The following is a 227,229-nucleotide window of genomic DNA, read 5'->3' as shown; positions in this document are numbered from 1 at the left end:
CACCAGCCGCAACCGCCAGCTGGCCGACGAGATCGACAGCCTGCGCTGAGAGCGGCCTGCACATCAACTATCCTATGGGAGTATGGATCATGGCTTGGGGAGGACCCGGTTTCGTCCTGGCGATCATCGCAATATCGACGATCGGTTGGGTGATGACCACCTGGATACGGGCCAAACATGGCTACAGCCTGGAAAACGACTGGGGCGGCATGTCCCACAAGGGCGACATGGCCGAGGGTCGCAAGGTCGAACTGCTGACCGCCGAGAACCAGAAACTGGTCGGCCAGGTCTCTCGACTGGAGGAGCGGATCGCGGTGCTGGAGCGCATCGCCACCGACCCTGCCGAGCGGACCGCCCGCGAAATCGACGCGCTGCGCGATCGCTGAGCGGTCCCGGCATTGAATATCAGAAATTTTAGAGGGGAGTTACCGCAATGAATGGCGGACAGTTCATGGTCGTCATGATCGTCGCAATCGTGATGATCGCCAGCATCTTCAAGGCCAAGCACAAGCAGCGCGGCACCTTCGGCCCCGATATGGTCGAGCATCTGCGCAGCGAGGGCAATCGTGACGCCCAGATGCTGCGTGGAGAGATCCAGCAGCTCAAGGAACGGGTCCAGGTCCTGGAACGCGTCATCACCGATCAGCACAAGAGCATCGATCTCGACCGCGAGATCGAGCGCCTGCGCGACCGTTAAGCCACTCTTGATACGGACGGGGAGCCCGGATCATGACCGACACCAATCTCTATATCGTGATCGCGACCGCCGGCCTTGCCGGCCTGGCGATGATCGTCACCGCAGGGCTCGCCGGATGGCGCGGCTGGCTGCAACTGAAGAGCCGCGAAATCGACCGCGCGCATGACATGCCCTACCCGCCCGCCGCCTCGGCCGGGTCGCGGATCGAGATGGCGGACCTGAAGGAGCGCATCCGCAAGCTCGAAGCCATCGCCGCCGGCGTCGACCTCTGATCATGGCGCAGGTCGCTGTCATTCGCCGATGGGCGGCCCGCATCGCCTGTGGCGGCGCGATCCTCGTCGCCGGGGTGGTCCATGTCCCCGCCGCGCTCGCCTTTCCCTATCGCGCCGATTTCGGGAGGACGGCGGTCCTCTCCGAACGGCCCATCGACCGGGCCGCGATGGGCCGGGTGCTGGCCCGCGCCGACGATCTGCTGGCGGCAAGCCCGATCAACCGGTCGGGGCTGTCGCGTCAGCTGGTACTGACCGATGGCGGCTGGCGCTGGGACATGCTGTCGATCGGTGCGCGAAGCTCGATCGCGTTTCGACGCCCCTTCGCCCATGCGCTGATCTTCAACCGCAGTTCGGTCGCAGCCGACCGGGTGACGAACGGCGCGCCGCTGGGCGGCGTGCGTACGCTGTCCGGCACCATCGCGCACGAGATGACCCACTGGCTGGTCGCCGAGCATATCGGCGAATGGGCGGCCCTCCGCCTGCCCCTCTGGAAGCGCGAGGGTTATCCCGACTATGTCGCACAGGAAACCAGCATCCGCCCCGAGGACGAGGCGATGATCCGCAAGCTGGACCCGGATGCGCGCGTGCTGGCCTATTATGAGGGACGTCGCCGGGTGGCGGCGGAACTGGCGCGCAACGGCGGCTCGGTCGACGCGCTGCTCCGCGACTGAACACGCCCTTGCAAGGTTGTCGCGGCCCGCGAACCACGGTAGCGCGGGCGCCATGTCCGATCTTGCCGAACTCCGCGACGAATATGAATTCCTCGACGCCGACGATCGCTACCGCCTGCTGATCGATCTGGGCCGCGCGCTGGAGCCGATGCCCGAGGCGCTGAAGACCGACGCGACCCTGGTGCGGGGATGTTCAGCCTCGGTCTGGGTCTATCCCACCAAGGGGGACGGCACCGGGCTGCACTTTCTGGCGGACTCGAACGCGGCGATCACCAAGGGGATCATCGCGCTCGTGCTGAAGACGGTGCAGGACAAGGCACCCGCGGATATCCTGGCGACGGATATCGAGGGCGAACTGGCGCCGTTCGACCTGAGGAACCAGTTGAGTTCGAACCGGACGCAGGGGATTCCAAACATGATCGCGCTGATCCGGGAGACGGCCGGGCGGTATTGATATTGGGGTGTGGGTTCGGTGAGACACCCTGCCCTCGCCCATCCCCTCCCGCCTGCGGGAGGGGGGTGGCTAGAGGGATCGGAATGGCAATCAACTCTCCGATAGCCTGATGGACAAAGTTAAATGAAGCGGGCCCAATGCTTCAAACAACCGCTCCCCTCCCGCAGGCGGGAGGGGATGGGGGAGGGCTCCGGGGTCTCACCGAGACCAGCCCGGGAAAGTCACCCCCGCCCCAGCCGCGCCGCGATCACCTCGACATCCTCGTCCGGCGTCACGACCAGCCACTCGCCGGGTCGCCGCCCATCGACCAGCGTCACCGCATTCTTCGGACACAGCCCCAGGCACTTGGTTTCGACCACGCCGACGGATGCCTTGCGCCCCTTGCCGAAGATCCGCTTTAGCGCCTTGGCCAGCGGCGTCTTGCCCTTGGGGCCGAAGCCGCCATCGACCTTCTTCGAGCATTTGCCGCAGACAAGGACCGTCGCCTCCCACTCAGACTTGGCGCGGCGGATCATTCGGGCTTCCAGCTGCGGCGTTCCTCGGCGGCGCGCAGCACTTCATAGGCCGCCTGCACCTGCTGGAACCTGGTCGCTGCCTCGGGATCGTTGGGCCGGATGTCGGGGTGATTGGCCTTGGCCAGCCCACGCCAGGTCGCGCGGATCAGGTCGAACTCGGCGTCCGGTTCCAGGCCCAGCGCATCGAGCGCGCGCATCTCGTCGCGCGAACGGGTGCCGTCACCGGGGCCTGCCCAGGCCTGATGCTTCGACTGGGCGTAACCCGCGCTCGTCCGCCGCTCGGACGCCTCGCGCTCTGCGGCGTCCTCCGCGCTCAGGCCCTGAAAATAATCCCAGCCGCGATTATACTCGGCGGCGTGGGTTTCGCAGAAATACCAGCGGTCGGGGCTGTTGGGGGATTTGGGGGCCGGACAGTTGCCCGGCTGGTCACAGCCATGCCGGTCGCATATGCGCACGGGCTTGGCCTCCCGCGACGCGCCATAGCTGCGCCAGCGAGGAAAACCCCAGTCGTTTGATCGAGTAGTAGAACGCGCCACGCGGTCGATTTAGGCGACTTCCCCGCCGGTGCAAGCATGGACGGCACGCTTTGCCCCAGGTTGCCCCAAAATGCCCTTTTGAATCGCTTGACCGCCAATGGTTCCCTCGTTCATGAAATATACGTCATCATATATTCATGTCCATGCCGGGCATATGCGGACATCAGCATCGTCAGGAGCCAGCTTGGCCCAAAATCGTTCCTTCCTGGCCAACGCGCGAGCGGATGTGCCGGCGTCGATCGTTGTGGCGCTCGTTGCGCTGCCGCTATGCCTGGGTGTCGCCGTCGCGTCCGGCGCGCCGCCCTTTGCGGGCATGATCGCTGGGATCGCGGGCGGCCTGGTCGTCGGGTTCCTGTCCAAGTCGCCGCTGTCGGTCGCGGGCCCCGCCGCCGGCCTGACCGTGATCGTGTTCGAGGCGATCGAGCGACTGCCCAGTTTTCAGGTATTCCTGCTGGCGGTCGTACTGGCGGGTATCCTGCAACTCGCCTTCTCGTTCACCCGCGCGGGCGTGCTGGCCGAATTCGTCCCCTCCTCGGTCATCACCGGCATGTTGGCGGCGATCGGCCTGATCCTGATCCTGAAGCAGATCCCCCACGCCATCGGCTATGACGGCGATTTCGAGGGCAGCTTCGAATATGCCAGCCGAGCGGGCGGCAACACCTTCACCGACCTGTGGACCAGCGTCAGCAACGACATCGCCCCCGGCGCGGTCCTGATCGGTGCCGTCTCGCTTGCCTTCCTGTTCTGGTGGGATCACGCCAAGCCCAAGCAGGGGCCGCTGCGCCTGTTGCCCGGCCCCCTGGTCGTCGTCGTGATCGGCGTGGTCGGCAACATGATCCTGGGCGCGATGCGTCCCGACTGGCAACTGGCGGGCGCGCATCTGGTGCGGGTGCCGGTCGCGGGCAGCGCATCGCAATTCATCGGCCAGTTCCAGCTCCCCGATTTCTCGGCGATCGGCCTGGGGGCGGTGTGGACCACGGCGATCACGCTGGCCATCGTCGCCAGCCTGGAATCGCTGCTGAGCGTGAAGGCGGTCGACGAACTCGACCCGCGCCGCCGTACCACCGACAAGAACCGGGAATTGCTGGCGCAGGGCGGCGGCAACATCGTCTCCGGCTTGCTCGGTGGCCTGCCCGTCACCTCCGTGATCGTGCGGTCCTCGGCCAATGTCGATGCGGGTGCGGAGAGCAAGCTGTCGACGATGCTGCACGCCACATGGCTGCTGCTGTCGGTCGCGCTGATCCCGGTCGTGCTGAACCAGATCCCGCTGGCCGCGCTCGCCGCCGTGCTGATCGCCACCGGCTACAAGCTGTGCAAGCCCAAGCTGTTTACCGAGCGCTACAAGCAGGGGTGGAGCCAGTTCATCCCCTTCATCGTCACCATCCTGGCGATCCTGCGCACCGACCTGCTGATCGGCATCGTCGTCGGCCTGGGCGTCGGCTTCGTGTTCGTCGTGGCGCGCAATTTCCGCCCCGCGCTAACCTATGCCGAGGATGACGGCGACTGCCTGATCCGCGCGCGGCGCAACCTGTACTTCATCCACAAGTACGAGTTGCAGAAGTCGCTGGCCAAGGTGCCGGACGGTGCCCATCTGCTGATCGACCTGTCCTCGACCTCCTATGTCGACCTGGACAATGTCGACATCATCAACGCCTTCATCAAGGGCGCCGAATTCCGCGGCATCAGCGTGATCGTGCGCGGCGACATCGCCGAGCGGACCACCCCGCTCATCAATGCCCCATCGACGGGAGTGCGCTACGCATGAGGGAATATAAGCAGCTCCTCCTCGCCAATAAGGCATGGGCGACCGAACTCCTCGAGGAGAAGGCCGACTTCTTCCAGCGCCAGACGGCGGGGCAGAAGCCCGATTTCCTGTGGATCGGCTGTTCCGACAGCCGGGTGACGCCCGAACAGATGACCATGACCCCGCCGGGCGGCATGTTCCTTCACCGCAACATCGCCAACCTGGTCCATGACGACGACCTGAACCTGTTGTCGGTGGTGCAATATGCAGTCGACGTGCTGAAGGTGCGCCACGTCATCCTGTGCGGCCATCATGGCTGCGGCGGCGTGCTCGCGACGCTGGAGGGCGGCACGCAGGGCCCCCTCGACCAGTGGCTGGGCAATGCGCGCGACGTCCTCCATCGCCATCAGGACGAGATCGACATCCAGCCCGACCGCGCCGCCAAGGTGAACCGGCTGGTCGAGGTCAACGTGATGGAACAGCTGCGCCATCTCGCCCGGCTCGACACCATCCAGAAGGCCTTTGCCGAACAGCGCGAGCTGTGGCTGCACGGCTGGGTCTATGACATTCGCGACGGGCATATCAAAACCCTGCTCGAGATCGACGCGAACACCGACCTCGACGCGCTGGCGCGGCCGGACAAGGTTCTCGTCTAAGACCATATGTTTCGTCGTCCGTGCGAAACCAGCGCGAACGTCACGCAGACGCTTCTTACGATAGGATTCGACACGCTTGATCATGCCCCGGTGACCGCTTAGCCTGCCCTGCATCGGTTGGGGGAATGCAATGCGGCACTGGGGTCTGGCGGCGATGGTCGCGCTGACGGCGACGACGGGCGTATCCGCCCGCGATCTGGAAGTTCCGGCGAACAAGGGCTGGATGCATGCCGAGACGAAACTGATCGTCCGGCCGAGCGTGGCAGGCCTGACCCGCACCGCGATCACCGACGCGACGACGAACGAGCATGACGTTGCGATCAAGCTGGAGAGCGCCGACAAGTCGGTCTTCGCCACCCTATTCCTCTTCCACCCCTCGGTCCCCAGCGTGCCGCTATGGTTCGACCGCTCGCGCACCGCGATCGAGGAGCGCAAGAACTTCGACAAGGGCGCGCCCGCCAGCGCAGACCCCATTGCCTTCGCACCACTCGGCACCGGCCCGACAGTGGGCTTGCGCCAGAGCTGGTCGTTGCTGAGCAGCCCCTATCGCAGCACCTCGTTAGCGGTGATGCCAATGGGCGACTGGATGCTGGTGGTACGGCTGACCGCCGAGAAGCTGACTGCCGCCATGCTCGACGGCAAGATGGACGAGATCATCGCCACGCTGAAGCCCGGCATCGCGACCACGGCCGCCTATCCGGGGCCTGCGGTGCCGATCCAGCCTTGCGCGACACAGACCGACTTCGCTCATATGCCCAAGGCCAAATTGGAAAAGCCCGGTGGCGCTGACTTCATGAGCAATCTGCTGATGAGCGCGGTCATGGCCAATCACAAGCCCGATGCCAAGACAGAGATCGAAAAGCCCGCCGCCCATCTGTGTCGCGACGGCGCCGGGGACACGAAATATGGCGTCTATCGTTGGGATGGGCCGGACAGCAACGGCTACACGATGGCGCTTTATGATGCCGGTCGGACGATCAGCGTCTATCCCGGCATCATGAGCCAGATCGAGAAGCGCAAGACGATGTCTTACTCGGTGGTGCTCCGCCATGTCGACGACAGCGCGGACAGCTATCCTTCGTTTGAAGGGCTGCCCCGACCCCAGCAGGTGTTCGACCTGATCGCCAAGGGGGCACCGTCCGCCAAGTCGCAGGGCAACAATGTGTCGATTAATTCCAGCGCGCTGGGCGGGTCCTGATCGGACACCGCCCATGGCGGAAAATTCAGTCAGAGGGCCTGTAAGCCGGGTTCTGTCCACCGGCGCGGGGCCGGATGGGCGACCATTCTTCTAGGACGATGCTTGCACATCGCCTCAAGCAACCAACCCGGATAGCGGGTGGGAACACACCCCGACGCCCGAAGGCGCCATGCCATCCCTATTCGGTCTTGCTCCCGGTGGGGTTTGCCTTGCCGTTCCCGTTACCGGGCCCGCGGTGCGCTTTTACCGCACCCTTTCACCATGACCTGGCCGAAGCCGTGGCCGTCTGCTCTCTGTGGCACTGTCCCTGGGGTCGCCCCCGCCGGGCGTTACCCGGCACCGTTATTCCGCGGAGCCCGGACTTTCCTCGCCCCCGGTTACCCGAGGCCGCGGCCGCCCGGCCCTCTGACTGCGGGCGGCTGTAACGGGAATGCGGCGGAGGGCAAGGGGTTTGTGGCGGGATCGGGCGCGGTGCGCAGGCCCGGGGCCTCCCCGTCAATCGTCCCCCTGCGGACGCGGCAGCAGCAGCGCCAGCAGGATCATTCGACATTCCGCATCGATCTCGCCATCCACCAGTTCGGGGCGGAAGCGCCGCTGGAACGCCATGATGGCGGCCATCCGGTCGGTCACGTCGTAACCGAACCGCTCCAGCGCCAGGCAGAATCCCGCCTCGGTCCACATCGGGTCCATCAGCTTCTTGGTCGGGCGCGGCAAGGCCAAGCGGCGCTTCGCCAGCGAGCCCCAGGGAAAAAGTTCGCCCGGATCGCGCTTGCGGGCGGGCGCGATGTCGGAATGACCGACGATATTGCCGCGCGTAATGCCGTGACGCTTCTGGATATCCGCCATCAGCTGCATCAGCGCGGCGATCTGTTCGTCGGGAAACGGGCGATAGCCCCATTCATGACCGGGATTGACGATCTCGATCCCGATGCTCGCCGAGTTGACGTCCTCGATCGAGCGCCAGTGCGACTTGCCCGCGTGCCAGGCGCGGTTCTCCTCGTCGACCATGCGCAGGATCGTGCCGTCCTCGGCCACCAGATAGTGGCACGACACCTTGGCGTCGGGATCACGCAGCCGCGCGATCGCCGATTCCGCGTCCTGCATCCCCGTATAGTGGAGTACGATCATCGTGATGGGCAGGCTACGCGCGTCGAAATTGGGCGACGGCGTTTCGACGATCGTCATGCAACCTCCTAAGCGACCCGGTTCACGCCCCTGTTAGCGGCATCGTACGCGCAAGGATATGCCCTCCTGCCCCGATCGTGTCGGGCCCGGTGGCGGTCAAAGCCCGCGCCAGGCAAGCTCCGCATCGCATTTTTCGTACACGCCGCGCCCGGTGGCGGCGAGTTGGAACAGGTCGGTCTGGCCGATCACCGTCTCGCCTGCGCCCAGGATCAGCCCGGCCGCCGGGCGCATCGCCCGGGCGATGGTGCGGAAGGCGCGCTTCTTGGGCTCGGGCGCCAGATACAGCATGACGTTGCGGCAGAGCACCAGGTCGAACGGCCCGGCGGGCGTGGGGTCGGATACCAGATTGTGCTGGCGGAACTGGACGTGACGCAGCAATTCGGGTCGCGCCACCCATTCCTGGGGCCCCCGCCCCTCGAACCAGCGGACCAGACAGCGAATGGGCAGGCCGCGCTGTACCTCGAACTGGGTGTAGCAACCGCTGCGCGCCCGTGCGAGTGCGGTTTCGGAGATGTCGGTCGCCACGATCTCGGGCATCGACGTGCCCTTTTGCTCCTGCCGCTCGGCAAAGACCATCGCCAGCGACAGCGGCTCCTGTCCGGTCGAACAGCCGACACTCCATATCCGGGCGCGACGGCCGCTGCGCTCGATCTCGGCGATACGCTCGACGATATGGTCGAAGACATGCGGGTCGCGGAAGAAGGACGACTCCCCGTTCAGGAGCGCGTCGATCACCCGGCCGGGCAGTTGCGGATCGCGGCCGTCGAGCACTGCGCCCACCAACTGGTCGAGCGTATCCAGCCCCCGCTCACGCATCAGCGGCATGAGGACGGTATCCACCCGCGTCGAGCGGTGGCTGGCGATCTGCTGCCCCGTCCGCGCCTCCAGCAGCGCGGCCAGAACGGTCAGCGCCGCGCTGGGCATCATGGCCGATTGGGTGATGTTCGGCGGCGGAACGGGCGTGACCATCCCGGTGCGCAGGCCGCCGGACATGGGCCAGGGCGACGGCGCGGCCATCAGGCGGTCGCCCCCATGGCGATCATCATGCCGATCTCTTCGGGCGGCAGGACCAGGTCGGCCAGGCCACGCGACACCACGGCACCGGGCATGCCCCAGACGACCGCGCTTTCCCGATTCTGGGCGATGATCCGTCCACCGGCCTGCTTCAGCATCGTCGCTCCTTCCAATCCGTCGCGCCCCATGCCGGTCAGCACGATGCCCCAGGCGCCCGTCCCCCAAAGCGTCGCCATCGACGCGAACATCGGATCGACCGAGGGCAGGCATCCGCTGCGTGCCCGATCCCGCTTCAGCCGGATCGCCGTGCCGCCATCGCTCAGCCTAACGAAGGTCATGTGCGCATCCCCCGGCGCGATCACGATCCGGCCCGGCCGCACCCGCATCAGGTCTTCGGCAACCTCGCAGGGCCGGTTCGCGCCCTTGGCCAGTTGCGCGGCGAAATAGGGCATGAAGGTCGCGGGAAGGTGCTGGGTCACCACGATCGGCACGGTGATATTGGCGGGAATCCGCTCCAGCAGCTTGGCAAGGGCGTGGATGCCGCCGGTCGACGCTCCGATCCCGATGATCTTGGGCAGGGTATGGCCGACCGGTCGCCGGATGCCGGCGGCGATCGGTATCGGCCGCTCATCGCACGAAGCCAGCGCGTCGAGCTTCTGGAGCAGCGCGTCGCCGAACTCGGCCAGCCCCTGCGGCTTCGGCTTGACCAGCGTATCGGCGGCGCCGTGCGCCAGCGCCTGGACCGCCGCCGCCCCGCCGGCCGGGGTCGATCCCGACACGATGATGATCCGCGCGCCCTGCCCCACCGCCTGCAGGCGGGGCAGCGCGGTGATGCCGTCCATGCCCGGCATGGCGACGTCGAGCAGGATGATGTCGACCGCCTGCTCGGCCAGGAACTGCAAGGCGGCATCGACATGCGCCACCGCTCCGGCGATGGCGAACCGGTCGTGCGGCTCGATCTGCCGCGCGATCAGCGCGCGCGCGACGGCGGAGTCGTCGACGATCAGGATACGCGTCGGCGCCAGTGTGCGCGGCTCCGCCAGCGCCGACGAATCGCGGGGGGCCAGATCGTGGGGGAAGGGAAACGCCATGGCGGCGCGACCGGAAGGGATCGGGCCCGCGTCGCTCAGATCATGCCGACGAGCTGGAGCTTGCTTTCCAGCGTGTCGCGATCGAACGGCTTCATGATATATTCGTCGGCCCCCGCATCGATCGCGGCACGGATATGCGCCATGCCGTTCTCGGTGGTGCAGAACACGATGCGCGGGCGCGGCGTCACATCGGCCTCGCGCAGCGCCCGCAGGAAGTCCATGCCGCTCATCACCGGCATGTTCCAGTCGAGCAGGATGACGTCGGGCACCGATTCCAGACATGCCTCCAGCGCCTCGCGACCGTCCCCGGCCTCGCGAACCTGAAGGTCCAGCGTTTCCAGGATGTGGCGCGCGACCTTTCGGATCACCTTGGAGTCATCGACGACGAGACAGGTCTTCATTCGGCACGCCCTATATTTTCGCGATCCTGCGGGACCTGCCCATGGAATAGCGTGCGAAGGTAACGTCCGGGTTAATCGGTCAGGCGGCCTACGGCGTCGCGTTCGGCACCAGCCGGGTCAGGTCGAGGACGAGCAACGGCTCGCCGTCGCGCACCACCATGCCGTTCGCGGCCCGCGACCAGCGTCCCTGGGTCGGGGGAATATGCGGCATCGGGCTGGTCTCGAACATCTCGATATCTTCCAGCGCATCGACCAGCATCGCATAATAATGGCCGTCCTGCCGCGAGATGACGGCGCGGCGGACATGCGGCGGCATGGGCCCCAGCCCAAGCGCCAGACGCGTGTCGACCACGGTGACGACCCGGCTGCGCAGGGCGGTCAGGCCACGCACGGAAGGCTCGGCGCGTGGCACGGCGACGATCTCGCCGATGTCGACGACCGAATCGACCTGGTCGGCGTCGAACACCACGCCCTGCCCCGCGATACTGGCGATCAGGAACAGGGGCATCAGTGGCCTCCCCGGCGGACATGGCCCGCCAGCGCCGCGATCAGCGCGGGGCGGTCGTAACGATAGATGCTGTCGGCAGCCGCAGGACCGTCGCGGTCGCGGCGCAGGCGGACCACCGGCGCGCCCGGCAGAGCGCTGGTCACGGCGTCCTCCTCCATCAGCAGGCGGACGGCAGGCACTTCGTCACCACTCGCCTGCACGGCGCAGCGATACCCATGCGCCTCCAGCACCGGGCGCAGGAAGCGGTCCATCCAGGCCGCTCCCGCCCCCTCGAGCAGGCAAAGCGGCGTCCCCGCCCGGCCATCCCGATCCATATCCTGGAACAGCGCCAGCGGATCGAGGATTTCGATCGCCTCCCCCTGCCAGACGGTCACGCCCAGCACGGTGCCCCCCGCCGACGCGGCGATCTCGGCAGGAAGCTGGATGATCTCCAGCGCCCCGGCCATCGCATAGGCGCATTCGGCCTCGCCATCGGTCAGGCGGATCACCTCGATCTCGCTGGCCGTCAGCGCCGCGTCGAGTGCATGGCGGTCGACATGGTGGAGCGGCACGGTCGCGTCGCCGACGACCAGCCGGACCTGCCCGCCCGAACGGTGGACGGCCGTGCTCGCCACCTTTTCGACCCGGTCGATCACGGCCAGCGGCATGGTGCGACGGACGCCGTCGATATCCTCGAACAGCAGGGCGGGGTTCGTCGCCTCCTCCACCGTTTCGGCTATGTCGGCGATCACCTCGCGGTGGAAACGTAGCCCTGCGGCCTGTGCCAGCCCCGCCCCGTCGAGCAGCAGCATCGGCAGGCCGCTATCGGGCAGCGTCTGCCCGGCATAGAGGCCGCTCGCCATGATGGCCGGGGCGGCGGGCTTGACCACCACCTCCTCGGTGTCGAGCACGTCGTCCACGCCCAGCGCATAGTCGCCGTCGCGGGTGGACACGATCACCAGATTGAGGGGATCGCGCTCCCCCACGCCCAGGAACGGGCCGAGCGGCAGCATCGGCAGGCGACGCCCGCGCACCGTCGCGACACGGATATCGCCCACGGGGTCGATCCGCACCTGATCGCCGCGAATCTTGACGATCTCCTCGATCGCCTGGCGGGCAATGGCGAAACGCTGGTCGCCCACCGCGACCACGATCGTCGACATGATCGACAGGGTCAGCGGCACCTGGATGGTGATGGCCAGCCCCTTGCCCGGGCGGTTGTCGAGCGCGACGCGGCCGCCGACATGCTCGATATTGGCGCGCACCACATCCATGCCGACGCCGCGCCCCGAAAGCGTCGACACGTTGTCGCGGCTCGACAGGCCCGGTTCGAACACCAGTTTCAGCTTTTCGGCCGGGCTCATCACCGCGACCTCGGCGGCGGTGCGGACGTCGGTCGCCACCGCCTTGGCGGCGACGCGCGCGACGTCGATCCCGGCGCCGTCATCCTCGACCTCGATCAGGATCTGGTTGCCCGACTGGCGCGCGGTCACATGGATCTGCCCGGTCGGCGGCTTGCCCGCGCTGCGGCGTGCGGCAGGGCTTTCGATGCCATGGTCGATGGCGTTGCGGATGATATGGACCAGCGGGTCGCGCATCAGCTCGATCATCTCGCGGTCCAGGTCGACGTCGGACCCGTCGATCTTCAACGTCACCGCCTTGCCCAGTTCGGCGGCGGTGTCGCGCACCAGGCGGGGCAGCGCGGAGAACAGCCCCTCCACCTTCTGCATTCGGGTGCGTGTCACCGTATCGCGCATATCGGCCACGGTCAGCGACAGCCGGTCCAGCGCCGCCTCCACCCGCGGGTCGAGCACGTCGTCGCGCAGACGCCGGGCGAGTTCGTTGCGGGCGAGCACCATGTCCGACATGCCGCTCATCATCCGGTCGAGCAGGTCGACGTTCAGGCGGATGCTGCGCGGCGCGGCGCGCATGGTGGGGGCCTCGCGCACCGGCGGCGCAGCGGCCATCCCGGTGCCGCGCGACACCGCCGCGATCAGCGCGTCGTCGTCGGAGTCGTCCTCGGGCGTTCCGGCATCGATCGCCTCGACGATCGCGCCGATCCGGTCGACGATCGCCAGCACGGCATCGACCAGCGCGGTGTCGGGCATCCGCTGTCCATCACGCACGGCGGCCAGCGCATCCTCGGCGGCATGGCTGAGCCGGGCCAGGCGCGGCAGGTCGAGAAAGCCGCAACTGCCCTTGACGGTGTGGACGAAGCGAAAGATCGCATCCAGCCGCGCCCGATCGGTGGGGCTTGCTTCCCATGCGACGATCTCGCCGGACAGCGCCTCCAGCGTCTCACGGGTCTCGGCAATGAATTCCGGCAGCAGGTCGTCCATAAATCCCCGAGGGAGCGCCCCATTCCGCTCCCTCATGCCGCCACAAGATTAAAAGGGGGTTTACCCCGCGCGGATGGCGGCACCCAGGATCATGGTATTGGGGGTCGGCTCTGTGACCAGCGTCATGCCGCCATGCTCGGTGGTCAGCGTATGGACCAGGAAGGCAGGCGCGGTGCGCGAGGCCAGCGGCTCGGCCCCCTGGCCTTCCATCAGGGTGCGGCGGATTTCGGGGTCGAGCAGGATGCGAGGCCCCTCGATCCGGATCGCGATCTCGATCGCCTCGCGCCCCGCCTCCGCACCGATATCGATCGTCCCACCGCGCGCCAGCGCCTCGGTCGCGATCAGCGCCAGGTTCATGAGGATGCGCACCGCAGGCTTGGGCAGCGCCGGAGACTCGACCAGCCAGCCCAGCGTCGTGCGGCGATTGTCGACCAGCAAGCCCTCGATCGCCGCCTTGGCCTCAGCCATGTCGACCCGATCGGCAAAGCCGCCGCCCGAGCCGAAGGCCAGGCGGAAGAATTTCAGCTTGTTGGCCGAGGCGCGGGCACTGTCGGCCAGCAACTCCATGCACCGCTCGCGCATCGCGGGATCGGTTTCGTCGGCCAGCAGCTCCAGCCCGTTATTGAGCGCCCCCACCGGCGACAGAAGATCGTGGCACAGTCGCGAACAGAGAAGGCTCGCGAAATCCACCGGGCTGACGTTCATGAAAAATCCCTCGACGAATTGTGTCACTGTGACGCAGGCGCCATCCCTGCGCAAGCAAGCGCAAGGCGATCGAACCGGCCATGACGCTCACCTGCCGCCACCGCGCGCCAGGCAGTGACCGCAGCGCCGCCCGCGATCAACCAGATACTGCCATCGGGCGCCGCATCTGCCGCATCGCGCGGCGAAGGCTCGGCAAGTCCCGTGGGATGCGAGTGATAATGGCCGACCACCCCCGGTCCGCCCGCGCGCGCCGCCCGGTGCGCGGCGATCAGCGCGGCGGGATCGATCTCGAACCGGTGGCCGGGTTCGACCGCGACATTGGCGCACGCGACCGCCGCGACGATATGGTCCCCCTCGCCCAGCAACAGGCCGCACACTTCGAAATCGGGTGAGGCGGCGGCGCTTTTGCGGATGAAGTCCAGCGCATCGCTTGAAATCGTTACGGCCATGCCCAATTTACTAGGTCATGGACCGGGGGGTTTCCATCCTTGATGCGCGGATCGCGCCCACAGCGGACGGCTGGCGGTTGGACCGCGCGCTGGCCGATGCGGTGCCGACTTTGTCGCGCGAACGGCTGAAGGTGTTGATCGCCAGCGGCGCGGTGACGCGCGACGGCGTGATGGCGCGCGATCCCGCGAAGCGGGCGGCGGCGGGCGACCTGTTCCAGGTCGCCGTGCCGGCCCCGATCCCGGCGCATAACGAGCCGCAGGATATTCCGCTCGTCATCGCGTATGAGGACGAGCATCTGATCGTGCTCGACAAGCCGGCCGGGCTGGTCGTGCATCCCGCCGCGGGCAATTTCGACGGAACGCTGGTCAACGCATTGCTCCATCACTGCGGCGGATCGCTGTCGGGCATCGGCGGCGTGGCGCGTCCCGGCATCGTCCACCGGATCGACAAGGATACGTCGGGCCTGATGGTCGCGGCCAAGACCGACCGCACGCATGAGGGGCTGGCCAAGCAGTTCGCAGCCCATTCGATCGACCGCCGCTACCGCGCGATCACCGGCGGCATTCCCCGCCCGGCCGACGGCACCGTCGATGCGCCGCTCGCGCGCAGCCCGCAGAACCGCAAGAAGGTGGCGATCGTGCAGGGCGGCAAGCGGGCGGTCACGCACTATCGCACCATCGAGAAGCTGAACAACGCCGCGCTGGTCGAATGCCGTCTGGAAACCGGGCGTACGCATCAGGTGCGGGTGCACATGCAATCGCTGGGCCACGCCTTGCTGGGCGACCCGGTCTATGGTAGAACAAAGGGTGCTCAAAAAGCCCTGCTCGATGAACTCGATTTCCGGCGCCAGGCCCTGCACGCGGCGCATCTGGGCTTTATTCATCCCATAAGCGGTAACGCTTTGGCGTTTGAGAGCCCGATGCCGCCCGATATGCAGGAACTGTTCAGTCGGCTTCACGTATAGCAGAAGACCGCCTTGCCCCGGACGACGAGGCGAAACGGATTGACGCTCCAGAAAGGGAGATAAGGATCATGGCAAAAGGCAGCAACGTCCCGGCGACGATTCCTGCACTGGGCGGGGAGCAGTCGCTCAACCGCTATCTGGCCGAGATCAAGAAATTCCCGATCCTTGCCCCGGAGCAGGAATATATGCTCGCCAAGCGCTTCCAGGAGCATGGCGATCCGGAGGCGGCGGCGCAGCTCGTCACCTCGCACCTGCGTCTCGTGGCAAAGATCGCGATGGGTTATCGCGGCTATGGCCTGCCCACCTCCGAGCTGATCTCGGAGGGCAATATCGGCCTGATGCAGGGTGTTAAGAAGTTCGAGCCCGATCGGGGCTTCCGCCTGGCCACCTATGCCATGTGGTGGATCCGCGCCTCGATCCAGGAATATATCCTGCGCTCGTGGAGCCTGGTGAAGATGGGCACCACCGCGGCGCAGAAGAAGCTGTTCTTCAACCTGCGCCGGATGAAGTCGAAGCTCGACGCGTTCGAGGATGGCGACCTGCGGCCCGAGGACGTGACCAAGATCGCCACCGATCTGGGCGTCAACGAGGACGAGGTCATCAGCATGAACCGCCGCATGGCGATGGGGGGCGATACCTCGCTCAACGTCTCGATGCGCGAGGATGGCGAGGGCCAGTGGCAGGACTGGCTGGCCGATGACGCGCCGCTCCAGGACTCGGTCGTCGCCGAGCAGCAGGAGGCGGATGTCCGCCACGACATGCTGGTCAGCGCGATGGACGACCTGAACGACCGCGAGAAGCACATCCTGACCGAACGTCGCCTGACCGACGATCCCAAGACGCTCGAAGAGCTAAGCCAGGTCTATGGCGTCAGCCGCGAGCGCGTCCGCCAGATCGAGGTGCGCGCGTTCGAGAAGCTGCAAAAGGCGATGATGCGCATCGCCGGTGAAAAGCGGCTTCTGGCGGCTGCGTGAGGTCCAGCGGCCGCACCGTCGTCATCGGCGGCGGCGCGGCCGGGATTGCCGCCGCACGCACCCTGCATGATGCGGGTCGCGAAGTCCTGCTGATCGAGGCGGCGGACCGGCTAGGCGGCCGGGCGTGCAGCGTGACATTGCCGACCGGGCATGTGGTCGATCATGGTTGCGGCTGGCTCCATTCGGCCAAGCGGAACCCCTGGACGGCCATTGCCGAGCGGGCGGGTTTCACCGTCGACCGCCGCTCACCCAACTGGCAGGTCCAGTGGAACGACCTGGGTTTTCCTTCCGAAGAAAAACGCGCCTCGGGCGAGGCCTATGCCCGGTTTGAGGAAGCGGCGATGGCCGCGCTCGACGGGCCGGATCGTCCGCTATCCGATTTCGTGGACCGAGACGATCCCTGGACGCCGATGATCGACGCGATCTCGGGCTATGCCAATGGTGCGTCGCTGGCCGAGGTGTCGCTGCAAGACTGGGCGGCCTATGAGAATGCCGCGACCGACGAAAATTGGGCGGTGGTCGAGGGCTATGGCACCGTGGTCAGCCACCACGCCGCCGGGCTGGCCATTCGTACCGGCGTTACGGCGATGCGCGTCAACCATGGCGGCCGGACGGTCCGTATCGAGACCTCGCACGGCACGATCGAGGCCGATCACGTCATCATCGCCGTGCCGACGACCGTGCTGGCGGGAGAAAAGCTGACCTTCGACCCGCCGCTCCCCGACAAGCACGCCGCCGCCGCCGCACTGCCGCTGGGGATCGCGGACAAGGTCTTCCTGTCGGTCGAAGGGGCCCTGCCCTGGCCCGCCCACGCGCATCTGACCGGCAATCCGCATTCCGCCTGCACCGCCAGCCATCGCCTGTCGCCCTTTGGCTGGCCGATCGTCGAGAGCTTCTTCGGCGGTCCCTGCGCCGAGATGCTGGAGGAAGACGGCGCGGCGGCGGCGTTCGCCATCGACGAACTGGTGGCGCTGCTGGGCAGCGACTGGCGGAGCCGCTTCACCCCGCTGGACGCGACGCGCTGGCGCCATGTCCCGCTGATCGGCGGCAGCTACAGCCATGCAAAAATCGGCCATGCCGGGGCACGCGGGACGCTGGCCGAGTCGGTCGACGACCGCCTGTTCTTCGCGGGCGAGGCGTGTTCGCGCGAGGATTTCTCGACCGCACATGGTGCGTTTGAAACCGGCGTAAAGGCGGCCAACTCCATTCTCGCTCGACGCTGAACCGACCCTCACCCTTCCCCGTACACCCAAGCACCAAACAGCGCGCCCAGATTGCGACCGCTTGCCGCCTCCATCGCCCGCTGTAAGTCCACGCTCGTCACGACGCCACCCGCGTGGGTCCGGGTATAGCTGCGCAACCCCGCCCAGAATGCCCGTTCGCCCAGCGTCCGGCGCAGTTCCGCCATGAACAGCGCACCCTTGCTATACTGGATCGCCCGCCGGGTCCCCAGATTGGGATAGCGGCCACCCCAGGCCAGTGGCTTGTCGAACCCCTTTGCCCGCGCTGCCGCCAGACGCCGCTCGGCGACCGCCAATTCGGCGGCATAGGCTGCCTGGCCGTAGCGATGCTCCTTCCACGCCGCCGTCATGAAGGTCGTGATCCCCTCGTTCAGCCAAAAGTCGCGCAGGGTCGCGCACGTCACCAGATTGCCCCACCATTGGTGCGCAAGTTCATGAACGATCGCCCAGTCCTTGTCGGGATCGCCCGGTGTAGCGGGAACCGCCTCCAGCCCGAGCACCGAATAGGTCGCCGCCTCCTGCGCCTCGCTCCCGCCCACCAGCAACTGGCTATAGGTCTTGACCGGCAGGGGAACGCCCGCCTTGCCCGCCAGAAATGCGACCATGCGCGGTGTATCGGCAAAACGCCCTGCGGCATCGATCGGCTGGTCGGTCAAATAGGCGAGTTGCGCCCGTCCCACCCGCTCGCGACGTTCGACAAAGGGGCCGACCGCAAAGCCGAACAGATAGGCCGAATAGGGTCGCGGTGCCCGCCAGCGATGGATTTCGCTATTGTCCGGGCCTGCGCGCCTGCCGATCCGCGATCCGATCGACAGGGTTGTCAGCCCCGCCGGAACGCGCAGATCCAACGCGAAATCGGCCTTGTCCCCAAAGGCATTCTGCGCACAGACCATCCAGTCGCAGGCGAAATAGCTCGTATAGAGCGTCGTCGCGGTCCCCTCGAACCCCCGCGCCGGGCGACCATGATAGGTCAGCGACAACCTGACCATCCGCCCCCTGCCCAAGGGCTTGGCGAGGTCGAAGACGAGCGCGTCGCCCTCCGTACGGCTGACGACCGCCTGACCGTCCACCGTCGCCCGGTCGATGCTCAACGTATTGCCGGAAAAGCGAAGACGGCTCAGCCCCTCCTTCGTCGATCGCAAAATAATGTCTTCACGCCCCGCCACCGTCTTCGCAGCGATGTCGGGGGTCAGCGCCAGTTCGTAACGCAGAACGTCGAACCCCGCCCCCGGCTCGTCCGCCGCATGAACCGGCAGGGGCGCCAGCATCATGGTCAGGCCGAGGATCATGATCCGTCCATGCTGGCGCCCCATCGGCAGACCCTTACTTCGCGCGGAACAGCAATTGATGGGGCGTGGCCGATACCCCGTTGCGGTCGGTGAAATTGCGATACTCGCCGCTGTTGAACCACACCTCATAGGCGTGCCCCGCCTCGACCCGACAGCGGAGCGAAAAGCTGCGCCCGTCCTGGGACTGGACGGGCGCGGCACCGCCGCAATCGGGATAGCTGTCGCCGGACGCCTGTACGAAGGAATAGCTGCCCGGCCGCATCGGCCAGTCGAAGGTGACGGTCAGGACCAGTGGTCCGGCGGGCACCACGGCCCCGGCCGCCGGGCTGGTCGAGACGACATGCGGCGGGACTGGAGCAGGTCCACCGCCTCCGACATGTACCGCGGCCAGGATCGCTATCGTCGTCATCGCGGAAATCATCATGGGCACTCCCCATGGGCCCAGGATACGGGGGCCGTCCGCCGCCCCGTGGCGGGGCTGTCCCGCCGCCTGGTCCGCCGCCGCCTCGGCAAACACCCCGGATTTTGCAGGCCCAGAAAAATTGGGCCCCGGATTTTCCATGAAAAGTCGTGCCGCGCCCCGGCTGCTGCTCGCACCCGTCTTGCGCCGCGCCTCGCGCAGCCGCTCGTTGACCGTATGGACCGACAGGCCCAGTTCGACCGCCGCGCTCTTCACGTCATGGCCACAGGCCAGCAGGCGCAGGACGGCCGCATCCTTTTCGGTCAGGTCGAACGGCATATCGGACATGACGCCATCCTGCCCCAGCAGCGGCGCACAAAAAAGGCCCCGACTTTCGTCGAGGCCTATTTGGTCATTCCCAAATCCCGCTCACCGGATCGGCGAGTTCGGGTCCAGGCGCATGTCCAGATAGCGGTCCACCGAGCCCATCAGGTCGGGCATCTCGTGCTCGAAGAAGTGGTTGGCCTTCGGGATGGTGTCGTGATGGATGGTGATGTGCTTCTGGGTGCGCAGCTTGTCGACCAGCTTCTGGGTCGCCGCCGGGGTCGCGACCTCGTCGGCCTCGCCCTGGATGATGATGCCCGAGGACGGACACGGCGCCAGGAAGGTGAAGTCGTACATGTTGGCGGGCGGCGCGACCGAGATGAAGCCGCGGATTTCCGGGCGGCGCATCAGCAGCTGCATCCCGATCCACGCGCCGAAGCTGACACCCGCGATCCAGGTGGTCGAGGCCTCCGGGTGGAAGCTCTGCACCCAATCGAGTGCCGAGGCGGCGTCGGACAGCTCGCCGATACCGTTGTCGAACGTGCCCTGGCTCTTGCCCACGCCGCGGAAGTTGAAGCGCAGCGTGGCGAAGCCGCGCCGCTGGAAGGTCTTGTAGAGTTCCTGGACGATGCGGTTGTTCATCGTGCCGCCCGCATTGGGATGCGGGTGAAGGATCATGGCGACGGGCGCGCGCGGACGCGGAGCGGGAGCGAAACGGCCTTCGAGGCGGCCTTCGGGGCCGGGGAAAATGACTTCGGGCATCAAGACTCGCCGATCTGGATCGCGCTGGTGGAGCGCCGGGAACGTTGCGCTATATAGGCGGACACGTCATTTTCGCAATTACCCGATCATTTCACCGACGGAACCAGCCCTGCCTACGCCCCAGCCACGCCTTTACCTCGATCATGCCGCGACGACCCCGATGACCGGGGCGGCACGCGCCGCACTGGCGGAAGGCTGTGCGATGTGGGCCAACCCCTCCTCTCCCCATGCCGAGGGCCGCGCCGCCAGGCGCGCGCTGGAGGATGCCCGCAGCGCCATCGCCCGCTCGCTGGGCTGGAGCCACGAAATCCTGTTCACCAGCGGGGCGAGCGAGTCGCTGGCCATCGCCCTGACCCGGTCGATGGCGACGCGGCGCTTCGTCGGGGCAATCGACCATGACGCGGTGCTGCGCGCCGCCCCCGATGCGATCGTCATGCCGGTCGGGCCGGACGGCGTGCTGCGCCTGCCCGGGCTTGGCGGTCCGCGCAGCGTCGTGACGGTGCAATGGGCCAATAGCGAGACCGGCGTTCGCCAGCCCATCGCGGCGCTTGCCGATGCGATCCATGCCGCCGGCCACATCCTGCTGGTCGATGCCGCGCAGATGCCGGCGGGCGCCGACCCGGACGTGATCGACCATGCCGATCTCGTCGCCCTGTCGGCGCACAAGCGCGGCGGGCCGCCGGGGATCGGCGCATTGCTGGTCCGCGACCTCGCGCTGCTGGAGCCGACCGGCGGGCAGGAGCGCGGCTATCGCCCCGGCACCGAGAATATGCCGGGCGTGCTGGGCTATGCCGCGGCACTCGCCGAACCCGAGCCCGATCATGGCGAACTCCGCGCGCATCTCGACGATGCGATCCGCCGCTCGGGCGGGGTCGTGGTCGCGGATGCCAGCCGCCGCCACCCGGCCATCGCCAGCTATCACATGCCCGGCAAGCCCTCCGCCGCGCAGCTCATCCAGTTCGACCTGGCGCAGATCTCGGTCTCGGCGGGCAGCGCCTGCGCCAGTGGCAGCCTGAAGCCCAGCCATGTGCTGGCCGCGCTCGGCTGGGACGTGGAGGCGGGGCGCGAAGTGGTGAGGGTCAGCTTCGGCCGGACGACGACGCGCGAGGATGTCGACCGCTTCGTCGCCGCATGGCGCGCCATCGCACGAGGAAAGCGGGCGGCGTGATCTATCTCGACTACCAAGCGACGACCCCGCTCGCGCCCGAAGCGCTGAAGGCGATGCTCCCCTGGCTGGAGCAGGGCCATGCCAATCCCCACTCGCCCCACCGCGCCGGACGACAGGCGCGCGCCGCGGTGGAGGTCGCGCGCGATCAGGTGGCGGCGCTGCTCCCTTCGGGCGGGCGGGTGGTCTTCACCAGCGGCGCGACGGAAGCGCTGAACTGGGCGATCAAGGGCGCAAGCGGCGGGATCGTCACCACGGCCATAGAACATGCCGCCGTGCTGGACACCGCCCATGCGACCGGGCGTCCGCTGACCGTGCTGCCGGTCGATGGCGAGGGGCTGGTCGCGCCCGCACCGATCCCGGACGGCACCGGGCTGGTCGCGGCGATGCTGGTCAACAACGAAATCGGCACCATCCAGCCGGTCGCGGCGCTGGCCGAGCGAGCCCATCATGCGGGGGCCCTGATGCTGTGCGACGCGGTGCAGGGTTATGGCCGCGTCGCCATACCCGATACGGTCGATCTGGTCGCGATTTCGGCGCACAAGGTCTACGGGCCCAAGGGCATAGGCGCGCTGTGGATCCGCGACGGCGTCACCCTGCCCCCGCTCCTCCATGGCGGCGATCAGGAAGGCGGACGCTCGGGCACGCTCAGCCCCGCGCTCTGTGCCGGGTTCGGTGCGGCGGCCAGGCTGATGGCGGAACGCGCCGAGCAGGATGCCGCGCGCATCGAGCAGCTCTGGACGCTGGCGATCGCACGGCTGGGCAGCGGCTGGACGCTCAACGGCTCGGCCGAGCGGCGCTATCATGGCAATCTGAATGTCCGCCGCGAGGGGCTGGATGTCGCGCGGCTGATGTCCGACTGCCGCGACCTCGCCTTTTCAGCCGGGAGCGCCTGCGCCAGCGGATCGGGGCGCCCCAGCCATGTCCTGACCGCGCTGGGCCTGGGCGAGCGCCAGGCCAAGTCCTCGATCCGAATCGGTTTCGGCCGTTACACCACCGACGACGAACTGGTCGCAGCGATCGACCGGATCAATGCCGCGGCAAAGGCGCAGGGACGATGATCGCACTGACCTTCCAAAGCCCCAGCGGCTCGACGACCCACGCCGAGGCCCAGCCGGGCGAAACGCTGCTGCGCGTCGGGCAGCGCGCCGGACAGCCATTGGAGGGCACATGCGGTGGACAGATGGCCTGCGCGACCTGCCATGTCCTGATCGAGCCGTCCTATCGCGACCTTTTGCCACCCGCCTCGGCGGAGGAAGAAGACATGCTCGACCTGGTTCCCGACGCCACCCGCTCCAGCCGCCTCGCCTGTCAGATCGTGATGACCGAGCAACTGGCGAATATGGTCGTCCGCCTTCCCTGAACCCCGATCTCCCTGCCCCCCGCAATCTCCCTGAACCGTTGATAACAAACGGGTTCAGGGACCGATCATCGGTGATTCGCCATTATTCTCCCATGCTCGCCGACAGGCGGGATTACCGGGAGTAAAGCGTTATGAAACTTCTTGCTGTCTTGGGCGCCGGTCTGATCGCGGTTTCGGGCGTCGCCGCCGCCACCCCTGCCGATGCCGCTCCGCATGATCGCTGGGGCCGTGGTCCGGGTTGGGATCGTGGACCGGGCTGGCATCATCGTGGGCCGGGCTGGGATCGTGGTCCCGGCTGGCATCGCGGCGGAGGCCCCCGTTGGGATCGCGGCCCCGGCTGGCGCGGCCCCCGCTACGCCTATAACCGTCCGCGTGTGACGTGCCGCTGGGTGCGCACCTGGAACGGGCCGCAGCGCCAGTGTTTCAACACCTATCGCTGATCTGAAAGTTCGTCACGGACGGGGCCGGTGGGATAAGGACTTGATCCCCCGGCCCCGTTTCGCCATATGCGCGGCGGGAGTCGGGCGGACGTAGTCGTCGCCAACCCGGTCAGGTCCTGACGGAAGCAGCCGTAACGATTTCGCTGCGGGTCGTCCCGGCTCCCACCCTCCACATATTTTCCGCCATCCGCAACGCCGTCGGGCGCGTATGTGTCGCCACACACGATTATACCTGACGCCGCGCGTGCGAGCGCCTATGTTGGCTGGCGATGATTTCCCCGATCCCGACCATCACGGCCCGTCATGGCTGATTCCTTCGACCTGGGCGAACCGCCCCAGCCCGCGCAGACGCCGGTCAAGGCCGAAGCGTACCGCGTCCTCGCGCGCAAATACCGGCCACAGACGTTCGACGCGCTGATCGGGCAGGACGCGATGGTCCAGACGCTGGGCAACGCGATCAAGCGCGACCGACTGGCTCATGCGTTCCTGATGACCGGCGTGCGCGGGGTTGGCAAGACGTCGACCGCACGGCTGATCGCCAAGGCACTGAACTGCGTCGGCCCCGATGGCACCGGCGGCCCGACGATCAGCCCGTGCGGCGTGTGCGAGCCCTGCCGCGCCATCGCAGAGGGTCGCCATATCGACGTGATCGAGATGGACGCCGCCAGCCATACCGGCGTCGACGACGTGCGCGAGATCATCGAAGCGTCGCGCTATGCGGCGGTTTCCGCGCGCTTCAAGATCTACATCGTGGACGAGGTCCACATGCTCTCCAAGAACGCCTTCAACGCGCTGTTGAAGACGCTGGAGGAGCCGCCCGCGCATGTGAAGTTCCTGTTCGCCACGACGGAGGTGAACAAGGTTCCGATCACCGTCCTGTCGCGCTGCCAGCGTTTCGACCTGCGGCGGATCACGGCGGACAAGCTGGCCGCGCATTTCGCCGAAATCTGCGTCAAGGAAGGCGTAACCGCCGAGGACGAGGCGCTGATGCTGGTCGCGCGCGCGGCGGAGGGCTCGGCGCGCGACGGGCTGTCGATCCTGGACCAGGCGATCGCGCATGCCGATCTGGAGGGCAGTGGCGTCACCGCCGTGGCGGTGCGCGAGATGCTGGGCCTGTCCGATCGCGGCGCGGTGCGCGACCTGCTCGGGCTGATCCTTGGTGGCGATAGCGCGGGGGCGCTGGCCTCGCTGCGGCGGCAATATGATTACGGCGTCGATCCGCAATCGGTGCTCCGCGCGCTGCTGGAGACGGTGCACGGCATCACCCTGACCAAGGTCGGCACGCCCCCCGACGCCGCACAGCCGCTGGAGGAGCGCGCCGCGCGAGAGGAATGGGCGGGCGCGCTCAGCTTCCCCGCATTGCACCGGCTGTGGCAGCTGTTTCTTAAGGGCCATGACGAGGTCGCCCGCGCGGCACTGCCCATCGAGGCGGCGGAAATGGCGCTGCTTCGTGCGATCCATGCCTCCACCCTGCCCGATCCGGGCGAGCTGGCGCGGCAGATCCGCGACGGTGGCGTGGCGACGTCCGCTGCGCCTGCGGTGACGCATCAGGCGGCACCCGCCGCCGCCCCGGTTGCCATCGCCCCGCCTCCGCCGCCCGCCGAACCCGAGCCGCCCAGGCTGCCCGACAGCTTCGTCGCGATGATCGACCGGCTGGACGATATGGGGCAACTCGCGCTGGCGGCCCGGCTGCGCCACGGCGCGCGTCTCGTGCGTTATACCCCGCCGGAAATGGTGTTCAGCGGATCGCGCCCGATCGCGGCCGATACGCTGAGCGAGTTGATCGCGGCGCTGAAGACGGCGACGGGCCAGGTCTGGCGCGTCACGCTGGAGGACGTCGCTGGCGCGCCGACTCTGCATGAGCAGCAGATGGCGGCAGAGGAAGCGATCAAGACCGCCGCGTGGGAATCGGACATGGTCCGCGCCGCGCGCGAGGCTTTCCCCGAGGCCGAATTGATGGAATGGCCCGGCAAACGCAGTGTGAACGGAGCATGATGTGAAAAATCTCGACGAAATCCTGGCGATGGCCCAGAACGTCCAGAACGAACTGGAAAAGGCGCAGGCCAATCTCGACAATATCGAGGTCGAGGGCGTCTCGGGCGGGGGCCTGGTCAAGGTGAAGGCCTCGGCCAAGGGCCGGATCATCGGTATCGCCATCGACGACTCGCTGATGCAGCCGTCGGAAAAGGGCATGTTGGAGGATCTGCTGGCCGCCGCGATCAACGATGCGCGGGCCAAGGCCGACACCGCTTCGGGCAGCGAGATGTCGAAGATGACCAGCGGCCTGCCGCTGCCGCCGGGCTTCAAGCTGCCTTTCTGATCCGGCAACGTCGTTTCGGGAACGACTAAAGGGCCATGACGTTGCTTCTTCCATCATAAGAGGAGGGAATGTCATGGCCGACGAACGTGTTACCGAAACCTATGGTACGCAGCAGCCGCACACCACGGTGATCGAACGCCGTAGCGGCGGTGGCGGCGGCATGGCGATCGCCATCGTCCTGCTCATCGCGGTGCTGGTCGGCGGCTTCTATCTGTTCAGCCGCGGCGGCGCGGAAAACCGTCGTGACGCAGCCGTCACCTCCGCCGCCAAGAGCGTCGGCGACACCGCCAAGAAAGCCGGTGACGCGATTTCCAGCGACGGCAAGTAAAGCGATGCACGACCGGCCGGACTGATTATCGCCCGGTCGGTCGTGTCGGCGGTGGATCGATCTCCGCATCGGGGCCGGTCAGCCGCGACAACGCCTTGCGCGCGACCGTCAGCGGGTCGCGCCCAGCCCCATAACCAGCCTCCCGCGCTTCGCCATGCGAGCAGCGCCGTTGCCCGGCATGGATACCACAAGGCCCCGTGCCGCCAAGGATCTGATTGCCGCTCAGGCCGCCACCCGCGCCGTTCGGCTCGGCTGACGGGCCCCGTACGGATGGGGGGACGCGGTAGCGCTCGGCGGCATTGCGGCGGCCGCAGACGACCACTTCAGTCTGACTGAGGGAACAGTCCGTTCGCGGCGTGATGCGCGGCAATGGAAGAACGGATGGCGCGGCTTGCAGCAGCATTATGAGGCTGATCGCGGCGGTCATTCGTCATCGTCCCCGGACATCGTTCGAGGATCGAGCGGGATCGTGGTTTTTGTGGGGCCGTTCGGGGTCGAGCCTCGGACGGCATCCCCTCCCCCACCCCCTCCCGCCTGCGGGAGGGGATGGGGGAGGGAAAGGTGTCTCACCGAGACCAACCCCTCACCGGATACAGCTATCCAACCCCTGCCGCTTCACCACACCCACATAGCGCGCAATGACGTTTCCGTGCCTGCGTACGAACCCGGTCGGCGCGATCGCCGCGCGTTTCTTGGGCAGCGGCAGGACGGCGGCGATTCGCGCCGCCTCGGTCGGGGACAGGTGCGAGGCGTCATGCCCGAAATAGCGCATCGCCCCGGCATTGGCGCCATAGGTCCCGATCCCCGTCTCGGCGATGTTCAGATACACCTCCATGATCCGCCGCTTGCCCCACAGATGCTCGATCAGGAAGGTGAACCAGGCCTCGAACCCCTTGCGGATGTAACCGCCGCCCTGGAACAGAAAGGCGTTCTTCGCCGTCTGCTGGCTGATCGTCGAGCCACCACGAATCCGCCCGCCCTGGGCGTTGCGATAGGCGGCATTCGCCATTGCCTTCAGGTCGAAGCCGCTATGCGAACAGAAACGGGCATCCTCGCCCGCGATCGCCGCGCGCGGCATGTCGGGGTCCATCTCGGACAGCGGCATCCAGTCCTTGGTCACGCCATGCCCGCCGATCACGTCGCCCAGCATGGTGAAGGTGATGGGCGGCGGCACGAAGCGATAGATGCCGACCCAGACGACACTAAGGATCACAAAGGCGAGCGCGCCCTTCAGGGCCCAGCGAGCGATGCGGAACATGGGGCGGGGTCTTAGCGGGGTTTGTACGGCAGGTCACTTGCCCGCGACGCGTTCGCAAAGCCCTGTTCCTCGGCAAACCCCTGTTCCCCAGCGAAGGCCGGGGCCCAGTTTCTGCGCATCCTGTGGCGCGGGAGACATCGCGTGGGAGGCAACAACCATGCATTCGACGATGCCTCCCACGCCGCTCCACGGCGCACCTCAAGCCACATAGAAACTGGACCCCGGCCTTCGCCGGGGAACAGAGCCTTGAGACTCATCACCCTTCATTCCTCCCCTCGAAGGGGAGGTGGCAGGCCAAAGGCCTGACGGAGGGGTATCCCGGCCCGAGAGGTTGGTCGAATTTGGCCCGCTGTCATGCCCAGCATTGCTCTCCAGAAGCGGAGAAGGGATGAAAACGGGCAGCAGCCCCAGGAAATCACAACGTCCAGATCAACACATTGCCGACCAGCACCACCGCCATGACGAGCATCAGCACGCCCTTGCGCCGATCCCCGCGCCGAATCGTCGCGACCCCACCCGCGACACACGCGAACGCCGCCAACATCGCGATGGCCGGGGCGGCCTGTGCGACCCCCTCCATCAACCGGCCAGCACGCGCGCATAGGCGGCGCGGTCGACATTGCCGCCCGACAGGATGACCAGCATCCCCTCCTTCGCCGCGACCCTGCCTGCCAGCAGCGCGGCCAGCGCAACCGCGCCACCGGGCTCGACCACCAGCCGCAGCCGGTCGGCCGCGAAACGCTGTGCCGCCGCCACCTCGGCCTCGCTGACCGCCACGCCCTCGGCGCCGCGCCGGGCCAGCACCTCGAAGGTCAGCGGCGATACGCGGGTCGTCTGCAACGAGTCGCAGGCGGTCGGCGGCGGATTGTCGCCAACGGGCTCGATCCACCCCGCCTCCAGCGAGCGGCGCATATCGTCCCACCCCTCGGGCTCGACCACCGTGATCCGCGCGTCGAGCACCGCCAGCGTCAGACCCGCCGCCAGTCCGCCGCCACCACAGGGCGACACGACATGCGTTGGGGCGCCCATGCCGAGTGCCGCCATCTGCGCAACCGCCTCGATCCCGGCCGAACCCTGCCCCTCGATCACCCAGGGGTCGTCAAAGCTGGGCACCAGCGTCGCGCCGCGCGCCTCGGCCAGACGCCGCGCGATCTTCTCGCGGCTTTCGGTCGCGCGGTCATAGTCGACGATCTCGGCCCCCAGCGCCAACGTCCCCTCGCGCTTCGATGGTGGCGCATCGGCGGGCATCACGATCGTCGCCGCGATGCCCAGCCGCCGCGCAGCCCAGGCGATTCCCTGTGCGTGGTTGCCCGACGAAAAAGCGACCACCCCTCGTGCCCGCGAAACGTCGTCCAACGCGGTTAATCGGTGCCATGCGCCGCGCAATTTGAACGCCCCGACGGGCTGCAGGTTTTCCGCCTTGAAAATGACCGTCTTCCCATTGATAATTATGGGAAATATCGGTGACGGGGGTAGGATGCGGGCGATCTTTTCGGCGGCATCGCGAACCCCTGCCTTTGTCGGCTGTCTTAAGATTGTCACTTTTTATCTCCGACCGGCGTTCAACCGCTTTACATTCGAAAACGTCGACCCTATTTCGCGCCTCCGCTGCCCCATGGGACTTCCAACCGCAAGGCAGCTTTTTGTCACCGTATGCCGTCAGGCAATTGGAGGTCCCTTGAGTTGCACCAGAATCATCGCGCGCTGGGGCTAGCTGCCCACTCGACCGCCGTCCCCTCCAACATGGAGCGCGGCATCGACATCGCCAAGCGTCGCCCGGCTGATCCGGTCACGCTGCTTCGCCCGCACGCCGCTGCGCGCGCCGCCCGATTCTTCGTCGAGAAGTTTCCGGGTCGCCCGATGTATGCGGTCAAGGCGAATCCGTCTGCGGATCTGATCCAGATCCTGTGGGACAATGGCATCACCCATTTCGACACCGCCTCGATCGCGGAAGTTCGTCTGGTGAAGTCGGTCGCCCCGCAGGCCGTCTGCTGCTTCATGCATCCGGTGAAGTCGGAAGAGGCGATTGCCGAGGCTTATTTCAAGCACGACGTCCGCACCTTCTCGCTCGACAGCATGGAAGAGCTGGAGAAGATCGTCCGCGCCACGAAAGGCGCGACCGACCTGACCCTGTGCGTACGCATCCGCGTGTCGTCGGAATATGCCAAGCTGAGCCTGGGTTCGAAGTTCGGCGTCAGTGTCGAAGAGTCGAAGGACCTGCTGATCGCCACCCGCCAGGTCGCCGATGCCCTGGGCATCTGCTTCCATGTCGGCAGCCAGACCATGACCCCCGACGCCTATTCGGCGGCGATGGAGCGGGTACGGGCGGTGATCGTCGGCGCGGCCGTGACCGTCGACGTGATCGACGTGGGCGGCGGTTTCCCCTCGGCCTATCCCGGCATGACCCCGCCGCCGCTGGAGCGTTTCTTCGAGACGATCCACCGCGCGTTCGAGAGCCTGCCGGTGTCGTACTCGGCCGAACTCTGGGCCGAGCCGGGCCGGGCGCTGTGCGCGGAATATTCGTCGGTCGTGGTGCGCGTCGAGCGTCGCCGGGGCAGCGAGTTGTACATCAACGACGGTGCCTACGGCGCGTTGTTCGATGCGGCGCATATCGGGTGGAAGTATCCGGTCCAGCTGTTGCGCGAGCCCTCGTCGGACGCGCGCGACATGGACTTCAGCTTCTGGGGCCCGACCTGCGACGATCTCGACTATATGCAGGGTCCGTTCCCGCTGCCTGCGGACACGAACACCGGCGACTATTTCGAGATCGGCATGCTGGGCGCGTACGGCCAAGCCATGCGGACCCAGTTCAACGGCTTCAGCTGCCACGAGTTCGTCGTGACCGACGACGAGCCGATGTTCTCGGTGTACCGCGACGAGACCGTGCATGCCCTGCCGGCGAACGTCGTCAAGCTGTAACCCAGCGACTTTAGCACCGCCTTTATCCCCTTCCGCTTCGGCGGGAGGGGAATGGGGTGGCATTGCGGTTTGTCCCGCGATAAGGCCCCTTCGCATACCGGACCCGCCGTTCGCGCAGGCCCGGGCCAGCCGGGTTACCGCGTCCCCAATAACGACGACGGCTTCTCGATGATGATGGAACCATCATGACCGACACGATCAACGACAACCGTAAGGCCGAGCTGCTCTCCAGCGTGGTCGAGCATATCGACATTACCTCGTTCGACGCCCGCCCGATCATCGATTCGATGGGCAAGATGAGCTTCACCAGCCGCGACCTCGCGCGCGCGACCGGCATCTACAACCAGATGCTGGCCGACAAGGACTGCTCGATCTTCCTGGTGATCGCCGGTTCGACCTCGGCGGGCGGCTGCATGGACCTCTATGCCGAGCTGCTGCGCTCGAACATGATCGACGGCATCGTCGCCACGGGCGCGTCGATCGTCGACATGGATTTCTTCGAGGGCCTGGGCCACAAGCATTATCAGGCGCTGGAAATCCCCGACGACAACGTCCTGCGTTCGCTGTACATCGACCGCATCTACGACACCTATATCGACGAAGAGCAGCTGCAGGATTGCGACCACACGATCGGCGCGATCGCCGACTCGCTGGAGCCCAAGCCCTATTCGAGCCGTGCCTTCATCCGCGAGATGGGCAAGTATCTGGTCGAGCATGGCAAGAAGGACAACAGCCTCGTCAAGCTCGCCTATGAGCATGACGTGCCGATCTTCTGCCCGGCATTCGTCGACTCGTCGGCGGGCTTCGGCTTGGTGAAGCACCAGGTCGAGCGTGCCAAGGAAGGCAAGCCGTACATGGTGCTGGACGCCATCGCCGACTTCCGCGAACTGACCGACATCAAGATCAAGGCGGGCACCACCGGCCTGCTGATGATCGGCGGCGGCGTGCCGAAGAACTTCATCCAGGACACGGTCGTCTGCGCCGAAATCCTAGGTCATGACGATATCGAGATGCACAAGTACGCGGTGCAGATCACCGTCGCCGACGTGCGCGACGGCGCCTGCTCGTCCTCGACGCTCAAGGAAGCGGCGAGCTGGGGCAAGGTGGACACGGCCCTCGAACAGATGGTATTCGCCGAAGCCGGTTCGGTCATGCCGCTCCTCGCCTCGGACGCGTATCATCGCGGCCACTGGCGTGAGCGGACCAAGCGTCGTTGGGGAGCGATTTTCGACTAATGTTGGAATTTTTTGAACGGGAGCAGCTTGCCTACATCATAATTGGGGCAGTGCTGCTGTCGGGTCTAGCCTTTGCCGTACCTTTTCTTCGCAGGCGCAAGCGCGAGAAATTGCGACGTCGGGGGATCAAGAAGTACGGACATTGAGATTGGGGGCGGAACCGCAGGGTTTCCGCCCCTTTTTTCTTGCCCGCCGCACGACGGCCCGGCACCGTGTGCACCGGTTCCGGCCTACGATATGCCGGGTGTGAGGGGATGGATGTGATCGACCGACGTTCCGTAATCGGCGCCATGGCGGCCGTGCCACTGGCGCCCCGCGCCGCCGCCCAAGGCGCAGCAACCACAGGCACCGCGATGACGCCCTGGCCCCCGGCCGAACATTTCTCGCTCTGGCCCGGCCGACCGCCGGGGGCACGGGCCACCCTGCCCAAGCCCAATCCGTCGATGAACGGCCCCGCCGGGCGGCAGGAATTGTGGCTGCGCGGCACCGCCGATCCGATCGTCGCGGTCTATCGGCCCGAACGGCCCGACGGCCGTGCCGTCCTTACCATCCCGGGGGGCGGCTATGGCTTTGTCTCGATCCAGAATGAGGGGATCGACGTCGCCCGGACCCTGAACCCGCACGGCATCACCGTCTTCGCGCTGTCCTATCGCCTGCCTTCCGAAGGCTGGGGCGATCAGGCCAATGTGCCGCTACAGGATGCGCAGCGCGCCATGCGGCTGATCCGCGCCAATGCCGCGCGCTATGGCATCGATCCGGCGAAGCTCGGCATCGTCGGCTTTTCGGCGGGTGGCCACCTCGCCGCCTCGCTGACCGTGGGTTATGACGACAAGGTCTATACCGCGCTCGATGCCGCCGATCGGCAATCGGCCCGCCCGCGCTTCTCTGGCCTCGTCTATCCGGTCGCCAGCCTGTCGACGCCGACCACCCATGCCGGTTCGCGCGACAACCTGCTGGGCCCCAATCCCGATGCCGCGACCAAGGCGCGCTACGACACGCCGCGCCGGATCACGGCGAACACGCCGCCGCTGTTCCTGGTCCATGCGGTCGATGACGGCCTGGTCCCGCTCGACCAGTCGATCGACGTGCTGACCCAGGCGCGCGCCGCCAAGGTGCCGGTCGAGGCGCACTTCTTCGAGCGCGGCGGCCATGGTTTCGGCGCGATGAGCGCGGCGGAGGACAATCCCGCCCGCCTCTGGCCCGACCTGTTCGATCGCTGGATCGGGCAGACGTTGAAGTCCTGATCTATTCCTCCCCTGCAAGGGGAGGTGGCAGTCCGCAGGACTGACGGAGGGGTGTCACCGCAAGTGGGAGTGCCCCTCCACCACCCGGCTTCGCCAGCCGGTCCCCCTCCCCGTGCCGGGGAGGATCAGGCGAACAGCCGCTTCAAGCTCCGCTCCAGCATCAGCATCTGCCACAACGTCCTACCATGGTCGGCCCGCCCGGCGCGGTGGTCGGCGGCGATGCGGCCTAGTTCGGGCAACTGGAACCACCCCGTCTCGCGCAGCAGGCCCGAATGCTCCAGCCGCGCGGCCTCGTCGGCCAGTGCCCCCCGAAACCATGCGCTGATCGGCGTCACGAAGCCCATCTTGGGCCGATAGAGGATGTCGCGCGGCAGATAGGGCTCGAGCGCCTTCTTCATCAGCCACTTGCCCTGTCCGCCCCGCACCCGCATCGCGGCGGGCAGACGCGCGGCATATTCGACCAGCCGGTGGTCGAGCAGCGGCTCGCGCGCCTCCAGCCCCACCGCCATCGAGGTGCGGTCGGTCTTGGTCAGGATGTCGCCGGGCAGCCATATCTTCAGGTCGGCATATTGCGCGCGGTCAATCGGATCGCGGGCGGGCGCATCGCGCATCGCGGCGACATAGCGATCCTCGGCCCGGTGCCCGCCCAGCGCGGCCCGCGCCTCGGCCGAGAACAGCCGCGCACGCATCTCCGGTGACGTGACGCCGACCGCGCGAGCATAGGCCTCCGCCCCGTCCAGTCCCAGGGCGAGCAGGGTCGTCTTGGCGCGCAGGGGACGCGGTGCCCAATCCGCCTTGGGATAATAGCGACCCAGCGTCCCGAACAGACGGCTGCGCAGATCGGCCGGGAACAGCCCACGCACCCGCTCCTCGCCCGCGTGGAAGACATGGCGGCGATACCCCGCCATCGCCTCGTCCGCCCCGTCCCCCGACAGGGCGACCGTCACATGCTCGCGCGCCAGTTCGCACAGGCGATAGGTGGCGAGTGCCGAGGCATCGGCGAAGGGCTCGTCGAAATGCGCGACCAGCGTGTCGATCAGCGCGAAGTCGTCGGCCCGCACCACGCGCTCGACATGATCGGTCGCAAAGCGCCGGGCGATCGTCTGGGCATAGCTGCGCTCGTCATGCCCCGCCTCGTCGAAACCGATGGTGCAGGTGCGCACGGCACGCGGGGACGTCTCCGCCATCAGCGCAACGACGCCCGAGCTGTCGACCCCGCCCGACAGGAACGCGCCCAGCGGCACGTCGGCGACCATCCGGCTCGTCACGCCGTCCCGCATCCGGGCGAGCAGTTCCTCACCCAGCCGGGCCGCCGTGCCGGTTTCGCGGTTCGAGAAGTCGACGTCCCACCAACGGCGCGGGGGCGGTACGCTACGCCCGCGCTCGATCAGCAGGAAATGGCCCGCAGGCAGCTTGTGGATGCCCGCCACGATGCTGGCGTCGTCGGGGACATAGCCGAACGCCAGATAATCCTCGACCGCGCGGATATCAGGCCGCCGCCGGACCAGCGGATGCGCCAGCAGCCCCTTCATCTCCGAGGCGAAGGCCACCGCGCCGTCGGGCAGCTCGGTCCAATGGAGCGGCTTCACCCCCAGCCGGTCGCGCGCCAGGAACAGCGTGCCCGCTCGAGCATCATGGACGGCAAAGGCGAACATGCCGACCAGCCGGTGGAGCATCGCCGGGCCCCAAAGCCGCCAGCCGTGCAGCAGCACCTCAGTATCGCCGTCGGTGCGGAACACCACGCCCTTGGCCTGCAATTCGCCACGCAGGTCACGGTAGTTGTAGATCTCGCCGTTGAAGCAGACCGCGACCTCGCCATCGACCATCGGCTGGGGCGAGCCCTCGACATCGATGATCGACAGGCGGGCATGGGCAAAGCCGACGCCGGGCGCGGTCCATATCCCCTGCCCGTCAGGCCCGCGATGCGCCTGCGCGGCGATCATCGGACGCAGCCGGGCCGGGTCGACCGGCTTGGGCGTGGCGGGATGAAAGAGGCCGGCGATACCGCACATCGCGGGTCAGAGCTGTCCCGTCAGACGGTCGGCGAAGCGATCGATCGGGCCCAGCGCGCGGACGAACGCCTCTATCGCCTGGGGATCGTCGCCTTCGCTGACGACATGCACGGCCACCGCCATCTGGCGCTGGCCCAGCAGGCGGGCCTTCATCGTCTCGATCTTCACGCGTCGCATATCCGGAGTCAGCGTATCGCCGATCCGATACCAGGTCGCAACGTCGCGATTCTGGGTCTGGCCGTTGGCGCTGGTCGCCATCATGTGCATCGCATTGCCGCCTGCGATCCTGCCCAGATCGGCGACGCGCAGCCAGCGATCCGCGCCGTGGATCACGCCCGTGCCGAACGCGCCCAGCTTGCCGCCCTCACGCTGGTGCGAGAAGACCGCCACCGCCAGATCGACCTGATGCCCGTGCACGTCGCGGTACGCGCGCTGCAACACGGCATCGGCCCCCGGATAGTCGGGCCGCCAGACGCTCTGCTGCGCAACCGGCGTCCAGCCGGGCACCTCGGGTAGCGCCATATGGACCGGGAGCGGCGCGGCGCGCGATCCGGCAAAAGCGCTCCAGCTGGGAAAGACCGCGGTGATCGCCACCGCCAGCACCGCCGCCAGCAACGGGTCGATGCGCCGCCCCGGCACCCCCTGCAACCGCGCCGGATCGAAGGCGGGATCGTCGGGCGAGCGATCGAAGAACTGCCACCCGATCGCCAGCACCGCCGCCATGACGAGCGCGAAGAACACCCAGCCGAAGATGATATGGTCGACGCCGCCCGCCACCTCGATCGAGGTCTTGTCGGCGGCGAAGATCGTGCCCCAGGCGCGGATGCCATTGGCGATCACCGGCACGATCAGCGACACGATGACGAATACCGCACGCCGCACGGGTGACCGGAAACACAGATTGGCGACCAGCGTGGCGAACACCACCATCGCCAGCACGAACTTCGATCCCGAGCATGCCTCGGCGACCTCGAACCAGTAGCGTCCGGCATGGATCAGCACGCCGTCATTGGTGGCCGGGATCCCGCTCCAGTCGAGCAGCGGCATGACGATCGACACGGTGACCTGCTGCAGCGGTTTCTCCAGCTCCTCGCCGAACGGCACCAGGAACCAGGCATAGGCCAGCGGGAACAGCAGGCCGCGCGCCACCATCGGGCCCAGCAGCGTGATGACCAGGCCCTCCAGCGTGGCGATCAGCCCAAGCTGGCGGATCAGCGCGACCGTCGCCGACTCGCCCAGCAGCCATAGCAGGCCGCCGCCGGCCACCAGGATCAGTCCCGGCCACCAGGCGGCCGGGGTCAGCTGTGCCAGCTCGCCACGCCGTTGCCAGACCAGCCAGCCGACGACCGGCCCGATGAACAGGCAATGGCCATAGGTCGTGCTGGTCCACCAGATATCGAACAGGTGCGTCGCATCGCGCCAGAACAGCCACAGCACCATCAGCGCCGCCGCCCCGAGCAGCGCCAGATGATAGGTCCAGTGCCCCGGCCTGATGCGATCCGCCCCCATGGCCCCCGATAGCGTCACGATGCGATGTCCTTCAGCAACAGGTCGAGCGGTGCCAGCCGCGCCGTCCAGTCATAGCGTGCCAGCACGCGCGCGCGCGCGGCGGGATTGGCGGGCGGGCCGTTCAGCGCGGCGATGACACGGGCCGCGAAGTCCCGGTCGTTCCCCGCCACCGCGATGGTCCCGTCATGGTCGATCCCGTGCGCCGCCGCAACCGAGGCAACGACAGGCCGCGCCATCGCCATCGCCTCCAGCAGCTTGTTCTGGATACCCCGCGCCAGGTCGAGCGGCGCGACGCAGACGGCGGCGCGGGCCAGCCATGTGCGCGTATCCGCCACCTCGCCGGTCACGATCACGCAGTCGCTGGCGAGCCGCCGTACTGCCGGGCCAGGCGCGCGGCCGACGATGGCGAAGCGTGCATCGGGCCGGGCCTTGTGGACCAGCGGCAGGATATGCTGCGCAAAACGGGTGACCGCGTCGATGTTCGGGCGATAGTCCATCTGCCCGGTGAACACGATCAGCGGGCCGTCCCCGGCCACCGGTTCGACCGTTCCCGGGTCGTAGCGGGCGGCGTCGATGCCGTTTTCCACCGCGACGATGCGCCCCCGCCCGCCAGTGCCGCGGAACAGGTCGGCCTCCGCCTCACTGACGAACAGGGTCGCGGCGACCGAGGCGGCGACCTGTCGTTCATACGCGCCGAGCAGCCGGGCCTCGCGCGTATAGACCGTGCGCATCAGCATCCCGCTCGTCTGCGCCAGGCTGGCGAACTTGGCGGAGTCGACATCGACCATGTCCATCACGGTCGGCTCGTCCGTGCGATATTGCGCCATCTGGCCGGAGAAGATGTAGGTCGCCGCCACGCTATGCCGAGCCCGCACCGCGTCCACCGCCGCCGCCATCGCCGGGTTTGCGAAGGCGGTCAGCGAAATCGGCTTGCCCGTCGCCAGTGCCTGCGCGGCGGCAAGCGGCATCTTTTTGGTCCGGCGGATCAGTTGGTGGCTCGCCAGTCCCCCGGCCAGTTCGGGCGGCACCACCGCCTCGCTATCCTGTTCCGCGAAGGCGCACAGATGGACGCGCCAGTCGCGCATCAGGTGGCGCAGGATGTGATAGCTGCGGATCTTGTCGCCGCGATCGGGCGGAAACGGCGCACGATGCGCCAGGAACAGAAGGTCCCTCACCCCAGCCCCTCACCCCAACCCACGCGCGACCAGCGGCCCGACCGCCTTGGCGACCCGGAGCGGCAACCGCTTCCACACCGCGATCATCATCGCATATTTGGGGTTCAGCGGATTGATCGCGCGCGGACCGTCGACGCTGCGGCTGGCATAGACGAGCGGACGCCCCTCGAACCCCCAATTCTTCTTGAAGGCGGCGGCACCGGTGCCGACCTTCGACCGGCCGAAATCGAAACTGTGGCAACCCCGCTCGCGCGCATGGCGCATCAGCGCGAAATACATCAGGTCGTTGGCGCGAAGGCCCCGCGCCTCGTGCGTGCCACCACCCCAATAGGGATAGACGGTGCCGCGATGATACAGGTTCAGCACGCTGGCGACGGCGCGCCCGCGATGCCGCACGGTCAGGATATCGGCGTCGAGCCGGGCCATCGCCTCGCGAAAGAGTTTTGCGGGAAAGACCGGCGTGCCCAGGTTGCGCACCGATTCGGCATAGATATGGTAATGCTCGGCCAGCATCCGCGGGTCGCGGCCGGTCACGACCTCCAGATCCTGTGCCAGGGCCTTGCGAAGCTCGGCACGCTGCTTGCGCGGCACCGCCTTCATCTCGGCCTCGTCATCCGCCGCGATCGGTCGGACGAAGCCGAGATAACTGTCGGCGTCCGCCGTCCATCCGCCGGGCACAGGGCCGCCGCGCAGCTCGACCGAGTCGATCCCCCGCTCGTTCGCCAATGCCCAGGCCGCGTCGGCCAGTGCCTCCACCCCCTCACCCAGCACGCCGCCGTCAACGCCGAAGCCGGTCGACACCATCGCCGCCCCGAATAGCGGCGAGCGGATCTCGCTCAGCGGCAGGACCCCGACGATCGCCCCGTCACGTTCGGCAATAAGATAATGCGCCTGCTGGCCGCACCCCTTCGCCCCCGCCAACAGCCAGCCGGTGCGGTGGAAGGGCGTACCCTCCGCCTGCCCCTCGACAAAGGCGTCGATCCGCGCGCACTCCGCCTCGCTCGCCAGATCGACGGCGCGGATCGTCGGCGAGGGATGGATCATGCCGTGCGCGCCGCTTCCTCGGCCGCGACCTGATCGACCCGGCCCCAGTCATGTCGCCGGAGCAGGCCGCGCAACTTGCCCGCCATCGCGCCCAGCCGCGAATAATGGCGCACGCGCGAGCGCAAGGGCGCGTTCGCCACGCGCGGCTGGTCGGGATCGACCTCCCAGGGGTGGAAATAGAACATCGCGCCATGTCCGTCGCGCTGAACCTGGCCCACGGCGAAGTCGGTCAGCTTGGCGGGAAGCATCCGGAAGAAGCCGCCACCGGTCGCCAGCCGACGCTGGCCGAACTGCGCGACGGTCACCGGCAGTTCGATCAGCGACGCATCCGCCAGCGGCCGCCAGGCATAGCGCGGCGATTCGGCCCAGCCATAATGGTCATGGCGCAACGGCGCGACGCTAGAGGAATAACGATACCCCGCCTCGGCCAGCACCGGATGCGCCCAGGGCGTACGAGTGTCGATCGAGAAGCTGGGCGCGCGATAGCCGATCACGGCCTGTCCCCCCGCATCCTCGATCGCCGACTTGGCACGGGCCAGGTCGGCGCGAAACTGATCGGCGGTCATGGTGAAGACGCGCTGATGGTCCCAGCCATGGCTGGCCATCTCATGCCCGGCGGCAACGATCCGCCGGATCAGGCCGGGATGGCGATGCGCGACCCAGCCCAGCGTGAAGAAGGTCGCGCGTGTCCCCGTCTCGGCGAACAGCGACAGGACGGCATCGGTATTGGCCTCGACCCGGCTGTCCAGCCGGTCCCAGTCGGCCTTGTCGATCGTGCGTTCGAACGCACCGACCTGAAACCATTCCTCGACATCGACCGACATGCCGTTGATCAGCCTCGTGTTCCTACTGTTCGCCGCCCCCGATCCGGGCGCCGCCTCAGGCGGCATGGCCCCAGGCCCCCGTTCGGATCGTGGTGGCGGCCTCACGACGGGCCTCGCCGCGATTGTCGATTTCGGTCCAGTCGACCAGCAGCGTCAGGACACGACGAAGCGCCGCCTCCTGCTGCTCCAGCCGTGCCTCGAGCTGGGCGACACGCTCTTGCAGCGCATTGTCGGACGGTGCGGGTGCAGGCGGTGCCTGCGGGGCTTCGGCAGCAACCGGTGCCGCGGCCTGAGGCTCGGGGATCGGGCGCAGCGACACCGGTTCGGGCGCGGGCGGCGGCGCGACGACGCGGTGGGTGCCGCGCTGCGCCGTCTCTGCCTCGGGCATGACCGGCGTGCGGGTGATCGGGTCGGATGGAGCCGGCGTCGGCATCGGCGCGCCGGCCCCGTTCAGGCCGGACCGCAGCGAGCCCCCCATCGGCGCTCCTCCACCGTTCGGTGCAGCGGAGCCGAGCGTGCCTGCCCCAAACATCGCGCCGGGACGCGGCGTCGCGGAAACGGGCGACGGGTTCAGGAAGGGCGCGGCGGGCTGTTGCGGTGCCGATGGCGCGGCGATCGGCTGCGGTGCGTTCATCGCCGACGCGGAGAACATCTCGGCAGGGTCGCGATCCACCAGACCGCCCATGTCGGCCGCCATATCGGCGGCAACGCTTTCGACGGTGGCCTGGCCGATCAGCTCGACACCCTCGATCGCGGCCTGGAGCAGCACGCGACCCGCCAGCACGTTCAGACGGCGCGGCACGCCGCCCGACGCGGCATAGAGCGCGTCGAAGGCGTCGGCGGCAAAATCGGGACGACCGGTCCAGCCCGCAACCGCCAGGCGGTGCGCGATATAATCGGGGACCTCTTCAGGTTCCATCGGGTCGAGATGATGGATCGCGATGATCCGCTGGCGCAGTTGCTCGACGGCGGCCGAGCCCAGCAGGCGCTCGCGAAATTCGGGCTGCCCGACCAGCAGGATCTGGAGCAGTGCATGCCCCCCCGCCTGGAAGTTGGACAACATGCGCAGTTCCTCGAGCGAGGCGAGCGGCAGTGCCTGCGCTTCGTCGACGATCAGCAGGATGCGGCGGCCATCGCGCGCGACGCCGTTCAGCGCCCGCTCGATCGCGCCCAGCAGCGCGGCCTTGGTCAGCCCCTGCGCATCGACGCCCAGTTGCCCTGCGACGACGCGCAGCAGGTCGTGCGGCTCGACGGCGGTCGATACGATATGCAGGACGCGCAGGCGGCGCGTATCGAGCGTCTCGACCAGATGGCCGACCAGCGTCGTCTTGCCCGCACCGACATCGCCGGTGATGACGATGAAGCCCTCACCCTGCGCCAGGCCATAGCCCAGATAGGCCATCGCCTTGCCATGCGTGGCCGTCTCGAACCAGAAACGCGGGTCCGGCGTCAGTTGGAACGGGCGTTCGCCCAGACCGAAATGGGTCTCGTACATCATCGTGCCTTTCGGCCGGTCAGAATTGATACCGTGCGGCGATCAGGGCCTGTGCCGACAGGGCACTGGTCAGATCGCCGACCTGGAAATGGTACAATCCAACCGACGCGGTTGTTCCGAGCCGTCCGAAGTTGCGGTAATAGCTGGCGGTCGTTCCCAGCGATACCACTCCCTCGGCCCCCGCCAACCTAGAGGCATAATAGTTAACGAAGCCATTCAGGTTAAGCCCCGAATTGGCGTCGAGGGCGCGACCGAAGAAAATCTGGGCGTAATAGCTCTCGTCGCTGGCGCCGGACACGATGATGCCGGGCACGTCGTCGGGCGCGAAGAGCTCGCGGTTGCTATAGCCCGCGCCGAAGCCGATCGTTGACCGCCCGCGCGACAGGCTGGCCGTCACGTTCACGCCGCGCGCACGGTACACCGCCGTCTGTACCGATTGCAGCACGTCGTTCAGGCAGCCGCCGGGCGTTGTGCCGCCCGCCGAGAATACGCAGCCGTTGAACTGCTGGGCGAAGACGTCGCGCGTCTCGATGAAATTGGTGGGCAGGTTCGCCAGGCCATTGGTCAGCTGGCGGCCGAAGGTCTGGATGCCGTCATAGACATTGGCCTGCAGTACCAGGTGACGCGACGCCTGGTACTGCGCCATGCCGGTGATGCTGAGCGAGCCGTAACGCTGGCCGACATGCCCCTCCACCGAGGTGCGGCGATTGGGGCGCCAGATCACGCCCGCATCGTAATAGACACCCTCTGTGCGATAGGCGATGCGCCGCTGCCCGGCCGGGTCGGAGACGAAGCGGCCACGACCGTCGAGCACCGGCCGCCCCGCCGCATCGACCGCCGGGTCACGCTGGCTCGCCTCGATCTTTTCATAACCCACCCCGGCGGTGAGCGCGACATAGGAGGAGATCGGCTTCAGCACGTCGCCGCGTACGAACCAGCCCTCGTAACGCTGCGACAACTGCCCGGCATCATCACGATTATAGGCGGCGTTCAGCGACACGCCGACCGGCAGGAGCGTACCCGGCCGCGCCGACGCGCTGACCGAGGCGAGCTGGTTCCAGCTGTCGCTGAAATAGTCCAGGCGCGGCTGTCCGGGGACCAGGCCGCCAAAGCCCGGCGTGTCGGCCCGGTTATAACCCAGCCGGTAATTGGCGCCGATCTGCACCGGCCCGGCGCGGGTCGTCAGCGACGGGCCGATATAGGCCGAATAGAGCTGCGAGATATTGCCGACATCGCCGACCAGCACGCCGGGGGCGGCACCACGGATATCGGCGCGCGTCCGCGTCGCCAGCGCCCCGCCGTCCAGGCTGAGCGTGGGCGAGATGCGATAGGATGCACGTGCCAGGCCGCTATGGATATCGCCATCGCCCACCCGGTCGCCCCAGCCGAAGCGATGTTCGTAGCGATAGCTGATCTGTCCCTCGGCCCGCCGGGTCTGCACCTGCGCGTTCACGCCCGCCGCCAGCGAGGTATAGGTCACCGTGTCGCCGGTGTTCAGGTCCGCATTGATCCCCTGCCCCACCTCGACATAGGGCGAGATGCGGGTCCGCTTCTGCTGGGCGACCGGCCGTGCGGGTTGGCCGTTCGTGGACGCGTCGCCCGGTGCCGGGTCGATCGCCGATGCCCGCGGAAGGCCCCCCTGCGCCTGCTGCGCCGTCGACACGGCCGGCCATGCGGCCAGCGTGCCCGCCGCGACGATCAGCAGGGGGCGCGTCGCCGTCACTTCATCGCGTCCTTGCCGTTTCCATAGGCGCCGTAATAGCCGAACCGGCGGCTGCCGGGGACGAAGGCGACGCTGTTCAGCACCAGCTGGATATGTTCGCACGCGTCGAGCAGTTCGACCGCGGCGGTCACCTCGCTCTCGGGCGTGCGATCGGCGCGGACGACCATCATCACCTGACCCGCCAGCATCGCCAGCACCGAGGCCGGGGACGCGGCCAGCGCGGGCGGCGAGTCGAAGATGACCAGGCGGCGCGGATTGGCCGACAACAGGCGTTGCAGCACATGGCGCGTCCGTGCCGAGGCGAGCAGCTCGGTATCGCTGGCGGTCCGCGTTCCGCAGGGCAGGACCGACAGATGCGGCACATCGGTGCGCATCACCAGCGACTCGACGTCGATGCTGGTATCCATCAGCGCGTCGAGCAGGCCCGGCCCCTCGACCAGGCCCAGCCGTCCCAGCACGTCGGGCTTGGCGACGTCGGCGTCGACCAGCAGCACCTCGGTATCGCGCTCCGCCGCCAAGGACAGCGCCAGATTGACCGAGCAGAAGGTCTTGCCGTCCTGCGGCCGCGCCGAACAGACCAGCACCACCCGCGCCTTGTCCCCGTCGCCCCCGGCGACCAGACGCTGGCTGGTGATGATCAGCTGGCGCTTGACCAGCCGGAACTCCTCGGCGAGCGGGCCGATCGGCGCGCCGGGCACGATCATGCCGTTTTCGGCCAGCATCGCCCGATCGACCGTGGCGACGTCGGACAGGCCCGGATTATATTCACTGGCCAGGAAGACGTCATCCTCGGGCGATGCTAGGAACTCGGCGGGAATACCGCTCAGGATCGGCACATCCTCGTCGTCCGGCATCGCTTCGAACGAAGGTGCCTCGCGAGGGGGCATCGCGGCCGGGGGTGTCCGATCAACCGGGACGGCTGGCGGCGGCGTCCACGCCTCGGGTTGGCGTTCGTCGGCGTGACGGTCGGGTGCCTGTGCGGTGGACACGGGCTCGGGTGCCGCCCCACGCATATAGGACTGGAAATCGTAGATATTGGCCGCTCTTTCGAGCAGCGAGGGTTCCCGACGGGATTTGGGTGGTTTCACGTTTCCGTTCACGCGGCCAATCCCCGTTGCAGTAGCTCGATTGCCAACACCATCCCATAGGTCGCGCCGAGTGCGGCCGTCCCGCCGAGGAACAGTTTCAGCCGCCGCGCGCGTGCCGTGGACTGGCCGCGCGTGACGACCTCACCGATCGCACCGATCACCGGCAGGCCCATCGTGCGCTGGAGCGACTGCGGCGTGGTGAAGGTCTGGCGCAGCTTGGACAGGGCAAAGGCGGACCCGACACCCAGGCCCAGCCCGGCCAGGAACACGCCGGTCAGCAACAGGATGCGGTTGGGCGCGCTGGGCGCGCGGGGATAGGTCGGCGGATCGATCACGCTGAAACGCATCGCGTCGGTCTGGTTCTGCGCCTGTCCGCGCAGGGCGACCTGTTCGCGCTGGCGCAGCAACTGGTCGTAGCTGTCCTTCAACACCTGATAGTCGCGGTCGTTCGCACCCTGCTCCGCGGTCTGTTCCGGATCGCTGGCCAGGCTGGCGTTCAGCCGGTCGAGATCGTTCTGCAACTGCGCCTTGCGGATCTTCAGACTGGCAAGCTGCGACTGTTTCTCGGCCGCCATCGACTGGAGCGACATATAAAGCGGATTGGGCGCGCCGCCCGCCCCGCCCCCGGCGGGCTCGGCCTTGGCCGCCGCCTGCGCCGCCGCCAACTGGCTCTTCAGCGCGACGACGTCGGGGTGATTTTCGGTATAGCCGCGCGCCCGCGCATCGGCGAGCTGGCCCTGGATCGTCGCAAGCCGGACATGCGCCGGGCCCGCTACCCCGCCGCCCTCGCCCACCGTGCGCGGCGTGCCCGCCAGCTGCCCCTGCACCGCCGCGACGCTGGACTGCGCCGCCGCCAGGTCGCTGTCGATCTGCGCCATCTGCGACCGCGCCAGGCCGATGCGATCGGCGACCGTACCGCTGCCCGGCAGGCCGCCCATGAACTGGTTCTGATACTGGGCGCGCTTGGTCTCGGCGATCTGGAGCTGCTTCTGGCGCTCGTTCAGCTGCTTGTCGAGAAAGGCCAGGCTCTGGCTGGTATTGTTGCGATCACCCAGCAGGTTGGACTCGACGAAGATGTCGATCAGCTTCTGCGCCACCTGCTGTGCCAGCTTCGGGCTGCCCAGCGTGACGGTCAGCTGGAAGACGGTGTCCTGCTGGTTCTCGATCTTGATCGCCTGCGACAACTGGGCGACGCGCGCCGCAACATCGGCGTCGCTCGACACCGTGGTGGCCAGGTCGGTGCCGCGCACCACCTTCTGCAGGTTGATCGCCGAGACGAGCGTCTGGCGCACGCGGTCGACCGATTCGGCCGCCCCGGTTTGGCTGGGGGCCATGCCGTCGGGCAGGATCTGCGTGTTCTGGACCGCGATCCGCGCGCGCGATTCGTATTTGCTGGGAATCTGGGCGACGAACAGCCAGCCCCCGATACACACCGCCCAGGCCACCGCCAGCGCCAGCCAGCGACGTATCCAAATGGCATGGATGGCGATCCGGATCTCGTCCTGGATACTCGACACCTGCGATCCGCCTCAGAACATCGATTCGGGGATGATGATGACGTCGCCCGGTTCCAGCCGGACATTGGCCGACGAGTCGCCCTTGCGCAGCAGGTCGTTGATCTGAAGCGCATATTCGCGCTGCTTGCCCGTCTCGCGGTCGGTGCGGACCAGCTTGGCCTTGTTGCCCGCGGCATATTGGTTCAGCCCACCGACCGCGATCATCGCGTCGAGCAGGGTCATGTTGGCGCGGAACGGGATATTGGCGGGCCGCTCGGTCGCGCCGACGATGCGCACCTGCTGGCTATAGGTGCCCGAAAAATTCTCGACGATCACCGACACGATCGGGTTGGTGACATATTCCGAGAGCGCCTTCTTCATGTCGTCGGCCAGCATCGCGGGCGTCTTGCCGACGGCGGGCATGTCGTTGACCAGCGGCGTGGTGATGCGACCATCGGGGCGCACCTGCACCTTTTGCGACAGGTCCGGGTTGCGCCACACGAAGATGTTGAGCGTGTCGAGCGGACCGATGACATATTCCTCGCCCGGCTGTTCCTTGCGCGCGACGAATCCTGCCGAGGGCAATTCGGGCCGGGCCGGTCCCGTCGAGCAGGCGGTCAGCGTCGAGGCCGTGAGGCCTGCAAGCAACAGAAGGCGGGCGAACGATGCCATGCGAACGGATCTCCTGAACCTTTCGCGACCCAGGATACGGAGACGAAAGGCGAATTGCGCACTTTCACCATGCCCGCCAAGAGGTGAACATAGCGTTATGCACGGCGGACCCCGCCGACATATTCGACCGCAGGGGGATGCCCCAGAAACGCCGCGGGGCTGGCAGAGGCTCCGTAAGCGCCCGCCAGGAAGATGGCGACGATATCGCCGGCCTGCGCGATCGGCAGCGCGACACGGTCGCCAAGCCGGTCGAGCGGCGTGCACAGCGGTCCGACCACCGACACCGTCTCCGCCGCCTCCACGCCCATCGCATGGGCCAGCGCCAGGGGATAGTTGCGCCGGACGACCGTGCCGAAATTGCCGCTGGCCGCCAGTTGGTGGTTCAGCCCACCGTCGAGGATCAGGAAGGTTTCGCCGCCGCTCTCCTTGCGATCGACGATACGCGCCAGATAGACACCCGCCTCCGCCACCAGCCAGCGGCCGAGCTCGATGGCGAAGCGGGTCTCGGCCAAGATCGCGGGCCGCGTCGCCAGCGCCTGGTCGAGCGCGGCCCCCACTAGCTCGATATCGAGCGACCGGTCGCCCGCGAAATAGGGGACGCCGAAGCCGCCGCCCAGATTGACGAGCGGCGGCGCGGCCCCGGCCTCGTCGGCCAGCCGCGCGGCCAGCGCCAGCGTCGCTGCTTGCGTATCGGCGATCGCCTGGGGGTCGAGTGCCTGGCTGCCCGCATAGATATGAAAGCCGCGCCAGTCCGCCCCGGCCGCCACCAGCTCGCGGACCAGCGCGGGCACACGCACAGCGTCGATGCCGAAGGGCGAGGGCCGCCCGCCCATCTTCATGCCCGATCCGCGCAGCTCGACATCGGGGTTCACCCGCACGGCCAGCCGCGGCACGACGCCCAGCCGCTCGGCAAGCCCGAGCGCGCGGCGTGCCTCGCCCTCCGATTCCAGGTTCAGCGTCACACCCGCCTCCAGCGCGGCGACGAGTTCGCCGTCACGCTTGCCGGGCCCGGCAAAGCTGACCGGCCTGCCCAGCCCGGCAACCTTGGCCAGTTCGCCCGAGGACGCCACGTCGAAGCCGTCGACCAGCCCGGCCATCGCCGCCAATAGCGGCGCGAAAGGATTGGCCTTGATCGCATAGTGCAGGTCGATCGTCGGGAACGCGGCGCGAAACCGCGCGACGCGCGACGCGACGATCGCCGGATCATAGACGAAGACCGAGCCCTCGCTGCCCTCCAGCCACGCCGCCGCACTCTGCCCGGCGATCGTCAGCATCCCGCGCTGGCCTGCGAATTCGGGCGGGATCGGGCCCATCGGCTTGGTCATGTCACATCCTTGTCGGCCAGCGCCCGGCGCAGCGCGGCTCGGTCCAGCTTGCCATTGGCGTTGCGCGGCAGCTCGTCGTGCCAGATCATCTGTGCGGGCTGCATGAAATTGGGCAGGTCGCGCTTCAGGCGTGCGCGCAGATCCGCTTCGCCCGCCGGGTCGCCCGCCAGGACCAGGACGATCGCCTCTCCCTGCCCCGCATCGGCGATACCGAAGGCCACCGCCTCCCGCGCCTCGCCCCCCGCCAGCGCAGCCTCCTCGACCTCCTGCGGGCTGATCCGGTTGCCCGAGACCTTGATCATCTCGTCATCACGCCCGACGAACCGCAGCAGCCCGTCGGCACCCTCGACCACCGTGTCCCCCGACCACACCGCGCGCGGCCAGCCGGGCGCGGGGCGGAAACGCTGCGCCGTCCGCTCGGCATCGCGCCAATAGCCCTGCGCGACGAGGGGCCCGGCATGGACCAGTTCGCCCGGCTCGCCCGGCGCCGCGCGGCTGCCATCGGGGCGCAGCACCATGATCTCGGCAAAGGGAATGGCGCGGCCGATCGCATCCGGATGCGCGTCGATCAGCGCGGGGTCGAGATAGGTCGAGCGGAACGCCTCGGTCAGGCCGTACATGGCGTAAAGGTCGGCGGCGGGAAACAAGGTCCTCAGGCCGCGCACCATCCGGGGCGTCAGCGCGCCCCCCGAATTGGTCAGCCGCCGGATCAAGGACACCGCCCCGGCGGGCCACTCCGTCGCCAGCAGCTGCGTCCAGAGCGGCGGCACCCCCGCCAGCGTCGTCGCGCCGTGGCGGATCACCGCCTTCACCACGTCGCGCGGGGTCAGGTAATCGAGCGGCGCGACCGCCCCCCCGGCCGCCCAGATCGAAAGCAACTGGTTCTGGCCATAATCGAAGCTGAACGGCAGGACGCCGAGCACCCGGTCCTCCGGGGTCAGCCGCAGATACTCGGCCACCGCTACCGCGCCGTACCAGAGATTGGCATGGCTCAGCATCACCCCCTTGGGCCGCCCCGTCGAACCCGAGGTATAGAGCAGCGCCGCCAGTGCATCGAAATCGGCGGTCGAGCGGGGGAGCGCGTCGCCCTGCCCCGCCTCGGTCACGAGCCGCACCCCGGCGGCCACGTCGCCCTCATCCAGCGTCGCGGCGCGCGGCGGATGGGTCAGCAGCATGGCGGCGCCGCTGTCGGCCAGGATATGCGCGACCTGCGCACGCTTGAGCAGCGGGTTGATCGGCACATGCACCAGCCCCGCCCGGGCCACGGCCAGCGGCATCAACGCGGCGATGCGCGTCTTGGGCAACCACGTCGCCACCCGCGCGCCGGGCACGAACGCCTGCGCGGCCAGCCACCCCGCCAGCCGCGCGACCGCTTCCTCCACCTCGGCAAAGCTGAGGACGCCGTCACGCTCAAGCAACGCCGGGGCATCACCCGCCCCGCGCAGGACATGGTCGATCGGAGACGCGGACGGATCGAGGATCATCGCGCCATCTACAGGCGGGGCCAGGGGAAAGTCGAGCGGGGGGAGTTTGACTGACATGGCGCAACCCCCGCACCAACAAACTCCCCTCCCGCAGGCGGGAGGGGCTGGGGGAGGGTTTGGGTCTCCGACGTTATCCTTAAACCCAACGCCGACACCGCCACGCGAAACACCTTATGTGGTGACAGAAAAACCAGCCGAGGCCCCTCCCCCAACCCCCTCCCGCCTGCGGGAGGGGGCTTTTGCGCCGCCCGGTCTCAGCCGCCCGCTCACCCCACAGCCAAAGCCCCGTTGCCCAATGTCCCCCGGCGCACTAACGCTGTCGCAAACATTACAAACGACACCATAACAACGGACAGGGCGACAGGGTTTGGAACTCCAGACGAATGGACAGGTCGAGGCTGCGGTGCGCGGCGTGCTGGCCGATGTACTGGGCCTGTCGGCCGAACGCGTGGACGCCTTCGAGGCCGACACGCCGCTGTTCGGCGCGCTGCCCGAGCTTGATTCGATGGCGGTCGCGGGGGTCCTGACCGAGCTGGAGGATCGCCTGGGCATCCTGATCGAGGATGACGAAGTGGATGGCGAGATGCTGGAAACCTTCGGCCAGCTGGTCGCCTTTGCCGATGCCAAGGCGCGCGCTTGATCGACTATTATGACTGGCCCGGCGGGCGTGAGGCGATGTTGCGCTTCGGGCCTGCGCAGGGGCCGGTCGTGCTGGTCGCGCTTCCCTTCTGGGAAGAGGCCAACCGGATGCGCGGCGTCACGGTCGCCATGCTGCGGCAATTGGCTGATCGCGGGATCGGCGGCGCGCTGCCCGACTGGCCAGGCACGGGCGAAAGCCTGATCGCGACCGAACAGGCCAGCATCATGCAATGGCGCGACGCGCATCAGGCGGCGGCCGAGGCGCTGGGCGATCGGCGCTGTTACGCCGTGTCGATCCGGGGCGGCACGCTGATCGACGGCTGTGCGTTGCTGGCCGGGCGCTGGCATCTCGCGCCGATGACCGGTGAGGCGGTCCTGCGCGACGTCATCCGGCTGCGCGCGGCGGCGGGCTTGCGCGGCGACGAGCATGGCCTGTTCGGCGCGGAGTCGCCGGTGCGGATCGCGGGCAACCGGGTGTCGCCGCATTTCCTGGCGGGACTGGCGGGGCTTCAGCCCTTCGAGCAGGAGGGCACGCCGCGCCGCGTCGTCCGGCTGGGCCATGACCGCGCGGCCGCCGACCGGCTGATCGACGCCGTTCCTCCCTGGCGCCGCGCCGAGCCGCAGGACGATCCCGCGCTCGCCACGTTGCTGGCCGACGACATCGCGGAGTGGATCGCGTCATGCGAAGGCTGATCTCCTTTGCCTGCGAGGGCGCGACGCTGGTCGGTACGCTGGACGAGGGCACGAGGGACACCGGCCTGCTGATCGTGTCCGGCGGCAACGAGCCGCGCATGGGGGCGCATCGCGGACAGGCGCTGATGGCGGCGCATATCGCAGGCCGCGGCTTTCCGGTGTTCCGCTTCGACCGGCGCGGGGTCGGGGATAGCGAGGGGACGAATGGCGGGTGGGAGTCCAGCGCGCCCGACATCGCCGCCGCCACCGCCGCCTTCGCCCAGACGACGGGCGTCGCGCATATCCTGGGCTTCGGCAACTGCGACGCGGCCTCCGCGCTGGCGATGTTCGGCGCGGCGGCGGGGCTGGACGGCGTGCTGCTGTCCAACCCCTGGCTTGCCGACGAGCCCGATGCGCTGCCCCCCGCCGCCGCGATCCGCCGCCATTATATGCGCAAGCTGGCCAGTCCGGCCGAGTGGCTGAGGCTGGCGCGCGGCGCGGTCGATCTGGGGCGATTGCGTCAGGGACTGAGCAAGATCGCCGCGCCGCCCGCACCGCTCGACCGGACCGCCGCGCCGCTGCTCGATGCGGTCGGTCGCTGGGGTGAAGCGGCGACGATCATCGTGGCGCGCGGCGACGCGACCGGCGTTGCCTTCCGCGCCGCCGCGCGCGGGCACGGCTTTGCGATGCAGGCGCTGGCGACGGACTCGCACAGCTATGCCGATGCGATGGACGCGCTGGAACAGGCCATTCTCGCCCGCCTGGCTGCCACGGTTTCCGACCAGTCGGGCGCATTGCACGACGACAAAGCGGAACCGCAAAATAGCGCTTGATACGTTTTAAGATCAGGATTTTCGCCGGAACGCCTTCCTGCCCCGCCCATTGGTCGGGGCAAGGAGACACGGCTTATGAACGAACGCCCCACCCCGCCCCAGCCCGAACAGCAGCAGGACATGCCCGGCCTGACCGAGGCGATGAACCCGCGCCCCGATCACGGCGAACACAGCTATGTCGGCCATGGCAAGCTGACCGGGAAGATCGCGATCATCACCGGCGCGGACAGCGGCATAGGCCGTGCCGTCGCCATCGCCTTTGCCCGCGAAGGTGCGGACGTGGTGATCTCCTACCTGTCCGAGGACGAGGACGCCGCCGAGACCCAGCGGCTGGTCGAACAGGCCGGTCGCAAGGCGCTGCTGATCCCCGGCGATGTGAGCGATGCGGCGCATTGTCGCACCATCGTCGAGCGGACCGCCCAGACCTTCGGCCGGGTCGACATTCTGGTCAACAATGCCGCGCATCAGGCAAGCTTCCAGGCGATCGAGGACATCAGCGACGAGGAATGGGAGGTCACCTTCGCCACCAACATCCATGCGATGTTCTATCTGGTGAAGGCCGCGCTGCCGCACATGTCCGAGGGCGCATCGATCATCAACACGACCTCGATCAATGCCGACAAGCCGAACGAACAGTTGCTGGCCTATGCCACGACCAAGGGCGCGATCCACAACTTCACCGCTGGCCTGGCGCAGATGCTCGCCGATCGGAAGATCCGGGTCAATGCGGTGGCGCCGGGGCCGGTCTGGACGCCGTTGATCCCCTCGACCATGCCGCCGGAAGCCGTGAAAACCTTCGGCCAGCAGACGCCGCTGGGCCGGGCGGCACAGCCTGCCGAACTTGCCCCGCCCTATGTCCTGCTGGCCAGCGACGAGGCCAGCTACATCACCGGCGCGACCATTCCGGTCACCGGCGGCACCCCCTTCCTCTGATCCTCCCGGAGGCGCGCGACATGCCATGGCATCCGTCGTCATTCGTCTTGAAGATGCCGTCGCGCGTCAGGCGCTGAATCAGGACCGCGCCTTGGCCGCCTGGGTCGAAAAGGATCATGCCGAGCCAACCCGCCGCCATCTCGAACGGTAGGTGAAACCGCTAACCACCGATCGCGCCTGGGCGAAAAAGCCGGGGCCGAAAGTGGCCGGTCCCGGTGGTGGATATGGAGCGGGGAAGTCCCGTGGACGAACAGCCACTTGCGCCGCCATGCCCACTCGGCCAGTCTGCCGTCATGATCCTGCCGCTTCTGCTTGCCGCCGCCGCGACGCCCGCCGCCGCACCCTCCCCCGCCCGACTGAAGGCCGATGTCGAAGCACTGGTCGGCTTCGGCACGCGCCACACCGCCTCGACCACCACCGATCCCAAGCGTGGCATCGGGGCGGCGCGCGACTGGGCCGCCCGGCAGTTCGAGACGATCGGGCAAGGGTGCAACGGCTGCATCACCGTCGAGCGGATCAACCGCCGCTTCACGGGGCCGCGCGCACCGAACGGCGTGATGGTCGAGGACGTGCTGGGTATCCAGCGCGGGCGCGACCCGAGCCGCGTCGTGATCGTCGGCGCGCATATCGACAGCCGCGTGACCGACGTGATGGACGCGACCTCGGATGCGCCGGGGGCCAATGACGATGCCTCGGGCGTGGCGCTGGTGCTGGAAGCGGCACGGAACCTGTCGAAGCAGCAGTTCGATGCGACCATCGTCTATGCCGTCTTCTCGGGCGAGGAACAGGGGCTGTGGGGCGCGACGCTGCTCGCCGATACCGCCAAGGCACGCAACTGGCGGGTGTCGGCCATGCTGAACAACGACATCGTCGGCAATACGATCGGCCAGGGCGGCGTGCGCGAGGCCCGCTGGGTCCGGGTCTTCTCCGAGGGCATTCGTGCCTCCGAAGACCTGCCGCAGCAGATCCAGCGGCGCGGCAATGGCGGCGAGGATGACGGACCCAGCCGCGCGCTGGCCAAGGCGATCGACGGCGTCGCCGACAAGCTGGGCGGGCTGGACGTGTTCCTGGACCGGCGGCCGGACCGGTTCGGGCGCGGTGGCGACCATGAGCCGTTCCTGAAGCTGGGCTATCCCGCCGTCCGCTTCTCGGTCGCCAACGAGGATTGGGACGCGCAGCATCAGGACCTGCGCAAGGAAGGGACCGTCGCTTACGGCGACACCATCGACAAGATGGACTTTCCCTATCTGGCGAAGGTGACGGCGATCAACATCGCGACGCTCGCCCGCCTGGCCGCCGCGCCGCCCGCCCCCGACAAGGTGACGATCAGCGGCGCGCTGTCGCGCGATACCAAGGTCGAATGGGCCCCGGTGCCGGGCGCGGTCCGCTACCGCGTGCAATGGCGGCGCAACGACGTCGCCAACTGGACCCAGTCACGCGAGGTGACCGAGCCCAACGCAGTGTTGACCCAGGTGCCGGTGGACGACCATTTCGTCGGCGTGTCGGCGATCGCGGCGAACGGCGCGGAAAGCCTGGTCACGTTCGGCGGGCGCTGAGCGCCCATCGATCCGACCGGCCGGATTGCTGGGAATAGGGGATGCCGCCCCGAGGGAGTAATCGGAGCGGCATCCCAATTCCCAACCCGGCGTCTCTCGGGTGGAAATCTCCCCCCTGGGGGAAGGCTTCAGCGACGGACCATTCAGCTCCGGACCCGCGAACGGCGTAGCATCGGACGCACGATCTGAGTCGTGGTGGTCGTCGTTGTCGTGGTAACCGGCGGACCTTGTATCACAACTGTCGTGACGGTGGGAGCCGGATAATAATAGCCGCTATCATAATAGCCTGACCGTCCATCGGCCAGGGTCCCGACCGTGGTGGTGGTCGTGACCGTCGTGCCGTCGCGCGTCACGACGCGTCGCCCCATCGCGGGCGGTGGCGGCGGCGGCGGATAGTCGCCCTGATAACCATAATCGGGCTGGCCATAATCGTCATAATATGGCGCCATGGTGCGCCGCCGATCCTCGGCACGGTCGATGGCATAGCCTGCGGCGGCCCCGACACCGGCCCCGATCAGCGCACCTCCCAGCCGATTGCCGCGCCCGGCGACTAGGTTGCCCGCGACACCGCCCGCAACCGCGCCGATCGCCGCGCCACCCAGGCCGTCGTCACGCCGGGCATAACGTGGTGGCGGCGGCATGGTGTCGGCCCCAACCCCGTCCCAGTTCACGCCGGACACGCTGTCATAAACCGAGCCACGCGGATCGATCAGCACTGCATCGTCATAATAGCGCGACCAGTGATAGCCGACCGGCGGCTGCGGCAAGGTGTAGACCGCCCAGTCCTGCACCCCGAAGCGCGGATCGTTCCAGTAGGAGGGCATGACCATGCCGCGAACGGGACGGCGATAGGCCCGCCAGCCGCCCGGAGCATTGGCCCCACCCCACCAGCGACCGCCGACCTGGCTGCCCCAGCGAGCATCGCGCACCGGGCCGCTGCGATAGGTCGTCACGACCGGCTGCGACGACATGATCCGGGAAGATGGTGGCGGCGCGGTCGGGGAAGCCGCCGCGTCGAAATCGGGGCGGGGATAGCGGGCCCCCGCCTGGGCGAACGCCGGTGCACTCGCCATCAGGGTCAAGGTCAAGGCGGTCAGGTGCGAAGAGGTTCGCATGGGTTCGATGGACTCCTGTGTCGGTGCACCGACGCCCCTCCCCCGACGTCGTCACCCATGACAAAGGCTTATACCACCATGCCGTTCCCTCCGTAATCGGAGTTATTTGTCCCGAATCAAACCATATCCGGGACTTAGAGGGAAAGACGAACCGGTCAGATCGCCGGAACGCCGGGCGTGCCGAGGCGCGGCGCGAGCAGGGCCATAAGCGCCTCGCACCCCGCCTGATCCTCTTCGTCGAAACGGCCGGGCTCGGGACTGTCGAGGTCGAGGACACCGATCACCGCATCGCCGCGCAGGATCGGCACCACCAGTTCGGACCGGCTGGCCGCGTCGCAGGCGATATGGCCCGGAAAGGCGTGAACGTCGGCGACGCGCTGCGTCCGTGCCTCGGCGACCGCCGTGCCGCACACGCCCTTGCCGACCGGAATGCGGATGCAAGCCGCCTTGCCCTGGAACGGGCCCAGCACCAGCTCGCCCGCGACCATCCGGTAGAAACCGGACCAGTTAAGGTCGGGCAGATATTGCCAGATCAGCGCGGCGGCATTGGCCATGTTGGCGACCGCATCCGCCTCGCCCGCCGTCAGCGCGTCGAGCGCGGCATGGAGGTCCCGGTAAAGCTCGGCCTTCGAGCCGGCGGTGATGTCGAACTGATACATAGCGCGGATGTAGGCGGCTGCACGTCGCGCGTCATCCCCGAACGGTCACTTTCGACACCGCCACGCCGCAACGGCTGGCCTGACGAGGATTGAAAACAAACCTGTCAGGCCATCCCGTGTCTTCATAAGGCCCCCTCCCTTCAGGAGCGGGACCCAACATCCATCAAAGCGCCAGGTCGGGATGCCGGTTGGGGCTGACCCGCGTCGCTTCGGGGCGCGGAGCCTCCGTGACCGTGGGCGCGCTGACCGGCGGCGGGGCCATGGCGAGTTGCAGCGTCTCGGCTGTCGCGGCCCATTCATGCGCCAGCAGGTCGCGATCCTCGTTCAGCGCGGTGCCATAGCTGGGCACGATCTCGCGGATCTTGGCCTGCCAGGCCGGGGTGGCCAAGCGGTCGGGGAAGACCTTCTTGATCAGGTTCAGCATGATCGACGGCGCGGTCGAGGCGCCCGGCGACGCGCCCAGCAGCGCGGCGATCGAGCCGTCCTTGGACGCGACGATCTCGGTGCCCAGCTTCAGCACGCCGCCCTTCTTGGGATCGCGCTTGATGATCTGCACCCGCTGACCGGCCTGCCACAGCCGCCAGTCGCCGTCCTTGGCGTTGGGGAAATATTGCCGCAGCGCGTTCATGCGGTCTTCCTGGCTCATCATCAGCTGCCCGGCCAGATATTCGACCAGCGAGAATTCGTCCCAGCCGACCGACAGCATCGGCCGGAAATTGTCGAGCGTCACCGACTTGGGCAGGTCGAAATACGAGCCTTCCTTCAGGAACTTGGTCGAGAAGGTGGCGAACGGGCCGAACAGCAGCACCTGCTTGCCGTTCAGATAGCGGGTGTCGAGATGCGGCACCGACATGGGCGGCGAACCGACGTCCGCCTTGCCATAGACCTTGGCCATATGGCGCTTGGCGATGGCCGGGTTCTCGGCCACCAGGAACGATCCGCCGACCGGGAAACCGGCATAATCGTCGCCCTCGGGAATACCCGACTTCTGCAGGATGGGCAGAGCGCCGCCGCCCGCGCCCGCGAACACGAAGCGCGCGGTAATGATCCGCTTCTCATCGGTCTTGCGGTCGCGCGCGGTCACCCGCCAGCTGCCATCGGCGTTGCGCTCCAGCGAGCGAACCTCATGGCCGGTGGTCAGCGTCACGCCGGGCTGGCCCTGGAGCGCGCGGATATACTGGCGCGTCACCTCGCCCCATTCGCAATCGGTGCCCAGCACCGAGCGGGTGGCGGCAAGCTTCTGCCCGGCCTTGCGCCCCTCGGTCATCAGCGGCACCCACTGGGCGATCTGGCGCGGGTCGGTGGTGAATTCCATGCCGGAGAAGAGCGGGCTGGCGAGCAGCGCGGCGTGGCGCTTCTGGAGGAAGGCGACATTCTCGTCGCCCCACACCAGGTTCATGTGCGGGGTGGAGTTGATGAAGCTGCGCGGGTTCTTCAGGACGCCGGTGCGGATCTGGTGGCTCAGGAACTGGCGCGTGACCTGGAACTGCTCATTGATCTCGATCGCCTTCTTGATCTCGACCCTGCCGTCCGCCTCGTTCACCGGCGTGTAGTTCAGCTCGCACAAGGCCGAGTGGCCGGTGCCCGCATTGTTCCAGCCATTGGAGCTTTCCTCGGCCACCTTGTCCAGCCGTTCGACCATCTCGATCGTCCAGCTGGGCTCCAGCTCGCGCAGCAGCACGCCGAGCGTCGCGCTCATGATGCCGCCGCCGATCAGGAGGACGTCGACCTTGTGTTCGGAGCCCGCGGCTTCCGCCGCGAAGGGCGCGACCGCCGCGCCACCCGCCACCAGGGTCGAGCCCATCATCGCGCGGCGGGTAATCCCCTCACGCGCCGTGCCTTTCGCAGCGCCCATCCGGCCGCGCTGGTTTCGATCCTCACTCTGCATGTTCGACGCCTTTGCGATACTGGGTCATGCGCGCTGTCCGCGATCCCTTGTCGCGACGAACGGCATGGCCGTGATGTTCGAAATCGGGCGCAGTCCTTCCACCGAACGCGACCGCGCGAGCGGAAGAGCGGCCGCTACCCGGCCTTGCGATCCTCACCTACGATTTTAATCTCGTATACCTGTTATGCGCATAGCCGACTCTCACCGACTGTCCATGTCGGCGCGATCCGCCGGTCGGCGGCTTTGTCGGGGCAATGGTCCGTCTAGACATTACCCTTCCCAATCGATTTGTCGATAATGCATCTCAATATATTTAGGCAAATCGAAATTGTGCGATTTCTCGCCCACCGCCTAGACCCTTGTCCGTTATCTCGCACGAAAAGTCATAATCGCGCCGCTTGCGCGGTGCAATCTATTGTCCTACAAATTCGCATAGAAAAAAATTCATGAGAGGCTGTGCCTGCCGTGCCATCAGACGTGACGCCCGCCTATATCGCGATCGATTGGGGTACGACAAACCGGCGAATCTATGTCCTGGCGGCCGATGGCACGATGCTGGACACCGTGCGCGACGATCGCGGCGTGCTGGCGATGGACCAGAGCGGCTACGCACGCGAGATCACCGCGATCCGCATCCGGTTCGGCGACCTGCCGATCATCGCCGCCGGAATGGTGGGGTCGACGCGGGGCTGGCGCGAAGCGGCCTATGTCCCTGCCCCCGCCGATATCCCGACCCTGGCCCGCGCTGCGACGCGGATCGCGGAGTCCGATGTCACGATCGTCCCCGGCGTCTCGCTGCTGACCGATACCCGCGCCGATGTGATGCGCGGCGAGGAGGTGCAGGTGCTGGGCGCGGTGGCCGCCGGGATCGCGCCGGCGGACGCGCTGTTCGCGCAGCCCGGCACCCACAACAAATGGGTGCATGTCGAGGGCGGCCGGATCACCGACTTCGCCACCACCATGACCGGTGAGCTGTTCGCGCTGGTCAAGGGGCATGGCATCCTTGCCGGGATGCTCGACGGCCCGGTGGCGGACGGCGCGGCCTTTCGCGACGGCCTGGCGCGCGGCAGCGGCGCGTGCGACCTGACGGCGGCCCTGTTCGGGGTGCGCGCCTCGGTCCTGCTCGGCCGGATCGTGGCGGAGGACGCGGCCGCCTATGCCAGCGGCCTGCTGATCGGCAGCGACGTCGGTGCGGTGCCGGGCCTGGAGGGCAGGACTGTTCACCTGCTGTCCAGCGGCCTGTTGGCCGACCTCTACACCATCGGGATCGAGGCGCGGGGCGGCACCGTCGTCGCCCTCGACAGCCATGCCGGTTTCCTCGCCGGTCTTCACGCCATTCGGGAGCATCTGTCATGACCGACCCAGCCCAAGCCTTTGCCAAGGCCTTTGCCGCCTGCCCTATGGTCGCGATCCTGCGCGGCCTGACTCCCGACGAGGCGATCCCGGTCGCCGACGCGCTGGTCGAGGCGGGATTCACCCTGATCGAAGTGCCGCTCAACTCGCCGCAGCCCTATGACAGCATCGCCGCCATCGCGGCCCATGTCGGAAACAAGGCGATCGTCGGCGCCGGCACCGTGCTGACCACCGAGCAGGTCGACCGGGTGAAGGCGGCGGGCGGCACGCTGATCGTCTCGCCCAACACCGATACGCAGGTGATCGCGCACAGCGTGGCGCAAGGGATGATCTCGCTGCCCGGCTATTTCACGCCGTCCGAGGCGTTCGCCGCGCTGAAGGCGGGCGCGCATGGCCTGAAGCTGTTCCCGGCCGAAGGCGCCTCGCCCACCTTCCTCAAGGCACAGCGCGCCGTCCTGCCGCGCGACGTCCCGGTGCTGGCGGTCGGCGGCATCACGCCCGACAACATGGCCGAATGGCGCGCACACGGCGCGGACGGCTTCGGCCTGGGCTCCAACCTCTATAGCGCGGGCAAGCCGGCGGCGGATGTCGCCGTGTCGGCGCGCGCTTATATCGAAAAGGCACGCTGATACCGATGACCGACACGATCCGTCTCGCACTGGTCGGCATGGGCAAGATCGCCCATGACCAGCATGTCCCCGCCATCGCAGGCAATCCGGCCTTCGAACTGGTCGCCACCGTCAGCCGCTCGCCGAACGGGGTCGAGGGCGTGCCGCATTTCCACGACATCGCCGAACTCGCGCAGAGCGACTTGGAAGTAGATGCGGTGGCGCTGTGCACCCCGCCGCAGGTCCGCCACGCCATCGCCGCCGCCGCGCTGGCCAATAATTGGCACGTCTTCCTGGAGAAGCCGCCGGGCGCGACGCTTGCCGAAGTGGCGGTGCTGGAGGAGCTGGCGGCCAAGGCGAACGTCACCCTCTTCGCCAGCTGGCACTCGCGCTACGCACTGGGTGTCGAGCCCGCGCGCGAATGGCTGTCGAGCCGCAAGGTGACGTCGGCCGCGATCACCTGGCGCGAGGATGTGCGCCAATGGCATCCGGGTCAGGCCTGGATCTGGGAAGCGGGCGGGTTCGGCGTGTTCGATCCGGGCATCAACGCCCTGTCGATCGCGACGCATATCATGCCCGAGCCGTTTTTCATCGAGCGCGCGACTTTGGACTTCCCCGCCAATCGCGACGCGCCGATCGCCGCCGACGTGGCCTTCCGCACCACCGACGGCACGCCCGTCACGCTCGACCTCGACTGGCGGCAGGAAGGCCATCAGAGCTGGGACATTGTCGTCGAGACGACCGACGGCACGCTGAAGCTGGCCGAGGGCGGCGCGGTGCTGACCCTGCCCGACGGCTCGACGCCGCATGAGCAGGAAGGGCTGCACGGCGAATATCCGGGGCTCTATGCGCGCTTCGCCGAGCTGGTGCAGGGCGGACGCTCGGACGTGGACATCGCGCCGCTGCGGCATGTCGCCGACGCCTTCATGCGCGGCAAGCGGCGTGAGGTCGAAGACTTCGTGGAGTAATCCCCGGGCGGGGTCGGAAGTGTTTCCCCTTGGCCTTCGACTTCGCTCAGGCTGAACGGAGGGTGGGATTTATCCCTTCATCCCGTTCGCACTGAGCGAAGTCGAAGTGCACCCCCGTACACCCCAAAAAAAGAAGGCCGGTTGTCCCACGGGACGACCGGCCTTTTCAGTTCAGGGATTGGCGGGGGGTGGAAAGCCCCCCGCCGGGGGGAAGGGATCAGAAGTTGACCGTCGCACCGATCGCGATCTGGCGGCCCAGCGCGTCGTAACGCTGCGGCGCGGTGTTCGAGCGCGACAGGGCGACCTGGTACGAGTTCGGGATGATCGGCGGCGTCTTGTCGAAGATGTTGTTCGCGATGATCCGGAAGGCGAACTGGCGGGCGATGTTCCAGGTCAGCGCGAGGTCGAAGAAGCTCTGCGGCGAGATGCGCGCAAAGGTGTTCTGGAACCGCTCCGGCGTGCCGCCGATATCCGCATTGCCCGAATTGTTCGCGGTCGTCAGCGAGCCGGTATAGCGCCAGTTGAACGAGGCGTTGAACGTCCGGTCCGGCGTCGTCCAGGTGGTGCGCAGCGTGTGCGCCCATTTCGGAACCAGCTGCCCGCACGAGATGCCGTTCGAGAAGTAACCCGCGCAGTTATACTGGCTGCGCAGCGGCGAGTCCTGACCACCGGCCAGGCTCGACAGCGAGCCGTTGAAGCCCCAGTCCAGACGACCCGCACCCTTCAGGTCCAGCGAATACTGGCCCTGGAAGTCCCAGCCATTGGCGAGCGTGCGGTAATAGTTGGTCGTGCCCTGGCGCACGAAGCCCGACGAAGGATTGCCCGCGGGCGCATTGCCGATCGAACCCGTCACCGGATCGCGGACGATGCCGTTGCAGAAGAAGGGGTCGCCGTTCGATGCCAGACAGCCCTGCAGATAATAATCCGCGCCGTTATACCCCAGCGAGTTGACGATCCGTACCTGATAGCGATCGGCCGAGAAGACCAGGCCCGGAATGAAGCTGGGCTTCACAACGAGGCCATAGGTCAGGGTGTAGGCGGTTTCGGGATCGGCGGTGAAGCCGCCCGAACGCGTCGTGCACCCCTCGGTCGGGCAGAGCAGCGAAGCGTTGCCATACAGATTGTCAGCCAGCCCGGTCTTGCTGCACAGCTCGCGCGAGCCGAGCGGCGTCGTGGTCACGGTGCCGTCGGGCAGCGTGCGTGAGACGGGCGCGCAGAAATCGGTCAGCGTGGTGTTACGGCCGAAATTGACCTGCGTCGCCTGGCGGATCTCGATCACCGTCGGTGCGCGCTGCGCCTTGTTGTACGAGGCGCGGAAGGTGATGTCGGCGACGGGCGCGTACAGCCCCTCGATCTTCCAGGTCGAGAAGCTCTTCGGGTTCGAGCTGTACTTCGACACGCGGAAGCCGCCATTGGTCTGCAGCAGATGCGCGAACGGCTTGTTCTGGATCAGCGGCGCCTGAAGCTCGATATTCGATTCCCAGACGTCCTGGCTCAGCCGGGCATCCTGCTCGCCGAACTGGTCGACGAACCCCGCATCGGCGGTCGAGATCAGTCGGTCCTTGCGATATTCGGTGCCCAGCGACACGGCCAGGCCGTCATCCGCCCAAGGGGTTTTGATGCCATAGGTCGTCAGGTCGCCGTTCACGACCGCGATCGCGTCGAACAGCTGGGTGACGGTGCGGCGCTGGCCGGTCGCCCCGCTGGAGAACAGATAGTTGGTCAGCGCATTGCTGCCCGAACCGGCGCGGAACGCATCGAAGGGCACGCAGGACGGATCGGTGCCGTTGACCACCGAACGGCAGGTGGCCACGCCGTTCACCGAGACGACGTCGAGCGCGCGGTTCACCCGGTCGTTCTGCGACGTCGAGCCGAGATACCAGTCCTGCTGGTTGCGGGCATAGACGCCGCCCACGTCATAGGACCAGGCCTCGCCGATCTTGCCCCGGACGCCGCCGGTCGCGCGGAAGCCCATGTTGACGAAACGGTCGGCCTGGGCAGGCTGTCCGTCGAAACGATAGCGCACGTCGAGCGGCACGTAGCCGGTGCTGCCCGGCGTACAGCCCAGCGCGCCCGCCTGGCCGCCCGACAGGAAGGGATTGTCGCAATTCACCTGATAGGGCGTGGTGCCCGCCACCGTGTAGGAATAGACGCGGCGCGGGGTCGGGTTCTCGGAGGTGTCGCGGAACCAGATGCCGTCGCCATAGATCTCGAGCTCGGGCGCTATCTTCAGGTTGACGAAGCCGCCCGCCGTGTAACGCTCATTGGCGCGCTGGAAAGACACGTCGTCATAGGGGTTGGCGGCGTTTCCGGCACCCGGGCCGAAGGGCACGAAGGTGCGCGAGCCGTCCGGATTGTTGACGTACTGCGCATTGGCGTTGGGGCCCGAGGTGGGCGAGACGAAGCCGCTGCGCGAATAGGTCGACAAGGGCGAGCAGGAGAGCGTCGAATCCTTGGTCAACTGCGCGATCGGGCACGCCGCATAGGAGCGCGCGCCGTTCTGGACCAGGTCGGCCTGGCGGTAATTGACGAAGCCCGAGATGTTCAGTCGATCGCCGAACAGCTTCTTGCCCGCTGTCAGCGTCAGGTCGGAACGGCCGCCGTCATTGGTCAGGCCCAACGGGCTGCTGAACCCCGCCGCCGTCGCGATCGGCGTGACGATGTTGGTCGTGTTGTTGTGGTTATAGAAATTGTAATTGCCGTCGAGGCGAAGCCCCTCGAAATCCTTGCGCAGGACGAAGTTCACCACGCCCGAGATCGCGTCCGAACCATAGACCGACGACGCACCGCCCGACAGCACGTCGACGCGCTCCAACAGGCTGGCCGGGATGATGCCGGTGTCCTGGCCGTTCTGCGTGCCCAGACGCTTGCCGTCGACCAGCACCAGTGTCCGCTCGAAGCCCAGGCTGCGCAGCTTGATCCGCTGGCGACCATCGGAATCGGCATAGTTGGACTGGGCGTCGGGGGCGACCTGCGGCAGGCGGTTCAGCACCTCCTCGACGTTCAGCGGCGCCTGCGCCTGGATGTCCTGGCGCGTGACCGAAGTGATCGGCGCGGCCGAGGCCAGGTTGGGCCGGGTGATGCGGGTGCCGGTGACGATGACCTCGCCGCCGCTTGACGCCTGGGGCGTGCCGGTGATCGCGGCGGAGCGGGTCTGCGCGGCCTGCGCACTGATCGAGGCGTCGGAGTCGCGCTGTTCGGCGGCGTCGTCCGGGGTGGCGGTGGATGCGGCCTGCTGGGCGGCGGCGGGCGCGGCGAACATCAGCGCGGTGGCGGGCACCGTCGCGGTAGCTAGGGCCAACCAGGATGCGGACTGCTGAATTCTCATGAGGTCTCCCCTTCATCCCGGCCATGGGACGCCGGGTTCGGGGAAAGGACAATATTTTTGCCGCATGTCGGTCAATACCTAATGCATACCTATGCAACACCCATCACGTCATTGTGACGAAACTGTAACCCAAAAGCCACAAATGAAAACGATTTCAGCTGCTTGACGTGTGATCTGGCAATATTTCGACATGGTTTGTGGTCGGATCGCCAGACCAGCACCAGGTGTTCCATCACGAATCGCTACGAGTGGTTCCATATCGGTTCGTCATCCCTCTTGCGGCTTTGCGCGCACGCCCGCATCATCCACGTCATGGTCGGACAAGATCGTCCGGGGGATGGGAGCATAAGAATGCAGGACGAACGGCGCGTATTTTTGGGCGGCATCGCATCGCTGGCGGGCATCGGGGCCGGTCTGGCAGCCCCGGCACGCAGTTTCGCGCAGGCCGCCTCACCCCGCGCCACCATCCTGTCGACATGGGACTTCGGCGCGCCCGCCAATGACGCGGCCTTTGCCAAGGGGCGCACCGGTGGCTCGTTGATCGACATGGTCGAGGCGGGGGTGATGGTGCCCGAGGCCGATCCGAACAACCACTCGGTCGGCTATGGCGGCTATCCCGACCGCGACGGGCATGTGACGCTGGACGCGGTGATCATGGACGATGCGGGCGGCGTCGGCGCGGTGGCCGCGCTGGAAGATACGGTCCACGCCATCTCCGTCGCGCGCGCGGTCATGGAGCATACCCCGCACACCTTCCTGGTCGGCGAAGGCGCGACCCGCTTTGCCCGCGACCGGGGTTTCCCGCGCGTGAAGCTGCTGACCCCGGAGGCGGAAAAGGCCTGGCGGGAATGGCTGAAGACGCAAAACTACAAGCCGGTCGCCAATAGCGAGACGGGCACCTATGGCGAAGGGCGGCCGGGCACGCCGGGCGGCGCGCTCGACCACGACACCATCGGGATGCTGGCGCGCGATGCCAGCGGGCGGATGGCGGGGGCCTGCACGACCTCGGGCATGGCGTTCAAGATGCGCGGGCGGGTCGGGGATTCGCCACAGGTCGGCTCGGGCCTCTATGTCGAACGCGGCGTGGGCGGGGCGACGTCCACCGGCCTGGGCGAGGAAGTCACCCGCACCGTCGGCACCGCGCGCGTCGTCGCCTCGATGCGGCATGGCATCAGCCCCCAGGCGGCATGCGAGGAAGCGGCCAAGCACATCGCATCCCTGCGCGGCGATGCGATCAAGGGGGTGCAGGTCGGCTTCCTGGCGATGGACACCGCCGGGCGGATCGGTGCCTTCTGCCTGTTGCCGGGCTTCACCTATGCGGTGACGGACGCGGCGGGCAAGACGCGGGTCGAAAAGGCACCGTCGCTGTTCCGGGCCTAAGCATATTCCTCCCCTTGCAGGGGAGGAATTTACTTGTCCTCTCCCCCGTCGGCGATCAGCGCGTTCAGGTCGCGCAGCGCCTTGACCAGCCCCAGCCCACGCGGCCCCGCGATATAGCGCGGGGCCCATTCCGGCTGGAACTTCTCCTTATACGCCCGCAGCCCCCGAAAGCCGTAGAACCGCTCGCCATGCCGGAACACCAGCGCGGCGACCTTGGCCCAGGTCGGCGCCATCCGCCGCCCGCCGACCCCCGAGAGCGGCGCGAGGCCCAGCGCGAAACGGCCATAGCCCTCCGCCTGTCCCCACAGCATCAGCTCAACGAACAGATAGTCCATCACCCCGCCCGGTGCGTCCTCGACATGGCGCATCAGGTCGACCGACAGCTCGCGCTTGTCGCCCGCCTTCCAGAGGTTGGCGAAGGCGACGATCCGCCCCTCGACCCGGACGACGGCGCAGTCGGTCATCGCCAGATAGTCGGGATCGAACCGCCCCAGGCTGAACCCCTTTTCGCCATGCCCCTTTTCCAGCAGCCAGTTGTCGGACACGGCCTTCAGTTCGGGCAGGATCGCGGGGACCTGCGCGGCGGGCAGGATCGCGAAGCTGGCATTCTCGCGCGTGCGGAAACGGTTGAGCGTCTGGCGAAGGCCGCGCATCCGCCCGCCCTCCAGCGCGAAGGCGGACAGGTCGATCAGCGCCTCTTCGCCATATTTGATGATCTGAAGCCCCATTTCGATCGCGATCTCGAGGCCGTCGGGTGTGATCTGATAGAGGAGCAGCCGCCCTTGCGCGGCATCGGCCATGGTGCGCAACTGCCAGAGCAGGTCGGCCCAGGCCGCGCGCGGGCCCACCGGGTCGCCCATCGCGATCCAGCTCGTGCCGCGCACCTGATACATCACGAAGGCATCACCCTCCGGCGAGAACAGGAACCGCTTGTCGCCCAGCAGCGCGAGCGCGGCATCGGTGCGCTCGGCCTGTTCGACGATGCCGAGGACCTGCGTCATCGCCGGGTGGTCCGCCTCGCCCTGGGGTGCGGCCAGGAACAACCGCCACAGCCCCGCCGCCGCCAGCATCACCGCAACGCCCAATCCTGCACGCAGGAAACGCGAGGCGTCGTCGGACAGCGCGAACCGCCACCACAGCGATTCCCGGTAATCGACATGCTTGTACGCGAAGAAGCCGATCCAGGCCGTGCCGACGATCACCACCGCCACGCTGAACAGCCAGGTCGGCGACAGCGGCCGGGCGACGAGCGACGTGCGCCGGTAAAAGGCACGGCGGCTCATCTGCAACAGCAAGGCGATGGTCAGGCAGACCGCCGCCTCTTCATAATCGATGCCCTTCGCCAGCGAGAAGATCGCCCCCGCAACCAGCAACGCGCGCGCCGCCAGGCTCGCGCCGTCGAGCCGCCGATACAGTCCCGGCGCCAGCAGCAGCAGCCCCGTGCCGACCAGGCTGGCGGCGAAATGCGACGCCTCGATGAAGGGAAGCGGCACGATATGGACGAGCTGGTGCACGCGCTGGGGAATGGCGGGCAGCGATCCCGACAGCAGCAGGATCGTCCCCCCGCCGAAACAGGCCGCGCTCAGCAGCGTTGGCGCGACGCCCAGCAGCACGCGGCGGATATCGCGCAACGCCTTGATCGGCCGCCGCCGTGCCTCGTCCCAGGCCAGCAGCGCGATGCCCAGCGCCAGCGGGGCGAGGTAATAGAGGACCCGGTACGCGATCAGCGCGGCGAACAGGTCGGTTCGGTCGACCGGCACCGTCGCCAGCACCACCGCCTCGAACACGCCGATGCCGCCGGGCACATGGCTGACCAGCGCGACGATGATCGCCAGCGCATAGGCGAGCAGAAAGGCGGGCAGCAGGTCGATCGAGGCCCCCGGCAGCAAGACGAACAGCGCGGCACTGGCACAGGTCAGGTCGAGCGAGGCGATGCCGACCTGAGCGACGGCTTGCGCGGGCGTGGGCAGCGGCACGCTCCAGGCGCGCCAGCCGACACGCTGGCCGGGACGCAGGTGGCACAGCAGGATCAGCGCCAGCGCACCCACGACGACCGCGCCGCCGACCCAGCGGACCACGCCTTGCGCCAGCATCCACCCTTCGACCGTGATCGGGCCTTCATGGAACAACAGGCCGAAGCCGGTGACGGTGAACACCCCGAACCAGAAGGTCGCACTGGCGATCGCGATGACCCGCGCAATGTCCGGCCCGTCCAGCCCGGCGGCGGCATAGACCCTGTACCGCGCCGACCCGCCGGTCAGCAGGCCCAGCCCCAGATTGTGGCTGAGCGTATAGCTGGTGAAGGACGCGGTCGCCGCCGTGCGCCAACGCAGCGGCCGTCCGATGACCCGAAGCGCGATGACGTCGTAGAAGGTCAGCGCGACATAGCTGGCGATGGTGAAGCCGACCGCCAGCATGATCTGGCGCGGGTCGATCGCATAAAAGGCCGCGCGGACGTCCGAAAACCGGACCGACCGCGTCAGGTGGTGGAGCGCCGACAGGCCCAAGGCGACGAGCAGCAGGATCGCGGCGACCGCCAGATACCCGCGTCGCGCCCGGCCATAGGCGACCAGCCGGTCGAACATGGACGCCGTGCTGTCGTGCGTCGTCATGATCGGCTCCCCCGTCCCATCCCCTCGTTTCACGCGCCGATCACTCAGATTTTCAATCCCATTCCCTGTCGCGTGCGGCGGAATAGAACGCCGTCTGCCCCGCCCGCCTTACGGGCGCATGACAAGTTCGTCACGCCCCGGACGCGCCCCTCATGACAGAAGCGTCATGCTTCGCCCACGCTTCGCTTATGTCGCAAGCCTTATAAAGAACGGGTGAAAGGAACGTCCCTTCGTGCCGTCCGGGCCCCGATGAACGCCGCTTCCCGCGCGGGGCGTGGGGGCGTGTCGTGAAGGGCTTGCGTATCGTCGGCTGGGGTGCGGGCGCCGCCGCGCTGGTCGGGGGCGGTGCGATCGCCTTGCTGGTCTGCCACATGCCGCTTCATGCCGGACCGCACACCCCCTCGACCCTGTATGGCGCGACCTTCGCGCCGCTTGGCGAGGACCGGCCCGGCCTGGTTGTTACCAGCCTGCGCAGCGATGTCGACGACGCCCCTGCGCCCCCGATCCACCCGCCGCTGCATGTCGGCGACCTGGTCATGAAGGTCGACGGCCGCCCCGCCACGTCGTTCGCGATGCTGCGTGACGAGGCGACGCGCCATGTCGATTCACCGGTGCGGCTTCAGGTCGCGCGCGACGATGGCCTCCTCACGATCACGCTGCTAAGGAGCGCGTCGGGAGGACAGCGTGGCCAACAGGATTTTGCTGATCGAAGATGATCGCTCGACGGCGGATTATATCGCCAACGGGCTGAGGGAAGAAGGTTTCCTGATCGACCATGCCGCCAATGGCCGCGACGGCCTGTTCCACGCGACCGACGGCACCTATGACTGCATCGTGCTGGACCGGATGCTGCCCGGCATGGACGGCATGTCGGTGCTGGCCGCGATCCGGGCGGCGGGGATCGCGTCGCCGGTCCTGATCCTGTCCGCCCTGTCCTCGCCCGAGGACCGGGTGGCGGGCCTGACGTCGGGTTCGGACGATTATCTGACCAAGCCGTTCGTGTTCGCCGAGTTGCTGGCCCGCCTGCGCCTGCTGATCCGGCGCGGCGGCACCACCACGAACGCGCCGCAGACCAAGCTGGTGTGCGACGATTTGGAGATGGACCTGCTGGCCCACCGGGTCCGCCGCGCCGGGAAACCCATCGACCTGCAGCCACGCGAATACCGGTTGCTGGAATATCTGCTCCAGCATGTCGATCAGGTAGTGACCCGCACGATGCTGCTGGAGGGGGTGTGGGATTTCCATTTCGACCCCAACACCAACGTCACCGACGTGCATATCAGCCGCCTGCGCAAGAAGATCGACGAGGGCTTTGCCCGCCCGCTGCTGCACACCGTACGCGGGTCGGGCTATAAGCTGGGGATCGAGAAATAGCGCCGGGCGTCCTCCGTTCGACCACGCTGCGCTTCGCGCTGCTGGTCTTTGCGCTGCAACTCGTCGGCGCGGGCGCGATGGTGGCCACCGTGCGCCATCTGACCCGCGGCGAGATTGCCGACCAGGCCGAGGATGCCGCGCGCGACCTGCGCGACGAACTGGCCGGGCTATGGCGCGGCGGCGGACAGGCGGCGGTGCGCGCCGGGGTCGAACGGCGACTGAACACCGACCGGGTGCCCCTGTCGGTCATCCTGCTGACCGATGCGCGCGGGCGCTTCGTCACCGGCAACATCGCCGAATGGCCGCCCAATGTCCCCGCCCCCGGCGCGGCCACGATCGAGATCTTCCGCATCGGCCATTCGCAACCCGAGCGGATGCGCGTGCTGGCGATGCTCCTGCCCGACGGTTCGCGGATACTGGCCGGGCATGTCATCGAAAGCGAGTTGCGCGTCGCCCTGGCGATGGAGGAGGCGATGGCGGTTGGTATGGCGGCGGCGATCGTCCTGGCCGCCCTTGCCGCCTGGGCCGCCGCGCGGATGATCGAACGGCGGCTGGAAGACACGGTCGCCACCGCCAATGCGGTCGCCGGCGGCGACCTGTCGCGCAGGGTCGTTCCCAAGGGGGGCGACGACGCCTTCGACGCGCTGGCCGAGGCCGTCAACGGGATGCTCGACCGCATCGCACTCCTGATGACCGAATTGAAGGTCGCGACCGACGGGCTGGCGCACGACCTACGCTCCCCCCTCACCCGGCTTCGCGCGACGCTGGACCGGGCGCTGGCGGAGAGCCATGACGAGAATGCGCGGGTCGCGGTCGGCCGGGCGCTGGACGAAGGCGACCGACTGCTCGCCATGCTCGACACCGCGCTGCGGATCAGCCGGGCCGAGGCGGGGCTGGGCCGCGACGCCTTCGTCGCCGCCGATCTGGCCGCGATGGCACGCGACGTCGCTGACATGTTCGAGCCGCTGGCCGAGGATCGCGGCATGACCATCCGCGCCGAAGCCCCCGACACCCTGGTCGCACATGTCCACCGCGAGTTGCTGGGACAGGCGCTGGCCAACCTGATCGACAATGCGTTGAAATATGGCGCGGGCGAGGTGGTGGTCCGGGTGGAGCCCGGCCCCGTCCTGATCGTCGCCGATGATGGCCCCGGCATCCCCGAGGAGCGCCGCGAGGAAGCGCTCAAGCGCTTCGGCCGCCTGGACGCCGCCCGAACCGAAAGCGGCGCGGGCCTGGGCCTGTCGCTCGCCACCGCTGTCGCGCACCTGCATGGCGGCGCGGTTACGCTGGAGGACAATGCGCCGGGCCTGCGCGTGCGGCTAGTGCTCGCCCCGGACGTCCGCACGGTTTGAGCTGCGTCGAGGGGACGGTCGCCCCCTCCCGACGCAATAGGAAGTCACGCCAGCAGAGCGATGGAACGGCACTCAAGACACCGGGCGCCCGGCAGAATGGAAAGAAACCCATTCCTCCCCAAGCTCGTTTCGGGAGGGGAACCATCGCGCCAGCGATGGTGGAGGGGCCAACGACGCCAGCGACAGGCACCCGCCCCTCCACCACCGGACTGACGCCCGGCGGTCCCCCTCCCCATCTGACGATGGGGAGGATTTAACGCTTACGCCCCGACATTCCCTGTGCGCTCCAGCTTGCCCCAGCCGACGATCCATCCGCCGATCGCCGAGCTGATCGCGCGCAGGACGACCCAGTACATGATCTGGCGATAGACCAGCCGCTGCGCGACCAGCAGATGCGCGGGGTAGCGCACCCGGTTGCCGTCCAGCCGGTACGCCAGCCAGCCGCACCACACGTCGATCGCGGTGAACGCCACCCAATAGGCCGCCATCTGGAACACGTCGGTGCTCGTCTGGGCCCAGCCATGCTGCGCGACGCGCACCGCCGTCCCGATGATCGACAGGACCAGCGCCAGATCGATCAGCGGCGAGATCGCGGCGAAGATGATCTGGAACAGCCAGGCCTGGGGCAGGCCGACGCGGGCCAGACCGGCGGGCTTGCCGGTACGCAGGACCGCGCGGTGCTTCCAAAGGCACTGCAATGTCCCGAACGCCCAGCGATAACGCTGCTTGGCGAGCGCCTTAAAGCTCTCGGGCGCTTCGGTCCAGGCGACGGCGCGCGGGTCGTAGGTCACGCGCCACCCGGCCCGCTGGATCGCGATGGTCAGGTCCTGGTCCTCGGCCAGCGTATCCTCTGGGTAACCACCGACCGCGTCCAGCGCGGCGCGGCGCCAGGCGCCGACCGCACCCGGCACGACCGTCATCGCATCGAACCCGGCCAGCGCGCGGCGTTCGAGATTTTGCGCGGTGATATATTCGACCGCCTGCCAGCGGGTGACGAGGTTCACCCGGTTGCCCACCCGCGCATCGCCCGCCACCGCGCCCAGCGCAGGATCGGCGAACCAGCGGGCGAGCTTGGCGATCGTCTCCGGCTCGAACTGCGTATCCGCGTCGAGCGCGATCAGCACCTCGCCGGTCGCGTCGCGCAGCGCCCGGTTGAGCGCCGCCGCCTTGCCGCCATTGGCCAGGGTCAGCAACTGCACCCGTGGTTCGCTCGCAAAGGCATCGCGCACCACCGCGCTCGTCGCATCCTTCGATCCGTCGTCGACGACGATGACCTGAAGGCCGGGATAGTTGCTCTCCAGCACGCGGGCGACCGACTGGACGATCACCCGCTCCTCGTTGAAGGCCGGGATGATGACCGAGACGCTGGGCGTATATTCAGGCGGCACGGGCCGCGACTTGCGTCCCTGGAACCAGGCGAGCCCGGCCATGACGATCGCCCGCGCCATGCCCAGCGCGATGGCGAGATAGAACAGCCACGCGAGCGCCGCCGACAGAAAGGCCAGGACAACGAAGATCGCCACGTCGGTCCGCACCGCCAGCAGGTCCTTGCCCTCGACGACCGGCATCGCCTGATCGCGGGTGATCCCGACAAGCTGCGAGGCGGGGACGAAGCGATACCCTTGCGCGCGCAGGATATTGATGATGCGCGGCAACGCCTCGACCGTCTGTTCGCGGTCGCCGCCGCCGTCGTGCAGCAGGACGACATTGGCCGAATTGTCGGGCGTCGCGCCGTTCACCTGGTCGACGGTCTGCCGAATGATCTGGTCGACGCCGGGGCGCTGCCAGTCGTTCGGGTCGACGTGCAGGCCGACGACCGTATAGCCCAGATTCTGCGCAATCAGCGCCGGGCCGATCTCGTCCGCCGTGGTCGGCTCGGCATCGCCGAAATAGGGTGCGCGGAACAGCGTGGTCGACCGGCCGGTATAGGCCTGGATCAGGCGCTGGGTCGCGTTCAGCTCCAGCTTGATCGTCCGGTCGCTGGTCGTCGCCATGTTGGGATGGGTATAGCTGTGATTGCCCAGCTCGCTGCCGTCCGCGACGATGCGGCGGAGCAGCTGCGGATGCTGCAACGCATTCTCACCGATCACGAAGAAGGTCGCGGGCACCTTCTCACGCTCCAGCACGTCCAGGATTTTGGGCGTCCATTTGGGATCGGGGCCGTCGTCGAAGGTCAACGCGATCGTCTTGGGCAGCGCCCCTGCCCGCTGGACGACGTAAGGCGTCGGAAAGACCTGATATTCCTCGTTGCGGATCACCCCGTCCTTGTCATAGCGCAGGCCGCGCCGCCCCTCGGTCGGCTGTGCGGTGATGCGCAGGATCTCGCCCGGCCCCTCGACATCGGTGTTCAGCGGCGAGGTGATCGCCCCCAGCCGGGGGATGACGTTCGGCCTGGTGCTGCGGAACGCGGCGAAACCCGCCCACAGGCCGGGATCCTCGCTGCCCAGCTGCCAGAAGGCGACGTCGTCGATGCCCAGCCGCTTGAGCGCCTGAAGCTGGTTCCAGCTGCTGGCCGCGTCGAGCATCCAGACGACGTGATGCTCGCCATTCTCGTCATAGGCGAAACCAGCATTGCCGCTGGCGGGATCGAAGCTGATCTTTGCCTGGCTGTCATGCGCCACCAGCCAGGCCTCTTCGATCGACCTGGCTTCGGCGGGCTCGACCTTGCCGTTGCCGTCCGCCTTGGTCGCCCAGTCATAGGCATAGCTGCCCAGCGCGACGATCAGCTTGTCGCGGCCGACCTCGCGCAGCGCCTTTTCGGTCGCCTGCAGGAACCAGGGCTGCGACGCGATCGGACCGGGCGTGCCGGTCTGCCAATGCTCGTCATAGGCCATCAGCATGACCCGGTCGACGACCCTGGCGATGCCCGCCAGCTGCCATGCCTCGTCCTCGGCGGGGACGGTGACGGCAAGCACGGCGCCCTTGGGCAGATGCGCCTTGATCCGCTGCAACAGGCGCGGATAGCCCGCCATCGCGCTGGCCGGCAGGTTCTCGAAGTCGATGACCAGGCCCGACTGGCGATTGACGGTCACCGACTGGCCCAGCTGGGTCGCCAGCTTCTCCGACGCCGCCGGGCTGGCGATGATCCGCGCGATCGACTGGCCGTCCCATTCGTCGGCCGACAGATTCTGGACCATCGGCAGCAGCCGCGGGGGTTTGGCCGCCCGCGACAACAGGCTGGCGAGCTTGGGATCGTTGTTGATCGTCAGCTCGGCCTTGGGCCCCGCGACGTTCATCAGCGAGGGGACCAGCCAGTCGATCTGCCCCATATGCGCATGGAGCGAGGACAGGGCGGAGTCATTGCCCGGCGTATAGAAGGCGATGGTCAGCGGCGTGTGCCCCTGCGCCACCGCCTTGCGCGGCAGCCATTCGCCGCGCCGCCCCTTGAGCTGCGCGGTCGGCTCCAACGTCATCGGCTGGCGACGCGCGAAGGGCAAGGGCAGCACGCCCGAATTCGGCACGGCGACCAACGTGGTGGCAAAGGCGATCGCCGCAATGACCACCGACAGGATCATTACCGCGACCCCGCGCCGGGCCCATGTGCCCCGGCGTCCGGTGGGATCGAAAAAGATCGGCTTCGTCACGGCGTTGGTCCTTGGTGCATGGCCCGGACGGCACGCAGGAATATGGCGTGCGTCGGTTACGTATCGCGCTGCCCGATGGCAGATCGCGCGCATAGAGCGCGTGATCGTCACATTACAGATTTTTCATAAGCACTCGTTACCACCCGATCATGGCCGCGTGACAATGACGGGACGATGGCGGTAGGACGGGGCATGTCCGATCTTCTGGCGCGTCTTCGCCGCAACGGCCGCAAAATTTTTGGCGCGATCCTGCTGTTGGTCGCTGGCGGCATCGCCATCCTTCTCTATTCGGGCAGTTATTTCGACCGCGACCCGTTCGTCCGCTTCCCCGCCGAGGGAAAAGTCCAGCCGATCCTCGTCATGTCGCTGTCGGGCGATATGGGCCTGCGCTATGGCATGGGGGGCGTCATCGCGCGCGGATTGAGCGCGAAGGGAATGGCGGTCAGCGGCATCAACTCGCCCGTGCTGTTCCGCCAGCCGCGCACCCGTGCCGAGGTCGATGCCCTGATCGCCGATCTGGTCCGGCGCGCCGCGCGCGAGGCGGGCGAACGGCGGCTGGTGCTGCTGGGCCAGTCCTACGGCGCGGACATGCTGCAGACGGGGCTGGCCCGACTGCCTGCCGACCTGCGCGCGCGGGTGGCCGCGATCGTGCTGGTCGTGCCGGGCCAAACCGCCTTCTTCCGCTCCGACCCCTCCGGCCTTGCCTATCGCGGCCAGCCCGACAGCTGGGGCATCTCCACCGCGCGGACGCTCGACTGGGCGCCGTTGACCTGCATCTACGGCGTCAAGGAAACCGACAGCCTGTGCCCGCTGCTGAAGCAGCGCAACGCCCATGTGGTCGCTATGCCCGGCGGGCATTACCTGAACCACGACGACGACGCACTGACCGCGCATGTCTTCGCCGCCATCAGGAATGCGCGATAGGGACGGTCGATTGTCCTTCCCCATCTCTCCAGAACGTGGAGAGGGACCAGCGAAGCCGGAGGGCGATGCCATGAGGTGGTTCCAGCGAAAGCCCCTCCCCTGAAGGGGAGGGGTGTCGCCCGTACGATCGCGAGGGCCCCTTCTCAGGAGGAATTCAGGTCAGACCGTCACCGCCTCGATCGGGGCACCGCCGCCCGCCCGCGTCCGCCAGATCGCCGCGCACCCTTGCGCATAGGGTTTGGCCAGCACGGTCGACACGGTCATGTAGCGCGCGGTCGCCGTGTCGCGGGTCAGCGTCAGGTGCAGCCAGCCCTTGTCGTCCTGATCGCAGAAGCGGACGGTGCGCGGATTCGCCGCGGCGATTTCCCGCCCGATGCCCGGCATCATGTCGCCCCAGGACGGGCTGGTGACCGAGGTTCCCGCGAACTCTGCGGCGACCAGCGTACCGTTTTCGTCGTACAGGTCGTTGGCCCAGGCGGCATGGCTGTCGCCTGACAGGACGACCGGATGGCTGCCCGCCCGCCGGAACGCGGCGTAAAGCCGCTCGCGTGCCGCGGGATAACCGTCCCAGCTGTCGAAGTTCAGCGGCAGGCCCGCGCGGTACGACGCCTGCGCTTCGCCCAGCCGCTGGCGCCCGGTTTCGGTCAGGCGCTCGGTCAGCTTGGCATAAGCCGCCGGGCCCATCTGCTTTTCCAGGTCGGGACCGTCGATCCGCGCCATGACGACCTGATTGCCGATCACCTGCCACGGCGTCCCCGCCTTGACCGACCGGGTCAGCGTCCGCTCGATCCAGTCGAGCTGGCCAGCGCCCAGCAATTCCCGCTCGGGCCGCGCGCGCTCGTTCATCATCGCGGCATATTCGTCGGGTGCGGGCGCATCGCCGCGACCATGGACCTGTTTCGACCGGGCGAGCAGCCGCGTCTCGACCATGACCAGGGTCGCCAGATCGCCGAACTCGAAGCTGCGGTTGATCGCCTCCCAGGGCTGGCCGGGACGCGGATCGCGGATCGGCATCCATTCGAAATAGGCCTGCATCGCCGCCGCCTTGCGCTTGCCCCAGTCGCCCTCGATGGCGGGCTGGTGATTTTCCGCGCCGCCGATCCAGTCGTCATTGGCGACTTCGTGATCGTCCCAGACGCAGATGAACGCGGTCCGGGCATGGGCCGCCTGCATATCGGGGTCGCGCTTCACCTGGGCATGACGCTGGCGGTAATCGGCGAGCGTCACGATCTCGTGCGCAGGCTCGGGCAGGCGGTTCAGCTTGCGGCCGATATCCGCGCCATATCCCTCGGCTCCATATTCATAGATATAGTCGCCCAGATGCAGCACCGCGTCCATGCGTTCGGCCTTGGCGATCGCGTCATAGGCATTGAACAGGCCGCCGGGGAAAAGCTGGCACGACACCACCGCCACCACGACGTCTTCGATCCGCCCGCGCGGCAGGGTGCGGAAGCGCCCCTCGCCCGAACGCGGTCCGCCGACAGCCTCGAACCAGTAGCGATATTCACGGCCCGGTTGCAGGCCGGTCACCTCGACCTTGGCGGTGAAGTCGCGTGCGGCGCGGGCGCTGACCCGCCCGGTGCGCAGGCCCACCGCATCGCGGCCCTCGACCGGCGCGACGTGCCAAGTCAGCGCGACATCGCCCCCCTGCCCCTCGACCGGGGTCGCGCGGGTCCACAGGATCGCACCATCGGGCGATGGGTCGCCGCTTGCCACACCATGATCGAACCGCACCGCAGGAGCCGCCGCCGCCGCCCCCATCGTCGGCAGGGCCAACGTCGCCCCGCTTCCCATCAGGGCCATCGCCCGGCGTCGGTTCATCATCGTCATCACTTGGGTCCTTTCGAACCCCCGGCTAGGCGCGCCGCACGACAGGGCGATGGCGGCGGCGTGACGTTTTGGAGACACCCGCACTTCGTCATGAAAACGTCATATTCGGTACATTAGTTCGTCATTCCTCGTGCCTATTGGCGCGGGATCAGAGTGCCGGGGGGGCACCAGGGGGACATATGACGATATCGATGATGCGCCGCGCCACGCTGGCGGCGCTGCTGACCAGCCTGTCGCAGGTGGCGCTCGCTCAGGCCGCCACGGCACAGGCGCTGATCCAGCCGAAGGACGACGAGTCCAAAGCGGACGACAGGGCCGACGTCATCGTCACCGCGCAGAAGCGCGAGGAGCGGATCGAGGATGTGCCGCTCACCGTCAGCGTCATGTCGGGCACGCGCATGGCGAACCTGGGCGTCAATTCGCTGTCCGAGGTCGCGTCCTATATCCCCGGCTTGCAGGTGCAGGAGCAGAGCGCCAACAATCCCGGCTTCGTGATCCGGGGCATCTCCTCGGACTCCGGTTCGGCCCAGCAGGGTGCGCGCGTCACCATCTACTACAACGGCATCGACGTCAGCCGGAAACAGGGCGCGTATCAGGACCTGTACGATATCGAGCGGATCGAGGTGGTGAAGGGCCCGCAGGCGACGCTGTTCGGCACCGCCGCCGCCGTCGGTGCGATCAGCATCGTCTCGGCCCGCCCCCATGCGGGAACCGAGGGGGGCGTCCAGGCCACCTATGGCAATTTCAATCGGACCCAGGTGTCGGGCTATCTGAACGCGGGCACCGACACGCTCGCCGGACGCATCGCCTTCGCGTACAAATATCGCGACGGCTATGTTCGTAACATCGCGGGCGACCCGAACGTCCCCAACCAGAATCAGGGCCGCGTCGACCAGGAGGACCTGAACGGCCAGGACCAGCGCGGCGTGCGCGGCTCGCTGCGCTGGACGCCGAACAGCTCGGTCACCGCCGACCTGGTGCTGACCTATGACGGACAGCGCAATCCGGGCACCGCGTTCAAGAGCCGCGTCTTTGCCCCCACCGGCGGCCAGACCGGCGATTATGGCTATGCCGAGCTGTCGGGTTCGCCCTTCTCAGCCGAGGCACTGGGCAGGCGCAAGCTGGGGCTGACCCGCAACGTCTATGACGCGAACCTGACGGTCGCGGTCGATGTCGCGCCGGGCATTACCTTCACCACCGTCAACGGCTATCGCCGCTTCGACGCGCTGGAGATCTTCGACGCGGACGGCGGCCCGGCCTGGTATCTGGAGTTCGGCGAGGATGCGCGCGGCGACCAGTGGAGCCATGAAGGTCGCTTCACCTTTGACGGCGCAAAGCTGCGCGCCGCCTTCGGATGGAACGCCTTTTTCGAGAATGGGCAGCAACACGTGCCCTTCTCGACCGAAGAAGGCACCTATCTGGCCTGTTCGGTCGCGCGCGACTTCGCACCGATCCGGCGGATCCTGAACGGGGCAGGCCTGCCGACCGGCACCGCCTGCGTCGCCGCCGACGGCACCATCCCGGCGACGCGCGCCACCGCGATCCTATCGCGCGGGACCGCGACCGTCCTGCCCTATAGCGCCAGCTTCACGAATGGCGGGCGGAACAACACCTATTCGATGTTTGCCGACACGACCTGGACCCCGACCCCCGCGCTGGAGCTGAGTGCCGGCGCGCGCATCCTGATCGAGGATCGCCGGTCACGCTACAGCTCGGTGATGCCGGACAGCCGGTTGCTGGCGGGCGCGGGGCTGTTCACCAGCCTGCTTGCCGCCGCGAACACCAAGGGCCAGATCTTCACCGCACAGCGCAGCTATGCCGCGATCCTGCCGCGCTTCAACGCGCTCTATCGGGTGGGTACGGACGTCAACCTCTATGCGACGATCAGCAAGGGCCGCCGCTCGCCGGTCGTCCAGTTGGATGCGCAGCGTATCGTGCCGCTGACCGTCGCCAATTCGGGTGCCATTCCCCGTCTCCAGGTCGTGCCCCAGGAAGATGTCTGGAATTACGAAGGCGGCATCAAGGGGCGAGTCGGCCCAGTCAGCGCCGCGGCCTCCATTTTCTATCAGCGCTATCGCGGGTTCCAGGTCTCGACCTTCGAGAACGGCCTGACCGTCACGCGCAGCGCGGGGTCGGCGAACAATATCGGGGTCGAGCTGGAGGGCGACGTCGCGGTCCATCGCTGGCTGAGCCTGTTCGCGACCTTCGCCTATATCGATGGCGGGATCGCGAACGACGCGGCGAACGGCGTGTTCGCGGGCAACCGTTTCCGCCTGCAACCCGATGTCACCGCCTCGGGCGGCGCGACCCTGCGCATACCGGTCGGCGATGCGGCGACCTTCTATGCCACGCCCAGCGCCAATTACCGGTCGAAGGTGTTTTTCGAACTGCCCAACAGCGAGGCGATCTCCCAGGGCGGCTATACGCTGGTCAACCTGCGCGCCGGGGTCGAGTTCGGCGAGCAGGGCCGCTTCCATGTCGGCGGCTTTGCCCGCAACCTGACCGGCAAGCGCTATCTGATCGACGCGGGCAATACCGGGGGCACGTTCGACACGCCGACCTTTATCGCGGGCGAACCGCGCTTCTACGGTGTGGAGCTGGGCGCGCGCTTCTGAACCTATCGGTCGTGATTAGTGTTACTTAACCGCTTCCTAACCCCCCTGCCCTAGGACGTCCGCATGGGGCCACGGGTTGGGAAGCGGATATCTTGCTGCGCGGGATGATCGGGGTGTTGGCGCTGGCGGTCGCGACCTCGTGCACGCCTGTCCGCCACAAGCCCGCGCACCTGACGCTCGACGTACCGCCGCCGACCGCGCGCACATTGCTGCGGCAGTTGGCGCTCGACGTGCCGGACGAGGATCTGCCCGATCCGTCGAGCGGCATGCCCCCGATCGAGATGGCCGCCGCCCCCGCGTTCAACGGCATCGCGCGCACCGCCACCGACGCGGCGCGCGCCGCCGAATGCCTGACCGCCGCCATCTATTACGAGGCACGCTCCGAACCGGTCGACGGCCAGCGCGCGGTGGCGCAGGTCGTGCTCAACCGCGTCCGCGACCGCGCCTTTCCCAAGAGCATCTGCGGCGTCGTCTATCAGGGCTCGGGCCGCCAGACGGGATGCCAGTTCAGCTTCACCTGCGACGGCTCGATGCTCCACCCGCGCGAGCCCGCCGCCTGGGCGCGCGCCGCCGCCATCGCACAGTCGGCGCTTGCCGGGCTGGTCTATGCGCCGGTGGGAGCCGCGACCTTCTATCACGCCAATTACGTCCTGCCGTGGTGGGCCAGCAGCCTGAACCGGATCGGCGCGGTGGGCAGCCATATCTTCTATCGCTGGCGCGGGGCGCTGGAACGCGACCTGTCCTTCCGCCAGTCCTATGCCGGGGTCGAACCCAGCATCGCTACGTCCACCCCCATGCTGACGGCGGCCGCCACGCCGCTGGCCGAGACGATGAACGGCGTCGTCATCCACCGGGGCGATCGGACACCCGGCGGCAATGCGGTGGCGGCGATTGCGGCACCCACGCCCATTACCACCGCCGGGGTGCGGGTCCACCGCAACGGCTTTTCCCATGCCGACACCGTTGACGCACACGGCGCGATCATCGGCGAGGAAAGCGATCCGGGCTGACCGGCAATCCCTTTTTCTTCCCTCTCCCCTGGATAGGGGAGAGGAACAGGTAAGCAATGCCAACCCGCTTTACGTGTAAGACCGGGTCAACGGCCGATCGCGTCGATCCAATCCGGCAGGTCGCCCAACCGATCGAGCTGGCGAAAGCGCGGATGGTCGACGGGGCTGTCCCCGGCCTCATGGCTCCAGGCGAGCGGTTGCGGGATATACGCCGCCCAAGCGCCCGCCTGCAGAGCGGGCAGCACGTCCGAGCGCATCGAGTCCCCCGCCATCACCGCCCTCTCGGGGGCCACGCCGTGCCGGGCAAAAATCCGGCGGAAGGTGTCGGGCGTCTTGTCGCTGACGATCGCGACATCGTCAAAACGCGAGCCCAGACCGGAAGCGGCGAGCTTGGCCTCCTGGTGCAACAGGTCGCCCTTCGTCACCAGGACCAGCCGCCCGCGCGTCTCCAGCGCGTCGATCGTCTCGGCAATGCCATCGAGCAGCGCGACGGGATGCGCCAGCAGCTGTCGCCCGGCCTCCAGCAGCCGCGCGACCAGTTCGGTCGACAGGGTCGGCCCGGCCAGTTCCACCGCCGTCTCGATCATCGACAGGGTAAAGCCCTTGGCGCCGTATCCGTACAGCCGCAGGTTGCGCGCCTCGCACGCCTCCAGCGTGGCCCGCGCCACCCGCGCCTCGGCAAAGGGGGCGAGCAGCCCGACCAGCGCCTCCTCCGTCTCGGCGAAGTGGCGCATATTGTGCCAGAGCGTGTCGTCCGCATCCAGGCAGATCAGCTCGATCGTCATCCGCGTTCTCCCGTCGCTTTGCGCAATTGCTGAAATCACAGCTCGCGGATGACGCGCAACCCCAGACGCGGCCGGAACCGCTCGCCGCGCGCCCGCTCGGCCCCGAGCCCGCCCTGCACGCCCAGCTTGCCGAAGGCGTGGTGGACCTGCGGCATCAACAGCCAATAGGCACCGTCGCCATTCTGCCGGTTCAGCTCCAGGCCCAGCACCGTGTCGGGGGTCAGGTCGTAGAAGGTCGAATGGTTGACGATGAACCCCGTCTCGTTGCCCTCGCGCAGGGTTACGTCGCCGAGGCCGACCATCGTCATCGTGCCCCACCGCTCGCCGAAGCGATTGCCGAGCAACCACAACAGGGTCGAGGTCCAGCCGCCATCCTCGCGGTCGTGCAGGCCCAGATACTGGACGCCGTGCACGCTTCGCCCGCCCCGGAACGTGCCCAGCCGCTTCTGAAGCCCCATCTTGTACTGGACGACGCGGTTGTCGATCAGCGGCAGTTCCAGCTCGACCGCCAGGCCGTTCGCCACCGCCAGCTCGACCTCGGGTGCCCATTCCAATTCGTGGCGCGGGCCGGTCAGGTCGCGCTGGGCCAGCGCATTGACCTCGATCTCGCCCGCCTTGGCGGTCAGCGGGCGGATCATGTCGAACACCATCGGCTCCGGGATATCGGGACCGCTCTGCGCGATCGCCGGGCGGCCCACAAGGGTAAGCGCCAGACAGCATAGGGCCAGGGCCCCCGAGCGGCAGATGACGAACATGATGAAACTCCCGGACATTGACGCACAACCGCGGTGCCGGGACGCGCCGTCCACGCCGGGTTCAGGCGTGGGGATCGTACCGCCGCGCGCCAGCCCCCATCGCCGCCTGGATGCCCGTGACCAGCGCATCCACGGTGAACGGCTTGGTCAGCAACTGCATGCCCGGCGACAGATGCCCGCTGTTCAGCACCGCGTTTTCCGCATAGCCCGTGATGAACATGACATTCAATTCATGACGTAATTCCCGGCCAGCCTCGGCAAGCTGACGCCCGTTCATGCCGCCGGGCAGGCCGACATCGGTGACCAGCAGGTCGATCCGCCGCTTCGACCGCAGGATGGCCAGCCCGGCGGCACTGTCCGCCGCCTCGATCACCCGGTATCCCATGTCGCGCAGCACATCGGCGATCATCAGGCGCACGGTGGATTCGTCGTCGACGACCAGCACCGTCTCACCCGACCCGGCCGCCGCGTCGAGCGGTGCAACCGGCCCCGCCTGGTCCTGTTCGACCGGGCCGTGATGGCGCGGCAGATAGAGATGGACCGTGGTACCCTTCCCCGGCGTCGACTCGATACGCACCTGCCCGCCCGATTGCTGGGCAAAGCCATAGATCATGCTGAGCCCCAGGCCGGTGCCCTGCCCCAGCGGCTTGGTGGTGAAGAAGGGATCGAACGCCTTTTCGATCACGTCCGGGGTCATGCCGGTGCCGGTGTCGGTGACGCACAGCACCAGATACTCGCCACGCGGAATGTCGGCAAAACGTGCATTGGCCTCGTCCAGGCGGCGATTGACCATCTCGATCGTGATGCGCCCGCCATCGGGCATCGCGTCGCGCGCGTTGATGCACAGGTTGAGCAGCGCGTTCTCAAGCTGCGGCGCGTCCACCAGAATGGTCCACAGATCCTCGCCAGCCTCCGTCTCCAGCGTGATCGCGGGGCCGACCGTACGGCGGATCAGATCGGCCATGCCCGCGACGAGCATGCTCGCGTCGGTCGGACGCGGGGCCAGCGTCTGCCGCCGGGAAAAGGCGAGCAGCCGGTGGGTCAGCGCCGCCGCGCGCCGGGTCGCGCCCTGTGCGGCGTCCATATAACGATCGACATCGCTCACCCGTCCCTGCGCCAGCCGCAACGCCATCAGTTCCAGCGACCCGGAAATCCCCGCGAGCAGGTTGTTGAAGTCATGCGCCAGCCCACCGGTCAGCTGGCCGACCGCCTCCATCTTCTGGCTTTGCCGCAACGCCTCCTCGGCGCGCATCAACTCGGCGGTGCGATCGGCCACGCGCTGCTCGAGCTGGTCGGTCAGCGCGCGCAGTTCGGCGATGGCGGTATCGCGTTCGGCCTCCAGCGCGCGACGGACGCCGACATCGATCAGGACGCCGGGAAACTGCAACGGTGTGCCATCGGGCGCATGGTCGACCCGGCCGATGGCATCGACCCAGTGATAGCGCCCGTCATACCGCCGGACGCGATACTGGTGCGTATAGGCACCACCGCGTGCGATCGCTTCCTGCACCGCCTCGGCCAGTCCCGGACGGTCGTCGGGATGGACCCGCTCGGCCACCTCCACGACATCCAGCCCCTCATGCCCCAGTGCGGGATCGATCCCCAGATGGCGGGCGAACGGCTCGTCCAACGTGAAGCGATTGGTCGGCAAATCCCAGAACCAGGTGCCGATGATCGCCCCGGCTTCCAGCGCCAACTGCACCCGCTCGCCGTTCAGCCGGGCGCGCGCCTCGCTCTCTCGCCATTGCTGTTCGACACGGACCCGGTCGGTAATGTCGAAGCTGACGCCGGGGAAACGGACGCAGCGCCCACTGTCGTCGAAGATGCAGCGCCCATGGGCCGATACCCAGTGCTCGCGGCCGTCCGGCTGGACCAGCCGATATTCGGCGGTGAAATGCCCCTTCGTCGCACCGTCGCCAGCACCCGACATCGCCACCGCGATACTCTGCTGGACGCTGGCGAGGTCGTCGGGATGGATGCCCCGAAAGAACTGCGCGATGGGCATACCCGCCTCCGCCGCCGCCGGGTCGACCCCGTACATCACGGCGAACCGCCTGTCCGAGCGGACCGAGTCAGACAGCACGTTCCAATCCCAGAGGCCGATACGCGCGCCCGAATTGAGCGCCAGGTCCAACCGCTCGTCCGCCTCGCGCCGCTGCCGCTCGGCCAGGACACGCGCCGTCGTCTCGCCGGTGACGCAGATCATGCCGGTGATCGTCCCGGCATCGTCGAAGACCGGGGAATAGGAAAAGGTCCAGTAGCTTTCCTCGGGCCGCCCCTCACGCGCCAGGTCCAGCCGCATGTCGGTGACCTGAAGCACCTCACCCGCCAGCGCCTTGTCGACCAGCGGCGCGATCTCGTCCCAGATGCTGCCCCACAGGATACGGAACGGCGTGCCCATCGCCGTGGCCGCGCGATAGCCCAGGATCGGGCGATAGGCATCATTGTAGAACGACACGAGTTCCGGCCCCCAGACCAGATACATCGGCACCGGGCACGCCAGCATCGTCACCAGCTGGCACCGCAACGCCGCGGGCCAGGTCTGCGGCGCGCCCAAGCTGGTCCGGGTCCAGTCCAGGGCCCGGATCTCGTCGACCACCTTGCCAGAGACGCCGTGGAGGAAGTCGAATGCGGAGGAGTGCGTCATCACACCGTTCTGCAATACGGCGGGCCTATGCGCCAGCGCTGGTTGCATAATCGCGGCGGGCGCGAAACCGACCCTTTTGCATCGCGATGCCGCCCCGATCGCAAAAAGCCGCAAAAGGCACGGCTGGGCTGATCTGTCCGAGTGACAGGCCCGGCCCGGCGCACTACCCCGGCAGGCGTGACGGCGATCCGCAGCCTGTTCGCGCAACGCCATCTTGCCGTGCTGCTCTGCGCGGCGGCGCTGCTGCTCAAGCTGATCGTGCCGACGGGCTATATGGTCGGGGCGGTCGATGGCGGCATGGGCATCGTGCTGTGCCCCGGCAGCGCTCCCCTGCCCTCGCCCAGTGGCCATCACGTGATGCCGGGACACGACGCGACCGCGCATGTCGCGACCGGCCATCCGCCGGGACATAGCGACAAAGGCCATGGTCGCGACCTGCCCTGCGCCTTTGCTGGGCTTGCCGCGCCAGTGCTGGCGGCGACCGATCCGATCCAGATCGTCCTGCTGATCGCCTTCGTGATGGCGGCGGGCATTGCCTGGGGCACGCCCCTGCGCCGCCCCGCCGTCCCACGCTCCCGCCCGCCGTCACGCGGCCCCCCAGCGCTTTCCTGACCGCCAGCCCCGACGCCGCTTCTTGAAGCGCGTCCCGGATTCTCGTGCCCGCAATACACCGGGCACCGGCCGAAAGCCCTGTTCCATGTCCGTTACACACCCACCGCGACCGACCGGCTCCCGCCGCGCGGCGTTCCACCGCACCATCTGGCGCTGGCATTTCTGGGCCGGCCTGCTGGTCGCGCCGATCCTGCTGATGCTCAGCCTGACCGGTGCGATCTATCTGTTCAACGACGAGTTGAACGACGCCATCTACCCCGAGCTGCGCTTCGTCCCGCCCCACCGCGACACCGTGCCGATGTCGCGCATGATCCAGTCCGCACTGGCCGCCTATCCGGGCAACGCGTCGCGGATCGACATGCCCGGCAGCGCCGATCGCGCGGTGGTGGTCTTCGTCCAGCCGGACACCGGGCCGCCACGCCGCGTCGCGGTCGATCCCGGCACCGGCCGCGTGCTGGGCAGCGTCGTCTATGACCGGACCCTGATCGGCTGGGCCGATGCGATGCACCGTTCGATCCTGATGGGCGTGTTCGGCGAACGCCTGGTCGAGCTGGCCGTATGCTGGGCGCTGGTGTTGCTGGCGTCGGGCCTGCTCCTGTGGTGGCCGCGTGGGCGGTTCCGGGCAGCGGGCACCCTCTGGCCCCGTCTGTCGGGGCGCGGGCGGCGGTTCTGGCGCGATCTGCATGGACCTGTCGGCCTGTGGAGCGCGGTGCTGATCGCCTTTCTGATCGTCACCGGCCTCCCCTGGGCCGGGGTCAGCGGGCCGCTGCTGCAAGGGGCCAGCGACGCGCTGGGGATCGGCTATCCGCCGTCTTTCCGCCAGTACAACATCCCCGACAGCCAGCCGATGAAGACCGCCTTGGGCGAGGTTCCCTGGACGCTCGGGAACGCACCGCTTCCCCGCTCGACCATGCCGCAGGGGCACGCCGACCACCGGCCCGCCGCGCCCGGCATCACCCGCGATCCGGCGGTGTTGCGCGGCACCGATCGCGTCACCCATGTGCTGGCGGAACATGGCTGGCAGGGCAGTTACCGCCTGTTCCTCCCCAACGGGCCGCGCGGGGTCTATACCGTCTTCACTTATCCCGACCGCCCCTCGGGCCAGCAGACGCTCTATATCGACCGGTACAGCTTTCGCCCGATCGGGCCCGAGGTGCGCTACGCCGATTACGGGATCGTCGGTCGGGCGGTGGAGTCGGGCGTGCAGTTGCACATGGGCAATTATTTCGGGCGCGCGAACCAGCTGCTGATGCTGCTCCCCTGCGTCGCGATCTGGGTCCTGACGATCAGCGGTATCGCCATGTGGTGGAAGCGACGCCCGGCGGGACGCATCGGTGCGCCGCCGCCGGTGTCCGGCGCACGGGTCGGCGGCCTGCTCGCCACGCTGGTGGTGGCGGGGATCGTCCTGCCGCTGTTCGGCGCCTCGCTGCTGGTGATCGGGACGCTCGACCGGCTGGTCGTCTGGGGCCGACGTCGCATGGCGGTTGAACACGGATGACGCGCAACCGTTATCCCGCAAACAGCGAAGGATGACGGTCATGACGGACAGTAGCAAGAATGGCGGACTCTCGCCCCTGGTCGCCGGAGGTATCGCCGCAGGCGTGCTGGGGCTCAGTGCGCTGATCGGGCGGCGCAACGCGCCCGATCCGTCGCATCCGCGTATCCGCCGCTGGTACGCAAAGCTGGACAAGCCCGGCTTCACCCCGCCCGACAAGGTATTCGGCGCGGTATGGCCGGTGCTGGAGACGCTGGCGGCGGTCGGGGGCTATCGCCTGCTTCGCGCGGAACCCTCGCCCCGGCGCAATGCGGCGGTCGCCCTGTGGCTGGGCAACAGCGCGATGATCGGCGGCTGGACCGAATTGTTCTTCCGCGAGCGTCGCACCGGCGCCAGCACGGCGGCGGCGGGAGCGATGGCGGTCGGCGCCGGGGCGCTCGTCTCCACCGCCTGGAAGGTCGATCGCCCGGCGGCGGCCAGCGTGGTGCCGCTGGCCGCCTGGCTAGGCTTTGCGACGCTGCTCGCCGAGGAGGTGTGGCGGCGCAACAACAATCGATGACAGAAACGCCCCCGAACGTGAAATTTGCATGAACTCTTCATGAACTATTCCACTTGGGAAACGTTCGGGGGCGATGCGGGGGACATGCATCACCACCTTAGCCGTCACGGCCTTTTTGCTGGCAGGATGCAACACGCATCAGTCCACACTGGCCCCATTCGGCGCGGACGCGGCCGATATTCGGCATCTTTTCATCATCATGCTGGTCGGGGCGGTGATCATCGCGGGCGGTGTCGCGCTGCTGATGCGCCACGCGGTCCACGCCCCCGAAGGCGCGATCGACCATCGTCGGGGCATGCGCGTCGTGTTGTGGCTGGGCGGTGTCATTCCGACGATCGTGCTGCTCGGGCTGCTCGCCTATTCGCTGCCCTATATGAAGCCGCGCCCGGTTTCGCCCGCCGACCTGACCATCGCGGTCGATGGCGAGCAATTCTGGTGGCGGGTCGCCTATCGCCCCGCCGGGGGTACGCCCGTCGCCAGCGCGAACGAGATTCGCATCCCCACCGGCCGCAACGTCGCCTTCAAACTCAGCGCGGGCGACGTCGTCCACAGTTTCTGGATTCCGGGCCTCGCGGGCAAGATGGACATGATCCCCGGCCGCATCAACACGCTGGTCGTCCGCGCCGAAAAGCCCGGCCGCTATCGCGGGCAATGTGCCGAGTTCTGCGGGCTTAGCCATGCGTTGATGGCGTTCGACGTCATCGCCATGCCGCCCGCCGCCTTCGACGCCTGGTTGGCCAACGAAGCGCGGCCCGCCCGCACCGGCGGCGATGCGGCGGGTGCCAAGCTGTTCGCCGACAATGGGTGCGGCGGTTGCCACACCGTGGCAGGCGTCACGGCGCCCAGCCGGATCGGCCCCGACCTGACCCATTTCGGTGCGCGTCGCACGCTGGCGGCGGGTATCCTGCCGATGACCCCGGCCAATGTCGCAGGCTTCATTCGCCACCCCGAAAAGACCAAGCCCGGCGTTCGGATGCCGTCCTTCCCCCAATTATCGGATGACGAGGCCATGGCCCTCTCCCGCTATCTTCAGGGCCTGAAATGAGCCTCCACGCGCAGGACGATCCCCAGCTTCGCGCCGCCCAGGAAGACCGGCTGCGCGAGGTGTGGAAACCACCCTCCGGCCTGTTCCTCCGCTGGACCGACACCAACAACAACCGCGTCGGCGTCTGGTACACGCTGACCGCGTTCGGCTTCATGCTGTTCGCGGGCGTGCTGGCGCTGATCATGCGCACCCAGCTGGCGGTGCCCGACAACGATCTCGTCTCGGCGAACACCTTCAACCAGCTGTTCACGCTGCACGGCTCGATGATGATGTTCCTGTTCGCCGTGCCGATGTTCGAGGCGGTGTCGATCATCCTGCTGCCCCAGTTGCTGGGCGCGCGCGACCTGCCCTTCCCCCGCCTCTCGGCCTTTGGTTACTGGAGCTTCCTGCTCGGCGGCGTGTTCGTCGGCGGCTCGATCTTCTTCAACGCCGCGCCCGATGGCGGCTGGTTCATGTATCCGCCGCTGACCACCCGCACCGACCTGTCGGGCCTGGGCGCCGATATCTGGATGCTGGGCCTGTCCTTCATCGAGGTGTCGTCGGTCGCGGCGGCGGTCGAGTTGATCGTCGGTGTGCTGAAATGCCGTCCGCCGGGGATGCGGCTGAACCTGATGCCGCTCTATGCCTGGTACATTCTGGTCGTGGCGGTGATGATCCTGTTCGCCTTCCCGCCGCTGATCGCCGGCGACCTGTTGTTCGAGATGGAGCGGCTGCTCAACTGGCCCTTCTTCGATGCGGCGCGTGGCGGCGATCCGCTGCTGTGGCAGCACCTGTTCTGGATCTTTGGCCATCCGGAAGTCTATATCGTCTTCCTGCCCTCAATCGCGCTGTTCGCGATGATGATCCCGACCTTCGCGCAGCGCCATCTGCTCGGTTATCCGTGGATCGTGCTGGCCGCCGTCGGCACCGCCTTCCTGTCGTTCGGCCTGTGGGTCCACCACATGTTCGCGACCGGCCTGCCCAAGATCAGCCTGGCCTTCTTCTCGGCCGCCTCCGAAGCCGTCGCGATCCCGACCGGCGTGCAGATCTTCGCCTTCATCGCCACGCTGTGGGCGGGCAAGGTGAAATGGTCGACGCCTTTGCTCTACGCATCGGGCAGCCTTGCGGTGTTCGTCATCGGCGGCCTGACCGGGGTGATGGTCGCGATCGCGCCGTTCGACTGGCAGGCGCACGACACCTATTTCATCGTCGCGCACCTTCATTACGTGCTGATCGGCGGCACGCTGCTGCCGCTGTTCGGCGGGCTCTATTATTACTGGCCGCTGATCACCGGCAAGAAGCTGTCGGACCGGCTGGGCCGCATCGCCTTCTGGATCATGTTCGTCGGCATCAACCTGACCTTCTTCCCGATGCATCTGTCGGGGCTGGAGGGGATGCCGCGCCGCGTCTTCACCTACCCGGAGGAACTGGGCATCGGCTGGCTGAACCTGGCCTCGACCGCCGGGTCCTATCTGTTCGCGACCGGCGTGCTGGTGTTGGTTATCGACCTCGCCTTGTCGCCGACCCGCGCGAAATCGCCGCGCAATCCCTGGAATGCGGGCACGCTGGAATGGCTGGCGCATCCGGATGACGAGGACTGGGGAATCCGTTCGGTGCCGCTGGTCGAAAGCCGCTATCCGATCTGGGACCAGAAAAATTTCGTCGCCAAGGTCGATGAAGGCCGCTTCTTCCTGCCCGATGCCGAGGAAGGTCGTCGTGAGACGATCATCACCTCGGTGCTGGATGCCAAGCCCGTGTCGGTGATCCGCCTGGGCACCCCCAGCGTCAAGCCGATGGCGACCGCCGTCGCACTGGGCAGCGTGTTCATCCTGACCACCTATCACCTGTACCTGATCGCGGCGCTGGGCGGCGTGGTGACGCTGGGCTGTATCCTGTGGTGGTTGTGGGACACAGCCGAGATTCCCGAAAAGCCCGAAAAGCCGATCGGCCACGGCATGCGCCTGCCGCTCTATATCTCCGGACCCGCCGCGCCCGGTTGGTGGGCGATGTTTATCACGATGATGGCGGACGCGACGGCATTCTCGGGCCTTGTCTTCGGTTATTACTTTTACTGGACCGTGCATCCCGATTTCGGGTCCGGCTTTGCGGGCCCCGGCATCGGCGGGCCGATGACCGCGCTGGCCCTGTCGCTGGCCAGCTGGGCGGCGACGCTGGCCGCACGCGAGGTCCATGCGCGCGGCGGGGTGACCGCCGCACGCGGCCTGCTGATCGCCGGGGCCGCGACCGCCATCGCCAGCCTGTTCGCCGGGATCGCCTGCCTGAACGGGCTCGACCCGACCGCCAATGTCTATCCCGCCATCGTCTGGGTGCTGGTCGTCTGGACTGTCGTCCATGCCGCCGTCGCGGCGATCATGCAGCTCTATACGCTGGCGCGCAGCATCGCGGGCAGGATGACGCCGACCTATGATGCGGACATCCGCAACATCACGGTCTATGCGCATTTCTTCGCGCTGACCGCGATCGTCACCTATCTGACCATCGGCCTGTTTCCGGAGACCGGGCTATGAAGCGCTGGCTGAAGGGCGCGCACCGCCTGCGCGTCACCCTGTGGACCCTGATCGTCCCGCCGACCGCCTGGGCGGTGCATTTCCTGTTTTCGTACATATGGGCGGCGATCAGTTGCGAGAAGATCGGCGAGTGGGCGCTGTTCCCCACCGCCTTCGCGATCGGGACGGTCGTCGCCCTCGCCATCATCGCCGCATCGGGCGTGATCGCGTGGCAGCAGTCGCGCACGCCGGGCGATCCGCCGCCCCATAACGAGGGCACCGATATCGACCGCCTCCGCTTCCTGGCCTATTCGACCATGTTGCTGGCCGCGCTCAGTTTCATTGCGGTGATCTTTACCGCTTTGCCCGTCCTCATGCTCAACGATTGCCGATGAAGCGCGCCCCCCTGATCGCGGGCTTGGCGCTGCTACCCTTTGGCTGGGCGTTCAGCGGCTGGGGCATGACCGGCCATATGATAGCGCATATGATCGCGGTCGCGGTCGCAGCACCGTTCCTGGCGCTGGGCCTGCAAGGCTCGCGGTTCGACCCGGCCGAGCGCTGGCCGCTTTTGACCACTCCGCTGGTGGCCGCCCTGATCGAGGCGGTGATCGTCTGGGGCTGGCACGTGCCGTCGCTGCGTCGTCTGGCCGACCATGCACCCCTGTGGCTGGCCGCCGAGCAGATCAGCTTCCTCGCCGCCGGGCTGTTGCTCTGGGCGGCGGTCCTCACCCCCCGCCACCGCGCGGCGGGTATTGCGGCGCTGCTCGTCACCTCGATGCACATGACCTTGCTCGGCGCGCTCATCGGCCTAGCGCCGCGGCCGCTCTACAGCCATCACGGTGCGGGCGCGCTGGATGACCAGCAGATGGCGGGTGTCGTCATGCTGCTGGTCGGTGGCGTCGCCTATCTGTGCGGGGGGCTCGCAATGCTCGGCCGCCTGCTTCAGATGCCCAAGGAGGCGCACACATGACGATCCGCATCACCTGGAAGCGGGTGCTCGCGACCCTGATCGGCCTGGCCGCGCTGGGCATGGCCGTCGCCTGGTCGGGCGTGATCAGTCTCGCCGCCTCCAGTGGGCACTGGCCGATCACCGACTGGTTCCTGCACTGGGCGATGCGCAACTCGGTGCGTACCCATGCCGCCCTGACCGCGCCGAACGACCCGGCGGACGCCACCGGTCTGGTCAGCGCGGCGGGGCATTTCAGCAATAGCTGCGCGGTGTGCCACGGCGCGCCTGGCCACAAACCCGCCCCCGTCATGCAGGCCGCCACCCCGCCAGCACCCGACCTGGCGATCAACGCGCGTGAGTGGACCGACAAGCAGCTGTTCTGGATTCTCCAGCACGGCGTCAAATATACCGGCATGCCCGCCTGGGCCGTACAGGATCGCAAGGACGAGGTGCGGCGCATGGTCGCCTTTGTCCGCCGCCTGCCCGGCATGACGCCCGCCCAATATGAGGCGCTGGTCGCCAAGGCCTCGCCCAACGTCGACCCGGATAATTGCACCGGTTGCCACGGCACCGACGGTCGGGGACGCGGCAGTCCCGACATTCCGATCCTGGGCGGCCAGAGCCCCGAATATCTGCTCGCCGCGCTGAAGGGCTATGCCAACGGCACCCGGTCGAGCGCGGTGATGCAGCAGGTCGCGATGCGGATGGAGCCCGCCGCCATGGAGGCTGCGGCACGCCGCTTCGCCGCCATGCCGGGGCTAGGTGCGAGCCCAGCCGGCGATCCCGCCGCCGCCCGCATCGTTGAACGCGGCCTGCCCGAGCGCCAGTTGCCCGCCTGCGCCAGCTGTCACGCCCCCGGCAAGCCCTATCCGGTCCTTGCGGGCCAGCGCGCCAGCTACATCGCGGAGCGCCTGCACCACTGGCAGGGCGACAAGAACGTAGTCGACGCGCGCAAGAGCCACGCGACGATGCCCGTCATCGCGCGCCGTATCCCCAAGGACATGATCGATCCGATCGCCCGTTATCTTGCCGGGGAAACGGCCGCTCGGCCTTGAGCGTCGCACACCACCCCGGCCTTCGCCGGGGTGGCAGGACGATAGCTCAGGTCAGCCGGATCGGACACGGAAAGGCGACCGGCAACTCCTGCATTTGCTGGATGTGTCGCAGCTGTTTTGCACGACTTATGGCAGGATGACATGAGGTGTGCTCCCCCTCCCCTTCTGGGGAGGGGCCGGGGGTGTGGCGCTTCCGCGAGTGCCGCGCCTTTGGCGAGGCGCCACCCCAACCCCTCTTCTGAAGGGGAGGGGCTCGCCTTGGTTCAACACGATGTCATCACGGTCCAGGCGGCCGAATGATCGCCGCCCGTATTGCCTGCACGCGCCAGATGACGGCGTTCGATTCTTCGCTGACGGAACGGGCCGAACGATCGATTACGTCAGGCAGCCTGTGCTTCGAGAAGCCGATGCGCTTCTCAGAGGATTCCTACTGAAGACAGGCACCGCGACGGATTCTGAACGTCGAGGTCACGCCCATTTACACCAGCCAAGCGCATGGGACATGGCCGATGCGAGGACTAGGGTAATATCCAAATGTCGGGAGCCGGTCGTTCTCGGACCATTCCCGCCTGGCCTGTAGCCTCTGGGGAATGGTGGGCGCGACAGGGATTGAACCTGTGACCCCACCCGTGTGAAGGGTGTGCTCTACCGCTGAGCTACGCGCCCGGTGAACCGGAGGACGGGCCTTTAGGCGGCGGTCCGCCGCCTGTCCAGCCCCAAAATCACCAATTTAGTTGACCGAGTCCTTCAGCAGCTTGCCCGGCTTGAACTTGGGCTGCGACGAGGCCTTGATCGTCATCGGCTCGCCGGTGCGGGGGTTGCGGCCGGTCGACGCCTTGCGCTTGGAAACCGAGAAGGTGCCGAAGCCGACGAGGCGGACTTCATCGCCCTTCTTGAGCGCGGCGGAGATCGATTCGAACACCGCATCCACCGCCTTGACCGCATCGCCGCGCGCAAGGCCCGAGGAATCGGCGACGGTAGCGATCAGCTCCTGCTTGTTCATTCCATAACCCCCTATGATTTCGACGATAAACGACACAGGACTCGGTGCCGTCCAAATATTAAGGCAACGATAATGACGCGACGGATGGGGCTGTCAAACCCCGTCGTCATGTCCATGGCGAACGATGACGCAAACAGAAGAGCATGTCATCCCCATGACATCGTTTGAAAAGGGCCGCCGATCATAAGACCGGCGGCCCCCTTCTCACGACGGTCAGTGGTGACGCTCGCCCCCGACCGCCGGGATCGGCGCTGGCGGCAGCGCCGCCAGTTCGTCCGCATCGGTCCAGTCGATCGCCTCCAGCGGCTCGACCAACGTCAGGCGCAGCACCTCATCGACATGCGCGACGGGCACGATCTTCAGGCCGTTCAGGATGTTGGCGGGGATGTCCGCCAGATCCTTCTCATTCTCCTGCGGAATGAGCACGGTGGTGATGCCACCGCGCAGCGCCGCCAGCAGCTTTTCCTTCAATCCGCCGATCGGCAGCACGCGCCCGCGCAACGTGACCTCGCCGGTCATCGCCACGTCCTTGCGCACCGCAATGCCGGTCAGCGTCGAGACGATCGAGGTGACGAGGCCGATACCCGCGGACGGACCATCCTTGGGCACCGCGCCCTCGGGCAGGTGGATATGGATGTCCTTGCGGTTGAACAGCGACGGCTTGATTCCAAAGCTGGGGCTGCGCGCCTGGACGAAGCTGAAGGCGGCCTGCACCGACTCCTTCATCACATCGCCCAGCGTGCCGGTCGTCTTCACCTGGCCCTTGCCGGGCACCGTCACCGATTCGATGGTCAGCAGCTCGCCGCCCACCTCAGTCCAGGCGAGGCCCGTGACCGCACCGATCTGATCCTCCTGCTCGGACAGGCCGTGGCGATATTTCTGGACGCCCGCGAACTCGTGGAGATTCTCCGGCGTGATCGTCACCGACGTCACCTTGCCCTCCAGGATCTGACGCAGCGCCTTGCGCGCCAGACGCGCAATCTCACGCTCCAGCGTTCGCACACCCGCCTCGCGGGTATAGCGCTGGATCAGCGCGCGCAGGCCCTCCTGGGTCAGGGTGAACTCGCTGTCCTTCAGGCCGTGCGTCTCGACCTGCTTCGCAACCAGGTGCCGCTCGGCGATCTCGACCTTCTCGTCCTCGGTATAACCCTCCAGACGGATGATCTCCATGCGGTCGAGCAGCGGCTGCGGCAGGTTCAGCGTGTTCGCGGTGCACACGAACATCACGTCCGACAGATCGATGTCGATCTCCAGATAGTGATCGTTGAACTTGGCGTTCTGCTCCGGATCGAGCACCTCGAGCAGCGCCGAGGCGGGATCGCCCCGGAAATCCTGGCCCAGCTTGTCGATCTCGTCGAGCAGGAACAGCGGGTTGGACGTGCCGGCCTTTTTCAGGTTCGTCACGATCTTGCCCGGCAGCGAGCCGATATAGGTGCGGCGATGGCCCCGAATCTCGGCCTCGTCGCGCACGCCGCCCAGCGACTGGCGGATGAATTCGCGCCCGCACGCCTTGGCGATCGACTGGCCGAGCGACGTCTTGCCGACGCCAGGCGGGCCGACGAGGCACAGGATCGGCCCCTTCAGCTTGTTGGTGCGCGCCTGGACGCCCAGATATTCGACGATCCGGTCCTTCACCTTTTCCAGCGCATAATGATCCTGGTCCAGGATCGCCTGCGCCGCCGCGATGTCCTTCTTCACCTTGGACTTCTTGCCCCAGGGCAGGCCCAGCAGCACGTCCAGGTAATTGCGCACGACCGTCGCCTCGGCGCTCATCGGCGCCATGGTCTTCAACTTCTTCAGCTCGGCGGTCGCCTTGGTCCGCGCTTCCTTCGACAGCTTGAGCGTCGCGATCTTCTGGGTCAACTCGGCGATCTCGTCGCCATCGCCATCCTCGCTCTCATTGCCCAGCTCGCGCTGGATCGCCTTCAGCTGTTCGTTGAGATAATATTCGCGCTGCGTCTTCTCCATCTGGCGCTTGACGCGGCTCTTGATCTTCTTCTCGACCTGCAGGACGCCCAGTTCGCCTTCCATCAGGGCATAGGCCATCTCCAGCCGCTTGGCTGGATCGGTCTCGACCAGCAGCGCCTGCTTGTCGGCGACCTTGACCGAGATGTTCGCGGCAACCGCATCGGCGAGCTGCGAGGCATCCTCGATCTCGCCCAGCTGAACCGCGGTTTCGGCGGGCAGCTTGCGGTTGAGCTTCGCGTAATTCTCGAACTGGTCGACGACCGAGCGCATCAGCGCCGCGATCTGCGCCTTGACGCTGGCATCGACCTCGACCTCCTGCTCCTCCAGCACGGTGGCATCGGCTTCGACTTCGGTCAGGTCGATCGTCGCGGTCAGGAAGGCGCCCGACTCGTCGAGCTCGGACAGGCGGCCGCGCGTCTTGCCCTCGACCAGCACGCGCACCGTGCCATCGGGCAGCTTCAGCAACTGCAGGACGGTGGCGGTCACGCCGATCTCGTACAGATCCTCGCGCGAGGGATCGTCCTCGGCCGGATCGAGCTGTGCCACGAGGAAGATTTCCTTGTCCGCCGCCATCGCCGCTTCCAGCGCCGCGACCGATTTGTCACGGCCGACGAACAGGGGCACGATCATGTGCGGGAAGACGACGATGTCACGCAGCGGAAGGACGGGATAGGACTGGTTCATGCAAACTCCGGTCGGCCCTCACCGGGGCCTCTTCGCCTTACTATATGGGGAGGGTTGCCGATCCATCAATTCCCGTTGCGACAAGGTGACGTGGTGACACGCGGTCGGGTGCTTGCCAAGACGGCTGTCTTGCGCAACACCATGCCCCATGAATCGTATACGGAATGGCGCCCGCGCGCTTCTAGCCTCCTCGCTGCTGTCGGCTTTCCCCGTAGCGGCGCAGACGTCCCACCCGCTTCCCGGCAAGGGTGAGCCGCCGCTGACCGCCCAAACGCAGATATCGGGCGGGGTCCGCCCGGCCGAACAGCTCGCCATGCGCTTCGACAGTGCCGACCTGTCGTTCGAGGTGCTGCCCGACACGCGCGAGCTGAACGGCGTCGCCGTGCTGGTCTTCACCGCCAAGGCCCCGCTTGCCCGATTGGTCATCGACCTGGACAAGAACCTGCCGGTCCGCGCCATCGCGATCGACGGCAAGCCGCTAAGGCCTGGCCAATGGTCGAATCCGGAGGGACAGCTTGTCGTCACCCTGCCCCGCCCGCTCCGCACCGGCCAAAAGGTCAGCGCGAAGATCACCTATGGCGGCACACCGCACGTCGCGGTCCGCGCGCCGTGGGATACCGGTGTCGTCTGGGCGAAGACGCCGGACGGCCGCCCCTGGTTCGCGACCACGGCGCAGGGCTATGGCTGCGACCTGTTCTGGCCATGCCTCGACTATCCGATGGGCGAACCGGGCGTGGTCACGCTGCACATCACCGTGCCCAAGGGGTTGAAGGCGCCGTCCAACGGCGTGCTGCTGGGCGTCGATACGCTGGCCGATGGTCGTACGCGGTGGAATTGGCGGACGAAGCACCCCAATACCTATGCCATCGCGCTGAACGTCGGGCCCTATGAAGTCGTCGAGGGACGCTACAAGAGCCGCTTTGGCAACACGATCCCGATGTTCTATTGGTATCTGCCGGGCGAGAAGGCCAAGGCCGAAGGCCTGTTCGCCGAATTCGCGCCGACGCTGGATTTCTTCGAATCGACCATCGGCCCCTTCCCCTTCGGCGACGAGAAGCTGGGCGTGGTAGAAACCCCGCACAAGGGCATGGAGCACCAGACGATCAACGCGTACGGCAACGAATATGCCAAGGCGCCGGAGGGCTTCGACTGGCTGTTCCAGCACGAGTTCAGCCATGAATGGTTCGGCAACCAGCTGACCAATGTCGACTGGGACGATTTCTGGCTGCACGAAGGCTATGGCAGCTACATGCAGCCATCCTATGGCCGCTGGCGCGAGGGCGAGGCGCGCTATGCGGTGATGATGGATGCCCAGCGCGGGCAGATCGCCAACAAGGCGCCCATCGTCCACGACCACAGCATGACCGAGCAGGATGTCTATGAAGACGCCAAGGGCGGGCCCGGCCTGGACATCTATATGAAGGGATCGTGGATGCTGCACACGCTCCACAACCTGATCGGCGACAAGGCGTTCTGGGACGTGACGCGGCTCGCCGTTTATGGCCGGACCGACCCGAAGCCGGGGAATTTCAGCCCGCGCTATGGATCGACGAAGGAATATGAGGGGTTCGTCCGGCAGGTGACGGGCAAGGATTATGGCTGGTTCTTCGACGTCTATCTGCGTCAGGCCGCCCTACCCGAGATCGTCGAGACGCGGGTGGGCGACCGCCTGACGCTGACATGGAAGGTGCCGGGCAATGGCCCCTTCCCGCTGCCGGTCGAGGTGCAGGTCGGCGATACGACCCAGACGCTGCCGATGACCGACGGGACCGGCACGCTGACCGTGCCTGAGGGCACGCATGTGGTGGTCGATCCCTGGGCCAAGATCCTGAAGCGCTCGGTCGCGATCGAGCAGTTCCGGGCATGGAGGGACGAGCAAGCGGCGAAGAGGAAGAAGGCGAACTGAGCGCCCTTCCACTCCCCACCCCCCGTTCGCACTGAGCGACGTCGAAGTACACGCACCGAGCCCCTGTTCCTGGCGGCATTCGGCCAGTGGCCTTCGACTTCGCTCAGGCTGAACGGGCGTTGCGGTGCCGCGTCTACGGCACCACCGTCACGAACAGATACGCCGCGAAGATCACCAGATGCACCGCCCCACCGAGTATGGTGGTGCGCCCATTGCCCAGCGTCAGCGTGATGGTGAACAGCGACAGCACCAGCAGGATCATCTCCTTCGCGCCGATGCCCAGCGCCAGCGGCAGGCCGAGCATCAGCGACACGATCGCCACCGCCGGGATGGTCAGCCCGATCGTCGCCAGTGCCGACCCCAGCGCGAGGTTCAGGCTGGTCTGGAGCCGGTTGCGCTTGGCCGCACGGTACGCCGCCAGGCTTTCGGGCGCGAGGACCAGCGCGGCGATCACCACACCGACGATGGCGAGCGGCAGGCCCGCGCCCAGGATCGCCGCCTCGACAATCCCCGACAGCCCCTTGGCCAGCAACACCACGCCGACCAGCGCGACCAGCAGCATCCCCAGCGCCGCCCAGGCCGCGGCGTTGGTCGGCGGCTGGGCATGGGCGTCGGCTGGCATATCCTCGTCGGCGGGCAGGAAATAATCGCGGTGGCGAACCGTCTGCACCATCACGAAGGTGCCGTAGAGGATCACGCTGACCAGCGCGACGAAGATCAGTTGCGACGGCGCATAGGTCGGCCCCGGTGCCGACGACACATAATTGGGCAGGACGAGCGACAGCACGACCATCGCGGTCAGCACGTTGAGCGACGCACTCGCCCCGCGCAACGAGAAACGCTGCTCGCCATGCTGCACGCCCCCGGCCAGCAGGCATAGGCCGACAATGCCGTTCAGGATGATCATGATCGCCGCGAACACCGTATCGCGCGCCAGGCTGGAGGCGTCGCCCGCGTCCGACAGCATCAGGCTGACGATCAGCGACACCTCGATCACTGTCACCGCGACCGCGAGCACCAGCGTGCCAAAGGGTTCGCCGACCCGGTGCGCGACCACTTCCGCCTGATGAACCGCCGACAGCACGCATCCGATCAGGATGATGGCCGCGACGATCACCCCCGCCGTGCCCATCTTGTAGAGCGACACCGCGATGGCGATCAGGCCGAGAGCCGGAAACACCACGGTCCACCACGGCATCAGCAGACGCTGAAGCAGCGCGCGCTTCTGACCGGCGGTGACGATGGCGTCGGGTTCGCTCATTCTGGAGGGGCCTTTCGTGACAGGACGGGAATCATGACGTGTCTGTCATGCCAATGCGCAGAGCGCCCCATTGGCTCCCTTCTCGAACGAGATTCGTTGCGAATCTGCAACCAACACCCTCACCCTTCCGGCGCTACGCGTCTCCCTCCCGCGACAGCGGGTTAAACGTGTGAGGATGGCCTGGTCCTCAGCCCGCCTTGTTCTCCACCCGATAGCGCAACCAAATCTCACCACCCGGCAAGACCTCGTGATGCGTCAACGTCAGGCCCGTCAGCGGCGCGGGGGTATCGGCATCCGTCTTGCCCGAATGAAACAGGCTGGGCGCGCCCGCCGCGCCGTCGATCGCGGGGCAGAGCGCCATGCTGATCTCGTCGATCAGTCCGGCGCGCAGGAATTCGCCATTGGCGGTGCCCCCGCCCTCGACCAGCAAAGTCTTCACGCCCAGTTCGCGATTCAGGATTTCGGGCACCGCGTGCAGGTCGATCGTCTCCGCCCCGGCAAAGATGTAGGAGACACCATCCGCACGCAGCCCGGCCAGATGCGCGTCGGACACCGCCTCGGTCAACACGACGACGATCGGATCACCGCCAATATCGCCGCGTCCCCAGACGATCTTGCCCCGTTCGTCCAGCACGACGCCGAATGCATCGGCCTCGCGGCGAGCTAACCAGTGTTCGCGGGGGAAGCTTTCGTCCGTGTCGGGATAGCGGTCGCCCTTGGCGAACTCCTGCCCCGTCACGCGACCGACGATCCACGCGTCGCCGCCGATCCGGTCGTGCAGATCCTCGAACAGGTCGCCGGGCTTATAGCTCTCGGGCCGCCAGCGACTTTGCAGGATGCGCCCGTCCAGGCTGCAAATCATATGGCAGATCATATGGGGCTTCATCGACACATCTCCTGTTCGGAGCGGCAACGCGCGATGAAGCAGAGGGGTTCGGACGCCTGTCTCATTCCGCCCCCTGCAGGGGAGGAAGGTCTAGCGTCCCCCGACGGGCCGCATCATCGACCAGAAGTGCGGACCGCCTTTCGGCACCGACCATTGCTCGACCAGTTCGAACCCCAGCCCCGCATAGAGCCCCACATTGCTCTCGGTCGCCGTCTCGAGATAGGCGGGCACGCCCGATGCGTCACACCGCGCCAGCCCCGCCCGGATCGACGCGCCGCCCAGCCCGCGCCCCTGCCGTGCCGGATCGACACCCGCAATGTGGAGATACCAGAACGGCTCGGCCGGGAAATGCGCGTCGATCGCATCACCCAGCCGCATCGCGCGGGGCAAAGACGGCCCCAGCGCATGGAGCACCGGAACCAGCCGCCGGACATAGGCCATCATCGGCACATGCGCCTGCCCCGGCGGTCGCCAGAAGGTCCCGGCGTCCGCCGCCTCGCTGACCAGCCGCATCCCCACCGCGTCGCTGTCGAACAGAAGCGCGAACAGGCGCGGCAGGCGCCTGGCCCGGTCGGCCACATCTGGGAAGATATAGGACATGGCCGGATCGTCCGCGAAGGCGCGCGCCAGCATCGTCGCCACCGCCGCCCGGTCGTCAGCCCCCGCTTCTCGGATCGTCACCATGGCATTCCCTCAAAGGAAAACGGGCGCCTCCCACAGGGAAGCGCCCGCCATCACATTCCGAACGTCACAACGCCGATCAGGCCGCGGCGTCGTCCTTCTTCTTGGCCTTTTCGGCATAGACGCGGATCGGTTCCTTGCGACCCTCGACCACGTCCTTGTCGACCATAACCTCGTCGACGCCGTCCATGCCGGGCAGGTCGAACATGGTGTCGAGCAGGATGCCCTCCAGGATCGAGCGAAGCCCGCGCGCGCCGGTCTTGCGGTCGATCGCCTTCTTGGCGACCGTGGTCAGCGCGTCGTCGGTGAAGTCGAGCTCGACGCTCTCCATCTCGAACAGCTTCTGATACTGCTTGACCAGCGCGTTCTTCGGCTCGGACAGGATCTTGACCAGCGCCGCGATATCGAGGTCCTCGAGCGTCGCGATGACCGGCAGACGGCCGACGAACTCGGGGATCAGGCCGAACTTTAGCAGATCCTCGGGCTCGGTCTGGCGCAGATATTCGCCGGTCCGCTTCTCTTCCGGAGCGGCGACATAGGCACCAAAGCCGATCGACTTGCCCTGCAGACGGTCGCCGATGATCTTTTCCAGACCCGCGAATGCGCCGCCGCAGATGAACAGGATGTTCGTCGTGTCGACCTGCAGGAATTCCTGCTGCGGATGCTTGCGCCCGCCCTGCGGCGGAACGCTGGCGGTCGTGCCTTCCATCAGCTTGAGCAGCGCCTGCTGAACGCCCTCGCCCGACACGTCGCGGGTGATCGAGGGATTCTCGGCCTTGCGGCTGATCTTGTCGATCTCGTCGATATAGACGATGCCGCGCTGCGCCCGCTCGACATTATAGTCCGACGCCTGGAGCAGCTTGAGGATGATGTTCTCGACGTCCTCGCCGACATAACCGGCCTCGGTCAGCGTCGTCGCGTCCGCCATGGTGAACGGCACGTCCAGGATGCGCGCCAGCGTCTGCGCCAGCAACGTCTTGCCGCAGCCGGTCGGGCCGACGAGCAGGATGTTGGACTTGGCAAGCTCGACATCGGCACCCTTGGCGCCGTGGTTCAGCCGCTTGTAATGGTTGTGCACCGCGACCGACAGGACACGCTTGGCCTGCTTCTGCCCGATGACGTAATCGTCGAGCACGTTGCAGATTTCCTGCGGCGTCGGCACGCCACCATCCTTCTTGGAGACAAGCGCGGACTTGGTCTCCTCACGGATGATGTCGTTGCACAGCTCCACGCACTCGTCGCAAATGAAGACGGTCGGCCCCGCGATCAGCTTGCGCACCTCGTGCTGCGACTTTCCGCAGAACGAGCAATAGAGGGTGCTTTTCGAGTTGCCACCGCTCACCTTGTCCATCAATCACCTCTCGCACGCGATACCGGTGCGCTACCGTTGCCGGGGTGCGCATCGTACCGCACCCCGATAAAGTCACAATCGAAATAAACCGTTCACAACGAACGGACCATCTTACGCCGAGGCCGACATATCGTCGGTCGGGGCCGGGCGCTTGTCGAACACCTGGTCGAGCAGGCCGAATTCCTTGGCTTCCTCGGCGCTCATGAACTTGTCGCGGTCCATCGCGCGCTCGATCTCCTCGAGCGGCTTGCCGGTGTACTTGGCGTACAGCGAATTCAGGAAATGCCGCATGCGAAGGATTTCGCGCGCCTGGATCTCGATATCGGCCGCCATGCCCTGTGCCCCGCCCGAAGGCTGGTGGATCATGATGCGGCTGTTCGTGGTCGCCACGCGCATGCCCGGCTCACCGGCCGACAGCAGGAAGCTGCCCATCGAGGCGGCCTGGCCGATGCACAGCGTGCCGACGCGCGGACGGATATACTGCATCGTGTCATGGATCGCCATGCCCGCCGTGACGACACCGCCCGGCGAGTTGATGTACATGTAGATGTCCTTCTTCGGATTCTCCGACTCAAGGAACAGCAACTGCGCGCAGATCAGCGAGGCCATGCCGTCCTCGACACCGCCGGTGACGAAGATGATGCGCTCGCGAAGCAGGCGGCTGAAGATATCGAACGACCGTTCGCCGCGGTTCGACTGCTCGATGACGATCGGAACCAGACCAGCCTGCGTCTGCCGGAGCCCGACGCCAGCCTGCGCCAGCGGGCTCGCGAAATCGCCGGTCTCGAACGGATTGTGCATGAAATTCTCTCTTATGCCCAGAAGAGCCCCTATGTCGCGTGACGGCTGCCCATATTCAAGCCCCGTCGTTGGTCCGCCGTGCCGCGATGCAGCGTTTACCCTTTTTGGGTACCGGACAGAACGCGATCACCCCGCCGAACCCGGCGCGGGCAGCGCCAGATAGGCCAGCCGCCGCACTTCCTGCCGCCCGCGCACCACGGTATCGAGGATCAATCCGGTGAACAGGTTCAGCCCGGCCAGCAGCATCAGCCCGGTCGACAGGATGGCGGTGGGGAAGCGCGGCACCTGATGGGTGTCGAGATAGGTCAGGGCGAGCGGAATCGCGAGCAGCACGGCCAGCGCGGCGAACAGCGCGGCGATCGCGCCGAAGAACCACATCGGCCGTTCGATACGGTACAGCTTGATGATCGTGCGCAGGATGCGCCAGCCGTCCGAATAGGTGCTCAGCTTCGACGCCGAGCCTTCGGGGCGCGCATAATAGGGCGTCGCGATTTCGGCGCACGGCATCTTCAGTTCCAGTGCATGGACGCTGATCTCGGTCTCGATCTCGAAGCCCACCGACAGGACCGGGAAACTCTTGACGAAACGACGCGAGAAGACGCGGTAACCCGACAGGATATCGGTGAAACTCCGCCCGAACAGCTGCGCCAGCATACCGGTCAGCATCGCATTGCCGAACCGGTGCCCGCGACGATAGGCGAGCTCGGCCTCGCTCACCCGCTGGCCGACGACCATGTCGAGCTGTTCCTCGACCATCCGGCGCACCAGGTCGGGGGCGGAGGCGGCGTCATAGGTCGCATCGCCGTCCGCCATCACATAGATGTCGGCGTCGATATCGGCGAACATACGGCGCACGACCGCGCCCTTGCCCTGGATACGTTCCGACCGGACGATCGCACCCGCCGCGCGGGCGACCTCGATCGTGCGGTCGCGGCTGTTATTGTCATAGACATAGATGGCCGCCATCGGCAGCGCCGCGCGGAAACCCGCAATCGTCTGGGCGATCGCCGCCTCTTCATTATAGCAGGGCAACAGCACCGCGATCCGGGGTTCGTTCACAACCTATCCTCGTGCATGGTCGGGCGATCCGGGCCCTTCACAACTCCGGGCCCGTATGCGCCGTGACGGCCGGGCGGGACAGCCCGTTCGATATTCCTCCCCTGCAAGGGGAGGAATGGGAGCCCTCATACAGGAAGGGCGACCGCTTGCGCGACCGCCCTTGCCTGTTCGTCACGAACGCGAAGTCCGGCGTCGACCTTATTCGGTCGGCGCGGCCTTCTTGGCGCGCGGCTTCTTGGCGGGCGCCTCGGCGGCTTCCGCTTCGCCTTCGGCCGGAGCGGCCTTCTTGGCACGTGCGGCCTTCTTGGGCGCGTCCTCGGTCGTGGCTTCCGCCTCGTCCTCGGTCGCCGCCTTCTTGGCGCGGGTCGCCTTCTTTGGGGCTTCCTCGGCCGCCGCGTCGTCCGACGCCGCTTCCTCGGTCACGTCGGCCTTCTTGGCCTTCGCCTTCGACTTCTTGGCACCGTGGTCATGGCCGTGGTCATGATCATGGTCGTCATGATTGTGGACGTGCGTGCCGGTCGCGAAGCCGTCTTCGCTCTCGATCGCGGCTTCCAGCTCCTCGCGGGTGGTTTCGCGGTCGGCGATCTCGGCCTTGCCGAACAGGAAGTCGACGACCTTGTCCTCATAGAGCGGGGCGCGCAGCTGGGCGGCGGCCATCGGCTCCTGCTGGACATACTGGATGAAGCGCTGGCGATCTTCCGGGCCGTACTGCTGTGCGGCCTGGGCGATCAGGCGGTTCATTTCCTGCGCGGTCACTTCGACGCCGTTCGCCTGGCCGATCTCCGAGAGGAGCAGGCCCAGACGGACGCGGCGCTCGGCGATCTTCTTATAATCGTCGCGCTCCTTCTCCATCTCGGCCTTGGCGGCCTCGGGGTCTTCCTCGTGCGTGGCTTCATGCTCGAGCTGCGCCCAGATCTGCGAGAACTCGGCCTCGACCATCGACGGCGGCACTTCGAAGTCGTGACCGTCGGCCAGCTGGTCGAGCAGCTTGCGCTTCATGTACGTGCGGGTCAGGCCGTTATGCTCCTGCTCGATCTGCCCCTTCAGCAGGCCGCGCAGCTGCTCCAGGCTCTCGAGGCCCAGATTCTTGGCCATCTCGTCGTCGATCTTGGCTTCGCCGGCGGTCTTCACCGACTTGATCGTCAGGTCGAAGGTCGCGGGCTGACCGGCCAGGTCCTTGGCGGGATAGTCCTCGGGGAAGGTGACCGAGATCTGCTTCTCTTCACCGGCCTTCACGCCGACCAGCTGGTCCTCGAAACCGGGGATCAGGCGACCGCCGCCGATCTCGACGGCCATGTCCTCGCCCGAGCCGCCCTCGAAGGCGACGCCGTCGGTGGTCTTGCCGACGAAGTCGACGGTGACCTGGTCACCCTGCTCGGCGGCCTTGTCGCCCGCATCGTCCCAGCGCTTCTGCTGATCGGCGAACTTCTGCAGCTGCTCGTCCACCGCCTCGTCGGCGACCGGCACGGTCAGGCGCTCCAGCTTCAGCGCGTCGATCGCGGGGGTCGGAACCTGGGGCAGGACCTCCAGCGTGACGGTCAGCTTGGCGTCCTGGCCGGGCTCGTAGCCTTCGGCCAGCTCGACCTGCGGCTGCATCGCGGGGCGCAGATTCTGCTCGGCGATCAGCGACTGCACGCCTTCCTGCAGCGCGGTGTTCAGCGCGTCCTGCAGCAGCGCCGGGCCGTGCATCTTGCGGACGAGGTTGGTCGGCACCTTGCCGGGGCGGAAGCCGGGCATCTTCATCTGCGGAGCGATCCGCTTCAGCTCGGCATCGACCTTGCCCTCGATATCCTTGGCAGTGATGGTGAGCGTGTAGGCGCGCTTCAGCCCCTCGTTCAGCGTCTCGACAGTCTGCATCTAAAGGCCTTCAATCTGGAGAAATTCCGTGTGGCTGTCGCCCCGTTCTTGACCGGGGACTGGTGCGGGCGAAGGGACTCGAACCCCCACATCTTACGATACTGGAACCTAAATCCAGCGCGTCTACCAGTTCCGCCACGCCCGCACGAGGACACCGCCGATGGGCGCGCGTCTATATCACCCTGGGCCGCTTCGGCAAGGGACAACAGGCAACATGTGCGCGGGACATGCGTTTAAACCGTCCCCAGCCCGAAATATGGCATGAAACGGAGAGCGAGAATGGCGACCCAACCCCCGCCCGAGAGCCCGCAGCCAACCCAGCCGGCGCAGCCCGATACGCCGCCGCCCGAAATCGTGCCGCCCGGCCCCGATATCGACCAGCCCTCCCCCGGCGTCGGCCCGAGCGATCCCGGCACCCAGCAGCCCTTGCAGATTTAAGGCAGATGATGGCGACCAACCCCGAAAACCATCCCGACAGCCCGCCCAGCGAGGCGCCCGAGAACAACCCGGACAGCCCGCCGCGTGAGGATCAGCGCAGCGACATCGAACAGGCGGTCGAGGCGCGTTCGGACGCGGTGAAGCGTGGCGAAGGCGGCGAGGAGCCGGTGACGTTTACCGATACCGGCGAGCATGACGGCGTCGGCGGGACCGGTGGTGTGGTGCGCAATCAGGATCTGGATGCGCAGTAACTAAGGGGTGGGCTCGGTGAGACACCGTTGCCCTCCCCCAGCCCCTCCCGCCTGCGGGAGGGGAGAGGCTTGTGGTGAGGCGAGAGGATTATCTCAGGCCGTTCGCAAGCCTGAACTTTCGATAACGCATAATTCTCACCCCAGGCACGCCCCTCCCGCAAGCGGGAGGGGATGGGGGAGGGAAAGCCGAAAGTCGTAGTCTCTGCGAGGCCTCCTTCCCTCCCCCGGCCCCTCCCGCTTGCGGGAGGGGAGAAGAAGGGGGAGAACTCGCGCTGTTAGCCCGCCAACGCCTTCTTCAGCAGGTCATTGACCACCGCCGGGTTCGCCTTGCCGCCCATCGCCTTCATCGTCTGACCGACGAAGAAGCCGAACAGCGCTTCCTTGCCGCCGCGATACTGACCGAGCTGGTTCGGATTCTTCTCCAGAACCTCGGCGATCACCGCCTCGATCGCGCCGGTGTCGCTGGTCTGCTTGAGCCCGCGCTCCTCGACGATCTTGGACGGACCGTCACCCGTCTCCAGCATGATCTCGAACACCTGCTTCGACAGGCTGCCCGACAGCGTGCCGTCGGCGACCAGGGCCAGCAGCTCGGCGGCCTGGGTGGGCGATACCGGGCTCTCGGTGATGTCCTTGCCCAGCCGGTTGAGCGCGCCGAACAGTTCGGCCGCGACCCAGTTCGCCGCCTGCGCGGGCTTGGCCTGCGAGCCTTCCAGCGCCTCCAGCAGCGTATCGAACCAGCGCGCCGTCTCGACCTCGGCGGTCAGGACGCCCGCATTATACGGGGTCAGGCCCAGCGCCTCGTAACGGCGCCGCTTGGCATCCGGCAGCTCGGGCAGGCTGGCGCGGCATTCCGCGAGGAAGGCGTCGGTCAGCTCCAGCGGCAGCAGGTCGGGATCGGGGAAGTAGCGGTAATCATGCGCGTCTTCCTTCGACCGCATCGAGCGGGTGGTGCCGCTCTCGACGTTGAAGAGGCGCGTTTCCTGGACGATCTTGCCACCGTCCTCCAGCACCGCGACCTGGCGCTTGGCCTCATATTCGATCGCGGCCATCACGAAGCGGACCGAGTTGACGTTCTTCGTCTCGGTCCGGGTGCCGAGTTCGTCGCCGACCTTACGCACCGACACGTTGACGTCGGCGCGCATCGAGCCTTCCTCCATGTTGCCGTCGCAGCTGCCGACATAGCGGAGAATGGCGCGCAGCTTGCGCAGATACGCCCCTGCCTCCGCGGGCGAAGCCATGTCGGGACGGCTGACGATTTCCATCAGCGCGACGCCCGAACGATTGAGGTCGACATAGGAACGCGTCGGATGCTGGTCGTGCATCAGCTTGCCGGCGTCCTGCTCGACATGGATACGCTCGACGCCGATCCGCTTGGTCGGGCCATCGGGGTTCTTTTCGTCCAGGCTGATCTCGATCGCACCCTCGCCCACCAGCGGGTGGTAGAGCTGGCTGATCTGATAACCCTGCGGCAGATCGGCGTAGAAGTAATTCTTCCGGTCGAAGCGCGACCATGTGTTGATCTGCGCATCGATCGCCATGCCGGTGCGCACCGCCTGGCGGATGCACTCCATGTTCGGCACCGGCAGCATCCCCGGCATCGCGGCGTCGACCAGCGAGACCTGGGTGTTGGGCTCCGCACCGAACGCGGTCGCCGCGCCGGAGAACAGCTTGGCGTTGGTGGTGACCTGGGCATGGACTTCCAAGCCGATCACGACCTCCCATTCCCCCGTCGCGCCCTGGATGCGATATTCGCTCATGTTCGATCTCGATGATGAAGATAGTTGATCGCCGTCAGGACGGCGTTGCTGCCCAGCAGCGCGACGATCCAGCAAGTCGACAGGATGCGCAGGATCGCGGTCTCGAAACCGAGGTTCCGCGCCTCGCGCAACCCGATAAAGGCCGCGCCCGCCCCCAGCAGCAGGAACAGGATACCCAGCCGCACCTCACCACGCAGGATCACGCTGTTGCCCACGCACAGGCACAGGATGAAGCCCGCCACGCCCAGAAAGAAGCGCGCCAGCGTGTGGTGGTCGAAGGGGTGGTTGTCGATATTGCTCAAGGATACGCCGACATAGGCGCTGAGGATCGCCCCGAACGCGACGTTCAGGGCGCCCTGCGCCTCCCGCAACACGGCGATGTTGCGGGCCGAAAAGGCTCGGTCGCTTACCACCAGGCCTGCGGACGGGCGGTGAAGCCCGCACGCTGCTCGATGGCCAGGCTGGCGTTCAGCACGCCCTGCTCGTCCAGCGCCTTGCCGATGATCTGGATGCCGAGCGGCAGCCCGTCCTTGTCCAGGCCGCCCGGCACCGACATGGCGGGCAGCCCGGCCAGCGAAGCAGGCACCGTGAACACGTCGTTGAGGTACATGGCCAGCGGATCGGCCTGCTTCTCGCCCAGCGCGAACGCCGCCGACGGCGCGGTCGGGGTGAGCAACACGTCGCATTGCTCGAACGCCCGCTCGAAATCGCGGGCGATCAGCGTGCGGACCTTCTGCGCCTGGGTATAGTAGGCATCGTAGAAGCCCGCCGACAGGACATAGGTGCCGATCAGGATACGACGCTTCACCTCGTCGCCGAAGCCGGCGGCGCGGGTCGCGGCGTACATGTCCTGCAACCCCGCCCCTTCGGGCAGGGCGCGCAGGCCATAACGCACGCCGTCATAGCGGGCGAGGTTGGACGACGCCTCGGCGGGCGCGATGATATAGTAAGAGGGCAGCGCGTATTTGGTGTGCGGCAGCGAGACCTCGACGATCTCGGCCCCCGCATCGCGCAGCCAGTCGATGCCCTGCTGCCACAAGGCCTCGATCTCGGCTGGCATGCCGTCGACGCGGTACTCCTTGGGCACGCCGACGCGCTTGCCCTTCAGGTCCGCCGACAACGCGGCTTCCCAGTTCGGCACGTCGAGCTTCAGCGAGGTCGCGTCCTTGGCGTCGAAGCCCGCCATCGCCTCCAGCATGATCGCGCAGTCGCGCACGTCGCGCGCCATCGGCCCCGCCTGGTCGAGCGAAGAGGCGAAGGCGATCGTGCCCCAGCGCGAGCAGCGGCCATAAGTCGGCTTGATGCCCGAAATGCCGGTAAAGGCGGCGGGCTGGCGGATCGAGCCGCCGGTATCGGTGCCGGTTGCGCCCGGCGCCAGACCTGCCGACACCGCCGTCGACGAACCGCCCGACGACCCGCCGGGAGCGAGCGGCGCGGTGTCGTTCGGACGACGCCAGGGCGAGATGACGTTGCCGAACGCGCTGGTTTCGTTGGACGAGCCCATGGCGAACTGGTCGAGGTTCAGCTTGCCGAGCATCCCTGCACCGGCGTTCCACAGATTCTGCGAAACCGTCGATTCATAAGGAGGCACGAAGCCTTCCAGGATCTTGCTGGCGGCGGTGGTCGCGACACCCTTGGTCGCGAACAGGTCCTTCATGCCGATCGGCACGCCGGCCAGCGGCTTGAGCGTCTCGCCCGCCGCGCGCGCGGCATCGGCCGCATCGGCGGCGGCGAGCGCATGGTCCGGCGTCTCGACCAAGAAGGCGTTGAGCGCCTTCGCAGCCGCCACCTTGGCGTTGAACGCCTCGGCGACTTCGCGCGCCTTGAACTGGCCGTCGCGCACGCCGTCGCGGATGGCGGCGATGCCGAGTGTGGTGAGATCAGTCATTATTCGATCACCTTGGGCACCGTGAAGAAGCCGTGTTCGGCCTGCGGCGCATTCTGCATGAGGAGGTCGCGGATGCCGCCGTCATTGACGACGTCGTCGCGCAGGCGAAGCTGGTTCGGGATCACCGCGGTCATCGGCTCGACCCCTTGGGTGTCGACCTCGCCCAGTTGCTCGATCCAGCCCAGGATGTTCCCAAGCTCGGGGGCGAGGCGCGTCGCGTCCTCCTCGGTGATCGCGATGCGGGCAAGGCTCGCGATCTTCTTCACGGTTGCGGTATCTACGGACATGGATTTGCGGCTAGCATCGCCGCGCGGCTTCGCGCAACGCTTTTGCCGCAAGAGCGATTGCAATGGGGGCAAGCGGGGCATCATGGATAGCAATTGCAGGCGATCCAGTTTTGCCGCACCGCACAACGGAGTGATGATTTGGCGCGCAAATTCCTCTATGTCGTGGCGGCGCTCATCGTGCTGACGATCGCGGCGGCCTTTGCCTATCGCCTGTTCGGCAACCAGCTGCTCCGCTGGTCGACCGTCCCCTCCGAGTCGTTTCGCGAACAGGCCGCCCCGCCGAGCGAACTCTACAAGCGGCGCGTGATGTGGCTGGCGCGGCCCGACATTCCGGGCAACCCGGCGCTGTGGACCCCGACCGGCTACACCCCCAGCCAGCCGGGTCAGGGGGCGGCGGTGTTCTTCATCCACCCCACCTCCTACATCAACAAGGCGCACTGGAACGCGCCGATCGACGATCCCGACACCAATGCCCGCGCCGAGCTGTTCCTGCGCGGTCAGGCCAGCGCGTTCAACGGGGCGGGCGACATCTGGGCGCCGCGCTATCGCCAGGCGACCTTCGGCGCGTTCCTGACCAGCGTTTCGGATGCGGAGCGCGCGCTCGATCTGGCGTATCGCGACGTGGATGCGGCCTTCACCGCCTTTCTGGAACAGGTCGATCCCAAGCGCCCGCTGATCCTGGCCGGGCATAGCCAGGGCGCGTTGCATTTGTCTCGCCTGCTGACCGACCGGGTGGCCAAGGACCCTGCGCTCAAGCGCCGGATCGTCGCGGCCTATGTCGTCGGCTGGCCGATCTCGATGACCGCCGACCTGCCCGCCATGGGCCTGCCCGCCTGCGAGCGGGCGGACCAGACCGGCTGCATCCTGAGCTGGCAGAGCTTCGGCGAGCCTGCCAATCCGTCGCTGATCCTCGATGTGTTCGACCAGACCAACGGCTATACCGGCGCGTCGCGAAAGGGCACGGCGATGCTGTGCACGAACCCGCTGACCGGCACCCCCGACGTCGCCGCGCCAGCGACCGCCAATCTGGGCACGCTCTATCCTTCTGCCGACCTGACGACCGCGGCCATCGCGGCGGGCAAGGTGCCCGCCAGATGCGAGGGGCGCGGTTTCCTGACCATCGGCGAGGGGCCGAGCGTCGGGCCCTATGTGCTGCCCGGCAACAATTACCACGTCTATGACTACAGCCTGTTCTGGGCGAATGTCCGCGCCGATGCGGAGCGCCGTTTGAAAGCCTTTCGATGAGCCTGATCACCACCGACCGTAGCGAATTCCGCGCCGTCCTCCCCTCGGGCGGGCGGCTGATCGGGCTGGACGTCGGCACCAAGACCGTGGGCACCGCGCTGTGCGATGCCGGATGGAGCTTCGCCAGCCCCGCGACCCTGATCCGCCGGACCAAGTTCACCAAGGACAAGGAATTGCTGGTCGCGATGATCGCGCAACAGGGGGTGAAGGGTCTGGTCATCGGCCTGCCGCTCAACCTGGACGGCAGCGAAAGCCCGCGCTCGCAATCGACCCGGTCCTTCGCCCGCAACTGTGCGGACCTGGGCCCGATCCTGCTGTGGGACGAACGCTGGTCGACGGTCGCTGTCGAACGTACGATGATCGAACAGGATATGAGCCGCGCCAAGCGAGCCGAGCGGATCGACAATCTGGCGGCCGCGCATATCCTTCAGGCCGCGATCGACGCGCTTGTAATGGCGTAAGAACCATTCCTCCCCTGCAAGGGGAGGTGGCGCGCGTAGCGCGTCGGAGGGGTGTCGCGCTATCGAGAGGGGTACACCCCTCCGTCAGGCCTCCGGCCTGCCACCTCCCCTTGCAGGGGAGGAATGGCTGCCTGCCGCCATTGATCGCAAATCCACCAAATCCGGCCAATATGTCATCAATTGGACTTGGCCCGGTCTCCAAGCCGTCATTCGAGCCCCCTAGCTGCGCCGCTTCTTCGAAGCCTTTGGGGGGCCCAGTCGTGAGCCGTTTTTCCATTCTGTCCCGTTCGATGCTGATGATCGGGGCCGCCGTCATCGCCGTACCCGCCTGGGCGCAGCAGCAGGCCGATACGCCGTCGAGCGAGTCCGCGACCAATGGCGACCAGATCGTCGTCACCGCGACTCGCACCACCCGCTCGTCGGTCGAGCTGGGCGCGGCGGAAATCCAGAAGGTGCTGCCCGGCGCGAACCCGGTGAAGGCGATCCAGACGCTGCCCGGCGTGCAGTTCGAGACCGCCGATCCCTGGGGCAATAACGAACAGAATATCTCGCTGTTCGTCCACGGCTTCAACCAGAACCAGCTCGGCTTCACGCTCGACGGCGTGCCGCTGGGCGACCAGTCCTATGGCAATTACAACGGCCTCAGCCCGCAACGCGCGGTCATCAGCGAAAACGTGTCGCGCGTCCGCCTGACCGCCGGGGCCGCCGACCTGGGCACCGCCTCGGCCAGCAACCTAGGCGGCGGGATCGAGACCTATTCGAGCGACCCGGCCGCGACGATGGGCGTCCGCTTCGCCCAGACGCTGGGCAGCTATGACGCGACCCGCACCTTCCTGCGCATCGACAGCGGCGAGGTCGAGGGGCTGGGCGGCACCAACAGCGGCTATCTCTCGGTCGTCCGGCAAAAGGCCCGCGCTTGGGAATTCAACGCGCGCCAGGGCGGGTGGCAGGGCAATGCCAAGTTCGTCCACAAGGGCGAAAACGGCACGCTGACCGGCTACTTCAACATCTCGGACAAGGCCGAGCCGAACCAGGATTCGGTCGCGCACAATGCCGGCGGGATCGAGCCCTATTACCGCTCGCTGCTCTATCCGAACTGGCAGGCGGCACTCGCCTATGTCGACGCCAACGGCGCGCCGCCGTCGAACAACCCCAACAACTATATGAACTATTTCGGCGACGCGCAGCGCACCGACTATCTGGGCTATATCAAGTACGAACACCGCTTCGGCGATGCGGTGACCTGGTCGAACCAGGTCTATTACCATCATGACGAGGGCCAGGGGCAGATCACCGGCCCGATCGCAGCGGCGGGCCTGCCGGGCCTGTTCCGCATCTATTATCCGGGGCAGAATCTGAAGGACGTTTTCGGCAGCTCGGGCTATGCGCTGCGCACCACCGAATATGGCATCGACCGCAAGGGCGGTATCTCGACGCTGGCGATCCACGCGGGCGACCATGAGATCGAGCTAGGCGGCTGGTACGAGCATAACCGCAACACGATCTTCCGCCGCTGGTATGCCGCGCCGATCGACAATCCCCCCTCACCCTATGAATGGGCCGATCCCGCCAAGCGCCGCCTGACCCAATATGCCGCGATCACGAAGTACGACCTGGTCCAGACGCATATCCAGGACCGCTGGCACGTCAGCCCGACCGTGACGGTCGAGGCGGGCTTCAAGTCCAGCCTGCAATTCGCCGATGGCCGCGTGCCGACCCAGCCGCTGCCCGGTGCGTTGCCCGGCACCTCGACCGGCTATCCCGAAGGGCGACTGAACACGAGGAAGTGGTTCCTGCCCGCCATCGGCGCGATCTGGGACATGACCGACAACGACCAGTTGTTCGGCCATATCCAGAAGAATGTGCGCCAGTTCCAGGCCTCGGTCGCGGCGGGCCTGTCGCCCTTCGCGGTGGGCAGCCAGCAGGCGTTCGACCAGATCAAGGCGAACACCTCGCCCGAAACCTCCTGGACCTATGAAGCCGGTGTGCGCTCGCACCACGCACTGGACCTGGGCCCACTGACCGCGATCGAGGGGCAGGTCAGCGCCTATCATGTCGATTTCGACAACCGCCTGCTCCAGATCAGCGCGACGCCGGTTATCGCGTCGGTCATCGGCGGTGTGTCGATCCTGCAGAATGTCGGTCGCGTGCAGACCAACGGCGTCGATGCGGCGGCAACCCTGCGCTTCGGTCCGCATCTGTCGGTGTATAACGCGCTGTCGTACAACAGCTCGAAGTACCGCGACAATTATGTCAGCGGCACCGCCACCATCGCGACGGCGGGCAAATATGTGCCCAACACCGCCAAGTGGCTGAACAAGACGGTGGTGTCGATCAACGATGGCCCGTTCGAAATCCAGGCGATCGGCGACTATGTCGGCCCGCGCTTCGCCACCTATACCAACGACCAGGGTATCGGCGGGCGCTATCTGCTGAACCTCCAGGCCAGCTACAGCCTGCCGCAGATCGACGGTTTCGGCGTCAAGGACCTGAAGCTGTCGGTCAACGTGACCAACGTGACCAATCGCAAGGGCATCTACGAACTGGTCGTCGGTGCCGCCGCCCGGACCTGGAACAGCTATGCCCAGCCGCCGCGCATGGGCTTCATCACCCTGTCCGGCGCATTCTGATCCGCCTTGCGATGTCGGGCCGTGCCAGATCGGGAGGCCTCGGCCTTCCGGTCCGGCACGGCCGCTTGCCGGACGCCGGACGGCGGGGCAGACCATCATTCCCATGATCCCGGACCGTCCCGCCCGCGCCCGATACCGGTTGCCGACCGCACCGTCGGTCTGGACGGGGGCGATGCTGAGCATCGTCTACATCGCGCTCGTCTTCGCCATCGTCACCGCGATGCGGATGCGCGGGCCCTGGTATGACGAATTCTATACGCTCTACGTCGCCCGCCCCGGCATCCCGCTTCACCAGGCGGTCGGGCTCTGGCTTGCCGACAATCATCCCCCGCTCTTCTACGCGCTGACCCGCGCGACCGCCTGGGCCGGTGCGACGATCGAGGAGCGGCGCATCCTCAATCTGTTCCTGCTGGTCGGTGCCTGTATCCAGATCGCCTGGTGGTTGACCCCGCCGGGGCTGCGTCGCATCGGCTGGGTCTTCGCCATCGCGCTGGCCAGCGCCTGGCCTGCGATCGACCGCGCGGCGGAGTTGCGCTCCAACTATCTCGCCGCCGCCGCCGCCGCCGTCGCGCTGGCCGCGCTGGTCGGATATGAGCGGGGGCAGCGCGCCCATCCTCGGATCGAATGGGCGATGCTGACATTCGCGCTGCTGATCGCGCTCAACGTCCATCTGGCGGCCAGCATCGTCGTCGGCGGATTGGTCGCCGCGACGATCCTGCGTCGCCTGCTCGCCCACGAAGGGCAAAGCGCCGTCCGGCTGACCGCCGCCGCGACGCTGGCGGCCGCCCCGATGCTGCTTCATCTCGCTTTATCGTTCGGGCGGATCGAGGCCAATACCCGCGACTTCTGGATCAAGGGCGGCTTCGGCGCCGCACGCTGGGCAATCGAGATCGAGGTGGAGCGCATCCTGACCGCGAACCTGCCGGTCACGATCCTGGCGGTCGCGGGTTTCCTCGTGCTTGCCTATCGCAGCTGGCAGGACCGTCGCCTTGCCGCCGCGCTCGACCGGGCCATAACCCTCGGCGTCGGACTGGTCATCGCCTGCGTGCTGATGGTCGCGATCCACCTGTGGCGGCCCTTCATCATCGATCGCTATCTGGTCACGCTGCACCCGGCGATCGCCATGATCCTGGCCCTTGGCGCGTCGGCACTGCTCGAGCGTATACGCCCGCTGCTCGCGGTCCTGCTGTCCGCCGTCATGACCATCGCCACGCTGTTGGCGATCCAGACCAATATGATCCGCACTGTGTCTCAGGCCAGCTGGTACGACACGGGCCGGACCATCGCCGCGATCCGCCGTGGCTGTCCGTCGACGCTGGTCCATGTCGACTGGAACGGCAACCGCCGCGCCATGGCCGCCCCGCCAAGCGAGAACCGGGCCGTCTTTCCCTATGCCTATCGCCTTGTTGCGGCGCGCTATGGCTTTGCGCTGGCGACCGATGGCGACCGAAGCATGGCGCGCGATTGCCCGACGCTGTTCTGGACCGAGCATGTCGCGGGGGAAAAGGTAACAGAGGAGGGATTGGCCGCACAGCTCCGCGCCGACGGCTTTCCGATCGGTCGCGCCCGCCTGATCCGGATCGGCGACGGTCATGTGCTGGAGACGTGGCCCACCCGCTGAACGAGCGGTCTTTCGTCATCGAGCCTTGCCGAACGTCGCGCGCGCCGCTACCCGGCGGCTTTAATGCAGACATCGGATCATCGCCCCGGCACGCTCATTCAGGGTGGCGCCGTTTTCCCGCACCGGCATCTGACCGGCATCGACGGCCTTCAACCGCACGAGATCATGTTCCTGCTCGACGAAGCGGAACATTGGCTCGATCGCGGCGCGACCGACACGCCCGACACAAGGCTGGCGGGCCTGACCCAGATCAACGCCTTCTTCGAGAACTCGACGCGGACGCTCCTGTCCTTCGAGATCGCGGGCAAGCGGCTGGGCGCGGACGTCGTCAACATGCACGCGGCGCAGTCGAGCGTGAAGAAGGGCGAGACGCTGATCGACACGGCGATGACGCTGAACGCTATGCGCGCCGACGTCATCGTGATCCGCCACATGGCGTCGGGTGCGGTCCGCCTGATCGCCGACAAGGTCGATTGCCCGGTTCTGAACGCGGGCGACGGGCGGCACGAACACCCGACGCAAGCGCTGCTCGACATGCTGACCATCCGCCGCCGCCGGGGCAGCGTGGCGGGGCAGAAGGTCGTCATCTGCGGCGACATTCTCCACAGCCGGGTCGCACGCTCGGACATTCTCGCGCTCACCGCACTGGCGGCCGAGGTGCGGGTCTGCGCGCCATCGACGCTGATGCCCAAGGGGATCGAACGCATGTTCGTGACGCCCTTCACCAATTTCGACGAAGCGATCGAGGATGCCGATGTCGTCATGATGCTGCGCGTCCAGAACGAGCGGATGGCGGGCGGGTATATCCCCTCCACCCGCGAATACCGGATGCGCTACGGCCTGACGGCGGAGCGGCTGAAGCGGGCCAAGCCTGGCGCGCTGGTCATGCATCCAGGCCCGATGAATCGGGGGGTGGAGATCGATTCGGAGGTGGCCGACGGCCCGCAATCGGCGATCACCGAGCAGGTGGCGATGGGCGTCGCGGTGCGCATGGCGTGCCTGGACGTGCTGACCCGCCGCGCCCGCAAGCTGGAGGGCTGGGCATGAGCGTCACGGCCTTCACCAATGCCACGCTGATCTGCCCGGTCGGCGGCGAGATACGTGGCCAGACCCTGCTGGTCGAGGACGGCGTCATCACCGGCACCGGTGACGCGCCCGAGGGTGCGACCGTCATCGACTGCGGCGGCAAGATGCTCGCCCCCGGCATCGTCGATCTTGGCGTGTTCAAGGTGGACCGCGCCGCCTGCCGTGCGGGCGGGATCGTGCGCGTCGGCCTGATGCCCGACCAGTCGCCGGTGCTGGACGATCCGGGCGTGGTGCAGCGCGCCGCGCTGATCGGGCGGCCGGACCTGTGGATCCACCCCATCGCGGCGGCGACCCGCTCGCTGGCGGGGACCGACCTGGCCGAGATGGCGGTGTGTATCTCGGCAGGCGCGAAGGCGGTCGGCACCGGGCGTGGCTGGGTCGCCGATTCGGGCGTGATGCACCGGGTGCTCGCCTATGCGGGCGACCTGGGCCTGACCGTCATCTCCCATGCCGAGGATGGTGGCCTGGCCGCCGATGCCGTCGCGACCGAGGGCGAGACGGCGAGCCGCCTGGGCCTGCCCTCCGCTCCCGCCATCGCCGAATCGCTCGCCATCGCGCGCGACCTGATGCTGGCCGAGGAAACGGGCGCGAAGCTGCATATCCGCCAGGTCACGACCGCCTCGGGCTTCGACCTGATCCGCGCGGCCAAGCGGCGCGGGGTGAAGGTGACGTGCGGCATCACGCCTGCGCATCTCCACCTGTCCGACATCGCGGTCACCGATTTCCGGACCTATGCCCGCCTCTCGCCGCCCTTGCGCGACGAGAGCGACCGGCAGGCGGCGCTGGCCGCGGTCGCGGATGGCACGGTCGACGTCATCGGCTCGGGCCACGACCCGCACGGGCCCGAGGCCAAGCGCCTGCCCTTTGTCGATGCGGAGGCAGGCATGGCGGGGGCGGAGACACTCTTGCCGCTCGCGCTGATGCTGGTGCGCGACGAGCGCATCACCCTGCCCCGGCTGTTCACGCTGCTGGCGCGCAATCCGGCCAGGGTGCTTGGCCTCGACACCGGCACGCTGGAGCCAAGCAAGCCCGCCGACCTGATGCTGTTCGATGCCGATACGCCGTGGATGGTGTCGGGCGACGCCTTCGCCTCGGCGGGGAACACACCGTTCGATGGCTTCCCGGTTCAGGGCCGCGCGCTGAGGCTGTGGAAGGCCGGACGGGAAATCGCCTGAAAACGCCTCTCCAACGGCGATAGCGGAGGACCCCGCCCCTTCACCATCGGGCTGACGCCCGGAGGCCCCCTCACCAAGCACGGCTTGGGGAGGAATTGCTGGCGGCGACGTTCGGGAAACCCAATCCTCCCCATTTCCGATGGAGAGGGGGACCGTCGCGTCGGCGATGATGATGGGGGTGGCAACGCCAGCGAAAGGCCTGCTCCTTCACCACTGGACCATGCCCGCCGGTCCGCCTCACCATCGATGATGGGCGCCGCCCCAAACGAAAAGCCCTCCCCGAGACGTCTCGGGGAGGGCTTTTCGTTACACCGCGAAGGGCTTAGCCGCGACGGGGACCGCGCGGGCCGCCCTGGGTGGGACGCGGCGAGTAGCGACGCGGACCGCCGGGGCCGCCCGCACCGTTCGGGCGACCGCCGGGACGACCACCGCCACCCGGACCGTTGCGACGCGGGCCGCCATGGCTCGAACCGCCGGCGGGCGGGCCGTCGGCCTGCTCGATCGCGATATCATCCTCGGCATGGTCCGCCTCGGTCCGCTTCAGCGCGGCGACGAAGCGCGAAGCCAGGGCGCTGGGGATTTCGAACATCGTCTCGTCGGGCTGGATGCGGATCGCACCGATCTCGTTGCGGGTGATGTGCCCGCGACGGCAGATCAACGGCAGCAACCAGCGCGGATCGGCATTCTGGCTGCGGCCGACGCTCATGCGGAACCAGACGGTATCGTCGAAACCTTCACGACGCTCGCGCGGGGCGGGCGTGTCGCCCTCGACCAGTTCCTCGGCCTGCGGCAGTGCTGCGCGGTGCGCCCGGACGAGCGCCGCCGCGATTTCCTCGGCCGACTTCTCGGCGAGCAGGCGGGTCGCCAGTTCGCGATCGGCGTCGTCCACCTCGACCGGTGCCAGCAGCGCCGACAGCAGGCGTTCGCGGTCCTGCTCGCGAATTTCCTCGAGCGTGGGTGCACGACGCCACTCGGCGTCGATGCGTGCACCGCGCAGCATGCCCTCGACCCGGCGACGACGCGGATAGGGGACGATCAGGATCGCGGTGCCCTTGCGGCCCGCGCGGCCGGTACGCCCCGAACGGTGCTGCAACGCCTCGGCATCGCGCGGGATTTCGACGTGGATGACCAGCGTCAGGCCGGGCAGGTCGATGCCACGCGCGGCGACGTCGGTCGCGACGCAGACGCGGGCACGGCCGTCGCGCAGCGCCTGCAGCGCATGGTTACGCTCGTTCTGCGAATGCTCGCCCGACAGTGCGACCGCCGAGAAGCCACGCTCGACCAGGCTGGCGTGCAGGTGGCGGACATTGTCGCGCGTGGCGCAGAACAGGATGGCGACCTCCGCCTCGTGCAGGCGCAGCAGGTTGACCACCGCCGCCTCGATATCGGCGGGGGCGACCGTCACCGCCTGATAGGCGATGTCGGCATGGCCCTTGTCCTCGCTGATCGTCTCGATCCGCTTGGCATTGGTCTGGTAACGCTTGGCCAGCTGCACGATCGGGCGCGGCATGGTCGCCGAGAACAGCAAGGTGCGCCGCTCGGACGGCGTGCCGTCGAGGATCTGCTCCAGATCCTCGCGGAAGCCCATGTCGAGCATCTCGTCGGCCTCGTCGAGGACGACGAACTTCAGCGACGACAGGTCGAGCGCACCGCGCTCCAGATGGTCGCGCAGACGGCCCGGCGTGCCGACGACGATGTGCGTGCCGTGGCTGAGCGCCCGACGCTCGCGCGAGGCATCCATGCCGCCGACGCAGGTGGCGATGCGGGCGCGGGCGCCGGCATAGAGCCATTCCAGCTCGCGGCTGACCTGCAGCGCCAGTTCGCGGGTCGGCGCGATGACCAGCGCCATCGGAGCGCCCGGCTGGGGCAGGTGGTCGCCGCCGTTCAGCAGCTCGCTCGCCATGGCGAGGCCGAAGGCGACGGTCTTGCCCGAACCGGTCTGGGCGGACACGATCAGGTCGCGGCCCTGGGCGTCATCCTCGATGACGGCGGCCTGGACGGGGGTCGGCGCGGTATAGCCACGCGCGGAGAGAGCAGCCGACAGGACCGGCGGCAAAGCAGAAAAAGGCATGGGGACTCCAACAGAAAAAGGAGCGCGTACCGCCGAACCAAGGGACCCATCCCTCTCGGTTGGCGGATACACCCATGCGGCACGGGTGAATGTTTGCGTTCCGTGAAAGCGTGGCCCTTTACACCAATCGGCGGAAAACTCAACCCGTGCTTGCGGTGAACCGAACGCCCCGTCATGGAGCCGCGCCATGAGCCTGAGCGTTTATACCCTATGAGTGTCGCCTTTCGCCGCGAATCCGATGAGGAACATCTCGAACCCAAGTTCGAGCTGCCGATCCCGTCCGGCCCCAATCTGGTCACGCCCAGGGGGCTGGACCTGACCCGCGCCAAGGTGGCCGAGGTCGAGGCGGCGGTCGCGGCGGCGGAGACGGAGGAGGACCGCACCAGGCTCCAGCGCGAACTCCGCTACTGGCACACCCGCGCCGCCACCGCCGAACTCGCCCCCGCTCCCGCCGAGGACGAGGTGGGGATCGGCAGCGTGGTGACGATCCGGCTCAACGGCCAGATGCGGACGCTGACCATCGTCGGTCACGACGAAGCCGACCCCGCGCATGACCGCATCGCCTATGCCGCGCCGCTGGCGCGCGCACTGATGGGCGCGATGGCAGGCGAAACTGTCCCGTTCGCGGGCAAGGCGGACGCGGTGGAGGTGGTCGAGGTGAAGTAAGGCGCGACCGTCTCCTTTCCGCCCCCCTCCCGCAGGCGGGAGAGGGCCGAGGGGAGGGCGAGGGTTCTCGCAGAGACCAGCGCTGGTGGCGCGGGCCCTCCCCCATCCCCTCCCGCCTGCGGGAGGGGCGTGCCAAGGGGCTACTGATGGCGCCTTCTCTGCCGTGTCGCGTGTCACGACCCCACCGGGTGGCGAGACCCGAGCATTGGTAATAACTGATCCACCCCCAAGCATGACAGTGTCGCCTACGCCGCACCGGTGCCGTTCGGCAGGAGGATCAAGACGGTCGAGGTAGGCCAAAATCCGGCCCTCTCCCTTCTTCCTCCCCTCCCGCAGGCGGGAGGGGACCGAGGGGAGGGCAAGGGGTCTCACAGAGACCAGCGCTGGTGGCACGGGCCCTCCCCCATCCCCTCCCGCCTGCGGGCGGGGCGTACGGAGGGGCTACCGTCGGAGCTATCTCTGACGCGCATTCCCCCCTAAAAGCCCACCCATGCAACATTATGACGCGATCATCCTGGGCGCGGGCGCGGCGGGGCTCATGGCGGCGGCGACGGCCGGGCAGCGGGGGCGGCGCGTGCTGGTCGTCGATCATGCCGAGGCGCCGGGTAAGAAAATCCTGATCTCCGGCGGCGGTCGGTGCAACTTCACCAATAGCGGGACGACGCCCGACCGCTTCTTGTCGGCCAACCCGCATTTCGCCAAGTCGGCGCTGGGCCGCTACACGCCCGCCGATTTCCTGGCGCTGGTCGAGGCGCACGGCATCGCCTGGCATGAAAAGACGTTGGGCCAGTTGTTCTGCGACGGATCGGCGCGGCAGATCGTCGAGATGCTGCTCGACGAATGTGACCGGGCGACGCGCTCGGGAGGGCTGGTCGACATTGCGCTGGGCAAGCCGGTCGACGGGGTCACCCATGACGGTAACGCGTTCCGCGTCGAGAGAAGCGGTACAGCCTTCACCGCCCCGCGCCTGATCGTCGCGACCGGCGGGCCCAGCATCCCGAAAATGGGGGCCACCGGCTATGCCTATGACCTGGCGCGCCAATTCGGTTTGAAGGTGATCGAGCCGCGCCCCGCGCTTGTTCCCCTGACGCTAGGCGGCGAGGAAACGCTGTTCCGCTCGCTATCAGGGGTCGCGTCGGACGTCGTTGCCCGGTCGGGCAAGACACGCTTTCGCGAGGCGGCGCTGTTTACCCATCGTGGCCTGTCGGGCCCGGCGATCCTGCAGGTCTCGTCCTATTGGCGGCACGGCGAGCCGGTGGGCGTCGACTTCGTGCCCGATCAGGAACCCGACTGGCTATTGGCGGCCAAGCGGGCGGCCCCGCGAACCAGCCCCCGCCGCGTGCTGGCGCAAGTCCTGCCCGACCGGCTGGCCGAAACGCTGGCCGAGCGCCTGGCCCTGCCGGCCGAGCTGGGGCTGGCGACCGACAAGGCACTGTCGGCGGCGCAGGCGAAGCTGGCCGACTGGCCCTTCCACCCCAATGGCAGCGAGGGTTATGCCAAGGCCGAGGTGACGGTCGGCGGCGTGTCGACCGCCGGGCTGTCGTCGCGGACGATGGAGGCCAAGGCGGTGCCCGGCCTGCACTTCGTCGGCGAGGCGGTCGACGTCACCGGCTGGCTGGGCGGTTATAATTTCCAATGGGCATGGGCCAGCGGCCGCGCGGCGGGCGAGGCCGTCTGATCGCCGATAAGATCGACGCAGAGCCGATCCCCGGACGCGCCCAATGCGCCATGCGGTCGTCGGCCTGGCGCCGCACGAAGCACGCCCCCCCCGCACCGCGATAGCGCTGGCACAGGCGGTCGGCGTCCGCCCTGGTCAGGCTGCCCACCGACAGACGGTGCAACTGCCCGCTGGCCAGCCGCACGGTTCCGCTCTGCGGCACATAGCCGGACAGGTCGGCATAGCGGCGGGTCAGCGCGGCCCAGGCACGCTGCGCGCCGTCTTCCTGGCCGAACGCGCCGAGCTGAACGTTCCAGTCGCCACGGGGGCGGATCGTCTGGCGGCGCTCCTCGGCCCGGCGCAGCAGTGCGGGCGTCGAGACGAGCCCTGCCGCCATCCGCCGAACGCGCGCCTCACGGTCCGGGGCGGGCGTCGTTTCGGGCGAAGGCTGAGCCATCGACATGGTGTCGGTGGAAGCCGGCGCGGCCTGCGTCGTCGGCAAGGGCTGTGCCACGTCCTGTCGCGCGGCGAAGGCGATGCGGGCTGCGGAAGGATCGACGGCCGCCGGAGCATCGGATCGGGGTTGGGGTTGGGGTTGGGGTTGGGGCAGCGCCTGCACCATGTCCTGCATCACCGCCGCCGACGGGGCGGCGTTCAGCGCCAGCGTCACCGGCTGGCCGCCGTCCGATACCGGATGGATGCCCAGCAGCGACGCGACTTGGTCGGCCGGATTGGAGGCCGCGGCGAAGTCGGCCCATTCCTGCATCCGCACCTCGACATCGGAGGGGGCCATGTCGGCCGAGGCGGCCATGCGCGCCAGATCCCATTGCCCGGCCAGCGCCAGCGACAGGGCCAGGTTTTGCCGCGTCTTGACGCTGGCCCCCTGCTCGCGCGCCGCCGCCGTCAGGATGCGCACGCCCTGCGCCGGATCGCCTGCCAGCGACAGGGCAAGCCCCAGATCGGCCGCCGGGATCACCGATGCGTGCCGATCGAGCAGGGCACGCGCCCCTGCCCCATTGCCGCCCGCGACCATCGCCAGCGCCAGGTTCAGCGCCGAGCGACCATCCGCCGGATCGAGTTGCAACGCATCGGTAAAGGCCTGCCGGGCCGAGGCGAAGCGCCCCGCCTGCAAATAGCTTTGCCCCAGAAGCGCCCGATACGCCGCCTGGTGCGGCTCCGCCGCCACCAGCCGCTCGGCGAGCGCCACCGCACCGATGCCGTCACGCTGCACCAGCACGCGGCGCGTCTGGTCGGCGAGCGCGGCGGTGGCGCGCGTCGTGCCCCCCTGCTCCGTGCCGTCGCCCAGCCGCGCGGTGCGGGGCCCCGCTGCGGTACAGCCGCCAAGCCCGCCCCCGACGACCAGCGCGCCGATGCTGCAGGTAAGGAAAGTGCGGAGCGTCGTCATGCGGGTCATCCGTTGCCAGCCGATAGGGAGAGCGTGACCATCGCCACGCCACCACTGAGTCCGCATATGGCCACCCGCTCCGCCGCGCCGTGGCGGACGGTCGTGGCGCGTTGCGACGAACAGGACGGTGCGTGCATGACCCCATGTCTCCGATTGGGGCGGACGCTAGGGTCGAAGCGTCTAAGGAAGGGTTAAACCCGCCAACTGCCTGCTTTACCCACGCTCGGGGGCGGGGCATGGATGGCGGACAGCAGGTTGGGGAAGATCGAAGATGATGCGCAGTTTCCCGATTGTCGGTGCGGGCATGATCGCCCTGGCCATCGGCCTGATCGCCGCCCCGGCTTTCGCCGATGTGAACGCGGGCACCGATGCCTGGGCCCAGGGCGATTTCCGCAAGGCGGTCGAGGAATGGCGCGGGCCTGCGATCGCGGGCGATCCCGATGCGCAGTTCAACCTGGCCCAGGCCTATAAGCTGGGTCGCGGCGTCCCCCTTGACCCCGCGCTTGCCGAAAGCTGGTTCCGCAAGGCCGCGATCCAGGGCCATATCCCGGCCTCCGACAATTACGGGCTGGCGCTGTTCCAGTCCGGCAAGAAGGCCGAGGCCGCGCCCTGGCTGGAAAAATCGGTCGCGCATGGCGAGCCACGCGCGCAGCTGGTGCTCGGCACGATGCTGTTCAACGGCGACGGCGTGCCGCGCGACTATCCGCGCGCCTATGCGCTGATGACGCTGGCCTCGCAGGCCGGACTGCAATCGGCCTCGCAGACGCTGGCGCAGATGGACCAGTATATCACCCCGCCCGATCGCGAGCAGGGCACCCGCCTGGTCCAGCAATATCGCGCCCGTCTGGCCGCGCTTCCCACCCCCGTCACCAGCGGCCCGACGCGGGTGATGGTGGGGGCCGAGCCCGTGCGCACCGCCGCCGCTCCCGCATCGGCACGGCCACGCTCCAGCGTCCAGTCGGTGCCGGTTGTCCCGTCGCGCCCCGCCATGCCCGGCTATGGCGCCAGCTATCCGGTTCCAGGCTCGGTCCCTGGCACTACCGCCGCAACGTCGCGCCCGGCCGAGCCCGTCGTCGAGGAAGCCTCGGACCTGACGGGTGGCGCACAGCCGATGCGCTCGTCCCCGCCTGCGCACCGCACCGCGCCGGTCCGTATGACCACGCCACGTCCAGCCAAGCCGGCGACGACGCCCCGCGCCAGCGGCGGCGGCTGGCGCATCCAGCTGGGTGCCTTTCGCGATCGGGAGAATGCGACGACGCTGTGGCAGCGAGTCCGGGGCCGTCTGGGTGGTGCCCAGCCCTCCTATGTCACGGCGGGCGGTGTCACCCGGTTGCAGGCAGGCGGCTATGCCAACCGCGCCGAGGCCCAGGCCGCCTGCACCCGCTCGGGCCAGCCCTGCGTCGTGGTCGCGCCCTAACGACGATCGTCGTCGAGGCGGCTGCTTCATGCTTCCCTGTAAGGGGAGGTGGCAGGCCGAAGGCCTGACGGAGGAGTATCCTCTCCTTGAGAAAACGGTCCAACCTCGCCACCGGCGACACCCCTTTCCCCTCAAACAAGGGCGAGGGAAGGAAAAGAAGCGCCGGTGCCACTCTACAGGCACCGGCCTGGATCAGGCGGTGACCCACTCCGCGCTTGGAATGCCCTGCGCATAGAGGAGCGCGGTCAGGTCGTTGTGATCGATCCGCGCCGCCGCCGCGCTCGCGACGATCGGCTTGGCGTGGTACGCGACGCCAAGACCGGCGCGGCGGATCATCGCCAGGTCGTTGGCGCCGTCGCCCACCGCCATGCTTTCTTCCGCACCGATGCCGAGTTCGCCGAGCGCGGCGAGCAGCGTGTTTTCCTTCGTGTCCGAACCCACGATGGGCTTGCGCACCGTGCCGGTCAGCTTGCCCTCCGCGATCTCGAGCACATTGGCGATGGCGCGGTCGAAGCCGATCTGGGCCGCGACCGGCTCGGCGAAGCGGGTGAAGCCGCCCGACACCAGGATCGCATGGCCGCCACGCGCATTCATCGTCTGCACCAGCGTACGCGCGCCCGCCATCAGCACGACACGCTCGGCCAGGCACTGCGCGATGACCGCTTCATCCAGCCCTGCGAGCAGCGCCACCCGCGCATCCAGCGCGGCGGCGAAGTCGAGTTCGCCGCGCATCGCCCGCTCGGTCACCTCGGCGACCTGGTCCTTGATCCCGGCATAATCGGCCAGTTCGTCGATGCACTCGACGGTGATCATGGTGGAGTCCATATCGGCGACCAGCAGCCGCTTTGCGCGGTTCGCGGCGGGCTGCACGATCACGTCGAGCGACAGGTCATGGCCGTATCCGCCCTTGGCGATCGAACGAGCCTCGTCCTTCAAACGGTCGGCCAGCCCCGCGCAATCGCTCGGCAAGAAGCCCTCGCCGGGCTCGAAGGTCAGGTCGAAGGCGCGCCCTTCGTCCAGCCACTCCCCCGAAACCAGCCGTCCCGCCGTCGAGTCGCCGTCGAATTCGAAGGCCACGTCAGAAAGCATCGAGGCGTCGAAGGTCTGATCCGCTATGTAGGTCGCAATGAACACAATGGCTCTCCCGAATGTGGCGCTCATTGCAGGGCCGACCGCCAGCGGCAAGTCCGCATTGGCGCTCGATCTGGCAAGGGCGACCGGCGGCACGATCATCAATGCCGATTCGGCGCAGGTGTACCGCGACCTGTCGATCCTGACCGCCCGCCCGTCGCCCGACGAAATGGCGCAGGCCCCGCACCGACTGTTCGGCCATGTCGATGGCGCGGACACCGGCTATTCGGCGGCACGCTGGGCGGCGGACGCGCGAAGCGCCATAGACGCAAGCATCGCGGCGGGATCGCTGCCGATCCTCGTCGGCGGCACCGGCCTTTATATGCGCACCCTGCTCGACGGCATCGCGCCGGTGCCCGAGATCGATCCCGCCATCCGCGCCGAGGTCCGCGCGCTGCCCGTCGCCGAGGCCCATGCCGCCCTGTCGCGCGAAGACCCGGTGGCCGCCGCACGGCTCAACCCCGCCGACACCACCCGCGTCGCCCGCGCGCTGGAGGTGGCGCGCTCCACCGGCCATGCGCTGCACGAATGGCAGGCACGGAAAGAAGGTGGAATCGGCGAGCGCATCGCCCTGTCCGCCGTCATCCTGCTACCCGACCGCGACTGGCTGAACGCGCGGATCGACACCCGCTTCGGCGAGATGCTGGACGAAGGACTGGACGAGGCCGCCGCCCTGCTCGCCCGTCCCGACCTGCCCGCCGACGCGCCGATCCGCCGCGCCATCGGTGTGCCGGAGGCCGCGGCGCTGCTGGCGGACACCATGACGCGCGCACAAGCCGAGGCGGCAGGTGCGCTCGCGACAAGACGTTACGCCAAAAGGCAATTTACCTGGTTCCGTCACCAGCCTGGCCCCGACTGGACCGTGATTTCCGACACCGCTCCCGATGTGCGCCGCAGCACAATCGAAACATTGTTGCGCAATTGATGGTTGACGCGCACTTTTTAAACTTGTAGCCGCGCCTCTCCCGACAAGCCCCGTCAGTGGGCACGGACGCAGAAGGACGAAGACGATGACCGAGAAAAGCGGAGCCGATATCCTGGTCGAGGCGCTGTGCGATCTCGGCGTGGAGGTCGTCTTCGGCTATCCGGGTGGTGCGGTGCTGCCGATCTATGACGCGCTGTTTCGCGCCAACAAGAACGGGGTGCGCATCCGCCACATTCTGGTCCGCCACGAACAGGCGGCGACCCATGCGGCGGAGGGCTATGCCCGCTCGACCGGCAAGCCCGGCGTGGTGCTCGTCACCTCCGGCCCCGGCGCGACCAATGCGGTCACCGGCATCACCGACGCGCTGCTCGATTCGATCCCGATGGTGGTCATCACCGGCCAGGTGCCGACCGCGCTGATCGGCACCGACGCGTTCCAGGAAGCCGACACGGTCGGCATCACGCGCCACTGCTCCAAGCATAATTACCTGGTGAAGGACCCCGCCCGGCTGGGCGAGGTGGTGCACGAGGCGTTCCACATCGCGACCCAGGGCCGCCCCGGTCCGGTGGTGATCGACATCCCCAAGGACGTGCAGGTCGCCACCGCCCGCTATCAGAAGCCGGGCCCGATCCGTCACAAGACCTATCGCCCGCAGGTGAAGGCCGACCAGACGCAGGTCGAGCAGCTCGTCGACATGCTGGCGGCCGCCGAGCGCCCGATCCTCTATACCGGCGGCGGCATCATCAATTCGGGTCCGGCCGCGTCGCAACTGCTGCGCGAACTGGCCCGCATCACCGGCGCGCCCGTCACCTCGACCCTGATGGGTCTGGGTGCCTTCCCGGCCAGCGATCCGCAATGGCTGGGCATGCTGGGCATGCACGGCACCTATGAAGCCAATATGGCGATGAACCAGGCCGATCTGGTGGTCGCCTTGGGCAGCCGGTTCGACGACCGCGTGACCGGGCGGCTGGACGCGTTCAGCCCCAACAGCCGCAAGGTGCATGTCGATATCGACCGGTCGAGCGTGAACAAGAATGTCCGCGTCGACCTGGCGATCATCGCCGATGTCGGCCACGCGCTGGAGGATGCGGTGCGCATCTGGAAGTCGCGCCAGCATCCCAAGCCCGACACCGCCGAATGGCAGCGTCGCATCGCGGGCTGGCGTGCGGTCGGCTGCCTCTCCTTCCCGGAGGCGGGCGACGCGATCATGCCGCAGCGGGCTATCCGCGCGCTGTACGACGCGACCAAGGCGCGCCAGCCGATCATCACCACCGAGGTCGGCCAGCACCAGATGTGGGCCGCGCAGCATTTCGGCTTTGAAAAGCCGAACAAGTGGCTGACGTCTGGTGGTCTCGGCACCATGGGTTACGGCCTGCCCGCCGCGATCGGTGCGCAGCTCGGCAACCCGGGCGCGCTGGTGATCGACATCGCCGGTGAAGCCTCGATCCAGATGAACATCCAGGAACTGGCGACGGCGACGCAGTATCGCCTGCCGGTCAAAATCTTCATCCTGAACAACGAATATATGGGCATGGTCCGCCAGTGGCAGGAACTGACCTATGAGAGCCGCTATGCCGAAAGCTATTCGGACTCGCTGCCCGACTTCGTGAAGCTGGGTGAGGCTTATGGCTGGAAGGGCATATTGATCGAACACCGCGACGAGCTGGAGGACGGCATCGCCGCGATGCTCGACCATGACGGGCCGGTGATCGTCGACTGCCGCGTGGCCAAGCTCGCCAACTGCTTCCCGATGATCCCGTCGGGTGCCGCGCATACCGACATGATCCTGCAGGCCAACGAGGTATCGGGCACCATGGACGACGAGGCCAAGGCGCTGGTTTGACCTTCAAGCTCCTCCCCGCCCGCGGGGAGGGGGACCGTGACGCGAAGCGGCACGGTGGAGGGGGATCGCCGCGTGGGTCAGCATGGGTGGAGGGCCCCCTCCACCATGCTCCGCATGGTCCCAGTGACAGGTCGATCGTGCCCCCGGCATGATCTGGATTGCCTGGGGGGCAATCCACCTGCCACTCCGTTCCGGGGAGGAAGAGATTAGAAATGCATATCAAGACCGAACAGGTGGAACGCCACACGCTGGCGGTGATCGTCGACAACGAACCGGGCATCCTTGCCCGGATCGCGGGTCTGTTCACCGCGCGCGGCTATAATATCGAGAGCCTGACCGTGTCGGAGATCACCGCCGACAAGGCGGTCAGCCGCATCACCATAGTCACCAGCGCCTCGCCGCCGGTGATGGAGCAGATCATCGCCCAGCTCGACCGGCTGGTGCCGGTCCACTCGGTCACCGACCTGACCATGCTGGGCGACCATGTCGAGCGCGAGCTGGCGCTGGTAAAGGTGGCGGGCACCGGCGACCGCCGGATCGAGGCGCTGCGCCTGGCCGAGGTTTACCGCGCCCGCGTGGTCGACGCGACGATCTCCAGCTTCGTGTTCGAGGTCACCGGCGGCATCGCCAAGATCGACAAGTTCGTCGAACTGATGAGCGAAGTCGGCCTGGTCGAGGTCGCCCGCACCGGCATCGCCGCCATCTCGCGCGGGGCCGAGGCGGCCTGAGCCACCCTTCATTTTTCATTTTCCGAGGCCCGATGCGGCCCAACCATTTCGAAAGGGAAGTCCAATGCGTGTGTATTACGATCGCGACGCCGATCTGAACCTGATCTCCGAGAAGAACATCGCCATCCTGGGTTACGGCTCGCAGGGTCATGCCCATGCCCAGAACCTGCGCGATTCGGGCGTCAAGAATGTCGCGATCGCGCTGCGCCCGGGTTCGGCCTCCGCCGCCAAGGCGGAAGGCGCGGGCTTCAAGGTCCTGTCGAACAAGGAAGCCGCCGCCTGGGCCGACATCCTGATGATCCTGGCCCCCGACGAGCATCAGGCCGCGATCTATGACGCCGACCTGAAGGGCAACATGAAGCCCGGCGCGGCGCTTGCCTTCGCGCACGGCCTGAACGTGCATTTCGGCCTGATCGAGCCGCCCGCCGACATCGACGTCATCATGATCGCGCCCAAGGGCCCCGGCCACACCGTGCGCAGCGAATATGTGCGCGGCGGCGGCGTGCCCTGCCTGATCGCGATCCACCAGGATGCCAGCGGCAATGCGCATGACGTGGCGCTGGCATATGCCAGCGGCGTGGGCGGCGGTCGTTCGGGCATCATCGAGACGAACTTCCGCGAAGAGTGCGAGACCGACCTGTTCGGCGAGCAGGCCGTGCTGTGCGGCGGCGCGACCGCGCTGGTCCAGGCGGGCTTCGAGACGCTGGTCGAGGCGGGCTACGCCCCCGAAATGGCCTATTTCGAGTGTCTTCACGAACTGAAGCTGATCGTCGACCTGATGTATGAGGGCGGCATCGCCAACATGCGCTACTCGATCTCGAACACCGCCGAATATGGCGACATCAAGACCGGCCCGCGCATCATCACCGAAGAGACGAAGAAGGAAATGAAGCGCGTGCTCGCCGACATCCAGTCGGGCCGCTTCGTGAAGGACTTCGTGCTCGACAACCGCGCCGGCCAGCCCGAACTGAAGGCCAGCCGCATCGCCGCCAAGCGCCATCCGATCGAGCAGGTCGGCAGCGAACTGCGCGCGATGATGCCGTGGATCGGCGCGAACAAGCTGGTGGACAAGGCGAAGAACTGATTTGTTCCTGGGGGGGGGAGGGCTCGGTGAGACACGGGGCCCTCCCCCATCCCAGTTTCAGGTAAACGATGCCCCGCATCGTTCAGGTCATGCCGGGGGCATGACCGACCTGAAACTCGCTTGCGGGAGGGGCGTGCCAAGCGGGCGCCGCAAGCGCTTCAACTAACCAGCGGCTTCTGCGAAAAATGGAACAGCCGCCCCAAACCTCTCCCCTCCCGCAGGCGGGAGGGGCTGGGGGAGGGCAAGGAGCCTCGCAGAGACCACCACCCGGAAACGCATCGTTGCGACCTTGGCCTTTGACGTGCGTTGAGCGCACAGCCCACAAAGGCCACCGTCCAACAGGGAGTTACCACCCATGCGTTTCGTTCTTCCCGCCGCCATGGCGCTCGTCATTGCCGCCCCCGCCATCGCCCAGACCAAGGCCGCCCCGACCGGCACGCCGGGCGCCGCCATCGCCTCGCGCGTCGTCGCGGGCACCTATGCCGTCGACCCCGCGCATACCCAGGTCACCTGGTCGCTGAACCATATGGGCTTCTCGATGCTCGAGGGGCAGTTCGGCGCGTCGGAAGGCACGCTGACCATCGATCCGGCCCGCCCGCAGGCGGCCAAGGTCGACGTGACCTTCAAGATCGACAACCTCTCGGTCACCGCCGCACCTTTCGCGAACCACCTGAAGTCGAAGGACTTCTTCGACGCCGCGACCTATCCGACCGCGCGCTTCGTCTCGACGGGCGTGAAGGTGATGGGCAACAAGGCCGTCATCACCGGCAACCTGACCATCAAGGACCAGACCAAGCCGGTCACGCTGAACGCCACCTTCTTCGGTGCGGGCACCAATCCGATGTCGAAGAAGCTGAACATCGGTTTCCGCGCGACGGGCAAGATCAAGCGTTCGGACTTCGGCGTCGGCGCCTATGTGCCGGTCGTGGGTGACGAGGTCGACCTGACGATCAACGCCGCCTTCACCGCGCAGTAATTCCGGGCCCGTCCCAAGACCAGGGTCCTTGCAGCCTCCTATACACCATCCCGGCGAAGGCCGGGGTGGTGTATAGGGGGGCGAATGACCAATCCTTGGGGCAATCCGTAGACCGCAAGGCCGCTCCCATAAGGGGCGGCCTCGTTCGTTTGTGCCGCCGTCGTCAGGCGCGCGTCATCAATCTCGATATGGACAAGGCGACGCCGACGCGGCATGAACCGCTCCATCATGATCGCCGCGCCGCTGCTCCGTTCGCTTCGACTTATCCGCCCTTAGGGGAGGATCGGCGTGGCCATGCGCGACTTCCCTAAGGGCGGAATGAACCGATAAGCCTGTCCCCGCCGCACCTTTGGCCAGATGCGGCCGAGAATGCTGGAAGACCCGACGATCATGCTGCGCGACCCCTCCACCAAATACCGCCCCTTCCCCACCATCGCCCTGCCCGATCGGCAATGGCCGAACCGCACGATCACCAAGGCGCCGCGCTGGCTGTCGACCGATCTGCGCGACGGCAACCAAGCGCTGATCGATCCGATGGACGCGGAGAAGAAGACGCGGATGTTCGACCTGCTCGTCAAGGTCGGACTGAAGGAGATCGAGGTCGGCTTCCCGAGCGCGGGCGCGACCGAGTTCGACTTCATCTCCGGCCTGATCCGCGAGGATCGCATCCCCGAGGACGTGACGATCCAGGTGCTGACCCAGTCGCGCCGCGACCTGATCGAGCGCAGCTTCGAAAGCCTGGAGGGGGCACGCACCGCCATCGTCCATCTCTACAATGCGGTCAGCCCGGCGTGGCGCAAGATCGTGTTCGGCATGACCCGCGACGAGGTGCGCAAAATCGCGGTCGAGGGTGCCAAGATCCTGCGCGACGAAGCCGCCAAGCGCCCCGACACGCGGTGGCAGTTCGAATACAGCCCCGAAACCTTCTCGACCGCCGAGCTGGATTTCTCGGTCGAGGTATGTGCCGCCGTCATGGACGTGCTGAAGCCCACACCCGAGCATCCGCTGATCCTGAACCTGCCCGCCACCGTCGAGTGCGCGACGCCCAACGTCTATGCCGATCAGATCGAATGGTTCGGCCGCAACATCCCGAACCGCGATTCGGTGGTCATATCGCTGCACACGCATAACGATCGCGGGACGGGCGTCGCCGCCGCCGAGCTGGGCGTGATGGCGGGTGCCGACCGGGTCGAGGGTTGCCTGCTGGGCAATGGCGAGCGCACCGGAAATTGCGACCTCGTGACGGTCGCGCTCAACCTGTACACCCAAGGCGTCGACCCCCGCCTCGACCTGTCGGACATCGACGAGGTGGTGAACACGGTGAATTATTGCACCAACCTGCCCGTGCATCCGCGCACCCCCTATGCGGGCGACCTGGTCTTCACCGCCTTTTCGGGCAGCCACCAGGACGCGATCAAGAAGGGCTTCGCCGCCCAGGGGCAGCGCAACGACGATCTGTGGGAAGTGCCGTACCTCCCCATCGATCCCGCCGATCTGGGCCGCAGCTATGAAGCGGTGATCCGCGTCAATTCGCAATCGGGCAAGGGCGGCGTCGCCTGGGTGATCGAGCAGGATAAGGGACTGAAACTGCCCAAGCGGCTCCAGGCCGATTTCAGCCGCCACGTCCAGGCGATGGCCGACGCGACCAGCCGCGAGCTGAACGCCGCCGATATCTGGGGCGGGTTCGAGGCGACCTATCTGCCGCGCGACGACGACCGGTTCGTCCTGCGCGACTATGAGGAAAGCGGCACGGCGGGACAGCGGACCTTTATCGGCCGCGTGCTGGTGGCGGGCGAGGAACGTTCGATCTCCGGGCGCGGCAACGGCCTGATCTCCAGCGTGATCGCCGCGCTCGCCGACACGACCGGCCCGGCGCTGGAGGTGATCGACTATAACGAACATGCCATCGGTCACGGTGCCGATGCGCAGGCCGCCGCCTATGTCGAGGCACGCACCGCCGACGGGCGCATCGTCTTCGGGGTCGGGCTCGATACCGACATCGCCACCGCCAGCGTCCGGGCGGTGCTGTCCGCCGCCAATCGGGCCTGATGCGCGCGCACGCGGCCTTTCCCGGCTAAGACGACGACGATGGCGGTGGTCGCTCCTCCTTCGTCGTCGGGCCGGTGGGCGTTCATCCCCGAACGCTATCGCGAGAAGCTGCGCGAGCGGGGCGCGTCGATCACCCTCACGGTGGTCGCGCACCTGCTCCTCGCATGGCTGCTGTTCCACCTCGCGCCCAAGCTGATCGAGCCCGAGCGGTCCTCCGCGCTCAACACCTTCTCCGTGTCGCCGTCGGACAGGGAGGCCGGCGCACCGGTGCCCGAAACCCGCACCGTCACCCGCAAACCGGCGGCGGCGGGTGGGTCGAAGGCACCCGCGACGCAGAAACAGCCCGACACGCCCACACCGCCGACCGAGAAACAGGCCGACACCTCCGCACCGACGCCCTGGCAATGGGGCGACAAGTCGCTGTTCGAAGGCGGTAACATCGCCGCGATGCCCAAGGGCGAGGGCAAGGGTGTCGGGTCGAGCAATGGCGACGATCGTGGTGAGGACAGCGCCTCGGCCTATGGTCCGGGCGAAGGCCCCGGCGGCCAGAGGCTGTACAATGCCGAATGGTATCCGCACCGCCCGAGCAATGCCGAACTGAACGGCTATCTCCGCGCCGCACCGCCGCCCGGCAGCTGGGCGCTGATCGCGTGCAAGACCATCCCCGACTATCGGGTCGAGAATTGCCGCATCCTGGGCGAGTCCCCGGTCGGACTGGGCTTGGGCCGCTCGATGCGCGAGGCCGCCTGGCAGTTCCGCGTCCGCGCGCCACGCATCGGCGGCAAGGTGATGGTCGGCGAATGGGTGCGCATCCGCATCGACTTCAACGGCCCCGGCGGGGGCGACTGAGGCAGATGATCCTCTCCGGCACGGGGAGGTGGCAGGCCGCGAGGCCTGACGGAGGGGGGCTTCCACGGCGTGCATCCTTTGCGGAGAGCCCCCTCCACCATGCTACGCATGGTCCCCCTCCCCGTGCCGGGGAAGATCGGCGCCACCCTCAATAGGTGAACTGTAACTGGGTCCGGATCAGGTCGCCGGTGGCGCGGCCGAAGCGGCGGGAATCCGCCTCCCGTCGTTCCATCCGGGCATAGGCCAGGGTGAGTTCCAGCGCGTCGACCAGCTGGATTTCGGTGCCCAATTCCCACTCGTCGGTTTCCAGGCGCGGCGCATCGACATTGGCTTTCCAGCCGCCGCGATAATGCTGCCAGCGGACATAGGGGATGGCGCGACCGATCGGGGTCTGGCCGACATTCGCCATCAGCTGGACATAGCCGCCGCCCAGACGGCTGGAGCGGACGAGCCCCAGCGCATTGTCATATTGCGGTCCCCAGCCGGTCGTCCATTCGGTCTGGATACCGAAAGGCTGCGGATAGAGGATGGCATGGACGGCGACCCGATCATCGCGATAGTCGACGGTGCTGACCCCGCCGCTGCGCAGTTCGGGGCGAAAGCGGTTGAACAGCGCCGAGCCGCCCACTTCCAGCACCTGCCCCCGGAACAACGGCCCCAGCCCGTCGAGCGCAAAGGGCCAGGTGGCCATGGCGACCTTCATCAGATTATCGGTCCGCTCGGTCCGGTTGGTCCCCTGCCCGTTATAGACGGCCAGCCCGAACGCACCGTAATTGCCGAACAGCTTCTGCTTGTTCTTGGTCAGCCGGTCCCAGATCGCCTGAACCGGCGCGGGGGTGTAATAGACGTTGATGCCGACGTCGCGCTCGCCCGGCACGCCGCTGTTGATCGCATCCGAGCGGTCAAGCGGCAGGCGGTTGGACGAGGATTGCAGATTCTCCCAGCCGAACGGCACCTTGGACTGGCCGAAGCGCAGGCGCAGGCGGCGTTCGGGGTCCAGGAACCAGTCGACATAGACGTCGCGCAACTGGCCGAAATTCTCGCGCCGCTCGGTGCTCGACTGGTTGTTCACCGCCGCGCCGAAGTCATGCTGGAAATAGAGTTGCAGCCGGTCGGTGATATCGCCCTGCAAAACGAGCCGGACGCGGCGCAGCAGGAAGCCGCCATCATCGTTGATCGAGGCGTCGTGGACCGAGCGCAGCCGCGAGCCATTGGGGCCCGGCGCATCCTCGCTGTCGAGCAAAGCGTTGTAGCGAAGCTGCGTATAACCGCGCAGGCGTAGCCGTTCGTACCAGGGCGCGCGGGCGGACGGCGGCTTGGGGGCGCTGGCCACCCGCTGCGGCACAGGCGTCACCACCGGTGGCATCGCGGGCGCAGGCTGCACGGTGGCAACGACAGGCGGCGCGGCGGGCAGAGCAGCGGGCGGCATCGGGCCAGACGTCGCCCCAGCCTTCTGCGCATCGGTCAGCGCCTTGATCTGCGCCTTCAACTCGTTGATCTGCTGCTGAAGCTCTTGCACGGTTTGTGCGACGGCAGGCGTGGGAACGCCGCCGACCGCAAGCGCGACCGCCAGCCCGATAGGGCCGCGATGGAATAACGTCTTGGTCACGCTGAACGCCCTGCCCTGTTGGTCGCGGCGGCTTAGGGCAGCAGCAGGTCCTTTCGCAACAGTTTGATGACATTCCCGTTAAGATGACCGGCAGGCCTATCGGCCATGGTCAGCGGGTGCGTTCGATCTCGCAGCCGATCCGGGCGTCGGGATAGATATCGGTCTTGGTCGAGCGAACCTTGACCGCCGTCACGCGCGGGTCGGCCAGGCACAAAGCCGCCACCGCCTCGCACAGGCTTTCCTGCAGCGCGAAGCCCGGCCCACGCGCCATCGCCAATATGCCCTCGCGCAGGAAGTCATAGTCGAGGACCTCCTCGATCCGGTCGGCATTGGGTGCGGCCGGATAGGTGACGGTCATCGCCACCGACAGGCTGACCGGCTGGGGCGCGACCTCATGCGGATAGATGCCCAGATGCATCGCCACCGTCATCTCGTCGAGCAGGATCTTGTAGGTCGCGGTCATGCCCGTCCTTCGAACATCACATCGCCGTCGCGGCGGCAGAAACGCTGGCCGCAATCGACATACAGCGTCTGGCCGCGAAGCCCCCTGGCGGTCAGCAGGAAGGATACGGCCTCCGCCACCGCCTCCGCGCCGATGGGGCGGCCGAGCAGGTTCTTGGTCGCCGCCTCGGCAAATTCCGCATCGCTCTGGTCGCCGCTCTGCAGCGTCAGGCCGGGCGCCACCGCATTGACCGCGATGCGCGGTCCCAGCGCCTGCGCCAGCATCGTGTTCGCCCCCGCCAACGCGAATTTGGCGCAGCTATAGGCGAAGAAATCGGGGTTCGGATTGGCCAGCTTCTGGTCGAGGATATCGACCACCGCGCCGTCCTGCATATCATCCTGCCGCGCCAGCGCCGACGCCAGCAGGGCCGGTGCGGCGGCGTTGATCGCATAGAGCCGCGCCATCAGGGCGGCGTCCGTTTCCGGCGGCCGGTCAAAGACAAAGGCCGAAGCGCTGTTGACCAGCCCGTCGATCGGCCCGCCCGCCGCCACGCGCGCGCGGGCGAACAGCGCGTCGATGCCGTCGAGCTCGGCCAGATCGCCCTGCACCATCGGCGCGTCCAGTTCCGCCGCCAGCGCCGCCGCCTCTTCGCGCGAGCCGTTATAGTGGATCACCGGCCGATGCCCGTCCGCCGCCAGCCGCCGGGCGATATGCGCGCCCAGCCGCTTGGCCGCTCCGGTGATCAGGACGGTGCGGCGTGTCATCCACGCTGGCCCATCAACGCCAGCACTTCCTTGCGGCTGCGATCGTCGTCGCGGAACGTGCCCATCATGCGGCTCGTCACCATCGAGACGCCCGGCGTACGCACCCCACGTGAGGTCATGCAGCCATGCGTCGCCTCGATCACCACCGCGACGCCCAGCGGCTTGAGGTTTTCCCAGATACAGTCGGCAACCTCGGCGGTCAGCCGCTCCTGCACCTGCAACCGGCGGGCAAAGCCATGCAGCACGCGCGCAAGCTTGGAGATGCCGACGACATGATTGCGCGGCAGATAGGCGATATGCGCAACGCCGATGATCGGGGCCATATGGTGTTCGCAATGCGACTGGAAGGGAATGTCCTTCAGCAGCACGATCTCGTCATAGCCGCCAACCTCCTCGAACACCCGCGACAGGTGGACGGCCGGATCGTCGGCATAGCCCGCGCAATATTCAGCCCAGGCGCGTGCGACGCGCTTGGGCGTATCGACCAGCCCCTCGCGCGTGGGATCGTCCCCGGCCCAGGCGATCAGCGTGCGGATGGCGTCCGCGACATGGTCCGGGACAGCGATCTTGCCGTCTTCGCCGATCAGATCGCCATCGTCCGGCTCGCCGTGCGCGCAACTCATATATTGTCCTTCACATCAAAGTCGGTGCGTTAGCGGATCGATGGCGAGGGTGCAAAATCTGGGTCTCGGCCCAGCCCACCGTTCAGCCAGAAGATAGTTTGCCCCGAATTCCTCCCCTTACAGGGAAGGACTATGCGCTGATCCTACTTGATCCGCTCATAGCAGGGCCTGCGACTTCGCTAGGACCGAACAGGGATTGGCTTACCGCCGCAGACGCTCCGCCGCCCAGGCCACATGATCGGCCATGAAGGTCGAGATGAAGTGGTAGCTATGGTCGTACCCCGGCTGCATCCGCAGCGTCAGGGCGATCCCCGCCTTTTCGCACGCCTCGGCCAGCAATTCGGGGCGGAGTTGCTCGGTCAGGAACTGGTCGGCATCGCCCTGGTCGACCAGCAGGTCGGGCACCCGCGCCCCGTCCTCGATCAGCGCGACCGCATCCGCCTGTCGCCACGCCGCCCGGTCCGGGCCCAGATAACCGCCCAGCGCCTTCTCACCCCAGGGCACCTGGGACGGTGCGACGATGGGGGCAAAGGCCGACACGCTGCGGAAGCGGTCAGGGTTGCGCAGGCCGATGGTCAGCGCGCCGTGGCCGCCCATCGAGTGGCCGGTAATGGCTTGCGCGCCCATGTCGGCAACCGGGAAATGCTCGGCGATCAGCGCGGGCAGTTCCTGTTCGATATAGGTCCGCATCCTGAAATGCTTCGCCCAGGGTTCCTGCGTGGCATCGACATAGAAGCCCGCGCCCTGCCCCATGTCATAGGCGTCGTCATTGGCGACACCTTCCCCACGCGGCGAGGTATCGGGGGCGATGAAGATCACCCGGTGCTCGGCGCATGGGGCCCGATACTCGCCCTTGTCGGTGACATTGGCATGGGTGCAGGTCAGGCCCGACAGATACCACAGCACGGGCAGCTTTTCGCCCGCCTCATGCTCCGGCACGAAGACCGAGAAGGTCATGCGCGTGCCGGTCGCGTCACTGTCATGCACGTACACGCCCTGGATGCCACCAAAGGCCTTGGAGGTCGAAATCGTCTCGATCGTCATCGGAACACCACCGTCCGGTTGTCATTGAGGAAGACCCGCCGCTCACCCACCCAGGCGACCGCGCGAGCCAGCACCTGCGCCTCGATATCGCGGCCGATGCGGATCAGGTCGTCGACGCTGGCGCGGTGATCGACACGCTCGACCGCCTGCTCGATGATCGGCCCCTCGTCCAGGTCGGCGGTCACGAAATGCGCGGTCGCACCGATCAGCTTCACCCCGCGCGCATGGGCGCGGTGATAGGGCTGCGCGCCCTTGAAGCCGGGCAGGAAGCTGTGATGGATGTTGATGCACCGCCCCGGAAGCGCCGCGACCAGCCGCTTGCCCAGCACCTGCATATAGCGGGCGAGCACCAGATAGTCGGCCCGGGTCTCGTCCATCAGGGCCAGCATCGCTGCCTCCTGCTCCGCGCGATTGGCATCGCTGACCGGCAGGTGATGCCAGGGCAGGCCATGCCATTCGACCAGCGGGCGAAGGCTGTCATGGTTGGAGACGACGCCGACGATCTCGACCGGCAGCGTGTTTGTCCGCCAGCGATGGAGCAGGTCGTTCAGGCAGTGCGACCCCTTCGACACCGCGATCAGCATCCGCGGCCGCTCGGCGGCGGGGGCGACATGCCAGTCGAAGCCGAACCGCGTGGCGGGCTCGGCCAGCGCCGCCCTCACCCCCTCGACCGAGGTGGGGAAGCGCGCCCCCTGCCCGGTGAAGACGATGCGCAGGAAGAAGCGCCCCGTCTCCAGATCGGCATATTGCTGGCTGTCGAGGATGAAGCCGTCGATCCCCGCCAGCACGCCCGACACGGCGGCGACGATGCCTACCCGGTCCTGGCAGGCCAGCGTCAGGATGTAGTCGTTGCTCACGCTTTCGGCGCACGACAGCCGAGGCAAAGCTTGTTGCCGTCGGGATCGCGCAGATAGCCGAGATAGGCCGGTCCCATCGGCGTCTGACGCTCGCCCACGGGGGCTTCGATCGCCGTACCGCCATGCGCGACACCCGCCGCATGTGCGGCGTCGAGCTGCGCCGGATCGGCCGCGCCCAGCCCGATGGTGCCGCCATTGGCGAAGGTGGCCGCCTGCCCGTCGATCGGCCGGGTCACCATGAAGGCCGCGCCGTTGTGACGGTAAAGAAGCCGCTCCCCGGCCTGCATGCCCGGCTCGCCGCCCAGCGCGGTGAACAGCGCATCGTAGAATGCCTTCGACCGTGCGATGTCGTTCGATCCGACCATGACATGCGTGTACATCAGTTCGCCTCCACCAGATGCCGCGCGCACAGCTTGTTGCCGGTCGGGTCGCGCAGATAGGCCAGATAGACCGTGCCCACCGGCGGATGGCGATAGCCCGGCGGGTCCTCGATCGCGGTGCCGCCATGCGCCAGGCCCGCCCTGTGCCAGGCATCGGCCTGTTCGGGCGAGTCCACCGCGAAGCCCAGCGTTCCGCCATTGGCATGGGTGGCGGGCTCGCCATTGAGCGGCCGGGTGATCAGGAAGCGCGAACCCTTGTGGCTGTAGACCAGCCGCCCGAGCGGATCGACCACGCCCTCCGGCGCACCGATCACGCCCAGGATCGCGTCATAGAAACGCTTGGCCTGCGCAATGTCGTTCGCGCCGATGACGACATGGCTGAACATCAGAAGATCACCACGCTGCGGATGCTCTCGCCCGCATGCATCAGGTCGAAGCCCTTGTTGATCTCCTCCAGCGTCAGTCGGTGGGTGATCATCGGGTCGATCTCGATCTTGCCGTTCATATACCAGTCGACGATCTTGGGCGTGTCGGTCCGCCCGCGCGCGCCGCCGAACGCCGTGCCGCGCCAGTTGCGCCCCGTCACCAGCTGGAACGGCCGCGTGCTGATCTCCTTGCCCGCCTCGGCAACGCCGATGATGATCGAGGTGCCCCAGCCGCGATGGCAGGATTCCAACGCGGTGCGCATCACCTCGGTATTGCCGGTCGCGTCGAAGCTGTAGTCCGCGCCGCCATCGGTCAGCTCGAGGATCTTGGCGATCGTCTCCTCGCGGCTCAACCCCTTGGAATTGAGGAAGTGGGTCATGCCGAAGCGACGGCCCCATTCCTCGCGCGCCGGGTTGATGTCGACACCGATGATCCGGCCCGCGCCCGCCAGCTTGGCGCCCTGGATGACGTTCAGGCCGATGCCGCCCAGACCGAAGACGACGATATTCTCGCCCGGCTGCACCTTGGCGGTGTTGACCACCGCGCCCACGCCCGTCGTCACGCCGCAGCCGATATAGCAGCTGGTGTCGAACGGCGCGTCTTCACGGATCTTCGCCACCGCGATCTCGGGCAGGACGGTGAAGTTCGAGAAGGTCGAGCAGCCCATATAGTGAAAGATCGGCTGCCCCTTGTAGCTGAAGCGGGTCGTGCCGTCGGGCATCAGGCCCTTGCCCTGGGTCGCGCGGATCGCGGTGCACAGGTTCGTCTTGCCCGACAGGCACGACTTACACTGGCGGCATTCCGGCGTGTAGAGCGGGATGACATGATCGCCCGGCACCACGCTGGTCACGCCCGCGCCCACCTCGCGCACGATGCCGCAACCCTCATGCCCGAGCACGCTGGGGAAGATGCCTTCGCTGTCCAGCCCGTCTAGGGTATAGGCGTCGGTGTGGCAGATGCCGGTCGCCATGATCTCGACCAGGACCTCACCGGCCTTGGGCCCCTCCAGATCGAGTTCGACGATTTCGAGCGGCTTCTTCGCTTCGAAGGCGACGGCGGCGCGGGTCTTCATGGTTCCTGTCTCCTTGGATGGCGGCCCTGATGCCCCGTGGCGCGCGCCGGTGCAACCAACGAAAGCCCTGGAGGATTGGTACCGACCACCAGTCAGGAGAGTGACGATGACCGAGTTCAAGAAGGGCGATCATGTCGAGTGGAACAGCCATGGCGGCACCGCCGAAGGCAAGGTCGTCAAGAAGCAGACCAGCGACACCCAGATCAAGGGCCATACCGTCCGCGCATCCAAGGACGAGCCGCAATACATAGTAGAGAGTGACAACGGCGGAAAGGCGGCGCACAAGGCGGACGCGCTGAAGAAGGCGTGATTCACGCGCGACCCACCGGCATGGTCGGGGCGCAGAAGGATTAAGGGAAGGAATATCATGGCCACCGCAACCACGGGCACCGGCATCCACGCACCGGTCCAGCCCTCCGAGGAACTGGGCGCGATCGTTGGCAACGAGAAGCTGCCGCGCAGCCAGGTCATCAGCAAGGTGTGGGATTACATCAAGGCCAACAACCTGCAGAACCCCGAGAACAAGCGGGAAATCCTGGCCGACGACAAGCTGAAGAAGGTGTTCGGCAAGGACAAGTGCACGATGTTTGAGATGAACAAGTACATCTCGGCGCACCTGAAGAAGTAACCGTCACCTGCGCCCTGGCCACCATGCCGGGGCGTCCTCTCCGTCCGTGCGCGACTATCGCAGGTCCAGGACCAGCGGCTTGCGTGCGGACGGTGTCGCGGTGGCCCTGGGTGCCCGTGCCGCAGACGAAGCGGCACCGCTACGCCCCGCAGCGACCGGACCGGCCGACGGTGTCGGCGCAGCCACCGGAGCGGCATCGCCCGCCACCCGCCCCGCCTCGATCTGGTTCAATCGCTGCTCGACCAGTTGCGCATCCAACATCTTGCGATCCGCCTGCATCAGGGCGACCTGCGCCTCCAGCGCCGCCAGACGCTGCTCCAGCATCTTGACCCGCACCTGATCCTCGGTCTGCGCGACCATGTCCTTGGCGACCTTTTCCTGCCGTGCGCGCTCCTGCGCGTCCGCGTCGGCGACGCGTGCGTCGGTGCTGCCGCGCTGGTCACAGGCGGTCAATGTCAGGGTAAGGATCAGCAGGGTAGCGGCACGGCGCATGGGCGGTCTCTGTTCGAAGCATTCCTCCCCTGCAAGGGAAGGGGCACCGCCGCGAAGCGGTGGTGAAGGGGTGTAACCGACAGCGATGGATCACGCCATCGGCCGTGACACCCCTCCGTCAGGCTTTCGGCCTGCCACCTCCCCTTGCAGGGGAGGAATTACTGGTCGCGCAGCTTCACCCAGGTCGGGGCATGGTCGCTGGCCTTTTCCCGCCCGCGATAGCTCTTGTCGACGCCCGCATCGACCAGCCTGTCGGCGGCCTGCGGACTGAGCAGCAGATGGTCGATGCGGAACCCCGCATCGCGCTGCCACGACCCGGCCTGATAGTCCCAGAAGGTCCACACCCCACCCTTGGGTGCACGGGTGCGCAGCGAGTCCGTCCACCCCTGCGCCAGCAACCGGCGGTAAGCCTCACGGCTCTCCGGCTGCATCAGCGCATCGCTTGCCATCACGGGAACCGAAAAGGTGTCGTCGTCATTCGGGATGACGTTGTAATCCCCCGCCAGCACGGCGGGCACTTCCTCGGCCAGCAATTCGCGTGCGCGCGTCGCCAGCCGTTCCATCCAGCGCAGCTTATAGTCGAATTTCGGCCCCGGCTGCGGATTGCCGTTGGGGAGATAGAGCGAGGCGACGACCAGGCCGTTCACCTCGCATTCGAGGTAGCGGCTATGCTCGTCCTCGTCCTCACCCGCCAGGCCGCGTTGCCGCTCGACCGGCTGGGCACCGCGCGCAAGGACCGCAACGCCGTTCCAGCTCTTCTGGCCATGCCAGACCGCACCGTAACCGGCGGCCTCGATATCCTTGATCGGGAACGTTTCGTCGCTGGCCTTCAATTCTTGAAGGCAGACGATGTCGGCATCCGCCTCGGCCAGATATTCGAGCAGGCGGGGGCCACGGGCCTTGATCCCGTTGACGTTGTAAGTGGTGATCTTCACGTCAGACCGAGAAGCTGGTGCCGCAGCCACAGCCCGAGGCCGCGTTGGGGTTCTTCACCTGAAACGCCGCGCCGCCGAGGGACTCGACATAGTCGACCTGCGCACCCCGGACCAAATCCAGGCTGATGCTGTCGACGACCAGCGTGACTCCGTCGGTCAGCGCGACCGCATCGTCCTGGGCCGGGGCGTCGGCGAGGCCGAATTTATACTGGAAGCCCGAACAGCCGCCGCCTTCGACCGACAGGCGCAGGATGGCGGGCTTGTTCTGCCGCTCGGCGATCGTCGCGACGCGAGCCGCGGCGGCCGGGGTCAGCGCGATTTCGGAAATGCTGGTGGCCATGGGGTTCAGATAGGCGCGGGGGGCGGTAGGGGCAATCCCACTAAATCCTCCCCGGCTCGGGGAGGTGGCAAACCGAAGGTCCGACGGAGGGGAACTTCCCCAGGCGACGCCTCTGGCCGCGATCCCCCTCCACCGCTCTGCGAGCGGTCCCCCCTCCCCGTGCCAGGGAGGATCGAAATTCAGTCCTGCGCCGCCGGGCCGTCGGTCGACACGGGAATCTGGTGGATCGCATGATCCTGCGAGGCGGTCAGATAATCGCCCGTCGTCAGGAAAGGCACGGGATTGACGGCGTGGCCGTCCATGCGGACTTCGTAATGAAGGTGCGAGCCGGTCGAACGGCCGGTCGAACCCATCAGCGCGATCAGCTGGCCACGGGTCACTCGGGCGCCGTCGGCGACGAGGATCTTGGAGAGATGGCCGTAACGGGTCGCGATGCCCTTGCCATGGTTGACCTCGATGAGGTTACCATAGCCGCCCTGCCAGCCCGCATGGTCGACGATGCCGTCGGCGGTGGCATAGATGGGGGTGCCGATCGGACCCGGAATATCGACCCCGGCGTGCATCGCGGCGGTGCCCCGGAACGGATCGGAACGGATGCCGAAATTGCTGGTGAACTGAAGCTTTTCGACCGGATGGACCGACGGGATCGCGATCACGCCATTCTGGCGGGCGTCCATCTTCTTCCAGCTTTGGAACAGGGTGCGGAACTGCTGGTCGGTGCGAAGGTCGGCCGAGGCCTCGGCGCTGTTGGCGGGAATGAACTCACCGCCGACCGAGGCGGGGGCCCGGCTCGACGCCTTGGGCGCGGCGGGTGCCGAGGCGGCAAAGGCTGCGGGCGTGATCAGGCCGATGACGGCGGCGGTGGCAACAACGGATCGGACGCGCGAAGCAATCGATTTACCGGATAGTGCAAGCTGCTTCATCGAACCCCGACATGCTCTCGCCGAGCGATCCCACAGTCGGGATTGCCGGCTTCGTCCATCCAATCCTGTTTCGCAGCCCCACCGCGTTACAGACGGTCAGCTTGTGCCTTTACGGGTTCCATGTCCGCAAGGGGTTCATAGAAATCGCGCGTCAAACCGGCTGACTCGCGCGCCGAAACGTTGAACGGTGGCTTAACGACGCCCCGGAAGTGCCGCCGGACCAGCATCTGCCAGTGCTGCGCGGGTTCGATGTCGTGACCGGCGGCGAGATAACCGAACCATTTCGCGCCAAATCCGACATGCCGGATTTCGTCGGTATAGATGCGCTGGAGGATGCGGGCCGAGGGTTCGTCACCCCCGGCGCGGACCCGCGCCACCGTCTCGGGCGTGACGTCGAGCCCCCTCGCCTCCAGCACCATCGGCACCACCGCCAGCCGCGCCATGGCATCATGCGCGGTCGCCTCCGCCGATTCCCACAGACCGGCATGGGCGGGCAGCGCGCCATAGCCCGAGCCCAGCGTGCGCAACCGGCGATCGAGCACCGCGAAATGCATCGCCTCGTCCGCGCCGACCGAGATCCAGTCGTCGACAAAGGCGCGCGGGAATTGCGCACCGAACCGCCCCGCCGCGTCGAAGGCCAGGTCGATCGCCGAGAACTCGATATGCGCCAGCGCATGGAGCAGCGCGATCCGCCCCTTTTCCGATCCGCCGCGCCCACGCTTGGGCATCCGGTTGGGTGGCAGCAGCTCGGGGCGATCGGGGCGCCCCGGCGCGTCGGGCATGGCGACATCGAATTCATGCGCCAGCGCTCCCCGACGCCAGCCACGCGCCACCGCCCGCGCGGCCCGTACCTTGGCACGCGGATCGCTTTCGCGCAGCACCGCCGCGCAGGCTTGGGCGATCGTCGTCAAAGCGCGCGCACCGCCTCCAGCACGGCCTGGGCATGGCCCGGCACCTTCACCTTGCGCCAGCTCTGCGCCAGCGTGCCGTCGCGACCGAACAGGAAGGTCGCGCGCTCGATGCCCATATAGGTCTTGCCGTAGAGCTTCTTTTCACCCCAGACGCCGAACGCCTCGCACGCCGCGCCGTCCTCGTCGCTGACCAGTTCGACCGCCAGCGCGTGCTTTTCGGCGAACTTGCGGTGCTTGGCGGGGCTGTCCTTCGAGATGCCGATCACCCGGACGCCCGCCTGCTCGAAATCCCCGGCCAATGCGGTGAAGTCCTGCGCCTCGCGCGTGCAGCCGCTGGTGTCGTCCTTGGGATAGAAATAGACGACCAGCGGCCCGGCCAGGTCGCCCATCGCCAGCGGCGCGTCGTTCGCGGCCGTGACCGTCACTGCCGGGATCGCATCACCCTGTTGCATCATCATCTCCCCATCACGCTTGGGACCATATCCGGCCCACCTCCTGACGCGTCGCCGCCAGCGTGGCAACCACCGCCGCCCAGTCGGGCAGGCCCATGGCGCGCACGATCAGCGGGCGGGTCAGCTCGGGCGGCTCCTGCCCATCGGGCACCAGCAGGCGGAAGGCGACCAGCGCGCGGGTCAGCACGTCATGCGCCTGCGCCATCGACAGCGGCATCAGCCCAGCCGCGACCAGCCCCGCGATCGCCCGGCCCAGATCGGGATCGAAGCCGGTCCGGTGGATCAGCTGCGCCCGGTGCACCGCAAACTCCAGGTCAACCAGACCGCCGGGCAGCAGCTTGATATCGAGCGGCCCCTGTGGCGGCTTGTGCCGCGCCATCTCGGCACGCATCTCACCGGCCTCCGCCGCCACGTCGCGGGTCGGCCGGTTGCCGTTCAGCACATCGGCGATGATCGCGGCCACCTCTGCCCGCGCCGCATCCGACCCGTAGATCGGGCGGGCGCGGGTCAGGGCCATATGCTCCCAGGTCCAGGCGTCCTCGCGCTGATAGCGCGCGAAACTCTCGACCGACACGACCAGCGGCCCCTGCGTGCCCGAGGGCCGCAGCCGCGTATCGACCGGATAGAGCGGCCCGGCCTGGGTCGGCACCGACAGCGCCGCCGTCACCCGCTGCGCCAGCCGGTTGTAATAAAGCGTCGCGCCCAGCGGCTTCGGCCCGTCCGACTCCCCCGCGAAGTCGCCGGTGAACAGATAGACGAGGTCGAGGTCGGAGGCATGGGTCAGCGCCGCACCCCCCATCCGCCCCAGCGCCAGGATGACCAGCTCACTGCCCGGCACCCGGCCATGCGCTGTGGTGAATTCATCCACCGTCGCCTGCGCCAGCACCCCCACCGCCGCCTCCGCCACGCGGGCATAGCCGCCCGCCACCTCCAGCGGATCGGCACGCCCCGCCACGATCTGCGCGCCCAGGGCGAAGCGAAGCTCACCCACCACGCGGCGAACATGGTCCAGCCGGTCCTGATAATCCTGCCCGCTCTCGCCCCCGCGCATGTCGCGTTCGAGGAATGGGACCGCAGGCAGGGGCTCAAAGGCCGAGGCATCGATCAGCCCGTCGAGCAGCGCCGGCCGCCGCGCCAGTTCGGCCGCCAGCGGCGCGGCATGGCTGAGGATCGCGACGGTCAGGCTGGCCAGGCCCGGCCGCGCCTCCAGCAGGCGGAAGATGTTGATCGCGCTCGTCATCCGCTCGAACAGCGAATCGAGCTTCAGGATCGCGGCATCGGGGTCAGGTGCCTCACCCAGCGCCTCGACCAGGGTGGGCAGCACCGCGTCCAGCGCCTCGCGCGCCGCCGGGCTGCGCAGCGCGGCATAATCGCCACCACGCCACGCCGCGATCCGCCGGGTCGCCGCCTCGACATCCTTGAGGCCCGCCGCCGCCAGCCGTTCGTTCAACAGCACCGGATCATGCGGCAGGCGCGGCCGTTCATCGGCATCCAGTGCATCATAGATCGCCCCGACCCGCGCCGTGATCGGAGCGAGCAACCTGACAAGCGCCTGCCCATCGGCGAGGCCATGCAACCGGGCGACGCGTGTCGTCCCCTCGCCCATCGGCAGCTGGTGGGTCTGGCGATCGTCGATCATCTGCACCCGGTGCTCGATCGTCCGCAGCAGGACATAGGCATCGGAGAGTGCCGCCGCATCGACCGCGTCGATCCGCCCCGCCTCCGCCAACCGGGCCAGCGCATCGCGGGTGGCGGGCGCGCGCAGGGCGGGATCGCGGCCGCCATGGATCAGCTGATGGATCTGCGCAAAGAACTCGATCTCGCGAATGCCGCCCCGGCCGCGCTTCAGATCATAGCCCGGCCCCATCGCCTGGCCCTGTGCATGATGGTCGCGGATGCGGCGGGTCAGGTCGCGAATCTCGCCGACCGCGCCGAAATCGAGCGCGCGTCGCCATACGAACGGGCGGATCGCGTCGAGGAAACGCCGGCCCAGCGCGGTATCGCCCGCCGCCGCCCGCGCACGGATAAACGCCGCCCGCTCCCAGGTCAGCGCCTGGCTTTCATAATAGGCGATCGCCCCCTCGACGGGAATCGCGATCGGTGTCGCCTCGGGCGAGGGGCGCAGGCGCAGGTCGACACGCAGCACATAACCATCGCCGTCGCGCGCCTGGAGCAGTTCGACCACCCGTTTGCCGATCCGCACCGCCGCATCCTCCGGCTCCTCGCGTGGGCGGCGCGGCAACGTCATGGGATCGAAGATCAGGATGGGGTCGATATCGGACGAATAATTGAGTTCACGGCTGCCCTGCTTGCCCAGCGCGATGGCGGCAAAGCCGACCGGCTCTGCCCCCGGCGTACGCTCCTCGATCGCGGCGCGGATCGCCTCGTCGAGCGCGCGGTCGGCGAAGTCGGTCAGCCGGTGGGTCACGTCCGTCAGGTCGTACAGCCCGGCCAGATCGCCGAGCGCCACCGTCAGCGCCAACGCGCGCCGCTCGCGACGCAGGCGCGTACCGACCGGCAGATCGTCCGCCACGCCCCGGAGTGCGAGCAGCTCGCCCGCCTGCGCCGCCGCCGCAATCTCCGGCTCCCGGTCGAGCAGCATCGCCAGGAAAGACGAATACCGACGCGCGCGATCGACCGCGTCGGGCAATGGGGAACGGGACAGGGTGTTCATGCCACGGCTTCTACCCCGTCCGCGCCGTCGAAAGAAACGCTTTCCAGCAGGTTAACAAAAAGCAATTCAGAGGATTTGCAACTTGTCAAGACGTGATTGGTTATGTTGGCATGACGAGCACCGAATCCGAGACCAGCGACATCCGCTTCGTCCGCGCACCCCAGCGCACGGACGATATCGGCTGCGCGCTCCGCTCGGCCTATTCGCGGCCGACGCGGCTCCCGGACATCTGGGTGCGCCTGCTGGCGCGACTGGACCAGCGGTGCAAGCGGACTTGAACGGCTATAGCCTCTTACCCGGCGGGCACTGGCCGTAAATTTTGTCCATGCCTGCCAGATAGTCTGGCATGGGCTTGAGCCCTACCTTTGCGCGCAGCCGGTCAACCGCCTTATCATTTTCCAGAGGCCTGGGCATGCGCTTGCCATTGTTGCACATCGCCTGCGTCCCATAACGCTGCTTGCCGGTGATCTTCAGCATCACGCGGTCATAGAGATAGGCATAGTCTTTCTTAGACACGTCATCGCTTGACAGGAGCGGCTCCATCGCACGCAACACGGTGAGCTGGAACGCGGGATCGGCATCGGCGTGCTGAACCAGCAGCCACGCTTGATGGGCTGGATCGTCGCCAACTTCCGAGCGTTTGGGCCACCCCTGCCTCGCAACGATCTGCTTGAGCCATTCGGTGTTTTCATGATCCTCCATGCGCAACGCCGTCATCAGACGCGAAAGGACGATGGCCTTTACCGGCTCTGGTAAGACGGGCGCGTCAGCCATGTCCGCTTCCCCCCAACTACTCGAATAACGAAGCATTTGTTCAGCCATCGGACGCGCCATCAACAGATCGCGGAGCTTGGGCGTATCGGGGGCGCCGACCTTCTTCGCGGTCTTCACCGCCAGCAAATACGTGTCGGCGATCGGCCGGGCCGTTTCGAGCGACTGCTGAAACGCGGCAAAACTCGACCAAAGCGAAGTGTCGATGAAGGACGCGACTTGGGAGTAGACCAAGCCCCCAACAGGTGCTCCCTCTAATTGGGGATCGGTAATGCCGAGAGCGAGAAGGTCCGCCCGCGTTTCGGTCAGGGCAGCCGTGTAAGACGCCATCATCCAATCCCGGACCTGCTTGTCCTGCGCCTTCTCCTCCGGCGTCGCATCCGGAAAGCGCCCCTTCATCCACCGGTAATCGCCCGGATCGAAACGATCGCCATGAATATAGGGCTTCAGCACCTCCGGGACCGGCGGTGTAGCTGCCGTCAGCAGAAAGGCGGTAAAGATTAGGGTCAGCACGCGCATGAGCGGATCGGACAAGATCACCCCATGGCTGTCAAGCCAATCGCCCAAATAGAAAATGGCCGCCCCGATCGACGCCGGGACGGCCAAATATTAAAAACTAAAAAGTAAAAGCGCTTACCGCCCTCCGCTCAACTGATCGACATCGCCCATGATCGTATCGAGAGCGGTCTTGCTGCTGTCCGTTTCATGCAGACGACGCGAGGGAAGCGAGCCTTCGGTCAGGATCGTCTCCAGCGCGACGCGGCCGCGCGCGACGCGGCTCTTGATCGTGCCGACCGCGACGTTGCAGATTTCGGCCGCTTCTTCATAAGCGAAGCCGCCCGCGCCGACGAGGATCAGGGCCTCGCGCTGCGGCTGAGGCAGGTGCATCAGCGCGCGCTGCATATCGCCCAGTTCGACATGGCGGTCCTGGCTGGCCGGAGCCGCCAGGATGCGGTCGGCGACCAGATCGTCCCACTCGCCCTTGAAGCGCGCACGGCGCATCTGCGACAGATAGAGGTTCCGCAGGATGATGAAGGTCCAAGCGCGCATGTTGGTGCCTGCCTGGAACCGCTGCCGCGCGGCCCATGCCTTGAGCAGCGTTTCCTGCACGAGGTCGTCGGCGAGGTCACGGCTGCCCGACAGCGAGCGGCCAAAGGCGCGAAGATGGGGGATGACCCGCGCCAGCTCCGCCTTGAATTCGGAATCTGGCAGCGCGACGTGTTCGACGGGCGCTTCGACCGCGTCGTCCTCAATATCGTCCCGCGTCAGTGGCTGCGTCATGAAAATCCGATCATCGGAAACGGCCGAAGCATCGACCGTTTCAAAATATAAGGTGGCCGGGACAGAATTGCCAGCCATACCGGGACCATATTCGGCCGGACTCGTATCAGCGCAACACCAGGAAGGCGAAGATCACGATCACGAGCACCAACGATATGGGCAGGACATACCGCGTGACATGCGGCGTGGAGCCTGCCCTGGCATCCTCTTTGGCGACATGAATGGGTTCATTGGAATCAGCCATGTCTACCTCAACGCCTCTCAACCGTTTTGGGTCCGTAACCGATTGCTTTATGCCTGTCCCGGCCCTGCCGATTACTCGGCGGGAACCGTGCTCTGGTCGAAGAACAGCGCCTGGCTGATCGCCGCCTTTACGGTCGAACGCTGGAAGGGCTTGGTGATCAGGAAGGTCGGCTCCGGACGCTCGCCGGTCAACAGACGCTCGGGGAAGGCGGTGATGAAGATCACCGGCACCTCGAACTCGGCCAGGATGTCCTTGACCGCATCGATGCCCGAGCTGTCGTCGGCCAGTTGGATATCCGCCAGCACCAAGCCGGGACGATCCTCCATGGCCAGCGCGACCGCCTCGTCACGGGTCACGGCGACGCCTGTGACTTCGTGACCCAGGTCGCGCACGATCGTCTCGATATCCATCGCGATGATCGGCTCGTCCTCGATGATGAGCACGCGGGCACGGGTCTGGTTCTCGATCTCGGCCAGCGCCTCGGAGACGAGATTCTCCACCTCGCTCGGCTCGACGTCGATCAGATAGGCCGCGTCCTCGGGCGTGAAGCCTTCCATCGCGGTAAGCAGGAGCGCCTGCCGCGACAGCGGGGTCATCCGGGCAAGGCGAGCGCGCGCCACGCCTTCGTTACCGTCCGCATCGGTGCCGTCATTGTCCAGTTCGTCATAATTGGCCGACGACCAGATGCCCTGGAACATGCGGTACAGGCCAAGGCGGGGATCGACGTCCCGCGGAAACTGGTCCGGGGCCGCGACAATCGCCTCCAGCGTGGCGCGGACATATTTGTCGCCGTGCATCTGGCTGCCGGTCAGGGCCCGGCCATAGCGCCGCAGGAAGGGAAGATGGGGCGCAAGCTGCTGTCCAAGCGACATGGGTAATGATCACTCCCTGAGGTATTGGCGAGGACCCGATGTGCTGGTCCACGCTCGTGTTTTCAATGCCGTTCCGCGAAATCACCGCCCGCCATGCCGCGAACGGCAGGGCACTCGGATTTTTCGTATCGTATCGGGAACCAACCAGATCGAATTTGGTTTCATCGCCACATCAACTATGGCTTTGGGCGTCACGCCGACCGGCGGTGCCACGGCTGCCAATGCGTCGGTTGCCCCGCTAGTGGGTCGTGCAGGGGGATATTTTGAGTTTGGGCAACAAGACGAAGAAGACGCCGTCCGCCGCTCCCCAAAAGGGTGGTGAGAAAGATGCGGGCTCGGCGCTTCGCCAGGCCTACCAGAAGACGGTGGACGAAAAGATCCCCAACGAGATGCTTGATCTTCTCAGCAAGCTGGGCTGACGTCCGGCCACATGGCCAGCATTCCACCCACTGACGTCGAGGCGCCCGAGCGCCTCCGTCCCGCCCCGCCCCGCCTGGCGACGGGCGCAAAACTCGTGCTCGTCCTCGGCAGCACTTTGCTCATCCTTGCCGCGATCGCCGTCTTCGCCACGCTTCAGACGACGCGCTTAGCCGACAGCGAGGCCAGCGGCCGACTGCGGATCGCCGCGAACGAAGATGCCCGGGCGATCGCCGCCGAACTGATGGGCGACATGACCGCGCTGCGCGTCGCGGTGCGCGCGATGGGCAAGGACCCGCTCGACATGGCGAGCTGCGCTCGGGCGCAGGGCGTCTTCGCGCAGCAATCGCTGACCGGCGCGCGCTTCCTGATCACCGATCGCAACGGCCGGACGCTGTGCGGCGATCCGCTGCCCGCCGCGCTGCCGACCCCGGTCGACGGATCGCCGTTCAGCGCGGACGTCCTGCCGGGCAAGGGACTGGTCCTGGCGGCGTCCAGCCAGGACGGCCGCGCCCAGGCCCGCGCCTTCTTTCCCCTGCCCTTTCTCCAGTCGCTAATCGACCAGAGCAGCACCGCGATGCCGGTCGAATCGGCGCTGGAACTGGATGGCGAGTTGCTGCCCATCCATCAGCGGCCGAAATCCTCGACGCTGGAGCGCATGAAGTCGATGCGCACCGAACTCGGCATCGCCGGGCTGGTCCTGCGCACCTCGGCACCCAGCGCGCCGATCACCTCGTCGCTGATCGTCGCACTCGCGCTGCCGCTGCTGATGTGGCTGGCCGCGGTCGTGCTGGGCTGGTTCATCGTCGACCGGCTGCTGATCCGTCCGCTGCGGCGACTGCGCGCCATCGTCGCCACCTATCAGCCAGGCGAGGTGCTCGACATCTCGCAGGTCGAGGCGGCGCCCGCGCAGGAAATCCGGGACCTGGCCGACACGTTCGAGGCGATCACCCGCACCGTCGCCACCCACGAGGCCGGTCTGGCCGAAGGGCTGGTCCGCCAGACCAAGCTGACCCGCGAAGTGCATCACCGGGTCAAGAACAACCTGCAGGTCATCTCCAGCCTGATCAATTTCCATGCACGCGGCGCGACGAGCCCCGAGGCCATGGCGGCCTATTCGTCGATCCAGCGGCGCGTCGATGCGCTGGCGGTCGTGCATCGCCATCACTTTGCCGAACTGGAGGAAAATCGCGGGCTCAACCTGCGCACCATGATCGGCGAACTGGCCGCCAATATCCGCGCCACCGCGCCCGAAAACGCGTCGGGAATCGGCATCTCGCTCGATGTGGCGCCGCTGCTGGTCAACCAGGATGTCGCGGTCGCGGTCGCCTTCCTGGTGACCGAGACGATAGAGCTGGCGATGAACTGCGACTCCGCTGCGCAGATTCGCGTGGCGATCAAGCCGGCCGAGCAGGAAAACCGGGCCCTGGTGCGTGTGGTGTCGCGCGCACTGGTCGAAACCGACGATCTGCGCAGCCTCATCGGCAAGCGTTATGGGCGCGTGATGGAAGGTCTGGCGCGTCAGCTGCGCGCGCCGCTGCACCACGATCCGCTGACCGGCGCCTATGAGATCGCCGTGCCGATCGTCGGCCGCGACTGATCCTAAAAAAAGATTCGCGATTGCCGGGAAAGCCGGGAACCCCTGCCCTGGCAGCGTGTTTTGATCTTCGGATAGCGAACTTATGCCCCCCCGCTCTCGCTGTCCAAGCCATAGGCCTGGAAGCGTCCACCCTCCCCCCCCCCCGGTGACGCTTCCAGGCCTTAATCTTTTTCCCCGATCGCGCGCGGAGCTACGTCAGTCCGTAACAGGACCGGAACGAATGTCTTGCTGACGCATTGGGCGATCAACGATTTCGTAGAGGAGACAAAGAATGCGTAAGCTGATGGGTCTGGCGATCGTTGCCGGTGCACTTCTGGTCAGCGCCTGCAACACCGTCGAAGGCGTGGGCCGCGATGTGAGTTCGGCAGGCAACACCGTCGCCAAGACGGCGAACGACGCGAAGTAAGCCTTTCACCCGGCTGAAATGCAAAGGGCTCCGACGGATTTTGTCGGGGCCCTTTTCCGTTTGGGGCGGGGTGGTCGCGTGGCCTTCGGCTTCGCCTATGCTGAACAGATCTTGGGGTGCAACGTCGTTACCGCTTGTGAGAGAGGCGGCGCAATTCCAGTTTGATCCCCTGATTTGAGATATCGTCCAGCGAATCCGGCGGGGGCCGAGGTCTGGTCGGGAAGGCTTATTGACGAAGCGCACTGGACCATTGTGCCCGTGCCCCCAACTAAGGCCTATCGACATTCCATTCATTCCTCCCCTGCAAGGGGAGGGGGATGAGCGAAGCTGGTGGAGGGGTGTCGCTGGTGGCGAGTGATCCCCAAACTCTCCAACCGGGATACCCCTCCGTCAGGGCTGCGCCCTGCCACCTCCCCTTCCCGGGGAGGAATGAAATGAACGTCGATCAGGCCTAGGCCTTCGCAGGAGTGGAGCGGTAGTTTGGGCTGGATTTGAGCACGATAACGTCAGCTTGATCTCCCCCTCCCTTTGTGGGTGGGACGCTCCCACAGACGCCAGGCCCGGGGCGACGCCCCACCCCACCCCCTCCCCTGAAGGGGAGGGGCATTCTTCGCATCCACCTCGTGTCGTCGCGTTCCAAATTTGGGCTTGGGCTCAACAGTGCTCAGACCGTCGCTCGATAGGTCGGCCAACGGCTTCGTCCATGTTGAGCGCCCTCGAACGCCACACTCGCGCGCGGAGCACAAAAAAAGGCCCGGCTTCAGCCAGACCCCTTTTTTGCAGGCCGCAACCCGGCCCGATCACACCGTGGCGTCGGCTTCCTCGTCGTCCTCCGCCACCGCCGCCTGTTTGGACCGCGCCCGCTCGGTAAACCAGATGCCGATGATCGCCAGCTCGTACAGGATGATCAGCGGCACCGCGAGCAGCACCTGCGACATCAGATCCGGCGGGGTCAGCACCGCCGCGATCGCGGTCGCCGCGACGATGGCATAGCGTCGTGCCCCGATCAGCTGCTTGCGGGTGACGATGCCCGCCCGCTCCAGCAGCATCAGCAGCACGGGCAGCAGGAAGGCCAGACCGAAGGCGAACAGGAACTGCATGATGAACGACAGGTAATTGCCCACGCCGGGCAATGCCTCCCGCTTCACGCCGCCGACCATGCCGTCGAACCCCAGCGCGAAGTGCAAAGCCATCGGCACCGCGACATAATAGGCCATCGCAGCGCCCATCAGGAACAGGACGGGCGTCGCGACCAGGAAGGGCAGCAGTGCCCGCTTTTCCTTGCGATAGAGGCCGGGCGCGACGAATTGCCAAAGCTGGTTCGCGATCACCGGGAAGGAGATCATGACCGCGGTGAAGAACGATACCTTCACCTGAACGAAGAACGCCTCGAAGATCTGGGTGTAGATCAGCTTGCCCTGCCCGGCCGTCAAAAGCGGCCTGGCCAGGAAGCCGAAGATCGTCTCCGAGAAATACATCGACACGCCAAAGGCGAGCCCGACCGCCACGATGCAATATAGCAACCGCCGCCGCAGCTCGATCAGATGTTCGAGCAGGGGGGCGCGGCTGGCGTCGATCTCGTCATGCTCGCTCACGACGCGGCCCCCTCGGTCCCGCGATGGGGATGCTCGGCGGAGGGCGCGGGCGCGACCACGGGCTTTTCCACCATCACCGGGCGGTCGCTATGGTCGGTGCTAGGCTCGGCAATTCCATGCGCCGGATTCGGCAACGCGGGTGCAGATGCCGCGCTGGCGTCATGCGATGGTGCGGGCGACGTATGCGTATCGTCGACCGGGGTGACCGGCGGCGTATCGGCGGCATGTTCGCGCATGATACGCTCGTTTTCCGCCGCCCAGCGCTTTTCCATTTCCTCCAGCTCGGCCTCGCGCACCATATTGTCGAAGCCCTGCCGGAACTGGCGCGTGACGCCGCGCGCCTTGCCGACCCAATAGCCGACGACACGCATCGCCTTGGGCAGGTCCTTGGGACCGATCACGACAAGCGCGACGATGGCGACCAGCAAGAACTCGCTGGAGTCGATGTTGAACATGGATGTCCGGTGCCGGGTCTAGTCGGGCCGGATCAGCGATCGTCGCGCACGCGCTCGCCTTCACGGTCGAACGCAGGCTCGGCGGCCTTTTGCGCTTCGATCCGGGCCGACGGCTTGGCAGGCTTGTCGTCTTCCTCGGCCATGCCCTTCTTGAAATTCTTCACGCCCTTGGCGACGTCGCCCATCAGGTTCGAGAAGCGGCCACCGCCAAGCAGAAGGATCGCGACGACCGCGAGAACGAGAAGATGGATCGGGCTAAAGCTGCCCATGGCACGTCTCCTGGGAATAGTTCTATCTATTTAGGCCTTGGCATCGCCAGCGGCAATGGTGTCGGCGATGCAGTCGGGCCCCCATCGGGTGTCAGGAGCCGTGGCGGACCATTGTGACGCGGCCGTGACGCAAAGGAAAGCGCTCAATCGTCCGTGCGCGACTCCGTGGCCCCACGGTCGTCCTCGTCCTCCATGCGCTCCAGCGCCAGATCGACGGGATCGAGCAGCCCGGCGGCGCGCAGATCCTCGATCCCCGGCAGGTCGCGCCTGGTGGTCAGCCCGAAATGCTGGAGAAAGGCAGGCGTCGTCGCATAGATCAGCGGCCGTCCCGGCACCTCGCGCCGCCCGGCCGGACGCACCCACCCCGCCTCCATCAGCACGTCGAGCGTGCCCTTGGAGATGGCGACGCCGCGAATCGCCTCGATCTCGGCGCGGCTGACGGGTTCGTGATAGGCTATGATGGCCAGCGTCTCGATCCCTGCTCGCGACAGGCGACGCGCTTCCTCGCGGTCGCGGCGCAGCAGATGGGCCAGATCGGGCGCGGTCTGGAAATGCCAGCGATCGCCCCGCCGGACGAGGGCGATGCCGCGACCGGCATAATGCGCCTCCAGCGTCTCCAGCGCGGCGCGGATATCCACCGCGCCCTTCGTGACGCCGACATGGGCACGGATCGATTCGATGCTCATCGGGTCGGGCGAGGCGAACAGCACGGCCTCCACCGCGCGGATGGTCGGGTCGATCTCGGTCATGCCGACTGGCGCACCAGCAGCGGCGCGAAGGGCTCGGCCTGGCGCAGCTCGACCTTGCCCTGCCGGGCGAGTTCCAGGACCGCCAGGAAACTGGACGCCAGCGCGGACCGCCGAAGCCGCTCGCTGCCATCGGGCAGGAACGTCTCGATCGCCGACCAGTCGACCCGGCTGCCGACCAGCATCGACACACGCTCCAACGCGGCGTCGAGCGTCATGACCTGGCGATCGGCGACGACATGCATGACCGGGCGGGTCCGCGCGGTGATCCGGCCATAAGCGGCGATCAGATCGTACAATCCGGCCTGCCACAAGGCCTTGCGCTGCACCGCCAGTCCCTCGGGCGCGCCGCGCGCGAAGACGTCACGGCCCAGCCGGTCGCGCGCCATCAGCCGCGCCCCGGCCTCGCGCATCGCCGCCAGCCGTTCCAGCCGCAGTTGCAGGCGCAACGCCATCTCTTCGGGATCGGGCTCCTCATCCGGCTGGCGCGGCAGCAGCAGCGAGGATTTCAGATAGGCCAGCCACGCCGCCATCACCAGATAATCGGCGGCCAGCTCCAGCTGCATCCGCCCGGCCCGGTCGACGAAGCGCAGATATTGCTCGACCAGTGCCAGGATGGAAATGTGCCGCAGATCGACCTTTTGCGAGCGCGCCAGCGACAGCAACAGGTCGAGCGGCCCTTCCCACCCGTCCAGATCGAGCGTCAGCTGTTCCCCCGTCATGGCATCCAGCTTAGCCGCGATCCGCCGCGATGGCGAGATGCGGCCGCGTCGCCGCTTATCCGGCCAGGGCGAGCAGCGCGTCGCGCCGGGCGATCAGTTCGGCAAAGTCGCCCTCGCCCGCCCCGACGCTGGCCATGGCGCGGTCGAGCCGATCGCGCGCCGCCGCGATGATCGGGGGCACGCGCCCGGCGATCTCGACCATTTCGCCCATCCGCGCCCAGCAATCGAGCACCAGGTCGCATCCCGCCGCCAGCGCGCCCGCCGCCTTTTCGCCCGCCGTGCCGGACAAGGCCTTCATGTCGATATCGTCGGTCATCAACAGGCCGTCAAAGCCGATCGCACCCCGGATGATCCGGTCGATCACGACGGGCGACAGGGTCGCGGGGCGCGTCGCATCCCAGGCCTCGAACACGATATGGCTGGTCATCCCCATCGGGGCGTTCGACAGGGTACGGAAGGGCTCGAGATCGACCGCCAGCGCCGCCTCGCTCGCGGTGACGGTGGGGAGCAGATGGTGCGAGTCGACCAAGGCGCGACCATGGCCCGGCATATGCTTGACCACGCCGACCACGCCCGCCGCCGCCAGCCCGTCGAGCATCGCACGCCCCAGCGCCGCGACCTGCATCGGCTCGGCACCATAAGCGCGGCACGCGATCGCCTCGGTCGTGTCGGGTTGCGCCACGTCGAGCAGCGGCGCGCAGTCCACGGTGATCCCCACCTCGCGCAGCATCAGGCCGAGCGCCTGGCCATTGGCGCGCATCGCCTGGATCGCCGACATGGGAGCCGCGTCATAGAGCCTGGCGAAGGCGGGACCGGCCGGAAATGCCGGCCATATGGGCGGCCCCATGCGCGCGACGCGCCCCCCCTCCTGATCGATCAGGATCGCCAGATCGTCGCGCCCCGCCAGTGCACGCAACGAGTCGGTCAGCGCGCGCAACTGGACGCGGTCGACGATGTTGCGCTTGAACAGGATATAACCCGCCGGTTCGACCGAGGCGAAGAACGCCCGCTCGTCGGGGGTCAGCACCGGGCCCGACAGGCCGAAAATGACGGGGATCATGGATGGAAACTCCGACCCTCTGCCCGGTCGCCCAGGCAGGGAGCATGGTCGATCAGCTGGCGACGAAGCAGCTTTCGCCCGCCACGCGCAGGCGACCGCAAATGTCGGCGGCCTGGTTGGCCGAACCGGCGTTCACGCGCAGGCGGTAAAGCGTCTTGCCGTTCGAAGCGACCGGCTGGACCACCTTGGCCAGCGCACCGACATAGGCAAAGCGCTTCGAATAGCGGTCCCAGGCGGCATTGGCCGAGGATTCGCTGGGATAGGCACCCAGCTGCACCATCGCACCGCTGGCATTCGGGGCGGCGGCGGGCGCACGCGCGGCGGTGACGGGCGCGGGAGCGACCAGCTTGCCACCCGATTCGGGCACCTGGGCCACCGCGTTGCGACCGCCACCGGGCTCGCCCGGCTTTTCGACGACGCGGGTGCCGTTCATCGGCGCCTCGGGCACGGCACGCAGGTCGATCGCGCCGGTGCCCCCGGGCTTGCCCGCGCTGGTCGCGATGGCGGTGTTGCCCTCGCCCTTGACCTTCAGCCCGCCCGGATCGGCCGGGCGCACCTTGTAATCGCCTTCGGGCGCGGCAATCACCGCGCCGTCGCCGTCCGCCGCGGCACTGTGCGCCTGCCACTTGTAGAGGCCGAAGCCGATCGCCGCGAGTATCGCGAGGCCCAGGATGACGAGCGCCACGACCTTGCCGATGCCCACCCCCTCGGGTTCGTCGGCCTCGACCGTTTCCAGCCAGGGGAGGCGATCCTCTTTCTGTTGGTCATAGCCCCGCAGGTCCATTTCGTTCGCCATCACTTCATCTCCGAAACCGCTTCGACACCCATGAGCGCCAAACCGTTACGAATGATTTGCCCGATCCCGTCGCTGAGGAAAAGGCGCGCGCGCGTGACCTCGGCATTCTCGGCGATCAGGAAGCGGCGATCGGGGCGATCATTGCCGACATTCCACGCCGCATGGAACGCCGCCGCCAGGTCATAGAGATAGAAGGCGATGCGATGCGGCTCCCGCGCAACCGCCGCCGTTTCCACGATGCGCGGGAACTGCGCCGCCAGCTTCACCAGTGCCAGATCCTCGGCATCGAGCAGTGCCAGATCGGCCGCGCCACCCTGGTCGAGCGTGATCCCCGCCTCGGCCGCGCGCCGCTTCAGCGAGGCGATGCGGGCATGGGCGTACTGAACATAGAAGACGGGATTGTCCTTCGACGCCTCGACCACCTTGGCGAAGTCGAAATCCATCTGCGCGTCCGAGCGGCGAGTCAGCATGGTGAAGCGGACGACGTCCTTGCCCACCTCCCGCACGACATCGGCCAGCGTGACGAAATTGCCCGCCCGCTTCGACATCTTCACCGGCTCGCCACCGCGCAGCAGGCGGACCATCTGGACCAGCTTCACGTCGAACTTGGTCTTGCCGCCGGTTAGCGCCTCGACCGCCGCGACGATCCGCTTGACGGTGCCGGCATGGTCGGCGCCCCAGATGTCGATCAGCTGGTCGGCCGTCTGCGCCTTCTGGTAGTGGTAAGCCAGATCGGCACCGAAATAGGTCCAGGCGCCGTTCGACTTCTTGATCGGGCGGTCCTGGTCGTCGCCGAACTGGCTGGAGCGGAACAGCGGCAGCTCGACCGGCTCCCAATCCTCGGGCGTCTCGCCCTTGGGAGCTTCCAGCACGCCGTCATAGACCAGCCCGCGCGCGCGCAGCTCGGCCTCGGCCGCCTCGGGCTTGCCCGCCGCCTGGAGCTCGGCTTCCGACGAGAACAGGTCGTGATGGATGCCCAGCAGCGCCAGATCCTCGCGGATCATCACCATCATCGCCGCCACCGCGCGGGTGCGGAACAGGACCAGCCATTCGCTCTCGGGCGCGGAGACGTAGCGATCGCCATATTCGGCGGCCAATTCGGCACCGATCGGCTTCAGATACTCACCCGGATACAGGCCCTCGGGGATTTCGATCGTCTCGCCCAGCGCCTCGCGGTAGCGCAGATGCGCCGAGCGGGCGAGGACGTCGACCTGGCCGCCCGCATCGTTGACATAATATTCGCGGATGACCGTGTGCCCCGCAAACTCCAGCAGCGTGGCCAGCGCATCGCCCACCACCGCGCCGCGGCAATGGCCCATGTGCATCGGCCCCGTCGGGTTGGCCGAGACATATTCGATATTGACCGTCACGCCCTGCCCGCGTGCCGAGCGGCCATAATCCGCCCCCGCCTGCGGGATCGCAGCCAGCTCGTCACGCCAGGCCGCGTCGGTCAGGCGCATGTTCAGGAAGCCCGGACCCGCCACCGAAACGCTGTCCACCTCGTCCAGCTTGCCCAGCTCGGCGGCGATCGCCTCGGCCAGCGCGCGGGGGTTCGTGCCCGCAGGCTTGGCCAGCACCATCGCGGCGTTGGTGGCGAGGTCGCCATGGCTGGCGTCACGCGGCGGCTCGACCGTCACGTTGCGGCGATCCAGCCCGCCGGGCAGCGTGCCGGCGGCGACCAGCGTGTCCAGCGCCGCATCGATATGCGCGGCAAAGCGGGTGTAGAGGGTCATCACATCGTCCGATCGGGGTAGCAAAGCGTTGCGCTCTAGCGAAATCGGAGCCGCGCTTCAAATCATGCCTTGGCTCCCGCCCCTGACGATTGCGCAATCTGCATCCTTGGCCAAGCCCTTTGCAGTTGCTGGCCGTGCTGCACTGCAATATAACCGTATACGAAAGTTACAGCGCGATCACAGCGCGAGAGGACCTGATCCGGCTCAACGCAAAAACGCGGGAGTTTCGATCATGCGCAAGACCATCCTGACCCTGGCGGCCATCGCCGCCGCCGCCATTCCGACCATCGGTGCGATCGCCGCCGAGGGCGAGCAGACGTTCGTCCATGAAGGCAGCACCTATGTCTACACCCGTTCGAACGAGAATGGCCGCTCGATCATTCAGGGTCATCGCTATCCGGGCGGCGAGCCGTTCCGCTTCGTGGTCAAGGGCCACCGCGTGACGGGCACGACCGGCACCACCTCGGTTGCCTTCTCGACCGACGAAGCGCGTGGTGCACTGGGTGCGGGCGTCGAAACCAGCGCGCGCTGATCCGACCCCACCCGGTATGGGACGGCCCGCGCATCGGGGGGGATGCGCGGGCCGTTTTCATTTGGGCGGCGTGTGCCGATCAGTTGCGCAGGCTGTCGGGTACGATGCCGCCATTCTCGGCGAGCTTGGCCATTACCGCCTTGTGAAGGGCGATATTCTGCTCGGCCGATCCGTCCTCACCGGCATGGACGTTCAACTCGCCCGCCAGCTCCTTGCGCGCGGCCAGGCTGGAATCCAGGTCCAGCAGCTTGAGCAGGTCAACGATCGAGCTTTGGTAGTTGCCGCCGCCATTCTTCATGGCAGCCATCTCGCTCAGGACCGCGCCGACATCGACGGATTGCGGCGCGGTATCTGCGACGGGTGCGCTCGGCTGGGCGGCCGGTGTCGGCGCGGCTTGCGGTGCGGCCTGCGGCGTGGGGGCGGGCTGGGCCGATGATGGCGCGGGCTTGGCTTCACCATGGTGAAAGATCTTGCCCAAAATATTGCCGAAGATGCTCATTTCGCTCGCTTTCCCTCTAATGTTCGCTCCACCAACGATGCGATGGGCGTTCGGGTCCCATCCATCGCACCGCCGGATCGACGAAACCGGGAACGTCCGGACGACCGGCGCGCTTATGCCTCGTTGCATTTTCTGTCAGGAGTTCAACGACATGACGATCCGAGCGACCATTCTCGCGACCAGCGCCCTTCTTGCGCTCGCAGGCTGCGGCCGAAGCGGCGAGACGAACCAGGCCGCGCCCGCCAACACCATGGCGACCACCGAGGACATGAACGGCATGGCCGCAGCGACGCCGACCCCGGTCGCGCTCAGCGCATCGCAGAGCTTCGCCAATGCCGCAGCGGCCAGCGACACGTTCGAGATCGAAAGCTCGAAGCTGGCGCTGACCAAGGGCGCCTCGGCCTCGGTCAAGAGCTTCGCCCAGAAGATGATCGACGCGCACACCGCCTCGACCGCCAAGCTGAAGACCGCTGCCGGTTCGGCCAGCCCGGCGATCACGCCCGATCCCACGCTGAACGCCGAGCAGCAGCAGCAGCTGGATCAGATGAAGGGCCTGACCGGCACCGCGTTCGACCAGGCCTATATCGCGGCGCAGAATGCCGGGCATCAGCAGACGCTCGACACGCTCAAGGCCTATGCCGCGACGGGCGACGTCGCGTCGCTCAAGACCTTCGCGACCGGCCTGATCCCGACCGTGACCGCGCATCTCAACATGGCGAAGGGCCTGAAGGCCTGATCGCCTAACGACGATCCTGCCGGATCGGTGTCAGAACCCTTCCGGCAGGTCGATCTCGCCCACCATCGCGCGATAGCACCTTACGGCATAGCGATCGGTCATCCCGGCGATGAAATCGGCGATATGCCGACTGCGCGCCGGTTCCGCATCGGGCAGGCGGTCGCGCCATTCCTGGGGCAGGCTGGCCGGATCGGCATGATAGGCCGCGAAGAGGCCCTGCACGATGCCATGCGCGGCATCCGCCGCCGCCAGCTGACGTGGATGATGATAGAGATTGACGTACATGAAGCGTTTCAGGTCGCGCTCCTCGACCCGCATCGCGTCCGAAAAACCCACCAGCGCCCGGCCTGCGGCGCGGACATCGGCGACGTCCCCCACCCCGCTCTCGGTGATCCGCAGCCGCGTTTCGGCGACCAGGTCGTTGACCATCACCCCGATCTGCGAGCGGATCAGCTCGCTCGCCAGCCGCTTGGGGGCGACGTCGGGAAACTCGCGCCGCGCCGCGTCCCAGCCGCGCGCGACCAGCGGGACCGCCAGCAACTGGTCGAGCGTCAGCAATCCGGCGCGCAGGCCATCGTCGATATCATGATTGTCATAGGCGATGTCGTCGGCCAGCGCCGCGACCTGCGCCTCCAGCGAGGCATGGCTGTCCAGATCGAGCGGAAAGCCCGCATCCGCCTCGCGCAGCGCCCAACCCGGATGGCGAACCGGTCCATTATGCTTGGCCAGTCCCTCCAGCGTCTCCCAGCTGAGGTTCAGGCCGTCCCAACGGGGATAGGGCCGCTCGATCTCGGTCAGGGTACGCAGCGTGTGGCCGTTGTGATCAAAACCGCCATGGTCCGACAGCGCGGACTTCAGCGCATCCTCGCCCGCATGGCCGAAGGGCGGATGGCCGATATCATGCGCCAGGCACAGCGCCTCGGTCAGGTCCTCGTTCAGCCCCAGCGTGCGGGCGATCGTGCGACCGATCTGCGCAACCTCCAGGCTGTGGGTCAGGCGGACGCGGAAATGGTCGCCGTCGGGCGCCATGAAGACCTGGGTCTTGTGACGCAGCCGCCGGAAGCTGATCGAGTGGATGATCCGGTCGCGATCACGCTGAAACGCATCGCGCGGGCCGCGCACCACCGCCGACGCCTCGCCGTGCCGACGGCCCCGGCTGTGTTCGGGATAGGATGCCCAGGGGGCGAAACGGCTCACTTGGCGTCGAGCCGGACGACCGACTGGCCCGCCTCGCTGCTGACGGGGAAGGCCGAGACACCCTTCTTGGCCAGCTGATTGACGAAGGCGCGCGCTTCGGCATCCGTCTTGAACGGTCCGGTCAGGACGCGGTGCGTGTTGCGCAGCGGCATCTTATAGCCCTTGTGCGCGGCGAACATCTCGGGTGCCTTCGACTTGGCGGCGTTCCACGCCTTGGGCAAGTCATCCTCGTTCGCGCCGCCCGCCACCTGCACCCAGATGCGCGCCGGATTGGCGCGAGCAAGCTTCTTTTCCTCGGCGGCTTCCTTGGCGGCCAGCGCCTTCTTCTCGGCCTCGGCCTTTTTCGCGGCCGCCGCCTTCTTTTCGGCGGCGAGCTTCGCGGCGGCGGCCTTGCGCTCGGCGGCGGTCGGGGCCTTGGGCTCGCGGGGAGCGGCGGGTTCGACCGTCTCGGCCGCCTTCTCGCGCGCCTCGCGGTCGCGATCGGTCTTGGCGCGGGCTTCGGCCAGGACACGCTGCGGGCCGGAGGCGATCGGCGTTGCTGCCGCGACCGACGTTGGCCGATCGGGGCCCTCGACGCCCAGTTCGGACGCCGGGATCGACAGATTGGCGACGATCCGGGCAAGGATCGAATCCTCGCGGACCGCCCGTGTCGCCGCCAGAGACGGACGCCGTGTCGAACGCGCGGCGCGCGTCAGCGTGCGGGGAGCAACCGGCCCGGCCATCGCCAGCGCGGTCGGCGGCGTGCGCTCGGCCGGTGACGACGCTGGCGCCGTCTGGACGGGGGCGGGAACCGGGTCGGCGGGCGGTAGCGCCTGCACCATCTGTAGCGGTGCGGGTGCGGGCGAGGCGGGCAAAGGCTGCCCCGTCGCCGTCGCCCCGCTGGTCGCCATGGGCCGGGACAGCGGTGCGGGCAGCGGCTGGATCATCGTGGCCGTGCCGTTCGAGGCCATGGCCACCGGTGCGGGCGTCGAGGCCGGGGCCGTTGGCGCGGCGGTAGAGAAGCCCGGCTGCGGCTGCACCGTCCGCATCGGCGATGCGGCCGCCACGACGTTCGCGTTGGTCACGGGGGCAGGCATGGGCGTCGGTGCGACGCTGGCCATCTGCACCGGTGCGGCGGTGACGGGGGCTGGCGTCGGCTGGACTATGCGCGGTGCCGGCGTCGCAGCGGCCAGGGCCACGCGGCGGTCGTCGCGCATCACTTGCCGCCCGGCCCGGCGGCGATCTTCGCGGCTCGTCGGCGCGGTGCCGGGCACCGCAACAGGTGTCGTGGATGCCAATGCCACCGGTGCCTCGGGCGTCAGTGGCGGCAGGTTCGGGGCCAGACGCGCATCGGCAAGCCGCTCGGGCGTGGCGCGTGTCTCACCGAAATGAACCGCAAAGGCGCGGTCGGTGGCGGGCAGCGTCGGCAGGCGCTGGAAAAAGGGTTGCAGCCCCTGCGCAAGCTGCGGCGGCATCATGGTCGCGGCGATCCGCGTCGCCTCGGGCAGGTCGCCACCCATCGCCAGGATAAAGGCGCGCGCACGCCATGCGGCCCGGTCCGTCTTGCGCAACAGCGGGTCGAGCTGCTCGAGCGCCTGGTCCTTGCGCCCCGAAATGCCCAGCGACAGGGCATAGCGCCGCACGATCTCGTCTGTCGGCGCGCTGGCCAGCGCCAACCGGTAATCGCGCTGCGCCCGCCCCTGGTCGCCGACCAGGTCATAGGCCAGGCCGCGGTCGCCCGCGAACTTCGCCGGTGCCAAGCCAGCCGCCTCCGCCTGGGAGAAATAACGCAGCGCTTCGCCCGGCCGTTCGGAGCGGACCAGGATCGACCCCATGCCCGCCTTCACACGCGGATCGCGGGCATCGACTTTCTCGGCCCGCGCCAGCAGCGACGCCGCACCGGACAGATCATCCAGATGCAGCGACAGCTCGGCCGCCTCGACCAGCGCATCGACGTTGCGCGGGTTCTGCGCCACGCGGCGCATCACATCGCCCAGCCGATCGGCATCGGTGGTGCCGGGAAGCGGCTGGACCACCTCTTGCGCAAACAGGGGCATGGGTGCGGCCGCAAGGGCCAGGGCGAGCGCCAGCGAAGCGCGGGAAAGGAATGCGAACGTCATGGGACCAAGCCACATAAAGCGTGTTTCAGCCCGAACGGCAATGGCCCTCGCGCATCGCACGCGCCCGAGTGCTCCGCACGGTCGACCAACAGGGGTTGGTCGGGCGGTGGCGGGGGATTTGGGAAAGGCGGAGCGTCTGCACGTCTTGCATGGTCTGAAATGACAGGACGTAGGATCCGGCAGCGGCCTCAATTCTGCATGAAGACCCCCTCCATTCCCCACCGCCGGGGAATGGCTGGGCCATGATGACATCGTATCGAACCGGGGCGAGCCCCTCCCCTTCAGGGGAGGAGCAGCCCACCTCATGTCATCCCGCTATAAGTACCGACCGCACGCCAAGCGCTCCCCCTCCCGCAGGCGGGAGGGGGTTGGGGGAAGGGCCTGCCACGAGCGACACTGTATGAAGGCGGCCTGTTCACTCCACCGACGGTCGTGAGAAACCGAACGTGGAGACGATATGCAGGCCCCATGGTCGGCACTCTCAAAAATCATAGCGTGCGGCACGCCCCTCCCCCAACCCCTCCCGCCTGCGGGAGGGGGGTTAAGAAGACGGCCTTACCTACGGTTGGGAGGACGCCGTCAGAAAACTGCCCGGGCTCATTTGCCACCGGCACAGAAAAGGGCCCGCGCGATCCCATCGCGCGGGCCCTTTATCTCTCTCGAACCCGGAAAACCGGGCGAGGAATTACTGGTTGTTCTGACGATGCAGGAAACGCGGAATATCCAGCGACGAGTCCGAACCGCCCTGCCCTGCGTCATCGCGGGGCGCGCCGCGTGCGGCGTTGGACATACGCTCGAACAGCGTGCCACCCAGCTTCACGCGCGGCGCGGGCTGTGCCGGAACCTCACCGGCTTCGCTGCCGGGGGCGAGCCAGCGGCGACGCGCTTCCTCGCTGCCGGGCGCGGGCTCGGCCGGAGCGGCGGCGGCCGCGGGCTGGGCCGGAGCGGCGGGGACCATCGTGTCGGCGCCCAGCACCAGCTCGTCCTCGACAACCGGCGCCGCCGGGGCGGGCGCAGGCGCGGGCTTGGCGATCGGGGTGGTGATGGTCGCGTTGACGCTCGGGCTGACCGGCGCGACCGGTGCCGTCACCGGGGCGGCCGAAGCGGCAGGCTGGGCCGGGGCGGCGGGCGCCGCGCTGGCTTGCGGAGCGGGAGCGGCCGGTTCGCTGGGGCGATAGCTCGGCGTGTCGTCGGACTTGCGCGCCATGCCACCCATGCTGAAGCCGCCACGCTGCGCCTCGGTCGGCGACGGCGCGACCTTGACGTCGGCGTCGATGCCGGTCGCCACGACCGACACGCGGATGCGGCCTTCCAGCTCGGGGTTGAACGCCGAGCCCCAGATGATGTTGGCGTCGGGATCGACCAGTTCGCGGATATGGTTCGCCGCCTCGTCGACCTCGAGCAGGCGCATGTCGTCGCCGCCGGTGATCGAGATGATGACGCCCTTGGCCCCCTGCATCGACACGCCGTCGAGCAGCGGGTTGGCGATCGCCTTCTGCGCCGCCTCGATCGCGCGATTGTCGCCGGTGGCCTCACCGGTGCCCATCATCGCCTTGCCCATCTCCTGCATCACCGAGCGGACGTCGGCGAAGTCGAGGTTGATGAGGCCCGGCATGACCATCAGGTCAGTGATGCCGCGCACACCCTGCTGCAGCACCTCGTCCGCCATCGCGAACGCTTCCTTGAAGGTGGTGTTGGCGTTGGCGATCAGGAACAGATTCTGGTTGGGGATGACGATAAGGGTATCGACATATTTCTGCAGCTCTTCGATGCCGCCATCGGCCGACTTGGCGCGACGATTGCCCTCGAAGGCGAAGGGCTTGGTCACGACGCCGACCGTCAGGATGCCCATGTCGCGCGCCGCCTTGGCGATGACCGGGGCCGCACCGGTGCCGGTGCCGCCGCCCATGCCCGCTGCGATGAAGCACATGTGGCTGCCCTCGAGCAGGCGCGACAGGTCCTCGATCGTCTCTTCGGCCGCCGCACGACCGATCTCGGGGCGGCTTCCCGCGCCCAGACCTTGCGTGATCTTCGCACCCAGCTGGATACGCCGCGGCGCGATCGACTGCTTCAATGCCTGCGCGTCGGTATTGGCGACGAGGAAATCCACGCCCTGTACCTCGGCGCGCATCATGTTCGCGATCGCGTTGCCGCCGGCACCGCCGACACCGATCACCGCGATGCGCGGCGTCAGTTCGTCGACCTCGGGTGCGATGAATTCGATGCTCATCCCAATATTACTCCACCGTTCCCGGTCGATACGCTAAGACCGGGCCCCTGAATAAGTGTTAGTGCACCAGTGACCGGCCCGGTGCCAACCCAAATCTGCCTGAGATCGGACAGATTTGCTTAATAATTTGCCTTGGCCGCCTGAATCAGTCGCCGGAACAGGCCCATGCCGCTCGGTCGGTGCACCGTCTGGTTCACCGCCGGGATGCTGCGCAGGTCGATCGGGTCGGTCGCCGCATAGAATGCCAGTCCCGCCAGCGTCGCGAAAGCGGGGCCGCCATGCGCATCGGGCAGCCCGGTCAGCCCGCGCGGCCGCCCGATCCGCACCGACCGACCCAGCGCCTGCTGCGCATAATCGGCGATGCCCTTCAACTCCGCTCCACCGCCGGTCAGCACGACCTGGCGGCCCACCGGCCCCTCGAACTTCAGAAGCTGGAGCGCCTTGCGGATCTCGCCCATCTGATGCTCCAGCCGCTGGCGGATCACGCCGATCAGTTGCGCCTTGGTGATCTGCATCGTGTCGCCGCCATCCTCGGCGGAGATGGGCGTGACCTGCAGCATGTCGTGATTGTCGCGCGGGGACGCGTTGGCGGAGCCGTGGAAGCACTTCATCCGCTCGGCCATCTGCCGCCTTGTGCCGAAGGCAGAGGCCACGTCGTCGGTAATGTCCGCCGCCCCCATCGGCAGCGAGCACAGCCCGACCAGCATCCCGCCTGCGAACAGCGAGACATTGGTGATCCCCGCCCCCATCTCGACCAAGGCGACGCCCAGTTCGCGCTCCTCGTCGGACAGGCAGGCCAGGCCCGTCGCGACCGGTGCGGCGATGATCGACTTGACCTCCAGATGCGCCGAGCGGACGCACAGGTCCAGGTTGCGGACCGGCGAGCCGTCGGCGGCGACGACATGGATATGGACGCCCAACCGGTCGGCATGCAGCCCTAGCGGCTTCTTCACGCCGGTCAGCCCGTCGAGCGTATAGAGCGCGGGCTGCGCGTGCAGCACCATCCGCCCCTGCGGATCGATCGAGTTGCGTCCAGCCGCCAGCAGCGCGTCGATATCGCCCTGTTCAACCCGGTGGCCGCCCAGTTCGAACTCGACCTCGGCGACGTCGGACACCAGGCCTCCGGCCGAAAAGCCGACCCAGACATTCTCGATATTCAGCCCCGCGATCCGCTCGGCCTGCTCGACCGCCTCGCGCACCGCCGCCTCGGTCGCGCCCATGTCGGCGATATAACCGCGCTTGACGCCCCGGCTCTCGCGCTGGCCGGTGCCCAGCACGATCAGCTCGCCGCCATCGCCCTTGCGCACGATCAGCGCGGATACCTTGGACGACCCGATGTCCAGGGCGGTAATCAAGCCTTCGGGCGCAATTTTCGCCATGGTCCTACCCCTGTGATTCCCCGGTGCCGGACGCCTCGGTGGCGTTGCCCTCCGGACCGGTGGCTCCCGTGGCCGATCCCCCGGCCTGCGCCGGTTCGGCCAGCGCGTGATTCTGATTCAAACCGGGCCTGCGCGCAACCAGCTTTGCGGGGTCGCGCATGTCGAAGCGCAGCCAGCCGCGCCCGAGCAGCGGCCGCGAACCGTCCATCGCGGCAAACTTCATCAGCGCCGCCCCGGCCCCTTCCTCCGGAAGCGCCAGCGTCTCGCCGCTGTCGAAGGTCAGGTCCCAGCGCCGATTGCCGATCCAGGTCGCCGCCTTCACCCGCGGCTTCAGCGCCGGTGCGGCCGACAGCAGCGCCTGATAGGCAGGCTCCTGAAGGTTGGCACCCGGCCCGATGATCAACGGCAGGTCGGGCATCGCCTCGGCCCGCACCGGCTCGAGCAGCACACCGCCCGCGTCGATGAGGGTCAGCTGGCCATTGTCCTGCCACACCGCCGCCGGACTGCGCTCCTCGATATCGACGAGCAGGGTGTCGGGCAGGCGGCGCGAAACATGCGCATCCTTGATCCAGCCATAGCGGAGCAGCTTGGCGCGCACATCCTCCAGATTGACGAGCGGCATCGCCCGGCTCTGCTGGTCGAGCGCGACGGCATAGACGGTCATCCGGTCCATGCGCTTCAGGCCGGTCACCTCGATCTGCTGGACGCGAAAACCGGCATGGCCCGCCTGTTCGGCGATCGCGGTGCCGATCATGCCGGGCACGCCGACCCAGGTCGCAACCGCCAGCGCGGCCGCCCCGGCCCCGCCCAGGATCGTCCAGGTGACGGCCTTCCGGATCGTGTCCTCGCCGACCGGCACCTTGGCCAGCAGCCGTTGCATCAGCGTGACGCGCTTCACCGGTTGGCGGCGGCGCGGCACCGGGCGGCGGACCGAGGTGCCGCGCTTGATCGTGCGGCTCATCCCGTGCGGTCCCGCGGGATCGGATTGTCGCGATACCAGTCCAACGCCTCGTCGACGATCGCCTGGACCAGCGTGTCGTAATCCATGCCGACATGGCGACCCTGTTCGGGCACCAGGCTGAGCGGGGTCATGCCCGGCTGGGTGTTGATTTCCAGCAGGAACAGACCGTCGACGCCGCGCTCATCGTCCCAGCGGAAATCGGAGCGCGAGGCCCCGCGACAGCCCAGGATACGATGTGCCTCCAGCGCCAGCGACTTGCACGCCTCCGCGATCACATCGGGAATCTGCGCGGGGCAGACATGCTCGGTCAGGCCGTCGGTGTATTTGGCGTCGAAATCATACCAGCCATTCTTGGGCTTCAGCTCGGTCACGCCCAGCGCGCGGCTGCCCAGCACGGCGGTGGTCAACTCGCGACCCCGGATATAGGGTTCGGCCAGCAATTCCTCGAACTCGGCCCAGGGGCCCGCCACATCGCGGCCGATCGGGCTGCCATGGTTGCTGGTGTCGGTGACGATCGCGACACCGACCGACGAGCCTTCGTTGACCGGCTTCAGCACATAGGGGCGTGGCAGCGGATCACCGGCGAACAGATCCTCCGTCTTGACGATCCGGCCGCCGGGCATCGGAATGCCGTGCGGCACCAGGGCCTGCTTGGTCAGAACCTTGTCGATCGCGATGACCGAGGTGGCGAGCCCCGAATGGGTGTAGGGAATGCCCATCAGGTCGAGCATGCCCTGCACCGTCCCGTCCTCGCCGGGCGAACCGTGCAGCGCGTTGAAGACGAGATCGGGCTTGGCCTCGACCAGTTTCGCCGCGACATCGCGGCCCATGTCGATCCGGGTGACACGGTGGCCGCCCCGTTCCAGCGCGTCGGCGACACCCGCGCCCGACATCAGCGACACCGGCCGCTCCGCCGACCAGCCGCCCATCAGAACCGCGACATGGATTGGATTGGTCACTTCGCGATTCCCACTCGTTGAATTTCCCATTCGAGGCAAATGCCCGACTGGGCCTTTACTTTGGCGCGGACCTCCTCGCCCAGCGCCTCGATCTCCGCCGCCGTGGCGTTGCCCAGGTTGAGCAGGAAGTTGCAATGCTTCTCCGACACCTGTGCATCGCCCCGCGTCATCCCGCGACAACCCGCCGCATCGACCAGCGCCCAGGCCTTGTGGCCTTCGGGATTCTTGAAGGTCGAACCGCCGGTCTTCGAGCGTAGCGGCTGCGACGCCTCGCGCGCGGCGGCGATGCGGTCCATCTCGGCCTGGATCGCGGCTGGCTCGGCGGCGTGGCCGCGAAAGACCGCCTCGACCACCACCGTTCCGTCGGTCAGGTTGGAGTGGCGATAGGTGTATTCCAGATCAGCGACGCCCAGCGTCTCAACCATGCCGTCGCGCCGGACGATCGTGGCGGACACCAGCACATCGGCCACCTCGCGGCCATAGGCCCCGCCGTTCATCCGCACGAAGCCGCCGACCGTGCCGGGGATCGAGCGCAGGAACTCCAGCCCGCCAATGCCCGCATCGCGCGCGTTGGACGAGACGAGGATACCCGACGCACCACCGCCACAGGTGATCAGGTGCCCCTCCCCTGCCCGCGCATAGGCAAAGGGCTTGCCCAGCCGCACGACCACGCCCTGCACGCCGCCATCGCGCACGATCAGGTTGGAGCCGAGCCCCAGCGCCATGACCGGCACTTGCCCATCCAGCGCGCGCATGAAGGCCGACAGGTCGTCGACACTCTTCGGCTCCAGCAGATATTCGGCCGGTCCGCCCGCCTTGAACCACACGAGCGGCGCCAGCGGCGCGCCCGGAGTCAGTCGGCCGGCGGTATCGGGCAGGGTCATCGGCGCGCCTCGATGGCGCTTGCCAGGCCCGCCGCCCATTTCGTGATGTCGCCCGCGCCCAGGCAGACGATCATGTCGTCCGCCCGGATCGAGCCCGCCAGTTCCTGGGCCAGCGCATCGGCATCCGCGACGGTCGCGGTCGAGCGATGCCCGCGCCGCTTCAGCCCTTCGACCAGCGCATCGGCATCGACCCCCTCGATCGGCGCCTCGCCCGCCGCGAAGACCGGCGTCACCAGCACGCGGTCGGCGTCGTTGAAGGCGGTCTGGAAGTCCTCCATCAGATTGCCGAGCCGGGTGAAGCGATGCGGCTGCACCACCGCGATCACGCGACCGCGCGCGCCTTCACGCGCAGCGGCCAGCACCGCGCGGATTTCGACCGGGTGATGACCATAATCGTCGATCACGGTCGCGACGCCGCCGTGCACCGCGATCTCGCCGACCTTGGTAAAGCGCCGCTTGACCCCGCCGAACTGGCTGAAGCCCTGCTGGATCGTCGCATCGTCGATGCCCAGCTCCAGCGCGACGCCGATCGCGGCCAATGCGTTCTGGACATTGTGGCGGCCGGGCATGGGCAGCTCGATCCCCTCGATCGAGCGACTGGAGCCGTCGCGGTGGCGGATGATCGCCTCGAACCGGTTGCCACCGGGGATCGGCGTGACGTTGACGCCGCGCACATCGGCCTGCGCCGAAAAGCCATAGGTCACGACGCGCCGGTCGCGCACCCGCGGCAGGATGTTCTGCACCTCCGGATGGTCGAGGCAGAGCAAGGCCGCGCCGTAGAAGGGCACATTCTCGACGAACTCGACGAACGCGTCCTTCACCCGGTCGAACGAACCGTAATGGTCGAGATGCTCGGGATCGATATTGGTCACGACCGCGATCGTGCCGTCGAGCCGCAGGAAGCTGCCGTCGCTTTCGTCCGCCTCCACGACCATCCAGTCGGAGGCACCCAGCCGCGCGTTCGAGCCATAGCTGTTGATGATGCCGCCATTAATGACGGTCGGATCGACCCCGCCCGCATCCAGCAAAGCCGCGACCATCGAGGTCGTCGTGGTCTTGCCATGCGTGCCCGCCACCGCGACAGTGGACTTCAACCGCATCAACTCGGCCAGCATCTCCGCCCGGCGCACCACGGGGATGCGGCGTTCCAGCGCGGCTTCGACTTCGGGATTGGAGCGGGTGATCGCGGTGGAGGTGACGACCACCGCCGCCTCGCCCAGATTGTCCGCCGCGTGCCCGATGGCGACGGGAATGCCCTTGGCGCGCAGCCCCTGCACCACATAACCCTCGGCCACGTCGGAGCCTTGTACCCGGTAGCCGAGATTCTTCATCACCTCGGCAATGCCTGACATGCCGATGCCGCCGATCCCGACGAAGTGGATCGTGCCGATATCCGTGGCGACGCCCTTCATGCGCCTGCTCCCGCCAAGTTCTGAGTATGTTGTGACTTGCCGACCGGCAAAACCATGCGTGGGCTGTCCAGGCTCTCGACCAGATCGGCCAGATCCCGCGCCGCTTCGGGCCGACCGCAGCCGCGTGCGCGGCCCGCCGCATTTTCCAGCGCCGCCGGGTCGAGGCCCAGCTTCTGCATCTGCTTGGCCAGTTCGATGGCGGTGAAGTCGCTTTGCGCGATGGTCCGTGCGCCGCCTGCCTTGGTCATCTCGCGCGCGTTGGCGGCCTGGTGATCGTCGGTGGCGGAGGGCAGCGGCACCAGGATCGCCGGGCGACCCGCCACCGTCAGCTCGGCCAGCGTCGAGGCCCCCGCCCGCGCGATCACCAGATGCGCCCAGGCCAGTTGTTCGGGCAGGTCGGGCAGATAGGTGGCGAGTTCGGCGGGAATCTCATGCTCGGCATATTTGGCCCGCACCGCCTCGATATCCTCGATCCGTGCCTGATGCGTCACCTGCAACCGCCGCCGGAAGGTGACGGGCAGCATGGCGAGGCCATCGGGCACTACCTTGGACAGGATGCTCGCCCCCTGGCTGCCGCCGGTCACCAAGACACGGAAGATGCCGTCCTCTTCCAGCAGCGGATAGGGGCGCGAACGAAGCGCCAGTACCTGGTCGCGCACCGGATTGCCGACCAGCCGGGTCTTGTCGCCATGCTTGGCGCTCAGCCGCTGCGTATCCTCATAGGACAAGGCGATCGCATCGACCTTGCCCGCGACCAGCCGGTTGACCCGGCCCAGCACGGCGTTCTGCTCGTGGATCGCGGTCGGGATGCCTTCCGCAAACGCGGCCAGCAGCGCGGGCATCGCCGGATAGCCGCCAAAGCCGATCACCGCCGCCGGGCGGAAGGTCTTGTAGAGCTCGCGCGCCATCGCCCGGCCGCGCCACATCTCGCGCAGCGCCTTGGCCCAGCCGACCGGCCCGCCCGCAAAGCGCCCGGCGGGCAGGACGTGCGTCTGGATATCCTCGAACAGCCCCGGAAAGCGCACGCCGCGCGCGTCCGAGACCAGCGCCACGCGGTGGCCGCGCCGGGTCAACTCGGCCGCCAGCGCGGCGGCGGGAACCATGTGGCCGCCGGTACCCCCGGCGGCGAGGACGAAGTGTCGGCTCATTGCCCGCTCCACCTGACTACATAGGGGCTGCGCGTCAGGAACGGGTTGCGCCGCGTGAACGCCAGCAACAACCCCATCCCGATCGACAGCGCGATCATCGACGAGCCGCCATAGCTGATGAACGGCAGGGTCATGCCCTTGGACGGGGCCAGCCCCGTATTCACCGCCATCGAGATCAGCGCCTGCGCGCCGAACTGCACCGCCAGCCCGGAGGCTGCGTAGAGCTTGAACTCGTCCTGCTCGTCAAGCAGCTTCACGAACACGCGCACCACGATCGCCAGGAAGACGAGCGCGATGATCGAACAGGCGATCAGGCCGAACTCCTCGCCGATCACCGAGAAGATATAGTCGGTATGCGCCTCGGGCAGGCCGAACTTGGCCGAACCGCCACCCGGCCCGGTGCCGGTCCATCCGCCCGCGGTCAGCGTGTTGTGGGCCGCATTGACTTGGAAATGGTCCGCCGCGCCCTCGCCATCGACATCGGGGAACAGGAATGCATTGATGCGGCTGCGCGCCACGCCATAGAACATATAGGCCGCCGTCAGGCCGACCGGCACCATCGCCGCCAGCCCCAGCAACACGCGCATCGACGTGCCAGAGATCATCAGCAGCGCGGCCCAGATCACGCAGAACACGATCGTCTGGCCGAAATCGGGCTGAAGCATCAGCAGCCCGGCGACCAGCCCGGTCAGCCCCATGGTAATCAGCGTCGCGGGCAGGTCACGCTCCTTGGCCTTCAGCGACAGCAGCCAGGCGGTGGTGACGACGAACATCGGCTTCAGAAACTCGGACGGCTGGAACTGGGCAAAGCCGAAGCCGATCCAGCGCCGCGCACCGTTGATCTCCACCCCGATAAAGGGCGTGACCGCCAGGATGGCGATCAGCACCCCCGTTCCCAGCACCGCCATGCGCCGCGCGGTCACCACCGGCAGCATCGAGACGGTGAACAGCACGGGCAGCGAGACGCCGACCCACATCACCTGTCGCCAGAAATAATAGAGCGGCGTGAACTTCCGATGCTCGCCCGAATAGCGCATCGCGGTGGCCGGGCTGGCGGCCGCGACCGCGATCAGGCCGATCGCGATCAGGAACAGGGTGAGCAGCAGCAGCACCCGGTCGATATCCCAGAACCAGGTGCCCAGCGGCGAGCGATCGCCACGCCCGCCACGCCCCTTCATCGATCCGATGAGGCCAGGGCGCGGGGCGGTCTTGGCCGTGCGTTCCTTCACGCCAAGGCCTCCACGGCGGCCCGGAAAGCATCCCCGCGCGCTTCATAATCGCGGAACTGGTCGAAGCTGGCGCAGGCCGGGGACAGCAGCACCGTGTCGCCAGGCTGCGCGGCGGCGGCGGCATGGGCGACCGCCGCCTCCAGCGTGCCGGATTGCTCGACCACGGGAACCTTGTCCTTCAACAGGTCGAAGAAGGTCTGTGCTGCCTCGCCGATGGTATAGGCCGCGACGACATGGCCCAAATGCGGTGCGCAGGCGTCGAGATCGTCGCCCTTGCGCTTGCCGCCGACGATCCAATGGACGCGCGGGAAAGCCGCCAGTGCGGGGGCGGTGGATTCGGGATTGGTCGCCTTGGAGTCGTTGACGAACGCCACGCCGTTCCGGGTCGCGACATGCTGCATCCGGTGCGGCAGGCTGGCATAGGTGCGGAGTGCCGTTTCAACGATATCAGCATGAATGCCCAGTGCGAGCGCAACGGCGCGAGCCGCAAAGACATTCTCTGCGTTGTGCGGCCCCTGCAAGGCTGGCCAGTTCGCCTGTTCCGGCCAATCCAGCGGCACGCCGCACACCCGCTTCGTCCAACTGCCCGGTCCATCGGATATATCTAGAAGACGGCTGTGCAGGCTCTCATCATCGGCCGCGAGTACGCCTTCATGGTCATGCGTCTGCATGGCGAAAAGCCGCAGCTTGCTGTCGATGTAACCCGCAAACCCGTCATAGCGGTCGAGATGATCGGGCGTGATGTTGAGCAGCACCGCGACGTCGCAATCCAGGCTCTGCGTCAGGTCGATCTGATAGCTGGACAGCTCCAGCACATAGACGCCGCCCTCGGGCAGAGGCTCCTGCCCCAGGATCGGCAGGCCGATATTGCCGCCCATCAGGGTCGGCACGCCCGCCGTCTTCAGTATGTGGTGGACCAGTGCGGTCGTGGTCGACTTGCCGTTGGTGCCGGTAATGCCGACGACCTTGTGCGGCGGCAGGTCCTTGCGTCCTTGCGCGAAGAGTTCGATGTCGCCGATCACCGGCACGCCCGCTTCCCGAGCGGCCGCGGCCAGCGGATGGGTGTTCAGCGGCACGCCCGGCGACACGACCAGCGCATCGAAACCGGACAGGTCGATGGTCTCGAGATCGGCGATCACCAGATCCTCCCCGGCACGGGGAGGGGGACCGCCAGCCGGAGGCTGGTGGTGGAGGGGGGCTTCGGCAAAGGATGCCCCTCGCGCCCCCCCCCCTCCACCAGCTTCGCTGGTCCCCCTCCCCGTGCCGGGGAGGATAACATCACGCTTGGCGGGATCGCTGTCCCACGCCACCACGCTCGCCCCACCAGCCAGCAGCGCCGAAACGGTCGCGGCGCCGGAGCGTGCGAGCCCCAGCACCGCGTAACGTTTCCCCGCCCAGTCGCGCGCGACGATCATCGCAGCTTCAACGTCGACAGGCCCGCCAGCGCCAGCACGAAGGCGATGATCCAGAAGCGGATCACCACCGTCGGTTCCGACCAGCCGAGCTGTTCGAAATGATGGTGGATCGGCGCCATGCGGAACACCCGCTTGCCGGTCCGCTTGTAGAAGAACACCTGGATGATCACCGACATCGCCTCGACCACGAACAGGCCGCCGATGATGCCCAGCACGATCTCGTGATGCGCGACGACCGCGATGGTGCCGAGCGCGCCGCCCAGCGCCAGGCTGCCGGTGTCGCCCATGAACACCGCCGCCGGGGGCGCGTTGAACCACAGGAAGGCAAGGCCCGCCCCCACCACCGCGCCGCAGAAGATCGCCAACTCGCCCGCACCCGGCACATGCGGGATGCCCAGATAATCAGCGAACTTCACGTTGCCCGCCAGATAGACGATCACCATGAACGCGACGCTGGCGATGATGACCGGCATGGTCGCGAGGCCATCGAGCCCGTCGGTCAGGTTCACCGCATTGCCGAACGCCACGATCGTGAAGGCGGCGAACAGCGGGTAGAAATAGCCGAGGTCAATGTACATGCGCGAGGTGAAGGGCAGGTACAGGTGCGGCCCGTTCTGCCCCATGATGATCCACGCCGCGATGCCGGCAATGGCGAACTCCAGCAGCAGCCGGGTCTTGCCCGACACACCCGCCGTCGAGGCCTTTCGCACCTTGTCGTAATCGTCGAGGAAACCGATCGCGCCGAAGCCCAGCGTGACGAACAGGCACGCCCAGACGAACGGATTGAAGACGTTCATCCAGATCAGGATGGACAGCGTCATGCTGGTCAGGATCATCAGCCCGCCCATGGTCGGCGTGCCGCGCTTGGCGAGGTGGGTCTGCGGCCCGTCGGCGCGGATCGGCTGCCCCTTGCCCTGACGGACGCGCAGCCAGCCGATGAAGCGCGGCCCGATGATCAGGCCGATCAGCAAGGCGGTCGCGACCGTCGCGCCGGTCCGGAACGACTGGTAACGGATGAGGTTGAGAAGCCCCGGAAACCCGAGATGCTCCGCGATCCAGTACAGCATCTAACTCACGCCCCGCCCGTTGGGATGTCGCCGCGCAGGGCCGCCACGACACGCGACAGCCCGACCCCGTTCGACCCCTTTATCAGCACCACGTCATCGGGTGCGATGATAGCGGCCAGCGCCTCGCGCGCGGCCTTCGCGTCCGCCACATGAACGAAATCGACCCGCCCCTCAAGCACGGCGGCCAAAGGCGCCATCGATTCGCCGACCAGCAACGCCCGTTCGACGCGCGCCGCCACGATCGGCTCGGCCAGACCGGTGTGATAGTCGGCGGAGTCCTCGCCCAGTTCGCGCATCTCGCCCAGCACCGCGACATGGCGGCCCGGCTCCTCGGCCAGCACGGCCAGCGTGGCGCGCATCGAGGCGGGATTGGCGTTGTAGCTTTCGTCGATGATCAGCGCACCATTGGCCGCACGGAAGCGCGCACCGCGCCCGGCAAGCCCACCCAGCTCGGCCAGCGCCAGCCCGGCCAGCCCCAGGTCGCCGCCCGCCGCATCGACCGCCGCCAGCACCGCGAGCGCATTGGACACCCAATGCCTGCCCGGCTGCGACAGGGTGAAGTTCAGTTCCTTGTCGCCCAGCCTGGCGGTGACGAAGCTGCCGCCGTTCGCGCTGCGGATCGCCTCGACCGCGCGGACATCGGCGGCGGGATCGAAGCCGAAGGTCACGATCCGGTCGGCATAGGGTCTGGCCGCGGCGATCAGGCGGTCACGATGAGGGCTGTCATAGGGAATGATCGCGGTACCGCCGGGCTGTAGCCCCTGGAAGATCTCTCCCTTGGCGTCGGCGATGGCGGACTCGTCGGGGAAAAACTCGGTATGGGCGGGCGCGATGGCGGTGACGATCGCGATATGCGGGCGCACTATCGCGGTCAGCGCGGACAGCTCCCCCGCATGGTTCATCCCCATCTCGAACACGCCCGCACGAACGCCCCGCGGCATCCGCGCAAGGCTGAGCGGCACGCCGGTATGGTTGTTGTAGCTCTTGACCGAGCGGTGCACCCGCCCCCGCCAGCCGCGATCGAGCGCGGCAAAAAGCGCTTCCTTCGCGCTGGTCTTGCCGACCGAACCGGTGACGCCGATGATCGTCGCGTCGGTGCGCGCGCGACTGGCACGGGCCAGGTCTTCCAGTGCGTGGAAGCTGTCGGTCACACGGACATGGGGATGCCCGGTCGCATTACTAACCAGCGCGCCCGCCGCCCCTTGCACGAACGCCTGGTCGAGGAAGCGATGGCCATCGGTCGCCTCGCCCAGCATCGCGACGAACAGGTCGCCGGGACCGACCTCACGGCTGTCGAAAGCGACACCCGAGACGGTGAAGTCGGCGGACGCAGTGCCACCGGTCGCGGCGGCGATCTCTGCGGCGGTCCACAGGGTCATTTGCGCTCACCCCCCGGCTTGGCCCCGTAATGGAGCGACAGCTTGGGGCGGACACGCGGCGCCGCCTCGGGCTGGGCGGTGTCGGCATGGGGTGGCTGGGGTGTCTTGGTCGGATGTTGGACGGTCATGCCGCACACTCCCGCGCCACGGTCACATCGTCGAAGGGCAGGACGAGGTCGCCGACGATCTGGCCCTGTTCATGCCCCTTGCCCGCGATCAGGACGATATCCTGCTCGCCCGCCTCGGCGATGGCGGCCGCGATGGCCGCGCGGCGATCGCCAATCTCGATCGCGCCGGTCGCACCGCGCATCACCTGCGCACGGATCGCGGCGGGGTCTTCGGTACGGGGGTTGTCGTCGGTCACGATCACCCGGTCGGCCTGCATCGAGGCGACCTGTCCCATCGCTTCGCGCTTGCCCGGATCGCGGTCGCCGCCCGCGCCCAGCACCACGATCAGTCGCCCGCCCGCATGGGGCTTGAGCGCGGAGATCGCCGCCTCGATCGCGTCGGGGGTATGGGCATAGTCGACATAGACCGGCGCGCCGCTCCGCGCGATGGCGGCGCGCTCGAGTCGCCCGCGCACCGGCTGCAACCGGGCCAGATTGGACAGCGTCGTCGTGATATCGCCGCCGGTCGCCAGCACCAGCCCGGCCGACACCAGCGCATTGGCCGCCTGATAGGCGCCGATCAGCGGCAACTGCACCTTGTGGGTGACGCCGTGTTCGTCCTCGATCACCAGGCCCTGGCCCAGCAGGGTCGGATGCCGCTCGACCAGCTTCAGCGTCGAGCCGCGCGTGCCGACCGTTACCAGCTTGTTGCCGCGCGCCCGCGCCAGGTCGATCACCCGGCCGCTATGGACGTCATCGGCCCAGACGACCGCCGTCCCCTCGGGCGACAGCACTTCGGAGAACAGCCGCATCTTGGCCGCCAGATACGCGCCCATGTCGCCATGATAGTCGAGGTGATCGCGCGACAGGTTGGTGAACGCCGCCGCCGACACCTCCAGCCCCTCGGTCCGATACTGGGTCAGGCCGTGGCTCGACGCCTCGAACGCCAGATGGGTGACGCCCTCGCGCGCCAGCCCGGCGACGTTCGACAGGAAGGTCACGACGTCGGGCGTGGTCAGGCCGGTATAGGTCCGCTCGTCGGCGGTGGTGACGCCCAGCGTGCCGATCGAGGCCGCGTGTTGCCCCGCCATGCGCCAGAGCTGGCGCGTCATCTCGACGGTCGAGGTCTTGCCGTTGGTGCCCGTCACCGCCACGGCGGTGGCCGGGAACGGCGCGAAGAACGCCGCCGCCAGCCGGGCGAATACCGCGCGCGGCTCGTCCGAGGCGATGTGGACCGCGCCCTCGACGCGCACCTCGGGCCGGGCGACGACGGCCACCGCACCGCTGCGCACCGCATCGGCGATGAAGTCCTCGCCATTCACCCGCGCGCCCTGGAACGCGCCGAAGATGGTGCCCGGCGCGACCTTGCGATGGTCGATCGCGAAACCGGAGACGAGGGCGTCGCCGCCCTCGCCCGTGATATCATGGTCCAGTTGGTTCAGCTTCATGCCGCGCCCCTTATCGTCCATCCACCGGCGGCGCCTTGGGATCCTGCCACAGGGTCGGCAGGATGTCCGATACGTCCACGTCCTTGTTGGCGTCGGGCACGACGCCCAGCATCGCGCCGACCCGCGTGATCGTCCGTCCCACCACCGGGGCCGCGTTCCAGGCTGCGGTCTTCCACCCTCCGGTCTCCTTCGTCCCCTTTGGCGAGTCGAGCATCGCCAGCACCACATAGCGCGGCGCATCCATCGGGAACGCCGCCGCAAAGGTAGCCACGTTGCGCGACCGATCATAGCCGCCCGCGACCGCCGCCTCGGCGGTGCCGGTCTTGCCCCCCACGCGGTAGCCGGGCGCATCGCCCTTGCGTCCCGTGCCGCGCATCACGATCAGGCGCAACATCTGGCGCATCCGCGCACTGGTCGCCTCGCTGATCACGCGGCGGCCCGCGGCACCATGACCCGGCTCGACCTTCATCAGCGTCGCGGGCCGCCAGATGCCGCCATTGACCAAAGTAGCATAGGCCGAGGCCAGATGCAGCGGCGTCACCGCGATGCCATGGCCATAGGCGGTGGTCATCGTCGTCGTGCGCGCCCAATAGGTCGGCAGCAGCGGACGGCCCTTCTCCCGCAGCTCGATATCCGGCTTGGTATCGAAGCCCAGTTTCTTGAACATCGTCTGCATCCGCTGCGGCCCGATCTCGTCGGCGATGCGCGCGGTGGCGATGTTGGACGAATAGATCAGCGTCTCGGCCATGTTCAGCCAGCGCTTGGGGTCGCCCTGTTCGTCATGGATGGTATAGCCGCCGACCTTCAGCGGATGGGTCGCATCGAAGCGCCGCGCCATCGAGGTCACGACACCGTTCTCCATCGCCACCGCCATGGTGATCGGCTTGAAGGTCGACCCCAGTTCGAACACGCTCTGCGTGGTGATGTTGCGCAGTTCCTCGGTGCCCGCCATGCCGACCCGGTTCGGGTTGAAGGTGGGCAGCGAGACCATCGCGATCACCTCGCCGGTGTGCACGTCCAGGATGATGCCACCGCCGCCCCGCGCCGAGAAGGTGTTCATCGCCCGGCCGAGTTCGCTCTCCAGCGCGGCCTGTGCACGGGTGTCGATCGACAGCGCGACGGGCTTGCCCGCCTGCGCCGGGTTGAGCAGCCGCTCGTCGAGCACACGCTCCATGCCGCTCATCCCGTGCCCATCGGTCGACAGGAAGCCGAGCGCGTGGGCGGCGAGCGCCGATTGCGGGTACAGGCGCTGCGTCTCGCGGTCGAAGACCAGGCCGGGCTCGCCGATGGCATTGACCTGCTCGACCAGCGTGGGACTGGCGCGGCGTTGCAGGTAGACGAAATTCGCCTTGCGGGTCAGCTGGTTGTAGAACCAGGCCTGGTCACCGCGATCGGGCATCAGCGCGGCCAGGCGTGCGGCGACCTCCATCGGGTCGCCGATCAGCTTCTTCGGATGGACCGCGATCGTCCAGCTATCGATCGTGCGGGCCAGCGGCGCGCCGTTGCGGTCGACGATATCGCCGCGCGCCGCCAGCGTGGCGGTCCGCGTCGCCGCATCGGCGGGTCCGGCGAACACCGCCAGCAGCATCAGCCGCCCGATCACGACGAGCACCGCCGCGCCGAACAACATCATCAGCATCATCAGACGCATATGCGTCGTCGCGACCAGCGCGTGGCGCTGGCCGGCGGTACGCTGCGTTCCGACGGGACGCGCGACCAGAACGCTCAACGCCGCCGCCGCGATTCGGTCTTGGCGCCTTTCAGAATGTCGCCCAGCGTCGTGTCGGACAATAGCTGGCGGTCGAGCATCGCGACCGCCTGCGGCCGGACCTTCGCCACGGCGGCGGCGGTGCGCACGGTGGCGATCGGGGCGGGCTTGGCCGCCTTGGAGACGACGACGCGCTCGGAAACGGCCTTCACGACCTGCGGCTTGGGCAGGTCGACCTTGGCCAAGCGCACGACGGGGGCGGGTGCGTTGGGCTTGGCGGGCGCGGGCGCGGTCGTGGCGGCGGCGAGGGCGACGGCTTCGGCGGCGGGGGGAGCGACCGGAGCGGGCTGCGACGGCACCAGCAGCGCGGCGGTCTGCACGGTCCCGGGGGCGGGGCCATGCGTGACGTCGAGCGAGGCCAGCTGCGCCTCGTCACCCACGAACTGCCCGGCGATCGGCGCAGTTAGGGCCAGCGTGTCGCCGTTCCACTTCTCCAGCTGCACCAGGTTGGCGCGGGTGTCGAACTCGGTCTCCAGCGCGCGAATGTCACGCTGGGCGGTGGCGATGCGGGCGTTGACGTCGTCGAGCTTCTTTCGCTCCGCCGCCACCTGCAAGGACACAAGGTAGAAGCCCAGGACCACTGCCACGCAGCTCCCGAACCACCCTATCCCCTTGAACCGATACGCCGCCGTCATACGCCAAACTCCTGACTCAACTCGCCCCCCGGCGCCCCGTCCCGTCCCCCTGCCACAGACTGTCCCACCGACCAGGCGGGGGATTCCGTACGCGTCGCAAAACGCAGCGTCGCCGAACGCGCGCGCGGATTGCGGGCCAACTCTACCTCTCCGGCACGCACCGCCTTGCCGACCTGGGCAAAGCTGGGTGCCCGCGCCGCCGCCTGTTCGGGCATATGGCGCGACCCGCCCGGCATCTGCCCGGCGCGCTCGCGGAAGAAGCGCTTGACCATGCGATCTTCCAGACTGTGAAACGTGACCACGACCAGGCGACCGCCCGGCTTCAACGCACGCTCGGCCGCGGCCAGCCCTTCGGCCAGCTCGTCCAGTTCGCGGTTCACATGGATGCGGATCGCCTGGAAGGTCCGCGTCGCCGGATCCTTCTTGTCGTGCGGACGGTAGCCGAGCGCCCGGCGCACGACGGCGGCCAGTTCGCCGGTACGGGTCAACGGCCGCGCGGCGACGATCGCCTGCGCGACGCGGCGCGAGCGCGGCTCTTCGCCATAATGATAGAGGACGTCGGCGATCGCGGCTTCGTCGGCGGTGTTCAAGAAATCGGCCGCCGACTCGCCCGCCTGCGCCATGCGCATGTCGAGCGGGCCGTCACCCTGGAAGGAAAAGCCGCGCTCCGCCTGGTCGAGCTGCATCGAGGACACCCCGATGTCCAGCACCACGCCGTCGACACGGGCGTCGAGTTCCTGATCAAGGCCGGAAAACTCGCGGTGGACCAGGGCCAGCCCCGGCTCGGCGGCGACCAGCGCCTGGCCATTGGCGATCGCGTCGGGATCGCGATCGAAGGCGATGACTTTCGCGCCCCGGCCCAGCATGGCGCGGGTATAGCCACCCGCGCCGAACGTGCCGTCGACATGCGTCTCACCGGGGGCGATGGCGAGCGCGTCGAGGACTTCGTCAAGCAGGACGGGAATGTGCGGGGCGTCGTTCGGGGCAGCACTCACAAGGCGATGCCCTTTTCCTGGCAGTGGAAACGCGCCGCCGAGATCATCTTTGCGGGCAGGCCGGGGGTGTCGACCAGCGTCTTGGGATCCCAGATTTCGATATAGTCGAACGTGCCCCAGAAAAAGGCGTGCCCCGCGATCCCCGCGTGAAAGCGTGGAAAGCCCGGCATGATGAAACGGCCCGACCCGTCGAAGGGCACGGCCTCGCCATTCGCCAGATCGCGCTTGATATTATAGTCGATACGGCCGTCCGGCCCACGCGACATCTCGGTCCGCGCGTCCAGTTCCTGTTTCAGCACGGCAACATAACCCGGGTCATACGCGATCAGGCAGCGCTCGGTTTCATGGACAGCGATGATGATGGTCCCGCCATCTTTTCCGTCGGGGCGCGGCGCATTTTGAGCCAGCGTGGATCGGAGCGCATTGGGAATGGCAACGCGACCCTTGTCGTCGACAAGGCCAATGCCACTTCCCTGATACAAACCCCTATCGGACACGCCAACCTCGCACATGGCGCGCAAGGCCTCACCGTCTCGGAATCCGACCATCGCCGCATTCCGACCATTTCTGGTCAACAGTGAGCCTGCCCCTCTGTTGGATTTGGTTTATCGACAGTGGAACCGGGAGGCAACGGGATTTTTGGGGATGATCGGGGAAACGGCCCCAGAATCGGCAGTTATGCGACGAACCACTGGCCGCATCTCGGGAATGCGCGCGCGCCGGAGACCTTGAAAATGTCGGAAATCCGCCATGCCCGATCGCCCGTCCCCGGATTTCCCCGGCACGAGCGACGGCAAAAGCGATCAGAGCAAACTTAATTTTTATTAAGCAAAAAGGCCGATTCGGACTCGGTTCCGCAGTCTTGCCATGTCCGACAAGAAAATCGCTCCGGCCGGCGTTTCCGGCCCGCTTCGCCTATGCTCAGCGCACAGGTGCGGCAGGGGCCTGGCTGTTTACCGGAGCGGGCGCAACGCCCAATTCGGCCAGTGGTTCGCTGACCGACGGGGTGGCGGTGTTGGTCGCAGTCATGTCCGCGACCATATTGGCCTGCGCCGCGGCAGCCGCAGCTGCGGGCGGTTCGTCTCGGTTGAGCGATCCCAGAATCGTGCTGGCGATGCCGATCAACAGGATCACCGCGGCAAGGCCGATCATGCCGACTTTGACACGCTGCATGATATGATGATGGTCGGGCGATTTCATGGGATGAAGCGTTACTATCCTGCGCACGGCGTCCTGTCGACCTCTGGCGCAGGGCAACGTCGCGCCTATAGCCCCTTCTCGGCCCGCCACTCCGGATTGTGGAGCGTGGAGAGGTAGCGAAACCCGGTATCGCACAAAATGGTTGCGATACGTTTGTCGGGCCCCAAAGCCTTTGCCAGCGCCACCGCGCCCGCGACGTTGATGCCCGAAGACAGGCCCAGGCACAGGCCCTCCTCGCTCAACAAACGCTGGACCCAGTACCAACCCTCGGCGTCCGAGAGACGGAATTGGGTATCGATCGGCGCACCTTCAAGGTTGGCAGTGATCCGCCCTTGGCCGATTCCCTCGGCGACCGAAGACCCTTCCGACTTCAACTCGCCATGCGCGTAATAGTCGTACAGCGCCGCGCCATGCGGATCGCTGAGCGCGATCGTCACCGATTCGTCGTGCGCCTTCAGCCCCAGGCCGACCCCGGCCAGCGTGCCGCCGGTCCCGGCCGCGCAGGTAAAGCCATCGATCCGTCCGCCCATCTGGTTCCAGATCTCTTCCGCCGTACCGACGATATGCGCACGCCGGTTGGCGATATTGTCGAACTGGTTGGCCCAGATGGCATTCTCGGTTTCCTCGGCGATCCGGCGCGAGGTGTGGACGAAATGGCAGGGGCTGGAATAGGGCGCGGCGGGCACCAGCACCAATTCGGCCCCCAGCGCGCGCAGCGTGTCCATCTTCTCCCGGCTCTGCGTCTCGGGCATGACGATGATCGTGCGATAACCCTTGGCATTGGCGACCAGCGCCAGACCGATGCCGGTATTGCCCGCCGTCCCCTCGACGATCGTGCCGCCGGGGCGCAGCAGCCCCCGCGCCTCGGCATCCTCGACGATGAACAGGGCGGCGCGATCCTTGACGCTCGCGCCGGGATTGGCAAATTCGCACTTGCCGTAAATGTCGCAGCCCGTGGCCTCGCTCGGCCCCTTCAGGCGAACGAGCGGGGTGTTGCCGATCAGGGCCAGCGTGTCGGAGATCACTTCCATGCCCGCTAGATGGCCCCTGCCCCGCTTTCGGGCAAGCAAAGCCTTGCTTGGGGGGCGGCAAGCGCGGGCAACATCCCACGCGATAGCGCTACCCCCTGCACGTCAATCCGTCGCGTAAATGTTGGACATGGACGCCGTGACGTGCAGGTCATGCTTGACGCCGGGTTGCTGCATTTGCGAAGCACCCAACCGCTATGAAGAGCCTCCTCCCAGTCCTGATCGCCGCACCGCTGCTCGCCCTGGCAGCCTGCAATTCCAAGCCCAGCCAGCCCGAGGTTGTCGACATCAACCCCGATCCCATGGCCAACGTCCTCGCCAACCGCGCACCGGTCGAGCTGCCGCCCGCCATCAAGGCGGAGAAGAGCTTCCGTTGCAAGGACAACAGCCTGGCCCTCGTCACCTTCTTCCAGGGTGACAAGCAGGCCAATGTCCGCCTGAAGGAAGGCGACACGCCCGTCGTGCTGAAGGCCCCGGCCGCCGGCGAGCCCCTGACCGCCGAGGGCGGCTGGAAGATGACCGGCAACGAGAAGTCGATCACCCTGACCACGCCGACCAAGGCCGCGCAGGTCTGTCACATCTGATTTCGTAGCGTCAGATTCGCCTTATCGCGGCCGGGCCACCGGTTGACGCACGATAAGGACTTGATCGAAAACCGGCCGGCGGGGATATCTCCCGTCGGCCTTTTTCGTGGAGCGCGATGTTCCGCGGGGGCGAACAGGGAGGTTGAACGGCGTCGTGGCCGCAATCGCGATCTACAGCCTGAAGGGCGGCGTGGGAAAGACCAGCATGGCGGTCAACCTGGCCTGGTGCGCCGCCAGCCTGTGTGCGCGTCGCACGCTGCTCTGGGACCTCGACCCCCAGGCCGCCTCGACCTGGCTGCTGGGCGGCCCCGCCCCCGGCGACCGCGCCCAGGCGATGTTCTCGCGCGATATCGCGGTCGACCGGCTGATCCGCCCGACCACCATACCGCGCCTGTCGCTGGTCGGTGCCGATGATTCGCTGCGCGGCCTGGACCTCCTGTTCCACGAGATCGCCAAGAAGAAGCGGCTGGACAAGCTGATCGAGGGGCTGGACGATTATGACACCGTCATCCTCGACTGTCCGCCGGGCCTGACCGAAACGACCGAGCAGGTGTTGCGCGCCGTCGACCTGGTCGTGGTGCCGGTGGTCCCCTCCGCGCTCGCCACCCGCGCGCTGGAGGTGGTGGACGGCCATGTCCGGGGCCGCGTTCCCCTGTTGCCGGTGCACGTCATGGTCGATCGCCGCCGCCGCCTCCATGCCGAGGCGCTGGCCGCCCATCCCGACTGGCCGGTCATCCCGATGGCCAGCCTGGTCGAGACGATGGGCGAGCATCGTGCGCCCGTAGGCGCCTTCGCGCCGCGCAGCAGCGCCGCGAACGCCTATGCCGAGTTGTGGCGCGCCGTCGAGCGGCGCATGGCCGGGGGATGAGCCGGCGCGACGAGCCCGGTGCCGTCGAACGGCTGACCCCGCATCTGGTGCTCGGGGCCTATGCCGTCGGCGTCTTTCCGATGGCCGATACGCGCGACACCGACCATGTCTATTGGGTCGAGCCGCGCAAGCGCGCGATCCTGCCGCTCGACGGGCTTCACCTGTCGCGCTCGCTGCGCAAGACCGTGGCCCGCGACCGGTTCCGCGTGACCGCCGACACCGCGTTCGAATCGATCATCCGGCTCTGTGCGGAAAGCGTCCCCGACCGGCCGGAAACCTGGATCAACTATGCGATCGAGCGGGTGTTCATCGACCTGTTCGACATGGGTTTTGCCCATTCGGTCGAGTGCTGGGACGGGGATGAACTGGTCGGCGGCCTGTACGGCCTGGCGCTGGGCCGCGCCTTTTTCGGCGAATCGATGGTCAGCCGCCGGACCGACGCATCGAAGGTGGCGCTGACCTGGCTTGCCGCCCGGCTGCGCGTCGGCGGCTACACCCTGCTCGACTGTCAGTTCCAGACGCCGCATCTCTCGACCATGGGGGCGATCGAAATCGGGCGCGAGGCCTATGTCGCGCTATTGTCCGACGCATTGGCGGGCGTGGTCGCGCCGGGGACGTCGGCGGCAGGAGCCTCGGCACCTGGCGACTTCGCCGTGCTCGACCGCTTGGGCGCGGGGCCGGGAACGGACGCCGGGACCGTCTCCGGTCCGGTTTCCGGCCAGGACATCGTGCAGCTCTTGGCCCAGACGTCGTAGACCGGGTGCAGCACGACGTTGAGCGCCGGACGCTCCTTGTACAGCCAGCCCGAGAATACGCGCTTCCAATGCTGATCCGCGCCGCGCACGTCCATCTGCACGAAGGCACCGGTCAACTGCTCGGCCTCCCAGGAGGCGGTTTTTTCGCAGGCGCGCAGACGCACGACGACATCGCCGACGCGGATCGCCTGGCCGGGTTTCAGCGTCAGGTCACGCGATACGCCGTTGCGCTTGTTGAGCAGGCCGATCACCGCGACCCGCTCGGCCATCGGCGTACCGCCGCTGGGCAGCGCCGCCTGGGCACCATCGACCGACTCGATACCCGACGCCGCGCCGGGACGATCGGGCAGGATCTGGCTGACCGCCGATTCGGCCGTGTCCTGGCCGCCCTTGTCGCTCAGCGCGTGATAGCCGAACCAGCCACCGACACCGAGCGCTGCGGCCAGCGTCACCCCGGCCAGCCAGCGTGCGGCCTTCACCCCTCCGGCGTCCAGGCTTCATAATCGCCGGTCGCGGCCTGACGCTGGCCACCCTTTTCCAGCGCGCCCGACGGACGATAGGCCATGGCCGTGCCGGTCATGTTGGGAATGGCGGGCTTCTGCCACGCACGGCGCGGCGGCAGCGAGCGGTCGGGCACGTCATCGACCTGATGATGCAGCCAGCTGAACCACTCCGCCGGAACCCGGCTGGCATCGTTCGAGCCGTTGTAGATCACCCAGCGACGCGCGCGACCGGCGGTATCGACGCCGCCCTCGTAATAGACGTTGCCATGCGCGTCCTCGCCCACCTGCGCCTTGCCGCGCAGACCGAACCAGGTGCCGATGGTGGCGCCGTTCCACCAGGTGAAGGGATTGAGGTTGATGCCCATGCCGCGCCGTGTAGCCCGGCTCTCGCCAGCCTTCAACCGCGTTCGTATGGGCGGGGCGATATGGGGGTGATGCCGCAAGGGGTGGTCTCGATGAGATACCGTCCTCCCCCAGCCCCTCCCGCCTGCGGGAGGGGGGAGGCTTGGTTCGGGTGGCATGTCTCCATGACGGGCGACCTCATGGAGCGGGGGATGGCGTTTCCACCTTTGAAGCCCCTCCTCCCGGCAGGGGGGAGGGGTTTGGGGTGGGGGCTGTGCCACAAACAATGGTCTCGATGAGACATCGCCATTCCCCAGCCCCTCCCGCCTGCGGGAGGGGAGAGGCTTGGTTCAGATGGCATTGGCTGTCACCTGTCGGGGATTAGAGGGCTATTCTCGCTTCCCCCGACGGCATCACTTCGGCCAGGAAACCGAATCGCCTTCCGAGATGCCCAGTTCGGCCGAACGCCCGCCGACCAGTTCCAGCACGGCGGCGACCGGTTCGCCGGAGGGGATCGGGGTCTGGCTGAACGGCGCGGTGTTCTCGGCGATGCGCGCGATCGTACCGTCGGCGCGCAGGAACAGGATGTCGAGCGAGGTCGGGGTGTTCTTCATCCAGAAACTCGCCTCGCGCGGGCCACCGCCTTCGGGGGGATAGGGCGCGAACAACATGCCGCCATCGGGCGTCAGGTCGGTGCGGTACATCAGCCCCTGTTCCTGCTCGGCGGCGGTGCGCGCCCGCTCGACCTTGAAGACATGCTTGCCCTGCGCGGTGGTGATGGTCACCGGCACGGTTTCGGCTGCGGTCTTGCCCGCCTGCTCCGTGGTGGCTCCGCCGCCCGAGCAGCCGGACAGTCCGGTGGCTGCCAGTGCGAGCGCCGTCACGGCGATCCCCCAGCCCGTCTTCGTCATGATGCGTCCTGCTCCGTCACGATCACCGCCAACGGCCCCTTTGGCCCGTCGACGATCCGGGCGGCCAGCGGCTGGCCCGGCTCCACCTCCAGGATACCGCCGCGCCGCAGGGTTTCCATATGCACGAAGATATCCGCCCCGTCGCGATCGCGCAGCAGGAAGCCATAGCCCTTCAGCCGGTTGAACCATTTGACCGATACCGATTCGGGCGTACCCGCCGCATCGACCAGCGCGACCGGATCGACCCGGTCGGGCGATCGCGGCCGTCGCGGCTGTTCGGGTACAGCATGGGTCAGGTCGATCGCGATCACCTCGCGCGCCTGGTAACCGCGCCCGCTGCGCATAGCGGTCAGCGTGACCCGTGCCCCCTCGGGCAGGCTGCGTCGCCCATGCGCCTGCAACACGGTGAAGTGCACCAGCACGTCCCCGTATGACGGATCGTCCGCGACCACGAAGCCGAAGCCCCGCGTCACGTCGAACCATTTTACGACCCCCGCCAGCCCCACGGCGCTATCCGCCGTTTCGCCGTCGATGCCGCCCCCTGTACTTGGCGTTTCATCCAGCATCATCGCACCCTTGACCCTATTGCTAGCATCATTGTTCGCACTCGCAATGCGACGGCGTTCATTTTTGATGCTTCGCGATGGGACGGACGCAGCAAAAGGGACCTTAGGGCGCCAAAAGATGCCGCAGATGGCTCAGAAATCCTCGTCGTCGAGCATATCGCCGGGTGCCGCCGCCACGATCCGACGCGACAGGTCCATGCCATGCCCCGCCCGCAACATCGCGCCGAGCTGCTTTTCGCGCAGCGCCCGGTCGGCTTCCCCGGTGGCATAGGGCCCGATTCGCCTGCGCCGCGCAAAGGCGAGTGCGGCCCCGCGCGCCGCCTCGGCCATCTGGGGAGCGATCGCCTCGTGATCCTCCGCCCCCACCCTCGCGGCATGCAGCGCCTGTGCGACCCGTCGCGCGCCCAACCCGCGCCTGGCCAGCGACGCGGCCTTGGCCTCGGCATAGGCGCGATCGTCGATATAGCCGAGTTCGACCATCCGCGCGGCCAATCCCCGCGCATCGGGTGCGATATCCGCCGCCCAGCCCCTTTCGCGCAGCTTGCGGGTCAGGTAATCGACCAGCTTTCCCTCGGTCGTCGCGAAGCGTTCGACATAACGCAGCGCGAGATTGTCGAGCAATTTGGGGTCAAGGGGCTTGGGCGGGCGACGATCGGCGGACACGCCTTGTTTGTGCCACACTGACACCGGAATTAGAACGCGGGAAGCCGGTACCTGCGGCATAAAACGATCACGCACCCGCTCGAACATCCGCGGGCGCGCAAAAGCATAAGGAACGAAGGCAAGGCCATGACGATCGAGCACCATCAGGACGACGCGCGCGCCATCATCGCGACGCCGACCGAAGATGCGCTGCCGCGCCGCTTCGCCGACTTCGATACGCTGGGCGAAGCGCTGGACTATGCCGCGTCGGGCTCGCGCGGGCTGAACTTCCACGATGCACGCGGCACCCTGTCGCGCCCCTATCCCTTTTCCGAACTGCGCGAGGATGCGCTGGTCTGCGCCCGCCGCCTGATCGCCAGCGGCGTAAAGCCCGAGGAGCGGATCGCGCTGGTCGCCGAAACCGTTCCCGAATTCGCCGCGCTGTTCTTCGGCGTCGTTTATGCGGGTGCCTGGCCGGTGCCGCTGCCGCTGCCGACCTCGTTCGGCGGGCGTGACAGCTATATCGAGCAGCTTCGCGTCCAGCTGGCCAGCTGCGACCCCAAGATGCTGATCTACCCGCCCGAGCTGGCCCAGATGGCGGGTGCCGCCGCCGAGGCCGCGGGCGTCGAGGGGATCGACTGGGCCAGCTTCGCCACGCGCGAGGCACCCGAAGTGGAACTGCCGCAGGCCGATCCCGAAGCGATCGCCTATCTGCAATACTCCAGCGGCTCGACCCGTTTCCCGCATGGCGTGGCGATCACCCACCATGCGCTGCTGAACAACCTGGCCGCGCACAGCCATGGCATGAAGATCCAGGAAAGCGACCGCTGCGTCTCTTGGCTGCCCTGGTATCACGACATGGGCCTGGTCGGCTGCTTCCTGTCGCCGGTCGCCAACCAGGTGTCGACCGACTATCTGAAGACCGAGGATTTCGCCCGCCGTCCGCTGGCGTGGCTGGACATGATCAGCCGCAATCCGGGTACTTCGGTCAGCTACTCGCCGACCTTCGGTTATGACATCTGCGCGCGTCGCATCTCGTCGCAGACCAAGGCGTCGGACCGCTTCGACCTGTCACGCTGGCGCATCGCGGGCAATGGCGCGGACATGATCCGCCCCGACGTGATGCAGAGCTTCGTCGACGCCTTTGCCGATGCGGGCTTCCCGGCCACCGCCTTCCTGCCATCCTATGGCCTGGCCGAGGCGACGCTGGCGGTGTCGATCATGCCGCCGGGCGAAGGCATCCGCGTCGAGCTGGTCGAGGAAACCCAGTTGTCGGGCGGCGCACAAGGGGCCGACCGGCCGCAGCGTTTCCGCGCCATCGTCAACTGCGGCAAGCCCGCGCGCGACATGGTGATCGAGATCCGCGAAGAGGACGGCACCCCCCTGCCCGACGGCGCGATCGGCAAGGTGTGGTGCAAGGGCCCGTCGGTCATGGTCGGCTATTTCCGCGACCAGGCCGCGACCGATGCCTGTCTGGTGGATGGCTGGCTCGACACCGGCGACATGGGCTACATGTCGAAGGGCTATATCTACATTGTCGGCCGCGCCAAGGACATGATCATCGTCAACGGCCGCAATCACTGGCCGCAGGACATTGAATGGGCGGTCGAGCAGCTGCCGGGCTTCAAGGCGGGCGACATCGCCGCCTTCGCCATCACGACCCCGGGTGGCGAGGAAACCCCCGCCGTACTGGTCCAGTGCCGCAGCTCGGATGACGAGGAACGTGCCCGCCTGCGCGACGAGATCCGCGAGCGCGTGCGTGCGGTGACGGGCATGAACTGCGTGATCGAACTAATCCCGCCGCGTACCCTGCCGCGCACCAGCTCGGGCAAGCTGAGCCGCGCCAAGGCCCGCAACCTGTACCTGGCGGGTGAGATCAAGCCGTACGACGTCGCGGCCTGATCTTTCGAATCTGAATGAGGAAGGGGCTCGGTCGAAAGGCCGGGCCCTTTTTCTTATCGCCCATCGCCGTTCAGCCTGAGCGAAGTCGAAGGCCACGGACAGACCGGTCCAGTCAGGCCGCCACCCCGGCGGAGGCCGGGGTGGTAAAGTGTAGCGAGGCGGTCAAACATTCATGACCTCCGACGTCGCTGCAGACGGAACGGAGCAGGGGCCCTACGCCCCTCAATCCTTCAACGGATCATGCCCCCAGTTCATCAACGAATAGCGCCACGGCGAGTGTTCGACATCCTTGTCCGGCCCGCCCTGCTTCAGATGGCGGTGCACATAGCCGACGACCTTCTTCATATGCGCATAGTCGTCGTCGGTCAGGTCCGCCTTCTTCTTGCGCTTGATCGCGACGATCTTGCGGCCAGACTCATGCCCGACGCTCTCGTCCGAGCCGCCCTTTTTCTGGCCGACATCCTTCGACTCGTCGGTGTCCAGAAACTTTTCCAGCGTGGCGGGGGCCATGTTCACAGCCTCCTGGAAATCGGTGTAAATCTGATCGTGATCCTCAGCCATGGACGGCTCCTTTCTGGGCCATCAACGCCGCCCGCACGATTTCAGGTTCAACCGAGCATCGCCTCATAGCTTTGCGGCGGCACCGGCAAGGTCATTCGCGCGACCCCGCCCAGGATCACCGCCAACAGCAGCACGCCCCCCGCCGCCCGCACGATCCACCGCTCGCCCGTCCATGGCTTGGCAAGCACCAGCCCCAATGCGCAGGCCATGACCGGCCAGAGGTGATAGCGGAAATCGGACGCCACGCTGATGACCAGGAAGCTCGCCTCGAGCCCCAGCGCCGAGCCGAACAGCGCCCCCGCCAGCCCGCGTCCGCGCGTGACCGCCAGACCGCCCGCTGCCAGGATCAGCCAGACGATCGGCCACATGACGGGCATGTCGACCCATGGCCCGGCCATGCGCTGCCACGCCAGCGCGACGCGGCCCGGCTGGCCGAGATGCAGGTCATTGGGTTCGCTGCTCTGCGGCGGCACGGCATTGGGCCAGCGCGACGGCACCCAGAGCCGCCAGGTCGAATTGACATGCGCCAATCGCTGCTCGGCATAGGCGACCGGATGATGCAGGATGGCCGGGGCCAAGCGCGCATAGAGCGTGCCGGGGGCCATCGTCTCGAACCGTTTCAGCGACGTGCCGCAGCGGTTCGGCTCGCCCAGCGCATCCCAGAAGAACGCCTTGACGCAGTGCCGCTCCCGCATCTCCGCCACCTCGGCCGGGGAAAAGCCCAGCCGGGGATCATAGGGCACCCGCGTCGCGATGCCCGCCAGATCATAGAGTGCCTGGGTCCGTGCCACACCGCTGTCGCGCGCACCCAGCAGACGGTGATTGACGATCGGCGACAGCGCAAGTGTGACGAGCGTCAGCGCGACGGTGATCGCGATCCGGACCGACCAGCGTGTCGCGACCAGCAGGGCGATCAGCGGTGCGACGGCAAAGATCGCATTGGCCCGAACCAGCGCGGCATAGGTCAGCAGCAACGCGGCGACGCACCACGCGGCCGGGGGCACCCTTTCCCCCCGCAACCGCCACCAGCCGACGATCCCGACCGCCGCCAGCGTCGCGCCGGTCATCTGCGCATCCTTCAGGATCGCGACCTGCCAGCCCAGCCAGGGCGGCACCAGCCCGATCGCCAGCACCAGCAACGCCGCGCGTGGCCGCCGGTCGACGATCCCCGCCGCGATGCCGCCCAGCCCCAGCCACCAACCGCCAAGCTGCACCGCCAGCATCGGCCCGGCCCCATGCCCGGCGAACAGCGACCACAGCCGCGCCATGATCGGCGGATGCCAGTCGTCATAGTCGCCGCTCAGGACCTGCGCATATTGGCCGACACTGTCATACTCGACATAGCCGGGCGCGAAGATGACCAGGCTCAGCCCGAACAGGACCAGCGTGGCGACGATGATGCGCAGGCGGTGGCTATGGGCTCGGGTCATAGGCCAGCAAGCGATGCCGCCAAAAGCAGATGTTTCGCAAGCGGAATGCGGTGCATCGCTGCATGGCGATGCCGATCGGCAGGCATAAGCCTTGCGTCATGGGCTAGCCCGAACGCCCGGCTCCGCCTAACATCGCTCTGCCATGGAGGGACAGGCCTTGGACAATGACTCCGCGCTTCTGATCATCGACATGCAGATGGTGATGCAACAGCGGATCGAGGACGGAAGGCCGCACGTCAATGGGGGTGCGCCTACCGCCATCGAAGCGCTGGCCGACGCTTTTCGCGACGCAGGACGTCCGGTGATCCATGTCCGCCATGCCGAACCCGATCCCGCCTCGCCCCTGCACCCCGATGCGCCGGGATATCCGCCGATGGCCTGTGCGCGGCAATGGCCGGACGAGACGGTACTGGTGAAAACCACCTCCTCCGCCTTCCCCAGTACGTCGCTCGAAACCCATTTACGCGAGCGGGGCATCGCGCATCTTTTCGTTGTCGGCGCGGTGGCGGGGTTCTGTGTCAATTCGACGGTACGCTCGGCCAGCGATTTGGGCTTTGTGGTGACGGTCGTGACCGATGCGGTGATCGGCTTCGATCTGCCCTCCGCCGGGCTCGATGCGCGGACGATATTCGACGTGACGATGGGCCTGCTGGCGGCGGACTTCGCCCAAATGCGTGAAAGCCATGCGATCATCACTGACCTGTCCCGTACGGAGCCATGATCGAATACCAAGGAGCATCAGCCATGACCTACACGATTGAAGCCATAGGCCATGTCCATGGCGGTCGGGCCGATCCGATCGACGATGATTGGGGCGCCAGCCGCTCCACGATCGAACTGGACGCATCCCGCTTCGGCGCGGAAGCGCTGGCGGGACTCGAAGCATTCAGCCACGCCGAAATCCTGTTCCTGTTCGACCGGGTGTCGCCGGACCGGATCGAAACAGGCGCCCGCCACCCGCGTGGCCGTGCCGACTGGCCCCTCACCGGCATTTTCGCCCAGCGCGGCAAGAACCGGCCCAATCGTCTGGGTGTCACGATCTGCCGCATCGTGGCGATCGATGGCACAAGCCTCACGGTCGAGGGACTGGATGCGATCGACGGTACGCCAGTCATCGACATCAAGCCGGTCATGCGGGAATTTCTGCCGCGTGGGCCAGTGGAGCAACCCGACTGGGTCACCGAACTCATGACCGCCTATTGGTAGGGTTCGTCCCAAACGAAAAGGGGCCCGCAACCGCGAGCCCCTTCCCATAATCCGGTCGGAAAAAATCAGATGTGCAGCGCGCGCCCATAGGCGGCCAGCACCGACTCATGCATCGATTCCGAGATGGTCGGGTGCGCGAACACCGTTTCCATCAGCTCGGCCTCGGTCGTCTCCAGCTGGCGGGCGACGACATAGCCCTGGATCATCTCGGTCACTTCCGCGCCGACCATGTGCGCGCCCAGCAGTTCGCCGGTCTTGGCATCGAACACCGTCTTCACGAAGCCTTCCGCCTCGCCCAGCGCGATCGCCTTGCCGTTGCCGATGAAGGGGAACTTACCGACCTTCACCTCGTAGCCCGCTTCCTTGGCCTTGGCCTCGGTGAAGCCCACGCTGGCGACCTGCGGACGCGAATAGGTGCAGCCCGGGATGTTGCCCTTGTCCATCGCATGCGGGTGGACATCCTTGTTGCCCAGCGCCTGTGCGATGGCCTCTGCCGCGATCACGCCCTCATGGCTCGCCTTGTGCGCCAGCCAGGGCGCGCCGGTCACGTCGCCGATCGCCCAGATGCCGTCGACGTTCGTACGGCCATAGCCATCGGTCTTGATGTGGCCGCGATCGGTTTCGATGCCCAGCTTGTCCAGACCGATATTCTCGGTGTTGGGGACGATGCCGATGGCGACGATCGCATGGCTGAACTCGGCCGTCTCGACCTTGCCGTCGGGGCCCTTCATCGCGGCCTTCACGCCCGATGCGGTCGCCTCCAGCTTCTCAAGGCCGGTCTTGGTCTTGATGGTCATGCCGAACTTGGTCAGCTGCTTGGTCATGAACTCGCTGACTTCGGCGTCCTCGACCGGCATGATCCGGTCGAGCATCTCGACGATGGTCACTTCCGCGCCCATGTCGTTGTAGAAGCTGGCGAACTCGACGCCGATCGCGCCCGATCCGATGACCAGCAGCTTGGTCGGCATGGCGGGCGGCACCATCGCATGGCGATAGGTCCAGATGCGCTCGCCGTCCGCCTTGGCGAAGGGCAGGTCGCGGGCGCGCGCGCCGGTCGCGACGATGATGTGCTTGGCCGTTAGCTCGGTGGTCCTGTCGCCCTGGACGACCGACAGCTTGCCCTTACCGGTGATCGTGCCGACGCCCTCATGGACGGCGACCTTGTTCTTCTTCATCAGGCCCTTGACGCCCGCATTGAGCTGGCCCGCGACCTTGCGGCTGCGATCGACCACCTTGTCGAGGCTGAACGAGGGCTTCTCGACCGACAGGCCGTATTGCGCGGCATGGGTCATGTAATGATAGACTTCGGCCGAGCGCAGCAGCGCCTTGGTCGGGATACAGCCCCAGTTGAGGCAGATGCCGCCCAGCCGTTCGCGCTCGACGATCGCGACCTTCAGGCCAAGCTGGCTCGCGCGGATCGCCGCGACATAGCCGCCGGGACCCGAGCCGAGGACGATAAGGTCGTAAGTGTCAGCCATAACGCATCCTTGTCACGAAAAAGCCAGTGAAGGCGCCGTAGGGCACTGCATACGCCGCCGTAGTGAAACCGGGCGGCATGAAGAAACTCAGCGGAGCTATTGCCCCGGCCAACGCCCCGACCGTGCCGCCAAAAATACTATTCCCGATCAAGGATCGTCCCAAGTACCGCGACGCGACGAAGGCCAGCGGAAACCCTAAGATCAACATGAAAGGGCCACTGACAATCGCCGCCACAAAGGACGACAGGACCGCCAGCATCACAAATACACACACGTCCCATAAACTCGGCCATCCCCACGGCATCGACTCGAAAATCGAGACCATTGCGAACGTCATTGGAAGCGTCGTAAACGAGCCATATATCCACGCCCTTCCACACGCTGCGAAGACACTGGGACCGTCCATTGCCTCCGCATCGTCCATGGACCTTACCCCGCCATCGGCGGAACGGTGCGCGGCTTGCGGTCCTTGTCGGTCGCGACGAACACGAAGCGCGCCTGCGTCACCTTGGTCGCGTCCTCCATGTGGCGGGCGCGGCGCCAGGCCTCGACCTCGATCGTCATCGACGTGTTGCCGACATGGACCAGGGTCGCATAGACCGACACCTCGTCACCGACGAGCACGGGGGCGTGGAACTTCATCCCCTCCGCCGCGATCGTGACCGCGCGGCCGCCCGAATGTCGCGACGCCACCGAACCCGCCGCCAGGTCCATCTGGCCCATCAGCCAGCCGCCGAAGATATCGCCATAAGGATTGGCGTCCCCCGGCATGGCGGTGACGCGGATCGTGGGGTCCAGATCGGGAAGCGTGCTCATTGTTCCGAATGCCTCCGTGCCATGCGGTCGGCGATACGCGCGCGGTGGAGCGGGCCGAGGCCCATCGCCACCGTCGCGATCGCGGCCCCCGCTCCGCACCACCAGATTTCAGTGCGCGCGAGAGGATAGGCCCAGGCGGCGGCCCAGGTCATGACGAGCGCCGCCACCAGCCCCAGGCCGATATAGAACAGCTCGGTCCGAACCCGCATGGCCCCCGCCCCTCAGCTTGTCAGGCCAGCATCGCCAGCGGACGCTCGACCAGTTCCTTGAACACCTTCATCAGCTCGGCGCCGTCGGCCCCGTCGATGGCGCGGTGGTCGAAGCTGCCGGTCGCCGACATGACGGTCGCCACGCCCAGCTGGTCGTCGACGATATAGGGGCGCTTCTCGCCCGCGCCGATCGCCAGGATCATGCCCTGCGGCGGGTTGATGACCGCCTCGAACTGCTTGATGCCGAACATGCCCATGTTCGAGATCGATGCGGTGCCGCCCTGGAATTCGTGCGGCTGCAGCTTGTTGTCGCGGGCGCGGGTCGCCAAGTCCTTCATCGTGGTCGAGATGGACGACAGCGAGCGCGTATCGGCCTCCGACACGATCGGGGTGATCAGGCCCGCAGGGGTCGACACCGCGACCGAGATATCGGCACGCTTGAAGCTGATCAGCTGGTCCGGCGTGAACATGACGTTGCACTTCGGCACCGCCATCAGTGCGACGCCCAGCGCCTTGATCAGCATGTCGTTGACCGACAGCTTCACGCCACGCGATTCCAGACCGGCGTTCAGCTCGCCACGCAGCTTCAGCAGCGCGTCGAGGCGGATATCCACCGTCAGGTAGATGTGCGGAACCTGCTGCTTCGATTCGGTCAGGCGACGCGCGATCGTCTTGCGCATGTTCGACAGCTTCGACGCCTCGTGCGGGATATCCGGCACCTGGGCGGGCTTGGGAGCAGCGGCAGGCGCGGCGGCGGTTTCCGCCGGAGCCGATGCGGTCGCGGCAGGCGCGGCGGCCTTGGCCTGGCCCGGCTGCGCATTCTCGACGTCGACCTTGACGATGCGGCCGTTCGGGCCTGAGCCGGTCACCGACGACAGGTCGAGCCCCTTTTGCGAGGCGATGCGGCGCGCAAGCGGGCTGGCGATCGCGCGGCCGCCATTAGAGGCCTGCTTGCCCGAATCGGCGGGCTTGCCGTGATCTTCGGCCTGTTCGACCGTACGCTCGACGGGCTTGGCTTCGCTGCCCGTCTTGTTGGGATCGGCGGGGTCGGTCGGCATGGGATTGGCCGGGGCCGGGGTTTCCGACTTGGTGGGAGCCTGGACCGACGACGCATCCTCGCCCTCTTCGGCCAGGATCGCGATGACGGTGCCGACCTTCACATTGTCGGAGCCTTCGGCGACCAGGATCTTGGCGATCACGCCTTCGTCAACCGCCTCGAATTCCATCGTGGCCTTGTCGGTTTCGATCTCGGCCATGATATCGCCGGACTTTACCGTGTCCCCTTCCTTCACCAACCATTTGGCCAGCGTGCCTTCCTCCATGGTCGGCGACAGCGCGGGCATCTTGATCTCGATCGACATGGAGGTCCTCTCGGGGCAAACCAATTCCGTAGCGGCCCGTCTCTTGCGCCCGAATTGCGCTCGGTCAAGTCATGGCCTTGCATGAAATACTATGTAACGGCATCCATTCGATACAAATTGGGGGGCCATCATGCGTATCTATCTGGTCGTGATCGACGATAGTCCGGAATCGCGGATCGCCTTGCGCTTCGCCGCAAGACGTGCGGTGAAGACCGGCGGCGGCATCGAAATCCTGACCGTGCTGCCGCCGCAGGAATTCATCGCGTTCGGCGGTGTGCAGGCGACGATCGAGGACGAGGCGCGGCAACAGGCCGAAGCACTGCTCGCCAGCGCGGCGGGCACGATCCTGGACGAATCGGGCCTGCGCCCGTCGATCACGGTGCGCGAGGGCGACGCACCCAAGGTGATCCGCGAGATCATCGCGGGCAATCCGGACATTGCCGCACTGGTGCTGGGTGCCGCCGCCAGCGGCGCGCCGGGCAAGCTGGTGAGCCATTTCTCCGGCACCGACGCAGGCGCGCTGCCGGTGCCGGTGATGATCGTTCCGGGGTCGTTGACGCCCGAGGCGATCGACCGGTTGAGTTGATCGCAAGATCCTCCCCGGCACGGGGAGGTGGCAGCCCGAAGGGCTGACGGAGGGGGGCTTCCCCATAGGCCGTCCCGTGCGGCACGCCCCCTCCACCACCGCTATGCGGTGGTCCCCCTCCCCGTTCCGGGGAGGATTTTACTCCGCCGCCTTGGCCAGATCCTCGAACTCGGCCGCCGCCAGGAACCGCTCGGCGTCCAGCGCGGCCATGCAGCCGGTGCCCGCCGCCGTCACCGCCTGGCGGTAGACCTTGTCCGCCACGTCGCCGCACGCGAAGACGCCCGGCACGTTGGTGCGGGTCGACCCCGTCTCGACCGCGATGTAACCGTCGGAGTCGAGCTCCAGATGGCCGCGGAACAACTCGGTCGCCGGATGGTGGCCGATCGCGACGAAGCCGCCGTCCACATCCAGGCGGCTATGCTCGCCAGTCACCGTGTCGAGCAGGTCGAGCGCCACCAGCCCGGCATTGCCACCGCCGTCGACGAATTCGCGCACTTCCTTGTTCCACAGCACCGTCACGTTCGGATGCGCGAACAGCCGCTCCTGCAGGATGCGCTCGGCGCGCAGGGAGTCGCGGCGGTGGATCAGCGTCACGTCGTCGGAATGGTTGGTCAGGTACAGGGCCTCCTCGACCGCGGTGTTGCCGCCGCCGATCACCGCGACCTTCTTGCCGCGATAGAAGAAGCCGTCGCAGGTCGCACAGGCCGACACGCCCTTGCCCTTCATCGCCTCCTCGCTGTCCAAGCCCAGCCACTTGGCTTGCGCGCCCGTCGCGATGACCAGCACATCGCCCTCATACACGTCGCCGCCGTCGCCGATCAGGCGGAACGGGCGGTTGGTCAGGTCGACCTGGGTGATCGTGTCCCACATCATCCGCGCGCCGACATGCTCGGCCTGTTTCTGCATCTGCTCCATCAGCCAGGGGCCCTGGATGACGTCGGCAAAGCCGGGATAATTCTCGACGTCCGTGGTGGTGGTCAGCTGGCCACCGGGCTGGATGCCCTGCACCACGATCGGCTGCATCCCCGCGCGTGCGCCATAGATCGCGGCGGACAGCCCGGCCGGGCCTGAGCCGAGGATGAGCATACGGGTGGCGTGGGTGGTCATGTCCGGTTCCTGTGAAGCGATTTTGCCGCCTAGATAGTCATATGGGCGATAAAAATGAACCGCTTCTCATGCGGCCATTCGGGGACTTCTTCGTTTCTCGTTGCAAGTGGAGGTTTGCCCGATGCGCGACGACGACGATGTGAAGATCACCGATTACACCGCTCCTGCGGGTGGCTGGGGCTCGATGAAGGGCATGGCGAAGGTCCTGCCCAAGGAGGGCCTGGGCCCCGAGGTGTTCGACACGCTGCGTCGGCAGAACAAGCCGGGCGGCGTGATGTGCGTCAGCTGTGCGTGGGGCAAACCGGCCAAGCCACATATCGCCGAGTTCTGCGAGAACGGCGCCAAGGCGACCGCATGGGAACTCAGCTCCTTGCGCGTCACACCGGATTTCTTCGCCAAGCATACCGTCACCGAGCTGGAAACCTGGCCCGACCATGACCTGGAACAGGCAGGCCGCCTGACCCATCCGATGCGCTATGACCGTGCGTCGGACAAATATGTCGCGGTCAGCTGGAACGAGGCATTTGCGGCGATCGGCGCGAAGCTGAAGACCTGCGATCCGACCAAGGTCGTGCTCTACGCCTCGGGCCGCGCCTCGCTCGAGACGTCGTTCATGTATTCGCTGTTCGCGCGGATGTGGGGGCAGCAGAATCTGCCCGACAGCTCGAACATGTGTCACGAAACGACCTCGGTCGGCCTGAAGTCCGCCATCGGATCGCCCGTCGCGACGATCCAGATGGAGGATTACGACAAGTGCGACGCGATCTTCTCCTTCGGGCAGAATGTCGCGACCAACGCGCCGCGGATGCTCCACAACCTCCAGGCCTGCGCCAAGCGCGGGGTCGAGATCGTGACCTTCAACCCGCTGCGCGAGCGCGGCTGGGAACGCTTCGCCTCGCCGCAGAATCCGGTGCAGATGCTCACTGGCAGCTCGACCGATATCTCGACCCAGTATCACCAGGTGAAGGCGGGCGGCGACATCGCCGCGCTGACCGGCATCTGCAAGCTGGTGATCGAAGAGGATGACCGTGCCATCGCCAAGGGCACTAGCCGCATCCTCGACCACCACTTCATCGAGCAGCACACGACCCGGTTCGAGGATTTTGCCAACTATTGCCGCAATGCCGCGTGGAGCGACATCATCCGCGATAGCGGCCTGACCCGCGATGCGCTGGAGCAGTCGGCCCGCGTCTATATGCGCGCCGAGCGGGTGATCGCGGTGTACGGCATGGGCATCACCCAGCACCGCTACGGCATCGATGCGCTATACATGATCGTCAACCTGCTCCTGCTGCGCGGCAATATCGGGCGCGAGGGGGCGGGCCCCGGTCCGGTACGCGGGCACAGCAACGTGCAGGGCCAGCGCACCGTCGGCATCACCGAGAAGACCGAGCTCGCCCCCGTCGAACGGCTGAAGGAGCTGTTCGAGTTCGAGCCGCCGACCGAAAAGGGCTGGGACACGGTAGAGGCCTGTCGCCAGATCATCGCCGGGACCGCGCAGGGCTTCGTGCAACTGGGCGGCAACTTCCTGCGCGCCACGCCCGAACATGCCAAGATGAAGGCGGCATGGAGCAAGCTGCCCATCGCCGTCCATATCGCCACCAAGCTCAACAAGAGCCATCTGGTGCCAGGCGAGGAAAGCTATATCCTCCCCTGCCTGGGCCGGCTGGAAACCGATATGCAGACCGGCGGTCGCCAGGCGGTGTCGATGGAGGATTCGTTCAGCCATATCTATGGTTCGGTCGGCAAGGCGACGCCCGCTGCCGACACGCTGCTTTCCGAACCGGCCATCGTCGCGGGCATCGCCAAGGCGGTGCTGGAGCCCAACCCCAATGTCCCCTGGGACGAATGGGTCGGCGATTACGGCCTGGTCCGCAGCGCGATCGAGAATGTCTATCCGGACAAGTTCGCCAACTTCAACGAGCGCCTGTTCGAGCCCGGCGGCTTCTGGAAGGGCAATCCCGCGTCGCACCGCAAATGGGAGACGGAGAGTGGCAAGGCCGAGTTCAACGTGCCCCGCGCCATGGACGCCTCGGGCATCGCGCCCGCCGAAGGGCGGATGCGACTGATCACGCTGCGCTCGAACGACCAGTTCAACACGACCATCTATGGCTATGACGATCGCTTCCGGGGGATCAGCGGCACGCGGATGGTCGCGATGATGAACAAGGCCGACATGGCCCGGCTGGGCCTGAGCGATGGCCAGACCATCGCGCTGGAAGGCGATGCCGACGATGGCGAAAGCCGCGTGGTCGAAGGTCTGCGCGTCGTCGAATACAACATCCCCGAAGGCTGTATCGGCGGCTATTATCCGGAGCTCAACTATCTGATCCCGCTGGAGCATCATGCGCTGGAAAGCCATGTGCCGGCGGGCAAGTCGGTGCCGGTGAAGGTACGCATGCCCGTATGAGCATATTGGGTGCCGTCCTGACCGGAGGGCGATCGTCGCGCTTCGGATCGAACAAGGCGGTCGCCATGCTCGGCGACCGCACCTTGGTGGCGCACGCCCGCGCGACCATCGCCCCATATTGCGCGCGCGTGGTGCAGGTTGGCGGCGAGAACGGCGTGCCCGACATGCCCGCCCCCGGCCTGGGGCCACTGGGGGGTATTGCGGGGGGGCTCGACTATGCGGCCAGCCACGGCTTTCGCTGCGTGTTGACCATCGGCTGCGACATGCCGCGCCTGCCCGATGGTCTGGTCGAGATGATCCTGCGACGCGAGCCCAGCTATTGCCGCGACGCGCCGGTCCTGGGGCTGTGGCCGGCCGCGCTGGGCGCGCATCTGATGGCGCATCTGTCGCTGGGCCAGGACCGTTCGGTGCGCGGCTGGGTCCGCGCGATCGGCGCGATCCCGATCGCCTCACCCCAGCCGCTGGCCAATGTGAACACCCCCGCCGACCTCGCCGCGCTGTGAGGCAGGTGGCGCTCGACTTTTTCCTCCCCTTTGGGGGGACGTGGCAGGCCGCAGACCTGACCGACGGGTGTCCCGGCTGGCGAGGTGGGCCTGCTCTCGCAACCGGCGACACCCCTCCACCATGCTCCGCATCGTCCCCCTCCCCTTGCGGGGGAGGAATGGGTTGAGCGTCACCCAAACGCCGAGGCTGATCCGCCTGTCACCGGACGGCACGGCCGCCGCGATCGAGCGCGAGGTCGCGGTCGAATGCCCCGTGGCGATCGAAGTCGACGGCTTCGGCTATGCCGTCATGATGATGACGCCAGAGCGGCTGGAGGATTTTGCCACCGGTTTCCTGCTGACCGAGCGGCTGGTCGACAAACCCGCCGACATATTGGCGATCGAGCCCTTTGCGGCCGAAGCAGGCTGGATCGTCCGCGTCACCCTGGCCGGGCATTTGCGCGGACGGATGCAGGACCGGGTCCGCCACCGGACCAGCGACACCAGTTGCGGGCTGTGCGGCCTGTCCGGGCTGGAGCAGATCGCCCGCCCCGTCACGGCCCGCCCCCCTGCCCCGCAAGTCTCCGTCGCCACGCTGTTCGCCGCGCTGGCGGGCTTGCGCGGGCATCAGCCGCTCAATGCCCGAACCGGCGCCGTCCATGCCGCAGTCGCCTGCGATGCACGGGGGGGCGTGATGGCGGGGGCGGAGGATGTCGGGCGGCACAATGCGCTCGACAAGCTGGTCGGCGCGCTGGCCCACATCGACGCCGACCACGCCGACTTCATCCTCGTCACCTCGCGGATCAGCTATGAGATGGTCGACAAGGCGCTGGTCGCAGGCGTCGGCCTATTGGTCGGGATATCGGCACCGACCAGCCTGGCAATCGACCATGCCCGCGCCCACGGCCTGACGCTGATCGCCCTGGCCCGCGCCGATGCGATGCTGGTCGCGCACGACCCGCACGGGCGCTTTGCCGCCGCCTGATCCAGGCCTTTGCAGCCGCCGCACCCGAGGACGCGGTGCCGCTGGACCAGGTACTGGTCACGGCGGGCAAGCCGGTGCCGGTCCTGATGGTCCCGAACGGACCGATCCGCTTCGCCATGCAGGACGATGCAGGCCTTGCGGCATCGTCGTCGAAATAAAGGGAAATACACCGGGTGGTAGCGAAGGAGGGACTTGAACCCCCGACCTACGGATTATGATTCCGCCGCTCTAACCAGCTGAGCTACTTCGCCATGTTTGGCGTTCCACCCGGTGGAGGCGCGCCTATAGACAGGCTGTTTTCGGGCGTCAAGCGAACAAATGACGCGACAGCAATTCCCAGGGACCGCCGCGATACCACCACGCGCCGAGCCCGATCAGCTCGACCGGCCGGGGCCGGAAATCGCGCTCCATCTGCTGAAGGAGCAGCTTGGCGGTGGAGGGTGTCACCTTGTTCTGGATCGTGACATGCGCGCGCCAGCCGCCCGCATCCTGCGGCGTGAGCATTCCGGCAAAGGCATCGACCAGTTCGTGACGGATCGCCACCAGGCCGGGCGATTCGATACGGATCGCCACGCCCCGACCCAGCGACATCAGCCCGCTCGCCCGCGCATCGGGCGCCCGCACCCCGCGCGTCATGCCGTTCAGCCGGTGCTTCAACTCGGCCTCGACCGATGGCGGCAGGTGGTGGAACAGCGTGCAATGCGCGTCGAGCACGTTGCGCTCGGGGGGAAAATGCTGGCGACGCAAGCCGTCGAACCAGCTCTGGTCGGGGCGACCGAACAGCGCGGTGATGATGATCGGGGCGGGCGCCGAACCAGGCCCCGAACCAGGTATGGACGGGCTCAGATTTCCACCTGACTGCCCAGCTCGACCACGCGATTGGTCGGCAGGCGGAAGAATTCCATCGCGCTCTCGGCGTTGCGCAGCATCCACGAGAACAGCTTTTCACGCCACATCGACATGCCCGGATTCTCGGCCGGGAGCAGCGTCTGGCGCGACAGGAAGAAGCTGGTGTCCATCATCTTGAACGCACCGCCGACCATCTCGACGCGCTTGAGCGCCGCCGGAACATCCGCCTCCTCCATGAAACCGAAGCGCAGGACCAGGCGGTGGAAGCCGTGCCCCAGATCGTCCAGCTTGGCCCGGTCGCCATCCGGCCAATAGGGCTGGCTAACGATCTTCACGGTCAGCAGGATGATCCGCTCGTGCAGCACCTTGTTGTGCTTGAGGTTGTGGAGCAGCGCATGCGGCACCCCCTCGGGCGAGGAGGTCATGAAGATCGCGGTGCCCGGCACCCGGCTGGCCGCGCCCGCCGCCGAATCGATGAAGATGTGGATCGGCATCGTTCCTTCGCGCAACCGCTCGATCATCAGCTTGCGCCCCGTCGACCAGGTGGTGAGGAAGGTGAAGATGATGAAGCCGATCAGCAACGGCACCCAGCCGCCCGACGGGACCTTCGTCAGGTTGGCGAGGAAATAGGCACCGTCGACCAGGAAGAACAAACCGAGCAGCGGCAATGCGGCATAGAGCGGCCACTTCCACAACCGGGTCAGCGCGACGCCCAGCAGGCAGGTGTCGATCAGCATCGCCCCCGTCACCGCGATGCCGTAAGCCGAGGTCAGGTTGGACGACGAGCGGAAGAACAGAACGAGCAGGATCACCATCACCATCAACAGCCAGTTGATGAGCGGGATGTAGATCTGTCCGGCGGTCGCGGCCGACGTATGCTCGATGCGCAGACGCGGCATGAAGCCCAGCTGGATCGCCTGTTGCGTGACCGAGAAAGCGCCGGTGATGACCGCCTGGCTGGCGATGACGGCGGCGGCGGTCGCCAGGATGACGAGCGGCAACTGCAACCCCTCGGGCGCCAGCATGTAGAACGGGCTCTCCAGGGCCGCCGCACCCTCGCGGAACAGCAGGGCCCCCTGCCCCATATAGTTGAGCATCAGCGCGGGCAGCACGAACACCAGCCAGGACAGGCCGATCGGCCGCCGCCCGAAATGGCCCATATCGGCATAGAGCGCCTCGGCCCCCGTCACCGCCAGCACCACCGAGCCCAGCGCCAGGAAACCGCGCAAGGGATCGATGAAGAAGAACTGGACCGCGTAATGGGGCGACAGCGCGACCAGGACCTCTGGCGTCTGGACGAAGCTCATGATGCCCAGCACCGCGATGGCGGTGAAATAGACGAGCATGACGGGCCCGAAGAACAGGCCGACCCGCTCGGTCCCCGATCGCTGGATCTTGAACAACACGATCAGGATGGTGATCGCGATCGGCAGCACGAAACCGCCAAAGGCGGGTGCGGCGACCGCCAGACCCTCGACCGCGCTCAGCACGGTGACGGCGGGCGTGATCATGCTGTCGCCATAGAATAGCGCGGTGGCGAACACGCCGAGCAGGACGATGCCGCGCGACCAGCGCCGCGTCTTGGTCTGCCCCGACACCAGCGCCAGCAGCGCCAGGCTGCCGCCCTCGCCCTTGTTGTCGGCGCGCATGATGATCGCGACATATTTGACCGACACGACGATCATCATCGACCAGAAGATCAGGCTGATGACGCCCAGGATATGCGCATTGTCGAGCGGCAGCGGGTGATGCGGGTTCGCGAAGGTTTCGCGAAAGGCATAGAGCGGGCTGGTGCCGATATCGCCGAACACGACACCGATCGCACCCAGCGCCAGCCGGGCCATGCCCTGCGGCGGATGGGGGTGGCTATCCTCGTTCGCGGTGGTGGCGATTCCGGTGGGAGAGACGCTCATGGCCGGACGCTCGTTACGGGGGGGATCGTGCCGGCGATGGAAAGGATCATCGGCGACGTCCGTGGCAACCCTGTGATCATCGCGCCGCCCTAGCATGGCCCCAAAGGGCCAGCAACGCAGGGCCTGTGTGCTTGTTGCATCCGCGCACGATTTCGGGACTGCGGCGATGCTGTGATGCAACAGTGGTCGGGTTTTCTTTGAGAGGACCGGTCTCGGTGAGACACCCTTGCCCTCCCCCAGCCCCTCCCGCCTGCGGGAGGGGAGGAAGAAGGAGGGCGTAGCTCGCTCCCGGGCACGCCCCTCCCGCAGGCGGGAGGGGATGGGGGAGGGACAGCCACGGGCCATGCCCCCGCTGCCCCCCCAAACCCCAACTTCCCCGCCCGAGACGGTTCACCTCTCGCTCGCGATCGGCTACGGCCTGATCCATGGCTAGTCGTACCGCCCCAGGGGCCGCTTCGGAACTCCACCCGCCCGTCACGCCCATCGTCACCATCGACGATGTCCGCGCCGCCCATGCGCGCATCGCGGACCGGATCATCCGCACACCCACCCTGATCAGCCGCACACTGTCGAAGCTGACCGGGGCGACCGTCTATCTCAAATTCGAAAATCTCCAGTTCACGGCGGCCTATAAGGAGCGCGGTGCGCTCAACACGCTGCTCCAGTTGTCGGACGAGGCACGGTCGAAGGGCGTGATCGCCGCCTCGGCGGGCAACCATGCGCAGGGGCTGGCCTATCACGCCAACCGGCTGGGCATCCCCGCGACGATCGTGATGCCGCGCACCACACCGATCGTTAAGATCGTCCAGACCGAGGGCCACGGCGCGACCGTGGTGCTGGAGGGCGACAATTTCGACGCCGCCTATGCCCATGCGCGGGTGCTGGAGGCAGAGCGCGGCTATACCTTCGTCCATCCGTTCGACGATGCGCGGGTGATCGCAGGCCAGGGCACCGTCGCGCTCGAGATGTTGGAGGACGCGCCCGACATCGACACACTGATCGTGCCGATCGGCGGCGGCGGCCTGATCTCGGGCATGGCGACCGTCGCGGCCGCCATGTCGCGCCCGGTCGACGTGGTCGGCGTCCAGGCCGAACTGTTCCCGTCCATGTACAACAAGCTGAACGGCACCGACCTGCCCTGCGCGGGCGATACGCTGGCCGAAGGCATCGCGGTCAAGGTGCCGGGCGGCCTGACGTCGCAGATGGTGGCGCAGCTGGTGCGCGAGATCGTGCTGGTCGACGAACGCCATCTGGAGGAAGCGGTCAGCGCCCTGCTCCAGATCGAAAAGACGGTGGTCGAGGGGGCCGGTGCCGCCGGGCTCGCCGCGCTGACCTCGCACCCCGAGTGGTTCCGGGGCAAGACGGTCGGCGTCGTGCTGTGCGGCGGCAATATCGACACCCGCCTGCTCGCCAACGTCCTGCTGCGCGACCTGGCCCGCTCGGGCCGCCTCGCGCGCCTGCGCATCCGGTTGCAGGACCAGCCGGGCGCTTTGTTCAACGTCGCGCGGATCTTCGACCGCGAACGGGTGAACATCATCGAAGTCTATCACCAGCGCGTCTTCACCACCCTGCCCGCCAAGGGCCTGATCACCGATATCGAGTGCGAGACGCGCGATGCGCTGCACCTGCACCGGCTGATCGAGGCGCTGCGCGCCGCGGGCTATGAGACGAGCCAGGTCGAGCTGGCCTGACGCCCGATCGGCCGACCGACGTCCCGTTTCCGAACGATGCCGCGCCATCGTTCCGGACGGGCCGGTCGCTTCGCATCGGAAAGCCGCTATGATGCGGATAACAACCCAGTTTAAGGAACTGCCCGGCGGTGACCGCGCCTTTTCGTTTCCCGCGCTTCTTCGTCACCAGCCCTGCGCCCTGCCCCTATCTGCCGGGGCGTGACGAGCGCAAGGTGTTCACCGAGCTGACCGGCGACCATACCGGTGAGTTGAACGAGGCGCTGAGCCGGATCGGCTTTCGCCGCAGCCAGGGGGTGGCCTATCGCCCCTCCTGCGCGGGGTGCAGCGCGTGCATCTCGGTACGTGTCGTGGCGGGCGGCTTTCGCCCCAACGCCACCCAGCGCAAGCTGCTGCGCCGCCACGCCGACCTGGAGATCACCGCCTGCCAGCCTTGGGCGACCGCCGAACAGTTCGACCTGCTGCGCCGCTATCTGGGCAAACGGCATCCCGGCGGCGGCATGACCGCGATGGATGAAAACGACTATGCCGACATGGTCGAGCTGTCGCCGGTCCAGTCGGTGCTGGTCGAATATCGCGAGCCGACGGGCCCCAACGGCGAGCGCGGTCGGCTGGTCGGATGCTGCCTGACCGATCGCCAGGGCGACGGGCTGTCGATGATCTACAGCTTTTTCGAGACCCAGGACCCAAACCGCCAGGGCCTGGGCAACTTCATCATCATGGACCACATCCTGCGCGCCCGCGCAGGCGACCTGCCCTATGTCTATCTCGGCTATTGGGTGAAGGGGTCGCCGCGCATGACGTACAAGACGCGGTATCAGCCGCTGGAGGCGCTCGGCCCGCGTGGCTGGGTGCTGATGGCCGACGAACAGTCCGCCCCCACCGCCCCGCCGCCGGTCGAGGCGTTGGTGTAGGGCTGGCCATTTCTGCCTTACGACAGATTGACTTCCTTCGCCTCCTTCTTGCCCTCGCCCCTGGAAAGGGGAGAGGGTTAGCGGAGCTTGCCAGCTTGTCTGGCTAGCGCAGCTTGGGTGAAGGGTCGAGCGAGCCTGCGGCTCGCGCGCTCGTTAAAACGAGCGCCCACCCCTCACCCAGCTCCGACTAAGACTTTGCTACGCAAAGCCTAAGTCTGCGCAACCCTCTCCCCTCAGAGAGGGGCGAGGGAAGAAAGCGATGACGATGAATTTCAAATGCTACCGAGGAGTGCTGGCCTCTCCGGGCGTCAATGTGATGCCCCTCCCATGACAGGAGAGGGAACATCACGACACACCGTTACCCGCCGCCTGTCCCCAGGGCTCGCCCGCTAGCGACGCCGCCCCGGTCGCGTCGAGCGCGACCGCGATCCGCACATGGGTGTCCTGCGGGCTGAGGCCGGTGCACGGATCGAAACCGATCCACCCCAGCCCCTCGACATGCGCTTCGGCCCAGCAATGCGCCTGCCCCCGCGCGTCGCCGTTTCGGGCAGCGAAGCCCGAGACGTAGCGGGCGGGAATGCCCAGCGACCGAGCGCCGACGCAGAAGATATGCGCAAGGTCGCACGGCGTCACCCGCTCCAGCGCGAATGCCCGGCCCGCGTCGATGCCGGTGGGGGCCGCATCGCGGTCGATCGCGAAGCGCCGATGCAGCGCCAAGTTCATCGCGTGCAGCGCCGCCAGCGGCCCCTCCGTGCCGTCCGCCGCCTGGGCCGCAAAGGCCGAGATCGCATCGTCGCCGGGGGTGACCGGCGTCGCCCTCAGGAACAGCGCGGGCGGCAGCGTCTCGGTCGCGCCGTGGATCAGCCCGTGCGCGTCGCTGGTCAACACCTCGCCCGTCGCGGTGATCGTCACCACCTCGGGCGCGCCTTCGATGTACAACATGGTGACGGCATTGCCGAACCCGTCATGCCCCCGCCGAAAACGGGCGTCGCAGTCGACGTCGATCTGCCAATGCGCCACCGTCTGATCGTCGAAATTCTCCGGCGTCAGACGCAGCATCTGGACCGTCGTCGGCCGTCCGGCGCGCGGACGATGGACGATCTGGTGCTCGATCGCGATGCGCATCAGGCGAACTTGAACTGACGGCCGATCGCGGCGTGCAGCAGGGCATTCTCCTGGATAAAGGCCTCGAGATACTGGTGAAGCCCGCCCGCGATGACGTCGCCCGAGCGAGTCTTCGTCATCCGGTTTGCCCGCAACCTTGCCATGCGATCCGCCTCCCCATGCTGCCCCGTTCGCCGGGCAAGCTGCCCCAGCACGTCCACCGTTTCCTCGACCGATGCCGCCAGGCTTCGCGGCAATTCGGCGCGCGCGATCAGCAGGTCGATGACGTTGGCGGGCTTCAGCCCGTCCGAATAGAGCCAGCGATAGGCGGTGACGGCGGAGACGGTCTGGAGGATCGTCGTCCACTGGTCGCGATCGACGACGCCGCCGATCCGCTCGCCCGCTGGCAGCAGGATGTGGTATTTCACGTCGAGCAGCCGCGCGGTGTTGTCCGCGCGCTCGACCGCCTGGCCCAGCCGGATGAACCACGTCGTCTGGTTGCGCAGCATCCGGTGCACCGCACCCTCGAACCCGCGTGTCTCGTTCTTCACCGCCTCGACCAGGCCGAGAACGGCGGTGGGATCATCGGCGGCGGGCTTGGCCTCGAAATTCAGCCAGGCGCGGTTGATCGCGCTCCACGCCTCGCGGGTCAGCGCGGTGCGCACCGCGCGGGCGTTGGTCCGCGCCATGTCGACGCAGCGGACGATCGAGCCGGGGTGGCAACCCTCGACCGTCAGGAAGCGCGCGACCTCGCGCCGCCGCAACTCACGCCCGCCCTCGGCAAAGGCGCTGGCGGTATCGGTGACGGCCAGCGCCGAGCCCCAGGCGGCCAGCCCCGCCGAGCGCGGCGACAGCACGTCGAGCCGGACGGTCGCCTCGACCAGGCGGGCGATGAAGTCGGCCCGTTCGAAATAACGCCCCAGCCAGTAGAGCGAGGATGCGGTCCGCGAGAGCATCAGTGCACTCCCTGCGTCTGGATCTGCGACTGCTGGCCCTGCACCTGCACCCAGCGATCGGGTTCGGGCGCCATCAGGACGAAGCTGTCCTTGGTGCCGCCGCCCTGGCTGGAATTGACGACCAGCGACCCTTCGCGAAGCGCGACGCGGGTCAGCCCGCCGGGCGTGACCTCGACGCCGTTACGCCCGGTCAGGACGAAGGGGCGGAAATCGACATGGCGCGGGGCGACGCCGCGTTCGACCAAAGTCGGCACGGTCGACAGCGCCAGCGTCGGCTGCGCGATGTAGCGATGCGGCTCGGCGAGGAGCACGGCGCGGAACTGCTCGATCTCCGCCTTGCTCGCGGTCGGGCCGACCAGCATCCCGTATCCGCCCGATCCGTCGACCAGCTTGACCACCAGCTCGTCGAGGTGATCGAGGACGTAGGACAACGCCTCCGGTTCGCGGCACCGCCAGGTCTCGACATTCTTCAGCTTGGGCTCGCCGCCCGAATAATAACGGACGATATCGGGCATATAGCTATAGATCGCCTTGTCGTCGGCGATGCCGTTGCCCGGCGCATTGAGGATGGCGACGTTCCCGGCGGCATAGGCCGCGATCAGGCCGGGCACGCCCAGCATCGAATCGGGGCGGAAGACCAGCGGATCGAGGAAATCGTCATCGACCCGGCGATAGATGACATCGACCTTCACCCGCCCAGCGATGGTGCGCATCCAGACGATATCGTCGTCGACCACCAGATCGGCCGCCTCGACCAGTTCGATCCCCATCGAATCGGCCAGGAAGCTGTGTTCGTAATAGGCGGAATTGAAATGGCCGGGCGTCAGCACGACGCAGGTCGGCTCGGCCACGCCGTGCGGTGCGACCGACTTCATCGTGGCGAGCAGGCGGTCCGGATAGCTGTCGACCGCCGCCACCCGGAACTGGCGAAACAGTTCGGGACACAGGCGCAGCATCGCCTCGCGATTCTCCAGCATGTAGCTGACGCCAGAGGGCGTGCGAGCATTGTCCTCCAGCACGAAGAAATCGTCCGGCCCGGTGCGCACCAGGTCGATGCCGCAGATATGCGCCCAGACGCCGTGCGGCGGCCGCATCCCGGCGATTTCGGGTCGGAACTGCGGATTGCCGAAGATCAGGTCGGGCGGCAGGATGCCGTCGCGCAGGATCTTCCGCTCGCCATAAATGTCGTCGAGAAAGGCGTTGATCGCCTCGACCCGCTGCACCAGCCCCTCGGACAGGCGCGCCCATTCGTCGGGCAGGAACACGCGCGGCACGATGTCGAAGGGGATGATCCGCTCCGCCGCGTCGCTCTCGCCATAGACGGCAAAGGTGATACCCAACTGGCGGAAGGTCGCCTCCGCAGCCTGCTGACGGCGGCGCAGTTCGCCATCGGGGGTGTTATCAAGCCATCGCTGCAAGGCAGAAAGTTCGGGCCGTGGCGTGTCCTTGCCAACGGCCCCCATGATTTCGTCGAACGCGGCGATAGTCCCCATCCGGTCGTTACGCTCCCCGATATGTCTAGGTTCCATGCTGCACCGCATGATTGGGGCGTGCAAGGGAAGATATTGTTCCTCCCCGGCACGGGGAGGGGAACCGCCGCGAAGCGGTGGTGGAGGGGGATCGCCGCCAGCAACTCGTTTCGTGGAGAGCCCCCTCCACCAGCCTGCGGCTGGTCCCCCTCCCCGTGCCGGGGAGGATTTTACGCCCCCAGTCTCTCCAGCATCGACGGGGTCAGCACCTGCGGCAGGACCTGCGGTTCCTTCGCGCCGGGCGCATAATAGAGGTAGAGCGGCACGCCCGCCCGGTTATGCCGCTCGATAAAGCGTCCCAATACCGGATCGCCGTCGGTCCAGTCTCCGACCAGCACCGCCACCTTGTTGCGCTGGAACGCATCGCGGACCGAGTTGCGCTCGATGGCGGCGGCCTCGTTCACCTTGCAGCTCAGGCACCAGTCGGCGGTGAAATAGGCGAAGACCGGGCGGTTCTGCCTGCGCAGGTCGTCAAGCTTGGCCTCGGTGAACGCGGTGTCGGCGGTGGCCTTGGCGACGGCGGCGGCGGGCTTGACCGTGACGACGATCGCGACCGCCAGCACCAGCGCGACGATGGCGGGCCAGCCCGCGCGCCCCTTGCCGCCATGCTGGCGAAGGCCGGTCCACCAGAAGCCCAGCGAGGCGATCAGCGCCGCCGCCAGCCCCAGCGTCATGCCGGTCACCCCCGCCTCCTGTCCCAGGATCCATGCCAGCGCGAGCGCGGTCAGGAACATCGGCACCGACAGGATATGGCGCAGCCGCACCATCCACATACCCGGCTTGGGCAGTCGCCGCCGCAATGCCGGGACGAAGCCGATGGCGATGAACGGCAGGGCGATGCCGATGCCCAGCCCCGCGAACACCGCCAGCGCAGCGGCGGCGGGCAGCACCAGCGCCGCGCCAAGCGCTCCGGCCATGAACGGCCCCGAACAGGGTGTAGCGACGAACGCCGCCAGCGCACCGGTCGCAAACGACCCCATCGCGCCCGAGCGGCCCGCAAAGGCCGGCGTCGGCAGCTCGAACAGTCCCGCCAGATTGAAGGCGATCCCCGCGACCAGCAGCAACAGCACACCGATCACGCGCGGGTCCTGGAGCTGGAACGCCCAGCCCGCGCTCTGGCCGCCCGCCCGAAGCGCCAGCAGCACGACGCCCAGACCGACGCACACCAGCACCACGCCCGCCGTATAGGCCAGCGCCTCGGTCCGCGCGTGCCGTTCGTCACCGCCGCCCTTGGCCAGGCTCAGCGCCTTCAGGCTCAGGATCGGGAAGACGCAGGGCATGATGTTGAGCAGCAACCCGCCCAGCACCGCACCCAGGAATGCCAAAGCCACCGCGCCAAAGCCGGTATCCGCCCCGCCGCCAGCGCCCGCAATCGCACCGGGCTTGGCGGCAAAGGCCAGCCCCTGCCCCGCGCCGATCGACAACACGCCCGATACGGGACCGGGCGTCGCCACGGCGGCGACGGGCATGGTCAGGATCAGCTGGTCGCCCTTGCGGGTCATCGCTTGCGCCGCCGCATGGTCGATGATGCCACTGCGATCCGGGAAGAAATAGGCGTCCTCGACCGCGACCGAGGCGGGCAGCGGCACGGCGATGCGCACGTTCTTGCCCTGCGTCTCGATCACGCCTTCGCCGCCCAGCGGCTTGGGAAGCGCCGCACGCCAGCGGTCGAACTCGGTTCGGGTGGCGGGGTCGACCGCGCCGTCGCCGACCGTCAGCTTCGTCGCCAGCGTCTGGCTCTCCGGCACGCAGATCGTGTCGGTACAGACCAGATAGTCGAGCTTGACCGTGACGGGCAGCGGCGTGCCCTTGGCTAGGCCAGCGGGCACGGCCAGATCGACGAGCAGCGCGAAAGGCCGCTCATAGACATAGTTCATCAGCCCGGCGATCTTCAGCCGCCCCGGCACGGGATAGCGAAGCGCGCCCGCGCTCACCCCCTTGGGCAGCGTCCAGTGCGCCTCGGTCGGCAGGCCCGCATCGCCGCCATTCTTCCAATATCCGTGCCAGCCCTTCTCCGGCGTCGCGACGATGGCCAGCGTCGTCTTGCCGCCCGCCGCCGGGCTCTCGCTCTCCGCCACCAGGCGCATGGCCAGATGGATCGCGCCAGGCGCGGGTGCGCTCTCCGCCATGCCGGGGCATGTCGCCACCAGCATGAACAGCGCCGTCATCAGGATGTAAAACCAACCGCGCATCGACACCTTGCCCTAAACCGCTTTGCCGTTCCATAGCGCCCCTGTCCCCGCTTTGCATCAAGGTTGCCCATGAACTCCCTGACTGCCGCGCTCCTGGCCTCCGCCGCCCTCCTCACCGCGCCCGCCGCCCATGCCCAGACCGCAAGCCCCGCCCCCGGCAGCGCGCCAGCGCCCGTCACCACCCTGCCGGGGACGCCGCAGCCCCCCTTCCCCACGACGCCGCCCAAGCTGATCGTGGCGATCTCGGTCGACCAGTTCTCGGCCGACCTGTTCCAGCAATATCGCAACCACTTCACCGGCGGCATGGCGCGCCTGCTGACCGGTGCGGTCTTTCCCTCCGGCTATCAGAGCCATGCCGCGACCGAGACGTGTCCCGGCCACTCGACCATCCTGACCGGTTATCGCCCCGCCCATACCGGCATCATCGCCAACAACTGGGTCGACCAGTCGGTGAAGCGCGCGGACAAGATCGTCTATTGCTCGGAGGACGAAAGCGTCGCGGGCATGGATCACAACAGCTACACCGTGTCGGACAAGCATCTTAAGGTGCCGACGCTGGGTGAACGGATGAAGAATGCCGATCCCCGCGTCCGCACCGTCTCGGTCGCGGGCAAGGACCGCGCCGCCGTGATGATGGGCGGCCACAAGGTCGATGAACTCTGGTGGTGGGATGGCAAGACCTATGTCTCCTATGCCGGACGACCCGTGCCGCCGGTCGTGGAGCGCACCCGCAAGGCGGTGGCCGACCTGATCGCCCGGCCGCAGGAGCCGATGCCGCTGCCCGGCTTCTGCAAGTCGCTCGACCGGCCGATCACCGTCGGCGGCCAGACGCTGGGCACCGGCAGGTTCCAGCGTGCGGCGGGCGACCTGAAGGCGTTCCGCGTCTCTCCGGCGTCCGATGCGGCGGTGCTGGCGATGGCGGCGGGCTTCGTCCAGGACATGAAGCTGGGCCAGGGGCCGCACACCGATATCCTGTCGGTCGGGCTGTCAGCGACCGACTATATCGGCCATGCGCTGGGCACCCAGGGCGCCGAGATGTGCATCCAGATGGCCGAGCTCGACCGCTCGCTGGCCGGGTTCTTCGATGTGCTGGACGCCACGGGTGTCGATTACGAGGTCATGCTGACCGCCGACCACGGCGCGCACGACATGACCGAGCGCCAGCAGATCCGCGCCATGCCGATGGAAAGCCATATCGCGCCCGAGGCCAAGACCAAGGCGATGTCGGCCGCGATCGCCAAGGCCATGGGCCTGCCCAACGATCCGCCGATCATGATGAGCGCCGAGGGCGACATCTATATCAACAGCGCCCTTCCCGCCGCCACCCGCGCGAAGGTGCTGGCCGAGGCCAAGCGCCGCTACGAGGCGCTGCCCCAGGTCGCCGCCGCGCTGACCCGCGACGAAATCGCCGCCACGCCTTGGCCCACCACGCCGCCGGAAACCTGGACGCTGAAGGAAAAGGCGCGCTCCTCCTATGACCCGACGCGCTCGGGCGACCTGCTGATCCTGCTCAAGCCGCGGGTGACGACGATCGAAGAGCCTGCTCCGGGCTATGTCGAGACGCATGGCTCGCCCTGGGACTATGACCGCCGCGTGCCGATCCTGTTCTGGCGCAAGGGCATGGCCGGGTTCGAACAGCCGCTATCGGTGGAAACGGTCGATATCGCGCCGACGCTGGCCGCGACAATCGGGCTGCCGATGCCGGGTGTCGACGGGCGCTGCCTGGATCTCGATCCGGGTGCGGCGGATACGTGTAAGCGGTAAACTGTTGTTCCTCCCCTGTAAGGGGAGGGGGACCGCGGCGAAGCCGTGGTGGAGGGGTGTCACCGCTGGCCATGACACCCCTCCGTCAGCCCTTCGGGCTGCCACCTCCCCTTACAGGGGAGGAATGTCCGAGGGTCGCTCCACCCGATACTCGATCGGCTTGAAGCTGCCCCCATTGGACGCGGGCGCGGAACAGGCGGTCAGCCCGATCACCAGGTCCATCCGCGCCACGAAGCGGATATGGTCCCCCGGCCCGCTGAGCGGCGGCAGTACCTCCAGCTTGCCGGTCTTTGCGTCGACCGGCACATTCATGAAGCAGTTGAACGCCACCGGAATTCGGTCCGGCGTCACCCCATAAGGCTCCAGCGCCGCCGCGAGGTTGCCGAAGCACCCCCGGTGGCGCGGCAAATCGGGATAGAAATGGTCGAACGTGTCGACCGAACAGGGCGTCAGCAGGAAGTCGTGCATCCCGACCGTATCCTCGACGATATCCAGCATCACCCGCGAGCGGTTGGAATAGAGCTTGTGCCCCTTGGTCAGCCGGATCGTCTCGGCATAATCTAGCGTGCGGCCCGAAGATATCACCTCGTCCGGATCATCGGCGTTGAATGCCAGCAGATCGGCCACCTGCCGCCCGCGCGGGTCGATCACGGTCAGGCTGTCGCCCTTGGCCATGCGGAACGCATCGCCGCTGCGGGGCGGGATCTCGATCGTTTCCCCGCTCATGGCTTGGCCTCGCTGCCCGCGCCCGCATAATGGAAGGGACAGCGCCAGCCATCCTCGACCACCCGACCGCTATACTGCCGGGCTTCGCTCATCTCGCCATGGCGGGCCAGCATCGGGTTGCGCGAACCGGCCAGGGCTTCGTCGCGGGTCAGGATCTTCTCGCGCATCGTCTCATACTTGCCCTGCGCGCGCAGGATCTCGAACTGGTCGTGCAGGTTGAAGATCATCGCCGGGCGCGGAAAGCGGCGCGCGGGTCGGCTGGCATTGGGATGGAGCCCGACGACGAAGAACGCCTCGCCGCCAAAGGACAGCGAAAAATGCGGATCGTCCGGGTCCATGCTGACCCGGCTGTCCCAATCCTGCCCCAGCCACACATCCTTGTCGGACAGCGACTGGATACGCGCCCAGACGGCACGTTCGAACGCGGATTCGTCCAGCGTGTCCGGCCCGCCGAATACGACCGCCAGACTGCGAAAGAGTTGCGGCTCGGCCCGGTAACGCTGGGCGAAGCGGCGCAGCGAGTCATGGATGCGCAGGTCGTCCCAGGCGCTGGCGATGTTACGCGCGCCCAGGATTTCGAGCGTCCCGCGCGCCATAGCGGCCTTGGCACCGACACAAGGAAAATCGGCCTCGGCAATATGATCGCGAAGCATCGCGGCGGATTCCGGCTCACTGGGATCGTGGGCAGGAAATAATCTGCTGGCAGTTTCTAACATGGGACGCCCCAACGCGGCGGCCGCATCCCCTGTTCCTGAAAAGCCGATATTCACCAATAACTTGTACAATATTTAGAGATTAGCTGATGGAGATTAATTCATCCATTTTCGGATAGGTTCTTCTTTTTCGTGGAAGTGCGCGCGGGGCAACGCACAACTGGTACCCCTGCGCACCAGGCCCGGACGCCCATGGTAATAACCCTGCTGCCAAACCCCGCCGCTGACATAGGCCAGGTCCGCCATGCCGGGGGTCTCCACCCCCTCGACAATCACGGTGCCCCCCAACGCCTTGATCAGGCCGATGAGGTGCGGCAGCGCATAGCAGGGCAGGTGCTCGCTGCTTACCTTGTTCACGAACGAACCGTCCGTTTTCACAAAGGCCGGCATCAACTGCATGAGGTTCCGGATCGACGTATAGCCCGATCCGAAGTCGTCGAGTGCCAACGCCGCGCCGCAGGCCCGCAGGCGTCGCGCAAATGCTGCGGTGTCGTCGATATGGGTCAGCGGCTCGGTCTCGGTGATCTCCACGACCAGCCGCCCGGCGATCGCCGGGCGCCGTGTAAGATCGTCCAGCACACTCCCCCACCAGCCATGGAGATGCGCGGAGGTCGCCGAGATATTCACGCCCAGCGTCGCCTTCGGATCAAATTCCAGTTCACTGATGACATGCGCCACCATCAGCCAGTCGAACGTCGATGCGAGGCCGGTTCGCTCCAGCGCCGGAAACACGACGTCGGGCGCCAGCGCCTCGCTCGCGTCGCTGAACCGCATCAGCCCCTCGTGATAAAGGACCTGTTCCGGCTGACGATAGTCGCAGACCGCCTGCCAATGCGGTGTCAGCCGCCCCTCGCGCATACAGCGGAAGAGATAGGCGACGATTTGCATATCGCTCTTGTAGATCGCGAACCAGCGTTCCTGATGATCGATCTGGATGTCGCGCGGCGCGCGATAGCGCGGCAGATTGTCGCCTTCCCACGAAACCACGGCATGCACCGCCGCGGCCTGTTGGTTGGCGGCGATCTCGATCGAAATCGGCTCGGCGGACAAGCGATAGGGCAGTTCCGCCAGGCTCTGATGATCGACGACACCCGGCCTGCGCATGTTGCAGACGAGCCGAAAGCGGCCCCGCCCGGCCCCTTGCGTAACGCGCAGCCCGGCATGATGCAGCCGCATCTGAATATGGTCGACCACCTGATCGGCGACGGATGCGCCCCAGCATGCATCGATCAACGCGAGATTGCTAATCTCGACGTCGTGATACCCCTCCGGCAATTTGAACTGCCCTCCTCAATAGGCAGAACACCAAGCTCCAACGCCCCAGTGAACGCATCCCATCTGATGGCGTCGGAATTACCATTGTTCAAACGGCCCAGAAAGATAGGGCAGAACCGTTAACCCTCTTTTTAAGACTGATTCCCAATATCGTTTGCGAAACGCCATTCTATATCCGGATCAACATCTTGCCCGATATAGGCCGGATGGTTAATCGAGATTGGGCCGTAGCCAACGCGTAGCCTGCGCCATGTCGACGCCCCGCCGGGCGGCATAATCGACCACCTGATCCTCGCCGATTCGCGCGACGCCGAAATACTCGGCCTGTCCGTGACCGAAGTAAAAGCCGCTGACCGCTGCCGTCGGCAGCATCGCAAAGCTCTCAGTCAGTTCCAGCCCGACCGCGTCCTCGGCGCCCAGCAGGTCGAACAGGGTGCGCTTGATGCTGTGCTCGGGGCAGGCCGGGTAGCCGGGCGCGGGGCGGATGCCGCGATATTGCTCGCGGATCAGCGCCTCGTTGGTCAGCTGCTCGCCCGCCGCATAGCCCCACAGGTCGGTGCGGACATGCGCGTGCAGCCGCTCGGCAAAGGCCTCAGCCAGACGGTCGGCCAGCGCCTTCAGCAGGATGTCGTTATAATCGTCATGGCCTGCACGGAACCGTTCGATATGCGCGTCGATGCCGTGGATGCCGACCGCGAAGCCACCGATCCAGTCGCCCGCAGGGTCGATGAAATCGGCCAGGCACATATTGGCGCGGCCTTCGCGCTTGGCGATCTGCTGGCGGAGGAAGGGGATGCGGGTTTCCTCGGCCCCAGCCGTCAGGATCACGTCGTCGCCATCGCGGCGGCACGGCCAGAGCGCGGCGACGCCGCGCGCGGTCAGCCACTTTTCGGCGATGATCGTGTCGAGCATGGCTTGCGCATCGGCATAGAGCCCGCTGGCGCTCTCGCCGACCACTTCGTCGGTCAGGATGGCGGGGAAATTGCCTGCCAGTTCCCAGGCGCGGAAGAAGGGCGTCCAGTCAATGTAGTCGCGCAGGTCGGACAGGTCCCAGTCCTGATAGACATGGACACCCGGCTGGCGGGGGTCACCGGCCTTCAGCGCCATGTCCGCGACGAAGCCACGCGCGCGCGCGTCCTCCAGCGGCAGGAGCGCATTGGCACCCTTGCCCTCGCGGGCCTTGCGGACGGCTTCGTAATCGGCGGCGACCTGCGCGACATACGGGTCGCGCTGGGTATCGGACACGAGCGTCGTCGCGACGCCGACCGCGCGGCTTGCGTCGAGGACGTGCACCACCGGTCCCGTATAAGCGGGTGCGATACGCAGCGCGGTGTGGACCTTGGACGTCGTCGCGCCACCGATCAGCAGCGGCATGGTCATGCCCGCCCGCTGCATCTCCTCGCCCACCGTCACCATCTCGTCGAGGCTGGGGGTGATCAGGCCCGACAGACCGATCATGTCGGCGTCATTCTCGTTCGCCGCCGCGATGATCTTCGACCAGGGGACCATCACGCCCAGATCGACCACGTCGAAGCCGTTGCACTGGAGCACGACGCCGACGATGTTCTTGCCGATATCGTGGACATCGCCCTTCACGGTCGCGAGTACGATCTTGCCCTTGCCCTTGGCGCCCGGTTCCTTGGCCGCCTCGATGAAGGGCAGCAGGTGCGCGACCGCCTTCTTCATGACGCGGGCGGACTTCACCACTTGGGGCAGGAACATCTTGCCCGATCCGAACAGGTCGCCGACGACGTTCATGCCGTCCATCAGCGGCCCTTCGATCACCTCGATCGGCCGCGCGAATTGCTGGCGGCATTCCTCGGTATCGTCGACGACATGCGCGTCGATGCCCTTGACCAGCGCATATTCCAGCCGCTTGGTCACGGGCAGGCTGCGCCACTCGGCGGCCTGCTTCTCGGCGACCGCATCGGTGCCGCGATAACGCTCGGCCAGCGCCACCAGCCGCTCGCCCGCGTCCGGGTCACGGTTGAGCACCACATCCTCGCACGCCTGGCGCAGTTCGGGGTCGATCGTGTCGTACACGTCGAGCTGGCCCGCATTGACGATCGCCATGTCCATGCCCGCCGGAATGGCGTGGTACAGGAACACCGAGTGCATCGCGCGGCGCACCGGCTCGTTGCCGCGGAAGCTGAACGACAGGTTCGACAGGCCGCCCGAGATATGGACGTGGGGGCAACGCGCCTTGATCTCGCGACAGGCCTCGATGAAGTCGACGCCGTAATTGTTATGCTCTTCGATGCCGGTCGCGACCGCGAAGACATTGGGGTCGAAGATGATATCCTCGGGCGGGAAGCCGATGCCCATCAGCAGGTCATAGGCGCGGGCGCAAATCTCGACCTTGCGGTCCTTGGTGTCGGCCTGCCCGACCTCGTCGAACGCCATGACGACCACCGCCGCGCCATACGCCATGCAGCGGCGGGCGTAATGGAGGAAGGATTCCTCGCCTTCCTTCATGCTGATCGAATTGACGATCGGCTTGCCCGACACGCATTTCAGCCCCGCCTCGATCACGCTCCATTTGGAACTGTCGATCATGATCGGCACACGCGCGATATCGGGCTCGGCGGCGATCAGCTTGAGGAAGGTGGTCATGGCGAATTCGGCGTCGAGCAGCCCTTCGTCCATGTTGACGTCGACCACCTGCGCGCCATTCTCGACCTGGCTGCGCGCCACCTCCACCGCGCGGGCATAGTCGCCGGCTAGGATCAGCTTCTTGAACGCCGCCGAGCCGGTGACGTTGGTCCGCTCGCCGACATTGACGAAATTGGTGGAGGAGGCGGTCTGGGTCATGATGTCTTCTCAAATCCTCCCCGCTCGCGGGGAGGGGGT

The 227,229-nt window shown here is 67.2% G+C and carries 216 protein-coding genes, 3 tRNA genes, 2 other RNA genes and 1 pseudogene (1 of these 222 only partly in view); 90 read left to right on the top strand and 132 right to left on the bottom strand.

The annotated features are described in order from the left end of the window. From pspC to SOM26_RS07270, 6 genes are all read left to right on the top strand, one after another. Positions 1–49, top strand: partial view of an envelope stress response membrane protein PspC gene (gene pspC, locus SOM26_RS07295; RefSeq protein WP_320452066.1) — the end only. 335 nt of this gene lie to the left of the window's left edge; the window shows 49 of its 384 coding nt (coding positions 336–384); its start codon lies off the left edge, out of view; its stop codon occupies positions 47–49. Between the two features lie 40 nt (positions 50–89). Next, a complete protein-coding gene (locus tag SOM26_RS07290; RefSeq protein ID WP_320452065.1) occupies positions 90–386 on the top strand; it encodes a hypothetical protein in 297 nt (98 codons plus the stop codon). A gap of 74 nt (positions 387–460) precedes the next feature. Further along, entirely contained in the window at positions 461–697 is a 237-nt protein-coding gene (locus tag SOM26_RS07285) for a hypothetical protein (RefSeq protein WP_320452064.1), read from the top strand. A gap of 32 nt (positions 698–729) precedes the next feature. Then, complete coding sequence (locus SOM26_RS07280; RefSeq protein ID WP_320452063.1) at positions 730–969, top strand: hypothetical protein; 240 nt, start codon at positions 730–732, stop codon at positions 967–969. Positions 970–971: 2 nt separating this feature from the next. Continuing rightward, positions 972–1,640 (top strand): hypothetical protein, encoded by a 669-nt coding sequence (locus tag SOM26_RS07275; protein WP_320452062.1) that lies wholly within the window; start codon positions 972–974, stop codon positions 1,638–1,640. Positions 1,641–1,692: 52 nt separating this feature from the next. Beyond that, positions 1,693–2,094: a SufE family protein gene (locus tag SOM26_RS07270; RefSeq protein WP_320452061.1), complete on the top strand. Its 402-nt coding sequence runs from the start codon at positions 1,693–1,695 to the stop codon at positions 2,092–2,094. A gap of 221 nt (positions 2,095–2,315) precedes the next feature. On the opposite strand, the gene SOM26_RS07265 is transcribed toward SOM26_RS07270, so the two are convergent. Together SOM26_RS07265 and SOM26_RS07260 are read right to left on the bottom strand one after the other, a co-directional pair. Beyond that, positions 2,316–2,609, bottom strand: a complete 294-nt coding sequence (locus SOM26_RS07265) for a (2Fe-2S) ferredoxin domain-containing protein (protein ID WP_320452060.1) — start codon at positions 2,607–2,609, stop codon at positions 2,316–2,318. Further along, positions 2,606–3,145 carry a J domain-containing protein gene (locus SOM26_RS07260; protein WP_320452059.1) on the bottom strand — a complete coding sequence of 180 codons (540 nt, stop codon included), beginning with the start codon at positions 3,143–3,145 and terminating at the stop codon, positions 2,606–2,608. Before SOM26_RS07260 ends, SOM26_RS07265 begins: the two co-directional genes overlap by 4 nt. Positions 3,146–3,329: 184 nt before the next feature. Between SOM26_RS07260 and SOM26_RS07255 the strand changes: the two genes are divergently transcribed. The 3 genes from SOM26_RS07255 (at position 3,330) to SOM26_RS07245 (ending at position 6,743) form a co-directional block, all read left to right on the top strand. Next, positions 3,330–4,910, top strand: a complete 1,581-nt coding sequence (locus SOM26_RS07255) for a SulP family inorganic anion transporter (protein ID WP_320452058.1) — start codon at positions 3,330–3,332, stop codon at positions 4,908–4,910. Further along, positions 4,907–5,545 carry a carbonic anhydrase gene (locus SOM26_RS07250; protein WP_320452057.1) on the top strand — a complete coding sequence of 213 codons (639 nt, stop codon included), beginning with the start codon at positions 4,907–4,909 and terminating at the stop codon, positions 5,543–5,545. The genes SOM26_RS07255 and SOM26_RS07250 overlap by 4 nt, the downstream gene beginning before the upstream one ends. Before the next feature lie 130 nt (positions 5,546–5,675). Then, a complete protein-coding gene (locus tag SOM26_RS07245; protein WP_320452056.1) occupies positions 5,676–6,743 on the top strand; it encodes a hypothetical protein in 1,068 nt (355 codons plus the stop codon). A 25-nt stretch (positions 6,744–6,768) separates the two neighbouring features. Here the strand turns inward: SOM26_RS07245 and rnpB are convergent. The 9 genes from rnpB to SOM26_RS07200 form a co-directional block, all read right to left on the bottom strand. Beyond that, positions 6,769–7,152, bottom strand: an RNA gene (gene rnpB / locus SOM26_RS07240) — RNase P RNA component class A. 86 nt (positions 7,153–7,238) lie between these two features. Beyond that, a complete protein-coding gene (locus SOM26_RS07235) occupies positions 7,239–7,928 on the bottom strand; it encodes an N-acetylmuramoyl-L-alanine amidase (protein ID WP_320452055.1) in 690 nt (229 codons plus the stop codon). 96 nt (positions 7,929–8,024) lie between these two features. Further along, positions 8,025–8,945, bottom strand: coding sequence for a CheR family methyltransferase (locus tag SOM26_RS07230; protein ID WP_320452054.1), 921 nt, complete (start codon positions 8,943–8,945; stop codon positions 8,025–8,027). Beyond that, the gene (locus tag SOM26_RS07225; RefSeq protein WP_320452053.1) at positions 8,945–10,033 is read right to left on the bottom strand and encodes a chemotaxis protein CheB; all 1,089 of its coding nucleotides are present in this window, start codon (positions 10,031–10,033) and stop codon (positions 8,945–8,947) included. Before SOM26_RS07225 ends, SOM26_RS07230 begins: the two co-directional genes overlap by 1 nt. Positions 10,034–10,068: 35 nt before the next feature. Further along, positions 10,069–10,434: a response regulator gene (locus tag SOM26_RS07220; protein ID WP_320452052.1), complete on the bottom strand. Its 366-nt coding sequence runs from the start codon at positions 10,432–10,434 to the stop codon at positions 10,069–10,071. A gap of 88 nt (positions 10,435–10,522) precedes the next feature. After that, positions 10,523–10,942: a chemotaxis protein CheW gene (locus SOM26_RS07215; RefSeq protein ID WP_320452051.1), complete on the bottom strand. Its 420-nt coding sequence runs from the start codon at positions 10,940–10,942 to the stop codon at positions 10,523–10,525. Beyond that, the gene (locus tag SOM26_RS07210; protein ID WP_320452050.1) at positions 10,942–13,260 is read right to left on the bottom strand and encodes a chemotaxis protein CheA; all 2,319 of its coding nucleotides are present in this window, start codon (positions 13,258–13,260) and stop codon (positions 10,942–10,944) included. The genes SOM26_RS07215 and SOM26_RS07210 overlap by 1 nt, the downstream gene beginning before the upstream one ends. A 60-nt stretch (positions 13,261–13,320) precedes the next feature. Further along, the gene (locus tag SOM26_RS07205) at positions 13,321–13,965 is read right to left on the bottom strand and encodes a histidine phosphotransferase family protein (protein ID WP_320452049.1); all 645 of its coding nucleotides are present in this window, start codon (positions 13,963–13,965) and stop codon (positions 13,321–13,323) included. A gap of 23 nt (positions 13,966–13,988) precedes the next feature. Next, positions 13,989–14,414, bottom strand: coding sequence for a Mov34/MPN/PAD-1 family protein (locus tag SOM26_RS07200; RefSeq protein WP_320452048.1), 426 nt, complete (start codon positions 14,412–14,414; stop codon positions 13,989–13,991). A 17-nt stretch (positions 14,415–14,431) separates the two neighbouring features. Between SOM26_RS07200 and SOM26_RS07195 the strand changes: the two genes are divergently transcribed. The 3 genes from SOM26_RS07195 (at position 14,432) to SOM26_RS07185 (ending at position 17,576) form a co-directional block, all read left to right on the top strand. Then, positions 14,432–15,379, top strand: coding sequence for an RluA family pseudouridine synthase (locus SOM26_RS07195; RefSeq protein WP_320452047.1), 948 nt, complete (start codon positions 14,432–14,434; stop codon positions 15,377–15,379). Positions 15,380–15,447: 68 nt separating this feature from the next. After that, complete coding sequence (gene rpoH, locus SOM26_RS07190; RefSeq protein WP_007404166.1) at positions 15,448–16,353, top strand: RNA polymerase sigma factor RpoH; 906 nt, start codon at positions 15,448–15,450, stop codon at positions 16,351–16,353. Further along, the gene (locus tag SOM26_RS07185) at positions 16,350–17,576 is read left to right on the top strand and encodes a flavin monoamine oxidase family protein (RefSeq protein WP_320452046.1); all 1,227 of its coding nucleotides are present in this window, start codon (positions 16,350–16,352) and stop codon (positions 17,574–17,576) included. The genes rpoH and SOM26_RS07185 overlap by 4 nt, the downstream gene beginning before the upstream one ends. An 8-nt stretch (positions 17,577–17,584) precedes the next feature. Here SOM26_RS07185 and SOM26_RS07180 read toward each other — a convergent pair whose 3' ends face one another. The 3 genes from SOM26_RS07180 to SOM26_RS07170 all read right to left on the bottom strand — a co-directional run bounded on the left by SOM26_RS07180 (position 17,585) and on the right by SOM26_RS07170 (position 20,369). After that, complete coding sequence (locus SOM26_RS07180; protein ID WP_320452045.1) at positions 17,585–18,907, bottom strand: M1 family aminopeptidase; 1,323 nt, start codon at positions 18,905–18,907, stop codon at positions 17,585–17,587. Positions 18,908–18,917: 10 nt separating this feature from the next. Next, positions 18,918–19,631 carry a LuxR C-terminal-related transcriptional regulator gene (locus SOM26_RS07175; RefSeq protein WP_320452044.1) on the bottom strand — a complete coding sequence of 238 codons (714 nt, stop codon included), beginning with the start codon at positions 19,629–19,631 and terminating at the stop codon, positions 18,918–18,920. A gap of 81 nt (positions 19,632–19,712) precedes the next feature. Continuing rightward, positions 19,713–20,369 (bottom strand): alpha/beta hydrolase, encoded by a 657-nt coding sequence (locus tag SOM26_RS07170; RefSeq protein ID WP_320452043.1) that lies wholly within the window; start codon positions 20,367–20,369, stop codon positions 19,713–19,715. Between SOM26_RS07170 and SOM26_RS07165 the strand changes: the two genes are divergently transcribed. The 8 genes from SOM26_RS07165 to SOM26_RS07130 all read left to right on the top strand — a co-directional run bounded on the left by SOM26_RS07165 (position 20,356) and on the right by SOM26_RS07130 (position 25,985). After that, complete coding sequence (locus tag SOM26_RS07165; RefSeq protein WP_414712026.1) at positions 20,356–21,537, top strand: cysteine desulfurase family protein; 1,182 nt, start codon at positions 20,356–20,358, stop codon at positions 21,535–21,537. The two genes, SOM26_RS07170 and SOM26_RS07165, sit on opposite strands and share 14 nt — an antisense overlap. Further along, positions 21,534–22,595 (top strand): cysteine desulfurase family protein, encoded by a 1,062-nt coding sequence (locus SOM26_RS07160; protein WP_320452042.1) that lies wholly within the window; start codon positions 21,534–21,536, stop codon positions 22,593–22,595. The genes SOM26_RS07165 and SOM26_RS07160 overlap by 4 nt, the downstream gene beginning before the upstream one ends. After that, positions 22,592–22,897: a 2Fe-2S iron-sulfur cluster-binding protein gene (locus SOM26_RS07155; protein WP_320452041.1), complete on the top strand. Its 306-nt coding sequence runs from the start codon at positions 22,592–22,594 to the stop codon at positions 22,895–22,897. Before SOM26_RS07160 ends, SOM26_RS07155 begins: the two co-directional genes overlap by 4 nt. A 131-nt stretch (positions 22,898–23,028) precedes the next feature. Beyond that, positions 23,029–23,337, top strand: a complete 309-nt coding sequence (locus SOM26_RS07150; RefSeq protein ID WP_320452040.1) for a hypothetical protein — start codon at positions 23,029–23,031, stop codon at positions 23,335–23,337. A 72-nt stretch (positions 23,338–23,409) separates the two neighbouring features. Beyond that, an RNA gene (gene ffs, locus SOM26_RS07145) (signal recognition particle sRNA small type) lies at positions 23,410–23,507 on the top strand. A 133-nt stretch (positions 23,508–23,640) separates the two neighbouring features. Then, positions 23,641–25,332: a DNA polymerase III subunit gamma/tau gene (locus tag SOM26_RS07140; RefSeq protein ID WP_320452039.1), complete on the top strand. Its 1,692-nt coding sequence runs from the start codon at positions 23,641–23,643 to the stop codon at positions 25,330–25,332. Between the two features lies 1 nt (position 25,333). After that, positions 25,334–25,657 (top strand): YbaB/EbfC family nucleoid-associated protein, encoded by a 324-nt coding sequence (locus SOM26_RS07135; protein WP_320452038.1) that lies wholly within the window; start codon positions 25,334–25,336, stop codon positions 25,655–25,657. Positions 25,658–25,730: 73 nt separating this feature from the next. Further along, positions 25,731–25,985 (top strand): hypothetical protein, encoded by a 255-nt coding sequence (locus tag SOM26_RS07130; RefSeq protein ID WP_320452037.1) that lies wholly within the window; start codon positions 25,731–25,733, stop codon positions 25,983–25,985. Positions 25,986–26,010: 25 nt separating this feature from the next. On the opposite strand, the gene SOM26_RS07125 is transcribed toward SOM26_RS07130, so the two are convergent. From SOM26_RS07125 to SOM26_RS07110, 4 genes are all read right to left on the bottom strand, one after another. Beyond that, a complete protein-coding gene (locus SOM26_RS07125) occupies positions 26,011–26,412 on the bottom strand; it encodes a hypothetical protein (protein WP_320452036.1) in 402 nt (133 codons plus the stop codon). Positions 26,413–26,568: 156 nt separating this feature from the next. Beyond that, on the bottom strand, positions 26,569–27,243 hold the full coding sequence (mtgA, locus tag SOM26_RS07120; RefSeq protein WP_320452035.1) for a monofunctional biosynthetic peptidoglycan transglycosylase: 675 nt from the start codon (positions 27,241–27,243) through the stop codon (positions 26,569–26,571). 415 nt (positions 27,244–27,658) lie between these two features. After that, positions 27,659–27,823: a hypothetical protein gene (locus SOM26_RS07115; protein WP_320452034.1), complete on the bottom strand. Its 165-nt coding sequence runs from the start codon at positions 27,821–27,823 to the stop codon at positions 27,659–27,661. Then, positions 27,823–28,731, bottom strand: a complete 909-nt coding sequence (locus SOM26_RS07110) for a threonine ammonia-lyase (protein WP_320452358.1) — start codon at positions 28,729–28,731, stop codon at positions 27,823–27,825. The genes SOM26_RS07115 and SOM26_RS07110 overlap by 1 nt, the downstream gene beginning before the upstream one ends. Before the next feature lie 195 nt (positions 28,732–28,926). Here SOM26_RS07110 and SOM26_RS07105 point away from each other — a divergent pair, with 195 nt between their 5' ends. The 3 genes from SOM26_RS07105 (at position 28,927) to SOM26_RS07095 (ending at position 32,641) form a co-directional block, all read left to right on the top strand. Next, positions 28,927–30,162 carry a type III PLP-dependent enzyme gene (locus SOM26_RS07105; RefSeq protein ID WP_320452033.1) on the top strand — a complete coding sequence of 412 codons (1,236 nt, stop codon included), beginning with the start codon at positions 28,927–28,929 and terminating at the stop codon, positions 30,160–30,162. 185 nt (positions 30,163–30,347) lie between these two features. Next, complete coding sequence (locus tag SOM26_RS07100) at positions 30,348–31,397, top strand: 1,9-bis(guanidino)-5-aza-nonane synthase (RefSeq protein ID WP_320452032.1); 1,050 nt, start codon at positions 30,348–30,350, stop codon at positions 31,395–31,397. Positions 31,398–31,657: 260 nt separating this feature from the next. After that, positions 31,658–32,641 (top strand): alpha/beta hydrolase, encoded by a 984-nt coding sequence (locus tag SOM26_RS07095; protein WP_320452031.1) that lies wholly within the window; start codon positions 31,658–31,660, stop codon positions 32,639–32,641. Positions 32,642–32,766: 125 nt separating this feature from the next. Here SOM26_RS07095 and SOM26_RS07090 read toward each other — a convergent pair whose 3' ends face one another. The 12 genes from SOM26_RS07090 to SOM26_RS07035 all read right to left on the bottom strand — a co-directional run bounded on the left by SOM26_RS07090 (position 32,767) and on the right by SOM26_RS07035 (position 48,488). Continuing rightward, positions 32,767–34,653, bottom strand: coding sequence for an XrtA/PEP-CTERM system amidotransferase (locus SOM26_RS07090; protein ID WP_320452030.1), 1,887 nt, complete (start codon positions 34,651–34,653; stop codon positions 32,767–32,769). 6 nt (positions 34,654–34,659) lie between these two features. Beyond that, on the bottom strand, positions 34,660–36,180 hold the full coding sequence (gene xrtA, locus SOM26_RS07085) for an exosortase A (RefSeq protein WP_320452029.1): 1,521 nt from the start codon (positions 36,178–36,180) through the stop codon (positions 34,660–34,662). Further along, positions 36,177–37,337, bottom strand: coding sequence for a TIGR03087 family PEP-CTERM/XrtA system glycosyltransferase (locus SOM26_RS07080; protein WP_320452028.1), 1,161 nt, complete (start codon positions 37,335–37,337; stop codon positions 36,177–36,179). The genes xrtA and SOM26_RS07080 overlap by 4 nt, the downstream gene beginning before the upstream one ends. 9 nt (positions 37,338–37,346) lie before the next feature. Then, positions 37,347–38,381, bottom strand: a complete 1,035-nt coding sequence (locus tag SOM26_RS07075; RefSeq protein WP_320452027.1) for a FemAB family XrtA/PEP-CTERM system-associated protein — start codon at positions 38,379–38,381, stop codon at positions 37,347–37,349. Continuing rightward, a complete protein-coding gene (locus SOM26_RS07070) occupies positions 38,378–39,205 on the bottom strand; it encodes an XrtA system polysaccharide deacetylase (protein ID WP_320452357.1) in 828 nt (275 codons plus the stop codon). The genes SOM26_RS07075 and SOM26_RS07070 overlap by 4 nt, the downstream gene beginning before the upstream one ends. A gap of 55 nt (positions 39,206–39,260) precedes the next feature. Further along, positions 39,261–40,700, bottom strand: coding sequence for an ExeA family protein (locus SOM26_RS07065; protein WP_320452356.1), 1,440 nt, complete (start codon positions 40,698–40,700; stop codon positions 39,261–39,263). Positions 40,701–40,719: 19 nt separating this feature from the next. Beyond that, positions 40,720–42,423: a hypothetical protein gene (locus SOM26_RS07060; RefSeq protein WP_320452026.1), complete on the bottom strand. Its 1,704-nt coding sequence runs from the start codon at positions 42,421–42,423 to the stop codon at positions 40,720–40,722. Beyond that, positions 42,420–43,523 carry an AAA family ATPase gene (locus tag SOM26_RS07055; RefSeq protein ID WP_320452025.1) on the bottom strand — a complete coding sequence of 368 codons (1,104 nt, stop codon included), beginning with the start codon at positions 43,521–43,523 and terminating at the stop codon, positions 42,420–42,422. The genes SOM26_RS07060 and SOM26_RS07055 overlap by 4 nt, the downstream gene beginning before the upstream one ends. Then, positions 43,520–45,028 carry an XrtA system polysaccharide chain length determinant gene (locus SOM26_RS07050; protein ID WP_320452024.1) on the bottom strand — a complete coding sequence of 503 codons (1,509 nt, stop codon included), beginning with the start codon at positions 45,026–45,028 and terminating at the stop codon, positions 43,520–43,522. Before SOM26_RS07050 ends, SOM26_RS07055 begins: the two co-directional genes overlap by 4 nt. Positions 45,029–45,040: 12 nt before the next feature. Beyond that, positions 45,041–45,679, bottom strand: a complete 639-nt coding sequence (locus SOM26_RS07045) for an XrtA/PEP-CTERM system exopolysaccharide export protein (RefSeq protein ID WP_320452023.1) — start codon at positions 45,677–45,679, stop codon at positions 45,041–45,043. Positions 45,680–45,774: 95 nt separating this feature from the next. Continuing rightward, positions 45,775–47,004 carry a pyridoxal-dependent decarboxylase, exosortase A system-associated gene (locus tag SOM26_RS07040; protein ID WP_320452022.1) on the bottom strand — a complete coding sequence of 410 codons (1,230 nt, stop codon included), beginning with the start codon at positions 47,002–47,004 and terminating at the stop codon, positions 45,775–45,777. Continuing rightward, on the bottom strand, positions 47,001–48,488 hold the full coding sequence (locus SOM26_RS07035) for an AMP-binding protein (protein ID WP_320452355.1): 1,488 nt from the start codon (positions 48,486–48,488) through the stop codon (positions 47,001–47,003). Before SOM26_RS07035 ends, SOM26_RS07040 begins: the two co-directional genes overlap by 4 nt. Before the next feature lie 367 nt (positions 48,489–48,855). Between SOM26_RS07035 and SOM26_RS07030 the strand changes: the two genes are divergently transcribed. The 6 genes from SOM26_RS07030 (at position 48,856) to SOM26_RS07005 (ending at position 53,121) form a co-directional block, all read left to right on the top strand. Beyond that, complete coding sequence (locus SOM26_RS07030; RefSeq protein ID WP_320452021.1) at positions 48,856–49,128, top strand: acyl carrier protein; 273 nt, start codon at positions 48,856–48,858, stop codon at positions 49,126–49,128. Further along, a complete protein-coding gene (locus tag SOM26_RS07025; RefSeq protein ID WP_320452020.1) occupies positions 49,125–49,820 on the top strand; it encodes an alpha/beta hydrolase family protein in 696 nt (231 codons plus the stop codon). The genes SOM26_RS07030 and SOM26_RS07025 overlap by 4 nt, the downstream gene beginning before the upstream one ends. Continuing rightward, positions 49,808–50,632: a hydrolase 1, exosortase A system-associated gene (locus SOM26_RS07020; RefSeq protein ID WP_320452019.1), complete on the top strand. Its 825-nt coding sequence runs from the start codon at positions 49,808–49,810 to the stop codon at positions 50,630–50,632. Before SOM26_RS07025 ends, SOM26_RS07020 begins: the two co-directional genes overlap by 13 nt. 75 nt (positions 50,633–50,707) lie before the next feature. Next, entirely contained in the window at positions 50,708–51,565 is an 858-nt protein-coding gene (locus SOM26_RS07015; protein WP_320452018.1) for an SDR family oxidoreductase, read from the top strand. A gap of 25 nt (positions 51,566–51,590) precedes the next feature. Next, positions 51,591–51,716, top strand: coding sequence for a hypothetical protein (locus SOM26_RS07010; RefSeq protein ID WP_320452017.1), 126 nt, complete (start codon positions 51,591–51,593; stop codon positions 51,714–51,716). Between the two features lie 142 nt (positions 51,717–51,858). Next, the gene (locus SOM26_RS07005; RefSeq protein ID WP_320452016.1) at positions 51,859–53,121 is read left to right on the top strand and encodes a M20/M25/M40 family metallo-hydrolase; all 1,263 of its coding nucleotides are present in this window, start codon (positions 51,859–51,861) and stop codon (positions 53,119–53,121) included. 143 nt (positions 53,122–53,264) lie between these two features. On the opposite strand, the gene SOM26_RS07000 is transcribed toward SOM26_RS07005, so the two are convergent. The 3 genes from SOM26_RS07000 to mqo all read right to left on the bottom strand — a co-directional run bounded on the left by SOM26_RS07000 (position 53,265) and on the right by mqo (position 56,783). After that, complete coding sequence (locus SOM26_RS07000; RefSeq protein ID WP_320452015.1) at positions 53,265–54,209, bottom strand: RcnB family protein; 945 nt, start codon at positions 54,207–54,209, stop codon at positions 53,265–53,267. Between the two features lie 182 nt (positions 54,210–54,391). Further along, positions 54,392–54,895 carry a free L-methionine (R)-S-oxide reductase MsrC gene (msrC, locus tag SOM26_RS06995; RefSeq protein WP_320452014.1) on the bottom strand — a complete coding sequence of 168 codons (504 nt, stop codon included), beginning with the start codon at positions 54,893–54,895 and terminating at the stop codon, positions 54,392–54,394. 163 nt (positions 54,896–55,058) lie between these two features. Beyond that, complete coding sequence (gene mqo, locus SOM26_RS06990) at positions 55,059–56,783, bottom strand: malate dehydrogenase (quinone) (RefSeq protein WP_320452013.1); 1,725 nt, start codon at positions 56,781–56,783, stop codon at positions 55,059–55,061. Positions 56,784–57,248: 465 nt separating this feature from the next. On the opposite strand from mqo, the gene SOM26_RS06985 reads away from it, so the two are divergent. Genes SOM26_RS06985 through SOM26_RS06975 form a run of 3 tightly spaced genes read left to right on the top strand, consistent with a single transcriptional unit; the run spans position 57,249 to position 59,712 of the window. Further along, entirely contained in the window at positions 57,249–58,139 is an 891-nt protein-coding gene (locus SOM26_RS06985) for a 2-dehydro-3-deoxygalactonokinase (protein WP_320452012.1), read from the top strand. Further along, complete coding sequence (locus SOM26_RS06980; protein ID WP_320452011.1) at positions 58,136–58,765, top strand: 2-dehydro-3-deoxy-6-phosphogalactonate aldolase; 630 nt, start codon at positions 58,136–58,138, stop codon at positions 58,763–58,765. The genes SOM26_RS06985 and SOM26_RS06980 overlap by 4 nt, the downstream gene beginning before the upstream one ends. A gap of 5 nt (positions 58,766–58,770) precedes the next feature. Then, positions 58,771–59,712 (top strand): Gfo/Idh/MocA family protein, encoded by a 942-nt coding sequence (locus SOM26_RS06975; protein ID WP_320452010.1) that lies wholly within the window; start codon positions 58,771–58,773, stop codon positions 59,710–59,712. 217 nt (positions 59,713–59,929) lie between these two features. Here the strand turns inward: SOM26_RS06975 and SOM26_RS06970 are convergent, their stop codons facing one another. Further along, complete coding sequence (locus tag SOM26_RS06970; protein ID WP_320452009.1) at positions 59,930–63,013, bottom strand: TonB-dependent receptor plug domain-containing protein; 3,084 nt, start codon at positions 63,011–63,013, stop codon at positions 59,930–59,932. Positions 63,014–63,391: 378 nt separating this feature from the next. On the opposite strand from SOM26_RS06970, the gene SOM26_RS06965 reads away from it, so the two are divergent. Then, positions 63,392–64,420 (top strand): glycosylasparaginase, encoded by a 1,029-nt coding sequence (locus tag SOM26_RS06965; protein ID WP_320452008.1) that lies wholly within the window; start codon positions 63,392–63,394, stop codon positions 64,418–64,420. Positions 64,421–64,449: 29 nt separating this feature from the next. Here the strand turns inward: SOM26_RS06965 and mprF are convergent, their stop codons facing one another. Next, complete coding sequence (mprF, locus tag SOM26_RS06960) at positions 64,450–67,032, bottom strand: bifunctional lysylphosphatidylglycerol flippase/synthetase MprF (protein WP_320452007.1); 2,583 nt, start codon at positions 67,030–67,032, stop codon at positions 64,450–64,452. A 287-nt stretch (positions 67,033–67,319) separates the two neighbouring features. Here mprF and SOM26_RS06955 point away from each other — a divergent pair, with 287 nt between their 5' ends. The 3 genes from SOM26_RS06955 (at position 67,320) to SOM26_RS06945 (ending at position 69,758) form a co-directional block, all read left to right on the top strand. Beyond that, entirely contained in the window at positions 67,320–67,748 is a 429-nt protein-coding gene (locus SOM26_RS06955; protein WP_320452006.1) for a PDZ domain-containing protein, read from the top strand. Continuing rightward, a complete protein-coding gene (locus SOM26_RS06950) occupies positions 67,717–68,406 on the top strand; it encodes a winged helix-turn-helix domain-containing protein (RefSeq protein WP_320452005.1) in 690 nt (229 codons plus the stop codon). The genes SOM26_RS06955 and SOM26_RS06950 overlap by 32 nt, the downstream gene beginning before the upstream one ends. 89 nt (positions 68,407–68,495) lie before the next feature. After that, positions 68,496–69,758 carry a sensor histidine kinase gene (locus SOM26_RS06945; RefSeq protein WP_320452004.1) on the top strand — a complete coding sequence of 421 codons (1,263 nt, stop codon included), beginning with the start codon at positions 68,496–68,498 and terminating at the stop codon, positions 69,756–69,758. Positions 69,759–70,018: 260 nt separating this feature from the next. On the opposite strand, the gene SOM26_RS06940 is transcribed toward SOM26_RS06945, so the two are convergent. Then, complete coding sequence (locus SOM26_RS06940; RefSeq protein WP_320452003.1) at positions 70,019–73,342, bottom strand: trifunctional glycoside hydrolase family 18/polysaccharide deacetylase/glycosyltransferase family 2 protein; 3,324 nt, start codon at positions 73,340–73,342, stop codon at positions 70,019–70,021. Between the two features lie 192 nt (positions 73,343–73,534). On the opposite strand from SOM26_RS06940, the gene SOM26_RS06935 reads away from it, so the two are divergent. Further along, positions 73,535–74,266, top strand: a complete 732-nt coding sequence (locus tag SOM26_RS06935; protein WP_320452002.1) for an AcvB/VirJ family lysyl-phosphatidylglycerol hydrolase — start codon at positions 73,535–73,537, stop codon at positions 74,264–74,266. Between the two features lie 159 nt (positions 74,267–74,425). Here SOM26_RS06935 and SOM26_RS06930 read toward each other — a convergent pair whose 3' ends face one another. After that, a complete protein-coding gene (locus tag SOM26_RS06930; protein WP_320452001.1) occupies positions 74,426–76,096 on the bottom strand; it encodes an alkaline phosphatase D family protein in 1,671 nt (556 codons plus the stop codon). 194 nt (positions 76,097–76,290) lie between these two features. Between SOM26_RS06930 and SOM26_RS06925 the strand changes: the two genes are divergently transcribed. Together SOM26_RS06925 and SOM26_RS06920 are read left to right on the top strand one after the other, a co-directional pair. Next, a complete protein-coding gene (locus SOM26_RS06925) occupies positions 76,291–78,711 on the top strand; it encodes a TonB-dependent receptor (RefSeq protein WP_320452354.1) in 2,421 nt (806 codons plus the stop codon). A gap of 104 nt (positions 78,712–78,815) precedes the next feature. After that, a complete protein-coding gene (locus tag SOM26_RS06920; RefSeq protein ID WP_320452000.1) occupies positions 78,816–79,721 on the top strand; it encodes a cell wall hydrolase in 906 nt (301 codons plus the stop codon). Between the two features lie 86 nt (positions 79,722–79,807). Here the strand turns inward: SOM26_RS06920 and SOM26_RS06915 are convergent, their stop codons facing one another. From SOM26_RS06915 to SOM26_RS06905, 3 genes are all read right to left on the bottom strand, one after another. Then, a complete protein-coding gene (locus SOM26_RS06915; RefSeq protein WP_320451999.1) occupies positions 79,808–80,506 on the bottom strand; it encodes an HAD family hydrolase in 699 nt (232 codons plus the stop codon). Between the two features lie 35 nt (positions 80,507–80,541). Next, complete coding sequence (locus SOM26_RS06910) at positions 80,542–81,261, bottom strand: hypothetical protein (protein ID WP_320451998.1); 720 nt, start codon at positions 81,259–81,261, stop codon at positions 80,542–80,544. Positions 81,262–81,322: 61 nt separating this feature from the next. Then, positions 81,323–83,908, bottom strand: coding sequence for a PAS domain-containing hybrid sensor histidine kinase/response regulator (locus SOM26_RS06905; RefSeq protein ID WP_320451997.1), 2,586 nt, complete (start codon positions 83,906–83,908; stop codon positions 81,323–81,325). 177 nt (positions 83,909–84,085) lie between these two features. On the opposite strand from SOM26_RS06905, the gene SOM26_RS06900 reads away from it, so the two are divergent. The 9 genes from SOM26_RS06900 (at position 84,086) to SOM26_RS06860 (ending at position 92,543) form a co-directional block, all read left to right on the top strand. Then, positions 84,086–84,520 carry a hypothetical protein gene (locus tag SOM26_RS06900; protein WP_320451996.1) on the top strand — a complete coding sequence of 145 codons (435 nt, stop codon included), beginning with the start codon at positions 84,086–84,088 and terminating at the stop codon, positions 84,518–84,520. Positions 84,521–84,605: 85 nt separating this feature from the next. Continuing rightward, on the top strand, positions 84,606–86,018 hold the full coding sequence (locus tag SOM26_RS06895) for a PepSY-associated TM helix domain-containing protein (protein ID WP_320451995.1): 1,413 nt from the start codon (positions 84,606–84,608) through the stop codon (positions 86,016–86,018). Between the two features lie 40 nt (positions 86,019–86,058). Then, positions 86,059–86,574 (top strand): TspO/MBR family protein, encoded by a 516-nt coding sequence (locus tag SOM26_RS06890; RefSeq protein ID WP_320451994.1) that lies wholly within the window; start codon positions 86,059–86,061, stop codon positions 86,572–86,574. A 73-nt stretch (positions 86,575–86,647) separates the two neighbouring features. After that, complete coding sequence (coxB, locus tag SOM26_RS06885; RefSeq protein WP_320451993.1) at positions 86,648–87,619, top strand: cytochrome c oxidase subunit II; 972 nt, start codon at positions 86,648–86,650, stop codon at positions 87,617–87,619. Beyond that, entirely contained in the window at positions 87,616–90,126 is a 2,511-nt protein-coding gene (gene ctaD, locus SOM26_RS06880; protein ID WP_320451992.1) for a cytochrome c oxidase subunit I, read from the top strand. Before coxB ends, ctaD begins: the two co-directional genes overlap by 4 nt. Then, positions 90,123–90,500 carry a hypothetical protein gene (locus SOM26_RS06875; RefSeq protein ID WP_320451991.1) on the top strand — a complete coding sequence of 126 codons (378 nt, stop codon included), beginning with the start codon at positions 90,123–90,125 and terminating at the stop codon, positions 90,498–90,500. The genes ctaD and SOM26_RS06875 overlap by 4 nt, the downstream gene beginning before the upstream one ends. Further along, positions 90,497–91,075, top strand: coding sequence for a cytochrome c oxidase assembly protein (locus SOM26_RS06870; protein WP_320451990.1), 579 nt, complete (start codon positions 90,497–90,499; stop codon positions 91,073–91,075). Before SOM26_RS06875 ends, SOM26_RS06870 begins: the two co-directional genes overlap by 4 nt. After that, positions 91,072–92,109 carry a c-type cytochrome gene (locus tag SOM26_RS06865; RefSeq protein ID WP_320451989.1) on the top strand — a complete coding sequence of 346 codons (1,038 nt, stop codon included), beginning with the start codon at positions 91,072–91,074 and terminating at the stop codon, positions 92,107–92,109. The genes SOM26_RS06870 and SOM26_RS06865 overlap by 4 nt, the downstream gene beginning before the upstream one ends. Positions 92,110–92,405: 296 nt before the next feature. Continuing rightward, entirely contained in the window at positions 92,406–92,543 is a 138-nt protein-coding gene (locus SOM26_RS06860; RefSeq protein ID WP_320451988.1) for a hypothetical protein, read from the top strand. A gap of 157 nt (positions 92,544–92,700) precedes the next feature. On the opposite strand, the gene SOM26_RS06855 is transcribed toward SOM26_RS06860, so the two are convergent. The 3 genes from SOM26_RS06855 to lon form a co-directional block, all read right to left on the bottom strand. Continuing rightward, a tRNA-Val gene (locus tag SOM26_RS06855) sits at positions 92,701–92,775 on the bottom strand. Between the two features lie 64 nt (positions 92,776–92,839). Further along, a complete protein-coding gene (locus SOM26_RS06850; protein ID WP_320452353.1) occupies positions 92,840–93,139 on the bottom strand; it encodes an HU family DNA-binding protein in 300 nt (99 codons plus the stop codon). A gap of 186 nt (positions 93,140–93,325) precedes the next feature. Continuing rightward, positions 93,326–95,764, bottom strand: a complete 2,439-nt coding sequence (gene lon / locus SOM26_RS06845) for an endopeptidase La (RefSeq protein ID WP_320451987.1) — start codon at positions 95,762–95,764, stop codon at positions 93,326–93,328. A gap of 148 nt (positions 95,765–95,912) precedes the next feature. Between lon and SOM26_RS06840 the strand changes: the two genes are divergently transcribed. Next, a complete protein-coding gene (locus tag SOM26_RS06840) occupies positions 95,913–97,670 on the top strand; it encodes a M1 family metallopeptidase (protein ID WP_320451986.1) in 1,758 nt (585 codons plus the stop codon). 133 nt (positions 97,671–97,803) lie between these two features. Here the strand turns inward: SOM26_RS06840 and SOM26_RS06835 are convergent, their stop codons facing one another. The 8 genes from SOM26_RS06835 to SOM26_RS06800 form a co-directional block, all read right to left on the bottom strand. Continuing rightward, positions 97,804–98,931, bottom strand: coding sequence for a calcium:cation antiporter (locus SOM26_RS06835; RefSeq protein WP_320451985.1), 1,128 nt, complete (start codon positions 98,929–98,931; stop codon positions 97,804–97,806). Between the two features lie 187 nt (positions 98,932–99,118). Beyond that, positions 99,119–99,817: a RibD family protein gene (locus tag SOM26_RS06830; protein WP_320451984.1), complete on the bottom strand. Its 699-nt coding sequence runs from the start codon at positions 99,815–99,817 to the stop codon at positions 99,119–99,121. 90 nt (positions 99,818–99,907) lie between these two features. Next, a complete protein-coding gene (locus SOM26_RS06825) occupies positions 99,908–100,501 on the bottom strand; it encodes a GNAT family N-acetyltransferase (RefSeq protein ID WP_320451983.1) in 594 nt (197 codons plus the stop codon). A 76-nt stretch (positions 100,502–100,577) separates the two neighbouring features. Beyond that, a complete protein-coding gene (clpX, locus tag SOM26_RS06820) occupies positions 100,578–101,849 on the bottom strand; it encodes an ATP-dependent Clp protease ATP-binding subunit ClpX (protein WP_320451982.1) in 1,272 nt (423 codons plus the stop codon). Positions 101,850–101,960: 111 nt separating this feature from the next. Then, the gene (locus SOM26_RS06815) at positions 101,961–102,650 is read right to left on the bottom strand and encodes an ATP-dependent Clp protease proteolytic subunit (RefSeq protein WP_320451981.1); all 690 of its coding nucleotides are present in this window, start codon (positions 102,648–102,650) and stop codon (positions 101,961–101,963) included. Between the two features lie 126 nt (positions 102,651–102,776). Beyond that, the gene (locus SOM26_RS06810) at positions 102,777–103,709 is read right to left on the bottom strand and encodes a glycosyltransferase family 2 protein (protein WP_320451980.1); all 933 of its coding nucleotides are present in this window, start codon (positions 103,707–103,709) and stop codon (positions 102,777–102,779) included. Between the two features lie 198 nt (positions 103,710–103,907). Beyond that, positions 103,908–105,566: a trigger factor gene (gene tig / locus SOM26_RS06805; protein ID WP_320451979.1), complete on the bottom strand. Its 1,659-nt coding sequence runs from the start codon at positions 105,564–105,566 to the stop codon at positions 103,908–103,910. Positions 105,567–105,626: 60 nt separating this feature from the next. Further along, positions 105,627–105,711 (bottom strand) — tRNA-Leu (locus SOM26_RS06800). Between the two features lie 134 nt (positions 105,712–105,845). On the opposite strand from SOM26_RS06800, the gene SOM26_RS06795 reads away from it, so the two are divergent. Both SOM26_RS06795 and SOM26_RS06790 read left to right on the top strand, forming a co-directional pair. Next, on the top strand, positions 105,846–106,004 hold the full coding sequence (locus SOM26_RS06795) for a hypothetical protein (RefSeq protein ID WP_320451978.1): 159 nt from the start codon (positions 105,846–105,848) through the stop codon (positions 106,002–106,004). 5 nt (positions 106,005–106,009) lie between these two features. After that, entirely contained in the window at positions 106,010–106,255 is a 246-nt protein-coding gene (locus SOM26_RS06790; RefSeq protein ID WP_320451977.1) for a hypothetical protein, read from the top strand. A gap of 275 nt (positions 106,256–106,530) precedes the next feature. On the opposite strand, the gene gatB is transcribed toward SOM26_RS06790, so the two are convergent. From gatB to gatC, 4 genes are read right to left on the bottom strand one after another with little or no spacing between them, the layout of a single operon-like run. After that, positions 106,531–108,012 (bottom strand): Asp-tRNA(Asn)/Glu-tRNA(Gln) amidotransferase subunit GatB, encoded by a 1,482-nt coding sequence (gene gatB / locus SOM26_RS06785; protein WP_320451976.1) that lies wholly within the window; start codon positions 108,010–108,012, stop codon positions 106,531–106,533. Further along, positions 108,009–108,425: a hypothetical protein gene (locus SOM26_RS06780; RefSeq protein ID WP_320451975.1), complete on the bottom strand. Its 417-nt coding sequence runs from the start codon at positions 108,423–108,425 to the stop codon at positions 108,009–108,011. The genes gatB and SOM26_RS06780 overlap by 4 nt, the downstream gene beginning before the upstream one ends. Further along, positions 108,419–109,900 carry an Asp-tRNA(Asn)/Glu-tRNA(Gln) amidotransferase subunit GatA gene (gatA, locus tag SOM26_RS06775; RefSeq protein WP_320451974.1) on the bottom strand — a complete coding sequence of 494 codons (1,482 nt, stop codon included), beginning with the start codon at positions 109,898–109,900 and terminating at the stop codon, positions 108,419–108,421. Before gatA ends, SOM26_RS06780 begins: the two co-directional genes overlap by 7 nt. Next, positions 109,900–110,187 carry an Asp-tRNA(Asn)/Glu-tRNA(Gln) amidotransferase subunit GatC gene (gatC, locus tag SOM26_RS06770; RefSeq protein WP_037568622.1) on the bottom strand — a complete coding sequence of 96 codons (288 nt, stop codon included), beginning with the start codon at positions 110,185–110,187 and terminating at the stop codon, positions 109,900–109,902. Before gatC ends, gatA begins: the two co-directional genes overlap by 1 nt. A 138-nt stretch (positions 110,188–110,325) precedes the next feature. Here gatC and SOM26_RS06765 point away from each other — a divergent pair, with 138 nt between their 5' ends. From SOM26_RS06765 to SOM26_RS06740, 6 genes are all read left to right on the top strand, one after another. Beyond that, positions 110,326–111,432, top strand: a complete 1,107-nt coding sequence (locus SOM26_RS06765) for a DUF3089 domain-containing protein (RefSeq protein ID WP_320451973.1) — start codon at positions 110,326–110,328, stop codon at positions 111,430–111,432. Further along, positions 111,429–111,893: a Holliday junction resolvase RuvX gene (gene ruvX, locus SOM26_RS06760; RefSeq protein WP_320451972.1), complete on the top strand. Its 465-nt coding sequence runs from the start codon at positions 111,429–111,431 to the stop codon at positions 111,891–111,893. Before SOM26_RS06765 ends, ruvX begins: the two co-directional genes overlap by 4 nt. A 260-nt stretch (positions 111,894–112,153) precedes the next feature. Next, the gene (locus tag SOM26_RS06755; RefSeq protein ID WP_320451971.1) at positions 112,154–114,523 is read left to right on the top strand and encodes a TonB-dependent receptor; all 2,370 of its coding nucleotides are present in this window, start codon (positions 112,154–112,156) and stop codon (positions 114,521–114,523) included. A gap of 103 nt (positions 114,524–114,626) precedes the next feature. Continuing rightward, positions 114,627–116,144: a glycosyltransferase family protein gene (locus SOM26_RS06750; RefSeq protein WP_320451970.1), complete on the top strand. Its 1,518-nt coding sequence runs from the start codon at positions 114,627–114,629 to the stop codon at positions 116,142–116,144. Between the two features lie 63 nt (positions 116,145–116,207). Further along, complete coding sequence (locus tag SOM26_RS06745; protein WP_058733739.1) at positions 116,208–117,191, top strand: aspartate carbamoyltransferase catalytic subunit; 984 nt, start codon at positions 116,208–116,210, stop codon at positions 117,189–117,191. Then, complete coding sequence (locus SOM26_RS06740; RefSeq protein ID WP_320451969.1) at positions 117,188–118,405, top strand: dihydroorotase; 1,218 nt, start codon at positions 117,188–117,190, stop codon at positions 118,403–118,405. The genes SOM26_RS06745 and SOM26_RS06740 overlap by 4 nt, the downstream gene beginning before the upstream one ends. A gap of 322 nt (positions 118,406–118,727) precedes the next feature. On the opposite strand, the gene SOM26_RS06735 is transcribed toward SOM26_RS06740, so the two are convergent. Next, positions 118,728–120,476, bottom strand: a complete 1,749-nt coding sequence (locus SOM26_RS06735; protein WP_320451968.1) for a DEAD/DEAH box helicase — start codon at positions 120,474–120,476, stop codon at positions 118,728–118,730. Positions 120,477–120,686: 210 nt separating this feature from the next. On the opposite strand from SOM26_RS06735, the gene SOM26_RS06730 reads away from it, so the two are divergent. Next, positions 120,687–121,142 (top strand): GreA/GreB family elongation factor, encoded by a 456-nt coding sequence (locus SOM26_RS06730; RefSeq protein WP_320451967.1) that lies wholly within the window; start codon positions 120,687–120,689, stop codon positions 121,140–121,142. 490 nt (positions 121,143–121,632) lie between these two features. Next, the gene (locus tag SOM26_RS06725; RefSeq protein ID WP_320451966.1) at positions 121,633–122,820 is read left to right on the top strand and encodes a BaiN/RdsA family NAD(P)/FAD-dependent oxidoreductase; all 1,188 of its coding nucleotides are present in this window, start codon (positions 121,633–121,635) and stop codon (positions 122,818–122,820) included. On the opposite strand, the gene SOM26_RS06720 is transcribed toward SOM26_RS06725, so the two are convergent. Continuing rightward, positions 122,747–124,204 (bottom strand): SPOR domain-containing protein, encoded by a 1,458-nt coding sequence (locus tag SOM26_RS06720; protein ID WP_320451965.1) that lies wholly within the window; start codon positions 124,202–124,204, stop codon positions 122,747–122,749. The two genes, SOM26_RS06725 and SOM26_RS06720, sit on opposite strands and share 74 nt — an antisense overlap. A gap of 271 nt (positions 124,205–124,475) precedes the next feature. Between SOM26_RS06720 and SOM26_RS06715 the strand changes: the two genes are divergently transcribed. Continuing rightward, complete coding sequence (locus SOM26_RS06715) at positions 124,476–125,621, top strand: SPOR domain-containing protein (RefSeq protein WP_320451964.1); 1,146 nt, start codon at positions 124,476–124,478, stop codon at positions 125,619–125,621. Positions 125,622–125,813: 192 nt separating this feature from the next. Here SOM26_RS06715 and serB read toward each other — a convergent pair whose 3' ends face one another. Continuing rightward, complete coding sequence (serB, locus tag SOM26_RS06710; protein WP_320451963.1) at positions 125,814–126,710, bottom strand: phosphoserine phosphatase SerB; 897 nt, start codon at positions 126,708–126,710, stop codon at positions 125,814–125,816. Between the two features lie 37 nt (positions 126,711–126,747). Here serB and miaA point away from each other — a divergent pair, with 37 nt between their 5' ends. The 7 genes from miaA to SOM26_RS06675 all read left to right on the top strand — a co-directional run bounded on the left by miaA (position 126,748) and on the right by SOM26_RS06675 (position 135,206). Next, positions 126,748–127,677 (top strand): tRNA (adenosine(37)-N6)-dimethylallyltransferase MiaA, encoded by a 930-nt coding sequence (gene miaA / locus SOM26_RS06705; RefSeq protein ID WP_320451962.1) that lies wholly within the window; start codon positions 126,748–126,750, stop codon positions 127,675–127,677. Positions 127,678–127,762: 85 nt separating this feature from the next. After that, a complete protein-coding gene (gene ilvB / locus SOM26_RS06700; RefSeq protein ID WP_320451961.1) occupies positions 127,763–129,520 on the top strand; it encodes a biosynthetic-type acetolactate synthase large subunit in 1,758 nt (585 codons plus the stop codon). A 212-nt stretch (positions 129,521–129,732) separates the two neighbouring features. Next, the gene (gene ilvN / locus SOM26_RS06695) at positions 129,733–130,248 is read left to right on the top strand and encodes an acetolactate synthase small subunit (RefSeq protein ID WP_320451960.1); all 516 of its coding nucleotides are present in this window, start codon (positions 129,733–129,735) and stop codon (positions 130,246–130,248) included. A gap of 64 nt (positions 130,249–130,312) precedes the next feature. After that, positions 130,313–131,332 carry a ketol-acid reductoisomerase gene (gene ilvC, locus SOM26_RS06690; protein WP_320451959.1) on the top strand — a complete coding sequence of 340 codons (1,020 nt, stop codon included), beginning with the start codon at positions 130,313–130,315 and terminating at the stop codon, positions 131,330–131,332. A 355-nt stretch (positions 131,333–131,687) separates the two neighbouring features. Then, positions 131,688–132,308 carry a YceI family protein gene (locus SOM26_RS06685; protein ID WP_320451958.1) on the top strand — a complete coding sequence of 207 codons (621 nt, stop codon included), beginning with the start codon at positions 131,688–131,690 and terminating at the stop codon, positions 132,306–132,308. A 390-nt stretch (positions 132,309–132,698) separates the two neighbouring features. Beyond that, positions 132,699–134,357, top strand: coding sequence for a 2-isopropylmalate synthase (gene leuA, locus SOM26_RS06680; protein ID WP_320452352.1), 1,659 nt, complete (start codon positions 132,699–132,701; stop codon positions 134,355–134,357). 39 nt (positions 134,358–134,396) lie between these two features. After that, positions 134,397–135,206, top strand: coding sequence for a hypothetical protein (locus SOM26_RS06675; RefSeq protein WP_320451957.1), 810 nt, complete (start codon positions 134,397–134,399; stop codon positions 135,204–135,206). A 148-nt stretch (positions 135,207–135,354) separates the two neighbouring features. Here SOM26_RS06675 and SOM26_RS06670 read toward each other — a convergent pair whose 3' ends face one another. The 9 genes from SOM26_RS06670 to SOM26_RS06630 form a co-directional block, all read right to left on the bottom strand. After that, the gene (locus SOM26_RS06670; RefSeq protein ID WP_320451956.1) at positions 135,355–136,815 is read right to left on the bottom strand and encodes a porin; all 1,461 of its coding nucleotides are present in this window, start codon (positions 136,813–136,815) and stop codon (positions 135,355–135,357) included. Positions 136,816–136,924: 109 nt separating this feature from the next. Further along, positions 136,925–137,278, bottom strand: coding sequence for a dihydroneopterin aldolase (locus SOM26_RS06665; protein ID WP_320451955.1), 354 nt, complete (start codon positions 137,276–137,278; stop codon positions 136,925–136,927). Next, on the bottom strand, positions 137,275–138,021 hold the full coding sequence (locus SOM26_RS06660; protein ID WP_320451954.1) for an SDR family oxidoreductase: 747 nt from the start codon (positions 138,019–138,021) through the stop codon (positions 137,275–137,277). The genes SOM26_RS06665 and SOM26_RS06660 overlap by 4 nt, the downstream gene beginning before the upstream one ends. Next, positions 138,018–138,644, bottom strand: a complete 627-nt coding sequence (gene folE / locus SOM26_RS06655) for a GTP cyclohydrolase I FolE (RefSeq protein ID WP_320451953.1) — start codon at positions 138,642–138,644, stop codon at positions 138,018–138,020. The genes SOM26_RS06660 and folE overlap by 4 nt, the downstream gene beginning before the upstream one ends. 201 nt (positions 138,645–138,845) lie before the next feature. After that, a complete protein-coding gene (gene fghA, locus SOM26_RS06650) occupies positions 138,846–139,688 on the bottom strand; it encodes an S-formylglutathione hydrolase (RefSeq protein ID WP_320451952.1) in 843 nt (280 codons plus the stop codon). Continuing rightward, on the bottom strand, positions 139,685–140,545 hold the full coding sequence (gene purU, locus SOM26_RS06645) for a formyltetrahydrofolate deformylase (RefSeq protein ID WP_320451951.1): 861 nt from the start codon (positions 140,543–140,545) through the stop codon (positions 139,685–139,687). Before purU ends, fghA begins: the two co-directional genes overlap by 4 nt. Next, a complete protein-coding gene (locus tag SOM26_RS06640; protein ID WP_320451950.1) occupies positions 140,542–140,925 on the bottom strand; it encodes a VOC family protein in 384 nt (127 codons plus the stop codon). Before SOM26_RS06640 ends, purU begins: the two co-directional genes overlap by 4 nt. Then, a complete protein-coding gene (locus SOM26_RS06635) occupies positions 140,925–141,311 on the bottom strand; it encodes a VOC family protein (protein ID WP_320451949.1) in 387 nt (128 codons plus the stop codon). The genes SOM26_RS06640 and SOM26_RS06635 overlap by 1 nt, the downstream gene beginning before the upstream one ends. After that, positions 141,311–142,423, bottom strand: a complete 1,113-nt coding sequence (locus SOM26_RS06630; RefSeq protein ID WP_320451948.1) for an S-(hydroxymethyl)glutathione dehydrogenase/class III alcohol dehydrogenase — start codon at positions 142,421–142,423, stop codon at positions 141,311–141,313. Before SOM26_RS06630 ends, SOM26_RS06635 begins: the two co-directional genes overlap by 1 nt. A gap of 106 nt (positions 142,424–142,529) precedes the next feature. On the opposite strand from SOM26_RS06630, the gene SOM26_RS06625 reads away from it, so the two are divergent. Together SOM26_RS06625 and SOM26_RS06620 are read left to right on the top strand one after the other, a co-directional pair. Then, positions 142,530–142,733, top strand: coding sequence for a hypervirulence associated TUDOR domain-containing protein (locus SOM26_RS06625; protein ID WP_183952827.1), 204 nt, complete (start codon positions 142,530–142,532; stop codon positions 142,731–142,733). A 57-nt stretch (positions 142,734–142,790) separates the two neighbouring features. Then, the gene (locus SOM26_RS06620; RefSeq protein WP_320451947.1) at positions 142,791–143,051 is read left to right on the top strand and encodes an SWIB/MDM2 domain-containing protein; all 261 of its coding nucleotides are present in this window, start codon (positions 142,791–142,793) and stop codon (positions 143,049–143,051) included. 54 nt (positions 143,052–143,105) lie between these two features. Here the strand turns inward: SOM26_RS06620 and SOM26_RS06615 are convergent, their stop codons facing one another. The 7 genes from SOM26_RS06615 to SOM26_RS06585 form a co-directional block, all read right to left on the bottom strand. Beyond that, positions 143,106–143,543 (bottom strand): hypothetical protein, encoded by a 438-nt coding sequence (locus SOM26_RS06615; protein ID WP_320451946.1) that lies wholly within the window; start codon positions 143,541–143,543, stop codon positions 143,106–143,108. 158 nt (positions 143,544–143,701) lie between these two features. Further along, a complete protein-coding gene (xth, locus tag SOM26_RS06610; protein ID WP_320451945.1) occupies positions 143,702–144,478 on the bottom strand; it encodes an exodeoxyribonuclease III in 777 nt (258 codons plus the stop codon). A 1-nt stretch (position 144,479) separates the two neighbouring features. Then, a complete protein-coding gene (gene erpA, locus SOM26_RS06605) occupies positions 144,480–144,818 on the bottom strand; it encodes an iron-sulfur cluster insertion protein ErpA (RefSeq protein WP_320451944.1) in 339 nt (112 codons plus the stop codon). Positions 144,819–144,997: 179 nt separating this feature from the next. Continuing rightward, the gene (locus tag SOM26_RS06600) at positions 144,998–145,741 is read right to left on the bottom strand and encodes a M23 family metallopeptidase (protein ID WP_414712025.1); all 744 of its coding nucleotides are present in this window, start codon (positions 145,739–145,741) and stop codon (positions 144,998–145,000) included. An 86-nt stretch (positions 145,742–145,827) separates the two neighbouring features. Beyond that, positions 145,828–146,652: a ferritin-like domain-containing protein gene (locus SOM26_RS06595; RefSeq protein ID WP_320451943.1), complete on the bottom strand. Its 825-nt coding sequence runs from the start codon at positions 146,650–146,652 to the stop codon at positions 145,828–145,830. Next, positions 146,649–147,104, bottom strand: a complete 456-nt coding sequence (locus SOM26_RS06590; protein ID WP_414712038.1) for a peroxiredoxin — start codon at positions 147,102–147,104, stop codon at positions 146,649–146,651. Before SOM26_RS06590 ends, SOM26_RS06595 begins: the two co-directional genes overlap by 4 nt. A gap of 13 nt (positions 147,105–147,117) precedes the next feature. Next, positions 147,118–149,778, bottom strand: coding sequence for a bifunctional [glutamine synthetase] adenylyltransferase/[glutamine synthetase]-adenylyl-L-tyrosine phosphorylase (locus SOM26_RS06585; protein ID WP_320451942.1), 2,661 nt, complete (start codon positions 149,776–149,778; stop codon positions 147,118–147,120). A 110-nt stretch (positions 149,779–149,888) separates the two neighbouring features. Between SOM26_RS06585 and SOM26_RS06580 the strand changes: the two genes are divergently transcribed. Further along, positions 149,889–150,056 (top strand): hypothetical protein, encoded by a 168-nt coding sequence (locus SOM26_RS06580; protein ID WP_320451941.1) that lies wholly within the window; start codon positions 149,889–149,891, stop codon positions 150,054–150,056. 4 nt (positions 150,057–150,060) lie between these two features. On the opposite strand, the gene SOM26_RS06575 is transcribed toward SOM26_RS06580, so the two are convergent. From SOM26_RS06575 to SOM26_RS06560, 4 genes are all read right to left on the bottom strand, one after another. Further along, the gene (locus tag SOM26_RS06575; protein ID WP_320451940.1) at positions 150,061–151,068 is read right to left on the bottom strand and encodes a DUF6624 domain-containing protein; all 1,008 of its coding nucleotides are present in this window, start codon (positions 151,066–151,068) and stop codon (positions 150,061–150,063) included. A 114-nt stretch (positions 151,069–151,182) separates the two neighbouring features. Next, positions 151,183–151,830: a sigma-70 family RNA polymerase sigma factor gene (locus tag SOM26_RS06570; protein WP_320451939.1), complete on the bottom strand. Its 648-nt coding sequence runs from the start codon at positions 151,828–151,830 to the stop codon at positions 151,183–151,185. Positions 151,831–151,936: 106 nt separating this feature from the next. Continuing rightward, positions 151,937–152,074, bottom strand: a complete 138-nt coding sequence (locus SOM26_RS06565; RefSeq protein ID WP_320451938.1) for a hypothetical protein — start codon at positions 152,072–152,074, stop codon at positions 151,937–151,939. A gap of 71 nt (positions 152,075–152,145) precedes the next feature. Further along, complete coding sequence (locus tag SOM26_RS06560) at positions 152,146–152,946, bottom strand: response regulator (RefSeq protein ID WP_320451937.1); 801 nt, start codon at positions 152,944–152,946, stop codon at positions 152,146–152,148. 248 nt (positions 152,947–153,194) lie between these two features. On the opposite strand from SOM26_RS06560, the gene SOM26_RS06555 reads away from it, so the two are divergent. From SOM26_RS06555 to SOM26_RS06545, 3 genes are all read left to right on the top strand, one after another. Beyond that, complete coding sequence (locus SOM26_RS06555; RefSeq protein ID WP_320451936.1) at positions 153,195–153,365, top strand: NepR family anti-sigma factor; 171 nt, start codon at positions 153,195–153,197, stop codon at positions 153,363–153,365. A gap of 11 nt (positions 153,366–153,376) precedes the next feature. Then, complete coding sequence (locus SOM26_RS06550) at positions 153,377–154,963, top strand: sensor histidine kinase (RefSeq protein WP_320451935.1); 1,587 nt, start codon at positions 153,377–153,379, stop codon at positions 154,961–154,963. A 271-nt stretch (positions 154,964–155,234) separates the two neighbouring features. Next, entirely contained in the window at positions 155,235–155,369 is a 135-nt protein-coding gene (locus SOM26_RS06545; protein WP_056434194.1) for an entericidin A/B family lipoprotein, read from the top strand. 800 nt (positions 155,370–156,169) lie between these two features. On the opposite strand, the gene tatC is transcribed toward SOM26_RS06545, so the two are convergent. The 8 genes from tatC to argS form a co-directional block, all read right to left on the bottom strand. After that, positions 156,170–156,964: a twin-arginine translocase subunit TatC gene (tatC, locus tag SOM26_RS06540; protein ID WP_320451934.1), complete on the bottom strand. Its 795-nt coding sequence runs from the start codon at positions 156,962–156,964 to the stop codon at positions 156,170–156,172. Continuing rightward, on the bottom strand, positions 156,961–157,419 hold the full coding sequence (tatB, locus tag SOM26_RS06535; protein WP_320451933.1) for a Sec-independent protein translocase protein TatB: 459 nt from the start codon (positions 157,417–157,419) through the stop codon (positions 156,961–156,963). Before tatB ends, tatC begins: the two co-directional genes overlap by 4 nt. 32 nt (positions 157,420–157,451) lie before the next feature. Further along, complete coding sequence (locus tag SOM26_RS06530) at positions 157,452–157,688, bottom strand: Sec-independent protein translocase subunit TatA (protein ID WP_320451932.1); 237 nt, start codon at positions 157,686–157,688, stop codon at positions 157,452–157,454. Positions 157,689–157,831: 143 nt separating this feature from the next. Next, complete coding sequence (gene scpB / locus SOM26_RS06525) at positions 157,832–158,437, bottom strand: SMC-Scp complex subunit ScpB (protein ID WP_320451931.1); 606 nt, start codon at positions 158,435–158,437, stop codon at positions 157,832–157,834. After that, the gene (locus tag SOM26_RS06520; protein WP_320451930.1) at positions 158,434–159,156 is read right to left on the bottom strand and encodes a segregation and condensation protein A; all 723 of its coding nucleotides are present in this window, start codon (positions 159,154–159,156) and stop codon (positions 158,434–158,436) included. Before SOM26_RS06520 ends, scpB begins: the two co-directional genes overlap by 4 nt. Positions 159,157–159,211: 55 nt before the next feature. Continuing rightward, a complete protein-coding gene (locus SOM26_RS06515) occupies positions 159,212–160,216 on the bottom strand; it encodes a glycoside hydrolase family 3 N-terminal domain-containing protein (RefSeq protein ID WP_320451929.1) in 1,005 nt (334 codons plus the stop codon). A gap of 52 nt (positions 160,217–160,268) precedes the next feature. Next, positions 160,269–161,012, bottom strand: coding sequence for an SPOR domain-containing protein (locus SOM26_RS06510; RefSeq protein ID WP_320451928.1), 744 nt, complete (start codon positions 161,010–161,012; stop codon positions 160,269–160,271). Next, positions 161,012–162,745, bottom strand: coding sequence for an arginine--tRNA ligase (gene argS / locus SOM26_RS06505; RefSeq protein ID WP_320451927.1), 1,734 nt, complete (start codon positions 162,743–162,745; stop codon positions 161,012–161,014). Before argS ends, SOM26_RS06510 begins: the two co-directional genes overlap by 1 nt. Before the next feature lie 232 nt (positions 162,746–162,977). Between argS and SOM26_RS06500 the strand changes: the two genes are divergently transcribed. After that, a complete protein-coding gene (locus tag SOM26_RS06500; protein ID WP_320451926.1) occupies positions 162,978–163,277 on the top strand; it encodes a hypothetical protein in 300 nt (99 codons plus the stop codon). Between the two features lie 79 nt (positions 163,278–163,356). Here SOM26_RS06500 and SOM26_RS06495 read toward each other — a convergent pair whose 3' ends face one another. Continuing rightward, complete coding sequence (locus SOM26_RS06495; RefSeq protein ID WP_320451925.1) at positions 163,357–163,776, bottom strand: DUF3597 domain-containing protein; 420 nt, start codon at positions 163,774–163,776, stop codon at positions 163,357–163,359. A gap of 151 nt (positions 163,777–163,927) precedes the next feature. Here SOM26_RS06495 and SOM26_RS06490 point away from each other — a divergent pair, with 151 nt between their 5' ends. Further along, on the top strand, positions 163,928–164,512 hold the full coding sequence (locus tag SOM26_RS06490) for a DUF4142 domain-containing protein (RefSeq protein WP_320451924.1): 585 nt from the start codon (positions 163,928–163,930) through the stop codon (positions 164,510–164,512). Positions 164,513–164,542: 30 nt separating this feature from the next. Here the strand turns inward: SOM26_RS06490 and SOM26_RS06485 are convergent, their stop codons facing one another. The 19 genes from SOM26_RS06485 to SOM26_RS06395 form a co-directional block, all read right to left on the bottom strand. Further along, positions 164,543–165,709 carry a deoxyguanosinetriphosphate triphosphohydrolase gene (locus tag SOM26_RS06485; protein ID WP_320451923.1) on the bottom strand — a complete coding sequence of 389 codons (1,167 nt, stop codon included), beginning with the start codon at positions 165,707–165,709 and terminating at the stop codon, positions 164,543–164,545. Further along, positions 165,706–167,808: an SPOR domain-containing protein gene (locus tag SOM26_RS06480; RefSeq protein WP_320451922.1), complete on the bottom strand. Its 2,103-nt coding sequence runs from the start codon at positions 167,806–167,808 to the stop codon at positions 165,706–165,708. The genes SOM26_RS06485 and SOM26_RS06480 overlap by 4 nt, the downstream gene beginning before the upstream one ends. A gap of 685 nt (positions 167,809–168,493) precedes the next feature. After that, positions 168,494–170,038, bottom strand: coding sequence for a cell division protein FtsZ (gene ftsZ / locus SOM26_RS06475; protein ID WP_320451921.1), 1,545 nt, complete (start codon positions 170,036–170,038; stop codon positions 168,494–168,496). 119 nt (positions 170,039–170,157) lie between these two features. Further along, positions 170,158–171,417 (bottom strand): cell division protein FtsA, encoded by a 1,260-nt coding sequence (gene ftsA / locus SOM26_RS06470; protein ID WP_320451920.1) that lies wholly within the window; start codon positions 171,415–171,417, stop codon positions 170,158–170,160. A gap of 4 nt (positions 171,418–171,421) precedes the next feature. Continuing rightward, positions 171,422–172,378 carry a cell division protein FtsQ/DivIB gene (locus SOM26_RS06465; protein WP_320451919.1) on the bottom strand — a complete coding sequence of 319 codons (957 nt, stop codon included), beginning with the start codon at positions 172,376–172,378 and terminating at the stop codon, positions 171,422–171,424. Beyond that, on the bottom strand, positions 172,375–173,337 hold the full coding sequence (locus tag SOM26_RS06460; RefSeq protein ID WP_320451918.1) for a D-alanine--D-alanine ligase: 963 nt from the start codon (positions 173,335–173,337) through the stop codon (positions 172,375–172,377). Before SOM26_RS06460 ends, SOM26_RS06465 begins: the two co-directional genes overlap by 4 nt. After that, positions 173,334–174,221, bottom strand: coding sequence for a UDP-N-acetylmuramate dehydrogenase (murB, locus tag SOM26_RS06455; RefSeq protein WP_320451917.1), 888 nt, complete (start codon positions 174,219–174,221; stop codon positions 173,334–173,336). The genes SOM26_RS06460 and murB overlap by 4 nt, the downstream gene beginning before the upstream one ends. Continuing rightward, a complete protein-coding gene (gene murC, locus SOM26_RS06450) occupies positions 174,218–175,633 on the bottom strand; it encodes a UDP-N-acetylmuramate--L-alanine ligase (RefSeq protein ID WP_320451916.1) in 1,416 nt (471 codons plus the stop codon). Before murC ends, murB begins: the two co-directional genes overlap by 4 nt. Then, entirely contained in the window at positions 175,630–176,781 is a 1,152-nt protein-coding gene (gene murG / locus SOM26_RS06445) for an undecaprenyldiphospho-muramoylpentapeptide beta-N-acetylglucosaminyltransferase (protein ID WP_320451915.1), read from the bottom strand. The genes murC and murG overlap by 4 nt, the downstream gene beginning before the upstream one ends. Continuing rightward, positions 176,778–177,959, bottom strand: coding sequence for an FtsW/RodA/SpoVE family cell cycle protein (locus SOM26_RS06440; protein ID WP_320452350.1), 1,182 nt, complete (start codon positions 177,957–177,959; stop codon positions 176,778–176,780). The genes murG and SOM26_RS06440 overlap by 4 nt, the downstream gene beginning before the upstream one ends. Before the next feature lie 47 nt (positions 177,960–178,006). Continuing rightward, positions 178,007–179,425, bottom strand: coding sequence for a UDP-N-acetylmuramoyl-L-alanine--D-glutamate ligase (gene murD, locus SOM26_RS06435; protein ID WP_320451914.1), 1,419 nt, complete (start codon positions 179,423–179,425; stop codon positions 178,007–178,009). Continuing rightward, on the bottom strand, positions 179,422–180,492 hold the full coding sequence (gene mraY, locus SOM26_RS06430) for a phospho-N-acetylmuramoyl-pentapeptide-transferase (protein WP_320451913.1): 1,071 nt from the start codon (positions 180,490–180,492) through the stop codon (positions 179,422–179,424). Before mraY ends, murD begins: the two co-directional genes overlap by 4 nt. Before the next feature lie 5 nt (positions 180,493–180,497). Further along, positions 180,498–181,871, bottom strand: coding sequence for a UDP-N-acetylmuramoyl-tripeptide--D-alanyl-D-alanine ligase (locus SOM26_RS06425; RefSeq protein WP_320451912.1), 1,374 nt, complete (start codon positions 181,869–181,871; stop codon positions 180,498–180,500). Continuing rightward, on the bottom strand, positions 181,868–181,999 hold the full coding sequence (locus SOM26_RS06420) for a hypothetical protein (RefSeq protein ID WP_320451911.1): 132 nt from the start codon (positions 181,997–181,999) through the stop codon (positions 181,868–181,870). The genes SOM26_RS06425 and SOM26_RS06420 overlap by 4 nt, the downstream gene beginning before the upstream one ends. Beyond that, complete coding sequence (locus SOM26_RS06415; RefSeq protein ID WP_320451910.1) at positions 181,996–183,426, bottom strand: UDP-N-acetylmuramoyl-L-alanyl-D-glutamate--2,6-diaminopimelate ligase; 1,431 nt, start codon at positions 183,424–183,426, stop codon at positions 181,996–181,998. Before SOM26_RS06415 ends, SOM26_RS06420 begins: the two co-directional genes overlap by 4 nt. Before the next feature lie 10 nt (positions 183,427–183,436). After that, complete coding sequence (locus SOM26_RS06410) at positions 183,437–185,155, bottom strand: peptidoglycan D,D-transpeptidase FtsI family protein (protein WP_320451909.1); 1,719 nt, start codon at positions 185,153–185,155, stop codon at positions 183,437–183,439. Then, complete coding sequence (locus SOM26_RS06405; protein WP_320451908.1) at positions 185,152–185,781, bottom strand: hypothetical protein; 630 nt, start codon at positions 185,779–185,781, stop codon at positions 185,152–185,154. The genes SOM26_RS06410 and SOM26_RS06405 overlap by 4 nt, the downstream gene beginning before the upstream one ends. Positions 185,782–185,825: 44 nt before the next feature. Continuing rightward, the gene (gene rsmH / locus SOM26_RS06400; protein WP_320451907.1) at positions 185,826–186,824 is read right to left on the bottom strand and encodes a 16S rRNA (cytosine(1402)-N(4))-methyltransferase RsmH; all 999 of its coding nucleotides are present in this window, start codon (positions 186,822–186,824) and stop codon (positions 185,826–185,828) included. Next, a complete protein-coding gene (locus SOM26_RS06395; RefSeq protein WP_320451906.1) occupies positions 186,821–187,123 on the bottom strand; it encodes an MraZ C-terminal domain-containing protein in 303 nt (100 codons plus the stop codon). Before SOM26_RS06395 ends, rsmH begins: the two co-directional genes overlap by 4 nt. A 45-nt stretch (positions 187,124–187,168) precedes the next feature. Here SOM26_RS06395 and SOM26_RS06390 point away from each other — a divergent pair, with 45 nt between their 5' ends. Continuing rightward, complete coding sequence (locus tag SOM26_RS06390) at positions 187,169–187,405, top strand: hypothetical protein (protein WP_320451905.1); 237 nt, start codon at positions 187,169–187,171, stop codon at positions 187,403–187,405. A 340-nt stretch (positions 187,406–187,745) separates the two neighbouring features. Here the strand turns inward: SOM26_RS06390 and SOM26_RS06385 are convergent, their stop codons facing one another. Together SOM26_RS06385 and SOM26_RS06380 are read right to left on the bottom strand one after the other, a co-directional pair. Beyond that, the gene (locus tag SOM26_RS06385) at positions 187,746–187,997 is read right to left on the bottom strand and encodes a hypothetical protein (protein WP_320451904.1); all 252 of its coding nucleotides are present in this window, start codon (positions 187,995–187,997) and stop codon (positions 187,746–187,748) included. A 92-nt stretch (positions 187,998–188,089) separates the two neighbouring features. Further along, positions 188,090–189,055, bottom strand: a complete 966-nt coding sequence (locus SOM26_RS06380) for a cysteine synthase A (RefSeq protein WP_320451903.1) — start codon at positions 189,053–189,055, stop codon at positions 188,090–188,092. Positions 189,056–189,249: 194 nt separating this feature from the next. Here SOM26_RS06380 and SOM26_RS06375 point away from each other — a divergent pair, with 194 nt between their 5' ends. From SOM26_RS06375 to aat, 3 genes are all read left to right on the top strand, one after another. Continuing rightward, positions 189,250–189,636, top strand: a complete 387-nt coding sequence (locus SOM26_RS06375) for a hypothetical protein (protein WP_320451902.1) — start codon at positions 189,250–189,252, stop codon at positions 189,634–189,636. A 154-nt stretch (positions 189,637–189,790) separates the two neighbouring features. Then, positions 189,791–190,504: a ParA family protein gene (locus SOM26_RS06370; protein WP_320451901.1), complete on the top strand. Its 714-nt coding sequence runs from the start codon at positions 189,791–189,793 to the stop codon at positions 190,502–190,504. Further along, a complete protein-coding gene (gene aat, locus SOM26_RS06365) occupies positions 190,501–191,259 on the top strand; it encodes a leucyl/phenylalanyl-tRNA--protein transferase (protein ID WP_320451900.1) in 759 nt (252 codons plus the stop codon). The genes SOM26_RS06370 and aat overlap by 4 nt, the downstream gene beginning before the upstream one ends. Before the next feature lie 35 nt (positions 191,260–191,294). Here aat and SOM26_RS17620 read toward each other — a convergent pair. From SOM26_RS17620 to SOM26_RS06340, 5 genes and pseudogenes are all read right to left on the bottom strand, one after another. Then, positions 191,295–191,528: pseudogene (locus SOM26_RS17620) on the bottom strand (DUF2155 domain-containing protein); the annotation flags it as partial. Between the two features lie 206 nt (positions 191,529–191,734). Then, the gene (locus tag SOM26_RS06355; protein ID WP_320451899.1) at positions 191,735–192,127 is read right to left on the bottom strand and encodes an NADH:ubiquinone oxidoreductase subunit NDUFA12; all 393 of its coding nucleotides are present in this window, start codon (positions 192,125–192,127) and stop codon (positions 191,735–191,737) included. 390 nt (positions 192,128–192,517) lie between these two features. Continuing rightward, positions 192,518–193,015: a DUF192 domain-containing protein gene (locus SOM26_RS06350; RefSeq protein ID WP_320451898.1), complete on the bottom strand. Its 498-nt coding sequence runs from the start codon at positions 193,013–193,015 to the stop codon at positions 192,518–192,520. Then, a complete protein-coding gene (locus tag SOM26_RS06345; protein ID WP_320452349.1) occupies positions 193,012–193,581 on the bottom strand; it encodes a cold-shock protein in 570 nt (189 codons plus the stop codon). Before SOM26_RS06345 ends, SOM26_RS06350 begins: the two co-directional genes overlap by 4 nt. Before the next feature lie 132 nt (positions 193,582–193,713). Next, positions 193,714–194,202, bottom strand: a complete 489-nt coding sequence (locus SOM26_RS06340) for a regulatory protein RecX (RefSeq protein WP_320451897.1) — start codon at positions 194,200–194,202, stop codon at positions 193,714–193,716. Positions 194,203–194,370: 168 nt separating this feature from the next. Here SOM26_RS06340 and SOM26_RS06335 point away from each other — a divergent pair, with 168 nt between their 5' ends. Continuing rightward, a complete protein-coding gene (locus SOM26_RS06335) occupies positions 194,371–196,125 on the top strand; it encodes a fatty acyl-AMP ligase (protein ID WP_320451896.1) in 1,755 nt (584 codons plus the stop codon). 222 nt (positions 196,126–196,347) lie between these two features. On the opposite strand, the gene SOM26_RS06330 is transcribed toward SOM26_RS06335, so the two are convergent. Together SOM26_RS06330 and SOM26_RS06325 are read right to left on the bottom strand one after the other, a co-directional pair. Then, positions 196,348–196,686, bottom strand: coding sequence for a DUF3140 domain-containing protein (locus tag SOM26_RS06330; RefSeq protein ID WP_320451895.1), 339 nt, complete (start codon positions 196,684–196,686; stop codon positions 196,348–196,350). Positions 196,687–196,733: 47 nt separating this feature from the next. Continuing rightward, positions 196,734–198,116, bottom strand: a complete 1,383-nt coding sequence (locus SOM26_RS06325) for a hypothetical protein (protein WP_320451894.1) — start codon at positions 198,114–198,116, stop codon at positions 196,734–196,736. 157 nt (positions 198,117–198,273) lie between these two features. Here SOM26_RS06325 and SOM26_RS06320 point away from each other — a divergent pair, with 157 nt between their 5' ends. Together SOM26_RS06320 and SOM26_RS06315 are read left to right on the top strand one after the other, a co-directional pair. Further along, a complete protein-coding gene (locus SOM26_RS06320; protein ID WP_320451893.1) occupies positions 198,274–198,837 on the top strand; it encodes an isochorismatase family protein in 564 nt (187 codons plus the stop codon). A 23-nt stretch (positions 198,838–198,860) separates the two neighbouring features. Next, positions 198,861–199,322 (top strand): SAM-dependent methyltransferase, encoded by a 462-nt coding sequence (locus SOM26_RS06315; RefSeq protein WP_320451892.1) that lies wholly within the window; start codon positions 198,861–198,863, stop codon positions 199,320–199,322. A gap of 65 nt (positions 199,323–199,387) precedes the next feature. Here SOM26_RS06315 and lpdA read toward each other — a convergent pair whose 3' ends face one another. The 5 genes from lpdA to SOM26_RS06290 form a co-directional block, all read right to left on the bottom strand. Further along, positions 199,388–200,800 carry a dihydrolipoyl dehydrogenase gene (gene lpdA, locus SOM26_RS06310; protein WP_320451891.1) on the bottom strand — a complete coding sequence of 471 codons (1,413 nt, stop codon included), beginning with the start codon at positions 200,798–200,800 and terminating at the stop codon, positions 199,388–199,390. Beyond that, positions 200,793–201,137, bottom strand: coding sequence for a hypothetical protein (locus tag SOM26_RS06305; protein ID WP_320451890.1), 345 nt, complete (start codon positions 201,135–201,137; stop codon positions 200,793–200,795). The genes lpdA and SOM26_RS06305 overlap by 8 nt, the downstream gene beginning before the upstream one ends. Positions 201,138–201,229: 92 nt before the next feature. Next, the gene (locus SOM26_RS06300) at positions 201,230–201,616 is read right to left on the bottom strand and encodes an acyl-CoA thioesterase (protein WP_320451889.1); all 387 of its coding nucleotides are present in this window, start codon (positions 201,614–201,616) and stop codon (positions 201,230–201,232) included. Then, positions 201,613–201,825 (bottom strand): hypothetical protein, encoded by a 213-nt coding sequence (locus SOM26_RS06295; RefSeq protein WP_320451888.1) that lies wholly within the window; start codon positions 201,823–201,825, stop codon positions 201,613–201,615. Before SOM26_RS06295 ends, SOM26_RS06300 begins: the two co-directional genes overlap by 4 nt. A 20-nt stretch (positions 201,826–201,845) precedes the next feature. Beyond that, the gene (locus tag SOM26_RS06290) at positions 201,846–203,186 is read right to left on the bottom strand and encodes a pyruvate dehydrogenase complex dihydrolipoamide acetyltransferase (RefSeq protein ID WP_320451887.1); all 1,341 of its coding nucleotides are present in this window, start codon (positions 203,184–203,186) and stop codon (positions 201,846–201,848) included. Between the two features lie 130 nt (positions 203,187–203,316). On the opposite strand from SOM26_RS06290, the gene SOM26_RS06285 reads away from it, so the two are divergent. After that, the gene (locus SOM26_RS06285; protein WP_320451886.1) at positions 203,317–203,772 is read left to right on the top strand and encodes a universal stress protein; all 456 of its coding nucleotides are present in this window, start codon (positions 203,317–203,319) and stop codon (positions 203,770–203,772) included. Between the two features lie 138 nt (positions 203,773–203,910). Here SOM26_RS06285 and trxB read toward each other — a convergent pair whose 3' ends face one another. Next, complete coding sequence (gene trxB / locus SOM26_RS06280) at positions 203,911–204,879, bottom strand: thioredoxin-disulfide reductase (protein WP_320451885.1); 969 nt, start codon at positions 204,877–204,879, stop codon at positions 203,911–203,913. 121 nt (positions 204,880–205,000) lie between these two features. Here trxB and SOM26_RS06275 point away from each other — a divergent pair, with 121 nt between their 5' ends. From SOM26_RS06275 to SOM26_RS06260, 4 genes are all read left to right on the top strand, one after another. Then, a complete protein-coding gene (locus SOM26_RS06275; protein WP_320451884.1) occupies positions 205,001–207,289 on the top strand; it encodes an FdhF/YdeP family oxidoreductase in 2,289 nt (762 codons plus the stop codon). Continuing rightward, positions 207,286–207,792: a molybdenum cofactor guanylyltransferase gene (gene mobA / locus SOM26_RS06270; protein WP_320451883.1), complete on the top strand. Its 507-nt coding sequence runs from the start codon at positions 207,286–207,288 to the stop codon at positions 207,790–207,792. Before SOM26_RS06275 ends, mobA begins: the two co-directional genes overlap by 4 nt. 163 nt (positions 207,793–207,955) lie before the next feature. Further along, positions 207,956–208,756, top strand: coding sequence for a formate dehydrogenase accessory sulfurtransferase FdhD (gene fdhD / locus SOM26_RS06265; RefSeq protein WP_320451882.1), 801 nt, complete (start codon positions 207,956–207,958; stop codon positions 208,754–208,756). A 35-nt stretch (positions 208,757–208,791) separates the two neighbouring features. Continuing rightward, on the top strand, positions 208,792–208,914 hold the full coding sequence (locus SOM26_RS06260; protein ID WP_320451881.1) for a hypothetical protein: 123 nt from the start codon (positions 208,792–208,794) through the stop codon (positions 208,912–208,914). Between the two features lie 16 nt (positions 208,915–208,930). Here SOM26_RS06260 and SOM26_RS06255 read toward each other — a convergent pair. From SOM26_RS06255 to SOM26_RS06245, 3 genes are all read right to left on the bottom strand, one after another. Beyond that, positions 208,931–209,007: transfer RNA gene (locus tag SOM26_RS06255), tRNA-Met, on the bottom strand. A gap of 55 nt (positions 209,008–209,062) precedes the next feature. Beyond that, positions 209,063–209,590: a 2'-5' RNA ligase family protein gene (locus SOM26_RS06250; RefSeq protein ID WP_320452348.1), complete on the bottom strand. Its 528-nt coding sequence runs from the start codon at positions 209,588–209,590 to the stop codon at positions 209,063–209,065. An 8-nt stretch (positions 209,591–209,598) separates the two neighbouring features. Then, entirely contained in the window at positions 209,599–211,449 is a 1,851-nt protein-coding gene (locus SOM26_RS06245) for a potassium transporter Kup (protein WP_414712037.1), read from the bottom strand. A 494-nt stretch (positions 211,450–211,943) separates the two neighbouring features. Here SOM26_RS06245 and SOM26_RS06240 point away from each other — a divergent pair, with 494 nt between their 5' ends. Then, on the top strand, positions 211,944–213,209 hold the full coding sequence (locus SOM26_RS06240) for a threonine ammonia-lyase (RefSeq protein WP_320451879.1): 1,266 nt from the start codon (positions 211,944–211,946) through the stop codon (positions 213,207–213,209). A 128-nt stretch (positions 213,210–213,337) separates the two neighbouring features. After that, positions 213,338–214,120, top strand: coding sequence for an arginyltransferase (locus tag SOM26_RS06235; RefSeq protein ID WP_320451878.1), 783 nt, complete (start codon positions 213,338–213,340; stop codon positions 214,118–214,120). 345 nt (positions 214,121–214,465) lie between these two features. Here SOM26_RS06235 and SOM26_RS06230 read toward each other — a convergent pair whose 3' ends face one another. From SOM26_RS06230 to SOM26_RS06215, 4 genes are all read right to left on the bottom strand, one after another. Further along, entirely contained in the window at positions 214,466–215,245 is a 780-nt protein-coding gene (locus SOM26_RS06230) for a transglutaminase family protein (RefSeq protein ID WP_320451877.1), read from the bottom strand. Further along, positions 215,245–216,180, bottom strand: coding sequence for an alpha-E domain-containing protein (locus SOM26_RS06225; RefSeq protein ID WP_320451876.1), 936 nt, complete (start codon positions 216,178–216,180; stop codon positions 215,245–215,247). Before SOM26_RS06225 ends, SOM26_RS06230 begins: the two co-directional genes overlap by 1 nt. After that, on the bottom strand, positions 216,180–217,673 hold the full coding sequence (locus SOM26_RS06220; protein ID WP_320451875.1) for a circularly permuted type 2 ATP-grasp protein: 1,494 nt from the start codon (positions 217,671–217,673) through the stop codon (positions 216,180–216,182). The genes SOM26_RS06225 and SOM26_RS06220 overlap by 1 nt, the downstream gene beginning before the upstream one ends. Positions 217,674–217,879: 206 nt before the next feature. Further along, positions 217,880–219,901: a protein-disulfide reductase DsbD family protein gene (locus tag SOM26_RS06215; protein ID WP_320451874.1), complete on the bottom strand. Its 2,022-nt coding sequence runs from the start codon at positions 219,899–219,901 to the stop codon at positions 217,880–217,882. 69 nt (positions 219,902–219,970) lie between these two features. Between SOM26_RS06215 and SOM26_RS06210 the strand changes: the two genes are divergently transcribed. Next, the gene (locus SOM26_RS06210) at positions 219,971–221,665 is read left to right on the top strand and encodes an alkaline phosphatase family protein (protein WP_320451873.1); all 1,695 of its coding nucleotides are present in this window, start codon (positions 219,971–219,973) and stop codon (positions 221,663–221,665) included. A 111-nt stretch (positions 221,666–221,776) separates the two neighbouring features. On the opposite strand, the gene SOM26_RS06205 is transcribed toward SOM26_RS06210, so the two are convergent. The 4 genes from SOM26_RS06205 to metH all read right to left on the bottom strand — a co-directional run bounded on the left by SOM26_RS06205 (position 221,777) and on the right by metH (position 227,190). Then, complete coding sequence (locus SOM26_RS06205; RefSeq protein ID WP_320451872.1) at positions 221,777–222,391, bottom strand: DUF1989 domain-containing protein; 615 nt, start codon at positions 222,389–222,391, stop codon at positions 221,777–221,779. Beyond that, positions 222,388–223,044, bottom strand: a complete 657-nt coding sequence (gene gntA, locus SOM26_RS06200; protein WP_320451871.1) for a guanitoxin biosynthesis heme-dependent pre-guanitoxin N-hydroxylase GntA — start codon at positions 223,042–223,044, stop codon at positions 222,388–222,390. The genes SOM26_RS06205 and gntA overlap by 4 nt, the downstream gene beginning before the upstream one ends. A gap of 156 nt (positions 223,045–223,200) precedes the next feature. Further along, entirely contained in the window at positions 223,201–224,379 is a 1,179-nt protein-coding gene (locus SOM26_RS06195; protein WP_320451870.1) for an EAL domain-containing protein, read from the bottom strand. A gap of 210 nt (positions 224,380–224,589) precedes the next feature. Next, entirely contained in the window at positions 224,590–227,190 is a 2,601-nt protein-coding gene (gene metH, locus SOM26_RS06190) for a methionine synthase (RefSeq protein ID WP_320451869.1), read from the bottom strand. Positions 227,191–227,229 lie beyond the last annotated feature (39 nt).

This window comes from Sphingomonas sp. CFBP8993 (assembly GCF_034044895.1).
Taxonomy (GTDB): Bacteria; Pseudomonadota; Alphaproteobacteria; order Sphingomonadales; family Sphingomonadaceae; genus Sphingomonas.
The sequence above is the reverse complement of the archived record's forward strand: the minus strand, read 5'-3'. Positions and strand labels throughout refer to the sequence as shown.

Excerpts from the sequence above, each read along its gene's own strand:
- SOM26_RS07290 (WP_320452065.1), top strand. The coding sequence starts at position 90 with ATGGCTTGGGGAGGACCCGGTTTCGTCCTGGCGATCATCGCAATATCG.
- SOM26_RS07285 (WP_320452064.1), top strand. The coding sequence starts at position 461 with ATGATCGTCGCAATCGTGATGATCGCCAGCATCTTCAAGGCCAAGCAC.
- SOM26_RS07280 (WP_320452063.1), top strand. The coding sequence starts at position 730 with ATGACCGACACCAATCTCTATATCGTGATCGCGACCGCCGGCCTTGCC.
- SOM26_RS07275 (WP_320452062.1), top strand. The coding sequence starts at position 972 with ATGGCGCAGGTCGCTGTCATTCGCCGATGGGCGGCCCGCATCGCCTGT.
- SOM26_RS07270 (WP_320452061.1), top strand. The coding sequence starts at position 1,693 with ATGTCCGATCTTGCCGAACTCCGCGACGAATATGAATTCCTCGACGCC.
- SOM26_RS07265 (WP_320452060.1), bottom strand. The coding sequence starts at position 2,609 with ATGATCCGCCGCGCCAAGTCTGAGTGGGAGGCGACGGTCCTTGTCTGC.
- SOM26_RS07250 (WP_320452057.1), top strand. The coding sequence starts at position 4,907 with ATGAGGGAATATAAGCAGCTCCTCCTCGCCAATAAGGCATGGGCGACC.
- SOM26_RS07245 (WP_320452056.1), top strand. The coding sequence starts at position 5,676 with ATGCGGCACTGGGGTCTGGCGGCGATGGTCGCGCTGACGGCGACGACG.
- SOM26_RS07235 (WP_320452055.1), bottom strand. The coding sequence starts at position 7,928 with ATGACGATCGTCGAAACGCCGTCGCCCAATTTCGACGCGCGTAGCCTG.
- SOM26_RS07230 (WP_320452054.1), bottom strand. The coding sequence starts at position 8,945 with ATGGCCGCGCCGTCGCCCTGGCCCATGTCCGGCGGCCTGCGCACCGGG.
- SOM26_RS07225 (WP_320452053.1), bottom strand. The coding sequence starts at position 10,033 with ATGGCGTTTCCCTTCCCCCACGATCTGGCCCCCCGCGATTCGTCGGCG.
- SOM26_RS07220 (WP_320452052.1), bottom strand. The coding sequence starts at position 10,434 with ATGAAGACCTGTCTCGTCGTCGATGACTCCAAGGTGATCCGAAAGGTC.
- SOM26_RS07215 (WP_320452051.1), bottom strand. The coding sequence starts at position 10,942 with ATGCCCCTGTTCCTGATCGCCAGTATCGCGGGGCAGGGCGTGGTGTTC.
- SOM26_RS07210 (WP_320452050.1), bottom strand. The coding sequence starts at position 13,260 with ATGGACGACCTGCTGCCGGAATTCATTGCCGAGACCCGTGAGACGCTG.
- SOM26_RS07205 (WP_320452049.1), bottom strand. The coding sequence starts at position 13,965 with ATGAACGTCAGCCCGGTGGATTTCGCGAGCCTTCTCTGTTCGCGACTG.
- SOM26_RS07200 (WP_320452048.1), bottom strand. The coding sequence starts at position 14,414 with ATGGCCGTAACGATTTCAAGCGATGCGCTGGACTTCATCCGCAAAAGC.
- SOM26_RS07195 (WP_320452047.1), top strand. The coding sequence starts at position 14,432 with ATGGACCGGGGGGTTTCCATCCTTGATGCGCGGATCGCGCCCACAGCG.
- rpoH (WP_007404166.1), top strand. The coding sequence starts at position 15,448 with ATGGCAAAAGGCAGCAACGTCCCGGCGACGATTCCTGCACTGGGCGGG.
- SOM26_RS07180 (WP_320452045.1), bottom strand. The coding sequence starts at position 18,907 with ATGGGGCGCCAGCATGGACGGATCATGATCCTCGGCCTGACCATGATG.
- SOM26_RS07175 (WP_320452044.1), bottom strand. The coding sequence starts at position 19,631 with ATGTCCGATATGCCGTTCGACCTGACCGAAAAGGATGCGGCCGTCCTG.
- SOM26_RS07165 (WP_414712026.1), top strand. The coding sequence starts at position 20,356 with ATGACTTCGGGCATCAAGACTCGCCGATCTGGATCGCGCTGGTGGAGC.
- SOM26_RS07170 (WP_320452043.1), bottom strand. The coding sequence starts at position 20,369 with ATGCCCGAAGTCATTTTCCCCGGCCCCGAAGGCCGCCTCGAAGGCCGT.
- SOM26_RS07155 (WP_320452041.1), top strand. The coding sequence starts at position 22,592 with ATGATCGCACTGACCTTCCAAAGCCCCAGCGGCTCGACGACCCACGCC.
- SOM26_RS07150 (WP_320452040.1), top strand. The coding sequence starts at position 23,029 with ATGAAACTTCTTGCTGTCTTGGGCGCCGGTCTGATCGCGGTTTCGGGC.
- SOM26_RS07140 (WP_320452039.1), top strand. The coding sequence starts at position 23,641 with ATGGCTGATTCCTTCGACCTGGGCGAACCGCCCCAGCCCGCGCAGACG.
- SOM26_RS07130 (WP_320452037.1), top strand. The coding sequence starts at position 25,731 with ATGGCCGACGAACGTGTTACCGAAACCTATGGTACGCAGCAGCCGCAC.
- SOM26_RS07125 (WP_320452036.1), bottom strand. The coding sequence starts at position 26,412 with ATGACCGCCGCGATCAGCCTCATAATGCTGCTGCAAGCCGCGCCATCC.
- mtgA (WP_320452035.1), bottom strand. The coding sequence starts at position 27,243 with ATGTTCCGCATCGCTCGCTGGGCCCTGAAGGGCGCGCTCGCCTTTGTG.
- SOM26_RS07115 (WP_320452034.1), bottom strand. The coding sequence starts at position 27,823 with ATGGAGGGGGTCGCACAGGCCGCCCCGGCCATCGCGATGTTGGCGGCG.
- SOM26_RS07100 (WP_320452032.1), top strand. The coding sequence starts at position 30,348 with ATGACCGACACGATCAACGACAACCGTAAGGCCGAGCTGCTCTCCAGC.
- SOM26_RS07090 (WP_320452030.1), bottom strand. The coding sequence starts at position 34,653 with ATGTGCGGTATCGCCGGCCTCTTTCATCCCGCCACGCCCAAGCCGGTC.
- SOM26_RS07075 (WP_320452027.1), bottom strand. The coding sequence starts at position 38,381 with ATGATCCATCCCTCGCCGACGATCCGCGCCGTCGATCTGGCGAGCGAG.
- SOM26_RS07070 (WP_320452357.1), bottom strand. The coding sequence starts at position 39,205 with ATGTCGGTCGATGTCGAGGAATGGTTTCAGGTCGGTGCGTTCGAACGC.
- SOM26_RS07065 (WP_320452356.1), bottom strand. The coding sequence starts at position 40,700 with ATGTACGAGACCCATTTCGGTCTGGGCGAACGCCCGTTCCAACTGACG.
- SOM26_RS07045 (WP_320452023.1), bottom strand. The coding sequence starts at position 45,679 with ATGGCATCGTTCGCCCGCCTTCTGTTGCTTGCAGGCCTCACGGCCTCG.
- SOM26_RS07040 (WP_320452022.1), bottom strand. The coding sequence starts at position 47,004 with ATGACCAAGCCGATGGGCCCGATCCCGCCCGAATTCGCAGGCCAGCGC.
- SOM26_RS07035 (WP_320452355.1), bottom strand. The coding sequence starts at position 48,488 with ATGATCCTCGATCCGTCCGCGTCTCCGATCGACCATGTCCTGCGCGGG.
- SOM26_RS07020 (WP_320452019.1), top strand. The coding sequence starts at position 49,808 with ATGCGAAGGCTGATCTCCTTTGCCTGCGAGGGCGCGACGCTGGTCGGT.
- SOM26_RS07015 (WP_320452018.1), top strand. The coding sequence starts at position 50,708 with ATGAACGAACGCCCCACCCCGCCCCAGCCCGAACAGCAGCAGGACATG.
- SOM26_RS07010 (WP_320452017.1), top strand. The coding sequence starts at position 51,591 with ATGGCATCCGTCGTCATTCGTCTTGAAGATGCCGTCGCGCGTCAGGCG.
- SOM26_RS07005 (WP_320452016.1), top strand. The coding sequence starts at position 51,859 with ATGATCCTGCCGCTTCTGCTTGCCGCCGCCGCGACGCCCGCCGCCGCA.
- msrC (WP_320452014.1), bottom strand. The coding sequence starts at position 54,895 with ATGTATCAGTTCGACATCACCGCCGGCTCGAAGGCCGAGCTTTACCGG.
- mqo (WP_320452013.1), bottom strand. The coding sequence starts at position 56,783 with ATGCAGAGTGAGGATCGAAACCAGCGCGGCCGGATGGGCGCTGCGAAA.
- SOM26_RS06980 (WP_320452011.1), top strand. The coding sequence starts at position 58,136 with ATGACCGACCCAGCCCAAGCCTTTGCCAAGGCCTTTGCCGCCTGCCCT.
- SOM26_RS06975 (WP_320452010.1), top strand. The coding sequence starts at position 58,771 with ATGACCGACACGATCCGTCTCGCACTGGTCGGCATGGGCAAGATCGCC.
- SOM26_RS06965 (WP_320452008.1), top strand. The coding sequence starts at position 63,392 with ATGCAGGACGAACGGCGCGTATTTTTGGGCGGCATCGCATCGCTGGCG.
- mprF (WP_320452007.1), bottom strand. The coding sequence starts at position 67,032 with ATGACGACGCACGACAGCACGGCGTCCATGTTCGACCGGCTGGTCGCC.
- SOM26_RS06935 (WP_320452002.1), top strand. The coding sequence starts at position 73,535 with ATGTCCGATCTTCTGGCGCGTCTTCGCCGCAACGGCCGCAAAATTTTT.
- SOM26_RS06930 (WP_320452001.1), bottom strand. The coding sequence starts at position 76,096 with ATGACGATGATGAACCGACGCCGGGCGATGGCCCTGATGGGAAGCGGG.
- SOM26_RS06925 (WP_320452354.1), top strand. The coding sequence starts at position 76,291 with ATGCGCCGCGCCACGCTGGCGGCGCTGCTGACCAGCCTGTCGCAGGTG.
- SOM26_RS06920 (WP_320452000.1), top strand. The coding sequence starts at position 78,816 with ATGATCGGGGTGTTGGCGCTGGCGGTCGCGACCTCGTGCACGCCTGTC.
- SOM26_RS06915 (WP_320451999.1), bottom strand. The coding sequence starts at position 80,506 with ATGACGATCGAGCTGATCTGCCTGGATGCGGACGACACGCTCTGGCAC.
- SOM26_RS06910 (WP_320451998.1), bottom strand. The coding sequence starts at position 81,261 with ATGTTCGTCATCTGCCGCTCGGGGGCCCTGGCCCTATGCTGTCTGGCG.
- SOM26_RS06905 (WP_320451997.1), bottom strand. The coding sequence starts at position 83,908 with ATGACGCACTCCTCCGCATTCGACTTCCTCCACGGCGTCTCTGGCAAG.
- SOM26_RS06895 (WP_320451995.1), top strand. The coding sequence starts at position 84,606 with ATGTCCGTTACACACCCACCGCGACCGACCGGCTCCCGCCGCGCGGCG.
- SOM26_RS06890 (WP_320451994.1), top strand. The coding sequence starts at position 86,059 with ATGACGGACAGTAGCAAGAATGGCGGACTCTCGCCCCTGGTCGCCGGA.
- coxB (WP_320451993.1), top strand. The coding sequence starts at position 86,648 with ATGCGGGGGACATGCATCACCACCTTAGCCGTCACGGCCTTTTTGCTG.
- ctaD (WP_320451992.1), top strand. The coding sequence starts at position 87,616 with ATGAGCCTCCACGCGCAGGACGATCCCCAGCTTCGCGCCGCCCAGGAA.
- SOM26_RS06875 (WP_320451991.1), top strand. The coding sequence starts at position 90,123 with ATGAAGCGCTGGCTGAAGGGCGCGCACCGCCTGCGCGTCACCCTGTGG.
- SOM26_RS06870 (WP_320451990.1), top strand. The coding sequence starts at position 90,497 with ATGAAGCGCGCCCCCCTGATCGCGGGCTTGGCGCTGCTACCCTTTGGC.
- SOM26_RS06865 (WP_320451989.1), top strand. The coding sequence starts at position 91,072 with ATGACGATCCGCATCACCTGGAAGCGGGTGCTCGCGACCCTGATCGGC.
- SOM26_RS06860 (WP_320451988.1), top strand. The coding sequence starts at position 92,406 with ATGATCGCCGCCCGTATTGCCTGCACGCGCCAGATGACGGCGTTCGAT.
- lon (WP_320451987.1), bottom strand. The coding sequence starts at position 95,764 with ATGAACCAGTCCTATCCCGTCCTTCCGCTGCGTGACATCGTCGTCTTC.
- SOM26_RS06840 (WP_320451986.1), top strand. The coding sequence starts at position 95,913 with ATGAATCGTATACGGAATGGCGCCCGCGCGCTTCTAGCCTCCTCGCTG.
- SOM26_RS06835 (WP_320451985.1), bottom strand. The coding sequence starts at position 98,931 with ATGAGCGAACCCGACGCCATCGTCACCGCCGGTCAGAAGCGCGCGCTG.
- SOM26_RS06830 (WP_320451984.1), bottom strand. The coding sequence starts at position 99,817 with ATGAAGCCCCATATGATCTGCCATATGATTTGCAGCCTGGACGGGCGC.
- SOM26_RS06825 (WP_320451983.1), bottom strand. The coding sequence starts at position 100,501 with ATGGTGACGATCCGAGAAGCGGGGGCTGACGACCGGGCGGCGGTGGCG.
- clpX (WP_320451982.1), bottom strand. The coding sequence starts at position 101,849 with ATGGACAAGGTGAGCGGTGGCAACTCGAAAAGCACCCTCTATTGCTCG.
- SOM26_RS06815 (WP_320451981.1), bottom strand. The coding sequence starts at position 102,650 with ATGCACAATCCGTTCGAGACCGGCGATTTCGCGAGCCCGCTGGCGCAG.
- tig (WP_320451979.1), bottom strand. The coding sequence starts at position 105,566 with ATGCAGACTGTCGAGACGCTGAACGAGGGGCTGAAGCGCGCCTACACG.
- SOM26_RS06795 (WP_320451978.1), top strand. The coding sequence starts at position 105,846 with ATGGCGACCCAACCCCCGCCCGAGAGCCCGCAGCCAACCCAGCCGGCG.
- SOM26_RS06790 (WP_320451977.1), top strand. The coding sequence starts at position 106,010 with ATGATGGCGACCAACCCCGAAAACCATCCCGACAGCCCGCCCAGCGAG.
- gatB (WP_320451976.1), bottom strand. The coding sequence starts at position 108,012 with ATGAGCGAATATCGCATCCAGGGCGCGACGGGGGAATGGGAGGTCGTG.
- gatA (WP_320451974.1), bottom strand. The coding sequence starts at position 109,900 with ATGACTGATCTCACCACACTCGGCATCGCCGCCATCCGCGACGGCGTG.
- gatC (WP_037568622.1), bottom strand. The coding sequence starts at position 110,187 with ATGTCCGTAGATACCGCAACCGTGAAGAAGATCGCGAGCCTTGCCCGC.
- ruvX (WP_320451972.1), top strand. The coding sequence starts at position 111,429 with ATGAGCCTGATCACCACCGACCGTAGCGAATTCCGCGCCGTCCTCCCC.
- SOM26_RS06750 (WP_320451970.1), top strand. The coding sequence starts at position 114,627 with ATGATCCCGGACCGTCCCGCCCGCGCCCGATACCGGTTGCCGACCGCA.
- SOM26_RS06745 (WP_058733739.1), top strand. The coding sequence starts at position 116,208 with ATGCAGACATCGGATCATCGCCCCGGCACGCTCATTCAGGGTGGCGCC.
- SOM26_RS06740 (WP_320451969.1), top strand. The coding sequence starts at position 117,188 with ATGAGCGTCACGGCCTTCACCAATGCCACGCTGATCTGCCCGGTCGGC.
- SOM26_RS06735 (WP_320451968.1), bottom strand. The coding sequence starts at position 120,476 with ATGCCTTTTTCTGCTTTGCCGCCGGTCCTGTCGGCTGCTCTCTCCGCG.
- SOM26_RS06730 (WP_320451967.1), top strand. The coding sequence starts at position 120,687 with ATGAGTGTCGCCTTTCGCCGCGAATCCGATGAGGAACATCTCGAACCC.
- SOM26_RS06725 (WP_320451966.1), top strand. The coding sequence starts at position 121,633 with ATGCAACATTATGACGCGATCATCCTGGGCGCGGGCGCGGCGGGGCTC.
- SOM26_RS06720 (WP_320451965.1), bottom strand. The coding sequence starts at position 124,204 with ATGACGACGCTCCGCACTTTCCTTACCTGCAGCATCGGCGCGCTGGTC.
- SOM26_RS06715 (WP_320451964.1), top strand. The coding sequence starts at position 124,476 with ATGATGCGCAGTTTCCCGATTGTCGGTGCGGGCATGATCGCCCTGGCC.
- serB (WP_320451963.1), bottom strand. The coding sequence starts at position 126,710 with ATGCTTTCTGACGTGGCCTTCGAATTCGACGGCGACTCGACGGCGGGA.
- miaA (WP_320451962.1), top strand. The coding sequence starts at position 126,748 with ATGAACACAATGGCTCTCCCGAATGTGGCGCTCATTGCAGGGCCGACC.
- ilvB (WP_320451961.1), top strand. The coding sequence starts at position 127,763 with ATGACCGAGAAAAGCGGAGCCGATATCCTGGTCGAGGCGCTGTGCGAT.
- ilvN (WP_320451960.1), top strand. The coding sequence starts at position 129,733 with ATGCATATCAAGACCGAACAGGTGGAACGCCACACGCTGGCGGTGATC.
- ilvC (WP_320451959.1), top strand. The coding sequence starts at position 130,313 with ATGCGTGTGTATTACGATCGCGACGCCGATCTGAACCTGATCTCCGAG.
- SOM26_RS06685 (WP_320451958.1), top strand. The coding sequence starts at position 131,688 with ATGCGTTTCGTTCTTCCCGCCGCCATGGCGCTCGTCATTGCCGCCCCC.
- leuA (WP_320452352.1), top strand. The coding sequence starts at position 132,699 with ATGCTGCGCGACCCCTCCACCAAATACCGCCCCTTCCCCACCATCGCC.
- SOM26_RS06675 (WP_320451957.1), top strand. The coding sequence starts at position 134,397 with ATGGCGGTGGTCGCTCCTCCTTCGTCGTCGGGCCGGTGGGCGTTCATC.
- SOM26_RS06665 (WP_320451955.1), bottom strand. The coding sequence starts at position 137,278 with ATGACCGCGACCTACAAGATCCTGCTCGACGAGATGACGGTGGCGATG.
- SOM26_RS06660 (WP_320451954.1), bottom strand. The coding sequence starts at position 138,021 with ATGACACGCCGCACCGTCCTGATCACCGGAGCGGCCAAGCGGCTGGGC.
- folE (WP_320451953.1), bottom strand. The coding sequence starts at position 138,644 with ATGAGTTGCGCGCACGGCGAGCCGGACGATGGCGATCTGATCGGCGAA.
- fghA (WP_320451952.1), bottom strand. The coding sequence starts at position 139,688 with ATGACGATCGAGACGATTTCGACCTCCAAGGCCTTTGGTGGCATCCAG.
- SOM26_RS06640 (WP_320451950.1), bottom strand. The coding sequence starts at position 140,925 with ATGTACACGCATGTCATGGTCGGATCGAACGACATCGCACGGTCGAAG.
- SOM26_RS06635 (WP_320451949.1), bottom strand. The coding sequence starts at position 141,311 with ATGTTCAGCCATGTCGTCATCGGCGCGAACGACATTGCGCAGGCCAAG.
- SOM26_RS06630 (WP_320451948.1), bottom strand. The coding sequence starts at position 142,423 with ATGAAGACCCGCGCCGCCGTCGCCTTCGAAGCGAAGAAGCCGCTCGAA.
- SOM26_RS06625 (WP_183952827.1), top strand. The coding sequence starts at position 142,530 with ATGACCGAGTTCAAGAAGGGCGATCATGTCGAGTGGAACAGCCATGGC.
- SOM26_RS06620 (WP_320451947.1), top strand. The coding sequence starts at position 142,791 with ATGGCCACCGCAACCACGGGCACCGGCATCCACGCACCGGTCCAGCCC.
- SOM26_RS06615 (WP_320451946.1), bottom strand. The coding sequence starts at position 143,543 with ATGCGCCGTGCCGCTACCCTGCTGATCCTTACCCTGACATTGACCGCC.
- erpA (WP_320451944.1), bottom strand. The coding sequence starts at position 144,818 with ATGGCCACCAGCATTTCCGAAATCGCGCTGACCCCGGCCGCCGCGGCT.
- SOM26_RS06600 (WP_414712025.1), bottom strand. The coding sequence starts at position 145,741 with ATGAAGCAGCTTGCACTATCCGGTAAATCGATTGCTTCGCGCGTCCGA.
- SOM26_RS06590 (WP_414712038.1), bottom strand. The coding sequence starts at position 147,104 with ATGCAACAGGGTGATGCGATCCCGGCAGTGACGGTCACGGCCGCGAAC.
- SOM26_RS06585 (WP_320451942.1), bottom strand. The coding sequence starts at position 149,778 with ATGAACACCCTGTCCCGTTCCCCATTGCCCGACGCGGTCGATCGCGCG.
- SOM26_RS06580 (WP_320451941.1), top strand. The coding sequence starts at position 149,889 with ATGACGAGCACCGAATCCGAGACCAGCGACATCCGCTTCGTCCGCGCA.
- SOM26_RS06575 (WP_320451940.1), bottom strand. The coding sequence starts at position 151,068 with ATGCGCGTGCTGACCCTAATCTTTACCGCCTTTCTGCTGACGGCAGCT.
- SOM26_RS06570 (WP_320451939.1), bottom strand. The coding sequence starts at position 151,830 with ATGACGCAGCCACTGACGCGGGACGATATTGAGGACGACGCGGTCGAA.
- SOM26_RS06565 (WP_320451938.1), bottom strand. The coding sequence starts at position 152,074 with ATGGCTGATTCCAATGAACCCATTCATGTCGCCAAAGAGGATGCCAGG.
- SOM26_RS06560 (WP_320451937.1), bottom strand. The coding sequence starts at position 152,946 with ATGTCGCTTGGACAGCAGCTTGCGCCCCATCTTCCCTTCCTGCGGCGC.
- SOM26_RS06550 (WP_320451935.1), top strand. The coding sequence starts at position 153,377 with ATGGCCAGCATTCCACCCACTGACGTCGAGGCGCCCGAGCGCCTCCGT.
- SOM26_RS06545 (WP_056434194.1), top strand. The coding sequence starts at position 155,235 with ATGCGTAAGCTGATGGGTCTGGCGATCGTTGCCGGTGCACTTCTGGTC.
- tatB (WP_320451933.1), bottom strand. The coding sequence starts at position 157,419 with ATGTTCAACATCGACTCCAGCGAGTTCTTGCTGGTCGCCATCGTCGCG.
- SOM26_RS06530 (WP_320451932.1), bottom strand. The coding sequence starts at position 157,688 with ATGGGCAGCTTTAGCCCGATCCATCTTCTCGTTCTCGCGGTCGTCGCG.
- scpB (WP_320451931.1), bottom strand. The coding sequence starts at position 158,437 with ATGACCGAGATCGACCCGACCATCCGCGCGGTGGAGGCCGTGCTGTTC.
- SOM26_RS06520 (WP_320451930.1), bottom strand. The coding sequence starts at position 159,156 with ATGACGGGGGAACAGCTGACGCTCGATCTGGACGGGTGGGAAGGGCCG.
- SOM26_RS06515 (WP_320451929.1), bottom strand. The coding sequence starts at position 160,216 with ATGATCCCCGTCATTTTCGGCCTGTCGGGCCCGGTGCTGACCCCCGAC.
- SOM26_RS06510 (WP_320451928.1), bottom strand. The coding sequence starts at position 161,012 with ATGGCGAACGAAATGGACCTGCGGGGCTATGACCAACAGAAAGAGGAT.
- argS (WP_320451927.1), bottom strand. The coding sequence starts at position 162,745 with ATGACCCTCTACACCCGCTTTGCCGCGCATATCGATGCGGCGCTGGAC.
- SOM26_RS06500 (WP_320451926.1), top strand. The coding sequence starts at position 162,978 with ATGCGCAAGACCATCCTGACCCTGGCGGCCATCGCCGCCGCCGCCATT.
- SOM26_RS06495 (WP_320451925.1), bottom strand. The coding sequence starts at position 163,776 with ATGAGCATCTTCGGCAATATTTTGGGCAAGATCTTTCACCATGGTGAA.
- SOM26_RS06490 (WP_320451924.1), top strand. The coding sequence starts at position 163,928 with ATGACGATCCGAGCGACCATTCTCGCGACCAGCGCCCTTCTTGCGCTC.
- SOM26_RS06480 (WP_320451922.1), bottom strand. The coding sequence starts at position 167,808 with ATGACGTTCGCATTCCTTTCCCGCGCTTCGCTGGCGCTCGCCCTGGCC.
- ftsZ (WP_320451921.1), bottom strand. The coding sequence starts at position 170,038 with ATGAGCATCGAATTCATCGCACCCGAGGTCGACGAACTGACGCCGCGC.
- ftsA (WP_320451920.1), bottom strand. The coding sequence starts at position 171,417 with ATGGCGAAAATTGCGCCCGAAGGCTTGATTACCGCCCTGGACATCGGG.
- SOM26_RS06465 (WP_320451919.1), bottom strand. The coding sequence starts at position 172,378 with ATGAGCCGCACGATCAAGCGCGGCACCTCGGTCCGCCGCCCGGTGCCG.
- murB (WP_320451917.1), bottom strand. The coding sequence starts at position 174,221 with ATGACCCTGCCCGATACCGCCGGCCGACTGACTCCGGGCGCGCCGCTG.
- murC (WP_320451916.1), bottom strand. The coding sequence starts at position 175,633 with ATGAAGGGCGTCGCCACGGATATCGGCACGATCCACTTCGTCGGGATC.
- murG (WP_320451915.1), bottom strand. The coding sequence starts at position 176,781 with ATGAGCCGACACTTCGTCCTCGCCGCCGGGGGTACCGGCGGCCACATG.
- SOM26_RS06440 (WP_320452350.1), bottom strand. The coding sequence starts at position 177,959 with ATGAAGGGGCGTGGCGGGCGTGGCGATCGCTCGCCGCTGGGCACCTGG.
- murD (WP_320451914.1), bottom strand. The coding sequence starts at position 179,425 with ATGATCGTCGCGCGCGACTGGGCGGGGAAACGTTACGCGGTGCTGGGG.
- mraY (WP_320451913.1), bottom strand. The coding sequence starts at position 180,492 with ATGCTGTACTGGATCGCGGAGCATCTCGGGTTTCCGGGGCTTCTCAAC.
- SOM26_RS06425 (WP_320451912.1), bottom strand. The coding sequence starts at position 181,871 with ATGACCCTGTGGACCGCCGCAGAGATCGCCGCCGCGACCGGTGGCACT.
- SOM26_RS06420 (WP_320451911.1), bottom strand. The coding sequence starts at position 181,999 with ATGACCGTCCAACATCCGACCAAGACACCCCAGCCACCCCATGCCGAC.
- SOM26_RS06415 (WP_320451910.1), bottom strand. The coding sequence starts at position 183,426 with ATGAAGCTGAACCAACTGGACCATGATATCACGGGCGAGGGCGGCGAC.
- SOM26_RS06390 (WP_320451905.1), top strand. The coding sequence starts at position 187,169 with ATGGACAGCGATGATGATGGTCCCGCCATCTTTTCCGTCGGGGCGCGG.
- SOM26_RS06385 (WP_320451904.1), bottom strand. The coding sequence starts at position 187,997 with ATGCAGCGTGTCAAAGTCGGCATGATCGGCCTTGCCGCGGTGATCCTG.
- SOM26_RS06380 (WP_320451903.1), bottom strand. The coding sequence starts at position 189,055 with ATGGAAGTGATCTCCGACACGCTGGCCCTGATCGGCAACACCCCGCTC.
- SOM26_RS06375 (WP_320451902.1), top strand. The coding sequence starts at position 189,250 with ATGAAGAGCCTCCTCCCAGTCCTGATCGCCGCACCGCTGCTCGCCCTG.
- aat (WP_320451900.1), top strand. The coding sequence starts at position 190,501 with ATGAGCCGGCGCGACGAGCCCGGTGCCGTCGAACGGCTGACCCCGCAT.
- SOM26_RS06355 (WP_320451899.1), bottom strand. The coding sequence starts at position 192,127 with ATGGGCATCAACCTCAATCCCTTCACCTGGTGGAACGGCGCCACCATC.
- SOM26_RS06350 (WP_320451898.1), bottom strand. The coding sequence starts at position 193,015 with ATGACGAAGACGGGCTGGGGGATCGCCGTGACGGCGCTCGCACTGGCA.
- SOM26_RS06345 (WP_320452349.1), bottom strand. The coding sequence starts at position 193,581 with ATGCTGGATGAAACGCCAAGTACAGGGGGCGGCATCGACGGCGAAACG.
- SOM26_RS06335 (WP_320451896.1), top strand. The coding sequence starts at position 194,371 with ATGACGATCGAGCACCATCAGGACGACGCGCGCGCCATCATCGCGACG.
- SOM26_RS06330 (WP_320451895.1), bottom strand. The coding sequence starts at position 196,686 with ATGGCTGAGGATCACGATCAGATTTACACCGATTTCCAGGAGGCTGTG.
- SOM26_RS06325 (WP_320451894.1), bottom strand. The coding sequence starts at position 198,116 with ATGACCCGAGCCCATAGCCACCGCCTGCGCATCATCGTCGCCACGCTG.
- SOM26_RS06315 (WP_320451892.1), top strand. The coding sequence starts at position 198,861 with ATGACCTACACGATTGAAGCCATAGGCCATGTCCATGGCGGTCGGGCC.
- lpdA (WP_320451891.1), bottom strand. The coding sequence starts at position 200,800 with ATGGCTGACACTTACGACCTTATCGTCCTCGGCTCGGGTCCCGGCGGC.
- SOM26_RS06305 (WP_320451890.1), bottom strand. The coding sequence starts at position 201,137 with ATGACGTTCGCAATGGTCTCGATTTTCGAGTCGATGCCGTGGGGATGG.
- SOM26_RS06300 (WP_320451889.1), bottom strand. The coding sequence starts at position 201,616 with ATGAGCACGCTTCCCGATCTGGACCCCACGATCCGCGTCACCGCCATG.
- SOM26_RS06295 (WP_320451888.1), bottom strand. The coding sequence starts at position 201,825 with ATGCGGGTTCGGACCGAGCTGTTCTATATCGGCCTGGGGCTGGTGGCG.
- SOM26_RS06290 (WP_320451887.1), bottom strand. The coding sequence starts at position 203,186 with ATGTCGATCGAGATCAAGATGCCCGCGCTGTCGCCGACCATGGAGGAA.
- SOM26_RS06285 (WP_320451886.1), top strand. The coding sequence starts at position 203,317 with ATGCGTATCTATCTGGTCGTGATCGACGATAGTCCGGAATCGCGGATC.
- trxB (WP_320451885.1), bottom strand. The coding sequence starts at position 204,879 with ATGACCACCCACGCCACCCGTATGCTCATCCTCGGCTCAGGCCCGGCC.
- SOM26_RS06275 (WP_320451884.1), top strand. The coding sequence starts at position 205,001 with ATGCGCGACGACGACGATGTGAAGATCACCGATTACACCGCTCCTGCG.
- mobA (WP_320451883.1), top strand. The coding sequence starts at position 207,286 with ATGAGCATATTGGGTGCCGTCCTGACCGGAGGGCGATCGTCGCGCTTC.
- SOM26_RS06245 (WP_414712037.1), bottom strand. The coding sequence starts at position 211,449 with ATGGCCCGGCTGGCGCTGGGTGCGATCGGTGTCGTGTTCGGCGATATC.
- SOM26_RS06240 (WP_320451879.1), top strand. The coding sequence starts at position 211,944 with ATGGCTAGTCGTACCGCCCCAGGGGCCGCTTCGGAACTCCACCCGCCC.
- SOM26_RS06230 (WP_320451877.1), bottom strand. The coding sequence starts at position 215,245 with ATGCGCATCGCGATCGAGCACCAGATCGTCCATCGTCCGCGCGCCGGA.
- SOM26_RS06225 (WP_320451876.1), bottom strand. The coding sequence starts at position 216,180 with ATGCTCTCGCGGACCGCATCCTCGCTCTACTGGCTGGGGCGTTATTTC.
- SOM26_RS06220 (WP_320451875.1), bottom strand. The coding sequence starts at position 217,673 with ATGGGGACTATCGCCGCGTTCGACGAAATCATGGGGGCCGTTGGCAAG.
- SOM26_RS06215 (WP_320451874.1), bottom strand. The coding sequence starts at position 219,901 with ATGCGCGGTTGGTTTTACATCCTGATGACGGCGCTGTTCATGCTGGTG.
- SOM26_RS06210 (WP_320451873.1), top strand. The coding sequence starts at position 219,971 with ATGAACTCCCTGACTGCCGCGCTCCTGGCCTCCGCCGCCCTCCTCACC.
- SOM26_RS06205 (WP_320451872.1), bottom strand. The coding sequence starts at position 222,391 with ATGAGCGGGGAAACGATCGAGATCCCGCCCCGCAGCGGCGATGCGTTC.
- gntA (WP_320451871.1), bottom strand. The coding sequence starts at position 223,044 with ATGCTTCGCGATCATATTGCCGAGGCCGATTTTCCTTGTGTCGGTGCC.
- metH (WP_320451869.1), bottom strand. The coding sequence starts at position 227,190 with ATGACCCAGACCGCCTCCTCCACCAATTTCGTCAATGTCGGCGAGCGG.